At 71.1% G+C, this 227,265-nt stretch carries 211 protein-coding genes, 5 tRNA genes, 2 pseudogenes and 2 riboswitches; of the genes and pseudogenes, 144 read left to right on the forward strand and 74 right to left on the reverse strand.

The window, feature by feature from the left end; translation table 11 throughout:
* Positions 1-695, reverse strand: a 695-nt coding sequence (locus ACZ7LV_RS27990) for a maltotransferase domain-containing protein (RefSeq protein ID WP_471943230.1), incomplete at its 3' end; no start/stop codon positions are given.
* A gap of 704 nt (positions 696-1,399) precedes the next feature.
* Here ACZ7LV_RS27990 and ACZ7LV_RS27995 point away from each other — a divergent pair.
* Entirely contained in the window at positions 1,400-4,018 is a 2,619-nt protein-coding gene (locus ACZ7LV_RS27995; protein ID WP_471943589.1) for a glycosyltransferase family 1 protein, read from the forward strand.
* Positions 4,019-4,073: 55 nt separating this feature from the next.
* Here ACZ7LV_RS27995 and ACZ7LV_RS28000 read toward each other — a convergent pair whose 3' ends face one another.
* From ACZ7LV_RS28000 to glgX, 7 genes are all read right to left on the reverse strand, one after another.
* Positions 4,074-4,583: a DUF1990 family protein gene (locus tag ACZ7LV_RS28000; RefSeq protein ID WP_401673522.1), complete on the reverse strand. Its 510-nt coding sequence runs from the start codon at positions 4,581-4,583 to the stop codon at positions 4,074-4,076.
* 64 nt (positions 4,584-4,647) lie between these two features.
* Positions 4,648-6,699 carry a M4 family metallopeptidase gene (locus ACZ7LV_RS28005; protein WP_471943232.1) on the reverse strand — a complete coding sequence of 684 codons (2,052 nt, stop codon included), beginning with the start codon at positions 6,697-6,699 and terminating at the stop codon, positions 4,648-4,650.
* A gap of 250 nt (positions 6,700-6,949) precedes the next feature.
* Positions 6,950-8,734 (reverse strand): ABC transporter ATP-binding protein, encoded by a 1,785-nt coding sequence (locus ACZ7LV_RS28010; protein ID WP_471943234.1) that lies wholly within the window; start codon positions 8,732-8,734, stop codon positions 6,950-6,952.
* Positions 8,731-10,485, reverse strand: coding sequence for an ABC transporter transmembrane domain-containing protein (locus ACZ7LV_RS28015; RefSeq protein WP_471943236.1), 1,755 nt, complete (start codon positions 10,483-10,485; stop codon positions 8,731-8,733). Before ACZ7LV_RS28015 ends, ACZ7LV_RS28010 begins: the two co-directional genes overlap by 4 nt.
* Before the next feature lie 34 nt (positions 10,486-10,519).
* Entirely contained in the window at positions 10,520-12,376 is a 1,857-nt protein-coding gene (locus ACZ7LV_RS28020; protein WP_471943238.1) for an ABC transporter ATP-binding protein, read from the reverse strand.
* On the reverse strand, positions 12,373-14,157 hold the full coding sequence (locus tag ACZ7LV_RS28025; protein WP_471943240.1) for an ABC transporter ATP-binding protein: 1,785 nt from the start codon (positions 14,155-14,157) through the stop codon (positions 12,373-12,375). The genes ACZ7LV_RS28020 and ACZ7LV_RS28025 overlap by 4 nt, the downstream gene beginning before the upstream one ends.
* Positions 14,158-14,258: 101 nt before the next feature.
* On the reverse strand, positions 14,259-16,496 hold the full coding sequence (glgX, locus tag ACZ7LV_RS28030) for a glycogen debranching protein GlgX (protein WP_471943242.1): 2,238 nt from the start codon (positions 16,494-16,496) through the stop codon (positions 14,259-14,261).
* Positions 16,497-16,649: 153 nt separating this feature from the next.
* Here glgX and ACZ7LV_RS28035 point away from each other — a divergent pair, with 153 nt between their 5' ends.
* From ACZ7LV_RS28035 to ACZ7LV_RS28055, 5 genes are all read left to right on the forward strand, one after another.
* Positions 16,650-17,876, forward strand: a complete 1,227-nt coding sequence (locus ACZ7LV_RS28035; RefSeq protein WP_471943243.1) for a L,D-transpeptidase — start codon at positions 16,650-16,652, stop codon at positions 17,874-17,876.
* 184 nt (positions 17,877-18,060) lie between these two features.
* Complete coding sequence (locus tag ACZ7LV_RS28040; protein WP_471943245.1) at positions 18,061-19,311, forward strand: L,D-transpeptidase; 1,251 nt, start codon at positions 18,061-18,063, stop codon at positions 19,309-19,311.
* Between the two features lie 158 nt (positions 19,312-19,469).
* Positions 19,470-20,237: an enoyl-CoA hydratase/isomerase family protein gene (locus tag ACZ7LV_RS28045; protein WP_401673544.1), complete on the forward strand. Its 768-nt coding sequence runs from the start codon at positions 19,470-19,472 to the stop codon at positions 20,235-20,237.
* 274 nt (positions 20,238-20,511) lie between these two features.
* Positions 20,512-21,015, forward strand: coding sequence for an ATP-binding protein (locus ACZ7LV_RS28050; RefSeq protein WP_401673546.1), 504 nt, complete (start codon positions 20,512-20,514; stop codon positions 21,013-21,015).
* An 82-nt stretch (positions 21,016-21,097) separates the two neighbouring features.
* Entirely contained in the window at positions 21,098-21,751 is a 654-nt protein-coding gene (locus tag ACZ7LV_RS28055) for an ADP-ribosyltransferase (RefSeq protein ID WP_471943247.1), read from the forward strand.
* Here the strand turns inward: ACZ7LV_RS28055 and ACZ7LV_RS28060 are convergent.
* Positions 21,705-22,373: a GNAT family N-acetyltransferase gene (locus ACZ7LV_RS28060; RefSeq protein ID WP_471943248.1), complete on the reverse strand. Its 669-nt coding sequence runs from the start codon at positions 22,371-22,373 to the stop codon at positions 21,705-21,707. The two genes, ACZ7LV_RS28055 and ACZ7LV_RS28060, sit on opposite strands and share 47 nt — an antisense overlap.
* 49 nt (positions 22,374-22,422) lie before the next feature.
* On the opposite strand from ACZ7LV_RS28060, the gene ACZ7LV_RS28065 reads away from it, so the two are divergent.
* Positions 22,423-23,337, forward strand: a complete 915-nt coding sequence (locus ACZ7LV_RS28065; protein WP_471943250.1) for a MerR family transcriptional regulator — start codon at positions 22,423-22,425, stop codon at positions 23,335-23,337.
* Between the two features lie 50 nt (positions 23,338-23,387).
* Positions 23,388-23,600 carry an EF-hand domain-containing protein gene (locus ACZ7LV_RS28070; RefSeq protein ID WP_401673555.1) on the forward strand — a complete coding sequence of 71 codons (213 nt, stop codon included), beginning with the start codon at positions 23,388-23,390 and terminating at the stop codon, positions 23,598-23,600.
* Positions 23,601-23,654: 54 nt separating this feature from the next.
* Here ACZ7LV_RS28070 and ACZ7LV_RS28075 read toward each other — a convergent pair whose 3' ends face one another.
* From ACZ7LV_RS28075 to gcvT, 5 genes are all read right to left on the reverse strand, one after another.
* Positions 23,655-24,212 (reverse strand): glycoside hydrolase family 25 protein, encoded by a 558-nt coding sequence (locus ACZ7LV_RS28075; protein WP_471943252.1) that lies wholly within the window; start codon positions 24,210-24,212, stop codon positions 23,655-23,657.
* A 67-nt stretch (positions 24,213-24,279) separates the two neighbouring features.
* Complete coding sequence (locus tag ACZ7LV_RS28080; RefSeq protein WP_401673560.1) at positions 24,280-25,647, reverse strand: L-serine ammonia-lyase; 1,368 nt, start codon at positions 25,645-25,647, stop codon at positions 24,280-24,282.
* 75 nt (positions 25,648-25,722) lie between these two features.
* On the reverse strand, positions 25,723-26,988 hold the full coding sequence (glyA, locus tag ACZ7LV_RS28085; RefSeq protein WP_471943254.1) for a serine hydroxymethyltransferase: 1,266 nt from the start codon (positions 26,986-26,988) through the stop codon (positions 25,723-25,725).
* A gap of 14 nt (positions 26,989-27,002) precedes the next feature.
* Positions 27,003-27,380: a glycine cleavage system protein GcvH gene (gene gcvH / locus ACZ7LV_RS28090; RefSeq protein WP_471943255.1), complete on the reverse strand. Its 378-nt coding sequence runs from the start codon at positions 27,378-27,380 to the stop codon at positions 27,003-27,005.
* A 109-nt stretch (positions 27,381-27,489) separates the two neighbouring features.
* Positions 27,490-28,608, reverse strand: coding sequence for a glycine cleavage system aminomethyltransferase GcvT (gene gcvT, locus ACZ7LV_RS28095; RefSeq protein ID WP_471943257.1), 1,119 nt, complete (start codon positions 28,606-28,608; stop codon positions 27,490-27,492).
* Positions 28,609-28,642: 34 nt separating this feature from the next.
* Positions 28,643-28,758, reverse strand: a riboswitch (glycine riboswitch).
* Positions 28,759-28,858, reverse strand: a riboswitch (glycine riboswitch).
* A 221-nt stretch (positions 28,859-29,079) separates the two neighbouring features.
* Here gcvT and ACZ7LV_RS28100 point away from each other — a divergent pair.
* The 10 genes from ACZ7LV_RS28100 (at position 29,080) to ACZ7LV_RS28145 (ending at position 39,898) form a co-directional block, all read left to right on the forward strand.
* Entirely contained in the window at positions 29,080-29,748 is a 669-nt protein-coding gene (locus ACZ7LV_RS28100) for an AAA family ATPase (protein WP_471943259.1), read from the forward strand.
* Positions 29,749-29,820: 72 nt separating this feature from the next.
* Positions 29,821-30,603 carry an enhanced serine sensitivity protein SseB gene (locus ACZ7LV_RS28105; protein ID WP_471943261.1) on the forward strand — a complete coding sequence of 261 codons (783 nt, stop codon included), beginning with the start codon at positions 29,821-29,823 and terminating at the stop codon, positions 30,601-30,603.
* Between the two features lie 87 nt (positions 30,604-30,690).
* Positions 30,691-31,485: an enhanced serine sensitivity protein SseB C-terminal domain-containing protein gene (locus ACZ7LV_RS28110; RefSeq protein ID WP_471943263.1), complete on the forward strand. Its 795-nt coding sequence runs from the start codon at positions 30,691-30,693 to the stop codon at positions 31,483-31,485.
* Positions 31,486-31,776: 291 nt separating this feature from the next.
* Entirely contained in the window at positions 31,777-32,775 is a 999-nt protein-coding gene (locus ACZ7LV_RS28115; RefSeq protein ID WP_471943590.1) for an ABC transporter permease, read from the forward strand.
* A gap of 67 nt (positions 32,776-32,842) precedes the next feature.
* Positions 32,843-34,600: an ABC transporter substrate-binding protein gene (locus ACZ7LV_RS28120; RefSeq protein ID WP_471943265.1), complete on the forward strand. Its 1,758-nt coding sequence runs from the start codon at positions 32,843-32,845 to the stop codon at positions 34,598-34,600.
* 83 nt (positions 34,601-34,683) lie between these two features.
* Positions 34,684-35,691, forward strand: coding sequence for an ABC transporter permease (locus ACZ7LV_RS28125; protein ID WP_401673578.1), 1,008 nt, complete (start codon positions 34,684-34,686; stop codon positions 35,689-35,691).
* Complete coding sequence (locus tag ACZ7LV_RS28130) at positions 35,688-36,785, forward strand: ABC transporter ATP-binding protein (RefSeq protein ID WP_471943267.1); 1,098 nt, start codon at positions 35,688-35,690, stop codon at positions 36,783-36,785. Before ACZ7LV_RS28125 ends, ACZ7LV_RS28130 begins: the two co-directional genes overlap by 4 nt.
* Before the next feature lie 26 nt (positions 36,786-36,811).
* Complete coding sequence (locus tag ACZ7LV_RS28135) at positions 36,812-38,248, forward strand: ABC transporter ATP-binding protein (protein WP_471943592.1); 1,437 nt, start codon at positions 36,812-36,814, stop codon at positions 38,246-38,248.
* Between the two features lie 83 nt (positions 38,249-38,331).
* Positions 38,332-39,024 (forward strand): trimeric intracellular cation channel family protein, encoded by a 693-nt coding sequence (locus ACZ7LV_RS28140; protein ID WP_471943269.1) that lies wholly within the window; start codon positions 38,332-38,334, stop codon positions 39,022-39,024.
* Positions 39,025-39,049: 25 nt separating this feature from the next.
* Complete coding sequence (locus tag ACZ7LV_RS28145) at positions 39,050-39,898, forward strand: thioesterase family protein (RefSeq protein WP_471943271.1); 849 nt, start codon at positions 39,050-39,052, stop codon at positions 39,896-39,898.
* A gap of 10 nt (positions 39,899-39,908) precedes the next feature.
* On the opposite strand, the gene ACZ7LV_RS28150 is transcribed toward ACZ7LV_RS28145, so the two are convergent.
* Entirely contained in the window at positions 39,909-40,532 is a 624-nt protein-coding gene (locus tag ACZ7LV_RS28150; protein ID WP_471943273.1) for a TetR family transcriptional regulator, read from the reverse strand.
* 116 nt (positions 40,533-40,648) lie between these two features.
* Here ACZ7LV_RS28150 and ACZ7LV_RS28155 point away from each other — a divergent pair, with 116 nt between their 5' ends.
* From ACZ7LV_RS28155 to ACZ7LV_RS28165, 3 genes are all read left to right on the forward strand, one after another.
* Complete coding sequence (locus ACZ7LV_RS28155) at positions 40,649-40,813, forward strand: hypothetical protein (RefSeq protein WP_471943274.1); 165 nt, start codon at positions 40,649-40,651, stop codon at positions 40,811-40,813.
* A 16-nt stretch (positions 40,814-40,829) separates the two neighbouring features.
* Positions 40,830-41,096: a DUF4190 domain-containing protein gene (locus tag ACZ7LV_RS28160; RefSeq protein ID WP_471943276.1), complete on the forward strand. Its 267-nt coding sequence runs from the start codon at positions 40,830-40,832 to the stop codon at positions 41,094-41,096.
* A 144-nt stretch (positions 41,097-41,240) separates the two neighbouring features.
* Positions 41,241-42,404, forward strand: coding sequence for a cysteine desulfurase family protein (locus ACZ7LV_RS28165; RefSeq protein WP_471943277.1), 1,164 nt, complete (start codon positions 41,241-41,243; stop codon positions 42,402-42,404).
* Positions 42,405-42,411: 7 nt separating this feature from the next.
* Here ACZ7LV_RS28165 and ACZ7LV_RS28170 read toward each other — a convergent pair whose 3' ends face one another.
* Positions 42,412-43,086, reverse strand: a complete 675-nt coding sequence (locus ACZ7LV_RS28170; RefSeq protein ID WP_471943279.1) for an N-acetylmuramoyl-L-alanine amidase — start codon at positions 43,084-43,086, stop codon at positions 42,412-42,414.
* A gap of 60 nt (positions 43,087-43,146) precedes the next feature.
* On the opposite strand from ACZ7LV_RS28170, the gene mnmA reads away from it, so the two are divergent.
* Positions 43,147-44,277 (forward strand): tRNA 2-thiouridine(34) synthase MnmA, encoded by a 1,131-nt coding sequence (gene mnmA, locus ACZ7LV_RS28175; protein ID WP_471943281.1) that lies wholly within the window; start codon positions 43,147-43,149, stop codon positions 44,275-44,277.
* Between the two features lie 10 nt (positions 44,278-44,287).
* Here mnmA and ACZ7LV_RS28180 read toward each other — a convergent pair whose 3' ends face one another.
* Positions 44,288-44,623, reverse strand: coding sequence for a DUF427 domain-containing protein (locus ACZ7LV_RS28180; protein WP_471943283.1), 336 nt, complete (start codon positions 44,621-44,623; stop codon positions 44,288-44,290).
* 51 nt (positions 44,624-44,674) lie between these two features.
* Here ACZ7LV_RS28180 and ACZ7LV_RS28185 point away from each other — a divergent pair, with 51 nt between their 5' ends.
* From ACZ7LV_RS28185 to ACZ7LV_RS28260, 16 genes are all read left to right on the forward strand, one after another.
* Complete coding sequence (locus ACZ7LV_RS28185; RefSeq protein ID WP_471943285.1) at positions 44,675-45,214, forward strand: LOG family protein; 540 nt, start codon at positions 44,675-44,677, stop codon at positions 45,212-45,214.
* Between the two features lie 18 nt (positions 45,215-45,232).
* Positions 45,233-45,931: an SDR family oxidoreductase gene (locus tag ACZ7LV_RS28190; protein WP_471943287.1), complete on the forward strand. Its 699-nt coding sequence runs from the start codon at positions 45,233-45,235 to the stop codon at positions 45,929-45,931.
* Between the two features lie 32 nt (positions 45,932-45,963).
* Positions 45,964-46,971, forward strand: a complete 1,008-nt coding sequence (locus tag ACZ7LV_RS28195) for a methionine synthase (protein WP_471943288.1) — start codon at positions 45,964-45,966, stop codon at positions 46,969-46,971.
* 15 nt (positions 46,972-46,986) lie between these two features.
* Positions 46,987-49,182 carry an NAD-dependent DNA ligase LigA gene (gene ligA, locus ACZ7LV_RS28200; protein WP_471943290.1) on the forward strand — a complete coding sequence of 732 codons (2,196 nt, stop codon included), beginning with the start codon at positions 46,987-46,989 and terminating at the stop codon, positions 49,180-49,182.
* 259 nt (positions 49,183-49,441) lie between these two features.
* Positions 49,442-51,685: a putative bifunctional diguanylate cyclase/phosphodiesterase gene (locus tag ACZ7LV_RS28205; protein WP_471943292.1), complete on the forward strand. Its 2,244-nt coding sequence runs from the start codon at positions 49,442-49,444 to the stop codon at positions 51,683-51,685.
* Between the two features lie 117 nt (positions 51,686-51,802).
* Positions 51,803-52,099: an Asp-tRNA(Asn)/Glu-tRNA(Gln) amidotransferase subunit GatC gene (gene gatC, locus ACZ7LV_RS28210; RefSeq protein ID WP_004925108.1), complete on the forward strand. Its 297-nt coding sequence runs from the start codon at positions 51,803-51,805 to the stop codon at positions 52,097-52,099.
* Positions 52,100-52,104: 5 nt separating this feature from the next.
* Positions 52,105-53,598, forward strand: a complete 1,494-nt coding sequence (gene gatA / locus ACZ7LV_RS28215; protein ID WP_471943294.1) for an Asp-tRNA(Asn)/Glu-tRNA(Gln) amidotransferase subunit GatA — start codon at positions 52,105-52,107, stop codon at positions 53,596-53,598.
* On the forward strand, positions 53,595-53,834 hold the full coding sequence (locus ACZ7LV_RS28220; protein ID WP_365452781.1) for a hypothetical protein: 240 nt from the start codon (positions 53,595-53,597) through the stop codon (positions 53,832-53,834). Before gatA ends, ACZ7LV_RS28220 begins: the two co-directional genes overlap by 4 nt.
* A gap of 16 nt (positions 53,835-53,850) precedes the next feature.
* On the forward strand, positions 53,851-55,365 hold the full coding sequence (gene gatB, locus ACZ7LV_RS28225; RefSeq protein ID WP_471943296.1) for an Asp-tRNA(Asn)/Glu-tRNA(Gln) amidotransferase subunit GatB: 1,515 nt from the start codon (positions 53,851-53,853) through the stop codon (positions 55,363-55,365).
* Positions 55,366-55,449: 84 nt separating this feature from the next.
* On the forward strand, positions 55,450-55,875 hold the full coding sequence (locus ACZ7LV_RS28230; protein WP_471943298.1) for a hypothetical protein: 426 nt from the start codon (positions 55,450-55,452) through the stop codon (positions 55,873-55,875).
* Positions 55,876-56,068: 193 nt separating this feature from the next.
* Positions 56,069-58,327, forward strand: coding sequence for an MMPL family transporter (locus tag ACZ7LV_RS28235; protein ID WP_471943299.1), 2,259 nt, complete (start codon positions 56,069-56,071; stop codon positions 58,325-58,327).
* The gene (locus ACZ7LV_RS28240; RefSeq protein ID WP_471943301.1) at positions 58,305-58,880 is read left to right on the forward strand and encodes a GNAT family N-acetyltransferase; all 576 of its coding nucleotides are present in this window, start codon (positions 58,305-58,307) and stop codon (positions 58,878-58,880) included. The genes ACZ7LV_RS28235 and ACZ7LV_RS28240 overlap by 23 nt, the downstream gene beginning before the upstream one ends.
* Positions 58,881-58,915: 35 nt before the next feature.
* Complete coding sequence (locus tag ACZ7LV_RS28245; RefSeq protein WP_471943303.1) at positions 58,916-59,494, forward strand: hypothetical protein; 579 nt, start codon at positions 58,916-58,918, stop codon at positions 59,492-59,494.
* A 194-nt stretch (positions 59,495-59,688) separates the two neighbouring features.
* Positions 59,689-59,874, forward strand: coding sequence for a hypothetical protein (locus ACZ7LV_RS28250; protein WP_471943305.1), 186 nt, complete (start codon positions 59,689-59,691; stop codon positions 59,872-59,874).
* Positions 59,875-60,067: 193 nt separating this feature from the next.
* Positions 60,068-63,145 (forward strand): helix-turn-helix transcriptional regulator, encoded by a 3,078-nt coding sequence (locus tag ACZ7LV_RS28255; RefSeq protein WP_471943594.1) that lies wholly within the window; start codon positions 60,068-60,070, stop codon positions 63,143-63,145.
* A 37-nt stretch (positions 63,146-63,182) separates the two neighbouring features.
* The gene (locus ACZ7LV_RS28260; RefSeq protein ID WP_471943307.1) at positions 63,183-63,392 is read left to right on the forward strand and encodes a DUF6191 domain-containing protein; all 210 of its coding nucleotides are present in this window, start codon (positions 63,183-63,185) and stop codon (positions 63,390-63,392) included.
* Here the strand turns inward: ACZ7LV_RS28260 and ACZ7LV_RS28265 are convergent.
* Both ACZ7LV_RS28265 and ACZ7LV_RS28270 read right to left on the reverse strand, forming a co-directional pair.
* Positions 63,389-64,588, reverse strand: a complete 1,200-nt coding sequence (locus ACZ7LV_RS28265) for a PQQ-dependent sugar dehydrogenase (RefSeq protein WP_471943309.1) — start codon at positions 64,586-64,588, stop codon at positions 63,389-63,391. The genes ACZ7LV_RS28260 and ACZ7LV_RS28265 overlap by 4 nt on opposite strands.
* A 157-nt stretch (positions 64,589-64,745) precedes the next feature.
* Entirely contained in the window at positions 64,746-65,744 is a 999-nt protein-coding gene (locus ACZ7LV_RS28270) for an aldo/keto reductase (protein WP_471943311.1), read from the reverse strand.
* A 76-nt stretch (positions 65,745-65,820) separates the two neighbouring features.
* Between ACZ7LV_RS28270 and ACZ7LV_RS28275 the strand changes: the two genes are divergently transcribed.
* The 6 genes from ACZ7LV_RS28275 (at position 65,821) to serA (ending at position 75,800) form a co-directional block, all read left to right on the forward strand.
* Positions 65,821-66,771: a 2-hydroxyacid dehydrogenase gene (locus ACZ7LV_RS28275; protein WP_471943312.1), complete on the forward strand. Its 951-nt coding sequence runs from the start codon at positions 65,821-65,823 to the stop codon at positions 66,769-66,771.
* A 414-nt stretch (positions 66,772-67,185) separates the two neighbouring features.
* A complete protein-coding gene (locus ACZ7LV_RS28280; protein ID WP_471943314.1) occupies positions 67,186-70,227 on the forward strand; it encodes a putative bifunctional diguanylate cyclase/phosphodiesterase in 3,042 nt (1,013 codons plus the stop codon).
* A 237-nt stretch (positions 70,228-70,464) separates the two neighbouring features.
* Entirely contained in the window at positions 70,465-72,315 is a 1,851-nt protein-coding gene (locus tag ACZ7LV_RS28285; RefSeq protein ID WP_471943316.1) for an acetolactate synthase large subunit, read from the forward strand.
* A gap of 21 nt (positions 72,316-72,336) precedes the next feature.
* Positions 72,337-72,861, forward strand: a complete 525-nt coding sequence (gene ilvN / locus ACZ7LV_RS28290; protein ID WP_471943318.1) for an acetolactate synthase small subunit — start codon at positions 72,337-72,339, stop codon at positions 72,859-72,861.
* A 120-nt stretch (positions 72,862-72,981) separates the two neighbouring features.
* Entirely contained in the window at positions 72,982-73,980 is a 999-nt protein-coding gene (gene ilvC / locus ACZ7LV_RS28295) for a ketol-acid reductoisomerase (RefSeq protein WP_401673656.1), read from the forward strand.
* A 230-nt stretch (positions 73,981-74,210) separates the two neighbouring features.
* Positions 74,211-75,800, forward strand: coding sequence for a phosphoglycerate dehydrogenase (serA, locus tag ACZ7LV_RS28300; protein WP_471943319.1), 1,590 nt, complete (start codon positions 74,211-74,213; stop codon positions 75,798-75,800).
* Between the two features lie 63 nt (positions 75,801-75,863).
* Here the strand turns inward: serA and ACZ7LV_RS28305 are convergent, their stop codons facing one another.
* Positions 75,864-77,393 (reverse strand): MFS transporter, encoded by a 1,530-nt coding sequence (locus ACZ7LV_RS28305; RefSeq protein WP_471943321.1) that lies wholly within the window; start codon positions 77,391-77,393, stop codon positions 75,864-75,866.
* An 84-nt stretch (positions 77,394-77,477) separates the two neighbouring features.
* Here ACZ7LV_RS28305 and ACZ7LV_RS28310 point away from each other — a divergent pair, with 84 nt between their 5' ends.
* The gene (locus ACZ7LV_RS28310) at positions 77,478-78,062 is read left to right on the forward strand and encodes a TetR/AcrR family transcriptional regulator (protein ID WP_471943323.1); all 585 of its coding nucleotides are present in this window, start codon (positions 77,478-77,480) and stop codon (positions 78,060-78,062) included.
* 36 nt (positions 78,063-78,098) lie between these two features.
* Here the strand turns inward: ACZ7LV_RS28310 and ACZ7LV_RS28315 are convergent, their stop codons facing one another.
* On the reverse strand, positions 78,099-79,277 hold the full coding sequence (locus ACZ7LV_RS28315) for a PucR family transcriptional regulator (protein WP_471943325.1): 1,179 nt from the start codon (positions 79,275-79,277) through the stop codon (positions 78,099-78,101).
* Between the two features lie 164 nt (positions 79,278-79,441).
* Here ACZ7LV_RS28315 and ACZ7LV_RS28320 point away from each other — a divergent pair, with 164 nt between their 5' ends.
* Positions 79,442-80,368 (forward strand): proline dehydrogenase family protein, encoded by a 927-nt coding sequence (locus tag ACZ7LV_RS28320; protein ID WP_471943327.1) that lies wholly within the window; start codon positions 79,442-79,444, stop codon positions 80,366-80,368.
* A 39-nt stretch (positions 80,369-80,407) separates the two neighbouring features.
* The gene (gene pruA / locus ACZ7LV_RS28325; RefSeq protein WP_471943329.1) at positions 80,408-82,039 is read left to right on the forward strand and encodes an L-glutamate gamma-semialdehyde dehydrogenase; all 1,632 of its coding nucleotides are present in this window, start codon (positions 80,408-80,410) and stop codon (positions 82,037-82,039) included.
* Between the two features lie 71 nt (positions 82,040-82,110).
* Here the strand turns inward: pruA and ACZ7LV_RS28330 are convergent.
* Positions 82,111-82,706, reverse strand: a pseudogene (locus tag ACZ7LV_RS28330) (GNAT family N-acetyltransferase).
* A gap of 75 nt (positions 82,707-82,781) precedes the next feature.
* Between ACZ7LV_RS28330 and ACZ7LV_RS28335 the strand changes: the two are divergent.
* The 4 genes from ACZ7LV_RS28335 (at position 82,782) to ACZ7LV_RS28350 (ending at position 86,226) form a co-directional block, all read left to right on the forward strand.
* Complete coding sequence (locus tag ACZ7LV_RS28335; protein WP_471943331.1) at positions 82,782-83,318, forward strand: GNAT family N-acetyltransferase; 537 nt, start codon at positions 82,782-82,784, stop codon at positions 83,316-83,318.
* Between the two features lie 243 nt (positions 83,319-83,561).
* On the forward strand, positions 83,562-83,693 hold the full coding sequence (locus tag ACZ7LV_RS28340) for a hypothetical protein (protein WP_294004210.1): 132 nt from the start codon (positions 83,562-83,564) through the stop codon (positions 83,691-83,693).
* A gap of 109 nt (positions 83,694-83,802) precedes the next feature.
* Positions 83,803-84,846, forward strand: coding sequence for a 3-isopropylmalate dehydrogenase (locus tag ACZ7LV_RS28345; protein WP_471943333.1), 1,044 nt, complete (start codon positions 83,803-83,805; stop codon positions 84,844-84,846).
* A 291-nt stretch (positions 84,847-85,137) separates the two neighbouring features.
* Entirely contained in the window at positions 85,138-86,226 is a 1,089-nt protein-coding gene (locus ACZ7LV_RS28350) for a branched-chain amino acid aminotransferase (protein ID WP_471943335.1), read from the forward strand.
* A gap of 524 nt (positions 86,227-86,750) precedes the next feature.
* Here ACZ7LV_RS28350 and ACZ7LV_RS28355 read toward each other — a convergent pair.
* Complete coding sequence (locus ACZ7LV_RS28355) at positions 86,751-88,193, reverse strand: cytosine permease (protein WP_471943337.1); 1,443 nt, start codon at positions 88,191-88,193, stop codon at positions 86,751-86,753.
* 155 nt (positions 88,194-88,348) lie between these two features.
* Here ACZ7LV_RS28355 and ureA point away from each other — a divergent pair, with 155 nt between their 5' ends.
* Genes ureA through ACZ7LV_RS28375 form a run of 4 tightly spaced genes read left to right on the forward strand, consistent with a single transcriptional unit; the run spans position 88,349 to position 92,473 of the window.
* Positions 88,349-89,053 (forward strand): urease subunit gamma, encoded by a 705-nt coding sequence (gene ureA / locus ACZ7LV_RS28360; RefSeq protein ID WP_471943339.1) that lies wholly within the window; start codon positions 88,349-88,351, stop codon positions 89,051-89,053.
* Positions 89,050-90,762 carry an urease subunit alpha gene (locus ACZ7LV_RS28365; protein ID WP_471943341.1) on the forward strand — a complete coding sequence of 571 codons (1,713 nt, stop codon included), beginning with the start codon at positions 89,050-89,052 and terminating at the stop codon, positions 90,760-90,762. The genes ureA and ACZ7LV_RS28365 overlap by 4 nt, the downstream gene beginning before the upstream one ends.
* An 11-nt stretch (positions 90,763-90,773) precedes the next feature.
* Positions 90,774-91,814 carry an agmatine deiminase family protein gene (locus ACZ7LV_RS28370; protein WP_471943343.1) on the forward strand — a complete coding sequence of 347 codons (1,041 nt, stop codon included), beginning with the start codon at positions 90,774-90,776 and terminating at the stop codon, positions 91,812-91,814.
* A gap of 8 nt (positions 91,815-91,822) precedes the next feature.
* Positions 91,823-92,473 (forward strand): TetR/AcrR family transcriptional regulator, encoded by a 651-nt coding sequence (locus tag ACZ7LV_RS28375; RefSeq protein ID WP_471943345.1) that lies wholly within the window; start codon positions 91,823-91,825, stop codon positions 92,471-92,473.
* A 43-nt stretch (positions 92,474-92,516) separates the two neighbouring features.
* Here ACZ7LV_RS28375 and ACZ7LV_RS28380 read toward each other — a convergent pair whose 3' ends face one another.
* The gene (locus tag ACZ7LV_RS28380; protein WP_471943347.1) at positions 92,517-93,809 is read right to left on the reverse strand and encodes a CehA/McbA family metallohydrolase; all 1,293 of its coding nucleotides are present in this window, start codon (positions 93,807-93,809) and stop codon (positions 92,517-92,519) included.
* Positions 93,810-94,198: 389 nt separating this feature from the next.
* Between ACZ7LV_RS28380 and cimA the strand changes: the two genes are divergently transcribed.
* Complete coding sequence (cimA, locus tag ACZ7LV_RS28385) at positions 94,199-95,803, forward strand: citramalate synthase (protein WP_471943349.1); 1,605 nt, start codon at positions 94,199-94,201, stop codon at positions 95,801-95,803.
* A 70-nt stretch (positions 95,804-95,873) separates the two neighbouring features.
* Here the strand turns inward: cimA and ACZ7LV_RS28390 are convergent, their stop codons facing one another.
* The gene (locus ACZ7LV_RS28390) at positions 95,874-96,566 is read right to left on the reverse strand and encodes a GPP34 family phosphoprotein (protein ID WP_471943351.1); all 693 of its coding nucleotides are present in this window, start codon (positions 96,564-96,566) and stop codon (positions 95,874-95,876) included.
* A 197-nt stretch (positions 96,567-96,763) separates the two neighbouring features.
* On the opposite strand from ACZ7LV_RS28390, the gene ACZ7LV_RS28395 reads away from it, so the two are divergent.
* On the forward strand, positions 96,764-98,110 hold the full coding sequence (locus ACZ7LV_RS28395) for a hypothetical protein (protein ID WP_471943353.1): 1,347 nt from the start codon (positions 96,764-96,766) through the stop codon (positions 98,108-98,110).
* Positions 98,111-98,227: 117 nt separating this feature from the next.
* On the opposite strand, the gene ACZ7LV_RS28400 is transcribed toward ACZ7LV_RS28395, so the two are convergent.
* The 3 genes from ACZ7LV_RS28400 to ACZ7LV_RS28410 all read right to left on the reverse strand — a co-directional run bounded on the left by ACZ7LV_RS28400 (position 98,228) and on the right by ACZ7LV_RS28410 (position 100,434).
* Positions 98,228-99,010 (reverse strand): serine protease, encoded by a 783-nt coding sequence (locus ACZ7LV_RS28400; protein WP_471943355.1) that lies wholly within the window; start codon positions 99,008-99,010, stop codon positions 98,228-98,230.
* A 187-nt stretch (positions 99,011-99,197) separates the two neighbouring features.
* Entirely contained in the window at positions 99,198-99,695 is a 498-nt protein-coding gene (locus ACZ7LV_RS28405; protein ID WP_471943357.1) for an N-acetyltransferase, read from the reverse strand.
* Positions 99,696-99,831: 136 nt separating this feature from the next.
* Positions 99,832-100,434 carry a YceI family protein gene (locus ACZ7LV_RS28410; RefSeq protein ID WP_471943359.1) on the reverse strand — a complete coding sequence of 201 codons (603 nt, stop codon included), beginning with the start codon at positions 100,432-100,434 and terminating at the stop codon, positions 99,832-99,834.
* A gap of 399 nt (positions 100,435-100,833) precedes the next feature.
* On the opposite strand from ACZ7LV_RS28410, the gene ACZ7LV_RS28415 reads away from it, so the two are divergent.
* Positions 100,834-102,366: an acyl-CoA carboxylase subunit beta gene (locus tag ACZ7LV_RS28415; RefSeq protein WP_471943596.1), complete on the forward strand. Its 1,533-nt coding sequence runs from the start codon at positions 100,834-100,836 to the stop codon at positions 102,364-102,366.
* Positions 102,367-102,423: 57 nt separating this feature from the next.
* On the forward strand, positions 102,424-102,621 hold the full coding sequence (locus ACZ7LV_RS28420; protein WP_401673715.1) for an acyl-CoA carboxylase subunit epsilon: 198 nt from the start codon (positions 102,424-102,426) through the stop codon (positions 102,619-102,621).
* Positions 102,622-102,753: 132 nt separating this feature from the next.
* Here the strand turns inward: ACZ7LV_RS28420 and ACZ7LV_RS28425 are convergent, their stop codons facing one another.
* The 8 genes from ACZ7LV_RS28425 to ACZ7LV_RS28460 all read right to left on the reverse strand — a co-directional run bounded on the left by ACZ7LV_RS28425 (position 102,754) and on the right by ACZ7LV_RS28460 (position 113,331).
* Positions 102,754-103,335 carry a GTP-binding protein gene (locus ACZ7LV_RS28425; protein WP_030216560.1) on the reverse strand — a complete coding sequence of 194 codons (582 nt, stop codon included), beginning with the start codon at positions 103,333-103,335 and terminating at the stop codon, positions 102,754-102,756.
* Positions 103,316-103,888, reverse strand: a complete 573-nt coding sequence (locus tag ACZ7LV_RS28430) for a DUF742 domain-containing protein (RefSeq protein WP_471943361.1) — start codon at positions 103,886-103,888, stop codon at positions 103,316-103,318. The genes ACZ7LV_RS28425 and ACZ7LV_RS28430 overlap by 20 nt, the downstream gene beginning before the upstream one ends.
* A gap of 94 nt (positions 103,889-103,982) precedes the next feature.
* Complete coding sequence (locus tag ACZ7LV_RS28435; RefSeq protein WP_005479603.1) at positions 103,983-104,396, reverse strand: roadblock/LC7 domain-containing protein; 414 nt, start codon at positions 104,394-104,396, stop codon at positions 103,983-103,985.
* 10 nt (positions 104,397-104,406) lie between these two features.
* Positions 104,407-107,643: a sensor histidine kinase gene (locus ACZ7LV_RS28440; RefSeq protein ID WP_471943363.1), complete on the reverse strand. Its 3,237-nt coding sequence runs from the start codon at positions 107,641-107,643 to the stop codon at positions 104,407-104,409.
* A gap of 389 nt (positions 107,644-108,032) precedes the next feature.
* Complete coding sequence (locus ACZ7LV_RS28445; protein ID WP_218515851.1) at positions 108,033-108,608, reverse strand: GTP-binding protein; 576 nt, start codon at positions 108,606-108,608, stop codon at positions 108,033-108,035.
* Entirely contained in the window at positions 108,589-108,987 is a 399-nt protein-coding gene (locus ACZ7LV_RS28450) for a DUF742 domain-containing protein (protein ID WP_385378991.1), read from the reverse strand. The genes ACZ7LV_RS28445 and ACZ7LV_RS28450 overlap by 20 nt, the downstream gene beginning before the upstream one ends.
* A gap of 111 nt (positions 108,988-109,098) precedes the next feature.
* Positions 109,099-109,512 carry a roadblock/LC7 domain-containing protein gene (locus ACZ7LV_RS28455; RefSeq protein WP_003973453.1) on the reverse strand — a complete coding sequence of 138 codons (414 nt, stop codon included), beginning with the start codon at positions 109,510-109,512 and terminating at the stop codon, positions 109,099-109,101.
* 9 nt (positions 109,513-109,521) lie between these two features.
* Positions 109,522-113,331, reverse strand: a complete 3,810-nt coding sequence (locus ACZ7LV_RS28460; protein ID WP_471943365.1) for a sensor histidine kinase — start codon at positions 113,329-113,331, stop codon at positions 109,522-109,524.
* Positions 113,332-113,919: 588 nt separating this feature from the next.
* On the opposite strand from ACZ7LV_RS28460, the gene ACZ7LV_RS28465 reads away from it, so the two are divergent.
* The 9 genes from ACZ7LV_RS28465 (at position 113,920) to ACZ7LV_RS28505 (ending at position 117,879) form a co-directional block, all read left to right on the forward strand.
* Complete coding sequence (locus tag ACZ7LV_RS28465; RefSeq protein WP_471943367.1) at positions 113,920-114,108, forward strand: hypothetical protein; 189 nt, start codon at positions 113,920-113,922, stop codon at positions 114,106-114,108.
* A gap of 116 nt (positions 114,109-114,224) precedes the next feature.
* On the forward strand, positions 114,225-115,001 hold the full coding sequence (locus ACZ7LV_RS28470; protein ID WP_471943369.1) for a fumarylacetoacetate hydrolase family protein: 777 nt from the start codon (positions 114,225-114,227) through the stop codon (positions 114,999-115,001).
* On the forward strand, positions 114,994-116,511 hold the full coding sequence (gltX, locus tag ACZ7LV_RS28475; protein WP_471943371.1) for a glutamate--tRNA ligase: 1,518 nt from the start codon (positions 114,994-114,996) through the stop codon (positions 116,509-116,511). The genes ACZ7LV_RS28470 and gltX overlap by 8 nt, the downstream gene beginning before the upstream one ends.
* Before the next feature lie 93 nt (positions 116,512-116,604).
* Positions 116,605-117,336, forward strand: coding sequence for an HAD family hydrolase (locus ACZ7LV_RS28480; RefSeq protein WP_471943373.1), 732 nt, complete (start codon positions 116,605-116,607; stop codon positions 117,334-117,336).
* A 92-nt stretch (positions 117,337-117,428) separates the two neighbouring features.
* A tRNA-Gln gene (locus tag ACZ7LV_RS28485) sits at positions 117,429-117,500 on the forward strand.
* A gap of 21 nt (positions 117,501-117,521) precedes the next feature.
* Positions 117,522-117,594, forward strand: a tRNA-Glu gene (locus tag ACZ7LV_RS28490).
* 19 nt (positions 117,595-117,613) lie between these two features.
* Positions 117,614-117,686: transfer RNA gene (locus ACZ7LV_RS28495), tRNA-Glu, on the forward strand.
* 20 nt (positions 117,687-117,706) lie between these two features.
* Positions 117,707-117,778: transfer RNA gene (locus tag ACZ7LV_RS28500), tRNA-Gln, on the forward strand.
* A gap of 28 nt (positions 117,779-117,806) precedes the next feature.
* Positions 117,807-117,879 (forward strand) — tRNA-Glu (locus ACZ7LV_RS28505).
* Between the two features lie 46 nt (positions 117,880-117,925).
* On the opposite strand, the gene ACZ7LV_RS28510 is transcribed toward ACZ7LV_RS28505, so the two are convergent.
* The gene (locus ACZ7LV_RS28510) at positions 117,926-118,573 is read right to left on the reverse strand and encodes a MerR family transcriptional regulator (RefSeq protein ID WP_471943375.1); all 648 of its coding nucleotides are present in this window, start codon (positions 118,571-118,573) and stop codon (positions 117,926-117,928) included.
* 129 nt (positions 118,574-118,702) lie between these two features.
* Between ACZ7LV_RS28510 and ACZ7LV_RS28515 the strand changes: the two genes are divergently transcribed.
* Positions 118,703-119,185 (forward strand): DUF4188 domain-containing protein, encoded by a 483-nt coding sequence (locus ACZ7LV_RS28515; protein WP_471943377.1) that lies wholly within the window; start codon positions 118,703-118,705, stop codon positions 119,183-119,185.
* 665 nt (positions 119,186-119,850) lie between these two features.
* Here ACZ7LV_RS28515 and ndgR read toward each other — a convergent pair.
* On the reverse strand, positions 119,851-120,567 hold the full coding sequence (gene ndgR / locus ACZ7LV_RS28520) for an IclR family transcriptional regulator NdgR (RefSeq protein ID WP_471943379.1): 717 nt from the start codon (positions 120,565-120,567) through the stop codon (positions 119,851-119,853).
* A gap of 199 nt (positions 120,568-120,766) precedes the next feature.
* Between ndgR and leuC the strand changes: the two genes are divergently transcribed.
* The 4 genes from leuC (at position 120,767) to ACZ7LV_RS28540 (ending at position 124,076) form a co-directional block, all read left to right on the forward strand.
* A complete protein-coding gene (gene leuC / locus ACZ7LV_RS28525) occupies positions 120,767-122,197 on the forward strand; it encodes a 3-isopropylmalate dehydratase large subunit (protein WP_471943381.1) in 1,431 nt (476 codons plus the stop codon).
* Between the two features lie 5 nt (positions 122,198-122,202).
* On the forward strand, positions 122,203-122,796 hold the full coding sequence (gene leuD / locus ACZ7LV_RS28530) for a 3-isopropylmalate dehydratase small subunit (protein WP_471943383.1): 594 nt from the start codon (positions 122,203-122,205) through the stop codon (positions 122,794-122,796).
* Between the two features lie 263 nt (positions 122,797-123,059).
* A complete protein-coding gene (locus ACZ7LV_RS28535) occupies positions 123,060-123,290 on the forward strand; it encodes an SCO5555 family protein (RefSeq protein WP_471943385.1) in 231 nt (76 codons plus the stop codon).
* A 138-nt stretch (positions 123,291-123,428) separates the two neighbouring features.
* A complete protein-coding gene (locus ACZ7LV_RS28540; protein WP_471943387.1) occupies positions 123,429-124,076 on the forward strand; it encodes an HU family DNA-binding protein in 648 nt (215 codons plus the stop codon).
* Positions 124,077-124,151: 75 nt separating this feature from the next.
* Here the strand turns inward: ACZ7LV_RS28540 and ACZ7LV_RS28545 are convergent, their stop codons facing one another.
* Together ACZ7LV_RS28545 and cofC are read right to left on the reverse strand one after the other, a co-directional pair.
* Complete coding sequence (locus ACZ7LV_RS28545; protein WP_365450676.1) at positions 124,152-124,355, reverse strand: hypothetical protein; 204 nt, start codon at positions 124,353-124,355, stop codon at positions 124,152-124,154.
* A 9-nt stretch (positions 124,356-124,364) separates the two neighbouring features.
* Entirely contained in the window at positions 124,365-125,003 is a 639-nt protein-coding gene (gene cofC, locus ACZ7LV_RS28550; RefSeq protein WP_471943598.1) for a 2-phospho-L-lactate guanylyltransferase, read from the reverse strand.
* Between the two features lie 143 nt (positions 125,004-125,146).
* On the opposite strand from cofC, the gene ACZ7LV_RS28555 reads away from it, so the two are divergent.
* From ACZ7LV_RS28555 to ACZ7LV_RS28565, 3 genes are read left to right on the forward strand one after another with little or no spacing between them, the layout of a single operon-like run.
* Entirely contained in the window at positions 125,147-126,034 is an 888-nt protein-coding gene (locus tag ACZ7LV_RS28555; RefSeq protein ID WP_471943389.1) for a lysophospholipid acyltransferase family protein, read from the forward strand.
* The gene (locus ACZ7LV_RS28560) at positions 126,031-127,041 is read left to right on the forward strand and encodes an NAD(P)H-dependent glycerol-3-phosphate dehydrogenase (protein WP_471943391.1); all 1,011 of its coding nucleotides are present in this window, start codon (positions 126,031-126,033) and stop codon (positions 127,039-127,041) included. The genes ACZ7LV_RS28555 and ACZ7LV_RS28560 overlap by 4 nt, the downstream gene beginning before the upstream one ends.
* A 59-nt stretch (positions 127,042-127,100) precedes the next feature.
* The gene (locus ACZ7LV_RS28565) at positions 127,101-128,258 is read left to right on the forward strand and encodes a D-alanine--D-alanine ligase family protein (protein ID WP_471943393.1); all 1,158 of its coding nucleotides are present in this window, start codon (positions 127,101-127,103) and stop codon (positions 128,256-128,258) included.
* Between the two features lie 25 nt (positions 128,259-128,283).
* Here ACZ7LV_RS28565 and ACZ7LV_RS28570 read toward each other — a convergent pair whose 3' ends face one another.
* Both ACZ7LV_RS28570 and ACZ7LV_RS28575 read right to left on the reverse strand, forming a co-directional pair.
* On the reverse strand, positions 128,284-128,781 hold the full coding sequence (locus tag ACZ7LV_RS28570) for a DUF3515 domain-containing protein (RefSeq protein ID WP_471943395.1): 498 nt from the start codon (positions 128,779-128,781) through the stop codon (positions 128,284-128,286).
* A gap of 20 nt (positions 128,782-128,801) precedes the next feature.
* Positions 128,802-129,035, reverse strand: coding sequence for an Lrp/AsnC family transcriptional regulator (locus ACZ7LV_RS28575; RefSeq protein ID WP_401673758.1), 234 nt, complete (start codon positions 129,033-129,035; stop codon positions 128,802-128,804).
* A 248-nt stretch (positions 129,036-129,283) separates the two neighbouring features.
* Here ACZ7LV_RS28575 and ACZ7LV_RS28580 point away from each other — a divergent pair, with 248 nt between their 5' ends.
* Together ACZ7LV_RS28580 and thiD are read left to right on the forward strand one after the other, a co-directional pair.
* Positions 129,284-130,249 (forward strand): thiamine-phosphate kinase, encoded by a 966-nt coding sequence (locus ACZ7LV_RS28580; RefSeq protein ID WP_471943397.1) that lies wholly within the window; start codon positions 129,284-129,286, stop codon positions 130,247-130,249.
* Entirely contained in the window at positions 130,246-131,037 is a 792-nt protein-coding gene (gene thiD / locus ACZ7LV_RS28585; RefSeq protein ID WP_401673763.1) for a bifunctional hydroxymethylpyrimidine kinase/phosphomethylpyrimidine kinase, read from the forward strand. Before ACZ7LV_RS28580 ends, thiD begins: the two co-directional genes overlap by 4 nt.
* Before the next feature lie 127 nt (positions 131,038-131,164).
* Here thiD and rpmB read toward each other — a convergent pair whose 3' ends face one another.
* Entirely contained in the window at positions 131,165-131,350 is a 186-nt protein-coding gene (gene rpmB / locus ACZ7LV_RS28590; protein WP_004924906.1) for a 50S ribosomal protein L28, read from the reverse strand.
* Positions 131,351-131,654: 304 nt separating this feature from the next.
* Between rpmB and ACZ7LV_RS28595 the strand changes: the two genes are divergently transcribed.
* Positions 131,655-133,340, forward strand: coding sequence for a DAK2 domain-containing protein (locus tag ACZ7LV_RS28595; RefSeq protein WP_471943398.1), 1,686 nt, complete (start codon positions 131,655-131,657; stop codon positions 133,338-133,340).
* Between the two features lie 88 nt (positions 133,341-133,428).
* Here the strand turns inward: ACZ7LV_RS28595 and ACZ7LV_RS28600 are convergent, their stop codons facing one another.
* Positions 133,429-136,416: a tetratricopeptide repeat protein gene (locus tag ACZ7LV_RS28600; protein WP_471943400.1), complete on the reverse strand. Its 2,988-nt coding sequence runs from the start codon at positions 136,414-136,416 to the stop codon at positions 133,429-133,431.
* Positions 136,413-138,257, reverse strand: coding sequence for an HSP90 family protein (locus ACZ7LV_RS28605; protein ID WP_471943402.1), 1,845 nt, complete (start codon positions 138,255-138,257; stop codon positions 136,413-136,415). Before ACZ7LV_RS28605 ends, ACZ7LV_RS28600 begins: the two co-directional genes overlap by 4 nt.
* 188 nt (positions 138,258-138,445) lie before the next feature.
* Here ACZ7LV_RS28605 and recG point away from each other — a divergent pair, with 188 nt between their 5' ends.
* From recG to mutM, 8 genes are all read left to right on the forward strand, one after another.
* Positions 138,446-140,650, forward strand: coding sequence for an ATP-dependent DNA helicase RecG (gene recG, locus ACZ7LV_RS28610; RefSeq protein ID WP_471943403.1), 2,205 nt, complete (start codon positions 138,446-138,448; stop codon positions 140,648-140,650).
* Between the two features lie 345 nt (positions 140,651-140,995).
* Entirely contained in the window at positions 140,996-141,583 is a 588-nt protein-coding gene (rsmD, locus tag ACZ7LV_RS28615; RefSeq protein WP_471943405.1) for a 16S rRNA (guanine(966)-N(2))-methyltransferase RsmD, read from the forward strand.
* Positions 141,584-141,609: 26 nt separating this feature from the next.
* A complete protein-coding gene (gene coaD, locus ACZ7LV_RS28620) occupies positions 141,610-142,089 on the forward strand; it encodes a pantetheine-phosphate adenylyltransferase (RefSeq protein ID WP_401673778.1) in 480 nt (159 codons plus the stop codon).
* A gap of 110 nt (positions 142,090-142,199) precedes the next feature.
* Entirely contained in the window at positions 142,200-143,237 is a 1,038-nt protein-coding gene (locus tag ACZ7LV_RS28625; RefSeq protein ID WP_471943407.1) for an ATP synthase F0 subunit B, read from the forward strand.
* 131 nt (positions 143,238-143,368) lie between these two features.
* Complete coding sequence (locus tag ACZ7LV_RS28630; protein WP_471943409.1) at positions 143,369-144,022, forward strand: YceD family protein; 654 nt, start codon at positions 143,369-143,371, stop codon at positions 144,020-144,022.
* Between the two features lie 2 nt (positions 144,023-144,024).
* Positions 144,025-144,198, forward strand: coding sequence for a 50S ribosomal protein L32 (rpmF, locus tag ACZ7LV_RS28635; protein WP_003951102.1), 174 nt, complete (start codon positions 144,025-144,027; stop codon positions 144,196-144,198).
* Positions 144,199-144,217: 19 nt separating this feature from the next.
* Positions 144,218-145,150: a ribonuclease III gene (rnc, locus tag ACZ7LV_RS28640; RefSeq protein WP_471943411.1), complete on the forward strand. Its 933-nt coding sequence runs from the start codon at positions 144,218-144,220 to the stop codon at positions 145,148-145,150.
* A gap of 114 nt (positions 145,151-145,264) precedes the next feature.
* A complete protein-coding gene (mutM, locus tag ACZ7LV_RS28645; protein WP_471943413.1) occupies positions 145,265-146,125 on the forward strand; it encodes a bifunctional DNA-formamidopyrimidine glycosylase/DNA-(apurinic or apyrimidinic site) lyase in 861 nt (286 codons plus the stop codon).
* Here mutM and ACZ7LV_RS28650 read toward each other — a convergent pair.
* Entirely contained in the window at positions 146,098-146,493 is a 396-nt protein-coding gene (locus ACZ7LV_RS28650) for a winged helix-turn-helix transcriptional regulator (RefSeq protein ID WP_471943415.1), read from the reverse strand. The two genes, mutM and ACZ7LV_RS28650, sit on opposite strands and share 28 nt — an antisense overlap.
* 364 nt (positions 146,494-146,857) lie before the next feature.
* Between ACZ7LV_RS28650 and ACZ7LV_RS28655 the strand changes: the two genes are divergently transcribed.
* Positions 146,858-147,298 carry a hypothetical protein gene (locus ACZ7LV_RS28655; RefSeq protein WP_471943416.1) on the forward strand — a complete coding sequence of 147 codons (441 nt, stop codon included), beginning with the start codon at positions 146,858-146,860 and terminating at the stop codon, positions 147,296-147,298.
* A 395-nt stretch (positions 147,299-147,693) separates the two neighbouring features.
* Here ACZ7LV_RS28655 and ACZ7LV_RS28660 read toward each other — a convergent pair whose 3' ends face one another.
* The gene (locus ACZ7LV_RS28660) at positions 147,694-147,978 is read right to left on the reverse strand and encodes a hypothetical protein (RefSeq protein WP_471943418.1); all 285 of its coding nucleotides are present in this window, start codon (positions 147,976-147,978) and stop codon (positions 147,694-147,696) included.
* 250 nt (positions 147,979-148,228) lie between these two features.
* Between ACZ7LV_RS28660 and ACZ7LV_RS28665 the strand changes: the two genes are divergently transcribed.
* Positions 148,229-148,747 carry an SMI1/KNR4 family protein gene (locus ACZ7LV_RS28665; protein WP_471943420.1) on the forward strand — a complete coding sequence of 173 codons (519 nt, stop codon included), beginning with the start codon at positions 148,229-148,231 and terminating at the stop codon, positions 148,745-148,747.
* 496 nt (positions 148,748-149,243) lie between these two features.
* On the opposite strand, the gene ACZ7LV_RS28670 is transcribed toward ACZ7LV_RS28665, so the two are convergent.
* Together ACZ7LV_RS28670 and ACZ7LV_RS28675 are read right to left on the reverse strand one after the other, a co-directional pair.
* Positions 149,244-149,828, reverse strand: a complete 585-nt coding sequence (locus ACZ7LV_RS28670) for a P-loop nucleotide/nucleoside kinase family protein (protein WP_471943422.1) — start codon at positions 149,826-149,828, stop codon at positions 149,244-149,246.
* Positions 149,798-150,556, reverse strand: a complete 759-nt coding sequence (locus ACZ7LV_RS28675) for a GntR family transcriptional regulator (RefSeq protein ID WP_471943423.1) — start codon at positions 150,554-150,556, stop codon at positions 149,798-149,800. The genes ACZ7LV_RS28670 and ACZ7LV_RS28675 overlap by 31 nt, the downstream gene beginning before the upstream one ends.
* A gap of 194 nt (positions 150,557-150,750) precedes the next feature.
* Here ACZ7LV_RS28675 and ACZ7LV_RS28680 point away from each other — a divergent pair, with 194 nt between their 5' ends.
* The 4 genes from ACZ7LV_RS28680 to ACZ7LV_RS28695 are packed head-to-tail and all read left to right on the forward strand — an operon-like array spanning position 150,751 to position 154,134.
* Positions 150,751-151,278, forward strand: a complete 528-nt coding sequence (locus ACZ7LV_RS28680) for a hypothetical protein (protein WP_471943425.1) — start codon at positions 150,751-150,753, stop codon at positions 151,276-151,278.
* Positions 151,279-151,304: 26 nt separating this feature from the next.
* Positions 151,305-152,702, forward strand: a complete 1,398-nt coding sequence (repSA, locus tag ACZ7LV_RS28685; RefSeq protein WP_471943600.1) for a replication initiator protein RepSA — start codon at positions 151,305-151,307, stop codon at positions 152,700-152,702.
* The gene (locus ACZ7LV_RS28690) at positions 152,699-152,893 is read left to right on the forward strand and encodes a helix-turn-helix domain-containing protein (protein WP_381178468.1); all 195 of its coding nucleotides are present in this window, start codon (positions 152,699-152,701) and stop codon (positions 152,891-152,893) included. Before repSA ends, ACZ7LV_RS28690 begins: the two co-directional genes overlap by 4 nt.
* On the forward strand, positions 152,893-154,134 hold the full coding sequence (locus ACZ7LV_RS28695) for a tyrosine-type recombinase/integrase (RefSeq protein WP_471943427.1): 1,242 nt from the start codon (positions 152,893-152,895) through the stop codon (positions 154,132-154,134). The genes ACZ7LV_RS28690 and ACZ7LV_RS28695 overlap by 1 nt, the downstream gene beginning before the upstream one ends.
* 20 nt (positions 154,135-154,154) lie before the next feature.
* Here the strand turns inward: ACZ7LV_RS28695 and ACZ7LV_RS28700 are convergent, their stop codons facing one another.
* Positions 154,155-155,402 carry a CAP domain-containing protein gene (locus ACZ7LV_RS28700; protein WP_471943429.1) on the reverse strand — a complete coding sequence of 416 codons (1,248 nt, stop codon included), beginning with the start codon at positions 155,400-155,402 and terminating at the stop codon, positions 154,155-154,157.
* A gap of 159 nt (positions 155,403-155,561) precedes the next feature.
* Here ACZ7LV_RS28700 and ACZ7LV_RS28705 point away from each other — a divergent pair, with 159 nt between their 5' ends.
* From ACZ7LV_RS28705 to ACZ7LV_RS28720, 4 genes are all read left to right on the forward strand, one after another.
* On the forward strand, positions 155,562-155,843 hold the full coding sequence (locus ACZ7LV_RS28705) for an acylphosphatase (protein WP_471943431.1): 282 nt from the start codon (positions 155,562-155,564) through the stop codon (positions 155,841-155,843).
* A gap of 379 nt (positions 155,844-156,222) precedes the next feature.
* Positions 156,223-156,429, forward strand: coding sequence for a hypothetical protein (locus ACZ7LV_RS28710; protein WP_401673801.1), 207 nt, complete (start codon positions 156,223-156,225; stop codon positions 156,427-156,429).
* 248 nt (positions 156,430-156,677) lie between these two features.
* Positions 156,678-160,301, forward strand: coding sequence for a chromosome segregation protein SMC (gene smc, locus ACZ7LV_RS28715; protein ID WP_471943433.1), 3,624 nt, complete (start codon positions 156,678-156,680; stop codon positions 160,299-160,301).
* A 196-nt stretch (positions 160,302-160,497) separates the two neighbouring features.
* A complete protein-coding gene (locus ACZ7LV_RS28720) occupies positions 160,498-161,916 on the forward strand; it encodes a sugar porter family MFS transporter (protein ID WP_471943435.1) in 1,419 nt (472 codons plus the stop codon).
* A 120-nt stretch (positions 161,917-162,036) separates the two neighbouring features.
* Here ACZ7LV_RS28720 and ACZ7LV_RS28725 read toward each other — a convergent pair whose 3' ends face one another.
* Positions 162,037-163,008 carry an LLM class flavin-dependent oxidoreductase gene (locus tag ACZ7LV_RS28725; protein WP_471943437.1) on the reverse strand — a complete coding sequence of 324 codons (972 nt, stop codon included), beginning with the start codon at positions 163,006-163,008 and terminating at the stop codon, positions 162,037-162,039.
* A 159-nt stretch (positions 163,009-163,167) separates the two neighbouring features.
* Between ACZ7LV_RS28725 and ftsY the strand changes: the two genes are divergently transcribed.
* On the forward strand, positions 163,168-164,376 hold the full coding sequence (gene ftsY / locus ACZ7LV_RS28730; protein WP_471943439.1) for a signal recognition particle-docking protein FtsY: 1,209 nt from the start codon (positions 163,168-163,170) through the stop codon (positions 164,374-164,376).
* Between the two features lie 400 nt (positions 164,377-164,776).
* On the opposite strand, the gene ACZ7LV_RS28735 is transcribed toward ftsY, so the two are convergent.
* The gene (locus tag ACZ7LV_RS28735) at positions 164,777-165,439 is read right to left on the reverse strand and encodes a bifunctional DNA primase/polymerase (RefSeq protein WP_471943441.1); all 663 of its coding nucleotides are present in this window, start codon (positions 165,437-165,439) and stop codon (positions 164,777-164,779) included.
* Positions 165,440-165,883: 444 nt separating this feature from the next.
* On the opposite strand from ACZ7LV_RS28735, the gene nsdA reads away from it, so the two are divergent.
* The 6 genes from nsdA (at position 165,884) to ftsH (ending at position 175,577) form a co-directional block, all read left to right on the forward strand.
* Complete coding sequence (gene nsdA, locus ACZ7LV_RS28740; protein ID WP_471943443.1) at positions 165,884-167,359, forward strand: transcriptional repressor NsdA; 1,476 nt, start codon at positions 165,884-165,886, stop codon at positions 167,357-167,359.
* A gap of 338 nt (positions 167,360-167,697) precedes the next feature.
* On the forward strand, positions 167,698-169,041 hold the full coding sequence (locus tag ACZ7LV_RS28745) for an ammonium transporter (protein WP_471943445.1): 1,344 nt from the start codon (positions 167,698-167,700) through the stop codon (positions 169,039-169,041).
* Entirely contained in the window at positions 169,038-169,376 is a 339-nt protein-coding gene (locus ACZ7LV_RS28750; protein ID WP_471943447.1) for a P-II family nitrogen regulator, read from the forward strand. The genes ACZ7LV_RS28745 and ACZ7LV_RS28750 overlap by 4 nt, the downstream gene beginning before the upstream one ends.
* A 25-nt stretch (positions 169,377-169,401) precedes the next feature.
* Positions 169,402-171,846, forward strand: coding sequence for a [protein-PII] uridylyltransferase (locus ACZ7LV_RS28755; protein WP_471943449.1), 2,445 nt, complete (start codon positions 169,402-169,404; stop codon positions 171,844-171,846).
* A 115-nt stretch (positions 171,847-171,961) separates the two neighbouring features.
* Positions 171,962-173,512: a signal recognition particle protein gene (gene ffh / locus ACZ7LV_RS28760; protein ID WP_471943451.1), complete on the forward strand. Its 1,551-nt coding sequence runs from the start codon at positions 171,962-171,964 to the stop codon at positions 173,510-173,512.
* Between the two features lie 127 nt (positions 173,513-173,639).
* Entirely contained in the window at positions 173,640-175,577 is a 1,938-nt protein-coding gene (gene ftsH, locus ACZ7LV_RS28765) for an ATP-dependent zinc metalloprotease FtsH (RefSeq protein WP_471943452.1), read from the forward strand.
* Positions 175,578-175,658: 81 nt separating this feature from the next.
* Here ftsH and ACZ7LV_RS28770 read toward each other — a convergent pair whose 3' ends face one another.
* Positions 175,659-176,543 carry an SAM-dependent methyltransferase gene (locus tag ACZ7LV_RS28770; RefSeq protein WP_471943454.1) on the reverse strand — a complete coding sequence of 295 codons (885 nt, stop codon included), beginning with the start codon at positions 176,541-176,543 and terminating at the stop codon, positions 175,659-175,661.
* Positions 176,544-177,202: 659 nt separating this feature from the next.
* Between ACZ7LV_RS28770 and ACZ7LV_RS28775 the strand changes: the two genes are divergently transcribed.
* The 17 genes from ACZ7LV_RS28775 (at position 177,203) to ACZ7LV_RS28855 (ending at position 190,186) form a co-directional block, all read left to right on the forward strand.
* On the forward strand, positions 177,203-177,799 hold the full coding sequence (locus ACZ7LV_RS28775; protein WP_365458061.1) for a hypothetical protein: 597 nt from the start codon (positions 177,203-177,205) through the stop codon (positions 177,797-177,799).
* Positions 177,800-178,077: 278 nt separating this feature from the next.
* Positions 178,078-178,503, forward strand: a complete 426-nt coding sequence (gene rpsP, locus ACZ7LV_RS28780; protein WP_471943456.1) for a 30S ribosomal protein S16 — start codon at positions 178,078-178,080, stop codon at positions 178,501-178,503.
* Positions 178,504-178,505: 2 nt separating this feature from the next.
* Positions 178,506-178,745, forward strand: coding sequence for an RNA-binding protein (locus ACZ7LV_RS28785; RefSeq protein ID WP_003973401.1), 240 nt, complete (start codon positions 178,506-178,508; stop codon positions 178,743-178,745).
* Positions 178,746-178,831: 86 nt separating this feature from the next.
* Entirely contained in the window at positions 178,832-179,374 is a 543-nt protein-coding gene (gene rimM / locus ACZ7LV_RS28790; protein ID WP_471943458.1) for a ribosome maturation factor RimM, read from the forward strand.
* Positions 179,374-180,207: a tRNA (guanosine(37)-N1)-methyltransferase TrmD gene (trmD, locus tag ACZ7LV_RS28795; RefSeq protein ID WP_471943460.1), complete on the forward strand. Its 834-nt coding sequence runs from the start codon at positions 179,374-179,376 to the stop codon at positions 180,205-180,207. Before rimM ends, trmD begins: the two co-directional genes overlap by 1 nt.
* Positions 180,208-180,342: 135 nt before the next feature.
* Positions 180,343-180,693, forward strand: a complete 351-nt coding sequence (gene rplS / locus ACZ7LV_RS28800) for a 50S ribosomal protein L19 (RefSeq protein ID WP_365458049.1) — start codon at positions 180,343-180,345, stop codon at positions 180,691-180,693.
* Between the two features lie 45 nt (positions 180,694-180,738).
* Positions 180,739-181,455 (forward strand): signal peptidase I, encoded by a 717-nt coding sequence (gene lepB, locus ACZ7LV_RS28805; protein ID WP_471943462.1) that lies wholly within the window; start codon positions 180,739-180,741, stop codon positions 181,453-181,455.
* A complete protein-coding gene (gene lepB, locus ACZ7LV_RS28810) occupies positions 181,448-182,542 on the forward strand; it encodes a signal peptidase I (RefSeq protein ID WP_471943464.1) in 1,095 nt (364 codons plus the stop codon). Before lepB (ACZ7LV_RS28805) ends, lepB (ACZ7LV_RS28810) begins: the two co-directional genes overlap by 8 nt.
* Positions 182,430-183,401 carry a signal peptidase I gene (gene lepB, locus ACZ7LV_RS28815; RefSeq protein WP_471943466.1) on the forward strand — a complete coding sequence of 324 codons (972 nt, stop codon included), beginning with the start codon at positions 182,430-182,432 and terminating at the stop codon, positions 183,399-183,401. Before lepB (ACZ7LV_RS28810) ends, lepB (ACZ7LV_RS28815) begins: the two co-directional genes overlap by 113 nt.
* Before the next feature lie 104 nt (positions 183,402-183,505).
* Positions 183,506-184,270 carry a signal peptidase I gene (gene lepB, locus ACZ7LV_RS28820; protein ID WP_471943468.1) on the forward strand — a complete coding sequence of 255 codons (765 nt, stop codon included), beginning with the start codon at positions 183,506-183,508 and terminating at the stop codon, positions 184,268-184,270.
* Positions 184,260-184,781: an NUDIX hydrolase gene (locus tag ACZ7LV_RS28825; RefSeq protein WP_471943470.1), complete on the forward strand. Its 522-nt coding sequence runs from the start codon at positions 184,260-184,262 to the stop codon at positions 184,779-184,781. The genes lepB (ACZ7LV_RS28820) and ACZ7LV_RS28825 overlap by 11 nt, the downstream gene beginning before the upstream one ends.
* A gap of 56 nt (positions 184,782-184,837) precedes the next feature.
* Positions 184,838-185,146 (forward strand): DUF2469 domain-containing protein, encoded by a 309-nt coding sequence (locus ACZ7LV_RS28830; RefSeq protein ID WP_003965949.1) that lies wholly within the window; start codon positions 184,838-184,840, stop codon positions 185,144-185,146.
* Between the two features lie 130 nt (positions 185,147-185,276).
* Positions 185,277-185,639 carry a YraN family protein gene (locus ACZ7LV_RS28835; RefSeq protein ID WP_471943472.1) on the forward strand — a complete coding sequence of 121 codons (363 nt, stop codon included), beginning with the start codon at positions 185,277-185,279 and terminating at the stop codon, positions 185,637-185,639.
* Between the two features lies 1 nt (position 185,640).
* Entirely contained in the window at positions 185,641-187,266 is a 1,626-nt protein-coding gene (locus ACZ7LV_RS28840; protein ID WP_471943474.1) for a YifB family Mg chelatase-like AAA ATPase, read from the forward strand.
* The gene (dprA, locus tag ACZ7LV_RS28845; protein ID WP_471943476.1) at positions 187,263-188,423 is read left to right on the forward strand and encodes a DNA-processing protein DprA; all 1,161 of its coding nucleotides are present in this window, start codon (positions 187,263-187,265) and stop codon (positions 188,421-188,423) included. Before ACZ7LV_RS28840 ends, dprA begins: the two co-directional genes overlap by 4 nt.
* Before the next feature lie 271 nt (positions 188,424-188,694).
* Positions 188,695-189,537, forward strand: a complete 843-nt coding sequence (gene whiG, locus ACZ7LV_RS28850; RefSeq protein ID WP_385379145.1) for an RNA polymerase sigma factor WhiG — start codon at positions 188,695-188,697, stop codon at positions 189,535-189,537.
* 94 nt (positions 189,538-189,631) lie between these two features.
* Complete coding sequence (locus ACZ7LV_RS28855; protein WP_471943602.1) at positions 189,632-190,186, forward strand: TetR/AcrR family transcriptional regulator; 555 nt, start codon at positions 189,632-189,634, stop codon at positions 190,184-190,186.
* 332 nt (positions 190,187-190,518) lie between these two features.
* Here ACZ7LV_RS28855 and ACZ7LV_RS28860 read toward each other — a convergent pair whose 3' ends face one another.
* Complete coding sequence (locus tag ACZ7LV_RS28860) at positions 190,519-191,145, reverse strand: murein hydrolase activator EnvC family protein (RefSeq protein ID WP_471943478.1); 627 nt, start codon at positions 191,143-191,145, stop codon at positions 190,519-190,521.
* Between the two features lie 271 nt (positions 191,146-191,416).
* Between ACZ7LV_RS28860 and rpsB the strand changes: the two genes are divergently transcribed.
* The 11 genes from rpsB to ACZ7LV_RS28915 all read left to right on the forward strand — a co-directional run bounded on the left by rpsB (position 191,417) and on the right by ACZ7LV_RS28915 (position 200,319).
* Positions 191,417-192,340: a 30S ribosomal protein S2 gene (rpsB, locus tag ACZ7LV_RS28865; RefSeq protein WP_471943480.1), complete on the forward strand. Its 924-nt coding sequence runs from the start codon at positions 191,417-191,419 to the stop codon at positions 192,338-192,340.
* Between the two features lie 176 nt (positions 192,341-192,516).
* Positions 192,517-193,353, forward strand: a complete 837-nt coding sequence (gene tsf / locus ACZ7LV_RS28870; protein ID WP_471943482.1) for a translation elongation factor Ts — start codon at positions 192,517-192,519, stop codon at positions 193,351-193,353.
* 209 nt (positions 193,354-193,562) lie between these two features.
* On the forward strand, positions 193,563-194,321 hold the full coding sequence (gene pyrH / locus ACZ7LV_RS28875; RefSeq protein WP_401673869.1) for a UMP kinase: 759 nt from the start codon (positions 193,563-193,565) through the stop codon (positions 194,319-194,321).
* 184 nt (positions 194,322-194,505) lie between these two features.
* On the forward strand, positions 194,506-195,063 hold the full coding sequence (gene frr / locus ACZ7LV_RS28880) for a ribosome recycling factor (RefSeq protein WP_365446906.1): 558 nt from the start codon (positions 194,506-194,508) through the stop codon (positions 195,061-195,063).
* Complete coding sequence (locus ACZ7LV_RS28885; protein WP_401673871.1) at positions 195,063-196,184, forward strand: phosphatidate cytidylyltransferase; 1,122 nt, start codon at positions 195,063-195,065, stop codon at positions 196,182-196,184. Before frr ends, ACZ7LV_RS28885 begins: the two co-directional genes overlap by 1 nt.
* Before the next feature lie 125 nt (positions 196,185-196,309).
* Entirely contained in the window at positions 196,310-196,423 is a 114-nt protein-coding gene (locus tag ACZ7LV_RS28890) for an FAD-dependent monooxygenase (RefSeq protein WP_471943484.1), read from the forward strand.
* Positions 196,424-196,922: 499 nt separating this feature from the next.
* A complete protein-coding gene (locus ACZ7LV_RS28895; protein WP_471943486.1) occupies positions 196,923-198,338 on the forward strand; it encodes a condensation domain-containing protein in 1,416 nt (471 codons plus the stop codon).
* Between the two features lie 197 nt (positions 198,339-198,535).
* On the forward strand, positions 198,536-198,781 hold the full coding sequence (locus tag ACZ7LV_RS28900; RefSeq protein ID WP_471943488.1) for a hypothetical protein: 246 nt from the start codon (positions 198,536-198,538) through the stop codon (positions 198,779-198,781).
* Between the two features lie 76 nt (positions 198,782-198,857).
* Positions 198,858-199,199: a hypothetical protein gene (locus tag ACZ7LV_RS28905; protein ID WP_471943490.1), complete on the forward strand. Its 342-nt coding sequence runs from the start codon at positions 198,858-198,860 to the stop codon at positions 199,197-199,199.
* Between the two features lie 172 nt (positions 199,200-199,371).
* The gene (locus ACZ7LV_RS28910; RefSeq protein ID WP_471943492.1) at positions 199,372-199,650 is read left to right on the forward strand and encodes a hypothetical protein; all 279 of its coding nucleotides are present in this window, start codon (positions 199,372-199,374) and stop codon (positions 199,648-199,650) included.
* Positions 199,651-199,971: 321 nt separating this feature from the next.
* Entirely contained in the window at positions 199,972-200,319 is a 348-nt protein-coding gene (locus ACZ7LV_RS28915; protein ID WP_471943494.1) for a hypothetical protein, read from the forward strand.
* A gap of 132 nt (positions 200,320-200,451) precedes the next feature.
* Here the strand turns inward: ACZ7LV_RS28915 and ACZ7LV_RS28920 are convergent, their stop codons facing one another.
* The 3 genes from ACZ7LV_RS28920 to ACZ7LV_RS28930 all read right to left on the reverse strand — a co-directional run bounded on the left by ACZ7LV_RS28920 (position 200,452) and on the right by ACZ7LV_RS28930 (position 201,833).
* Positions 200,452-200,736: a hypothetical protein gene (locus ACZ7LV_RS28920; protein ID WP_471943496.1), complete on the reverse strand. Its 285-nt coding sequence runs from the start codon at positions 200,734-200,736 to the stop codon at positions 200,452-200,454.
* Between the two features lie 118 nt (positions 200,737-200,854).
* Positions 200,855-201,136, reverse strand: a complete 282-nt coding sequence (locus ACZ7LV_RS28925; protein WP_471943498.1) for a hypothetical protein — start codon at positions 201,134-201,136, stop codon at positions 200,855-200,857.
* Between the two features lie 208 nt (positions 201,137-201,344).
* Positions 201,345-201,833 (reverse strand): hypothetical protein, encoded by a 489-nt coding sequence (locus tag ACZ7LV_RS28930; protein ID WP_471943500.1) that lies wholly within the window; start codon positions 201,831-201,833, stop codon positions 201,345-201,347.
* 467 nt (positions 201,834-202,300) lie between these two features.
* Between ACZ7LV_RS28930 and ACZ7LV_RS28935 the strand changes: the two genes are divergently transcribed.
* Positions 202,301-203,074 carry a hypothetical protein gene (locus ACZ7LV_RS28935; protein ID WP_471943502.1) on the forward strand — a complete coding sequence of 258 codons (774 nt, stop codon included), beginning with the start codon at positions 202,301-202,303 and terminating at the stop codon, positions 203,072-203,074.
* A gap of 75 nt (positions 203,075-203,149) precedes the next feature.
* On the forward strand, positions 203,150-203,425 hold the full coding sequence (locus ACZ7LV_RS28940; RefSeq protein WP_471943504.1) for a hypothetical protein: 276 nt from the start codon (positions 203,150-203,152) through the stop codon (positions 203,423-203,425).
* Positions 203,426-203,766: 341 nt separating this feature from the next.
* Here ACZ7LV_RS28940 and ACZ7LV_RS28945 read toward each other — a convergent pair whose 3' ends face one another.
* The 3 genes from ACZ7LV_RS28945 to ACZ7LV_RS28955 form a co-directional block, all read right to left on the reverse strand.
* Positions 203,767-204,540: a chaplin gene (locus ACZ7LV_RS28945; RefSeq protein ID WP_471943506.1), complete on the reverse strand. Its 774-nt coding sequence runs from the start codon at positions 204,538-204,540 to the stop codon at positions 203,767-203,769.
* A 256-nt stretch (positions 204,541-204,796) separates the two neighbouring features.
* Entirely contained in the window at positions 204,797-205,210 is a 414-nt protein-coding gene (locus ACZ7LV_RS28950; RefSeq protein WP_471943508.1) for an arsenate reductase ArsC, read from the reverse strand.
* Positions 205,211-205,695: 485 nt separating this feature from the next.
* A complete protein-coding gene (locus ACZ7LV_RS28955) occupies positions 205,696-206,085 on the reverse strand; it encodes an ArsR/SmtB family transcription factor (RefSeq protein ID WP_471943510.1) in 390 nt (129 codons plus the stop codon).
* Between the two features lie 80 nt (positions 206,086-206,165).
* Between ACZ7LV_RS28955 and ACZ7LV_RS28960 the strand changes: the two genes are divergently transcribed.
* Entirely contained in the window at positions 206,166-206,603 is a 438-nt protein-coding gene (locus tag ACZ7LV_RS28960; protein WP_471943512.1) for an ArsI/CadI family heavy metal resistance metalloenzyme, read from the forward strand.
* Positions 206,604-206,649: 46 nt separating this feature from the next.
* On the opposite strand, the gene ACZ7LV_RS28965 is transcribed toward ACZ7LV_RS28960, so the two are convergent.
* From ACZ7LV_RS28965 to ACZ7LV_RS28980, 4 genes and pseudogenes are all read right to left on the reverse strand, one after another.
* Positions 206,650-206,874: a hypothetical protein gene (locus tag ACZ7LV_RS28965; RefSeq protein ID WP_471943514.1), complete on the reverse strand. Its 225-nt coding sequence runs from the start codon at positions 206,872-206,874 to the stop codon at positions 206,650-206,652.
* 44 nt (positions 206,875-206,918) lie between these two features.
* On the reverse strand, positions 206,919-207,152 hold the full coding sequence (locus ACZ7LV_RS28970; RefSeq protein ID WP_471943516.1) for a hypothetical protein: 234 nt from the start codon (positions 207,150-207,152) through the stop codon (positions 206,919-206,921).
* A 64-nt stretch (positions 207,153-207,216) separates the two neighbouring features.
* Positions 207,217-207,588, reverse strand: coding sequence for an amphi-Trp domain-containing protein (locus tag ACZ7LV_RS28975; RefSeq protein WP_471943518.1), 372 nt, complete (start codon positions 207,586-207,588; stop codon positions 207,217-207,219).
* Positions 207,589-207,843: 255 nt separating this feature from the next.
* Positions 207,844-207,990, reverse strand: a pseudogene (locus ACZ7LV_RS28980) (site-specific integrase); the annotation flags it as partial.
* Positions 207,991-208,151: 161 nt separating this feature from the next.
* Between ACZ7LV_RS28980 and ACZ7LV_RS28985 the strand changes: the two are divergent.
* On the forward strand, positions 208,152-208,868 hold the full coding sequence (locus ACZ7LV_RS28985; RefSeq protein ID WP_471943520.1) for a hypothetical protein: 717 nt from the start codon (positions 208,152-208,154) through the stop codon (positions 208,866-208,868).
* A gap of 268 nt (positions 208,869-209,136) precedes the next feature.
* Here the strand turns inward: ACZ7LV_RS28985 and ACZ7LV_RS28990 are convergent, their stop codons facing one another.
* From ACZ7LV_RS28990 to ACZ7LV_RS29000, 3 genes are all read right to left on the reverse strand, one after another.
* Entirely contained in the window at positions 209,137-209,445 is a 309-nt protein-coding gene (locus tag ACZ7LV_RS28990) for an immunity 53 family protein (protein WP_471943522.1), read from the reverse strand.
* Positions 209,446-209,488: 43 nt separating this feature from the next.
* Entirely contained in the window at positions 209,489-210,607 is a 1,119-nt protein-coding gene (locus ACZ7LV_RS28995) for an IS630 family transposase (RefSeq protein WP_471943524.1), read from the reverse strand.
* A 72-nt stretch (positions 210,608-210,679) separates the two neighbouring features.
* Positions 210,680-211,213, reverse strand: a complete 534-nt coding sequence (locus ACZ7LV_RS29000; protein ID WP_471943526.1) for a hypothetical protein — start codon at positions 211,211-211,213, stop codon at positions 210,680-210,682.
* Positions 211,214-211,468: 255 nt separating this feature from the next.
* Between ACZ7LV_RS29000 and ACZ7LV_RS29005 the strand changes: the two genes are divergently transcribed.
* The 7 genes from ACZ7LV_RS29005 (at position 211,469) to ACZ7LV_RS29035 (ending at position 218,419) form a co-directional block, all read left to right on the forward strand.
* Positions 211,469-211,762, forward strand: coding sequence for a hypothetical protein (locus ACZ7LV_RS29005; RefSeq protein ID WP_471943528.1), 294 nt, complete (start codon positions 211,469-211,471; stop codon positions 211,760-211,762).
* A gap of 477 nt (positions 211,763-212,239) precedes the next feature.
* Positions 212,240-212,857 (forward strand): DUF6461 domain-containing protein, encoded by a 618-nt coding sequence (locus ACZ7LV_RS29010; protein WP_471943530.1) that lies wholly within the window; start codon positions 212,240-212,242, stop codon positions 212,855-212,857.
* An 87-nt stretch (positions 212,858-212,944) separates the two neighbouring features.
* On the forward strand, positions 212,945-213,229 hold the full coding sequence (locus tag ACZ7LV_RS29015; protein WP_471943532.1) for a S1 domain-containing protein: 285 nt from the start codon (positions 212,945-212,947) through the stop codon (positions 213,227-213,229).
* 125 nt (positions 213,230-213,354) lie between these two features.
* Positions 213,355-214,461 carry a dual-specificity RNA methyltransferase RlmN gene (gene rlmN, locus ACZ7LV_RS29020; protein ID WP_471943534.1) on the forward strand — a complete coding sequence of 369 codons (1,107 nt, stop codon included), beginning with the start codon at positions 213,355-213,357 and terminating at the stop codon, positions 214,459-214,461.
* 207 nt (positions 214,462-214,668) lie between these two features.
* On the forward strand, positions 214,669-215,748 hold the full coding sequence (locus tag ACZ7LV_RS29025) for a thiamine ABC transporter substrate-binding protein (RefSeq protein ID WP_471943536.1): 1,080 nt from the start codon (positions 214,669-214,671) through the stop codon (positions 215,746-215,748).
* Positions 215,712-217,388: an ABC transporter permease gene (locus ACZ7LV_RS29030; protein WP_471943538.1), complete on the forward strand. Its 1,677-nt coding sequence runs from the start codon at positions 215,712-215,714 to the stop codon at positions 217,386-217,388. The genes ACZ7LV_RS29025 and ACZ7LV_RS29030 overlap by 37 nt, the downstream gene beginning before the upstream one ends.
* The gene (locus ACZ7LV_RS29035; RefSeq protein WP_471943540.1) at positions 217,388-218,419 is read left to right on the forward strand and encodes an ABC transporter ATP-binding protein; all 1,032 of its coding nucleotides are present in this window, start codon (positions 217,388-217,390) and stop codon (positions 218,417-218,419) included. The genes ACZ7LV_RS29030 and ACZ7LV_RS29035 overlap by 1 nt, the downstream gene beginning before the upstream one ends.
* Before the next feature lie 191 nt (positions 218,420-218,610).
* On the opposite strand, the gene ACZ7LV_RS29040 is transcribed toward ACZ7LV_RS29035, so the two are convergent.
* From ACZ7LV_RS29040 to ACZ7LV_RS29070, 7 genes are all read right to left on the reverse strand, one after another.
* Complete coding sequence (locus ACZ7LV_RS29040) at positions 218,611-219,306, reverse strand: LAETG motif-containing sortase-dependent surface protein (RefSeq protein WP_471943542.1); 696 nt, start codon at positions 219,304-219,306, stop codon at positions 218,611-218,613.
* 161 nt (positions 219,307-219,467) lie between these two features.
* Positions 219,468-220,598 (reverse strand): LOG family protein, encoded by a 1,131-nt coding sequence (locus tag ACZ7LV_RS29045; RefSeq protein ID WP_471943544.1) that lies wholly within the window; start codon positions 220,596-220,598, stop codon positions 219,468-219,470.
* Between the two features lie 26 nt (positions 220,599-220,624).
* Positions 220,625-221,032, reverse strand: coding sequence for a VOC family protein (locus tag ACZ7LV_RS29050; RefSeq protein WP_471943546.1), 408 nt, complete (start codon positions 221,030-221,032; stop codon positions 220,625-220,627).
* Between the two features lie 118 nt (positions 221,033-221,150).
* Positions 221,151-222,593 (reverse strand): hypothetical protein, encoded by a 1,443-nt coding sequence (locus tag ACZ7LV_RS29055; protein WP_471943548.1) that lies wholly within the window; start codon positions 222,591-222,593, stop codon positions 221,151-221,153.
* Positions 222,575-223,315 carry an ABC transporter ATP-binding protein gene (locus ACZ7LV_RS29060; RefSeq protein WP_401673942.1) on the reverse strand — a complete coding sequence of 247 codons (741 nt, stop codon included), beginning with the start codon at positions 223,313-223,315 and terminating at the stop codon, positions 222,575-222,577. The genes ACZ7LV_RS29055 and ACZ7LV_RS29060 overlap by 19 nt, the downstream gene beginning before the upstream one ends.
* Positions 223,316-223,532: 217 nt before the next feature.
* A complete protein-coding gene (locus ACZ7LV_RS29065; protein ID WP_471943550.1) occupies positions 223,533-224,897 on the reverse strand; it encodes an aspartate aminotransferase family protein in 1,365 nt (454 codons plus the stop codon).
* 2 nt (positions 224,898-224,899) lie between these two features.
* The gene (locus ACZ7LV_RS29070; protein ID WP_471943552.1) at positions 224,900-225,448 is read right to left on the reverse strand and encodes an Lrp/AsnC family transcriptional regulator; all 549 of its coding nucleotides are present in this window, start codon (positions 225,446-225,448) and stop codon (positions 224,900-224,902) included.
* A gap of 165 nt (positions 225,449-225,613) precedes the next feature.
* Between ACZ7LV_RS29070 and ACZ7LV_RS29075 the strand changes: the two genes are divergently transcribed.
* A complete protein-coding gene (locus ACZ7LV_RS29075; protein WP_471943554.1) occupies positions 225,614-227,053 on the forward strand; it encodes a gamma-aminobutyraldehyde dehydrogenase in 1,440 nt (479 codons plus the stop codon).
* The last annotated feature ends 212 nt before the right edge of the window (positions 227,054-227,265 follow it).

Here is a 227,265-nt window from a genome sequence, read left to right on the forward strand (position 1 = left end):
TCCCGCTCCACCAGCAGCGGCAACGGATCCGACGCCGTCACCAACTCCCGCAGCGGACACCGCCCGAGCACCCCGTCCACCTCCGGCGTCAGCGCGGCGGCCAGCCGTGAGGCGGCCGGGCGGGACTCGTCGCGCAGGGCGGCGACGGCGGCGAGCAGCACGGAGCGCTCGCTGTCGCGAGTCCCTTCGGCGGCGCGCTCGTGCAGGCGCGCGCCCTCCTCCAGGACCAGGTCCGTGTCGATCCCCGCGGGGATCTTGATCTCGGCGTGGTGGCGCCAGGTGCTGACCGGGTCGCTCCAGGCCTCCACGGTGTACGTCCACAGGCCGGCCCGGCCGGCGGTGACGGTGGCGCCCCAGCGGTCGGTGCCGGGGGCCAGTTCGCGCATCGGCGTCCAGGGGCCGGGCAGGCCGTCCGGGTCCCTCAGCACGAGGTTGGCCGCGACCGCGTCATGCCCCTCGCGGAAGACGGTGGCCGAGATCTGGAACGTCTCGCCGGTCACCGCCTTCGCCGGGCGGCGCCCGTGCTGGACGACGGGGCGGACGTCGAGGACAGGTAGGCGCCCGACGGCGGTGCTCTCGTCCGGGGAGGGTGGCTCCGGGGCGGGCGGGCCGGTGTCGGCCGGGTGCACCGGTGGTGCTCCCGTGTTCTCGGTACTGGTTGTCGGAGGTGCTGACGAGTGGTGCGTTGCGGGCATCACCGCTCCGTTCCGCGTCAACTGGGTGGGCGGATGGCTGGTGGGGAGGAGGGTCGTGCGCGGGTGTGCCTGTGGGGCGTACCGCAGGAGCCTTCCCACCCTATTCGGGTGGGCAATCCGGCACTTTGTTAACTACCCGCGCGTATGTCTACGCTCAAGACCGGCCCCGTTCCGGACGTACGGGGCCGATGCTCGCACCGGGTCCCGAATGCGCCGCTACGGCCGCGGGACTTGAAGAAGTGCGTTCGGTGAACCGGGCCCCGCGCCGGACGTGCCCGAGGCGGCGCCCGGGACGTGCGGTGACACGGACGCCCTCGGGAGGCGACGGACTTGCCCACGACGTCGTGCAGTTGGGGGCGTGTGACCCGTTCGGCGCAGTGCCGTGAAGATGGCCGAATCTCATCCCGTGCTCACCGGCGCTCGCCCCTCCGGTGCGGCACGCGCGGGTGGGACCCCGGCCGAGGGGGCCACGGCACACGCCACCGCGGCTCGCCCCGGCGCGGACGCCGAGCGCGCGTCCCGAACCACCCCAAGGACGTGTGTGCGGGCGGAATCGGCCATATCACCCATCGGGGGCGTACGGCGGTCGTTCTCGAGGCGCGCCCTGAGTCGGCCACGGCGACGCCGGGTAGCCACTACCGTCGACATCGATGACCGGACGCACACCGCCGTGCGTCCTTGTCCGCACGCTGACGAGGTGGAATGTGAAGGCGATCCGTCGATTCACCGTCCGACCCGTTCTCCCCGAACCCCTACGGCCGCTCAGTGATCTCGCGCGGAATCTGCGCTGGTCCTGGCACACGGAGACGCGCGAGCTGTTCCAGTCCGTCGATCCGGAGCGGTGGGCCGCGTCCGGCGGTGACCCGGTGCGGCTGCTGGGCAGTGTCCCGCCCGCGCGGCTCGCCGAGCTGGCCGAGGACCGCCGCTTCCTGCGCCGGCTGACCACCGTCTGCGCAGACCTGGCCGACTACGTCACCGGAGAGCGCTGGTACCAGGCGCAGTCCGGCGACCTGCCCGCCGCCGTCGCCTACTTCTCCCCGGAGTTCGGCATCACGGCGGCCCTGCCGCAGTACTCCGGTGGTCTCGGCATCCTCGCCGGAGACCATCTCAAGGCGGCCAGCGACCTCGGCGTACCGCTGATCGGGGTGGGGCTGCTCTACCGGCACGGCTACTTCCGGCAGACGCTCTCCCGGGACGGCTGGCAGCAGGAGCACTACCCCGTCCTCGACCCCAACGAGCTGCCCGTCGCCCTGCTCGAGGAGGAGGACGGCACGCCCGCCCAGGTCACCCTCGCCCTCCCCGGCGGGCGCCGGCTGCGCGCCCGGATCTGGCTGGCCCAGGTCGGCCGGGTGCCGCTGCTGATGCTCGACTCGGACGTCGAGGAGAACGACCTCGGCGAGCGGGGTGTGACCGACCGGCTGTACGGCGGCGGCAGCGAGCACCGGCTGCTGCAGGAGATGCTGCTGGGCATAGGAGGTGTGCGGGCCGTGCGGACGTACTGCCGGCTCACCGGGCATCCCGAGCCCGAGGTGTTCCACACCAACGAGGGGCACGCCGGGTTCCTCGGCCTGGAGCGGATCGCCGAACTCTGCGACGCCGGACTCGACTTCGACTCGGGCCTGGAGGCCGTGCGCGCCGGCACCGTCTTCACCACCCACACCCCCGTCCCCGCCGGCATCGACCGCTTCGACCGCGAGCTGGTCGCCCGGCACTTCGGGCCCGACGCCGAGCTCGCGCGCATCGATGTCGAGCGCGTCCTGCGACTCGGCATGGAGACCTATCCCGGCGGGGAGCCCAACCTGTTCAACATGGCCGTGATGGGGCTGCGCCTGGCCCAGCGCGCCAACGGCGTCTCCCTGCTGCACGGCAACGTCAGCCGCGGGATGTTCTCCGGGCTCTGGCCCGCGTTCGACCCCGACGAGGTGCCGATCACCTCCGTCACCAACGGTGTGCACGCACCGACCTGGATCGCCCCCGAGGTGTTCCGGCTCGGCGCCCGGCAGGTCGGCGCCCAGCGCGCCGAGGACGCCTTCACCGGCGGGGGCTCCGACCGCTGGGACGCGGTCGCCGACATTCCCGCCCAGGACATCTGGGACCTCCGCCGCGATCTGCGCGAACAGCTGGTCACCGAGGTGCGCGAGCGGCTGCGGGCCTCCTGGCGCCAGCGCGGGGCGGGCACGGCCGAGCTGGGCTGGATCGACGGAGTGCTCGACCCGGACGTGCTCACCATCGGGTTCGCGCGGCGCGTCCCCTCGTACAAGCGGCTGACGCTGATGCTGCGTGACCGCGACCGGCTGATGGATCTGATGCTGCATCCCGAGCGGCCGATCCAGATCGTCGTCGCGGGCAAGGCGCATCCGGCCGACGACGGCGGCAAGCGGCTCATCCAGGAGCTGGTCCGGTTCGCCGACGACCCGCGGGTACGGCACCGGATCGTCTTCCTGCCCGACTACGGCATGGCGATGGCGCAGAAGCTCTACCCCGGCTGCGACATCTGGCTGAACAACCCCCTGCGCCCGCTGGAGGCCTGCGGCACCAGCGGGATGAAGGCCGCGCTCAACGGCTGCCTCAACCTCTCCGTGCTGGACGGCTGGTGGGACGAGTGGTTCCAGCCCGACTTCGGCTGGGCGATCCCGACCGCGGACGGCGCGGGCACGGACGCCGACCGTCGGGACGCCATCGAGGCGGCGGCGCTGTACGACCTGCTCGAACAGCGGATCACCCCCCGCTTCTACGAACGCGGCGCCGGCGGACTGCCCGACCGCTGGATCGAGATGGTCCGCCGGACGCTGATGCTGCTGGGGCCGAAGGTGCTGGCGGGCCGCATGGTCGGCGAGTACGTCGAGCGGCTGTACGCGCCCGCGGCCCGCGCCCACCGCGCGATGGTGCCGGACGCGGCCCGCGAACTGGCCGACTGGAAGGCCCGGGTACGCCGCTCCTGGCCCGGTGTGCGGGTCGACCACGTGGAGACGTCCGCGACCACGGCCACGGCCGAGCTCGGCTCCACCCTCACCCTCCGCGTCCGGGTCGCCCTCGGTGACCTCGCCCCCGACGACGTGGAGGTCCAGGCGGTCTCCGGCCGAGTGGACCCCGAGGACCGCATCGCCGACGCCACCGCGGTCCCGCTGAAACCGGCGGGCGGGCCGGACCTCGAAGGGCGCTGGGTGTACGAGGGCCCGCTCGCCCTGGACCGGACGGGCCCCTACGGCTACACGGTCCGCATCCTGCCCGCCCACCGCCTGCTGGCGACCGGCGCGGAGCTGGGGCTGGTGGCCGTACCGGCGGAGGACGTCGCGGAGGGGGCCGGGGTGCTGCTGCGCTGACGCGCCGGGCGCGGTGTGGGAGGGACCGGCCCGGGGATCCCCGTGGTTGCGGTGCTCAGTACTCGTTCTCCGGCTCACACAGCCGGCGGAGCACCTTCCCGCACCGCCGCGCGTACGCCGACTGCAGCCCCCGGTTCGCCGGGCCGCCCGCCCGGACGTACCACTTGGCGGGGCGGCTGAACGCCGACACCGTCAGCCACACCGTGCCGTCCCCGGTGCGCTCGACCACGAAGGCCTCCTCGCCGCACTCCGGGTGGCCGGTCAGGGTGCCGTAGGCCCAGCCGGCGCGGCGGTACTCGGAGACCGTCCACACGACCCGGCAGGGCGCCTTGATCAGGCCGGCGAGCGTGACGGTGACGTCGACGCCGGGGGCGGCGCGGTCCGCGGCGGCCTCGACGCCCAGGCCCGCGGCGCGGTGCATCTCCCAGGTGCCCACGGCGTCGGCGGCCCGGCGGAACACCCGCTCGCCCTCGCCGATGCGGGTGCGCACATGCAGGGGATGGAAGCCGGGTGGGCAGAAACCCGTCTCGCGGGTCGCGCCGACATCCTCGTACGTGAACGACATGCGGCCAAGAGTAGGGCGGCACCCGGCGTCGACCGCCCGCCGGGTGCCGCCGTCACGAACCGCTCTACGGGAACGTCACCTTCCAGCTGTTGATGTAGCCGGTGTCCCGCGCCGCCTGGTCCTGCACCCGCAGCCGCCAGGTGCCGTTGGCGACCTCGGAGGAGGCGTTGACGGTGTAGGTGGCGTTGACGTTGTCCGCCGAGTCCGAGGAACTGAAGTTCTTCAGGCGGTACGCCGTCCCGTCCGGGGCCAGCAGGTCGATCACCAGGTCACCGCGCCAGGTGTGCACGATGTCCACGGCGACCTGGAGGTTGGCCGGGGCGTTGCCCGCTCGGCCGGACACGGTGACCGAGGAGGTCACGGCCGCGCCGTTGTCCGGGATCGCCACGTCGGAGGTGTTCTCGAAGGAGGTGCCGCCGCCCGGGCCGCCGGGCCGCGTACCGACCGCGACGCCCGCCCACGCGTCCTGCACCGCCTTGTACTCGGTGCTCGTCGTGCCGTACAGCTCACCGGCGACCGCGAGCGTGCCGGTGCGCGCGGCCGCGTAGTTGGTGGTGGACGTGAACTTCGTGGTGAGCGCCTTGAACCAGATCTGCTCGGCCTTGGCCCGGCCGATGCCGGTCACCGGGAGGCCGTCCGCGGTCGGCGAGTCGTAGCTGACACCGTTGACGACCTTGGCGCCGCTGCCCTCGCTCAGCAGGTAGAAGAAGTGGTTCGCGGGACCGGACGAGTAGTGCACGTCGATCGAGCCGATGCCCGAGTACCAGTTGTCCTTCGACGCGCCGTCCTTGCTCGGCTTGTCCATGTAACGCAGCGGCGTGCCGTCGCCGTTGATGTTGATCTCCTCGCCGATGAGGTAGTCACCGACGTCGGAGGAGTTGTCGGCGTAGAACTCGACGGCCGCGCCGAGGATGTCGGACGTCGCCTCGTTCAGGCCGCCGGACTCGCCGCTGTAGATGAGGCCCGCGGTGGCCGAGGTGAGGCCGTGGGTCATCTCGTGGGCGGCCACGTCGATCGAGGTGAGCGGGTTGGCGTTGCCCGATCCGTCGCCGTAGGTCATGCAGAAGCAGCTGTCCGACCAGAAGGCGTTGACGTAGTTGTTGCCGTAGTGGACCCGCGAGTAGGCGCCGACGCCGTCGCCGCGGATGCCGTTGCGGCCGTGCACGTTCTTGTAGTAGTCCCAGGTCAGCGCGGCCCCGTAGTGGGCGTCGGCACCGGCCGACTCCGCGTTGGAGGGCGTGCCGTTGCCCCAGACGTCGTCCGGGCCGGAGAAGAGCGTGCCGGTGCCGGAGGTGCCGCGGTTCAGGTTGTAGGTGCGGTGGTTGCCGCGGGCGCCGTCGGTGAGGTTGTACGTCGAGCCGGACTGGGTCGTGGTGAGCGGGACCGTGCCGCTGTAGACCGTGTGCCCGGTGCCGTTCCTGACCGCCTGCCATGCGAAGAGCTTCTCGCCGGTGCCGGCGTCGGTGACGACGTGCAGCTCCTGCGGGGTGCCGTCGTGCTGGAGGCCGCCGACGACCGTCTCGTAGGCGAGGACCGGCTCGCCGTGCGCGGCCCAGACGACCTTGCGGGGCTCGCCGCTGACCTCGGGGCTCCGGGCGTCCTCGGCGCGGGCGGCGCCGAGCGCCTGCCGCTCCGCCTGCGCCCCGGCTATCGCGGGCTTGAGCGAGGGCACCTCGATGGTGGCGCGGGTGGCCTTGGTGACGCTCTCGGTGGCACCGGCCTTCGACGTCTCGACGACCAGATCACCACCCAGGACCGGCAGGCCGGCGTAGGTCCGCTCGTAGCGGGTGTGGACCGTGCCGTCGGCGTCCTTGGCGACGTCGCGGACCAGGAGCTTCTCCTGGGAACCCAGGCTCAGCTCCCGTGCGGTGTCCACCTTGCCGGCGTCGGCCTCGCGGATCAGCGCCGCGCGCTGGGCCGGAGTGAGCTTGACGGGCAGGGAGCCCGGGTCGGCCTTCGCCGACGCCGAGGGCGCCGTGTCCGCGGGGGCTGCCGCGGCGCCGGACTGCACGGCGGCGGCGAGGAACGCGGCGACGCCGACGAGGGCGACGGCCGCGACGCGGGGGGTGCGTCTGTGGGAGGAACGGTTGCTCGATGAGGAACTGCTCTTCAACACTGACTCCTTCTGCGTGGCCGTGGGACACACGGCCAGGGGAGCCGGGCGGCGTCAGGCCGTCCGGGCAGAACGCGAAACCAGGTGCGGACGGCCACGGGAACAACACAGCGGCATGGAGGTGGGGTTGCTGTGGAGTGGCCGTGAGAAGCGTGACACCACGGGCGCGACCTGTCAGGAGCGCGTCAAGAGTTTGGCCGGAAATGGTTCGTTGTCCGGGAGTTCGCGTTCGGTATGCGAACGGGACGCCTTTCTACCCGGCCGGCTCGCCGTGCCAGGTGCGCCACAGCCGCGCGTACGCGCCGTCCGCCGCCACCAGTTCGTCGTGCGTGCCGAGTTCGGTGATCCGTCCCGACTCCATCACCGCCACCCGGTCCGCGTCGTGCGCGGTGTGCAGCCGGTGGGCGATGGCGATCACCGTACGGCCCCGCAGCACGGCGGCCAGGGCCCGCTCGGTGTGCCGGGCCGTCGCCGGGTCGAGCAGGGCGGTGGCCTCGTCGAGGATCAGTGTGTGCGGGTCGGCCAGCACGACGCGGGCCAGGGCGAGCTGCTGGGCCTGCGAGCCGTCGGTGCGGACCCCTCCCGCGCCCGGTTCGGCGTCGAGGCCGCCGGGCAGTCCGCGCACCCAGCCGTCGGCGCCCACCGCGTCGAGGGCGGTCCACAACTGGGCGTCCGTGGCCGCCGGTTCGGCGATCAGCAGGTTGTCGCGGACGGTGCCCAGGAAGACGTGGTGCTCCTGCGTGACCAGCGCGACCTGGCGGCGCAGCCGCTCCGGCCCCAGACCGGCGACCGGCACCCCGCCCACGGTCACACTGCCCGCGCCCGGCGTGTCGACACCGGCAAGCAGCCGGCTCAGCGTGGACTTGCCCGCACCCGACGGGCCGACGACCGCGAGCCGCTCACCGGGCCGGATCGTCAGGTCGACGCCGCTCAGCACCTCGCCGCCCCGGTCGTACGAGTAGCGCACGCCCCGCACGTCGATGCGGTCGCCGTCCGGATCGGGGGAGTCGGCCGGCGCCGACCGGGGCGCCAGCGCGAGGCCCTCCACCCGGGCGAAGGAGGCGTTGCTCATCTGCAACTGCTCGACCCTGATCAGGATCGTGTCCAACGGCTCGGTGACCTGCCGCAGATACAGCGCGGCCGCCACCACCGCGCCCAGGGTCACCGTCCCCCGCTCGTGCAGGAACCCCCCGACCAGCAGCACGGCCACCACCGGGAAGGCGTACGAGAAGTCCGCCGCCGGGAAGAACACGCTGCGCAGCCGCAGGGTGTGCAGCCGGGTGCGCCGCGCCTGTGCCAGCGCGTCCCGGCTCGCCGCGATCCGGTGCCGCTGCAGACCGAAGGCCTCGACGGTGCGGGCGCCGGCCGCCGTGGCGGCGAGGACCTCGGCGACGTCCGAGGTGGCCGCCCCCTCGTCGAGGTAGGCGGAGCGCGCCCGGCGCAGGTACCAGCGCAGCGGGAACCAGATGCCGAGCCAGCCCAGCAGCGCGCAGCAACCCAGCAGCGGGTCCAGCGCGACGACCGCGCCGAACAGGAACAGCACCTGCACCGAGGCGATGAGCAGCGCGGGACCGGCGTCCCGCAGCGTCGTGCCGACGGCGGTGACGTCGGCGGTGCCTCGGGCCGTCAGATCACCGGTTCCGGCCCGCTCCACGACCGACGCGGGCAGCGACAACGCCCGGTCGACGAAGCGTTCCCTGATCCGCGCCAGCGTCCGCTCACCGAACCGGTGCCCGGCGTAGCGCGCCCACCGCGACAACAGCAACTGCGCCAGCGCGCAGCCGACGAGTGCCAGTGCCAGCCGGTCGACGACGTCGACGCCGGCGCCCGCCCGGACCTCGTTGACGATCGTGCCCAGCAGCCACGGCCCGGCCAGCCCGGCCCCGGCGGCCAGCGCGTTCAGCGCCAGTACCGCGGCGAAGACCCGCCCGTCGGCCCGGACCAGCGAGGTCAGCGCCCGCCGCACCTCGGCGGGCCCGGCGACGGGCAGCCGGCCCGTCCGCTCCGCGGTGGCGCCCGGCGCCTTCCCGGACGTCATCGCACGGCCTCCTCGGTGCCGATGCCGGACGGATCGGCCCCCTCGTCCTCGTCGGTCTCCTCGTCCCTGGCCACCAGCGCCCGGTACCCGGGTGCGTGATCGAGCAGCCCCTGGTGGGTGCCGCTCGCCTCGACCTTGCCGTTCACCAGGAAGTACACGGTGTCCGCCCGGTCCAGCACCAGCGGCGAGGTGGTGGTGACGACGGTGGTACGGCCCTGGCGGGCCTCCCGCAGCCGTCGCGCCACGGCCGCCTCGGTGTGCGCGTCGAGCGCGGACGTCGGCTCCACCGCGAGCAGCACCTCGGGGTCGGCCAGCAACGCCCGCACCAGTCGCACCCGTTGGCGCTGTCCGCCGGAGAGATTGCGTCCCTGCGCGTCGATCCGGGAGTCGAGCCCGTCCGGCAGCCCGCGCACGACGTCCTCGGCCACGGCGGCCCGCACGGCCCGCGCGACGGCCGCGTCGCCGGCGTCGGTACGCCGCCCGAGGACCACCTCACGCAGGGTTCCCGCGAACAGGTCGGCCTCGTGGTCCGCGACCAGGATCCGCTCCCGGACCTGGGGGAGCGCGATCTCGTCCAGCCGTAGCCCGCCCCAGGTGACGTCCGAGGGCGCGTACCGCCCCAGCCGGTCGACGATCTCCGCCGCGTCGGCGGGCCGCTCGCAGGCGAGCGCGGTCAGCCGGCCCGGCAGCACCCGCACGCCCGACTCCGGGTCGTCGAGCGCGGACGGCTCGGCCGGGGCGTCGTGCGCCCCGGCGCCGGCCGGCGGGTCCAGCCGCAGGAACCCCACGATCCGGCGGGCGGCCACCAGTCCGCGGCTGACCTGCTGGCCGAACTCCAGGAAGTACGCCACCGGCACCACCAGCACCGCGACATAGCCGTAGACCGACACCAGCTCGCCCACGGTGATCGCGCCTTGGGCCACCAGCCGGGCCGCGAGCCAGGTCACCACGGCCAGGAACACCGTCGGCAGGCCCAGGCCGAGCGCCTGGATCCAGCTGGTCACGGCGCCGACCCGGTACCCGTCGTCACGCAGGCGCCGGGAGTCCCTGCGGAAGGCCCCGGCGACCAGCTCCTTGCCGCCGAGACCGCCCAGCACACGCAGCCCGCCCGCCATGTCGCCGATGCGCGCGGTGAGCGTGCCCTGGGCTTCCCGGTACGCCGTCTCGGTGCCCTGCAGGCGGCTCATCAACGGCCCGGCCAGGACGCCGGTCACCGGCACGCCCAGCAGCACGACAGCGGCCAGCAGCGGGGAGACCGAGAGCAGCAGCGCGGCGACGACGCCGTACGCGACGACCGCGCCGAGGCCCGGGCCGATGACCGTCAGGGCGGTGGCGACGGTCTGCACGTCGCCCACGCCGATCGTGACGACCTCCCCGGCCGTGACCTGCCGGCGCAGCGAGGCGCCGAGCCGGACCGCCTGACCGATCACGACCTTGACCGTGCGGAAGTTGGCGTCCATCCGGACCCTGGTCATCGTGCGGTGCCGGGCGATGTTCAGCCAGGCGTCGACCGCCCCCGCCGCCAGCACGGCCGCCGCCCAGCCGAACAGCGCCGCCCGGTCACCGGGCTCCAGCCCGTCGTCGATCGCGCGGGCCAGCAGGTACGGCACCAGCGCGGGCAGCGCCAGCGACACGACCCCGAACAGCGCCCCCGCGGCCGACCGGCCCGGCTGGCTGCGCACCAGCCACCACAGATAGCGGGCGGGACCCCGGACGTCGGGGGTGCCGGGGTCCTCGTACGCGTCGATCATCGCGCCGCTCGTTTCCCGTGACCCGTTCCCCTGTTCACGCCAGGCTGTCCTGCCACGCCCGGTGCAGCCCCGCGAACCGGCCCGTCCCCGCGATCAGTTCGGCCGGGCTGCCGTCCTCGACGATCCGGCCCTGCTCCATCACCAGCACCCGGTCCGCGATCTCCACCGTGGACAGCCGGTGTGCGATCACGACGGCCGTACGGCCCTTCAGCACGGTCGCCATGGCCCGCTGCACCGCACGCTCGCCGGGGATGTCCAGCGAACTGGTCGCCTCGTCGAGGATCAGCACCGCCGGGTCCGCGAGCAACGCCCGCGCGAACGCCACGAGCTGGCGCTGACCGGCCGAGATCCGGCCGCCGCGCTTACGGACGTCCGTGTCGTACCCGTCGGGCAGCGCGGCGACGAAATCGTGCGCGCCGATGGCCTTGGCGGCGGCCTCGATCTCCGTACGGCTCGCGTCGGGCCGCCCGACGGCGATGTTCTCGGCGACCGTGCCGGAGAACAGGAACGACTCCTGCGTCACCATCACGACGCCGCGCCGCAGTTCCGGCACGGCCAGCTCCCGCAGGTCGACCCCGTCGAGCAGCACCCGCCCGTCGGTCGGGTCGTAGAACCGGGCCAGCAGCTTGGCCAGGGTCGACTTGCCGGCGCCCGTGGAGCCGACGACCGCGACCGTCTGCCCGGCCGGGATCGTGAGGTCGAAGGAGGGCAGCACCTCTCCACCGGTGCGATAGGCGAAGCGCACACCGTCGAAGACGACCTCGCGGCCGGGGTGTTCGGAGGCGAGGGGCGGCAACTCCCGGGGCGCGGACGGCTCCGGCACCGAGGGCGTCTGGGCGAGCAGCCCGGCGATCTTCTCCAGCGAGGCCGCCGCCGACTGGTAGGAGTTGAGGAACATGCCGAACCGGTCGATCGGGTCGTACATCCGCCGCAGGTACAGCACCGCCGCCGCGAGCACCCCGAGCGCCAGCGTGCCGTCCGCGACGCGGTGGGCGCCCCACAGGACGATCAGCGCGACCGCCGTGTTGCCGACGACCCGGGAGCCGACGACGTAGCGGGCCATCTCCAGCAGCGCGTCGCCGTTCGTGCGCTCGTGCCGCCGGTTGAGGACCCGGAACTCGGCGTCGTTGGAGGCCTCCCGGCGGAACGCGCGCACCGGGCGGATGCCGTTCATCGTCTCCACGAACTTCACGATGACCGCGGCGATCGCCGTCGACCGTGTCGTGTACACCTTCCGCGCCCGCCGCTGGTACAGCCGTACCAGCCACCACAGCGGCAGGAACGACGCCACCGCCACCGCGCCCAGGCCCAGATCCAGCCAGAGCAGGATCGCCGCGACGTACACGCACGACAGGATGACCGTCACCAGCTCCTGCAGGCCCTCCTCCAGCAGCTCGCGCAGCGACTCGACGTCGGTGGTGGAACGGGAGATCAGCCGGCCCGAGGTGTAGCGCTCGTGGAAGTCGACGCTCAGCGCCTGCGCGTGCCGGAAGATCCTGCCGCGCAGATCGAGGAGCACGTCCTGACTGACCCGGGCGGAGGTGACGACGAAGGCGTACTGGAGCACGCCGGAGGCGGCCGCGCACAGCAGGTAGCCCACCGCCACCGCGATCAGCGGCCCCTGGTCGTGGGCGCGGAAGGCCGGCACGGCGTGGTCGATCGCGTACGCCACCAGCAGCGGGCCCGCCTGCACCGCCGCCTGTCCGAGGAACAGCAGGAGCGTGGTCAGCGCGACCCTGGCCTTCATCGGCGCGAGCAGCGACCTCAGCAGCGTCCCGGTGGCGCCCGGCGGGGTGGGCAGGACGTCCTTGTCGAACGGGTCGCCCGCCCCGGGCGGCTGAGCCGGCTCCTCGTCGGTGACGGGGGCGGGCGTCGAGGTGGACGCGGTCACCGGGCTGCCTCCAGTTCCGTACCGGACATCAGGTGGGCGTACTCGGCGTTGTCGCGGAGCAGTTCGTGATGGGTGCCGACGGCCGTGATCCGGCCGCCGGACAGCAGGGCGACCCGGTCGGCGAGCAGCACCGTGGACGGGCGGTGCGCGACGATCAGGGCGGTGGTGTCGGCGAGCACCTCGCGCAGCGCTTCCTCGACGGCGGCCTCGGTGTGCACGTCCAGCGCCGAGAGCGGGTCGTCCAGCACCAGGAACTCCGGGCGCCCCACGACGGCCCTGGCCAGCGCGAGCCGCTGCCGCTGACCGCCGGACAGGCTCAGGCCCTGCTCGCCGACCTGGGTGTCCGTGCCCTGCGGCAGCCCGTGCGTGAACCCGGCCTGGGCGACGGACAGGGCGCGGTCCAGATCGGTGGGCCCGGCCTCGTCGGAGGCGCCCATCAGCACGTTCTCCCCGACGCTGGCGGAGAACAGCGTCGGCTCCTCGAACGCGACGGCGACCCGGGCGCGCAGTTCCTCACGGGACATGCCGGCGATGTCGGCGCCGTTCAGCGTGATCCGGCCCCCGGTCACCTCGTGCAGCCGTGGGACGAGCGCGGTGAGGGTGGTCTTGCCGCTGCCGGTCGCCCCGACGAGGGCCATGGACTCGCCGGGGCGGATGTGCAGGTCGACATGGGCGAGGACGGGTGGGGAGCCCGTGGGGGCGTCGGGGTAGCGGAAGCTGACGGCGTGGAAGCGGAGTCCGCTGTCGTGGACGTCCGCCGCCGTGCCCACCGCCTCGGTGGCCGTCTCCGGGTGCGCGTCCATCACCTCGAAGTACCGCTCGGTGGCCGTCGCCGCCTCCTGGCTCATCGCCAGCAGGAAGCCGATCGAGTCGACCGGCCACCGCAGGGCGAGTGCCGTGGACAGGAAGGCCACCAGCGTGCCCGCCGACAGGTCTCCGTCCGCCACCCGCACGGCGCCGAGCACCAGTGCCGCTCCGATGGCCGCCTCCGGGAGCGTCACGATCACGCTCAGGATCGTGGCCAGCAGCCGGGCCTTGGTCAGCTCCGTCCCGCGCAGCGTGCGCGCCAGCTCCCGGAACGCCCGCGCCTGACTGCGGTGCCGCCCGAACCCCTTGATGATGCGGATGCCGAGCACGCCCTCCTCGACGACCGTCGTGAGATCGCCGACCTGGTCCTGCGCCCGCCGTGCCACCTCGGCGTACCGCTTCTCGAAGATCGCGCAGCTGACGATCACCGGCACCGCGGGCCCCAGGATCACCAGCCCGAGGGTGAGGTCCTGCACCAGCATGATGATCACGCCGACGAGGATCGTCACCCCGTTGACCAGCAGGAACGTCAGCGGGAAGGCCAGAAACATGCGCACCAGCATCAGATCGGTGGTGCCCCGGGACAGCAACTGGCCCGAGGCCCAGCGGTCGTGGAACGCCACCGGCAGCCGCTGGAGATGCCCGTACAGATCCGCCCGCATCGCCGCCTCCACTCCCGCCAGCGGGCGCGCCACGAGCCACCGGCGCAGTCCGAACAGCACGGCCTCGCCCAGCCCGAGCAGCAGCAGGAACAGCGCGCCGAGCCACACGCCCGCCGGGTCCCGGCCGGCGATGGGCCCGTCGACGAGCCACTTGAGCACGAGCGGGATGACCAGCCCGACGCAGGACGCCACGATCGCGACGAACGCGGCGGTGAACAGGCGGGCCCGCACCGGCCTGACATACGGCCACAGGCGCAGCAGCGAGCGGACGGCGGAGCGGTCGCGGGGCGAGGTGGCACGTGTCGTGGGCATCAGGAGCGAGCCTACGGATCGGCACTGACAACGCCTACCGAGTTTTGGCCGGACCGCCGTCCGCCGATGGACCTACGACCTGCGCGTTCGCCCGTGCCGCCTCAGCCGGCCCGGAGCAGCAGCACCGACCTTCCGGGCACCGTGATCGCCCGTCCCGCGGGGTGGGTCACGTCGGGCGGCGCCGCCTGCCCCTCCTGCGCCGTGTCGACGACGACCTCGTAGCGCTCCGCCCACGGAGGCCCCGGCAGGACGAAGCTCACCGGCCGCTCCCCGGCGTGCAGCACGGCGAGGAAGCTGTCGTCGACGATCGGCGCCCCCCGCTCGTCCCGGCCCGGGATGTCCCGTCCCGACAGATACATGCCGAGCGTGGCGGCGGGCGCGTACCAGTCCCCTTCCGTCATCTCCGTGCCCCGCGGGGTGAACCAGGCCAGGTCCCGCAGCCCGTCCGCCGAGTGCGCCCGGCCGGAGAAGAACGCCCGCCGCCGCAGTACCGGGTGCCGGTGCCGCAGGGCGATCAGCCGGGCCGTCAGGTCGAACAGCGCCTTCCAGCCCGGGTCGTCGAGCAGGCCCCAGTCCAGCCAGCTGATCTCGTTGTCCTGGCAGTAGGCGTTGTTGTTGCCCCGCTGGGTGCGCCCCAGCTCGTCGCCGGCGACCAGCATCGGCACGCCCGTCGAGAGCAGCAGGGTGGTCAGCAGGTTGCGCAGCTGCCGCCGCCGCAGCGCCTGTACCCGTTCCTCGCCGCTCTCGCCCTCCGCCCCGCAGTTCCAGGCCCGGTTGTCGTTCGTGCCGTCCCGGTTGCCCTCGCCGTTCGCCTCGTTGTGCTTGCGCTCGTAGGAGACCAGGTCCCGCAGCGTGAAGCCGTCGTGCGCGGTGACGAAGTTGACCGACGCGTAGGGCCGCCGGCCGCCCCAGGCGTAGAGGTCGCTGGAGCCCGACAGCCGGTACCCCATCTCCCGGACGTCCGGGAGCGCGTGCCTCCAGAAGTCCCGCACGGCGTTGCGGTAGCGGTCGTTCCACTCCGTCCACAGCGGGGGGAAGGCACCGACCTGGTAACCGCCGGAGCCGACGTCCCAGGGCTCGGCGATCAGCTTCACCCGACGCAGTACCGGGTCCTGCGCGATGACGGCCAGAAAGGGGGACAACATGTCCACGTCGTGCATGGACCGCGCGAGCGCCGCCGCCAGGTCGAACCGGAAGCCGTCCACGCCCATCTCGGTCACCCAGTAGCGCAGCGAGTCCGTGATGAGGCGCAGCACGTGCGGCTGGACGACGTGCAGCGTGTTCCCGCAGCCGGTGTAGTCGGCGTAGCGGCGGGCGTCGGACTGCAGGCGGTAGTACCCGCGGTTGTCGATGCCCTTCAGGGACAGCGTCGGCCCCAGTTCGCCGGCCTCCGCGGTGTGGTTGTAGACGACGTCGAGGATGACCTCGATCCCGGCCGCGTGCAGCGCGCGCACCATCCGCTTGAACTCCCCGACCTGCTGCCCGCGCGTGCCGGACGCGGCGTACGCGGCGTGCGGGGCGAAGTAGCCGATGGAGTTGTAGCCCCAGTAGTTCTTCAGACCCCGGCGCAGCAGGTGGTCCTCGTGCGCGAACTGGTGCACGGGCAGCAGCTCGACCGCCGTGACGCCGAGTCGCGTGAGGTGGTCGACCGCCGCCGGGTGGGCCAGGCCCGCGTAGGTGCCGCGGAGCTCCTCGGGGATGTCCGGGTGCAGCTTGGTGAAGCCCCGCACGTGCAGCTCGTAGATCACCGAGTCCGCCCAGGGCGTCTTCGGCCGCCGGTCGTCCGCCCAGTCGTCGTCGTCGTGCACGACGACGCCCTTCGGCACGTACGGCGCCGAGTCCCGTTCGTCGCGCACGGTGTCCGCGACCTGCTGCTGCGGCCAGTCCCGGACGTGCCCGTAGACCTCCGGCGGCAGGCCGAAGTCGCCGTCGACCGCGCGCGCGTAGGGGTCCAGCAGCAGCTTCGCCGGATTCCACCGGCCGCCGGTCCACGGGTCCCAGCGGCCGTGCACCCGGTAGCCGTAGCGCTGCCCCGGCATCACCCCCGGCACGAAGCCGTGCCAGATCTCATGGGTCAGCTCGCTCAGGCGATGCCGGCGCTCGGTGCCGTCCTCGTCGAACAGGCACAGCTCCACCGCCTCCGCCCCACCCGCCCACAAGGCGAAGTTGGTGCCCGCCACCCCGTCCGGGCCGACCCGGAACCGGGCCCCCAGCGGTGTCGACGCACCCGGCCACACCGCCACCGCGGCGGCCGGTGCCGCGCGTGGCGCGCCGTTCAACGCGGCGGCCGGGCGTCCGCCCTGCCCGGCCACCGTCTCCTGCTCGGCTGCGCTGGACACCTGTCAGCCTCCCGCGGCTCGTGTCGACGACGTGGGCCGGGGCCCGCGGCGTCCCTTCCGCGGAGCCCGGCCCGTCGTCCTCCCCACTGTTCTGCCCAGAGCTTGGGTCGCACTCACGTTTCCCCAGGGCGGGCCCGGTCGTTGCACACGGTTGTGAGGCACGTACATGGGCGCGCGCGGCGCGCGGGGGCCGCTCTGGCCGCCGTACTGACATGGGCAGGGCTGCTGGCCGGGGCCGTCGGCTGCACCGCGGACGGTGCGAGCGGGCCCGGCTCGCTGGGCAAACCCCGGGCCCCCGAGGAGGTCATCGAGGTCTCGCCGGACGACGGCGACAAGGGCGTCCGCCCCGGACGGGCGCTGTCCGTACAGGTGTCCAGCGGGCGCCTGGAGTCGGTCCGGGTCGTCCGGACCCAGGACGCGGAGGAGCAGACGGTCCCGGGCCGGATCTCCGCCGACGGCCGGCGCTGGCGCCCCGACGACGGCAGGCTCGCGCTGGCCGCCGGATACGCCGTCGACGCGGTGGCCGTGGACGACGAGGGCCACCGCTCCGCCCGGCACACCACCTTCAGCACCTACGTCCCCGACCAGCGCTTCATCGCGTACGTCACCCCGGAGCACCGCTCCGTGGTCGGCACCGGCATGATCGTCAGCCTGGGCTTCAACCGGGAGATCACCGACCGGGCCGCCGTCGAGCGGGCCGTGCGCGTCACCTCGGAGCCCCCCGTCGAGATCCGCCCGCACTGGTTCGGCCGGGACCGTCTCGACTTCCGCCCCGAGGAGTACTGGGAGCCCGGTACCGAGGTCACCGTCGACCTGCGGCTGAGGGACGTCGAGGGGGCACGCGGGGTCTACGGGCTCCAGTACCGGACCGTCACCTTCACCGTCGGCCGCAGTCAGGTCTCGCTGGTCGACGCGGAGCAGCACACCATGCAGGTGCGCCGGGACGGCGAACTCCTCGGCACCGTGCCGGTCACGGCGGGGGCGCCCAAGCACCCGACGTACAACGGGAAGATGGTCGTCACCGAGATGTACGAGATGACCCGGATGAACGGCAGCACGGTCGGCTTCGGCGGCGAGTACGACATCAAGGACGTCCCGCACGCCATGCGCCTGACCGAGACCGGCACCTTCCTGCACGGCAACTACTGGGCGTCGGCGGCCACCTTCGGCGAGGCGAACGTGAGTCATGGGTGCGTCGGCCTGCGGGACGTCAAGGGCGGCAGCTCGGACAGCCCGGCGGGCTGGTTCTTCGACCGGACTTTGGTCGGGGACGTCGTCGAGGTCGTCAACAGCGACGACAAGAAGGTCGCCGCGGACAACGGGCTCGGAGGCTGGAACATGGGGTGGAACGAGTGGAAAGCGGGCAGTGCTCTGAAGTGAGCCTGCCGGGGGGCGGGGTGGCCTGTGGCGGCCGGTCGAGGTTGGGACTGAACGGTGACATTCGCACGGCCTCGACCGCGCCGACCATGTGGTTAATATGCGCCGAACGCGCGGGACGCGCAGGGGAGCGGGCCCGACGGGGCCCGATGAGGGTCCGGTCCGGGGCCCGTTGAGGGGAGACAAGTTGAAAGTGCGACCGATATCGGGGGCGTCGGTTGACGCGCGTGGGGGGCGCGGACGCAAAGGCCTGGCTCTGGCCGCCGGGGTGCTGCTGTTGACCGTCACCGCGTGCGGTGGCGGCTCGGACTCCGGGGACTCCGGCGCGGGGGCCGGGGACGGCAAGGGCAAGGGCTCGGCCACCGCCGAGAGCAAGCAGTCCGAGGCGGCCGTGACCATAGCCCCCAAGGACGGCGCGAAGTCCGTCGACACCAGCGGTGCGCTGAAGGTCAGCGCGGCCAAGGGCAAGCTGACCGAGGTCGTGGTCAAGGACGCCAAGGGCACCGAGATAGCGGGTGAGATAGCCGCGGACGGCGCCAGCTGGACGCCGTCCATCCATCTGGCCGCCGCCACCAAGTACCAGGTGCACGCGGTCGCCAAGGACTCCGCGGGCCGCGAGGCCGCCGAGTCCTCCAGCTTCACCACCCTGACGCCGCAGAACACGTTCGTCGGCCACTTCACCCCCGAGGACGGTTCGACGGTCGGCGTCGGAATGCCCTTCTCCCTCAACTTCACCCGGGGCATCACCCACCCCGAGCAGGTCGAGAAGGCCGTCGAGATCAAGACCGAACCGGCCGTCGACGTCGAGGGCCACTGGTTCGGCAACGACCGGCTCGACTTCCGGCCCGAGAAGTACTGGAAGGCCGGCACCAAGGTCACCGTCAAGCTCAACCTCAACGGTGTCGAGGGCCGCCCCGGCGTGTACGGCGAGCAGGCCAAGACCGTCTCCTTCACCATCGGTCGCGACCAGGTCTCCGTCGTCGACGCCAAGAAGCTCACGATGAAGGTCATGCGGGACGGCAAGGTCGTCAAGACCCTTCCGGTCACCACCGGCAAGGCCGGCATGGAGACCTGGAACGGCCAGATGGTCATCAGCGAGAAGCACGTGGTGACCCGGATGAACGGCGAGACGGTCGGCTACGGCGGCGAGTACGACATCAAGGACGTCCCGCACGCCATGCGCCTGACCACCTCCGGCACCTTCCTGCACGGCAACTACTGGGCCGGCGGTGCCTTCGGCAACTACAACGCCAGCCACGGCTGCATCGGTCTGCGCGACGCGCGCGGCGGCTGGGACAAGGGCGCGCCGGCCGCGTGGTTCTTCGACAACTCGATGATCGGCGACGTGGTCGTCGTGAAGAACTCCAACGACCGGATCGTCGACCCGGACAACGGGCTCAACGGCTGGAACATGTCGTGGGAGAAGTGGAAGGCCTGACCCCCTGACACGAACGGGCCCGGTGCGACCACCGCACCGGGCCCGTTCCCGTCGACAACCACGGCGCGCCGGTCCGCGGGCCGCCCTGTCGGGCACTCCCGCCGGGTGTGATCGAGCGCACCGGGCGTGGTCGCGTTAGTGGCCGTTAACCTGCTGGCATGACCGTGAATCTCGAAGTCGCCGAGGGCGTCGGCACGCTGCGTCTCGACCGCCCGCCCATGAACGCGCTGGACATCGCCACGCAGGACCGGCTCAAGGAACTCGCCGAGGAGGCCACGCGCCGCGACGACGTGCGCGCGGTCGTCGTGTACGGCGGGGAGAAAGTGTTCGCGGCCGGCGCGGACATCAAGGAGATGCAGGACATGGACCACACGGCCATGGTCCTGCGCGCCCGCGGCCTGCAGGACGCCTTCACGGCCGTGGCCCGCATCCCCAAGCCGGTCGTCGCCGCCGTCACGGGGTACGCGCTCGGCGGCGGCTGCGAACTCGCCCTCTGCGCGGACTACCGCATCGCCGCCGACGACGCCAAGCTGGGCCAGCCGGAGATCCTGCTGGGCCTTATCCCGGGCGCGGGCGGCACCCAGCGGCTCGCCCGCCTGATCGGCCCCTCCAAGGCCAAGGACCTGATCTTCACGGGCCGCATGGTCAAGGCCGACGAGGCGCTGACCCTCGGCCTGGTCGACCGGATCGTCCCGGCCGCCGAGGTCTACGCCACGGCGCACGCGTGGGCGGCGAAGCTGGCGCAGGGCCCGGCCCTGGCGCTGCGCGCGGCGAAGGAGTCGGTGGACACCGGCCTGGAGACGGACATCGACACGGGCCTCGCCGTCGAACGGAACTGGTTCGCGGGCCTGTTCGCCACGCCGGACCGCGAGCGGGGCATGCGCAGCTTCGTCGAGGAGGGGCCGGGCAAGGCCAAGTTCCTCTGAAATCTCCGCGTCAGGGCTTGCAATTGACGCGGTGTCTGATCCGGGTCCCTCGATGGGGCGGTTTATGGAAGCCTTAAGGCAGCCTTAAGCCTGTCTTGTCGAGGGAGTCCGTCCATTGCCAGGAGCCGAGCCTTCTTCGCAGCTCAGGGGGGCTCTCGAAGCCTCCGAACTGCCTCCGGCATATGCCGGACGGACGGTGGAGAACGATGCCCCGAGGGGGGCGTATTCGGCGGGAACGGCCCCGCGGGGCACGCCGGACGGCCATGATGGGGGCATGGCGGGGCTGGAGGGCATCGAACAGCCGCAAGGACGCGGCCGTACGACCGCGGCGCGCTGGTCGCCGGCAGTCGAGGACGAACGGGCGCTCAAGGCACTGGAGTTGTTCGGCAACCCGACGGAGGCGGAGGTTCCGCTGCCGTCCCGCCCCGAGTCGGCGGCCACGGCACGCCGGCTCGCCCAGGTCGTCGTCCTCCGCCAGTGGGGCCTGTCGGCCAAGATGACCGAGGATGCCGTCCTGCTCGTCTCGGAACTCGTCGGCAACGCCGTGCGGCACACCGGCGCCCGCGTCTTCGGCCTGCGCATGCGCCGCCGTCGGGGCTGGATCCGCATCGAGGTCCGCGACCCCTCCCGGGGACTGCCCTGCCTGATGCCGGTCCAGGAACTCGACGTCAGCGGCAGGGGCCTGTACCTCGTCGACAAGCTCTCGGACCGCTGGGGCGTGGACCTCTTACCCCGCGGCAAGACGACCTGGTTCGAGATGCGGGTCGCGGACCGCTGACCGGCAGCGGCACCGCAGCCGACACGCCGCCGTACGGGTGACGATCCGCAACCTTCCGCCGTGCGGTGGGAATTGTGCCCTCATGATCACAACTCGCCTGCGTAGTCGGGCCGCTGCCGCCGCCCTCTCCCTCGCGGCCGTCCTCGCCACCTCGGCCGCCTCCGCCCCCGCGACCTCCGCCCCCGCGACCTCCGCCCCCGCGACCTCCGTCCCGGCGGCCTTCGCCCCCGCAGCCGCGCCCGCCCCCGCCGCCTGTCCCGTCCAGTACGACGACAAGATCAAGGCCGCCGCCGACCGCCGCGTCGACGTCGCCCGGATCACCCCCGAACCGGCCTGGCGCACCACCTGCGGCACCCTGTACCGCGCCGACAGCCGTGCCCCCCGGATCGTCTTCGAGGAGGGCTTCCAGCCCAGGGACGTGGTCGAGGGCCAGTACGACCTTCAGGCCTACGTCCTCGTCAACCAGCCCTCGCCGTTCGTGTCCACGACGTACGACCACGACCTCTACAAGAAGTGGTGGAAGTCCGGCTACAACTACTACATCGACGCCCCCGGCGGCATCGACGTCAACCGCACCATCGGCGACACCCACAAGTGGGCCGACCAGGTCGAGGTGGCCTTCCCCGGCGGCATCGACCGCAAGTACGTCATCGGCGTCTGCCCGGTCGACAGGACCACCAAGGTCGAGATCATGAGCGGCTGCGAGAGCAACCCGTACTACGAGGCCTGGCACTGAGCAGCGCCTCCGACCCCACCGGCCGGTAGCCGGCCGCCTGGAACGCCCGCAGGCTGCGGGCGTTCCCCGGGGAGATCTGCGCCCACACCGGCTCTCCCCCGCCCAGATGCCGCGCCGCCTCCGCGAGCGCCCGCCCCAGCCCCCGGTGCCGTACCGTCTCCGCCACCTCCACCGCGGCCTCCAGCCGCCCGGCGACGCCGCGCCCCAGCACCAGCACCCCGCCCTCGGCGGCCCACACCCGCACGTCGTCGCGGCGCCTGCGCGAACTGAGGACCCGCGAATGCCCGGGATCGCGGATCTCGCGCAACGCGAGGGGCGGTTCACCCGCGAGCGGCGCCCCCACCGTCATCACGTCGACCGTGTCCGTGGTGCGTCCCGTCCGCTCCATGAAGGCGGCGAGGAAGCGGGCGTTCATCGTCGCCGCGAGCGCGTCGCACTCCAGGGCGTCCAGGGTGGCGTGGACCCAGCCGGGGTCCTCGTCGGTGAAGACGACGGAGTGGCCGGTGAAGGCGAGCACGCCCGCGTCCCTGGGCGAGGGCTGCGGCACGACCGTCGTGCGACCGTCCGGTGGCGGGAAGACACCCCGCGCGGCGGCGTCCAGAATGTCCCGCAAGCTCTCCATCGCGGCGCTCCTTGAGTCTCCACCCACTGGAAGGCACAGACTCGCAGACATGATCGACGACAGCACCGGCCGGTTCACCATCGGCGAGCTGGCGCGGGCCACCGGGCTGACCGTCCGGACCATCCGCTACTGGTCCGAAGAGGACGTCCTGCGCCCGGTGGCCCGCTCCGCCGGCGGCTACCGGCTGTACGACGCCGGGTCCGTGGCCCGTCTGGAGCTGATCCGCACCCTGCGCGAACTGGGCCTCGGCCTGGACGACGTACGCCGGGTGCTGGCCGGCGAGGCGACGGTGGCCGAGGTGGCCGCCGCCCATGTGGTGGCCCTGGACGCCCGGATCAGGGCGCTGAAGGTGACCCGCGCGGTGCTGTCGACCGTGGCGCGACGCGGCTCGACCGCTCAGGAGATGACGCTCATGAACAAGCTGGCGCGGCTGTCGGCCGCCGAACGGAGCCGCATCATCGAGGAGTTCGTGGACGAGATGTTCCACGGGCTGGACACGGCGGACCCGGTGATCCGGGAGCGGATGCGCACCATGGCCGTGGACCTGCCGGACGAGCCGACGCCCGAGCAGGTGGACGCCTGGGTGGAGCTCGCCGAGATGCTCCAGGACCCCGCCTTCCGGGCCCGGATGCGGAAGGTGGCCGAGTTCAACGCGGCCGACCGTGGCCCCGAGGTGCCCGCGGGCGCGTCGCTGTGGTTCGCGCGGCGCCTGGTGCAGCTGGCCGCCGAGGCCCGGGACCGGGGCGTCGCCCCCGAGTCTCCCGAGGCGGCCGAGGTCCTGCGCGACCTGCTGGGCGACGCCGACCCCGCCGAGGTACTGGAACGGCTGCGCTCCAGCTCCGACGAGGGGGTCGCCAGGTACCGCGAGTTGCTCGCGGTGGTGAAGGGCGGCGAACCGGCCGCCGCGCACCGGGAGGAGTTCGCCTGGGTGGTCGCGGCACTCAAGGCGCGTACGGCCGGATAATCTGACCTGCGTCAGTACGACGGCACAGCACGAGACAGAGGGGCGGATCGGTGGCGGACATCGAGGAAGCGCGCAAGCAGTTCGAGCGGATCGACACGGACGGTGACGGCATGATCACCGCCAAGGAGTTCAAGACCGCTCTGGCGCAGGGGGGCGACTGGAACGTCACCGAGGCGGTCGCCGAGGCCATCATCGCCAGCCGCGACCTCGACGGCGACAAGCTCCTGTCGTTCGACGAGTTCTGGGCCCACCTGAACAAGTGACGCGCACCACGAAGGGGCGCCCCTCTCCCTCCCGGGGAGGCGGGCGCCCCTTCGTCAGGCGCTCGTGGCCCACTCCCGCAGGGCGGTCCTGCTCGCGAAGTCGCCCACGTTCGTGTCCACCGGGTCGTCCGTGTACTGGTGGAAGCGCCACTTCGCCTGGATGCGGGGCTTTCCCGCGGCGACGTAGTCCGCTATCCACAGGCCGTCCCCGGCGTAGGACGTGGTGTCGACGTTCAGCCAGTAGTGGCGGTTGCAGTAGAGGATCACCCGGTTGTCCGGGCGCAGTTGCTTCACGGTGCGGATGAAGCGGTCCTTCTCCGCGTTGCTCGCGTGCGTCCCCTCGCCCGTGGTCTCCCAGTCGACGGCGAGGATGTCGCCGGCCCGTTCGGGGGCCTTGCTCACGAAGTACTCGGCCTGGGCGGTGAGGTTGCCCGGCCACAGGAAGTGGTAGAAGCCGACGACCAGGCCGGCGTCGCGGCCGCGCTTGGTCTGGGCGGCCAGTTTGGGGTTGACGTAGGAACTGCCCTCCGTGGCCTTGATGAAGACGAAGGAGAGGCCGTCGGTGTCGTAGGTGCTGGACTGGTAGGAGCTGACGTCGATGCCACGGACCATGGGGACTCCCGAATGTGGCTGTGGGGGACGGGAGTTGATGGTTCCCCTTGGCGGCGCCGGTAAGCCCTCAGCACTCGATGATGTTCACCGCCAGCCCACCCCGGGCCGTCTCCTTGTACTTGACGCTCATGTCGGCGCCGGTGTCCTTCATGGTCTTGATGACCTTGTCCAGGGACACCTTGTGGCTGCCGTCGCCGCGCATCGCCATCCGGGCCGCCGTGACGGCCTTCACCGCGGCCATGCCGTTGCGCTCGATGCAGGGGATCTGGACCAGGCCGCCCACCGGGTCACAGGTGAGGCCGAGGTTGTGCTCCATGCCGATCTCGGCGGCGTTCTCGACCTGTTCGGGGCTGCCGCCCATCACCTCGGCGAGGGCGCCCGCGGCCATCGAGCAGGCGGAGCCCACCTCACCCTGGCAGCCGACCTCGGCGCCGGAGATGGAGGCGTTCTCCTTGAACAGCATGCCGATGGCGCCCGCGGCGAGCAGGAAGCGGACCACGCCCTCCTCGTCCGCGCCGGGAACGAAGTTGATGTAGTAGTGCAGAACCGCCGGGATGATGCCGGCCGCGCCGTTGGTGGGCGCGGTCACGACCCGCCCGCCGGCCGCGTTCTCCTCGTTCACCGCCATCGCGTAGAGCGTGATCCACTCCATCGCGAGGGCCTTCGGGTCGCCCTCGGAGCGCAGCTTGCGCGCGGTGTTGGCCGCGCGGCGGCGCACCTTCAGCCCGCCGGGCAGGATGCCCTCCCGGGTCATGCCGCGCCCTACGCACGCCTGCATGACCTGCCAGATGTCGAGCAGCCCGGCGCGGATCTCCTCCTCGGTGCGCCAGGCGCGCTCGTTCTCCAGCATCAGGGCCGAGATCGACAGACCGGTCTCCCTCGTCAGGCGCAGCAGCTCGTCGCCCGTGCGGAAGGGGTACTTCAGGACCGTGTCGTCCAGCTTGATGCGGTCCGCGCCGACGGCGTCCTCGTCGACGACGAATCCGCCGCCCACCGAGTAGTACGTCTTGGACAGCAGCTCCGCCCCGGAGGCGTCGTAGGCCCACAGGGTCATGCCGTTGGCGTGGTAGGGCAGGGCCTTTCGGCGGTGCAGCTTCAGGTCCGCGTCGAAGTCGAAGGCGACCTCGCGCTCGCCGAGCAGCGTGAGCCGGCCGGCGCTCTTGATCGCCTCCACGCGCTCGTCGGCGGTCTCGACGTCCACCGAGCGCGGCGAGTCGCCCTCGAGGCCCAGCAGCACCGCCTTGGGCGTGCCGTGCCCGTGGCCGGTCGCGCCCAGCGAGCCGTACAGCTCGACGCGCAGCGAGGCCACGGAGTCGAGCAGTTCCTCGCCGCGCAGCCGGCTGGCGAAGATGCGGGCCGCGCGCATGGGGCCGACCGTGTGGGAGCTGGACGGGCCGATGCCGATCGAGAACAGGTCGAAGACCGAGATGGCCACGGTGACTCCTTGGGGCAGGGGGTGGTGCGGTGGGCTCCACGCCGGTGTGGAGCCCACGGGGGTGGAACTACTTCGTCAGGCCGGGTTCAGACCGGGGTACAGCGGGTGCTTGTCGGCGAGGGCCTTGACCCGCGCCTTGAGCGAGGCGGCGTCGTACGAGGGCTTCAGCGCCTCGGCGATCACGTCCGCGACCTCCGTGAAGTCCTCGGCCGTGAAGCCGCGCGTGGCCAGCGCGGGCGTGCCGATGCGCAGCCCGGACGTCACCATCGGCGGGCGCGGGTCGTTCGGGACGGCGTTGCGGTTGACCGTGATGCCGACCTCGTGGAGCCGGTCCTCGGCCTGCTGGCCGTCCAGCTCGGAGTCACGCAGGTCGACCAGGACCAGGTGGACGTCCGTGCCGCCGGACAGCACGTCCACGCCGACCGCCTTGGCGTCGTCCCGCACGAGCCGCTCGGCGAGGATACGCGCGCCCTCCAGGGTACGCCGCTGGCGCTCCTTGAAGTCCTCGGAGGCGGCGACCTTGAAGGCGACCGCCTTCGCGGCGATCACATGCTCCAGCGGGCCACCCTGCTGACCGGGGAAGACCGCGGAGTTGATCTTCTTGGCCAGTTCGGCGGTGGAGAGGATCACACCGCCGCGCGGGCCGCCCAGCGTCTTGTGGGTGGTGGTGGTCACGACATGGGCGTGCGGCACCGGGTTCGGGTGCAGTCCGGCGGCGACGAGGCCGGCGAAGTGGGCCATGTCGACCATGAGGTACGCGCCGACCTCGTCGGCGATCCTGCGGAAGGCGGCGAAGTCGAGCTGCCGGGGGTACGCCGACCAGCCGGCCACGATCAGCTTCGGCTGCTTCTCCTTGGCGAGGCGCTCGACCTCGTCCATGTCGACCAGGCCGTCCTCGCCGACGTGGTAGGCGACCACGTCGTAGAGCTTGCCGGAGAAGTTGATCTTCATGCCGTGGGTCAGGTGCCCGCCGTGCGCGAGGTTCAGGCCCATGATCGTGTCGCCGGGCTTGAGCAGCGCGAACATCGCGGCCGCGTTGGCCTGCGCGCCCGAGTGGGGCTGCACGTTGGCGTGCTCGGCGCCGTAGAGCTCCTTGACGCGGTCGATCGCGATCTGCTCGATCACGTCGACGTGCTCGCAGCCGCCGTAGTAGCGCCGGCCGGGGTAGCCCTCGGCGTACTTGTTGGTCAGGACCGAGCCCTGGGCCTCCATGACCGCGACCGGGGCGAAGTTCTCCGAGGCGATCATTTCGAGGGTGGACTGCTGGCGGTGCAGCTCGGCGTCGACGGCGGCGGCGACGGCCGGGTCGTACTCGTGCAGGGGGGTGTTCAGGACGGACATGTCGCTACGACTCCTCAGCCGGCGGTGTGGGCGGCGTACTCGTCGGCGGAGAGCAGGTCGGCGGGCTCCTGCGCGATCCGCACCTTGAACAGCCAGCCGCCCTCGAAGGGCGCGGAGTTCACCAGCGACGGGTCGTTCACCACGTCCTCGTTGACCTCGGTGATCTCACCGCTCACCGGGGAGTACAGGTCGCTGACCGACTTGGTCGACTCCAGCTCGCCGCAGGTCTCGCCCGCGGTCACCTGGGAGCCCACCTCGGGGAGCTGGGCGTAGACGACGTCACCGAGCGCGTTCGCCGCGAACTCGGTGATGCCGACCGTCGAGACGCCGTCCTCGGCGACCGACAGCCACTCGTGCTCCTTGCTGTAGCGCAGCTGCTGGGGGTTGCTCATGGCGTGGATTCTCCTGTACGCGGGGGAGTGCTGTGGAAAAGGGGGCTGCCGGCACTGCGTGTGAGCAGGCGGAAAGGTGCGCCGGGTCCGGTGGACCCGGTTCCAGTGTCTACTTCTGGCGCTTGTAGAAGGGCAGAGCCACGACCTCGTACGGCTCGTGGGTGCCCCGGATGTCCACGCCGACTCCCGGCGTGCCGGCGGCCGCGTGGGCGGCGTCGACGTAGGCCATCGCGATCGGCTTGCCGAGCGTCGGGGAGGGGGCGCCGGAGGTGACCTCGCCGATCACCTCGCCGCCGGCGACGACCGCGTACCCGGCGCGTGGCACCCGGCGGCCCTCGGCGATCAGGCCGACGAGGACGCGCGGCGGAGCGGCCTCGGCGCGGGCGGCGGCCTCGGTGAGCGCCTCGCGCCCGACGAAGTCGCCCTCCTTCTCGAACTTCACCACCCGGCCGAGCCCGGCGTCGAAGGGGGTCAGCGAGGTGGACAGCTCGTTCCCGTAGAGCGGCATGCCCGCCTCCAGGCGCAGCGTGTCCCGGCAGGACAGGCCGCAGGGGATCAGGCCGACGCCGGCGCCCGCCTCCGTCAGCGCCTCCCACAGGGCGACGGCGTGCTCCGGCTTCACGAACAGCTCGAAGCCGTCCTCGCCGGTGTACCCGGTGCGCGCGATCAGCGCCGGGACGCCCGCGACGGTGCCGGGCAGCCCGGCGTAGTACTTGAGCCCGTCGAGGTCGGCGTCGGTCAGCTGCCGCAGGATGCCGGGGGACTCGGGGCCCTGGACGGCGAGCAGGGCGTAGGCGTCGCGGTCGTCGCGGACGGTGGCGTCGAAGCCCTCCGCGCGCTCGGTGAGGGCGTCCAGCACGATCTGCGCGTTGCCGGCGTTGGCCACGACCAGGTACTCGGTCTCGGCGAGCCGGTAGACGATCAGGTCGTCCAGGATGCCGCCGTCGGCCTGGCAGATCATGGTGTAGCGGGCGCGGCCGACGCCGACGGAGGCGATGTTGCCGACGAGCGCGTGGTTCAGGAGCTGGGCCGCCTGCGGTCCGCCGACCGTGATCTCGCCCATGTGCGAGAGGTCGAACAGCCCGGCCTTCGTGCGCACCGCGAGGTGCTCGTCGCGCTCGGAGCCGTAGCGCAGCGGCATGTCCCAGCCGGCGAAGTCGGTCATGGTCGCGCCCAGCGAGCGATGCACGGCATCGAGCGCGGTACGACGGAGTGCGGTACTGCTCATCGGTCGGTCTCCCAAGGCATGACGGCGAGGTCGTTCCTCCCCATCTGTCATCGGAACCTGAGAGGTTCGCCATGACCGCCCGGGAAGGGGGAACCATGGCTTGCACCTTGGGTGGAGCCACTGAGGCAGCGGCCCGCTTTTCAGATGTGCCTCGCCCGCGCGGTAACGGGGCCTGAGAGATTCAAGGGAGGGACTTGCTCCTTCGGCGTCCCAGTCACAGCGTGCCTGGGAACTCTCCCGCGCGGATTCAAGCGGCCGGTATGCAGTTGGCGGCCACATCATTGCACGCATCGCCGGCGCGCGGCAGGGGGACCTTTCAGAGGGGGCACACAGTGTCCGTGACCGGGCACAGCGTGTTGTAGCAGGCTTGTTGCCGGAAGCGGACGGAATCGCGAGGCGCCCCGCATTACCTTCTCTTTACACTCGACGGGGACGGTGACTCGTGAACCGCCCCAGGGGAGGACGATCACGGTGAACAGGACCACGGCCTACGCGACCACCGCGGGCCTCGCTGTGCCCAAGCAGTCGGCGGCCTCGGCCCGGGAGGCGTGCGGCCCGCTGCCCTTCCCCGTGGTCCGCGACCTGCGCGACCGGGCGGGCCGCAGCCCGCACGCCCTGCTGTTCGGCCCCCGCGACCTCGTCGTGATCACCGGCCTGCCCGGCAGCGGCAAGTCCACCCTCATGCGGCGCGCGGTCCGTGCCCGGCGCATCGACTCCCAGGACACCCGCGACCGCTGGGACGCCCGGACGCCGCACTGGCTGCCCTACGGGGTCTACCGCCCCCTCGTCCGGCTCGCCCACTACGCCGGGCTGCGCCGCGCCCTGCGCTCCGGCGAGGGCGTCGTCGTCCACGACTGCGGCACGCAGGCCTGGGTGCGCGCCTGGCTGGCCCGCGAGGCCCGCCGCCGGGGCGGCACCCTGCATGTGCTGCTGCTCGACGTCAGCGCCGAACAGGCCCTGGCCGGCCAGCGCGAGCGTGGCCGCGGAGTCTCGCGGTACGCGTTCCTGCGGCACCGCCGCGCGGCCGCCCGCCTGCTGCGCCGCTCCGAGCGCGGGGTCCTGCCCCGCGGCTGCGGCGCCGCGATCCTCCTCGACCGCGCGGCGGCGGACACCCTGCGCAGAATCGGCTTCACGGGCTGACACCACGGGCGGCGGGGCGGGCGGGTTAGCCTTTTCAGCCGGTAGCACTGGTACGGAGCAGGCGGTAGGCAGATGGACTTCCCGGGGGACTTTCCGGCGCAGACGCAGCACCCGCATCCGCACGGCGGATGGCCCGGCAACGAGCTGGAGGAGGTGCTCTCGACGTCACTCGGCGTGCCCTCCGCCGGTGGCCGCATCGTCGAGGTGCTCGCCCGCAGCTTCGTCTGGGTGCCGCTGCCGAACGGCGGCGGTCCGGGCAGCGGCTCCCTCGACCTGCCGGGCATGGAGATCGACGGCCAGGCCTATGTTCCGGTCTTCAGCTCCGAGGAACAGTTCCGCCGGGTCGTCGGCGCCCACATGTCCTTCACCGTCGCCCCCGCCGTCGAGTTCGCCCGCGGTCTGCCCCCGCAGGCGGGCATCGTGGTGAACCCCGGCGGCGTGGTCGGCCTCCCGCTGCCGCCCGCGGCCGTCGCCGAACTCGGGCGCGCCGGCCGCACTCTCCCGGACGGTCTCGCGAGCGGCGGCCGGGTCCGCCTCTTCGAGCCGGACTGGCAGGACGACCCGGTCGACTTCCTCTCCGCGGCGTCCGAGGAGTTCGAGGCCGCCGGCGTGATCACCACGGGCCGCCGCTGTCTCGCGGTGATCGAGACGGGGGAACCGGTGATGTTCGTGGGCGTCGAACTCTCCCAGTGGGAGGGGGACCTGCGCGCCGCCCCGCTGGACGCCCTCGGCCGCGCCCTCGGCCGGGTCCCGGTCCGGTGGCCGGTCAACCTGGTGCTGATGGACGTCGCCCAGGACCCGGTGGTCTCGTGGCTGCGGGACAAGGTGCGGCCGTTCTACCGACGAGCCCTGTAAGAGGTCCCCGAGGGGCAGCCGGCCAGGAGCGCGGGCGGGCTTAAGCTAGGGCGCACACGAGGGCGTTGCACGAAGGGGCGGTAACAAGTGAGCGCGAGCGGCACCGCCGCGGCCGGCCAGGTCGAGCACATGCTGCGCCAGGTGACGCCGGGGCGCTACGACGCCTACGAGGCGCTCCTGCGCGCCCTCGCGACCTCCGGCTCCGGCCAGATCTGGATGCTGCTGTGGCACGGCCAGGCCGGCAGCCCCGACGCCCAGTACGGAAACATGGAGGTCGGCGGCCAGAGCTACGCCCCCTGCGTCACCTCCGCCCAGGAGCTCTCGGCGAGCGGCTGGAACCGCTCGTACGAGGTGACCGACGGCCTGGACGTGGCGCGCACGCTCTTCCCGGACCATCACGGACTCTGGCTGAACCCGCACGCCCCGGGCGGCGGCCTCGGCATTCCCTGGCTGGACCTGCGCCGGATCGCCGCCGGCCTCGAACGCCAGCCCGCGGGCCCTCTGCGTCTGTCCGAACCCGGCGTCCAGACTCCGCAGTTCTACGCCCTGCTGTCGCAGAACGCCCACCGTACCCCGGCCGTCCGCTCCCTGCGCCGCGCCTGGGTCCAGCCCGCGCTCGGGGCGCCGTACCTCGCCATCGGTCTCGATGTGTACGACACCTCGCCGCCCGCCGTGGACTCGGTACGCGCGATGATGCAGCAGTCCATCGGCGCGGTTCCGGACGGGCTGCCGGTGTCGACGGTCGCGATGTCCGACGACTTCGACCCGGTGGCGATGTGGATGCGCGCCAACGCCCGGCCGTTCTACGACCGTGAGGCCCACGTCGCCCCCGCCCAGGCCCCGTCCGCCGGCTACGGCTATCCCGGTCCGCGGACCGTCTGAGAATCCGGCCTTTTCCGGTCATCGGCACACACGGGTTCCGGTCATCAACCCTCCGTGTCCGCAGGCCGAATCGGGATGTTCGGATAACGGAATGTGAAGGCCGGTATCACGGTTGCGCATACTTTCTCCGTCAGCTCTGGCGAGTGATCGTGAAGACGTTGAAGACTCCGCTGTCATACAGCACGCGTGCATGCCCACCATCTGGGAACGCCGCGTAGCCGAGAGCGACTCAGGCCGTGAACAACGGCAAGTGAAAGCCGGGTGACCACCGGCGAGAAGGGCATGGCACTTGTGACGGCACCGATCGAGACCACCGGATCGCAGGCCGAGGCCCAGCCGGAGGCTGTGCTGCAGGGTATCGACGCCAAACGGATCGAGGGCCGCTCTCTCGGACAGATCGCCTGGACCCGCTTCAAGCGCGACAAGGTGGCGGTCGCGGGTGGCATCGTTGTCGTACTGCTCATCCTCGTCGCCGCCCTCTCCCGCCCCCTCCAGTCGCTGCTGGGGCTCGACCCCAACGCCTTCAACCAGGACCTGATCGACCCCAACACCACCCTCCCCAAGGGCTCCTTCGGCGGCATGAGCTGGGACCACCCGCTCGGTGTGGAGCCGAAGTTCGGGCGCGACATCCTCGCCCGCATCCTGGAGGGTTCCTGGGTCTCCCTGGTCGTCGCGTTCGGCGCGACGCTGCTCTCCGTGGCCATCGGCACCGTCATGGGCCTGGTCGCCGGCTACTACGGCGGCCGGGTGGACTCGATCGTCAGCCGGCTGATGGACACCTTCCTCGCCTTCCCGCTGCTGCTCTTCGCGATCGCCATCTCGGCGACGCTGCAGGGCGGTGCGTTCGGCCTGGAGGGCCTGCCCCTGCACATCCTTGTGCTGATCTTTGTCATCGGTTTCTTCAACTGGCCGTACATGGGCCGTATCGTCCGAGGTCAGGCCCTTGCGCTGCGCGAGCGTGAGTTCGTCGACGCCTCCAGGGGACTGGGCGCCTCCGGGCCGTACATCCTCTTCAAGGAACTGCTGCCGAACCTCGTCGCGCCGATCATCGTCTACTCGACGCTGCTCATCCCGACCAACATCCTCTTCGAGGCGTCGCTCAGCTTCCTGGGCGTCGGCATCCAGCCGCCGCAGGCCTCCTGGGGCGGCATGCTCAACCAGGCCGTCGACTTCTTCGAGGTCGATCCGCAGTACATGATCGTCCCCGGCCTCGCCATCTTCATCACCGTTCTGGCCTTCAACCTCCTCGGTGACGGCCTCCGGGACGCGCTCGATCCCCGCAGCCGCTGACGTCTGCGGTGGCGGCCGAAGCCGCGTCCAGCTCAAGTGTTCAACTACGAAGGGGAATGCGACCATCATGCGAAGGTCAGCAATGGCCGTTGTCGCGGCCGTCAGCAGCGCCGGGATCCTCCTGGCCGGCTGCAGCAAGGCCGAAGACAACAACGGTGGCGACGGCGGGAACAGCGCCGGTGCCAACGCCGCCACCAAGGAGGTCGTGAACACCTCCACGGAGAAGGGCGGCACGGTCACCTACGCGATGTCCGACGTGCCGGACTCGTTCGACCCCGGCAACACGTACTACGCGTACATGTACAACTTCAGCCGCCTCTACGCGCGTCCTCTGCTGACCTTCAAGCCGGCCCCCGGCGAGAAGGGCAACGAGATCGTGCCCGACCTGGCCGAGTCCAAGGGCCAGTCCTCGGACGGCGGCAAGACCTGGACGTACAAGATCCGCCAGGGCGTGAAGTTCGAGGACGGCACCGAGGTCACCTCGGCCGACGTCAAGTACGCGGTGGAGCGCTCCAACTTCGCCCGTGACGTGCTCTCCCTGGGCCCGAACTACTTCGCCCAGTTCCTGGACGGTGCCGACAAGTACAAGGGCCCGTACAAGGACAAGAGCACGAAGGGCATCTCGTCCATCGAGACGCCGGACAAGTACACGGTCACCTTCAAGCTCAGCCAGCCGTTCGCCGACTTCGACTACCTGGTCACCGCGCCGCAGACCGCGCCGGTGCCGCGGGCGAAGGACACCGGCGTCGACTACACCAAGAAGATCGTCTCCTCCGGCTCTTACAAGTTCGAGAGCTACCAGGAGGGCAAGTCGGTCACCCTGGTGCGCAACCCCGAGTGGGACGCGAAGACCGACCCGCTGCGCAAGCAGTACCCGGACAAGATCGTGGTCAACCTGAAGGTCAACCAGGCCACGATCGACAAGGACCTGATGGCCGGCACCACGACCGTCGACCTCGCGGGCCGTGGCGTGGACACGCAGACCCAGGCCCAGCTGCTCAACAGCAAGGACCAGAAGGCCAACACGGACAACACCTACGGTGGCCGGCTGGTCTACGCGGCGATCAACACCAAGGTCAAGCCGTTCGACAACGTCGAGTGCCGCAAGGCCGTGCAGTACGCCATCGACAAGGTGGCCGTGCAGACCGCGCAGGGTGGCCCGGTCCGTGGTGACGTCGCCACCACGGTGCTGCCGCCGGACGTCATCGGCTACCAGAAGTTCGACGCCTACCCCACCAGCGGGAACAAGGGCGACGCGGCCAAGGCCAAGGAGCACCTGACGGCCTGCAAGCAGCCGAACGGCTTCAAGACCTACATCTCCGCGCGCAGCGACCGCCAGCAGGAGGTCGACGCGGCCACGGCGATCATCGACTCGCTGAAGAAGGTCGGCATCACCGCCGAGATGAAGCAGTACCCGTCCGGTAAGTACTTCACCGACTACGCGGGCGTGCCCGGCTTCACCGAGAAGCAGGGCATCGGCATCATCATGATGCAGTGGGGCGCCGACTGGCCGACCGGCTACGGCTTCCTGAACCAGATCCTGAACGGCAAGGCGATCAGCCAGTCCGGCAACACCAACCTCTCGCAGTTCGACAACGCGGAGGTCAACAAGCTGCTGGACGAGGCCATCCAGAACCAGGACGAGTCCGCGCGCAACACCGCCTACGCCGAGGTCGACAAGAAGACCATGGACGAGGCCGTCATCGTGCCGCTGACCTACTTCAAGGTCCTGCTCTACCGGTCGCCCAACGCCACCAACGTGGCCTCCTCGGCTGCCTGGAGCGGTCAGTACGACGCGCTCAACCTCGGTACGACCAAGAAGTAGCGGCAAAGCAGCAGCCCCGGAAGGCAGGTGAAGGCATTGGTGCCCGCGGGCCACGCGGCCCGCGGGCACCAGCGCCGATCCCCGTGATCTCGTACTTCATCCGCAGGACCCTTGCGGCAGTGATCCTGCTGCTGGTGGTCACCGCGGTCACCTTCGGCATCTTCTTCCTGTTGCCGAGAATGGCCGGACAGACGCCCGATCAGCTGGCCGCGCAGTACATCGGTAAGAACCCTTCGCCGGAGACCATCGCGGCGGTCAAGGCGAACCTCGGGCTGGACAAGCCGGTCTACGAGCAGTACTGGGACTTCATCAAGGGGCTCGTCTCCGGGGCCACGTACAACCTGGGCCCGACCACGGCCACGTGCGAGGTGCCCTGCTTCGGCTACTCCTTCAAGAACCACACCGAGGTCTGGCCGCAGCTGGTCGACCGTCTCCCGGTCACCATCTCGCTCGCCTCGGGCGCCGCGGTGCTGTGGCTGCTGTCCGGTGTCGCCACCGGTGTGATCTCCGCGCTCAAGCCGGGCTCGTTCTTCGACCGCACCGCCATGGGCGTCGCGCTCGCCGGCGTCTCGCTGCCGATGTTCTTCACCGGCCAGCTGGCGCTGCTCGTCTTCAGCTACCAGCTCGACATCTTCGGGCGGACCTATGTGCCACTGACGGAGAATCCGTCCCAGTGGGCCAACACCCTGTTCCTGCCGTGGTGTTCGCTGGCGCTGCTCTACTCCGCCATCTATGCCCGGCTCACCCGCTCCGGCATGCTCGAAACCATGAGCGAGGACTTCATCCGCACCGCCCGGGCCAAGGGCCTCAGGGAGCGGAAGGTCGTCCTCAAGCACGGTCTGCGGGCGGCGCTGACGCCGATCGTCACCGTGTTCGGCATGGACATCGGCCTGCTGCTGGGCGGTGCCGTGATCACCGAGTCGGTGTTCTCGCTGCCGGGCATCGGGCAGTACGCCGTCCAGGCGATCACCGACAACGACCTGCCGCCGATCCTGGGCGTCACCCTGCTGGCCGCCTTCTTCGTCGTGCTCTGCAACCTGGTGGTGGACGTGCTGTACGCCACCGTCGACCCGCGGGTGAGGCTCTCGTGACCGACCTGACCAAGACAGGGGCCGCCGCCGTCGGCGAGCCCGTCCGTAGCGCCGACCCCTCCCGGGCCTTTTTGGAGGTGCGCGACCTCAAGGTGCACTTCCCGACCGACGACGGTCTGGTCAAGTCCGTCGACGGGCTCTCCTTCCAGCTGGAGAAGGGCCGTACGCTCGGCATCGTGGGCGAGTCGGGCTCCGGCAAGTCCGTGACGTCGCTGGCCATCATGGGCCTGCACCGCCTCGGCAGCCGCGGCAAGAACGTCCAGATGTCCGGTGAGATCTGGCTGGACGGCCAGGAGCTCGTCTCGGCGAGCCCCGACGAGGTGCGCCGCCTGCGCGGTCGGCAGATGGCGATGATCTTCCAGGACCCGCTGTCCGCGATGCACCCGTACTACACGGTCGGCAGCCAGATCGTGGAGGCGTACCGGGTCCACCACGACGTCGACAAGAAGACCGCCCGCAGGCGGGCCGTCGAACTGCTCGACCGCGTCGGCATCCCGGAGCCCGGCAAGCGGGTGGACTCCTACCCGCACGAGTTCTCCGGCGGTATGCGCCAGCGCGCGATGATCGCGATGGCGCTGGTCAACAACCCCGAACTGCTCATCGCGGACGAGCCGACCACCGCGCTCGACGTGACCGTGCAGGCGCAGATCCTCGACCTCATCCGGGATCTCCAGAAGGAGTTCGGCTCCGCGGTCGTCATCATCACGCACGACCTCGGCGTGGTCGCCGAGATCGCCGACGACATCCTCGTGATGTACGGCGGTCGCTGTGTGGAGCGCGGCCCGGTCGACAAGATCTTCTACGAGCCGCAACACCCCTACACCTGGGGCCTGCTCGGCTCGATGCCGCGCATCGACCGTGAGCAGACCGACCGGCTCATCCCGGTCAAGGGACAGCCGCCCAGCCTCATCAACGTCCCGTCCGGCTGCGCCTTCAACCCGCGCTGCCCCTACGCGGACGTCCCCAAGGGCGGCATCACCCGCACCGAGCGGCCCGATCTGCGGGAGGTCGACGCCCGGCACTTCACCGCGTGCCACCTGTCGCAGGAGGACCGTACGCGGATCTGGACCGAAGAGATTGCGCCGAAGCTGTGAGCGAGACCGAAACCCGGACAGGGACGATGGCCGAGACCACCGACGTCGAGAAACCGCTGCTCAAGGTCGAGGGCCTGGTCAAGCACTTCCCGATCAAGAAGGGCCTGCTCCAGCGGCAGGCCGGTGCGGTCAAGGCCGTCGACGGCATCGACTTCGAGGTGCGCCGCGGTGAGACCCTCGGTGTCGTCGGCGAGTCCGGCTGCGGCAAGTCGACCATGGGCCGGCTGATCACCCGGCTGCTGGAGCCGTCCGGCGGCAAGGTCGAGTTCGACGGCACGGACATCACGCATCTGAGCACGGGCGGCATGCGACCGTTCCGCCGCGACGTGCAGATGATCTTCCAGGACCCGTACGGCTCGCTGAACCCCCGGCACACCATCGGCACGATCATCTCGGCGCCGTTCCGGCTGCAGAACGTGGAGCCCGAGGGCGGGGTGAAGAAGGAGGTCCAGCGGCTGATGGGGCTGGTGGGCCTGAGCCCCGAGCACTACAACCGCTACCCGCACGAGTTCTCCGGCGGTCAGCGCCAGCGCATCGGCATCGCCCGCGCGCTCGCGCTGAACCCCAGGCTGGTCGTGGCCGACGAGCCGGTCTCCGCGCTGGACGTCTCCATCCAGGCGCAGGTGGTGAACCTCCTGGACGACCTCCAGGAGGAGCTGGGCCTGACGTACGTGATCATCGCGCACGACCTCTCCGTCGTCCGGCACGTCTCGGACCGGATCGCGGTGATGTACCTCGGCAAGATCGTCGAGCTGGCCGACGGCGCCAAGCTGTACCAGTCGCCGATGCACCCGTACACCAAGGCCCTGCTGTCGGCCGTGCCGGTCCCGGACCCCCGGCGCCGCGACGCCAAGAGCGAGCGGATCCTGCTCCGGGGCGACGTGCCCTCGCCGATCTCCCCGCCGAGCGGCTGCCGCTTCCACACCCGGTGCTGGAAGGCGACGCAGATCTGCAAGACCACCGAGCCGCCACTGCTCCAGCTGCGCCCCGGTCAGCAGGTGGCCTGCCACCACCCGGAGGACTTCGAGGACCAGGCACCCCAGGACACGGTGCTGCTGACCGCCGCGAAGGAGGCGGCGGAACTGGTACCGGAGTCCGAGCGCCCGTCCCAGGCACAGAAGCCCCCGACGAAGACGCCCGAAGCACCCGAAGCGGAGACCCCGGCCGAGGCGCCGAAGGCGGAGGCGCCGGCGAAGACGGCCGAGGTCGAGGCGCCCGAGGCGGAGGCCCCTGTCAAGACGGCCGAGGTCGAGGCGCCCGAGGCGGAAGCGCCGGCCGAGGTGACCGAGGCTGAGGCCGCTGAGGCGGAGGTCCCTGTCAAGACGGCTGACGCCGAGGCGCCGGAGGCGGAGGCGCCGGCCGAGGTGACCGAGGCAGAGGCCCCGGCCGAGGTGACCGAGGCGGAGGCCCCGGTGAAGGCGGCCGAGGCGAAGTCGGGCGATGCGAAGGCGTCCGACGCCTGAGGTTCGGCGAGGACACAGAAGGTTCATGGAGCCCCTGCCTTGTTTTGTAAGGCAGGGGCCGCTGGTCGGGTAAGAATGTCAGGGTGCTCCAGCAACTGTTCACCCCGTCCGTCCAGCACACCCTCGACCTGGTCGGCATCTTCGTCTTCGCGATCTCCGGCGCCCTGCTGGCCGTCCGCAAGAACTTCGACGTCTTCGGCATCGCCGTCCTCGCCGAGGCCACCGCGCTGGGCGGCGGACTCTTCCGCGACCTGGTCATCGGCGCCGTACCGCCGGCCGCCTTCACGGACCTGGGGTACTTCCTGACGCCGCTGCTCGCCACGCTCCTGGTCTTCTTCCTCCATCCGCACGTGGAGCGCATCCAGGCCGGCGTCAACGTCTTCGACGCGGCCGGCCTCGGCCTCTTCTGCGTCGCGGGCACCACCAAGGCGTACGAGTACGGACTCGGCCTGCACGCCTCCGCGGCACTCGGCCTGGCCACCGCGGTCGGCGGCGGCGTCCTGCGGGACGTCCTCGCCAACGAGGTGCCCTCACTCCTGCGCTGGGACCGCGATCTCTACGCCGTCCCCGCGATCGTGGGCGCCCTGATGGTCGCCCTGTGCATCCGGTACGACGCCCTCAACCCGCTGACCAGCACGCTCGCCGCCGCCACCGCCTTCGTGCTGCGGCTGCTGGCGATGCGCTTCCACTGGCGGGCGCCACGGGCGTGGAACCGCCGCTCGACGGTCCGCGAGGAGGAGCCCCCGCGGCCGTCCCCCACCAAAGCTACCGCTTAGTAGTTTGTTGTTGTACCGTACCGCCATGGCTCAGGCATCCCAGGCGACCATCGGCAACAGCGAGTTCGACCGCGACACGGCCGTCGTGCGGCGCTCCGAGGGCGTCTACGGCATCGACCTCTCGGCGGGCTGGACCATCATCAGCGCCGTCAACGGTGGCTATCTGCTGGCCGTCCTGGGCCGGGCGCTCGCCGACGCCCTGCCGCACCCTGATCCGTTCACCATCTCCGCGCACTACCTGACCGCCTCCCAGCCGGGCCCCGCGGTCGTCCGTACCGACGTCGTCCGCTCCGGCCGCACCCTCTCCACCGGCCAGGCCTCGCTCTTCCAGTACGACGAGCAGGGCCGCGAGGTCGAGCGGATCCGCGTCCTCGCCTCCTACGGCGACCTCGGAGCCCTCCCCGACGACGTCCGTACCTCCGCGCGCCCCCCGGCGATCCCGCCGATCGAGCAGTGCTTCGGGCCCGAGGACGGGCCCGCCCCGGTCGACGGCAGCTCGGCCATCACCGACCGGCTGATGCTCAAGCTCGACCCCGCCACCCTCGGCTGGGCGCTGGGCGCGCCGTCCGGCAAGGGGGAGATGCGGGCGTGGTTCGGCCTCAAGGACGGCCGGGACGCCGACCCCTACTCGCTGCTGCTGGCCGTGGACGCCCTGCCGCCCACCGCCTTCGAACTCGGCATCTCCGGCTGGGTGCCCACGGTCGAGCTGACCGCGCACATCCGGTGCCGGCCCGCGCCGGGGCCGCTGCGCGTGTCCGTCACCACGCGCAATCTGGCGGGCGGGTTCCTGGAGGAGGACGCCGAGGTGTGGGACAGCGCGGACCGGCTGGTGGCGCAGTCCCGGCAGCTGGCGCGGGTGCGGCTCGCGTCCTGAGTGCCGGGACTCAGTCCAGCCAGTGCGCGCGGCCCCCGCTGATCAGTCGCAGCCGGCGGTTCGCCGTCCGGGCGACCCGCTGCTCCTGCGGCTCGGAGCCGAGGGACTCCAGGAAGAGTGAGGCCGTGACCAGCATCTGGTCGACGTAGAGCCCGGCGAGCATCAGCAGGTCGTCGTCGCTCCAGCCGCCGGACGCGCGGTCCTTGGCCAGTTCGGCCTTCACCTCCTCGGTGAACAGCGACAGTTGGCTGCGGATGGCCTCCCGTACCGGCTGCACCCCGCCGTGCTGCTCACGCGCGATGAAGCGCACGTGGGCGGGGTGCTCCCGCACATGTCCCCGGATCAACTCCACGGCGCCCGCGATGCGTTCGTCGCTGTCGCCGCTCGTGGCCACGATGGTGCGGATCGTCGGGTGCAGGCTGCCCAGCGCCTCCTCGACCAGGGCCACCCCGAGGTCGGCGGTGGAGCGGAAGTGCCGGTAGAAGGCGGTCGGGGCGACGCCGACCGCGCGGGTGACCTCGCGCAGGCCCAGACTGCTCAGGCTCTGCTCCTCCAGCAGCTCCAACGCGGCGTCCAGGAGCGCCTGCCGGGTCTTCTGCTTCTGTGCCTGCCGGATGCCGAGGGTGTGACTCATACCATGCAGTTAACAACTGTTCTCTGTAATGCGGAAGTCATGGGACGAGCTAGACTGGAAAGTCAGTGAACAAGTGTAACTACAAACGTTCACCGAAGCGGAGGGGGATTCGTCCCATGCTCTTCCTGGTCGCCGCACTGCTGCTGCTCGGCGTGGTCATGGGCACCGTGGCCCACGCGCCCATCGGCTTCACCCTCGTCACGGCCGCCGTGATCGCCGTCTGGCTCGGCGTCTTCACGCTCCGCGAGCGTCACGGCCGCCGCCGGACCCCGTCCCACTGACCGCCGGGAGCCCACCATGCACCTGACCGCACCGGCCGAGCGCCGCACCGGCATCCGTGACACCGACGGCATGGCCGTCGCGTCCTTCGTCCTCGGCCTCCTGGGCCTGCTCGTGCTCAACCTCTTCCTCGGCCCCGTCGCCATCGCCCTGGCCGCCGTCGCCCTGTGGCGCGGCACCGAGCGCCGCTTCCGCGCCTGCCTCGGCCTCTGCCTCGGTGTCGCGGACCTGGTGGTCCTGGCCGTGTTCATGCAGGCGGACAACTCCATCTCGTGGAGTTTCTGACGCCGGGTACGTGAAACGCCGTGCCGGGGCGGCGGTGTCGCGACCCGCGGCGGGGCGCCACGGGCGCCCCGCCGGAACCGGTCACAACCCGGACCCACCGCACCCGCGGCACACGGGCGGTCGCGCCGTAGAATCGGCGACACCATGGCATACCTCGACCACGCCGCGACCACCCCCATGCTCCCGGAGGCGGCAGAGGCCCTGACCGCCCACATGCGCAGCACGGGCAACGCCTCCTCCCTCCACGCATCCGGCCGCCGGGCCCGCCGCACCGTCGAGGAAGCCCGCGAGACCCTCGCGGAGGCCCTCGGCGCCCGTCCCAGCGAGGTCGTCTTCACCTCGGGCGGCACCGAGGCCGACAACCTCGCGGTCAAGGGCCTGTACTGGGCCCGCCGGGCCGCGGACCCGGCCCGCACCCGGGTCCTGTCCAGCCCCGTCGAGCACCACGCCGTCCTCGACGCCGTGCACTGGCTCGGCGAGCACGAGGGCGCCACCGTCGAGTACCTCCCGGTCGACTCCCAGGGCCGGGTCGCCCCCGAGGCGCTGCGCGAGGCCCTCGCGCGCGACCCCGAGGACGTCGCCCTCGTCACCGTGATGTGGGCCAACAACGAGATCGGCACCGTGCTGCCGGTCCGTGAGCTCGCCGACGTCGCGGCCGAGTTCGGCGTGCCCATGCACTCCGACGCCGTGCAGGCCTTCGGTCAGCTCCCCGTCGACTTCGCCGGCTCGGGCCTCGCCGCGATGACCGTCTCCGCCCACAAGATCGGCGGCCCGTACGGCGTCGGCGCGCTCCTGCTGAGCCGTGAGAGCAGCCCCGTACCGGTCCTGCACGGCGGCGGCCAGGAGCGCCACGTCCGCTCCGGCACCCTCGACGTCCCCGCCATCGCCTCGTTCGCCGTCGCGGGCCGTCATGCCGCCGCGCACCGCGAGGAGTTCGCCCGCGAGATCGGCGCCCTGCGCGACGACCTGATCGACGTGGTCCGCACGGCCGTGCCGGACGCGATCCTCGGCGGCGACCCGGCGCACCGCCTCCCGGCCAACGCCCACTTCACGTTCCCGGGCTGCGAGGGGGACTCCCTGCTGCTGCTCCTGGACGCGCAGGGCATCGAGTGCTCGACCGGCTCCGCCTGCACCGCCGGCGTCGCCCAGCCCAGCCATGTCCTGCTCGCCACCGGCACCGATCCCGACCTGGCCCGCGGCACCCTGCGCTTCTCCCTGGGCCACACCTCCACCTCCGCCGACGTGGAGGCGGTCGCCAAGGCCATCGGGCCGGCGGTGGAGCGGGCGCGGGCGGCCGGACTGACCTGAACCGGCGTCAGGCCGGCGTCGCGGAGGCGGAGATCCCTGCCCGCCGCACGAGGCGCAGGTACCGGTCCCAGTCCCAGTGCTCGCCGGGATCGGTGTGGTCCGTCCCCGGCACCTCGACATGGCCGATGATGTGCTCCCGGTCGACGGGTATGCCGTAGCGCCTGCATATCCCGGCCGTGAGCCGGGCCGACGCGGCGTACATCGCGTCCGTGAAGTCCTGGGGCCGGTCCACGAAGCCGGCGTGCTCGATGCCGATGCTGCGCTCGTTGTAACCGCGGTTGCCCGCGTGGTACGCCACGTCCAGCTCGCGGATCATCTGCGCGACATGGCCGTCCTCACGGACGATGTAGTGCGACGCGGCGCCGTGCTCCGGGTCCTGGAAGACCTTCACCGCGCTGTCGAAGCTGCCCTGCGTGACATGGACGATCACCATGTCGATCGTGAAGTCGGCCGGGCGGTCCGCCCGCCGCCAGTTCGCCGACGAGGCGGCCACCCAGCGCGCGCCCGCGTAGTCGACGGCCCCCTCCACCCGGGGCTTCTCCACCCCGGGGACCTGCCACCACAGCCGCGACAGCTCGTCACGCGCCAGCACGGCACCCGTGCCCACCACGGCGGCGGCCCCGCCGATGATCAGCGCGCGCCGCCCGATCCGCCGGCCCGGGTCGCCCTTCGTCTGCTCCATGTGATCGAGAACGGATACTCGCGGTCCCCGGTTCCCGCGCCCCCGTACCCTGGAGGGGTTATGACTGACACCCCGCAGCCCTCCCGCCCCCTCCGCGTCCTCGCCGCCATGTCCGGCGGTGTCGACTCAGCCGTCGCCGCGGCCCGCGCGGCCGAGGCGGGACACGACGTGACCGGAGTCCATCTCGCGCTCTCCGCGAACCCGCAATCGTTCCGCACGGGCGCGCGGGGCTGCTGCACGATCGAGGACTCGCGCGACGCCCGCCGCGCGGCGGACGTCATCGGCATCCCGTTCTACGTCTGGGACCTCGCCGACCGCTTCCGCGAGGACGTCGTCGAGGACTTCGTAGCCGAGTACGAGGCCGGCCGCACCCCCAACCCCTGCCTGCGCTGCAACGAGAAGATCAAGTTCGCCGCGCTGCTGGACAAGGCCCTCGCCCTCGGCTTCGACGCGGTCTGCACGGGCCACTACGCGCAGGTCGTCACGGGGCCCGACGGCACCCGTGAACTGCACCGCGCCTCCGACATGGCGAAGGACCAGTCGTACGTGCTCGGTGTGCTGGACGAGAAGCAGCTCGCGCACGCGATGTTCCCGCTCGGCGACACCCTCACCACCAAGGACGAGATCCGCGCCGAGGCGGAGCGCCGGGGCCTCGCGGTCGCCAAGAAGCCGGACTCCCACGACATCTGCTTCATCGCCGACGGCGACACCCAGGGGTTCTTGGCGGACCGGCTCGGCCGGGCCGAGGGCGACATCGTCGACGAGTCCGGCAGCAAGATCGGCACGCACGAGGGCGCCTACGGCTTCACGATCGGCCAGCGCAAGGGGCTCAGGATCGGCACCCCGGCGCCCGACGGCAAGCCGCGCTACGTCCTGGACATCTCCCCGGTCGACAACACGGTGACGGTGGGTCCCGCGTCCGCGCTCGACGTCGGCGCCCTGACCGCCGTCCGGCCCCGCTGGTGCGGCACCGCTCCCAGCGGCCCCGGCACCTACACCGCGCAGCTGCGTGCCCACGGCGGCGAGACCGAGGTGCTGGCCGAACTGCTCGACGGCGACCTGCACGTGCGCTTCACCGAGCCGGTCCGGGGCGTGGCCCCGGGCCAGGCCATCGTGCTCTACGACGGCACGCGCGTCGTCGGCTCGGCGACGATCGCCTCGACCACGCGCGTGACCGCCGGGGCGGTCTGAAACCCGCGGCTCAGACCAGTTCCACCTCGTAGAAGCACAGGTGGTCCTTGATCGCGGCCACGTCCGGCTTCGGGTCCGGGTAGGCCCAGACGAGATCCGGGGCGTCGGGGAGCGACCAGTAGGACGCGGTGCCCTTGAAGGGGCAGTAGGTGTGCGTCTCGGAGGGCGTCAGCAGATCGAGCCGGACGTCCTGCGGCGGGATGTAGTAGCGCACGGGAGAACCCGTCTCCCGCAGGAGCAGGGGACGGTCGCTCTCGGCCAGCACCTGCCCGTCACGGACGACGCGCACGCGGTGCGTGCCCGGCTCGATGGTGATCGTGTGGCCTCGGGTGGTGTTCTGCGTCATGTAGGGAAAGCACCCGCGGGGCCCTCGTTCTTCCCCCCGTACGGTGGACCCATGAACATCTGTGTCTTCCTCTCCGCCGCCGACCTCGACGACCGCTACACGCGTCCCGCCCGCGAGTTCGCGAAGCTGCTGGGCAAGGGCGGGCACACCCTGGTGTGGGGCGGCTCGGACGTCGGCCTGATGAAGGTCGTCGCCGACGGCGTGCAGGAGGCGGGCGGGCGCCTCGTGGGCGTCTCCGTGCGGTTCCTGGCGGCCACGGCGCGCGAGGGAGTCGACGAGATGGTGATCGCCGAGGATCTCGCCGAGCGCAAGAAGCTGCTCCTGGAGAAGTCCGACGCAGTGGTGATCATGGTGGGGGGTACCGGCACGCTCGACGAGGCCACCGAGATCCTGGAGCTGAAGAAGCACGGCCACACCGACAAGCCGGTGGTGCTGCTCAACACGGCCGGCTTCTACGACGGCCTCAAGGCGCAGTTCCGCCGCATGGAGGACGAGGGGTTCCTGCCCCGTCCGCTGACCGACCTGGTGTTCTTCGCGGAGGAGCCGGTGGGGGCGCTGGCGTACCTGGAGGAGAGCCAGGGCGTCGCCTGATCTCCCGATGATGCGAGCATGGCGGGCATGGCTACACATGTGATCACCGGGGCCGGTTCCGGCATCGGCGCGGCCCTCGCCCGCCGTCTCCACGCGCGCGGGGACGACCTCGTGCTGCACGCGCGCGACGCGGGCCGCGCGAAGGAGCTGGCCGCCGAGTTCCCCGGGGCGAGGACCCTCGTCGGCGACCTCTCCGACCCCGACAGGCTGAGCTGGGCCCTGTCCCACCAGACGCCGCCGGACCGGATCGACTCCCTGGTGCACAGCGCCGGCGTCGTCGACCTCGGCCCGGTCGGCGACCTCACCCCCAAGACCTGGCGTCACCAGCTCAACGTCAACCTCGTCGCCCCCGCCGAGCTCACCCGCCTCCTGCTGCCCCAGCTGCGTGCCGCGCAGGGCCATGTGCTGTTCGTGAACTCGGGCGCGGGACTGAGCGCCAACGCCGGCTGGTCCGCGTACGCCGCCTCCAAGCACGGCCTGAAGGCCCTCGCCGACTCCCTGCGCCACGAGGAGCACGGCAACGGCGTCCGTGTCACCTCGGTCTACCCCGGCCGCACGGCGAGCCCGATGCAGGCCAAGGTCCACCAGCAGGAGGGCAAGGAGTACGACCCCGCGCGGTGGATCGACCCGGAATCCGTCGCCACCGCCATCCTGACGGCCCTGGACCTGCCGCGGGACGCGGAGGTGAACGACCTGACGGTGCGGCCCGGGCGGTGAAACGCGCGGCGGTCGCTGCGTAGGCTGCCCGGGTGAGCGAAAACAGCCAGTTCGGCTTCGGTGCGGCCACGGGGATCGGTTCCCTCCCCGGTGGGGACGCCCGTGAGGCCGCCAAGACCGTCACCGGGTCCTTCGAGGACTTCCCGTTCCTGCCCGAGCTGCCCGCCCGGGGGCCCGGCGCGGACATGATCGGACGGACCGCGGGGATCCTCGTCGAGCTGTACGCGCGCGTGGAGCCCAGCGGCTGGCGGCTCGGGGACCGGCCGGGGCGGGACACCCGGCGGGCGTGGTCGTGGCTCGGCGAGGACCTGGACGCCCTGGAGGAGTTCACGCAGGGGTACGAGGGCCCGCTGAAGGTGCAGGCCGTCGGGCCCTGGACGCTCGCCGCGGCCCTGGAGCTGCGGGGCGGCGAGGCCGTCCTCTCGGACCCCGGCGCCTGCCGTGACCTCGCCGCGTCCCTCGCCGAGGGCCTGCGTCTGCATCTCGCCGAGATCCGTCGCCGCGTCCCCGGGGCCCGCCCGGTGCTCCAGCTCGACGAGCCGTCCCTGACCGCCGTGCTGCGCGGCCAGGTCCGCAGCGCCAGCGGCTACCGCACCCATCGCGCCGTCGACCGGCAGCTCGTCGAGGCCACGCTGCGCGACGTCTTCGCGGTGCAGGACGGCGGTCCGGTCGTGGTCCACTCCTGCGCCCCCGACGTGCCGTTCGCGCTGCTGCGCCGGTCCGGTGCCGCCGCCGTCTCCTTCGACTTCTCGCTGCTCACCGAGCGTGACGACGATGCGATCGGTGAGGCCGTCGAGGGCGGTACGCGGCTGTTCACCGGTGTCGTGCCGAGCACGGACGGCCCATTGTCCGACCCTGCCGGTAGCGTCATGGGTGTCAGGACGCTCTGGCGCAGGCTGGGGCTGTCTCCGGAGCTTCTCGCGGAGGCGGTCACGGTCACGCCCACGTGCGGACTCGCGGGCGCTTCCCCCGAGTACGCGCGCCAGGCACTCGCCCACTGCGTCCGGGCGGCGAGATCCCTCGCGGACAACCCTGAGTAACGGGAGGACGACACGGTGGCCGGCGACAAGCAAGCGGAGTCCACAGCGGTACCCGCCGAGGCACGGGAGCGGCATGCGCGGCTCGCCGAGCAGGTCGAGGAGCACCGCTTCCGGTACTACGTGAAGGACGCTCCCGTCGTCAGCGACGCGGAGTTCGACCAACTCCTGCGCACCCTGGAGGAGCTGGAGGAGCAGTACGCGGAACTGCGCACCCCGGACTCGCCGACCCAGAAGGTCGCCGGGTCCTACGCGACGGAGTTCACGGCCGTCGAGCACCGCGAGCGCATGCTCTCCCTCGACAACACCTTCAACGACGAGGAACTGGCGGCCTGGGCCGACCGCGTCGCCCGTGAACTGGGCGAGCAGGAGTACCACTTCCTGTGCGAGCTCAAGGTCGACGGCCTCGCCGTGAACCTCACCTACGAGCACGGCCGCCTCACGCGCGCGGCCACCCGCGGCGACGGCCGCACCGGTGAGGACATCACGCCCAACGTCCGGACCATCGCCGAGATCCCGGACCGCTTGAACGGCGACCGCGTACCGGACCTGGTGGAGATCCGCGGCGAGGTCTACTTCCCGATGGAGAAGTTCGAGGAGCTGAACCGCCGGCTGGTCGAGGCCGGCGACAAGCCCTTCGCCAACCCGCGCAACGCGGCGGCCGGTTCGCTGCGCCAGAAAGACCCCCGCGTCACGGCCACCCGCCCGCTGCACATGGTGGTGCACGGCATCGGCGCCCTGGAGGGCTTCGAGGGCCTCACCCGCCTCTCCCAGGCCTACGACCTGCTGGGGCAGTGGGGACTGCCCACCTCGCGGCACAACAGGGTGGTCGACGACCTCGCGGGCGTACGGGAGTTCATCGCGTACTACGGCGAGAACCGCCACTCGGTGGAGCACGAGATCGACGGCGTGGTCGTCAAGCTCGACGAGATCCGCCTCCAGGGCCGCCTCGGCTCGACGGCCCGCGCCCCCCGCTGGGCGATCGCGTACAAGTACGCACCGGAAGAGGTCAACACCAAGCTCGTCAACATCCGCGTCGGTGTCGGCCGCACCGGTCGCGTCACGCCGTACGCGCAGGTCGAGCCGGTGACGGTGGCCGGCTCGGAGGTCGAGTTCGCCACCCTGCACAACCAGGACGTCGTCAAGGCCAAGGGCGTCCTCATCGGCGACACGGTCGTGCTGCGCAAGGCCGGTGACGTCATCCCGGAGATCCTCGGCCCCGTCGTCGACCTGCGCGACGGCACCGAGCGCGAGTTCGTGATGCCCTCCGAGTGCCCCGAGTGCGGTACGGCGCTCCGGCCGATGAAGGAGGGCGACATCGACCTGCGCTGCCCGAACTCCCGTGCCTGCCCCGCGCAGTTGCGCGAACGGATCTTCTACCTGGCGGGCCGCAAGGCGCTGGACATCGAGCACTTCGGCTACGTCGCCGCGGCGGCCCTCACCAGGCCGCTGGAGCCCGCCGAGCCGCCGCTCCAGGACGAAGGCGACCTGTTCGACCTCACGTTCGAGCAGTTGCTGCCCATCAAGGCGTACGTCCTCGACCAGGACAGCGGTCTGCCCAAGCGGGACCCCAGGACCGGCGAGGAGAAGATCGCCACGGTCTTCGCCAACCAGCAGGGCGAGCCGAAGAAGAACGCGCTCGCGATGCTGGAGAACATCGCGGCCGCCAAGGAGCGCCCGCTCGCGCGCGTGCTGACCGGACTGTCGATCCGTCATGTCGGCCCGGTCGCGGCCGAGGCGCTGGCCCGCGAGTTCCGCTCCGTCGAGCGCATCGAGCAGGCCACCCAGGAGGAGCTGGCCACCACCGACGGGGTCGGCCCGATCATCGCCGCCTCGCTCAAGGAGTGGTTCGCCGAGGACTGGCACCGCGAGATCATCCGGAAGTGGAAGGCCGCCGGGGTCCGGCTGGAGGAGGAGAGCACCGGGGAGGACGAGGGTCCGCGCCCCCTCGAAGGCCTCACGGTCGTCGTCACCGGAACGCTCGAACACTTCACACGGGACGGCGCGAAGGAGGCGCTCCAGAGCCGGGGCGCCAAGGTGACGGGTTCGGTCTCGAAGAAGACGTCGTTCGTCGTGGTGGGTGACAGCCCCGGATCGAAATACGACAAGGCGATGCAGCTCAAGGTGCCCGTGCTGGACGAGGACGGCTTCAACGTCCTGCTGGAGCAGGGGCCTGAGGCGGCGTCGGAGGCGGCACTTCCGACCGGCGAGTAGCGGTTGAGGAACACCCGATCGACGCATACCAGATGCATACGGGCGGCCGGGGCGCATTCGGGCAACCGTCGACGACCGCTGCCCGTGGAAGCCTTCTGCGGCCTACTGTTGAGGTGTGCACCTGCCGTGCCCAGCTGCGGTTGGGGCATTCCCTTGCTCTCGGTGAGTACGGGGAAGGGTCTTCCAACGCGGTGCCGTTGAGGGCTGTCGGGCAGCGGGCCGCGTGGCGTGGGCACCGCCGGCTGTGAGAGGGACGGGAATGGAACCGACCGAGAGCGCCGCCCCGTACTCACGGCTGCGCCGGATGGCCGGCGCCTGGCGAGGGGGACTCCGTCCGGCCTGGCGTACGAGTGCCGCGGCGACGCGGGACCGGGGCGCCGGACAGCGGATCGTGCCGGTCGGGCACGGCGCCGCCGCCCTCTCCGTCGGGCACGCCACCGGACTCCCGGGGGCCGACACCGAACGGCACCTGTCCTGGCCCGCGCTGCCCGCGGCGGTCGTCGCGGCGGCCGGGTTCGCCCTCGGCGCCGGGTTCCTGCGGGCGTTCACCGGCAACCACGCGCTGTTCCCCTCCGGCACGGCCGGCTGGGCGCTGGCCGTGCTGACCGGCGTCATCGTCGGCCACCTGGTCGCGCTCGGCCGCGCCCGCTGGTGGGGCGGCACCGGCTCCGGCGCCGCCCTCACCCTCGCCGTCCTGCTGCTGTACGGGTGGGTGCCCGCCGGGATGGTGAGCCTCACCGTCGTGGTGCTCGTCGGCATCGCGCGGCGCCACCGCTGGCGGCAGGGCGCGCTGCACGGCGCCGTGGACATCCTCGGCATCGGGGCCGGGGCCCTCCTGCTGGCCGCCTTCGGCCGCGTACCGTCCGTCGAGAACCCCTGGCACCCGGCCACCTGGACCCTCTACACCGCCACCGAGGTGGTCCTGGTCGCCACCGCCTACCTCGCGGTCTCCCGCACCCTGCTGTGGTACCTGCACGCGCCCCGCGTCGGCGGACTGCCCACCATCGCCCGCACCGCGCTGGTCCGGCACGGCCTGGTCGCCGTGGCGCTGCTCGGCATCGCGCCCCTGATCTGCGTGGTCGCCGTGGCCAAGCCGATCCTGCTGCCGCTGTTCGCCATCCCCCTCATCGCCCTGGACTCCACCCTGTGGATAGCCCGGGCCCGCGCGGAGGAGCAACTGCGCGATCCGCTCACCGGGCTGCCCAACCGTCAGTGGCTGCTGGAGCGCATCTGGACCGCGCTCGACGACGCCGAGCGCATCGACGCCCGCGCCGCCCTGATGCTGATAGACCTCGACCGGTTCCGGTCGGTCAACGACACCCTCGGTCATCTCGCCGGTGACCGGTTGCTGCTGCAGACCGCCGACCGGCTGCGCCTGGCGCTGCCGCGCGGCGCGGAGGCCGCCCGGCTCGGCGGAGACGAGTTCGCCGTCCTGCTGCCGGTCGCCGACTCCACGACGTCCGCGACCCGGATCGCCCGCGGCCTGGTCGCGGAGCTCAGCTCCCCCCTCGACCTCGACGGTCTCACCCTCGTGCTGGAGGCCAGCGCGGGCGTCGCCGTCTTCCCCGACCACGCCCTGGACGCCGAGGGCCTGCTGCGTCGCGCGGACGTGGCGATGTACCAGGCGAAGCGGGACCGCACCGGAGTGGAGGTGTACGAGTCCAAGCGGGACTCGAACACCCCCGACCGCCTCGGCCTCCTCGCCGACCTGCGCCGGGCGCTCGACGCCCACGAGGTCGAACTGCACTACCAGCCCAAGGTGCGCTTCGACGGGCAGGTGGCCGGCCTGGAGGCGCTGGTGCGCTGGGTGCACCCGGAGCGCGGGAAGGTGCCGCCGGACGAGTTCATCGCGATCGCCGAGTCGTCCGGGCTGATGCCGCATCTGACGGAGTACGTGCTGGAGACGGCGCTCGCGCAGGTGGCCCGGTGGCGGTCGCAGGGTCTGTTCGTACCGGTCGCGGTGAACGTGTCGCCTCGCGACGTGCACACCCCCGGCTTCGCGGGGTCGGTCGCCGCCCGCCTCGCCCGGCACGGAGTCCCCGCGGGAGCGCTCCAACTGGAGATCACCGAGCATGTGCTCCTGGAGGATCCCCAGCGGGCCGCCGACACCCTCGCGGGGCTGACCGGGCACGGCGTGAAGATGTCGCTGGACGACTTCGGCACCGGCTACTCCTCGCTGGTGCACCTGCGCCGGCTGCCGGTGAGCGAACTGAAGATCGACCGGTCCTTCGTGGCCCGGCTGGCGATCGACACGGAGGACGCGGAGATCGTCCGCTGCACGGTCGATCTCGCGCACTCGCTCGGGCTGCTCGTCGTCGCCGAGGGCGTCGAGGACGACGAGACCTGGGAACGCCTGCGCGACCTGGGCTGTGACGCCGTACAGGGGTGGCTGGTCGCGGCCGCGATGCCGCCGGAGGAGACCACGGCGTGGCTGCGGGCGCGGGGCTCACGCGGGTGGCAGCGCCCGGCGGCGGCCCTGCCGGCGGCGGCTTCGGACGAGTAGCCGCGCCCGGTGCGGCGGCCGGCCGCCCGTGCCCACGGGAAACCGTTTAACAGGTACGCGCCGCCGCCCCATAGGATTGGGCGCACACCACTCACACTCACCCCAGAGGATCGCTGCATGCCTGGCATCACGCGCGAGGAGGTCGCCCACCTCGCCCGGCTGGCGCGTCTGGAGCTGAAGCCCGAAGAGCTCGACCACTTCGCCGGCCAGCTGGACGACATCATCGGCGCGGTCGCCCGCGTCAGCGAGGTCGCCGACCAAGACGTACCGCCGACCTCGCACCCGCTGCCGCTGACGAACGTCATGCGCCCGGACGAGGTCCGCCCCTCGCTCACCCCCGAGCAGGCGCTGTCCGGCGCCCCGGCCCAGGAGCAGCAGCGTTTCAAGGTGCCGCAGATCCTGGGGGAGGAGTAACCCGCATGACGGACATCATCAAGCTGACCGCGGCCGAGACCGCCGCGAAGATCGCCTCCGGCGAGCTGACCGCCGTCGAGGTCACCGAGGCGCACCTGGCGCGGATCGAGGCCGTCGACGAGAAGGTCCACGCCTTCCTGCACGTCGACCGCGAGGGCGCCCTGGCCCAGGCGCGTGCCGTGGACGCCAAGCGTGAGCGCGGCGAGCAGCTCGGCCCACTGGCGGGCGTGCCGCTCGCGCTGAAGGACATCTTCACCACCGAGGGCGTGCCCACCACGGTCGGCTCCAAGATCCTCGAGGGCTGGATCCCGCCGTACGACGCGACGCTCACCAAGCGGCTGAAGGCCGCCGACGTCGTCATCCTCGGCAAGACCAACATGGACGAGTTCGCCATGGGGTCCTCGACCGAGAACAGCGCGTACGGCCCCACCGGCAACCCCTGGGACCTGACCCGCATCCCGGGCGGTTCCGGCGGTGGCTCCTCGGCGGCGCTCGCCTCCTACCAGGCCCCGCTCGCCATCGGCACCGACACCGGCGGCTCCATCCGCCAGCCGGCCGCCGTCACCGGCACGGTCGGCGTCAAGCCCACCTACGGCGCCGTCTCGCGCTACGGCATGGTGGCGTTCTCGTCCTCCCTCGACCAGGGCGGCCCCTGCGCCCGTACGGTCCTGGACGCGGCGCTGCTGCACGAGGTGATCGCCGGGCACGACCCGATGGACTCCACCTCCATCGACGCCCCGGTCCCGCCGGTCGTCGAGGCCGCCCGCAACGGCTCCGTCGCCGGGATGCGCGTCGGTGTCGTCAAGCAGTTCCGCGGCGAGGGCTACCAGGCCGGCGTCATCCAGCGCTTCGACGAGTCGGTCGAGCTGCTCAGGGAGCTGGGTGCCGAGATCGTCGAGCTGGACTGCCCGTCGTTCGACCTGGCGCTGTCGGCGTACTACCTGATCGCCCCGTCCGAGTGCTCCTCCAACCTCGCCCGCTTCGACGGCCTGCGCTACGGGCTGCGGACCGGCGACGACGGCAGCCACTCCGCCGAGGAGGTCACCTCGCTCACCCGCGAGGCCGGCTTCGGTCCCGAGGTCAAGCGGCGCATCATGCTCGGCACCTACGCCCTGTCGAGCGGCTACTACGACGCGTACTACGGCTCGGCGCAGAAGGTCCGCACCCTCATCACGCGGGACTTCGAGAAGGCCTTCGAGCAGGTCGACGTGATCGTCTCCCCGACGACGCCGACCACCGCCTTCGCGATCGGCGAGCGCGCCGACGACCCGATGGCGATGTACCTCGCCGACCTGTGCACCATCCCGACCAACCTGGCGGGCAACGCGGCCATGTCGCTGCCCTGCGGTCTCGCCCCGGAGGACAACCTCCCGGTCGGCCTGCAGATCATCGCTCCCGCGATGCAGGACGACCGCCTGTACAAGGTGGGCGCCGCCGTCGAGGCCGCCTTCGTGGAAAAGTGGGGGCACCCGCTCCTCGAGGAGGCTCCGTCGCTGTGAGTGCACTGACCAAGGCCAAGGGCTTCAAGAAGTCCAAGTCCGGTACGTACCTGTCCATGGCCGCCACCGCGTTCGGCGCGATCGGCGTGGCCAAGCAGATCAAGAAGGCCCGCGCCGAGAGCGACACGCTGCGGCTCGTCGACGCCGTCGTGACCGCCGCAGGTGTCGTGACCGGCCTCGCCATGCTCTACCGCGAGCTGAAGCGGCTGGGCGACGACGACGTCCTGCTGGGCTGAGAGGGAAGTTTTCACCGTGACCACCACGACCGACCTGGTGTCGTACGAGGACGCGCTGGCGTCGTACGACCCCGTCATGGGCCTTGAGGTCCATGTCGAACTCGGCACCAGGACCAAGATGTTCTGCGGCTGTTCGACCGCGCTCGGCGCCGACCCGAACACCCAGACCTGCCCCGTCTGCCTCGGCATGCCCGGCGCGCTCCCGGTCGTCAACGCGACCGGCGTCGAGTCCGCCATCAAGATCGGCCTCGCGCTGCACTGCGAGATCGCCGAGTGGTGCCGCTTCGCCCGGAAGAACTACTTCTATCCGGACATGCCGAAGAACTTCCAGACCTCCCAGTACGACGAGCCGATCGCCTTCAACGGCTACCTCGACGTGCAGCTGGAGGACGGCGAGACCTTCCGCGTGGAGATCGAGCGCGCGCACATGGAGGAGGACACCGGCAAGTCGACGCACGTCGGCGGCGCCACCGGCCGTATCCACGGCGCGTCCCACTCCCTGCTCGACTACAACCGCGCCGGCATCCCGCTGATCGAGATCGTCACCAAGCCGATCGTCGGTGCGGGCGAGCGCGCTCCCGAGGTCGCCCGGGCGTACGTGCGTGAGCTGCGCGAACTGATCCGTGCGCTCGGCGTGTCCGAGGCCCGCATGGAGATGGGCCAGATGCGCTGCGACGTCAACCTGTCGCTGATGCCCAAGGGCGCCGACAAGTTCGGCACCCGCAGCGAGACGAAGAACGTCAACTCGCTGCGGTCCGTGGAGCGCGCGGCCCGTTTCGAGGTCCAGCGGCACGCGGCCGTGCTGTCCTCCGGCGGCACGATCGTGCAGGAGACCCGCCACTTCCACGAGGACACCGGGTCCACCACGTCCGGCCGGGTGAAGGAGGAGGCCGAGGACTACCGGTACTTCCCGGAGCCCGACCTCGTCCCGGTCGCCCCCTCCCGCGAGTGGGTCGAGGAGCTGCGCGCCGGTCTCCCCGAGCTGCCGTTGGTGCGCCGTAACCGGCTCCGCGACGACTGGGACGTCTCCGCCACCGAGATGCAGGCGATCCTCAACGCCGGCGCGCTGGAGCCGATCGTCGCCACGATCGAGGCCGGTGCCGACGCCGCGTCCGCCCGTAAGTGGTGGATGGGTGAACTGGCCCGCAGCGCCAACGAGTCGGGCAAGGCGCTCGACGAGCTGGCGATCACGCCCGCGCAGGTCGCCCGGGTCACCGAGCTGGTGACCACCGGCGACCTGAACGACAAGCTGGCCCGCCAGGTCATCGAGGGCGTCCTCGCGGGCGAGGGCACCCCCGACGAGGTCGTCGACAAGCGCGGCCTGAAGGTCGTCTCCGACGAAGGCGCGCTCGGTACGGCCGTCGACGAGGCCATCGCCGCGAACCCGGGCGTCGCGGACAAGATCCGCGGCGGCAAGGTGGCCGCGGCCGGTGCCCTGGTCGGCGCGGTCATGAAGGCCACCCGGGGGCAGGCCGACGCGGCCCGCGTCAAGGAGCTGATCCTTCAGAAGCTGGGCGTCGCCGAAGGCTGAGACAGCGTGTGAGCGGGGGGCGTGGCGATCTTGCCGCGCCCCCCGCTCATGTGTGCGGGTGCGCGACCGCTACGCTCGCCCGCCATGAGTGGACGTGCTGATTCCGAGACGCCCCCCGAGGCGGCACAGGCCCCTGTCGAGCCCGTACAGGACGCCGAGGACCCCGAGGACGCCCAGGACCCCGAAGGCGCCGAGGACGACGGCAGCACGGACGACGCCGAGGACGACGCCGAGGACGACGCCGAGGACGAGAGCGATCCGCTGGAGGAGGCGCGGCGGGCCCGCTGGACCGCCGCCGGAACGGGCGGGCTGCTGGCCGCCGTCGGGACCGCCGCGTCCGTGCTGCGGGCGGCGGGCACCGCCCCGGCGCTCGTACCGGCCGCCTACGCCCTCGGAGCGGCCGTCTGCGCGGGTGCCGCCGTGCTCGGGTCGCGCGGGCGCACCCGCCGTGCGCTGTGGCTGCTGGTGGGCGGAGTGACGGTGATGGCGCTCGGGGACCAGTTCGACTGACGGCTGACAGAGTGCAACCGATTGTCCTGTGAGCTGTCTCCCATTCCTGTGAATAAACGCACGAAACCACCCAACGATCACGTCGCCCTGTAACAGTGGCTTTGCATTGCTCATGCGTTCTTTGCGGGCCGTTCAGCACATGGACGACTGTTCCCGGTCAAAGATCTACAAGTCATATCTTGGGAGCACGTTCGTGGCAGCCCTAGCCCGGTGGTGTGTTCGGAACCGTTTGGCCACGGTTCTCCTGTGGCTCCTCGCCTTCGGCGGGGTGACCGCGGCCGCCGCCGTGGCCGGGACGGCGTACTCGAACGACTACCAGGTCCCCGGCACCGAGTCGGACAGGGCGGGGCAGCTGCTGGAGGAGGGCTTCCCCGACCTGGGCGGCGCCGCCGGCACGGTCGTCTGGCACACCCCGTCCGGCACGGTACGCGCCGCCGACGTCGAGCAGACGATGACCCGCGCGCTCCAGTCCATGGCCCAACTGCCCGGCGTGGCCACCGTGGTGAGCCCCTACGACGGTCAGGGCGCGGGCCAGATCAGCGAGGACGGGCGTACGGCGTACGCGGCCGTCGCCTTCGAGGACCAGCCGGAGAACATCGACGAGTCCGAGGCCGCGGCCGTCGTGGCCATCGCCGAGGACGCCGAGGCCGAGGGGCTCCAGGTGGAGCTGGGGGGCAGTGCCCTCGGGCTCACCGACTCCTCCGGCGGCCATCTCGCCGAGATCGTCGGCGTCGCCGTCGCCGCGGTCGTGCTGTTCGTCGCCTTCGGCTCGCTGGTCGCCTCCCTGTTGCCGATCGCCACCGCGCTGATCGGCGTCGGCACCGCGTACGCGGGGATCGGCCTGCTCGGGCACGCCATGACCGTGGCCGACTTCGCGCCCGTGCTGGGCGTGCTGATCGGGCTCGGCGTGGGCATCGACTACGCGCTCTTCATCGTCACCCGGCACCGGCGCGGACTGAAGCGCGGCCTGGGCGTCGCCGAGGCGGCGACCGCGGCCGTCACCACCACGGGACGGGCCGTGGTGTTCGCGGGCGCGACCGTTTGCATCGCGCTCCTTGGGATGCTGATCCTCCGGCTCGGCTTCCTCAACGGCGTCGCCGTGGCCGCCTCGCTGACGGTGATGCTCACCGTCGCGGCCTCCGTGACGCTGCTGCCCGCACTGCTGTCCTTCGTCGGGATCCGCGCGCTCAGCCGCCGTGAACGCCGCCGCCTGGAGGAGCACGGCCCCGAACCCGAGCTGCCCACCGGATTCGCCGCCCGCTGGTCCGCCATCGTCGAACGGCACCCCAAGAAGCTCGGCGCCGTCGCGCTCACGCTCGTCACCCTGCTCGCCCTGCCCACCCTCTCGCTCCGCCTCGGCACCTCCGACCAGGGCAACAATCCCGAGTCGTCGACGACCAGGCAGGCCTACGACCTTCTCGCCGAAGGCTTCGGACCCGGCGTCAACGGCCCCCTCACCCTCGTCACCAAGATCTCCGGCGCCGAGGACCGGCTTGCCGCCGACGGACTCGGCAGCGCCCTGCGCGGCACCGAGGGCGTCGCCGCCGTGACCCCGGTGATGTTCGACTCCGGCGGCCGGACGGCGTACCTCACCGTCGTACCCGAGTCGTCCCCGCAGTCCGAGAGCACCAGCGAGCTGGTCGACCGGCTGCGCACCGAGGTGCTGCCACGCGCCGAGGCCGGTACCTCGCTCGACGTGCACGTCGGAGGCGTCACCGCCGGCTACGACGACTTCGCCGAGGTCATCGTCGACAAGCTGCCGCTGTTCGTCGGTGTCGTCATCGGCCTCGGCTGTGTGCTGCTGCTGCTCGCCTTCCGGTCCGTCGGCATACCGCTGAAGGCCGCCGCGATGAACGTCGCCGCCGTGGCCGCCTCGTTCGGGGTGGTCGTCGCGATCTTCCAGTGGGGCTGGGGCAGCGATCTGCTCGGCCTCGGCCGGGCGGGTCCGATCGAACCCTTCCTCCCCGTGATCATGGTGTCGGTGCTCTTCGGGCTCTCCATGGACTACCAGGTGTTCCTGGTGAGCCGGATGTACGAGGAATGGCTGGAGACCGGCGACAACCGGCGGGCGGTGCGGATCGGCCTCGCCGAGACCGGCCGGGTGATCAACTCCGCCGCGGTCATCATGATCTCGGTCTTCCTCGCCTTCGTGCTCAGCGGCGACCGCGTGATCGCCATGTTCGGCATCGCGCTCGCCGCGGCCGTCGCCCTGGACGCCTTCGTGCTCCGCACCCTGCTGGTGCCCGCGATCATGCACCTGCTCGGCGGCGCCAACTGGTGGCTGCCCCGCCGGCTCGACAAGTACCTGCCCCGGATAAGCATCGAGCCGCCCGAGTGCCGGGCCGCGCAGGAAAATCTCCCGGACGTCGACGGCGAACGTGAGAGGCTCACGGACGTCGTGGAGGTACTGGAGAAGGAGCGGCGTTCGGATGTACGCGATACCCCTGGGTGACGACGGAGCCGCGCTGCGCCCCTTGGAGCCCTGGCACGCCGAGGAGTTCCTCGCCCACCTGGACCGTGGACGGGACTTCATCACCGAGCACATCCCGTTCGGCTCCAAGGTCACCGACCACGACTCGGCCCGCGGGCTCCTCCAGTCGTACGCCGACAAGCGCGCCGCCGACAGCGGCTCCCTGCACGGCCTGTGGCTGGACGGCAAGCTCGTCGGCGGCGTCCTCTTCCGCGTCTTCGACGCCGCCACCGGGGTCTGCGAGATCGGCTGCTGGCTGGAGCCGGCGGCCACCGGACGGGGCCTGGTCACGCGCGCCTCCCGAATCCTGATCGACTGGGCGTTCGACGAGCGCGGCATGCACCGCGTGGAATGGCACGCCGCCTCCGGCAACACCGCCAGCATCAACGTGGCGCGACGACTGGGCATGACCCGCGAGGGCGTGCTGCGCGAGACCTTTCCGTGGCGGGGCGTGCGGCAGGACTACGAGATCTGGGCGGTGCTGGCGCCGGAATGGCCCGCGGCACGCGCGCGGGACGCGCACAGCGATCATTAAGGAACCTCTCAGACAGCGTCCGTACGGTGCGGGGCATGGCTACCAAGACTGTGGACGAGACCCCCGCCGAGACCCCCGCCGAGAGCGCTGCCGAGACCGGGGCGAAGACCGACGAGGAGCGGGTCGAGACGGCGGACGCCACCACCACGCAGGACGACAGCACCCCCGCCGAGGACGGTGACGAGCGGTCCGAAGCGGTGACCGCCGGACCGAGCGGCCCCACGGGCGTCGGCCAGGGTGCCGGTGCCGTCGTCTCCGCCGCGCTCGGCCTCGTCTCCCTCACCGGCAGCTGGGTCGGCACCGTGGCCTCCGCGCGCGAGTCGCTGATCGGCCAGATGCAGACCTCGCAGTCCGCCAGCGTGGCGACGATGGTCAAGGAGGGCTACGGCGACGCCTGGGCCGCCAACGCCCTGTGGGCCGGTGTGTTCGCGCTGGCCGCGCTGATCGCCGGTGTCGTGGTCCTCGCCCGCCCCGCGTTCGGTGCCCCCGGCACGCCGCAGGCGCCGTGGATCAAGTCGGTCGCCTGGGGAGGCGTCTCCCTCGGCCTGATCGGTCTGCTCCTGGCCGTCCTGAAGTACACCGGCGTCCTGCTCGGGCTGCCCGCCGCGAGCTGAATCCCCGCAGTTCTGAGGGGTCTTAGGGCGTGCGTGAGGCACTTACGCGCGCCCTGAGACCCCTCACCCGCGTCTAAGGCCCCGCCCGCGCCGAAGGATGCGGAACTCTCCCGATGTGGCGGACCCCCCTGGGAGACCAAGGTGGAGGCATCGCGTCAGGCGATGACCACCACCGATTCCCAGGGGGAGACGAGATGTTCGAGTACGAGCTGTCCCAGGCGCGCTCCGCCGACCTGCTCCGCCGGGCGGAGCAGGAGCGTATGGCCCGCGAGGCCGTACGCCTCGCCCGCGCCGCCCGCCACGAAAGCGCGCCCCGCACCGGGCGCGGCGAGTCGCATACCGGCGGCACGCGACGGCACCGGTCGCCACGGGCCGCCTGAGCACGGGGGCGGGGCTTTTGTGGCCGCGGCCGGGAACAGGGGAGCGCCTGCGCTCGGGGCGACGGAGGACCGGGTGACCGGCCCCCGCCGTCCCGCGCTCGCGTCCCGTGCGGAGACCGGCGCCCGCGACCGGCCCGCGCGAACGCCGCGCCACCTGCCGAAAACCGGTGCCGGGTTGTCGGACCCCCGTGCGATGCTCGGGGACGTGGAGACCAGGTCCGTCAGTCCGGTGTTCGTCGGTCGCGCCGAGGAGTTGGCGACGCTGCGCGACGCACTCGCCCGTGCCGCCGCGGGCGAGCCGCAGGCAGTGCTGCTGGGCGGTGAGGCCGGCGTCGGAAAGACCCGCCTCGTCGAGGAGTTCGCCACCGCGGCGGCCGGCGCGGGTGCGGTGTTCGCCCTCGGCGGCTGTGTCGAGATAGGCGCCGACGGCCTGCCCTTCGCCCCGTTCTCCACCGCGCTGCGCGCACTGCGCCGCGAGCTGCCCGCGGAGCTCGCGGCCGCGGCGGCCGGCCAGGAGGAGGAACTGGCCCGGCTGCTGCCCGAGTTGGGAGACGCGGGCGCGCGCCGCCACGACGAGGAGGGCATGGCCCGCCTCTTCGAGCTCACCGCCCGCATGCTGGAGCGGGTCGCCGCCCGACGGACGGTCGTCGTCGCCCTTGAGGACCTGCACTGGGCCGACGCCTCCACCCGCCATCTGCTCGCCTACCTCTTCCGCACCCTGCGCACCGGCCGCCTCGTCGTCCTCGCCACCTACCGCTCCGACGACATCCACCGCCGCCACCCGCTGCGCCCCCTGCTCGCCGAACTCGACCGGCTGCGCACGGTCCGGCGCATCGAGCTGCCCCGCTTCAACCGCGAGGAGGTGGCCCGCCAGATCGCCGGCATAAACGCAGCCGAACCCGAGCCGACCAAGGTCGACGCGATCTTCCAACGCTCCGACGGCAACGCCTTCTTCGTCGAGGAACTGGCCGTCGCCGCACACGAGGGCTCCTGCAACGGCCTCACCGACTCGCTGCGCGATCTGCTCCTCGTCCGCGTCGAGGCGCTGCCCGAGAGCGCCCAGCGGGTCGCCCGGATCGTCGCCGAGGGCGGCTCCACCGTCGAGTACCGGCTGCTCGCCGCCGTCGCCGGGCGGCCCGAGGACGACCTGATCGAGGCGTTGCGCGCCGCGGTGAACGCCAACATCCTGCTCGCCGCCCCCTCCGGCGACGGCTACCGCTTCCGCCATTCCCTGGTCCGCGAGGCCGTCGGCGACGACCTGCTGCCCGGTGAGCGCTCCCGCCTCAACCGCCGCTACGCCGAGGCACTGGAGGCCGACCCGAGCCTCGTCCCCGCCGACCAGCGGGTGGCCCGCCTGGCCAGCTACTGGTACCAGGCGAACGACGCCGCCAAGGCCCTGCCCGCCGTCCTCGCCGCCTCCGTCGCCGCCCGCCGCCGCGACGCCTACTCGGAGCAACTACGGCTCCTGGAACGCGCGATGGAGCTCTGGGACGCCGCCCCCGCGGACGTACGGGCCGAGCTGCGCCCCGTCGACTACACCGCCTCCTACCCGCCCTGCGGCTGCGACCCCGCGACCACCCCGCTGCGCTATCTCGACCTGATGGCCGAGGCCGCCGTCGCCGGCCGCTTCTGCGGCGAACGTGAACGCGCCATGAAGATCACCCGGCGGGCGCTGAGCATCCTGGAGGACGACGACGACCCGCTGCGCGCCGCCTGGTTCTGGACCCAGCGCTCCCGGCTCGTCCAGGCCCTGGCCCGGGGCGACGGCTGGCAGGAGCTGGCCACCGCGCAGGACCTGCTGCGCGGCCTGCCGCCCTCCGAGGTGCACGCCGAGGTCCTCACCAACGTCGCCAACTGGTCGATGCTGCACCAGCCCGGCCCCGAGGCCCTCGCCGCCGCCGAGCGGGCCGTGCAGTACGCGCGCATGGTCGGCACCCGCGAGATAGAGCTCAACGCCCGCCTCACCCTCGGTGTCCTCACCGCCGACGCGGGCGACGTGGAGGCGGGCCTCGCCGAGATGTACGAGGTCAAGGAACGGTCCCTCGACGAGGGCTTCCCGTATGTCGCCGGACGCGCCTATGTGAACCTGCCTGCCGGGCTCGAAGCCATCGGCCGCTCCCGGGAGGCCGCACCACTGCTGGAGGAGGGCGCCGCCTTCGCCCGCCAGTTCGGCCTCCTCGACACCGAGGCCTGGGTGTGGTCCAACCTCTCCGAGTCGCTGAGCAACCTCGGCCGCTGGCAGGAGGCCGAGCAGGCCGCGCAGAAAGTCTTCCGGCACGGACGCAGCGCCAAACCCCAGGGATCCGGCGCCATATGCCTGGCGCAGCTCGCCCTGGGCCGGGGCGAGGTGGCCGAGGCCCAGCGCCAACTGGAGGCTGCCCGGGCCGCGTTCGGCTCGCACGACCCCATGCCCCAGCAGTGGCTGCCGATGGCCGCCGTGGCCGTCGGCATCGCCGCCTCGGAGGGCCGCCTCCTCGACGCCCGCGCCGAACTCGGCGCCGCCCTCGACGCGGGCACCCCGCCCGGCACCCAGCAGTACGGCTGGCCGCTGCTGGTGGCCGCCGCCACCGCCGAGGCCGACGCCCGTGCCCTGCCCGCCGCCGAGCAGGGCCGCGCCGAGACGCTCGACCGGATATTCACCGCCGTCAAGGCGCTCACCGCCAGGGCGCCCCTCTGGCTCGCCCACGAGCAGTGGGTCCGCGCCGAACTCCAGCGTGCCGAGGGCAACGACACCCCTGACACCTGGACGCCGGTCGTCACCGCCTTCGAGCAACTGGAGCGCCCCTACGACCTTGCCCGCGTCCGCCACCGCCTCGGCGGGGCGCTGCTGGCCACCGACGCCGCGGACCACCGCGACCGCGTCACCGAGCTGCTGCGCCTCGCCCACGCCGTCGCCGACCACCTCGGGGCCCGCCCCCTGTCGGACGCGGTCACCCTCCTCGCCCAGCGCGCCCGCCTGAGCCTGGCCCCGGGCCCCGGGCCGAAACCGGTCGCGGACCCCGCCGAGGCGCTGGGCCTCACCACCCGCGAACGCGATGTGCTCCGCCTGGTCTCCAACGGCCGCACCAACCGTCAGATCGCCGAGGAACTCTTCATCTCCCCGAAGACGGCCAGCGTGCACGTCTCCAACATCCTGGCCAAGCTCGGCGTCTCGGGCCGGGGCGAGGCGGCGGCGGTGGCGCACCGGCTGGGCCTGTTCACCTCCGGCACGCCCTCGACGCCCTCGACGCCCACGGAGCCCGCGCCGCCGACAGCGCGCACGGCGGGCTGAGGCTTACGCTGAAGCGGACCCGGCCGAGGGAGGCCCCGTGTTCAACCTCTTCGAGGAACTGTTCGCACCCGGCCGCAAACACACCCGCGACGAGCAGAACCGCCTGGAACTCACCCGGGAGGACGTCGGCGACAACGACCCCGGCCGCGGCCCGATAGACCTCGCCTCCGGGAAGGTGGTCGTCCGGTCTCCGGAGCCTTCGCAGCCCCCGCGGGACGAGGGGCCGGACCCAAAGGAGCGGCGCTAGCTCACCTCGAGCTCCAGAATCCGGTCGTCCCCGGCCTCCGGGGACCCCCGGCCGTCGGTCTCGCTCGTCGTCAGCCACAGCTTGTCGCCACCCGCCGCGAGGACCGTGCGCAGCCGGCCGTGCTCGCCCTCCAGGAAGGCCTGGGGGTCGGCCGAGGCCTTCGTGCCGTCGAGGGGGATGCGCCACAGGCGCTCCCCGCCCAGACCCGCCATCCAGACCGAGCCTTCGGCGTAGGCGATGCCGCTGGGGGAGGCCTCGTCGGTGCTCCACTGGGCTATCGGGTTGCGGTAGCGCGCGTCGTCGGACCTGCCTTCCACCTCCGGCCAGCCGTAGTTGCCGCCGGGCTCGATCGCGTTCAGCTCGTCCCAGGTGTCCTGGCCGAACTCCGCGGCGAGCAGTCGCTGCTTGCTGTCCCAGGCGAGGCCCTGCACATTGCGGTGGCCGTACGAGTAGACCGTCGAGTCGGGGAACGGGTTCCCCGGGGCCGGCTCGCCCTCCGGGGTCATGCGCAGGATCTTGCCGCCGAGCGACTTCCTGTCCTGCGACAGGCCCTCCTGGCCGCTCTCTCCCGTCCCCGCGTACAGCATCTTGTCCGGACCGAAGGCGATCCGGCCGCCGTTGTGGATGAAGCCCTTGGGGATGCCACGGAAGATCGTGTCCGGGGCGCCCAGCTGCTGACCGGAGGGCTTGTCACCGTCGTAGAGCATGCGCACGACGCGGTTGTCCGAGGCCGAGGTGTAGTACGCGTAGACCATGTGGTCCACGGCGTACTCCGGCGAGAGGGCGATGCCCAGCAGACCGCCCTCGCCCTCCGGTGACACGCCGGGCACCTCACCGAGCTCGGTCTTCTTCCCCGTCTCCGTGTCGACGCGCGTGATCGTGCCCTCGTCGCGGGAGGAGACCAGCAGGTCGCCGTCGGGCAGCGCGGCCAGGCCCCAGGGGCTCTTGAGGCCCTCGGCGACCGTGCGCACGACCTTCACCGTGCCCTTCGCCGGCGGGGTCTCCTCCGCGGGCTGCCCGGAGGGGTCCGACTGCGCCGTCGTACGACTCGGCGCGGTGCCGTCCGCGGGCCCGCCCGCCCCGTCGTCGGAGGAGCAGCCGGCCGTGAGCAGGAGGGTGGCCGTGGCCAGGACGGCCGTCACAGCTCGACGTTGCACGATCATGGTCCCTTCGACGCGGCGAGTTCTCCTTGTCATACACCGCTCGCGCCTCACAGGTTCCCGGTCCCGGGATCCCGAACCGAGGACGACATCGGCGCATCACGAAGCCGCAGGTCAGGAGTGCTTCACTCGGCAGAACAGGGCAGAACAGGGCAGAACCGGAAGCGCCCCCCGACCCGGTCCTTCCCCAAGCTCAGTCCCAGGACCCCTGCGCCCGCGGCAGCCCCGACACCTCCGCCAGGTCCTGCTCCGTCAAGGCCACCCGCTCCGCCCCGGCGTTCTCCGTCACCCACCGTTCGCGCTTCGCCCCCGGCACCGGCACCACGTGCCGTCCCTGGGCCAGCACCCAGGCAAGAGCCACCTGGGCCGGGGTGACGTCCGCGCCGTGCCGGGCGGCGACGCGGCGCAGGCCCGCCACTATCGGCTGGTTCTCGGCCATCATCTCCGCCGTGAAGCGCGGGTGGCGGGCGCGCATGTCGTCCGGTTCGAAGCCCTCGCCCGGGGTGAGCGTGCCGGTCAGAAAGCCGTTGCCGAGCGGCATCGCGGCCAGGAAGCCGATGCCGCGCGCCTCGCACCACGGCAGCAGCGACCGCAGCGCCTCCGGCGACCACACCGACAGCTCCGCCTCGACCGCGCTCACCGGAAAGATCTGCTGCACCCGCTGCAACTGCCGGATCGTGGCGTCGTGCGGCCGTGTCCCGGACCGGCGTCCGCCCCGGGCGGCCATGGCGCACAGCCCCAGCGCCCGCACCTTCCCGGCCCGCACGAGTTCCGCCATCGCGCCCCAGGTCTCCTCGACGGGGACCTCAGGATCGGCCCGGTGGAGCTGGTAGAGGTCGATCACGTCGGTCTGCAGCCGCCGCAGGGAGGCGTCGCAGGCGCGCCTCACGTACCCGGGACGGCCGTTGGCCACGATGTGCTGCTCGCCCACCAGCAGCCCCACCTTCGTCGACACGAAGGCGTCGGACCGCCGCTCCTTCAGCACCCGGCCCAGCAGGAGTTCGTTGGTGAAGGGGCCGTACATGTCGGCCGTGTCCAGCAGCGTCGAGCCCAGATCGAGCGCCCGGTGCACGGCTCTGAGCGACTCGTCGCCCCGTTGCCGTGACGTGCTGTACGCCCAGCTCATCGGCATGCACCCGAGTCCGACGGCCCCCACACCGAGCGCCGCCGCGCCGATCGTCCTGCGCTCCACCTGCCCGTGACCCTCCCTCTCCTGGCCCCCCAACCTAACCTCCGCCCGACCCCGCGCCTCACTTAGCCTCATGACCATGACTGCTGACGTGTGGCTGCCCATCCCGCCCCAGGAGATCGAGGGACTCCCGGACGGGCCGACCTACCGCTTCTGGAACGCGGGCGAGACGTTCCCCGCGGACCCCGCCGACTGCGCCTTCTACGTCGTCCCCTACATGACGCCCTCCGAGGTCGCCGTACGGCCGCTGCCCCGGATGACCTCCGTGGAGGTCGTGCAGACGCTCACCGCCGGAATGGATCATGTCGAACCGGGGCTGGGACACCTGCGCCCGGGGGTGCGCGTGTGCAACGCGCGCGGCGTGCACGAGGCGAGCACCGCGGAACTCGCGCTCACCCTGACCCTCGCCTCGCTGCGCGGGATCCCGGACTTCGTCCGCGCGCAGGACAGGGAGGAGTGGCGCAGCGGTTTCCGGCCGGCGCTCGCCGACAAGCACGTGCTCATCGTCGGCTACGGCTCGATCGGCGAGGCCATCGAGGACCGGCTCACGCCCTTCGAACTCGCGCGGGTGGCGCGCGTCGCGCGCTCAGGGCGCACCACGGCGCGCGGTCCCGTGCATCCGCTCACCGAACTGCCCGCCCTGCTTCCCAAGGCGGACGTCGTGATCCTCTCCACGCCGCTGACCGAAACCAGCCGGGGCCTCGTGAACGCCGAGTTCCTGGAGCGGATGAAGGACGGCGCGCTGCTCGTGAACGTCTCGCGCGGGCCGGTCGTGGACTCCAAGGCGCTGCTCAGCGAGCTGGAGAGCGGCCGGATCACCGCGGCCCTCGACGTCACCCACCCGGAGCCGCTCCCCGCCGGACACCCCCTGTGGAAGGCGCCCGGCCTGCTGATCAGCCCCCATGTCGGCGGCCCCACGTCCGCGTTCCTGCCGCGCGCCAAGAGGCTGCTCGTGGACCAGTTGCACCGTTTCGTGAACCGGGAGCCGTTGCGCAACGTGATCCTTACGACGGGCGCGAAGGATGCGTAGGACGGTCGGCGTGGGCGACGTGTGACCTGACTCGGGCACCCTCCGCAATCGTGCGGACGCGGTCCGTCCCACGTTCTCGCTGGTGGTCACGGAGCGTAGAGAAGCTATGTCCCTGAGTGACGAGACTGGTGTATCGTCCCGACAGGGGCTGCGCCGCGCACCGTTCGGCGCCGGGGATGGACGTTTCAGACTGCGAGGGGGGCGACGGGCGATGCACGGCCTATGGACGAACGATCCGACGAGGCGGGGCCGCCGACGGCGGCCCTGGCGCACGGCCACGCGACGGCGGGACCGGTACGCCGGCCACGGCGGTCACCACAGCCACCACCGCAGGCCCAACAGCCGCAGGCAGCAGGCTCAGTGCGCGCCCCGGGACCCACGGGACCCGGGCGTGGTACGGACCGGGAGGCCCCGGTGAACTCGCCCGCGCCGCCCACGACCACCCTCGACCAGGCGCTGCGACGGCATCCCGCGCCAGGCGCCCTGCTGCCCCGGCCGCCGGCCACCCGCGGCGGGTCGAGCATGTACCAGCAACTCGTCCTGGCCCTGCTCTGCGCGGGCTACGCCGTCGGCGCCGCGGTCGGCTGGGGTTCGCCGCATCTCGCCCTCGTGATGGGCGACTTCGGGCTGGCCGCCGCGGCCGCCGCGGCCGCCGTGTCGTGCTTCGTCTACGCCCACAGCCGCCGCGTCCGGTTCCGCTCCGCCTGGCTGCTGTTCGCCCTCTCCTCGGCGATGGCCGCCCTGGGCAACGGGGTCTGGGGCTGGTACGAGGTGGTCCTGGGACTGCAGGTGCCCAGCCCCAGCTACGCCGACGTGTTCTTCCTGTGCTTCGCGCCGCCCGCGATCGTGGGGCTGCTGGTCCTCGCCAAGCGGCCGGTGTCCAAGGCGGGCTGGGTCTGCCTCTCCCTGGACGCCTGGCTGATCGGCGGCTCCCTGGTCACCCTGTCGTGGAGCCTCGCGCTCGCCCAGGCGGCCAAGGGCGGCGGCCCCGGCGTGGCGCACACCGCGCTGTCGCTGGCGTACCCGCTGCTGGACATCGCGCTGGTCAGCATGGTGCTGGCGCTGCACTTCCGGCGCTCCGGCGCCAACCGCTCCGCGGTGAACACCGCGATCGGCGCGCTCGCGCTGACCGTGATGTGCGACGCCCTGTTCACCTCGCCGCTGCTGCACAACAACTACCACTCGGGCCAGCTGCTGGACGCGGGCTGGTTCGCGGGCTCGCTGCTCCTGGCGTACGCCCCCTGGGCCAGCACGCGCCCCGGGCAGCCCGGCGAGGAGCCACCCGCGCGCGTGGTGCACGAGCACGTGCCGGGACAGCGGGGGAGCGCCCCGGCGCCCCCGGCCGCGCAGCAGGGCGAGCACAGCCGCTACCCGGCCAACCGGCCGCTCACCGGCTCGCTGGCCGCCCTCACGCCGTACCTCGCCGCCGCCGTCTGCACGCTCGGGATCCTCTACAACGTGCTCAACGGCCGCAGCGTGGACCGCGTCGTGCTGCTCACCGGCGGCACGGTCGTGCTCGCGCTGGTGGTGCGCCAGGGGATCATGCTGCTCGACAACATCACCCTCACCCAGGAACTGGCCCAGAAGGAGAACCACTTCCGTTCCCTGGTGCAGGGCTCCAGCGACGTCATCATGATCGCCGCGCCCAACGGCATCCTCCGCTACGTCTCCCCGGCCGCCGCCGGCGTCTACGGACGCCCCGCGGAGGACCTGGTGGGGAGCGAACTGGCCGAGCTGATCCACCCGGAGGACCTGGGCTGCGTGGTGCACGAGGTGCGCCGCTTCCTCGCCGCCAGCCCCCAGGAGGAGCCCACCACGCGGATCGAGTGCCGCTTCCGGTCCGGCGAGGGAGGCTGGCTGAACGTCGAGTCGACCGTCAACAGGCACCACGGCGGCCTGATCTTCAACAGCCGGGACGTCACCGAGCGGGTCCGCCTGCAGGCGCAGTTACAGCACAACGCCGAGCACGACCCGCTCACCGACCTGCCCAACCGCGCGCTGTTCACCAAGCGGGTCCAGCAGGCCCTGTCCGGCCGCCGCAGCACCGACCGCGGCGCCGCCCTGCTGGGCACGGCCGTGCTCTTCATCGACCTGGACGGGTTCAAGGCCGTCAACGACACCATCGGGCACCAGGCCGGGGACGAGCTCCTCGTCCAGGCCGCGCGCAGGCTCCAGGAGGCGGTCCGCAAGGGCGACACCGCGTCCCGGCTGGGCGGCGACGAGTTCGCGGCCCTGATCGTCGGCGACGGGGCCCGGGACCGGGCCGCCCGTGAACGGCACATCCTGGAGCTCGCCGACCGCCTCAGGGTGACGCTGTCACAGCCCTACCTCATCGACGGCAACGATGTCCGTGTCGCCGCGTCCATCGGCGTGGCCTTCGCCGAACCGGGTCTCGGAGCGGGCGAGCTGCTGCGCAACGCCGACCTGGCGATGTACCGCGCGAAGTCGGCCGGAAAGGGTCGCGTCGAGCTGTACAAACCGCAGATGCAGCAGGACGTCGTACGCAAGGCCGAGCTGGCCACCCGGTTGCGGGCCGCGCTGCACGACGGCGAGTTCACGCTGCTGCACCAGCCGGTGGTGCGGCTGGAGGACGGCCGTATCACGGCGGTCGCCGCGCAGGCGCGCTGGCGGTCCTCGCAAGGGGTGCTGTTCACGCCCGCCGAGTTCCTGCGGGTGGCCGACGACGGCGACCGGACGGCCGAGCTGGGCCGCTGGGTGCTGGAAGAGGCGATCGAGCAGGCCGCCGAACGCGCCGCGACGGGCCACGCCGTCCCCGTGGCCGTCCGGATGGCCGCCCGCCGGCTGCTGGACCGGTCGACGCCCCTCGGCTCCGTCGAGGCGCTGCTGACCCGGCACGGACTGCCGTCCGGCGGCCTGGTCGTCGAACTGTCCGACATCGATGCCAAGATCTGCCTGGAGGATCTGGAGCGCCGCCTGGGCGCACTGCGCAGGCTCGGCATCCGGATCGCGCTGGACGCCTTCGGCGGCGGCTGTCCGGCCATCACGGCGCTCCGCCGGCTTCCGCTGGACGTGCTGAAGATCGATCGGGGACTGGTCGAGGGCGTCGTCGAGTCCGCCCGGCTGCACAAGATCACCAGCGGGCTGCTGCGTATCGCCGGCGATCTCGGACTGCAGTCCGTGGCGGACGGCGTGGATCTGCCCGAACAGGTCGTCGCCCTGCGCGCGATGGGCTGCACGCACGGGCAGGGCATGGCCTTCTCCGGGGCCCTCGACGAGTACCGGCTGCGCAGGGCGCTCGGTTCCGGCCGTTGTCCGGTGCCGCACGGGCCGGCCGAACCCGCGTTCGCGGGCGGCGGACCGGGCGGCTATCCCGGCGGCGTGACCACGGTCTTCGGAGGTGGCGCACCCGTGACCACCTCCGTCACCACATCTGTCGCCACACCCCTCACCACCCCGTTGCGCTCACATGATGAGACTCCCGTCCCACCTACTTGACAGTGGGTGCGCGCCGGGGGGAGGGTCAGTGCCATGCGCACCCGAATTCTCGTACTTGGACAGCGCGTCGGCTGAGCTGGGACCCACCGGAGGACGATCCGGGACACCCAGCGACGACACCGGCGCGCTCCCCTCGCTTGCCTTACGGCACGAGGGGTTTTTTGTTGCACAGGCACCTGCCGTACCGCAGTCGTACACCGTACAAACCTCGCAAAAACCCTCAGCATCGAGAAGAGAATGCCGATGACCGAGCAGGCCACCGGGGCCCATCACCCGCAGCCGCGGCCCCGATCCGGAGGACAGTCCGCCCCCGAGCACGTCACGGGCGCGCAGTCCCTCATCCGCTCTCTCGAGGAGGTCGGCGCCGACACGGTATTCGGCATTCCCGGCGGGGCGATCCTCCCGGCGTACGACCCGCTGATGGACTCCGGCAAGGTCCGCCACGTGCTGGTGCGGCACGAGCAGGGCGCCGGCCACGCCGCCACCGGCTACGCGCAGGCCACCGGCCGGGTCGGCGTCTGCATGGCGACCTCGGGACCCGGCGCCACCAACCTCGTCACGCCGATCGCCGACGCGCACATGGACTCCGTGCCGCTGGTCGCGATCACCGGCCAGGTCGCCTCCAAGGCGATCGGTACGGATGCCTTCCAGGAGGCGGACATCGTCGGCATCACCATGCCGATCACCAAGCACAACTTCCTGGTCACCAAGGCCGAGGACATCCCGCGGGTGATCGCGCAGGCGTTCCACATCGCGTCCACGGGCCGCCCCGGACCGGTCCTGGTCGACATCGCCAAGGACGCCCTCCAGGCCCGCACCACCTTCTCCTGGCCGCCCACCATGGACCTGCCCGGCTACCGCCCGGTGACCAAGCCGCACGCCAAGCAGATCCGTGAGGCCGCCAAGCTGATCACCTCCGCCAGGCGGCCGGTGCTGTACGTCGGCGGCGGCGTCATCAAGGCCAAGGCCACCGCCGAGCTGAAGGTCCTCGCCGAGCTCACCGGCGCGCCCGTCACCACCACCCTGATGGCGCTCGGCGCGTTCCCCGACAGCCACCCGCTGCACGTGGGCATGCCCGGTATGCACGGCGCGGTCTCCGCCGTCACCGCCCTGCAGAAGGCCGACCTGATCGTGGCCCTCGGCGCCCGCTTCGACGACCGCGTCACCGGCAAGCTGGACAGCTTCGCCCCGTACGCCAAGATCGTGCACGCCGACATCGACCCGGCCGAGATCGGCAAGAACCGCGAGGCCGACGTGCCGATCGTCGGTGACGCGCGTGAGGTCATCGCCGATCTGATCCAGGCCGTGCAGAAGGAGCACGCGGAGGGCCACCGGGGCGACTACGAGGCCTGGTGGAAGGACCTCAGCCGCTGGCGCGACACCTACCCCCTCGGCTACGACCAGCCCGAGGACGGCTCGCTCTCCCCGCAGCAGGTCATCGAACGCATCGGCCGACTCGCTCCCGAGGGCACCATCTTCGCGGCCGGCGTGGGCCAGCACCAGATGTGGGCGGCGCACTTCATCCAGTACGAGAAGCCCGCCACCTGGCTGAACTCCGGGGGCGCGGGGACGATGGGGTACGCCGTTCCGGCGGCGATGGGCGCCAAGGCGGGCGCCCCCGACCGCACCGTCTGGGCGGTCGACGGCGACGGCTGCTTCCAGATGACCAACCAGGAGCTCACCACCTGCGCCCTGAACAACATCCCGATCAAGGTCGCCGTCATCAACAACGGCGCCCTCGGGATGGTCCGCCAGTGGCAGACCCTCTTCTACAACCAGCGGTACTCCAACACCGTGCTGCACTCCGGCCCGGACGACGTCAATCCCGGGGCCCGGGGCACCCGCGTCCCGGACTTCGTGAAGCTGTCGGAGGCCATGGGCTGCTACGCCATCCGGTGCGAGGACCCCGCCGACCTCGACAAGGTGATCGAGGAGGCGAACTCGATCAACGACCGGCCCGTCGTCGTGGACTTCATCGTGCACGAGGACGCGATGGTGTGGCCGATGGTCGCCGCCGGCACCTCCAACGACGAGATCCTCGCCGCCCGGGACGTCCGCCCCGACTTCGGCGACGGCGAAGACGACTGAAGAGAGAGCTGAGTCAAGAACATGTCCAAGCACACGCTCTCGGTCCTGGTGGAGAACACGCCGGGCATCCTGGCCAGGATCGCCGCCCTGTTCTCCCGCCGCGGCTTCAACATCGACTCGCTCGCGGTCGGCGTCACCGAGCACCCCGACATCTCCCGCATCACGATCGTGGTGAGCGTCGACGACCTGCCGCTGGAGCAGGTGACCAAGCAGCTCAACAAGCTGGTCAACGTCCTGAAGATCGTCGAGCTGGAGCCGGCCCAGGCCGTGCAGCGCGAACTCGTCCTGGTGAAGGTGCGCGCCGACAACGAGACGCGCTCCCAGATCGTCGAGATCGTCCAGCTGTTCCGCGCCAAGACCGTCGACGTCTCCCCGGAGGCCGTCACCATCGAGGCCACCGGCAGCAACGACAAGCTGTCCGCCATGCTCAAGATGCTGGAGCCGTACGGCATCAAGGAGCTGGTCCAGTCCGGCACGATCGCGATCGGCCGCGGAGCGCGCTCGATCACCGACCGCTCGCTGCGCGCGCTCGACCGATCGGCGTGACGATGTGAGACGGGCGGCCCGCCCGACACGGGCCGCCCGTATGGCGAGACCCCGAACCTTCCCCTCCCTCCACCGTCATACGGTGGGACGCAACATCTGCACTCCAAGGAGAGACCCAAAGTGGCCGAGCTGTTCTACGACGCCGACGCCGACCTGTCCATCATCCAGGGCCGCAAGGTCGCGGTCATCGGTTACGGCAGCCAGGGCCACGCCCACGCCCTGTCGCTGCGTGACTCGGGTGTCGACGTGCGCGTCGGTCTGCACGAGGGCTCCAAGTCCAAGGCCAAGGCCGAGGAGCAGGGCCTGCGCGTGGTCACCCCGGCGGAGGCCGCCGCGGAGGCCGACGTCATCATGATCCTCGTCCCGGACCCGATCCAGTCCCAGGTCTACGAGGAGTCCATCGCCCCGAACCTGAAGGACGGCGACGCGCTGTTCTTCGGTCACGGCTTCAACATCCGCTTCGGGTTCATCAAGCCCCCGGCCGGCGTCGACGTCTGCATGGTCGCCCCCAAGGGCCCGGGCCACCTGGTGCGCCGTCAGTACGAGGAGGGCCGCGGCGTTCCCTGTATCGCCGCCGTCGAGCAGGACGCCACGGGCGACGCGTTCGCGCTGGCCCTGTCGTACGCCAAGGGCATCGGCGGCACCCGCGCCGGTGTCATCAAGACGACCTTCACCGAGGAGACCGAGACCGACCTGTTCGGTGAGCAGGCCGTCCTCTGCGGTGGCACCACCGCCCTGGTGAAGGCCGGTTTCGAGACGCTGACCGAGGCCGGCTACCAGCCGGAGATCGCGTACTTCGAGTGCCTGCACGAGCTGAAGCTGATCGTCGACCTCATGTACGAGGGCGGCCTGGAGAAGATGCGCTGGTCGATCTCCGAGACCGCCGAGTGGGGCGACTACGTCACCGGCCCGCGGATCATCACCGACGCCACCAAGGCCGAGATGAAGAAGGTCCTCGCCGAGATCCAGGACGGGTCCTTCGCGCAGGCCTGGATGGACGAGTACCACGGCGGTCTGAAGAAGTACAACGAGTACAAGCAGCAGGACTCCGAGCACCTGCTGGAGACCACGGGCAAGGAGCTGCGCAAGCTGATGTCCTGGGTCGACGAGGACGCGTGAGCCACGGGCGACAGGGCCGGAGCAGCGCGCTCCGGCCCCGTTGTCCAACCCGTCGAACCACGGACGGGTGATCCTTCCGCGGAGGCGCAGGACGACCCAGGCAGCGCCACTACACTGCCGTACACATACGCGTCAGGCCCACAGCGTCGTGCGTCTTCCACGCGGCTAGCACCCCTCCACCGCCTGCGGCCGTCGGGACGGCCGTCCGCATTGGACTTGTGAGGACTCACGTGAGCGCGAAACCCGTAGTACTCATCGCCGAAGAGCTGTCGCCCGCCACCGTGGACGCACTGGGGCCGGACTTCGAGATCCGGCACTGCAACGGAGCCGACCGGGCCGAACTGCTCCCCGCCATCGCCGAGGTCGACGCGATCCTGATCCGCTCCGCCACCAAGGTGGACGCCGAGGCCATCGCCGCCGCGCACCGGCTGAAGGTCGTCGCACGAGCCGGCGTCGGCCTGGACAATGTCGACGTCGCCGCCGCCACCAAGGCCGGCGTGATGGTCGTCAACGCCCCCACCTCGAACATCGTGACCGCCGCCGAGCTAGCCTGCGGTCTTCTGCTGGCCACCGCGCGCAACATCCCGCAGGCCAACGCCGCGCTGAAGAACGGCGAGTGGAAGCGGAGCAAGTACACGGGCGTCGAACTCGCCGAGAAGACCCTCGGCGTGGTGGGCCTCGGCCGTATCGGCGCGCTCGTCGCGCAGCGGATGTCCGCCTTCGGCATGAAGGTCGTCGCCTACGACCCCTACGTGCAGCCCGCGCGCGCCGCGCAGATGGGCGTCAAGGTGCTGTCGCTGGACGAGCTGCTGGAGGTCTCCGACTTCATCACCGTCCACCTGCCCAAGACCCCCGAGACGCTCGGCCTGATCGGTGCGGAGGCGCTGCGCAAGGTCAAGCCGAGCGTGCGGATCGTCAACGCCGCGCGCGGCGGGATCGTGGACGAGGAGGCGCTGTACTCGGCGCTGAAGGAGGGCCGCGTCGCCGGCGCCGGCCTCGACGTGTACGCCAAGGAGCCCTGCACGGACTCGCCGCTGTTCGAGTTCGACCAGGTCGTCTCCACCCCGCACCTCGGTGCCTCCACCGACGAGGCGCAGGAGAAGGCCGGTATCGCCGTCGCCCGGTCGGTGCGGCTCGCCCTCGCCGGTGAGCTGGTCCCCGACGCGGTGAACGTACAGGGCGGGGTGATCGCCGAGGACGTCAAGCCGGGGCTGCCGCTGGCCGAGCGACTCGGCCGGATCTTCACCGCGCTCGCGGGTGAGGTGGCCGTGCGGCTGGACGTCGAGGTCTACGGCGAGATCACTCAGCACGACGTGAAGGTGCTGGAACTCTCCGCGCTGAAGGGCGTCTTCGAGGACGTCGTCGACGAGACGGTCTCGTACGTCAACGCCCCGCTGTTCGCCCAGGAGCGCGGCGTCGAGGTGCGGCTGACGACCAGCTCGGAGTCGCCGGACCACCGCAACGTCGTCACCGTGCGCGGCACGCTCGGCGACGGCGAGGAGGTGTCGGTCTCCGGCACGCTCGCCGGTCCCAAGCACCTGCAGAAGATCGTCGCGGTCGGTGAGTACGACGTGGACCTCGCGCTCGCCGACCACATGGTCGTGCTGCGGTACGAGGACCGCCCGGGTGTCGTCGGCACCGTCGGACGGATCATCGGCGAGGCCGGCATCAACATCGCCGGGATGCAGGTCGCTCGCGCGGCGGTGGGCGGCGAGGCGTTGGCTGTGCTGACCGTCGACGACGCGGTGCCCACGGGAGTGCTCGCCGAGGTCGCCTCGGAGATCGGGGCGACGTCCGCTCGTGCGGTGAACCTCGTCTGAGGTTGCCCGGCCTGGGGGCTGCCGCCCCCAGGCCCCCGCTTCGGCCCTGAACGGGCCTCGTCCTCACACGCCGGACGGGCTGAGGTGACTCGGCTCGTCCGGCGTCTCGTTCGTGCGCACCTTCACCCGCCGCAGGCTCACCGCCGCCAGCACCGCCGCCCCCGTCAGCACCGTCGCCCCCGCGACCGCCGCCCCCTGCATGCCGCTGGTGAACGCCGCCCGCGCTGCCGCGGCCAGCCCCGGGACCTGATCGGCGACCGCCAGCGCCCCGCCCAGCGTCTCGCGGGCCACGTCCGGTGACGAGGCCGGCATCTCGTGGCGGTAGATCGCCGTACCGATCGAGCCGAGCAGCGCCATGCCGAGGGCGCCGCCGAACTCCGCGCCCGTCTCCATGAGCGAGGACGCCGAGCCGGCCCGCTCCACCGGGACCCCGCTCAGGGCGAGGTCCATGAGCTGCGACATGGCCGTCACCAGCCCGGACGCGAGCACGCCGCACGCCACGAGCACCAGCGCCATCGTGTCGGAGCCGGCGAAGGCCAGCAGTCCGTAGCCGCTCGCCGCGATCGCGAACCCGGCGGCGACGACGTACGCGCGGTTCGCCCCCCGCCCCACCAGCCGGGCCGCCAGCGGTGCCGCGAGGCCGATCGGCAACGACGGCAGCAGTGCCCACAGGGCCGCTTCCAGCGCGCTTTTGTCGAGCACCGACTGCAGGTACTGCGTGGTGAAGTAGGCGGAGCCCATCACCCCGAAGGCCGAGACCAGGTTCAGGCTCACGGCGGGGGCGAAGCCAGGGGCACGGAAGAGGGCGGGGGAGATCATCGGGGACCGGGCCGTGCGCTGCCGCTGGACGAAGAGGACCGCGAAGAGCAGGCCGACCGTGATCGAGACGACGTAGCGGACGTTCCAGCCCTCCGAGGGGATCTCCTTCAGGCCGTAGACGACGGGCAGCACCGCCGCCATCGACAGCGGCACGCTCAGCCAGTCGAAGCGCCCGGGGTGCGGATCGCGTGACTCGGGCAGCAGCAGGGGGCCGAGGAGCAGCAGCAGGGCCATCGCGGGGAGGTTGACCAGGAAGACCGAGCCCCACCAGAAGAACTCCACCAGGACCCCGCTGAGCACCGAGCCGAGGGCGACGCCGGCCGTCAGCACGCCGGACCACACCGCGATCGCCGTCGCCCGCTGGGCCGCGTCGGTGAACATCACCCGGACCAGCGACAGCGTCGACGGCATCAGGGTGGCCCCGCCGATGCCGAGCAACGCACGAGCCGCGATCAGCGTCTCGGCGCTGGTCGCGTACGCCGCGACCAAGGAGGCCGCCCCGAACGCGGCGGCGCCGATCAGGAGCAGTCTGCGGCGGCCGACGCGGTCGCCGACCGAGCCCATCGTCATCAGCAGGCCGGCCAGCGCGAAGGCGTAGATGTCGAAGATCCACAGTTGCTGGGTACCGGTGGGCTCCAGGTCCGCGCTGATCGCCGGGATCGCGAAGTACAGCACCGAGACGTCCATCGAGACCAGCAGCAGCGGCAGCATCAGCACGCCGAGCGCGGTCCATTCGCGGCGTCCGGCGCGCGTGTTCATCGGGTTGGTTGCCATGGCGGTGACTGTACGAACGTATTAAACACTTGTCTAGTACAGATGTATAGTACGGCTGTATAGGGGCGGCGCTACGATGGCGCCATGGGACATCGCGAGGATCTGCTCGAAGGCGCCAAGCGCTGCCTGCTGGAGAAGGGCTTCGCCCGCACCACCGCGCGCGACATCGTCAAGGAGTCGGGGACCAACCTCGCCTCCATCGGCTACCACTACGGCTCCAAGGACGCCCTGCTCGCACAGGCCTACGTCGCCCTGGTGGAGGGGTTGGGCGACGAGTTCGAGGAGGGCGAACAGCCGATCACCGCCGCTCCCGGCACCCTGGACCGGTTCGGTCAGGTCTGGGCGAACATCATCGGCACCATGCGCGAGCCCGGTTCGCTGTGGCGGCTCAGTATGGAGATCGTCGTCATGGGCGACCAACTGCCCGAGGTGCGCGAGCATCTGGCGCGCGCCCAGCGGGAGGCCGGACGCGGACTGATCCCGCTGCTCATGGGCGGGCGCGAGGAGGACGTACCGGACGAGGCCGTGGACACCCTCGGCGCGTTCTACGTCACCGTGATGACCGGTCTCATCGCCCTGTGGACCTTCGATCCCAAGAGGGCGCCGACGGCCGAGCAACTCACCGAGGGGCTGCGCCAGGTGATCGCCGGGGTCGCGCCGCGGCGCTGAGCGGCCGCGGCGCCCACGCCCGGGCGGCCGCCCGGCTCACAGGCGCGTCCCCTTCAGCACCATGTGCAGCAGGAGCCGGTCCTCCCCGTCGTCCAGGTCGAGGCCCGTCAGCTGTTCCACCCGCGACAGCCGGTAGTACAGCGTCTGCCGGTGGATGCCCAGCTCGGCGGCCGTGCGGGCGGCCTGGCCGGCGCAGTCCAGGTAGACCTCGGCCGTGCGGGCGAGTTCGTGGTGGGCGGGGGAGAGGAGCGGGGCGATCGCCGGGTCGCGGGCCGTCTCCGAAGGCAGGGCGGTCAGCAGACGGTACGGGCCGATGCGGGACCACTCGGCGACCGGTCCGAGGCGCGGCTCGGCCAGAGCCGCCCGGGCGGCCGCCACGGCCTCCTGCCATGCCGTTCCCAGGTCGGCGAGGCCGGTCAGCGGATCGCCCACGCCCGCCCGCGCGCCCTCCCGCAGCAGCCGGTTCGCCGCCGTCAGGGCCGGAGCGCGGACGTCCGTGGAGCGCAGCCGGACCAGCACCGCGAGGCTCTGGCCCGTCGTACCCCAGGGAATCGTGCACAGGGCCGTCGTGTGCGGCACCGCGCGGGCCGACGGGGCGTCCTCCGGGTCGGCCGACGGCCAGGGCGCGACGCACACCACCGCGTGCGGACCCTCGCCGCGCGTGCCCAGGGCCGTGCGCAGGGCGGCCACCGCCATGTCGCGCTGCCAGCCGCGCTCCGCCGTCAGCACGGCGCGCAACTCCCGGGTGAGGTCGGCGCCGGCCTGCGCCTCGTCGGCCAGCAGCGCGCCGATCCGGCCGGTGACCTCCATGGCCGCCGCCAGCTGGGCGTCGGTGGGGCCGGGCTCGCCGTCGAGCAGCCAGACGTAACCGAGGACGACCCCCCGGTGCCGTACCGGAAGGCAGATGCGGCCCCGGTGGACCCCGGCCTCAGGGGTGCGCGGGATCCGCACCGGGCCGCTCGCGCGGGTGATGCCGAAGCCCTCGAACCAGGCGCGGACCGCGGCCGTGGAGCGGCGGGTGAGGATCGAGCGGGTGCGGACCGGGTCCAGGGCGGACGGATCGAGATCGCCCTCGCTGTCGTACGCGCCGAAGGCGAGCAGCTCGAAGTCGCGGTTCTCCAGCGTCGCGGGGGCGCCCAGGAGCTCGGAGATCTCGTCGACCAGCTCCTGGTAGTCGTCCCGGTAATCGGCTGTCACCCGGGCATTCTCCCCCATTTTCCGAGGGCCTTCATACAACTGTCTGAGATCGGTGGCACGGATGCGTGACAGCTGTCGATGGCCCACGATCGAAGGGATCCATAGCTTTCACGGTGGTTCTCCGTGCCGTACCCGGACCGTCGGGTACCGGCCTTGTGTTGGTTGTGTTCTGGAGGTGCCCCGTGCTGGGTCCCGTGATTCTGGCCGCGTCGCGCAGCGACCGGATGCGACGCCTCGTTACGGCGGCCCCGGTGACGAAACAGGTCGTCGACCGCTTCATCCCGGGTGAGCGGGTGGACGACGTCGTCCCGATCATCGAGGGCCTCACCGGCCGGGGTCTGGAGCTGACGATGGACGTCGTCGGCGAGGACATCACCACCCGTGAGCAGTCCTACGCCGCCCGGGACGCCTACCTGGAGCTGATCGACCGGCTCAAGCCGCTGGAGCTGGGCGAGCGGGCCGAGATGTCCGTGAAGCTGTCGATGTTCGGGCAGGCCCTGGAGGGCGGTCACGAACTGGCGCTCGCCAACGTGCGGCCCGTCGTCGAGGCCGCCGCCGAGATCGGTACGACGGTGACGCTGGACGCCGAGGACCACACCACGCTCGACTCGATGTTCGCCATCCACGAAGAGCTGCGCAGAAACTTCCCGCAGACCGGCTGCGTCATCCAGGCCTACCTCTTCCGCACCGAGGCCGACGCCCGCCGCCTCGCCGCCGACGGAAGCCGCGTCCGGCTGGTGAAGGGGGCGTACAAGGAGCCCGCCGAGGTCGCCTACCAGCAGAAGCACGAGATCGACAAGGCGTACGTGCGGATCCTGCGCACCCTGATGGAGGGCGAGGGGTACCCGATGGTCGGGTCCCACGACCCGCGCCTGATCTCCATCGCCCAGGAGCTCGCGCACCGCGCCGGGCGCAAGCTGGACGAGTACGAGTTCCAGATGCTGTACGGCATCCGGAGCGAGGAGCACCTGCGGCTCGCCGCCGAAGGTCACCGCATGCGCGTCTACACCGCGTACGGCACCGACTGGTACGGCTACTTCATGCGGAGGCTCGCGGAGAAGCCCGCCAACCTGCGGTTCTTCGCGCGTTCCATGGTCACCAAGGGCTGAACCCGAACCACCCGCTCGACTCAAGGAGTTACGGAACACATGGACGCTGTGACCCAGGTCCCCACCCCCGTCAACGAGCCGGTGCACGGCTACGCCCCCGGCTCGCCCGAGCGCGCCCGCCTGGAGGTCAAGCTCAAGGAGCTGGCCGAGAACCCCATCGAGCTGACCTGCACCATCGGCGGTGAGCGGCGGATGGGTGGCGGCGAGGAGTTCCAGGTCGTGCAGCCGCACAACCACAAGGCCGTGCTCGGCACGTACCGCAACGCCACCCGGCAGGACGCGCAGGACGCCGTCGACGCGGCCCTCGCCGCCGCTCCGGCCTGGCGCGCGATGTCCTTCGACGACCGCGCGGCGATCATCCTGCGCGCCGCCGAGCTGCTGGCCGGACCGTGGCGCGAGACGCTGGCCGCCTCCACCATGCTCGGCCAGTCCAAGACCGCCCAGCAGGCCGAGATCGACACCCCCTGCGAGCTGGTCGACTTCTGGCGCTTCAACGTCGCCTACGCCCGCCGGCTGCTGGCCGAGCAGCCCCCGGCCAACTCCCCGGGCGTGTGGAACCGTCTCGACCACCGCCCGCTGGAGGGCTTCGTCTACGCGATCACGCCGTTCAACTTCACGGCCATCGCGGGCAACCTGCCCACCGCGCCCGCCCTCATGGGCAACGTCGTGGTCTGGAAGCCGAGCCCGACTCAGACCCACGCCGCCGTTCTGCTGATGCAGCTGCTGGAGGAGGCGGGCCTGCCCAAGGGCGTCATCAACCTCGTCACCGGTGACGGCATCGAGGTCTCCGCGGTGGCGCTGGAGCACCGCGACCTCGCGGGCATCCACTTCACCGGCTCGACCAAGACCTTCCAGTACCTGTGGAAGACGGTCGGCAACAACATCGAGAAGTACCGCACCTACCCGCGCCTGGTCGGCGAGACCGGCGGCAAGGACTTCGTGGTCGCCCACCCGAGCGCCGACCGTGCCGTCCTCAAGACCGCGCTGACCCGCGGTGCCTTCGAGTACCAGGGCCAGAAGTGCTCCGCGACCTCGCGCGCGTACGTCCCGGCGTCCATCTGGAACTCCGGCTTCAAGGAGGAGTTCGCGGCCGAGGTCGACTACCTCACCATGGGTGACGTCACCGACCTGTCCAACTTCATCGGCGCCGTGATCGACGAGCGTGCCTTCGCCAAGAACAAGGCCGCGATCGACCGCGCGAAGTCCGACCCGAGCTGCACGATCGTCGCGGGCGGCTCCTACGACGACTCGGTCGGCTACTTCGTCCGCCCCACGGTCATCGAGTGCACCGACCCGGAGAACGAGGTCTTCACGACCGAGTACTTCGGCCCGATCCTCGCCGTGCACGTCTACGAGGACGACGCGTACGAGGAGATGCTCACGCAGATGGAGTCGGCGTCGGACTACGCGCTGACCGGCTCGGTGATCTCCAGTGACCGCGCCGCCACCGCGTACACCATGGACAAGCTGCGCTACGCGGCCGGCAACTTCTACATCAACGACAAGTCGACCGGCGCCGTCGTCGGCCAGCAGCCCTTCGGCGGCGGCCGCGCGTCCGGCACCAACGACAAGGCGGGCGCCCCGCAGAACCTGATGCGCTGGACCCTGACCCGCGCCATCAAGGAGACCCTGGTCGCGCCGACCGACTACACCTACCCCCACATGGGCTGACACCCCGCCCCCCACCGCCGGGCCAGGGCGCCTCTCCCCCCGGGAGGCCCCTGGCCCGCGCGCGTCCGGCGCTACCCCGCGTCCCTCGCTCGGTCCTCGCGGGGGGAGGACACCGGGTCCGGGTCGAGGACCCAGCGGGTTCTCGCCAGGCGGTACACGACGTTCTCGTGCAGAGGGCCGTCCACGGGGCGGCGGGGTCGGTGAAGTCGGCGGACGGGTCGTGGGTCATGCCGAGGCGGCTCATCACCGCGCGCGATCGGGTGTTGGCCGGGACGGTGATCGCGAGGATCTCCGGCAGGTCCAGGTGTGTGAAACCGAAGTGCAGGACGGCCCGGGCGGCCTCGGTGGCGTAGCCGTGGCCCCAGGCGGTACGGGCCAGCCGCCAGCCGGCCTCGACGCCGGTGAAGGGCAGGCCCTCCTCCACGGGATCCAGTCCGGTGAAGCCGATGAACTCGCCGGTGCCGCGCACCTCGACGGCCCAGAAGCCCCAGCCCCGCCCGTCCAGGTCGCCCTGGAAACGGGACACGGCGGCGTCGCACTGCTCCCGGGTGGGCATGCCCGGCAGATGCCGGCGCACCTCCGGGTCGGCGTTGACGGCCGCCCAGGGCGCGAGGTCTGACTCCCGCCACTCGCGGAGCAGCAGGCGTTCGGTGTGGAGTCGCGACATCGCGCCAACGTAGCGAGGGCGAGGCGGGCGAGCCACCGTATTACCCCTCTGCCGCGCTCCCGCGATACTGGCCCGATGACCACCCGTACCGTCCACACCGCCGACCTCGCCCCCGCCGAACTACGCGCCGTGCGGGGCTTTCTGCACACCGCCTTCGACGCCGACTTCGGCGACTCCGACTGGGACCACGCGCTCGGCGGCATGCACGCGCTGGTCCACGACGAGCGCGGGCTCGCCGCACACGGCGCGGTCGTCATGCGACGGGTGCGGCACGGGCGGCGGTGGTTGCGGGTGGGGTACGTCGAGGCGGTCGCGGTACGGCACGACGTGCGGCGCACCGGACTCGGGGGGCGGGTCATGGCAGCCCTGGAAGGGATCATCACCCGCGCGTACGTCATGGGCGCCCTGTCCGCCAGCGACGAGGGGGCCCCGCTGTACGAGGCCCGGGGCTGGCAGGCATGGGGCGGGCGCGTCTGCGCGCTCGGCCCGGACGGCGTGGTCCACCTGCCCGAGGAGGAGGGCTCCACCTATGTGTGGCCCGTGGCGGCCGAACGGGTGAGCGGCGCGGACGGCGAGCTGGTCTTCGACTGGCGCGACGGCGACGTCCTCTAGCGAAGGCGCAGGTCGGCGGCGTGCGACCCGACCCGCCGTCTCAGATAGTAGGAAGTCCGAGTAATTGTGGAGACAGATGCGCCGTCACCGCCTAGCTTTGTAGGAGCCGAACGTCTCGCAGATCCAGCGAATGGCGGTAGTGAGCCGGGCCCCGTGCAGGCAACCCCTGCGGCACCGCTCCCCGCCCACCGGCGTGTCGAAAACCCCTGCCGCACTCCACGCTGTCGAAGGAGTCGATTTCCCATGGCCGAGACGACCGTCCGCCGCCGAGTCCGCCACGTCTCCCGTACGAGTGACTCCGACCGCAAGAACGCCGCGGCCGCCCTCCAGCGCGCCCTCGACCGCCGGGACAACGGCGGCGAGACCGGCCACTGAGGCGGGCCGCCCGCCCCGCCGGAGCCGTCCGGGGAGCATGCGCTGCCCGTGTCCGTCCGTATCGCGGACAGCGCATGTCATCTCGTGGGACGAGGGGTAGGGTGCCCGCATGTCTCGCAGCATCAATCTCGCAGTGATCCCCGGTGACGGCATCGGCCAGGAGGTCGTGACCGAAGGCCTGAAGGTCCTCTCCGCCGCGCTCCCGCAGGATGTGAAGCTGGAGACCAAGGAGTACGACTTCGGCGCCCGGCGCTACCACGCCACCGGTGAGACCCTCACCGACGCCGACCTCGACGCCCTGAAGCGGCACGACGCCATCCTGCTGGGCGCCATCGGCGACCCCGGTGTCCCCTCCGGCGTCCTGGAGCGCGGCTTCCTGCTCAAGCTCCGCTTCGCCTTCGACCACCACGTCAACCTGCGACCGTCCAAGCTGCTGCCCGGCGTCGCCACCCCGCTCGCCGGCGAGCCGCGGATCGACTTCGTGGTCGTCCGTGAGGGCACCGAGGGCCCTTACACCGGCAACGGCGGCAGCATCCGCAAGGGCACCGAGCACGAGGTCGCCACCGAGGTGTCCGTCAACACGGCCTACGGCGTCGAGCGCGTCGTCCGTGACGCCTTCGCCCGCGCCCAGGCCCGTCCGCGCAAGAAGCTCACGCTGGTCCACAAGAACAACGTGCTCACCTTCGCGGGCCACCTCTGGACGAACATCTTCAACAAGGTGGCCGAGGAGTTCCCCGAGGTCACCACCGAGTACATCCACGTCGACGCGGCGACCATCTACCTGGTCACCCAGCCCGAGCGGTTCGACGTCGTCGTCACGGACAACCTCTTCGGCGACATCATCACCGACCTCGCCGCGGCCGTCTCCGGCGGCATCGGCGTCGCCGCGAGCGGGAACATCAACCCGTCCGGCGAGTTCCCCTCGATGTTCGAGCCCGTGCACGGTTCCGCGCCGGACATCGCCGGCCAGGGCAAGGCCGACCCGACCGCCACGGTCCTGTCCGTCGCGCTGCTGCTGCGTCACCTCGGCCTGGAGGCCGAGGCCACCCGCATCGAGGAGGCGGTCGCCGCCGACCTCGCCGAGCGGGTCGCGGGGCCGGCGCGCAGCACCTCCGAGATCGGCGACGCGCTCGCCGTACGAGTAGCCGGCTGACCCGCGCCGCTCGAAATCTCGCCGATCGCTCAGAGCCAACGGGCCGATCACGCAGATCATTCGACAGCCGCCGGGTCGCAATCCGCACCCGGCGGCTTTTCACTGTCCCCGCCGAGTGCGACCATCAATCCCTGGGCCGCATTCATGCCGTTTTCCGACCATGGCCACCCGCGGGCGATAATCGAACGCGGAGCCGCGGAATGAGGGAATGCTCGGACGTCCTAGCACTGGCCACCGGCAGTACGGGCGTGAGCGCGGCCCGTCACTACCAACGGTGAAGGACACCCACTGATGACGACGCCCACGATCGAGCTCAAGCCCTCCGCCAATCCGCTCTCCGACACGGAGCGCGAGGCCATCCTCGCGAGCCCCGGCTTCGGCCGCCACTTCACCGACCACATGGTCACCATCAAGTGGACCGAGGGCCGCGGCTGGCACGACGGACAGCTCGTCCCGTACGCGCCGATCTCCCTCGACCCCGCCACCAACGTCCTGCACTACGCGCAGGAGATCTTCGAGGGGCTGAAGGCCTACCGCCGTCCCGACGGCTCGGTCGCCACCTTCCGGCCCGACCAGAACGCCCTGCGCTTCCAGCGTTCCGCCCGCCGCCTCGCGATGCCCGAGCTGCCGGTCGAGACGTTCATCGAGGCCTGTGACGCGCTGGTCCGCCAGGACGTCGCATGGGTGCCGGCCCACGGCGGCGAGGAATCCCTCTACCTGCGCCCCTTCATGATCGGCACCGAGGTCGGGCTGGGCGTGAAGCCGGCCAACGAGTACCTCTTCCTCGTCATCGCCTCCCCGGCCGGCGCCTACTTCCCGGGCGGCGTCAAGCCGGTCTCCATCTGGGTCTCCGAGGACCGCGTCCGCGCCGTCCCCGGCGGCATGGGCGACGCCAAGACCGGCGGCAACTACGCGGCCTCCCTGCTGGCCCAGGCCGAGGCCGCGGCCAAGGGCTGCGACCAGGTCTGCTACCTCGACGCCGTCGAGCACCGGTGGGTCGAGGAACTGGGCGGCATGAACCTCTACTTCGTGTACGGCGACAGGATCGTCACGCCGTCGCTCACCGGGTCGATCCTGGAGGGCGTCACCCGCGACAGCCTTCTTGCCGTCGCCCGCGACTTGGGCTACGAGGCCGAGGAGGGCCGCGTCTCCGTCGAGCAGTGGCAGCGTGACTCGGAGAACGGCAGCCTCACCGAGGTCTTCGCCTGCGGCACGGCCGCCGTGATCACGCCGGTCGGCACGGTCAAGCGCGCGTCCGGTCAGTGGCAGCAGTCGGCGGGTGGGACCGGCGAGGTCACCCTGCGTCTGCGCCAGGCCCTCCTCGACATCCAGCGCGGCACCGCCGAGGACACCCACGGCTGGATGCACCAGCTGGCCTGACCCCCCGCCCCCGGCGCCGCCTCCAGTCGGCGCCGGGGCGCTTTCGCCCTGCACCGCCGGCCGCGCACCACCGAGGCGGGCGAGCCGGAGCCGCCGACCGGGCCGGTGCGCCGGCCGTCCCTGTCTCTCCTCCCGGCGCCGCCCCCAGTCGGCGCCGGGGGCTTGCGTCCCGCACCGCCGGCCGCGCACCGACCGAGGCGGGCGAGCTGGAGCCGCCGGCCGGGCCGGTGCGCCGGGCGTCCTGTCCTTCCTCCTGGCGCCGACCCGTGTCTCCCTCACGGCGCCGATCCCTTACGCCCGACCGCCCTTGTACCCATGGCCGGACGGGCTGAACGGGTCGGCCGTGGCGGAGTCCGGCCTCCGGCGCCGGGACTTCGGTTTCCGCGGGCCCCGACGGGGTCCGGCCCGCAGCCCGGTCCCGTTTCCGTCCGACGCGTCACGGCTCCTGGGCTCCCGCCGTGGCGCCGGCTCGCCGTACCCGGCTCTCGGGCTCGGGCCAGGCCCCTTTCAGCCGCCGGTCGGCCTCAGTCGACGGATCGGCTCAACGCGTCGGGGGCGGGCTCCGTCGAGGTGGGGGCCGGGAGGGGTGGGTGGGGCTGGGGGAGCAGGACGTAGGTCAGGCCGCCCACCGCGCCCGACAGCAGGAAGCTGCAGTCCACCCCGCCGGTCAGGGACAGCAGCGGGCCCTCGTAGGAGGGCAGGGACACGGCGAGGACGCCGACCACCGCGCCGAGGGCCCAGGACACCGTGGCCGGTATGTTCCAGCCGGCGCGGAACCAGTAGGCCCCGCCCCGCGCCCGGCGGTTGTAGACCTGGAGCGCCTCCGCGTCGTACACGCCACCGCCGCGGACGAAGCCGATCAGGGTGATCACCGCCCAGGGCGTGCCGATCGCCGTCAGCAGCAGGACGAACGACGTCATCGCGGACTGCGCCTCCCAGGCGTAGTGGCCGGCGAAGACGCAGGCGGTGGCGACGACCGCGACCGCGCAGGTGGCCCGGGCGCGGGAGGCGCGCGGCAGGATGGCGTCCAGGTCGAGGCCCATGGAGTAGAGCATCAGCCCCGCGTTGCCGACCGACCCGGCGGAGGCGGCCAGCAGCAGCGGCACCAGGTACCAGGACGGCGAGGCCGTGACGAGCGGACCGGCGTAGTCGAGGGCCGCGCGGGCGGCGTAGGCGGTGAAGGTGCCGAAGAGCTGCGGCACCAGCAGCCCGAGCAGCAGGCCCAGCCAGGTGGCGCGCAGCACCCGGCGGGAGGAGTGGCGGGCCGGGGAGATGTAGCGGGTGTAGTCGCCGAGCAGCGTGATGAACGCGATGGGGCCGGACAGGCCGGCGGCCACCGTCGCCAGCGCCCACGTCGGCCAGAACCCGCCGAGCAGATACCCGCCCGCCTCCGCAAGCGCGCCGGTCGTGAAGTCGGGCGCGTACGCGACGAGTCCGAGGACCAGCAGAAGCGTCATGCCGATCGCGAGGACGCGGGAGAGGGCGAGCAGCAGGCGGTAGCCGTAGACCGCGGCGACGACGGTGGCGGCGGCGAGCAGCGCGTAGACCAGGCCGTACGATCCTCCGCCCGCCGACAGCCCGAAGAGCCTCTCCAGAACGCGCACCGTCACGTCGCCGCCGATCCACACGGTCAGCGCGGTGTAGCCGAGGGCGAGCAGCAGTCCGACGATCGAGCCGACCAGCCGCCCGCGCACGCCGAACTGGGCGCCGGAGGACGTCGACAGGTTGGTGGCGGTGCGCAGGGAGACGAGCGCGAGCGGCGCCGTGACCGCCGTACCGACGACCGTGCCGACCAGGATCGCGCTCACCGACCCCCACCAGTCCAGCCCGAAGGACGGCGGCAGCCAGCCGAAGACGATCACTCCGAGGCAGAGGTTGGAGCCGAGCAGGATCGAGACGAGGTCGCGCGGTGTGCTCGTGCGTTCCTCGTCCGGGATGGTGTCGACTCCGCGCTGTTCCATCGGCATGGCTGGGTCTCCTTCGACGGCCGCCAGGTTCTTCGATCTGTTTGAGCGGTGTTCAATGTGGCGTCCGCCGTGTCGATCCGTCAATGTTTCCGTTCTGGGAATCTCATGTTTAGAGTGATGCTCTAAAGCGGGGATGACAAGGAGGTGCCCGCGTCATGAGACTGACCCCCACGGAACGTGACCGGCTGTTGCTCTTCTCGGCGGCCGAGCTGGCCCGGTCCCGGAAGGCACGGGGCCTGAGGCTGAACGTGCCGGAGGCCACCGCCCTCATCGCCGACACGGTGTGCGAGGCGGCCCGCGACGGCGCCCGGCTCGCCGAGGCCGTCGAACGCGCCCGTTCGGTGCTCGGTCCGGACGACGTCCTGCCGGGCGTCGCCGACGTCGTCACCGAGGTGCACGTCGAGGCGGTCTTCGACGACGGTTCCCGGCTCGCCGTCGTCTCCGCCCCGATCGGCGGCAGGCTCGGCGAGCGGGCGCCGGGTGCGCTGCTGCCGGGACCCGAGCACGCCGAGCCCGAGGCGGCGGTGCGGCTGACCGTCACCAACACCGCGACCGTGCCCGTCTCCGTGACCTCCCACTTCCACTTCTTCGAGGCCAACCCGCGGCTGGACTTCGCCCGCAGCGACGCCTACGGGATGCGGCTCGCGGTGCCCGCCGGGTCGTCCGTGCGCTTCGGGCCGGGCGAGAGCCGCGAGGTCGGGCTCGTACCGATCGGCGGCGAGCGGATCGCGATCGGCTTCGCCGGGCTCGTCGACGGGCCGCTGGACGCGCCCGGGGCGAAGGCGGAGGCCCTGCGGCGGGCCGCCGCGTGCGGCTACCTCGGCACTACGGGATCCACACCGGAAGGAGGCGCGCGATGAGCCGCTCCAAGGGACGGGAGATCAGCGAGTCGATCCATGTCGACCCGCACGCCTACGCGGCCACGCACGGCCCGCGCGCCGGGGACCGGATCCGCCTCGGCGACTCCGGTCTGACGATCCGTGTGGAGTCCGACTCCCAGCGGTACGGGGACGAGTTCCTCGCCGGCTTCGGCAAGACCGCCCGTGACGGGCTGCACCTCAAGGCCGCCGCCGTCCGCGACACCTGTGACGTCGTGATCAGCAACGTCGTCGTGATCGACGCGGTGCAGGGGATCCGCAAGGTCTCCATCGGCATCCGCGAGGGTCGGATCTGCTCCATCGGGAGGGCCGGGAACCCCGACACCCTGGACGGGGTCGACGTCGTGGTCGGCACGGGCACGTCGATCGTCTCCGGAGAGGGGCTGATCGCCACCGCCGGGGCCGTGGACACCCATGTCCACCTGCTGTCGCCGCGCATCATGGAGGCCTCGCTGGCGTCCGGCGTGACCACCGTCATCGGCCAGGAGTTCGGACCGGTGTGGGGGGTCGGCGTCAATGCGCCGTGGGCGCTGCGGCACGCCTTCGGCGCCTTCGACGCCTGGCCGGTCAACATCGGCTTCCTCGGCCGGGGTTCGTCGTCCCACGAGGCCCCGCTGATCGAGGCGCTGGCCGAGGGCGGGGCGAGCGGCTTCAAGGTGCACGAGGACATGGGCGCCCACACCCGCGCCCTCGACACCGCACTGCGCGTCGCCGAGGAGCACGACGTCCAGGTCGCCCTGCACAGCGACGGCCTGAACGAGTGCCTCTCGGTGGAGGACACCCTGCGCGTTCTGGAGGGCCGCACGATCCACGCCTTCCACATCGAGGGCTGCGGCGGCGGACACGTCCCCAACGTGCTGAAGATGGCCGGGGTGCCCAACGTCATCGGCTCCTCCACCAACCCGACCCTGCCCTTCGGCCGGGACGCGGTCGCCGAGCACTACGGCATGATCGTCTCCGTCCACGACCTCAAGACCGACCTGCCGGGCGACGCCGCCATGGCCCGCGACCGCATCCGCGCCGGCACCATGGGCGCCGAGGACGTGCTGCACGACCTGGGCGCCATCGGCATCACCTCGTCGGACGCGCAGGGCATGGGACGCGCGGGCGAGACGGTGCGCCGTACGTTCGCCATGGCCGGCAAGATGAAGGCCGAGTTCGGCGCCCCGGACGAGCACGACAACGAGCGCGTCCTGCGGTACATGGCCAAGCTGACCATCAACCCGGCCCTCGCGCACGGGCTGGCCCACGAGGTCGGGTCGATCGAGGTCGGCAAGCTTGCTGACCTCGTGCTGTGGCGGCCGGAGTACTTCGGCGCCAAGCCGCAGCTCGTGCTGAAGGCCGGCTTCCCGGCGTACGGCGTGGTCGGCGACCCCAACGCCGCCACCGACACCTGCGAACCCCTCGTGCTGGGACCGCAGTTCGGCGCGCACGGCGCCACCCCCGCCGACATCTCCGTCGCGTTCGTCGCCCAGGCCGCCCTCGACCAGGGCCACGACACCATGCCGACCCGGCGACGCCGGGTCGCCGTGCGCGGCACGCGCGGGATCGGACCGGCCGACCTGCGCCTGAACTCCCGTACCGGACAGGTCGACGTCGACGCGCGCACCGGACTGGTCACCCTCGACGGCGACCCGCTGCGCTCCGCACCGGCCGAGTCCGTCTCCCTCAACCGTCTGTACTTCCTCTAAGGACCCACGACATGACCACCCCCGCAGCCGACGGCTTCCGCATGCCCGCCGAGTGGACCCCGCACGAGCGCACCTGGATGGCCTGGCCGGGCCCGAACCCCACCTTCGAGGACCCCGAGGACCTCGCCGCCGCCCGGAGCGCCTGGGCCTCGGTGGCCCGCGCGGTCCGCCGCTTCGAGCCGGTGACGGTGGTGTGCGGCCCCGGTCAGTCGGAGCAGGCCCGCAGCCTGCTGGGCGAGGGCGTCGAGACGGTCGAACGCGAGCTCGACGACGCGTGGATGCGGGACATCGGCCCCACCTTCCTGACCGACGGCTCCGGCGCGCTCGCCGCCGTGGACTGGACGTTCAACGGCTGGGGCGCCCAGGAGTGGGCCCGCTGGGAGAACGACGCGAAGATCGGCGCTTACGTCGCGGACCTCGCGGGCGCCACGTCGTACGCCTCGCGGCTCGTCAACGAGGGCGGGGCGATACATGTGGACGGCGAGGGCACGGTCCTGCTGACCGAGACCGTCCAGCTCGGGCCCGAGCGCAACCCCGGCTGGACGCGCGAGGAGGTCGAGGCCGAGATCCACGCCCAGCTCGGCACCCGCAAGGCCCTGTGGCTGCCCCGCGGCCTCACCGGGGACTACCCGCCGTACGGATTCGGCACCCTCGGCCACGTCGACATCGTCGCCGCCTTCGCCCGCCCCGGCGTGGTGGTCGCCCACCACCAGCCCGACCCCGCGCATCCCGACCACGAGGTCACCAAGGAGGTCATCGGGCGCCTGCGGTCGGCCACCGACGCACGCGGCCGCGCCCTGGAGGTCGTCGAGGTCCCCGCCCCGACCGTGCTGGAGGCCGACGGCCACTGGGCCGACTACTCCTACATCAACCACTACCTCTGCAACGGAGGCGTCGTCCTGTGCGCCTTCGACGACCCGCGCGACGAGCCGGCGGCGGGCATCTTCCGCCGGCTGTTTCCGGAGCGGACGGTCACCCTTGTGGACGCCCGTACGATCTTCGCGGGGGGTGGAGGCATCCACTGCATCACCCAGCAGCAGCCGAAGATCTAGGAGCAGCGATGGCAGGTGGGCGCAGACAGGCACCGCCGCGTGAGGAAGTCCTCGCCGCCGCCATGGAGATGATCGCCGAGCGCGGCCTGGAGAAGCTCACCATGGCGGCGCTCGGCCGCGAGGTCGGCATGAGCAGCGGGCACCTGCTGTACTACTTCGGCTCCAAGGACGAACTGCTGCTGCGCACCCTGGAGTGGAGCGAGGGCCGGCTCGGTGCCGAGCGGGGCCGGCTGCTGACGCGCGCCGCCTCCGCCCGCGCGCGCGTCGACGCCTACGTCGACCTGTACGTCCCCGACGGGCACCGCGACCCGCACTGGACGCTGTGGCTGGAGGTCTGGAACCGCTCGCAGAACGCCGACGAGGAGGCCCGCGCCCGGCAGGCCGCCATCGAGGGCGCCTGGCACCGCGACCTGGTGGCGCTGATCGCGGAAGGTGTGTCACGGGGCGAGTTCCGCGCCGTCGACCCCGACCGTTTCGCCGCCCGGCTGCGCGCGCTGCTCGACGGCTTCTCCCTCCACGTGGCGATCGGATTGCCGGGGACCGACCGCGCGCGGATCCTCGCCCATGTCCGGGAGTTCCTGGACGACGGGCTCGTGCGGGGCGCCGAGGGGACGGGCCGGGCAGACGACGGGACCGCACGGGGCGGCGACGGGGCGTAGGCCGTGTGCCGGCCCGACGCCCCGCGCCACCCCGGCCGCCGGGTCAGCCCTGGAGCCACCAGGGGCTGCTGTACGCCACGCCGAAGTCGTTGCAGGGGTGACCGGCCGGCCCGGGGGAGCCGTTGGCCTGCGTCGGGTCGGAGACCCGCAGGACCACCCAGGTGCCGTCGGCGGAGTTCAGCGGCACGGTGAAGGAGGTGATCCGGCCGGACGTCGTCTCGATGACGTCGACCACCTCGGGGGCCCGGCTGCCCGGCCGCAGCACCTGGATGTGCAGCGGCTTGCCCGCCCACTCCGCACCCCGGTCGAGGTCGACCTGGAAGGTCACGTCACCCGACGCGAAGGGCAGCTGACCGCCCATCCGCACCCCGGCCGCCGTGGCGTCGAGCCGCAGCCCGGAGACCCGGGTGGCGAAGAACCGCCGCGCCCGCATCGCCTCCAGCACGCCCGCGCGGGTGTTCTCGGTGACCCACAGCCCGCTGCGGCCCTTGCCCTCCGGGAATCCCCAGTCGGTGCCGTGCTCGTCGGTGACGCCGGTCAGACCGGTGCGCCAGCCCGCGTTCAGACAGGCCACCAGGGGCGAGGACCTGCCCGAGGACCAGCCCTCGAAGAGGTAGTCGTCGGTGCGGTTGAACATCTCCAGGCTGACCATGCGGTCGTGCACCGCGGCGTTGTACCCGAACTCGTTGAACCGCAGCTCCTCCCGGCCGGGATGGTTGAAGCCGGCCACCGCGTCCCGGTCGTCCAGCCAGTTGAAGAACGCGCTCATCCCCGGCGCCGCCGACATGTCGACGTAGCTGTCGGAGAACCAGACGTTCGCGTGGCCGAGCAGCGCGTGGGTCCACTCGAAGCCCCGGATGGCGGTGTAGACGCCGGGCACGTTGGCGGCGTCGGCCAGCTGGCCGGTGCGCCGCCACTCCGAGGAGCTGAGGCCGCCGATGGTGAAGACGCCGCTGTGGTCCGTGAGCGCGGCCACGTCCAGGCCCGCGTCGCGCATCGAGCCGAACGCCAGCGCCGGGTCGCCGTCGCCGTCCGACATGGCGGTGTGGTTGTGCAGGTCGGCGTGGACCAGCGTGGTGCCCTGCGTGATGAGCGAGGCGCGGGCGGCCCCGCCGCGGGTGGCCGCGACGGCGGCGCCGCCGTCCCGCGCGGTACGGGTCGTGGCGGCCTGCGCGCTCCCCGGCGCCGCGGCCAGGAACAACAGCCCTCCGGCGGCACCGAGCAGCGCCCGGCGGCTGGTGGTGGACGCCGGCCGCCCGTGGGCGTGGCCGTGAGCGGCGCCGTGCGGGTCGGTGTGTCCGTGGATGTGGTCGTGGTGGTGCCCCAGATCTCCCATGCCCCTACTTCACGGTGTTGGCAGGAACATGGCCAGACTGGACGTCGTGCGAGGGGTTAACGGTGGATGAGCGCGACGGCGGAACCCTGCGCCCGCATCCTGAGACGCCGGTGAGACGGGGGGCGGCTTGTGCCAGACTTCCCCCGTGCTCTCGTTCGCCACGACGATTATTGGCAGCAGGCGCGCCGGTCCGCAGTGACCGCCACGTACGACCAGGTACGGGCGGCCACCGTCGTCCTCGACCCGCGCGCAGACCTCTCGCACCCGCGAGGGGTTTTTCGCTTTTCTGGCCCACCAACAGCCGGAGCCGAGCGCGAGGGATCATAGGGGACGGTGGAGCCGGTCATTCCGGTACAGACCGAGATCCATACATCAGGAGCCTTCAGACCATGACGGAAACCAGCGAGCTCGACGACTCGTTCCACGTCTTCGACACCACCCTGCGCGACGGCGCCCAGCGGGAGGGCATCAACCTCACCGTCGCGGACAAGCTGGCCATCGCACGGCACCTGGACGACTTCGGCGTGGGCTTCATCGAGGGCGGCTGGCCGGGCGCCAACCCGCGGGACACGGAGTTCTTCGCCCGCGCCCAGCAGGAGATCACGTTCCGCCACGCCCAGCTGGTCGCCTTCGGCGCCACCCGCCGCCCCGGCATCAGGGCGAGTGAGGACCCGCAGGTCAAGGCACTCCTGGCGGCCGGCGCCCCGGTGATCACCCTGGTCGCCAAGTCGCACGACCGGCACGTGGAACTCGCCCTGCGCACCACCCTGGACGAGAACGTGGAGATGGTCCGCGACACCGTGTCGTTCCTGAAGGAACAGGGCCGCCGGGTCTTCGTCGACTGCGAGCACTTCTTCGACGGCTACCGCGCCAATCCCGAGTACGCCAAGGCCGTCGTGCGTGCCGCGTCCGAGGCGGGCGCCGACGTGGTGGTGCTCTGCGACACCAACGGCGGCATGCTCCCCGCCCAGGTCCAGGCGGTCGTCTCGACGGTCCTCGCCGACACCGGCGCCCGGCTCGGCATCCACGCCCAGGACGACACCGGCTGCGCCGTCGCCAACACCCTCGCGGCGGTCGACGCGGGCGCGACCCACGTCCAGTGCACGGCGAACGGCTACGGCGAGCGCGTCGGCAACGCCAACCTCTTCCCCGTGGTCGCCGCCCTGGAACTGAAGTACGGCAAGACGGTGCTGCCCGAGGGTCACCTCCGGGACATGACCCGCATCTCGCACGCCATCGCCGAGGTCGTCAACCTGACACCCTCCACCCACCAGCCGTACGTCGGGGTCTCCGCCTTCGCGCACAAGGCCGGGCTGCACGCGTCCGCCATCAAGGTCGACCCGGACCTGTACCAGCACATCGCCCCCGAGCAGGTCGGCAACACCATGCGGATGCTGGTCTCCGACATGGCGGGCCGGGCCTCGGTCGAGCTCAAGGGCAAGGAGCTCGGCATCGACCTCGGCGGCGACCGCGAGCTGGTCGGGCGGGTCGTGGAGCGCGTGAAGGAGCGCGAGCTCAAGGGCTACACCTACGAGGCCGCCGACGCCAGCTTCGAGCTGCTGCTGCGCGCCGAGGTCGAGGGCAGGCCGCTGAAGTACTTCGAGGTCGAGTCCTGGAGGGCGATCGTCGAGGACCGGCCCGACGGCAGCCACGCCAACGAGGCCACCGTGAAGCTGTGGGCCAAGAGCGAGCGCATCGTCGCGACCGCCGAGGGCAACGGTCCCGTCAACGCCCTGGACCGGGCGCTGCGGGTCGCGCTGGAGAAGATCTATCCGCAGCTGGCCAAGCTGGAGCTGGTGGACTACAAGGTCCGCATCCTGGAGGGCAAGCACGGCACCCAGTCCACGACCCGGGTGCTCATCGCCACCTCCGACGGCACCGGCGAATGGTCCACGGTGGGCGTCGCGGACAACGTCATCGCGGCCTCCTGGCAGGCCCTGGAGGACGCGTACACCTACGGCCTCCTGCGAGCGGGCGTGGAACCGGCGTCGTAACCGCGCCGCACGCACGGCCTCCCGGGCCCCGGTGCCGGATCGCGACGACCCGGGGCGCGCGGCGGGCAGATCAGGGAGCCCGCCAGACGTTGTCGAAGGCGTCCTCCTCGATGCGGCGGCGCTGGCGGACGGCCTCCAGTTCGGTCAGCGCGTCGCCGAGAGCGGCGAGGACCGTCACCACCGGCCCGTCGCCGAAGCCACCGGCCGCGCCGGCCGTCCCGGCGGGGTCGGTCGTGGCGTCGTGGACGGTGGCGTCGTCGAGGGTGTCGTCCAGGGCCTCGGTGTCGTCCGCGCTCCCCGAACGCTCCCCGATGCCCAGCTCCTTCGCGAGGCCCACCAGGACCGGCTCCTGGGCCGCCCAGCGCTCGTTCGCGTGGTGACGTGAGGGCGTGTCGAGGACCGCCGGCGCCGGCTCGCTGCGGCGCCGCAGCCAGTGACGGCGTCCCGTGCCCGTCGGCGTCTCCGCCTCCAGCGCGGCGACATAGACCTCGGCCAGCCCGCGCCCGCGGCGCCACAGCCACTCCTCGACCGTCTCGTACGGCGCCTGCCGGACCAGCGAGGCCCCGGCCTCGTCCAGCAGACGGTCCCCCGTGGCGCGTTCGGCGCCCGGCACCAGGCGATCGTCCTCCAGGGACGCCACCCCGGCGTCCACGAGGTCGAGGACCTCCGCGCCGGCCAGCGCGAGCGACAGGTCGCCCTGCCCCAGGTCGTGGCTGGAGGGGACGTTGAGGGCGACGATCAGCAGATCCTGCGGTGTGGTCATCTCGAGCTCCAGGTCACGGGCGTCGATACGGCCCCTCGCCGTATCTCCACGATGGGGCGCGGGAAGCCTATCCGCAGCACGGCGGACGGCTCCCGTGCGCCTCCACCACCGCCCCGTCCGCCCCGTCCGCCCCGGGGAGGGATTTCCGTCCCGGGACCGATGTCCGTTTCTGTGCCCGTTCAGGTAGCTTCGAACATATGAAGGCCGCGTTCGTACAAAGGCTCGTACGCCTGCTGATCGTGCCGGTCACCGCCGTGCTGGCGGTCCTGGTGGCCGGTGCGCCGGGCGCGCACGCGGCCACCGACCTGTCCCAGGTCGCCGCGGCCCTGCGCGAGAGCCCCGTCTACGTGGACCCGGCCGCGTCCGGCCTGCTGTCCTCGTCGGACGCCGAGGCGCTCGCCGACAAGATCAAGGACGCCGACAAACCCGTCTTCGTCGCGGTCCTGCCGGCCGGCTACCCCACGCAGAACCTCTTCCAGAACCTCCGCACCGAGACGGGCGTCACGGGCCTGTACGGCATCCGGCTCGGCGACGCCTTCGACGCCCGTGCCGACAGCCGGGTGCTGAGCCGCCCGGCGGTGTCCAACCTGGTGACATCCGTACAGAGCGCGGGCGACGTCAAGGCGCAGCTCAACGACTTCGTCGACAGCGCCCTGCGCAACGTCGGCGGCGCGGCCCCGAGCAGCTGGGGCGAGAACAGCGGCGACGGCGCCTCGACCACCGGCCTGATCACCCTCGGCGCGGTGCTGGCCGCGGGCGGCGCGGGCGCCTACGGTCTGGTCCGCCGCAACCGCCGCCGCCAGGAGGAGGAACGGCGGGCCGCGCTGGACAAGCTGCGGGTGGTGGTCGACGAGGACATCACGGCCTTCGGTGAGGAGCTGGACCGCCTGGACTTCCACCCCGGCGAACCCGGCGCCGACGACGCCATGCGCGCCGACTACGAACACGCGCTGGACGCCTACGAGAAGGCCAAGTCGCAGATGGCGGCGGCCGGCAGGCCCGAGGACGTACGGCCGGTCACGCAGTCCCTGGAGGACGGCCGCTTCGCCCTCGCGTCGCTCGCCGCCCGCCGCGAGGGACGCCCCCTGCCCGAACGCCGCCCGCCCTGCTTCTTCGACCCACGGCACGGCCCCTCGGTCGCCGACGTCACCTGGACACCGCTGGAGGGCGCGACCCGCGAGGTGCCGGTCTGCGCGGCCGACCAGGCCCGGCTGTCCGACGGTCAGGACCCGATGATCCGCGAGGTCGACACCGCCTCCGGCCGCCGCCCCTACTGGGACGCCGGACCGGCCTACGGCCCCTGGGCCGGCGGCTACTTCGGCGGCGGCATCCTGCCCGGCCTGCTCGTCGGCACCCTGCTCGGCAGCGCCATGGCCACCCCGGCCTACGCCTCCGACTACGGCTCCGGCTACGGCGACTTCGGCGGCCACCAGGGCGGCGACGTCTCCGGCGCGGACTTCAACACGGACGACTTCAGCGGCGGTTTCGGCGGTTTCGGCGGCGGCGACTTCGGCGGGGGAGGGGACTTCGGAGGCGGGTTCTGAGCTCCGCACGCGGCAACGGGAGCGGACTTTTCGAGGCCCGCACGCGGACACGGGACGGGCCCGGTGCCGATGCGGCACCGGGCCCGAACGTCGTGGGGAGCGCAGTGGTCGTACGGCTTAGAGGGTGGCCGCCGCCGAGGCGATCGCCGAGGCGAAGGTGGAGACCTCGGTGTAGACGCCGGGGGCGTTCGGGCGGGCGCAGCCTATGCCCCAGCTCGTGATGCCGACCTGGACCCAGGCGCCGGCCGCGTCACGGCGGAACATGGGGCCGCCGGAGTCGCCCTGGCAGGTGTCCACGCCGCCCGCGGTGTATCCGGCGCAGATCTCCTCGTTGGCGATGAGCCCGCTGTAGCCGCTGTAGGAGCGGCAGGTGGCGTCACTGACGAACGGCACGTCCGCCTTGAGCAGGTAGCGCTGCTGTGCGCCGCCCTCGCGGTTGGCCCCCCATCCGGCGATGGTGAAGGTGCCGGTGTTGTACTGCGTGGTGGTGGCCAGCTTCAGGGTCGGCAGGTTGATCGGCTGGGCGAGCTTGATGAGGGCCCAGTCCTTGCCGTTGCCGTTGTAGCCCGGGGCACGCAGGACCTTGGTGGAGCGGACCTGGACCCGGCCGCTGGTCGACTGGAGGTCCACCACCCCGGCGGTCGCGGTGATGCCGGTGTTGTTGCCGCTGGCTCCCACGCAGTGCGCGGCGGTCAGCACGATCTGCTGGGTGTACAGCGCACCGCCGCAGCCCATCGACAGCCGGACCATGAACGGGAACTCGCCCTGCGCGGCGCGGGTGCCGCCGACCACCGGGGCGGGGGCCGCCTGCGCGGCCGAGACGGGCTGGAGGCTGACGACCGCGAGCGTGGCGGCGGCGGCGACCGCGCATCTCTTGAGGGCCTTGAGGAAAGTCTTCACCTTGACGCCTTCCGTGGGGGGTCTGAGGAGGGCGGGAATGTCAGGCGCATGTCAATTCCCGGTGGAAGGATTATGAGAACGGTGTGACCCTCCACACAAGCACCGCAATCCGGCCAACCCGCGGTGGCCGACAGGCGCCCCCTTCGCCCGGTCCGCCCCGCCCCGCCCTAGCCGTCGGGCGGGCGGCTCACCGGTCGGGCAGCGCGAGCCACTCGTCCCACGTCAGGTCCCGCCCCACGAACCGCGGGCGCGTGAAGGGCCACTCCTCGGCGATCCAGCGCGGCACGAACAGGTCCAGCGCGCGCTCCAGCGGGCCGCCGACCTCGCCGTCCACCACCCACCAGGAGATCTCGGCGTCCGCCCCGGCCTTCTCCGGCGGGTCGATGTAGACGCAGCCGCGCAGAGCGGTCCCGTCCGCGTTCTCCACGGTGTAGTTGAACGACTCGTGCGCGTCGATCTCGGCGGCGTGCCGCTCCAGGTCGGCCTGGTTGGCCTCGTACGACATGGTGGCCGACGGCCAGCCCCACGCCTTGCCGAACATCGACCAGAGCCGCTCACGCGAGCCCATCACGGCCGGGTAGTCGAGCGGTGCGTCGGCCCCGCTGATCGGCCGCAGATGATGGCCGTCCCCCGCGGGGACGGTGACGCGCAGGGGGTGGACGAAGTCGGGCGGCAACCATGTCATCGGCGCAGCATGCCACAGTCCTGTCCGCGAGCATCCGCCGCGACCGGACGCCCCCCGGACAGCGAGCGCCCGCCCTCTCCTCGGGGGAGTGGAGGGCGGGCGCGCTCGAAGCCTCAGCGGGGCGGTCGTCCCGCCGTCACGCGTTCTTGATCGCCGAGATGTCGAAGTTCAGCTTGATCTTGTCGGAGACCAGCACGCCGCCCGTCTCCAGCGCGGCGTTCCAGGTCAGGCCCCACTCGGAGCGCAGGATCTCGGCCTTGCCCTCGAAGCCGACGCGGTCGTTGCCGAACGGGTCCTTCGCGGCACCGTTGAACTCCAGGTCGATCGTGATCGGCTTGGTGACGCCGAGGATCGAGAGGTCGCCGGTGATGCGGTAGTCGTCGCCGCCGAGCGCCTCGGCCTTGGTGGAGCGGAACGTCATCGCCGGGAACTCGTCCGTCTTGAAGAAGTCCGCGCTCTTCAGGTGCCCGTCACGGTCGTCGCTGCCCGTGCTGATGCTGTCCATCTTGACGTCGAGGGTGGCGGTGGAGCGCGACGGGTCGGAGCCGTCCAGGTGCAGCGCGCCGGTGAAGTCGAGGAACTTGCCCTTCACGTTCGTCACCATGGCGTGCCGGGCGACGAAGCCGATCGAGGTGTGCGAGGGGTCGATCGTGTAGTCGCCGGTCAGGGCCGCCAGGTCCGGGTTGACGTCCGTGGCCTTGGTCGTGGTGCCGCTGTTCCTGCTGCCGAAGATACCCATGATGTGCTCCTTGGGGACGGGGCTGTTGAATGTTCAACCATGCCAACGAGAGCGACCGTAGACCTATTCCGTTCAAGTTTCAACCTCACTGTCGGAGTGTCGCGATAAGCTCACGCGTCACTCCACGGATGGCATCGGCGGGACATGAATCTTGCGTGGCTCACAGCTGGCCGGTTTGTGTGACCCCTACAACGTCGAAGCCCTCTGAGCAGTCGGAACGCCTGCATGCCGCCCTGGTTCTGTTCAGGGGTACCAGGAAAACGACCCGGAGACTGTACGGAGTCGACGGCTCGCTTTCCTTGCTCCTCTTCGTAAGGTCGCTACATGACCGTTTTGGATGAGGCGACGGGTGAGTCGACGAGCGAGCCGACCGGCGAGCCGACGGACGCTCGCGGGCGAGTGGCCGAACTGCACGAGATCCGCGCGCAGGCGGTGGCCGGCCCCAGCGAGCGGGCGACCGAGGCGCAGCACGCCAAGGGCAAGCTGACCGCCCGCGAGCGCATCGAGCTGCTCCTCGACCCGGACTCCTTCCGAGAGGTCGAGCAGCTGCGCAGGCACCGGGCGACCGGCTTCGGCCTGGAGACCAAGAAGCCGTACACCGACGGTGTCATCACCGGCTGGGGCACGGTCGAAGGCCGCACCGTCTTCGTCTACGCGCACGACTTCCGCATCTTCGGCGGCGCCCTCGGCGAGGCCCACGCCACGAAGATCCACAAGATCATGGACATGGCCATCGCGGCCGGTGCCCCGCTGGTCTCGCTGAACGACGGCGCCGGCGCCCGCATCCAGGAGGGCGTCAGCGCCCTGGCCGGCTACGGCGGCATCTTCCAGCGCAACACCAAGGCCTCCGGCGTCATCCCGCAGATCAGCGTGATGCTCGGCCCGTGCGCCGGCGGCGCGGCGTACTCGCCCGCCCTCACCGACTTCGTCTTCATGGTCCGCGAGACCTCGCAGATGTTCATCACCGGCCCCGACGTGGTCAAGGCGGTGACCGGCGAGGAGATCACCCAGAACGGCCTCGGCGGCGCCGACGTGCACGCGGAGACCTCCGGCGTCTGCCACTTCGCGTACGACGACGAGGAGACCTGCATCGCCGAGGTGCGCTACCTCCTCTCCCTGCTCCCGCAGAACAACCGGGAGAACCCGCCCCGGGTCGACTCCTCCGACGCCCCCGACCGCCGCTCCGACGTCCTGCTGGACCTGGTCCCGGCGGACGGCAACCGGCCGTACGACATGGCGAAGGTCATCGAGGAGATCGTCGACGACGGGGAGTACCTGGAGGTCCACGAGCGCTGGGCGCGCAACATCATCTGCGCGCTGGCCCGGCTGGACGGCCAGGTCGTCGGCATCATCGCCAACCAGCCGCAGGCGCTGGCGGGCGTCCTGGACATCGAGGCGAGCGAGAAGGCCGCACGCTTCGTCCAGATGTGCGACGCCTTCAACATCCCGATCATCACGTTCCTGGACGTCCCCGGCTTCCTCCCCGGTGTCGACCAGGAGCACGGCGGCATCATCCGCCACGGCGCGAAGCTGCTGTACGCGTACTGCAACGCGACCGTGCCCCGGATCTCCCTGATCCTGCGCAAGGCGTACGGAGGCGCCTACATCGTCATGGACAGCCAGTCCATCGGCGCGGACCTCACCTACGCCTGGCCGACGAACGAGATCGCCGTGATGGGCGCGGAGGGCGCCGCCAACGTCATCTTCCGCCGCCAGATCGCCGACGCCGAGGACCCCGAGGCCATGCGGCAGAAGATGGTCAAGGAGTACAAGTCCGAGCTCATGCACCCGTACTACGCGGCCGAGCGCGGTCTCGTGGACGACGTCATCGACCCGGCCGAGACCCGCGAGGTACTCGTCCGGTCCCTGGCGATGCTGCACACCAAGCACGCGGACCTGCCCTCGCGCAAGCACGGCAACCCCCCGCAGTAACCCAGCGGACCCTCCGCGGCACCCCCGCGGAAACCTCATCCACGGAGACTGACTGCCATGAGCACCCCTGACATCCGCGTCGAGAAGGGCCACGCCGGACCCGAGGAAGTCGCCGCCATCACGGCCATCCTCCTGGCGCGCGCGGCGGCCCACACGTCCACTGCGGCCCCCGCCCACGGTGGCCGCGCGAAGGCGGGCTGGCGCCGCCTGGAGCGCGAGCCCGGCTTCCGCGCCCCGCACAGCTGGCACGGCTAGGACAGCCACGCGAGAGGGCCCCTCCGCATCGGAGGGGCCCTCTCGCGTCGTCCGTCGGCGGTCCTGAACGGGCGAAGGGCCCCCTCCGACGCGGAGGGGGCCCTTCGGGGTCCTACGGACTACGGACGCTGCCTACCGCAGGCGCGCCATGAGCGCGTGCTCGACCAGCGTGATCAGCGCCGACTTGGCGTCCGCGCGGTGGCGGGCGTCCGTCGTGATGATCGGGGTGTCCGGGCCGATCTGGAGCGCCTCACGCACCTCGTCGGGCTGGTACGGCTGCTGGCCGTCGAAGCCGTTGAGGGCGATGACGAACGGCAGGCCGCTGTTCTCGAAGTAGTCGACCGCCGGGAAGCAGTCGGCCAGGCGGCGGGTGTCCACGAGGACGATCGCGCCGATGGCGCCGCGCACCAGGTCGTCCCACATGAACCAGAAGCGGTCCTGGCCGGGGGTGCCGAACAGGTACAGGATCAGGTCCTGGTCCAGCGTGATGCGGCCGAAGTCCATGGCGACCGTCGTGGTCGTCTTGTCCCCGGTGTGGGTGAGGTCGTCGATGCCGGCCGAAGCTGACGTCATGACGGCCTCGGTACGCAGCGGGTTGATCTCCGAGACGGCCCCGACGAACGTGGTCTTGCCCACGCCGAAGCCACCCGCCACCACGATCTTCGCCGAGGTGGTGGAGCGGGAAGGACCGCCGCTAGAGCTTGCGAAGTCCACTGAGCACCCTTTCGAGCAGTGTCACGTCTGGCTGGCCGCCGGCGTTCTCGTCGCCGCCGGGCTGATGGATGGCGACCAGGCCCGCCTCCGCCAAGTCGGCGACGAGGATCCTGGCCACGCCGAGAGGGATGGTCAGCAGGGCCGAGATCTCGGCCACCGACTTGATCTCCCGGCAGAGGTTGCAGATCCGCTGATGCTCGGGCAACTGGCCCTGCATCTGGTGCGGCTGCGCGGTGGTGTGCACCAGTGCCTCGATGGCGAGCTGGTACCGCGGCCTGGTGCGGCCGCCCGTCATCGCGTACGGGCGCACCAGGGGGTTGTTCGACGCCCCGGCGGGGGCGGGCTCAGGGGTGCGGCGTTGCGGCTGCACCGGCTGGATGCGGGGTGCGTTCGGCTGGTCGTACGGCGAGGGGCCGGGGCCCTGTGGCGCGTACGGCTGCCGGTGGCTGGGTGCGGAGGGGAAGTTGTACCGGTTCTGGGAACCGTCGTTCTGCCCCTGGCCAGGGCCGTACGACCAGTTGCCCGATGATGAACCGCTTGGGGGTGTTGCCACTTTCTCCTCCTCCGACTGTGCCGAGCACCCATCGCTGTGGAGCCGCGTCCCGAAACCTTACGGCCACGGGACGCGAAATCGCACCGTCTGTCTGTTAGTTGAGAAGGCTTCCTTGGAGCTCCGCACGAAGATCCGGGGTCAGGACCGTGCCCGCGCGGTCGACCAGAAGTGCCATCTCGTACCCAATGAGGCCGATGTCCGCTTCCGGGTGCGCAAGAACCGCGAGGGACGACCCATCGGAAACGGACATGATGAAGAGGAATCCCCGCTCCATCTCCACAACCGTCTGATTCACGCTGCCGCCCTCGAAGATGCGCGAGGCGCCGGCGGTCAGCGAGGTCAGACCGGAGGCGACGGCCGCGAGCTGGTCGGCACGGTCGCGGGGGAAGCCTTCGGACATCGCCAGAAGGAGTCCGTCGGCGGAGACCACCACCGTGTGGGACACCCCGGGGGTGTTGTCCACGAAGTTGGTGATCAACCAGTTCAGGTTCTGTGCCGCCTGGCTCATCGGGCTCACACTAACGCTCCTGGTTGTAGGTGCTGTCAGGACCACTGTGCTGATTCCTAGTGGCCTGGCCGTTCGTTTCACTTCCCGCGCTGCGTCCCCGCTGGACTCCCCGGCGCAGGTTGCTCAACCTGCCCCGGACGTCCTCGGGAGCGCGGGAGACCTGGGGGCCGCCCTGCGGGGTCGACTCCGCGGTGCCCTCGACCAGATTGGCCTTGGGTACCCGCCGCGGCAGGCCGGAGGAGGTGACCCCGCCCGCCTTGGGCTTGCGCAACTGCGAGGCCTGCTGCCAGCGCTCGTCGTTGGCCGAGCGCCAGCTGTCGTCGCCGTCGCCGTTCGCCGCCGCGTCCTGCTGTGCGGACCTGCCGGCCGCCTGCCCGCCACCGGTGGATCCCCGGCGGGGAAGCCCGGCGTCGGTCATCGCGTGCGGAGCGGAGGGGCCCGGCCCCGGACGGTCGAAGCCTACGCGGTCCCGCTCCTTCGCGTCAGCGGCCTGCGCGGATTCCGCTTCGGGAGCGTACTGGTCGCCGTAGCCGTTCTGGTAGCCGTCGTGCTGGGGCCAGTCGCCCTGGTAGGACGCCTCTTCGAAGGCCGAGAAGGAGTCCGGGGAACCGGACGGGGCGGCCGCGGACTTCTCCTGGACCGGCTCCGCATAACCCGGCTCCGGATAGCCGCCGTTGGTCGGGAAACCATCGCTCTGCGGCATCCCGTTCGGCGCGTAGTACTGCTCGTCGTACGACTGCTGCTGCTGGTCCTCGTACGACGTCTGCTCCTGGTACCCCTGCTGCTGGCCGAAGGCCGCCGCCTGGTCGGGGTAACCGCTCTGGCCGTTGTCGTACGGCTGCCCGCCGTTGTCGTACGGCTGGCCGGACGCGGCGTCGTAGCCGCCGTCGCCGTAGCCCTGCCCCTCGTGCTCCGGACCGTGGGTCTGGGCCTCCAGGGCCGCGCGGCGCTCCTCGCGCATCAGGGAGCGGCCCACCGGGTCCAGGTCGCGGATGTCGTCCGGGACCTCGTAGCGGCTGTCGTCGAAGCCGAGCTCGGCGGCCGTGAGCATCGGAGGCGCGGCGTTGAAGCTCTCCCCCTGGAACTGCTGCTCCGGGATGATCTGCGAGACGGTGAACTCGTCGGCGACCGGTGCCTGCTCGCCGCCACCACCGTGGGTGATGGCGTCGGGCAGCATGACCAGCGAGGTGGTACCGGCCTGCTCGCCCGAGGGGCGCAGCTGGACGCGGATACCGTGCCGGTCGGACAGCCGGCCGACCACGAACAGACCCATGCGCTGGGAGATCGCGGCGTCCACGGTCGGCGGATTGGCCAGCTTGTGGTTGATGTCCGCGAAGTCCTCGGCGGTCAGGCCGATGCCCTTGTCGTGGATCTCGATCATCACGCGGCCGTCGGGCAGCCGGGTCGCGGTCACGCGGACCTTGGTCTGCGGGGAGGAGAACGTGGTCGCGTTCTCCAGCAGCTCGGCCAGCAGGTGCACGAGGTCGGTCACGGCGCGGCCGTGGATCTCGGCCTCGGGCACACCGGATATCTCGATGCGCTCGTACTGCTCCACCTCGGAGGAGGCGGCGCGCACCACGTCGACCAGCGGGACCGGCTGGTCCCAGCGGCGGCCGGGCTCCTCGCCCGCGAGGACCAGGAGGTTCTCGCCGTTGCGGCGCATACGGGTGGCCAGGTGGTCCAGTCGGAAGAGGTTCTCCAGCTGGTCCGGGTCGGCCTCGTTGTTCTCCAGGTCGGTGATGAGGGTCAGCTGGCCCTCGATCAGCGACTGGTTGCGGCGCGAGAGGTTGGTGAAGATCGCGTTGATGTTGCCCCGCAGCAGGGCCTGCTCGGCGGCGAGCCGGACCGCCTCGCGGTGGACCTGGTCGAAGGCCCGGGCGACCTCGCCGATCTCGTCCGTGGAGGAGATCGGGATGGGCGAGACACGGGTGTCGACCCGACCGGGGTCGGTGCGCGAGAGCTGGTCGACCAGCATCGGCAGGCGCTGCTCGGCGATGCCGAAGGCCGCGTTGCGCAGCTGGCGCATCGAGCGGCTCATCTGGCGGGCCACCATGCCGGCCAGGATGAATGCGGCGAGCAGGGCCACCACGACGATGGCGCCGGTGATGATCGCGTCCTGCTTGGCGCCGTCGGCGATGCTCGCGGCCTCGTTCACCGCGGTGTCGGCCATGTCCGACTCGATCTGCCGGTACGCGTTGTACTTGAGGGTGTTGACCGCCCACCAGTTCTCCGCGCTGATGCCCTGCTGGGCGAGGGCCTCACGGGCGGCGGGGTCGGTGGTGGTCAGGCCCGCCATGGCCCCGACCATCACGGCCGGGTCGGAGGGCGGCGCCTTGTAGTCCGGGTTCTGGGCCAGGGCTTCCTTGGCCTGCTGTCGGCCGTCCGCCTCGATCTGCCTCTTGGCGTCCTCCAGCTTCTGCGCGTCGGCCTCGGTGCCACCGCCGATGTACTCCTCGACGGCGATGCCCTCGAGGTAGGCGTAGGAGGAGAGCGCCACGCGCTGCTTGGCCAGGTCGGCGTCCTTCGGACCCGGCTTGACCAGGATGTGCGTGCCGATGGACCGCTCCAGCGACAGCGCCGCCTTGGTCAGCGAGATCGCGTAGACCGTGCGGCCGTAGCTGGTGATGTTTCCGGTGCCCAGGCCCAGCTCGTTGGCGAACTCCATCAGGGGGTGGGCGACCTCTACGTAGCCCTCCTCCGTCTTCACGCCGTCGAGCTTGGAGGTGTACGCGACCTGCCGCAGCTGCTGGAGCTTGGGCTCCGCCTCACGGAACAGGCTCAGCCGGCGCTCCAGGCCCGGCTTCTGGGGCATGCTCTGGGCGGCCTCGTCGAACGCGTCCGCGGCGGCGTCGGTCTTCTTGCGCGCCTGCGTGACCGTGGCCTGGTCGCGGCCCAGCAGCAGCGGGGCCGTCGTGAGGTCGCGCTCGGTGTAGAGGGCGTCCGCGTAGGTCAGGGAGGCCCGGACCAGACGCGCGGTGCTCTCCGCGTCCTCGGCCTCCTGCCAGGTGTCGATCGAACTCTTCACCTGGAAGCCGCCCATGACCAGGCCGACCATCACGGGGATGAGCAGGATCGCGTTCAGCCGGGTCGCCACGCGCCAGTTGCGCGGGGAGAAACGGCCGCCGCTCGGAGCGGGCGTGGCCACCTGCTCGGAACCCGGCACAGCAGGGGCGGGCGCCGCTCCGCGCGGCGGCGGGGTGAAGTTGCCCCGGGCGGGCGGCTCGGGACCTTTGTTGCTTCGCCTCACTCGACCAACAACCTCTCGGCGGCGGGCACCTACGTCGTGCCGCTGTGTCTCAGGGCCCAGTTCGCCATCGACCACTGAGTACGTCTTTGACCTTTGGGCAGTTCAGGCATTCCAGCACGTCGACCAGCGCTCTTCCAAACATAGGAAAGGGCGGATTCGCGCTGGCGTAAGCGCTAGATAAAACGGTCATAAAGAGCGAGCCCCGTCAAATGACGGGGCTTTCGTGCGCGCAGCGACACCACATGACCGCGACGCGTGGCGGGACTCCTCGATTCCTCTGCCGAAACGTTATGAACACCGAAGCCGACCGTGTCAAAGGCCACAGCCGGCTCCGCCGCCACGAGGATGTCACCTACGGCAACTGCCGTACGGGACAGATCATTTGAGTCCTACTTCAGCCGAGCCATCAGCGCGTGCTCGACCAGTGTGATCAGCGCGGACTTGGCGTCGGCCCGATGCCGGGCGTCGGTGGTGATGATCGGGGTGTCCGGGCCGATCTGCAGCGCCTCGCGGACCTCCTCCGGAGCGTACGGCTGCTGACCGTCGAAGCCGTTGAGGGCGACGACGAACGGCAGACCGCTGTTCTCGAAGTAGTCAACCGCGGGGAAGCAGTCCGCCAGCCGGCGGGTGTCCACGAGCACCACCGCGCCGATGGCGCCACGGACCAGGTCGTCCCACATGAACCAGAAGCGGTCCTGACCCGGCGTACCGAAGAGGTACAGGATCAGGTCCTGGTCCAGCGTGATGCGGCCGAAGTCCATCGCCACCGTGGTGGTGGTCTTGTCCCCGGTGTGCGTGAGGTCGTCGATGCCCGCACTGGCGGACGTCATGACGGCCTCGGTGCGCAGCGGGTTGATCTCCGAGACGGCGCCGACGAACGTGGTCTTGCCCACGCCGAAGCCGCCGGCCACCACGATCTTGGCAGAGGTGGTGGCACCTCTCGGTTCAGAGCTTGCGAAGGCCACTGAGCACCCTTTCGAGCAGTGTCACGTCGGGCGCACCGCCGTTGCTCTCGTCGCCACCCGGCTGGTGGACGGCGACGAGTCCGGCCTCGGCGAGGTCCGCGACGAGGATGCGGGCCACCCCGAGCGGCATGGCGAGCAGCGCCGAGACCTCGGCGACCGACTTCACCTCGCGGCACAGGTGGCAGATGCGCTGGTGCTCCGGGAGCAGCCCCATGAGCGCTGCCGGGTCGGCCGTGGTGCTGATCAGCGCCTCGAGCGCGAGCTGATAGCGCGGCCGGGTCCGGCCGCCGGTCATCGCGTACGGACGAACCAGCGGCTGGTCGCCCTCGTCCCCGTACGGATCTGTGTACGGATCATGAGAGGCGGTGGGCGGGGTCATGAATCCTCCGGGCGGGACAGCAAGTTGGTCAGTCGTGCCGTCTGACGGGGGCCGGTGGGGGGATTGTGTCGGCCGGACGGTGATTTGGTGAGACGGGTGGATCCGGGGGCGTTAGTGGAGCAGACTTCCTTGCAGTTCGGCGCGGAGGTCCGGCGTGAGCACTGCTCCCGCGCGGTCCACCAGCAGCGCCATCTCGTAGCCGACGAGGCCGATGTCGCACTCCGGGTGCGCGAGAACGGCGAGGGACGAGCCGTCGGAGACGGACATGAGGAAAAGGAATCCTCGCTCCATCTCCACGACGGTCTGCGCCACGTTGCCGCCCTCGAAGATCCGGGACGCCCCGGCCGTCAGCGAGGTGAGGCCTGACGCGACCGCCGCGAGCTGGTCGGCGCGGTCGCGCGGAAAACCCTCCGACATCGCCAGGAGGAGACCGTCGGCGGACACGACGACGGTGTGGGACACCCCGGGGGTGTTGTCCACGAAGTTGGTGATCAACCAGTTCAGGTTCTGTGCCGCCTGGCTCATCGGACTCAACTAACGCTCCTGCTGGTGAGTGGGGCTCGGGAAACTGCCCGTCTGGCCGGACCCGGCCTGACGGCCCTGTGCGATACCCCGACGGAGGTTGGTAAGCCGGCCGCGCACGTCCTGTGGGGCGCGCGAGACCTGCGGACCGCTCTGGTGCGGCTGCTGCTGTGCGGTGCCCGGGACGAGATTCGCCCGGGGTACGCGGCGCGGCAGACCGGAGGTGGTGACTCCGCCCGCGGCCGGCTGCCGCACGCGCTCTGCCTGCCGGACGAGGTCGTCGTTCGGCGAGCTGCGCCATGCGGGGGCGGCGGGACGCTGGGGAGCCGGGGGGCCCTGCGGTGCCTGCGGGGCCGGCGCGGAGCCGTTGCCCTGCGGACGCTGGGCTCGTCCCGGCTGGGACTGCGGGCCGTGCGGGCCCTGCGGACCCGGCTGGCCCTGGGCGGCCTGCTGGCCGTGGAACCAGTTCGTCTCCAGCGTGTCGTACAGCGGCGTACGACCGTCGCCGGGACCCGCGGCCGGCGGCAGCGCCTCCGGCTCCTGGCGGGCGTGACGCTGCTGGGGACGCTGCGGGGCCGGCGGCCGCTGGCCACCGAAGTCGCCCTGCGGACGCTCGAACTGGCCGGTGCCCGACGGGTTCTGGTGTCCGGGCAGCGAGTGCTGCCCCGTGGACGAAGTGTCGTACCCGGCGTACTGGCCGGTAGCCCCGTTGTCGTAGCCCGGGACGGCCGGGTACTGACCCGTGGACCCGTTGTCGTAGCCCTGCGGGGCGGCGTACTGACCGTTCACGCCGTTGTCCTGCCGCTGCTGCGGCGCCGGGTACTGACCGGTGGACCCGTTGTCGTAGCCCTGCTGCGGTACGGCGAACTGGCCCGTGTGGGACGGGTTGTTCTGGCCGCCCGGTGTGCCGAAGACGTCCGAGCGGACGAACTGGCCGTTGTCCTGCTGGTTGTTGGTGCCCTGGTGCGGGAAGTCGGCGGGGCCGCCCAGGTTCTGGCGGTCGTCCGCGCGGGGAACCACGGGCATCTCCGAGGTGGCGCCCGGGCCGTGCCGGTCGTCGATCCTCGGCATCGGGGCCGTGTGCGACGGGTCCCGATGCTCGTCGTGGCCGCGCGGGGTGTCCATCGCGGCACGCGGCACCGACGGCTGCGCGTTCTCGTCGCTCCAGCTCGGGCGCTGCTGCTCGTTGCCGCCGGGCAGCTCGGCGCGCGCTCCGCCACGGGGCGGGAGCTGTGCCTGACGGCCACGCCGGCCGCGCTCGCCGCCGGCCTTCCCGTTGCCGCGCTGCGGGCCCACCGGGCCGCGGGTCTCCTGGCCCTGCGGGGCCATCGGCGCCTGGGCGTTGCCCGCACCGGCGTTCGGCCGGCCCTGCTGGGCCGGGGGAGTCTGCTGTCCACGTGCCCCACCCGGAGCACCGCCCGAGTCGCGGCCGGGCAGTGCGGCCCGCGGGCCCTGACCGGCGCCGAGCCGGCCACCGCCGGACGCACCGGCACCGAGGGCACCACCGGAGGCGCCGGCACCGAGAGCCCCGCCGCCCGGCGCACCCGCGCCCAGCGAGGAGCCGTTGCCACGGCGTGCGGCGGCGACACCGGCGGCGGCCTGTGCCGCGGCCGGACCACCCGTGCCACCGGGGCCGCCCTGACCGGGCTTGCCCTGCGGCTTGCGGCCGCCCTGGGCGACGTCCACCGGGAGCATGACCAGCGCGGTCGTGCCACCGGAGTCGGACGGGCGCAGCTGGATGCGGATGCCGTGGCGCTGCGAGAGGCGGCCGACCACGAACAGACCCATGCGGCGGGAGACGGAGACGTCGACGGTGGGCGGCGAGGCGAGCCGCTCGTTGATCTGGGCGAGGTCCTCGGGGGAGAGGCCGATGCCGGTGTCGTGGATCTCGATCAGCACGCGGCCGTCGGGCAGCGCGTGACCGGTGACCTTGACCTTGGTCTGCGGCGAGGAGAACGAGGTGGCGTTCTCCAGCAGCTCGGCGAGCAGGTGCACGAGGTCGTTGACCACACGGCCGGCCACTTCGGTGGTCGGCACCGAGGCCAGCTCGATGCGCTCGTACTGCTCCACCTCGGACGCGGCGGCGCGGAGCACGTCGACCAGCGGGACCGGACGGGTCCAGCGGCGGCCGGGTTCCTCACCCGCGAGGACGAGGAGGTTCTCGCCGTTCCGGCGCATACGGGTGGCGAGGTGGTCGAGCTTGAACAGCGAGGCCAGCTGGTCCGGGTCCGCCTCGCGGGACTCCAGTTCGGAGATCAGCGACAGCTGGCGCTGGATGAGGCCCTGGGAGCGACGCGAGAGGTTGGTGAACATCGCGTTGACGTTGCCCCGCAGCAGGGCCTGCTCGGCGGCGAGGCGGACCGCCTCGCGGTGCACGTCGTCGAAGGCGGTGGCCACCCGGCCGATCTCGTCGCGCGAGTGCACGCCGACCGACTCGACGGACGTGTCGACGTCCTGCGGGTCGGACTCGGACAGCTGCTTGACCAGCTCGGGCAGTCGCTCCTGGGCGACCTTGGTCGCGGTGTCCTCCAGGCGCCGCAGCGAGCGGATCATGGAGCGGGCCACCACGAAGGCGCCGACGAGCGAGACGCCGAGCACGATCAGGACCAGCGCACCGGAGATGATCGCTTCGCGCTCCGACTCGCTGCGCAACTCGCGCGCCTTCTGCTCCATGTCCTCCAGCAGCGTGCGCTCGATGTTCTTCATCTGCTGGATCTTGGTGGAGCTGTCGTCCAGCCAGTCCCGGTAGGAGCGCTTCTCCAGGCCCGCCAGACCGTTCTCGCGGCTGAGCGCGCGGCTGGCGTACTTGTCGGTGGACTCGATGGTCGCGTTGCCCTGGTCGATGGGCTTGAGCAGCTCCTCGGCGCCGTCGCCGTAGATGCTGGAGAAGCTGCGCAGCTCGGAGACCTGGCTCTCCAGCGCCGACTCGGCGTACAGCCGGTCGTTCTCGGAGAGGTCGCCGAAGGTCTTGTTGCTCGCGGGCAGGGCCGCCGCGAGGACCGCGCGCTGGATCGACGCGTACTCCTTGGCGGAGGAGAACGCGGACAGCGCGCGGGTGCGCTGGATCATGTCCGGGTTGCTGGTCGCCTCGGCCATGTCCTGCGAGAGGTCCAGCAGGTGCGTGATGAGGCGGTGGTAGGCCTCCACGGTCTGCGTGGAGTTGTCCTCGGCCTCGTAGGCGTTGTTGCGGATCTCGTTGAGGCTGTTCAGGTCGCGGGCGAGGCCGACGAGGCTGTCGCGCACACCCTGGAGGTTGCCGTCCTTGCTGGCGGAGTCGACCTCCTCGGACGCGGCGAGGAAGTTGTCCAGCGCCCGGTCCGTCTTGTCCTGGAAGCCCTTGACCGTGATGGCGCTCGCGGTCGAGCCGTGCGCGAGCGGGCCGGCGGACTGGTCGCGCTCCTCCTGGAGCGCGGCGGCCAGTTCGGTGGCCTGCTTGGTCATCTCGGTGAGCAGCTTCATGTTGTCGAGCTGCTCGATGTCGTCCATGGACTGGCTGATACGCAACGCGCCGAGCGAGGTGGCCGCGACCACCGGCAGCGTGAGCAGAGCCACCAGGCGGGTCGAGATGCGCCAGTTGCGCAGCGCTATTCGTGGCCCCGGACCGGTCGCGCCCTGCGGCGGCTTCACCGCCGGAGCGGACGCCGACGCGCCCGGGGACGCCGAGGCGCCGGGGCGACCTGAGCGCGGACCACCGTCACCGGACGGGGTCGGGCCCTGGCCCTGGGCGTGCTGGGGCGAGGAGCTGCCGGCCATGGGGGCAGTCCCGCCGTGCGGCTCCGGCTCGGCCGAAGCACTGCCATCCCTCTTGAAACGTCCCTGCACTAGCGTCGCAACCTCTGGACCAGGCGCCCCTCCGCGTGAACGGAAGGACGGTGTCGGCGTCGTCGGGGGCGCCCTGAATGCGCACCCGGGTGGTCGTGAGTGACCGGCGCTGGACTCCCCCTCTCGCCGCTCACTCGTCAGGAGCGACGCGATTCGCGCCCCCTGCGCGCCGGCTCGATCCCGCGGCGGTCCGTGGAATTCCAGCACAGTGCAGGATCTCCAACAAGGCCAGTTGGTCAGGCTGTGACCTCCGTGACACCACGTGAGGGCGGCGTCACGACATGTAGAAGGGGCTCCACCTGATAGCGGACATACCCCAACGAGTCGTCGGGGCCTGTCGGGTGTCCCAGTCGCCATGATCAGGAGCGGAATGCGCGCTTCAGGTGCTCAATGTCCGTTTCGTTGGCATGAGTTGCGAGCCGGAATTGCCGGTTTTGAGCTCGGCATCGTGAGGAAACTCACACCGCACTCGGCGCCCCCTGTCGCCACCCCCGGGGAATCGGATGTTTAGCCTGACGCTTTACAAGAGGCAACGTTCTGTCCACCGGCGCTTCCGGCGCCCCGCACACGACAGGGTCACGTACAACCGTGAAGACGACGACGATGTTCCACACGACCGCCAACCCGCGGCGTACCACCCTGGCGCACCTCGACGGCGCCGACGAGCCGGCGCCCCTGGACCTCCCGGAGCACTCCGTCGACCTCCCGGCCCGCACCGCCAACCCCCGGCGCACGATCCTCATGGACCTCCCGGCCGGGGCCGCGGTGGCCGAGTAGCGCCGACCACGCCACCGGGCGCCCCGCTAAGCAATTGCGCGGGGCGCCCGCCCCTTGCCGCGTTAGCCTGGAGCGATCAGACTCCACCCAGCTCAGGTAAGGGGCGCAAGGATCCCGTGCGCATCGCCAGGTTCTCCATCGACGGGAACGTCGCCTTCGGCGCGGTCGAGGGTGACAAGCCGGACGAGCTCGTTCTCGACATCATCAAGGGCATCCCGTTCGCGGACTTCGAGCTCTCCGGCACCAAGGTGCCGCTGAGCAAGGTACGGCTGCTGCCGCCGGTCCTGCCCAACAAGGTCGTCGCCTTCGGCCGCAACTACGCCGAGCACGCGCGGGAACTGGGCAACGACGTGCCCGACGCGCCGTTCGCCTTCTTCAAGCCGTCCACCTCGGTGATCGGCCCCGGCGACGAGATCCAGTACCCCTCCTTCTCCGAGGAACTCCACCACGAGGCCGAGCTGGCCGTCGTCATCGGCCGGCTGTGCCGCGAGGTCCCGCGCGAGCGCGTCCGGGACGTGATCCTCGGCTACACCTGCGCCAACGACATCACCGCCCGCGACGTCCAGCGCCGCGAGAAGCAGTGGGCCCGGGCCAAGGGCTTCGACACCGCCTGCCCGCTGGGCCCCTGGGTGGAGACCGATCTGGAGCCGGGCGACCTGACCATCCAGCTGACCGTCAACGGACAGCAACGCCAGCTCGGCCGCACGAGCGAGATGATCCACCCGATCGAGGATCTGATCGTCAACATCTCCGAGGCCATGACGCTGCTCCCCGGCGACGTGATCCTCACGGGCACCCCCGCGGGGGTCGGCCCCCTCGCTGTCGGCGACGAGGTCTCCGTCAGCATCGAAGGCATCGGCACTCTCACCAACAAGGTTGTCAAGCGTGGCTAGCGCACCCGCCTCCCCCTCCCCCGACTCCTCGGCTCCGCTCGGACAGGGGGTACGCGTCCGTTTCTGCCCCTCGCCCACCGGTAACCCGCACGTGGGCCTGGTCCGCACCGCCCTGTTCAACTGGGCGTTCGCCCGGCACCACGGCGGCACCCTGGTCTTCCGCATCGAGGACACCGACGCGGCCCGCGACTCCGAGGAGTCCTACGAGCAGCTGCTCGACGCGATGCGCTGGCTCGGCTTCGACTGGGACGAGGGCCCGGAGATCGGCGGCCCGCACGCGCCGTACCGCCAGTCGCAGCGCATGGACATCTACCGGGACGTCGCGGCCAAGCTGCTGGACGCCGGTCACGCCTACCACTGCTACTGCTCCCAGGAGGAGCTGGACAGCCGCCGCGAGGCCGCCCGCGCCGCCGGCAGGCCGTCCGGCTACGACGGCCACTGCCGCGCGCTGACCGCCGCGCAGGTCGAGGAGTACACGGCCCAGGGCCGCGCGCCGATCGTCCGCTTCCGGATGCCCGACGAGACGATCACCTTCAACGACCTGGTCCGCGGCGAGCTGACCTTCACCCCGGAGAACGTCCCGGACTACGGCATCGTGCGCGCCAACGGCGCCCCGCTCTACACGCTGGTCAACCCGGTCGACGACGCCCTGATGGAGATCACCCACGTCCTGCGCGGCGAGGACCTGCTGTCCTCCACCCCCCGGCAGATCGCCCTGTACAAGGCGCTGACCGAGCTGGGCGTCGCCAAGCGCACCCCGGAGTTCGGCCATCTGCCGTACGTCATGGGTGAGGGCAACAAGAAGCTCTCCAAGCGGGACCCGCAGTCGTCGCTCAACCTCTACCGCGAGCGCGGCTTCCTCCCCGAGGGCCTTCTCAACTACCTCTCCCTCCTGGGCTGGTCGCTCTCCGCCGACCAGGACATCTTCACGACGGACGAGATGGTCGCGGCCTTCGACGTCACGGACGTGAACCCCAACCCGGCCCGCTTCGACCTCAAGAAGTGCGAGGCGATCAACGGCGACCACATCCGGCTGCTGGAGGTCAAGGACTTCACGGAGCGCTGCCGCCCCTGGTTGCAGGCCCCGTTCGCGCCGTGGGCCCCGGAGGCCTTCGACGAGCTGAAGTGGCAGGCCGTCGCGCCGCACGCGCAGACCCGTCTGAAGGTCCTGTCCGAGATCACGGACAACGTCGACTTCCTGTTCCTGCCGGAGCCGGTGTACGACGAGGCCAGCTGGACCAAGGCCATGAAGGAGGGCTCCGACGCCCTGCTGCGCACGGCCCGCGAGAAGCTGGACGCGGCCGACTGGAGCAGCCCGGAGTCGCTGAAGACGGCCGTCCTGGAGGCCGGTGAGGCCCACGGCCTCAAGCTCGGCAAGGCCCAGGCACCGGTCCGTGTGGCCGTCACCGGGCGCACGGTCGGACTGCCGCTCTTCGAGTCCCTGGAGATCCTGGGCAAGGACGCGACCCTGGCCCGCGTCGACGCGGCGCTGGCGAAGCTCGCCGCGTAGCTCCCGCACCGGTCGAGGGCGGCACCCGCCGGCGGGTGCCGCCCTTTCGCCGTAGCCGCCCGCGACCCGTGGTCGCCGGGTTACCGTCGGACCATGAGCATTCGGGCCGTGGTCTGGGACGTGGACGACACGCTGTTCGACTACACGACCGCGGACCGCGCCGGCATGCGCGCGCACCTGGCGGCCGAGGACCTGCTCGACGCGTACGAGAGCGCCGAGCACGCCCTCGCGCAGTGGCGGGCGGTCACCGACAGCCAGTGGGCACGGTTCGCGGCCGGTGAGGTGTCCTTCGAGGGCCAGCGACGCGACCGGGTGCGGGTGTTCCTGGACCGGGAACTCACCGACGTCGAGGCCGAGGCCTGGTTCGAGCGCTACATCGGGCACTACGAGGCCGCCTGGGCGCTCTTCCCCGACGTGCTGCCCGTCCTGGACGCCCTCGCGGCCAGCCACCGGCACGCGGTGCTCTCCAACTCCAGCCTCCACGTCCAGGACCGCAAACTGCGGGTGCTCGGCGTCCACGACCGCTTCGAGGCGATCCTGTGCGCCGCCGAGCTCGGCGTCTCCAAGCCGCAGGCCGGCGCGTTCCTCGCGGCCTGCGAGGCGCTGGACCTGCCGCCGCACCTGGTCGCGTACGTCGGTGACCACCCGGAGATCGACTGGCGCGGTGCCGCCGACGCCGGACTGGTGTCCGTGTGGATCGACCGCGACGGCGCGCACACCTGGGCCGACGCTCCGGCCGGCCCGCACCGGATCGCCTCCCTCGCCGAACTCCCCGCGATCCTCGGCTCGGATAGTCGTTTTGGAGCCCCGTCCACCTTCAGGTAATGTTCTTCCTGCGCCGCCGGGGAGCGGGCCGAGAGGCCGGAATCCGGGGGAGCGAACTAGAACAAGATCCCCCGTGGGGGCTTGCGTTCCAGTGGCCTATGGTGTAATTGGCAGCACGACTGATTCTGGTTCAGTTAGTCTTGGTTCGAGTCCAGGTAGGCCAGCTCGCAGAGCTCATCTGCAAAGCCCCCGTTGTGTAGCGGCCTAGCACGCTGCCCTCTCACGGCAGTAGCGCCGGTTCGAATCCGGTCGGGGGTACGGATCCGCGAGGATCAAGGCCCCCGTTGTGTAGCGGCCTAGCACGCCGCCCTCTCAAGGCGGTAGCGCCGGTTCGAATCCGGTCGGGGGTACTGACTGGTCTAAACCACATTGGTCTATGGTGTAATTGGCAGCACGACTGATTCTGGTTCAGTTAGTCTTGGTTCGAGTCCAGGTAGACCAGCTCGGGCCTGCGGCGACGCAGAGTCCACGCCCCCGTTGTGTAGCGGCCTAGCACGCCGCCCTCTCAAGGCGGTAGCGCCGGTTCGAATCCGGTCGGGGGTACGTGAGCGATGGGCCTCCACTTCGGTGGGGGCCCATCGTCGTGTGATCAGTGCGTGCCGAACCTGCGGCGTGACTCCTCCGCCTCCGCCAGCCTGCGCAACGCGAGCAGCACCGGCTCGTAGAGCACGGTCAGCGCGACCGCCGCCTCCACCTGTTCGTCCGCCCCGCCGCCGTACTGCTCCACGAGATCCAGATCGTTGACGGCGAGCTGTTCCATGCCGCGGGCGTACGGCGCCAAGTCCTCGACGGCGCACGGATATCCGAGTCGTTCCAGCGCGGCGATCGCGTTCACCAGCATTCCGTACGCCGGTGGCGCCATGCCGGTCGTGGGGCCGTAGCTCCAGCCGAGCAGTTCCAGCAGGCGGTCGGCGCGCTGTCGGGCCGTTCCGGTCGCCGGGTCGTCGGGGTCGGCGGGCTTGCCGTGGGGGAGGGCCCAGACGGCGGTGCCGAGACGCTCGTTGTGATCCAGGGAGTCGTTGTCCAGCGCGGCGAGCACCTCGCGCGCGGAGGCCACCGAGACGCCGCCGACCTGGATCAGTGCCCGCACCAGGCGCAGCCGGCGCAGGTGCTCCTCGCCGTACTCGGCCTGGGTGGCGGTGATCCGGCGGCCCGGCGGCAGCAGTCCCTCGCGCAGATAGAACTTCACGGTGGCAGTGGCGACGCCGCTTCGCCTGCTCAGCTCCGACAGCCTCATGGCCGGGCGCCTCCCTTGCTCATTCCCCTTGCGTCCCGCGTTGGAGAGTGTCACTATCCAATCATGGATAGCGGCACTATCCAATCGCTGTCCTCAAGGGCTGTCTCAGGGGGAAGGTGGGTTTTCGTCATGGCTGACAAGCCGATCGCGGGGCGTATGACCGCGGACGCGCAGGGGGACGTCGTGGTGTTCCTGATCGGGATGCGCTTCAACCGGCTCTGGGCGGTGCGCAGTTGGCTGCCGGTGATGCGGGCGATGCCACGCATGCTGCGGGAGCTGTCGCGCGAGCGGGAGCGGGGCATGCTCGGTGCGCAGACACTGCTGGGGCCGCGGGTCCTGTACGTGGTGCAGTACTGGGAGTCGACCGAGAAGCTCCTCGCGTACGCCTCCGCCGCGGACCAGGAGCACCGGCCGGCGTGGGCCGCGTTCAACCGGCGGATACGTGAGGGGAAGGACAAGGTCGGCTTCTGGCACGAGACGTACGTCGTGCCGGCCGGCGGCTACGAGGCGGTGTACGTCAACATGCCCGCCTTCGGCCTCGGCAAGGCGACCGGCGTGGTGCCGGTCGGGCGACGCGGCGAGCGCGCCGCCGAGCGACTGCGGGCGGCCTGAGCGGGGGAGTGCCGCACGCGGCGCTTCCGGAGCGGTAACCGCTGAAGCATCGTTCGCCCCGGGGGCCGGCCGCGGCGTCGAGGCCGGCCCCCGGGGCGTCTTCCTGTGTTCCGTCCTGCCGCCCGCCGGGGAGCCTGCGGCCCGTCACGCTGAGCCGGTGCGGGGGAGGGGCCTGGGGCTTGACGCCTGCGGGGCCTGGTGCCTGCCGGGGGGCCTTGCCGGTCATGGGGCTGCGATCGCTGTCGCCTCTTGGCCCGAGCCCGCCCCGGACGATCGGCCCACGATAGCCGCCGGCGCTGGGGCCTACGGCGCCTGCCTGTGAGGCTCACGTGGAGTGCGAGGCCTGTGCGACACCTGTGGCTCCGTGGCGTGCGAGGCCTGTGCGACACCTGTGGCTCCGTGGCGTGCGAGGCCTGTGCGCACCTGTGGCTCCGTGGCCTGCGAGGCCCGTGCGACCTGGGGCCTCCTCGGCGTGTGAGGCCCCAGGTGACCTCTACTGCCCCGTGGCGTGTGAGGCCCTACGAGCTCTCTGGCCCCTGAACCCGTGACCGGTGTGGCCTGTGACCGTCCCTGGCCCGTGACCTGGGTGGCTCGTGTGACGCATGGCGCCGGGTGGGGCTTGTGTTGGTGAGTCTGCGAGGGGGGAGGGGGCCTGGGGCGCTCCGTCAGCCGGTGCGGCGCAGTGCCTCGGAGAGGCGGGCCGCGGAGTCGATGACCGCCTGGGCGTGCATCCGGCCCGGGTGGCGGCTCAGCCGCTCGATGGGTCCGGAGACGGACACGGCGGCGACCACGCGGTTGGACGGACCCCGCACGGGCGCGGAGACGGAGGCGACCCCCGGCTCCCGCTCGCCGATGGACTGGGCCCAGCCCCGGCGCCGCACGCCGGACAGTGCCGTCGCCGTGAAGCGTGCACCCTGCAGCCCCCGGTGCAGCCGCTCCGGCTCCTCCCAGGCCATGAGGATCTGCGCGGACGACCCCGCCTTCATCGTGAGCGTCGAACCGACCGGGACGGTGTCCCGAAGTCCGGACAGGCGTTCCGCGGCGGCGACGCAGATACGCATGTCGCCCTGGCGGCGGTAGAGCTGCGCGCTCTCGCCGGTGATGTCACGGAGGTGCGTGAGCACCGGCCCCGCGGTGGCCAGGAGACGGTCCTCACCCGCGGCCGCGGCCAGCTCGGCCAGGCGCGGTCCGAGAATGAAACGGCCCTGCATGTCGCGCGCCACCATGCGGTGGTGTTCCAAAGCCACGGCCAGGCGGTGAGCCGTGGGTCGTGCCAGTCCGGTGGCCGCGACCAGACCCGCGAGGGTGGCCGGACCGGACTCCAGAGCGCTCAGGACGAGTGCCGCCTTGTCCAGAACGCCGACGCCGCTACTGTTGTCCATGAAACGATACTTGCGTCTCACTCTGTGAAACGCAAGTTCAATTTCCGGTGGAACGCGCCACCCTTGATGTCACGAAGTCACAGCGGCCCGGTGGATGAAAGGGCCTCGCGGCGGATGCGCGGAAACCGCGCCTCGACCGCCGCTCCTCAAGATCTCTAGTTGGGTCGGCACACCATATGTGCCGTCCGGAGGGAAAGCGATGGGTAGGACACTCGCGGAGAAGGTCTGGGACGACCACGTCGTCCGGCGCGCCGAGGGCGAGCCCGACCTCCTCTACATCGATCTGCACCTGCTGCACGAGGTGACCAGCCCGCAGGCCTTCGACGGCCTCCGCAAGGGCGGCCGGAAGGTGCGGCGGCTCGACCTGACCATCGCGACCGAGGACCACAACACCCCCACCCTCGACATCGACAAGCCCATCGCCGACCCGGTCTCCCGCGCCCAGCTGGAGACGCTGCGCAAGAACTGCGCCGACTTCGGGGTGCGCCTGCACCCGCTCGGCGACGTGGAGCAGGGCGTCGTCCACGTGGTGGGCCCGCAGCTGGGCCTGACCCAGCCCGGCACCACCGTGGTCTGCGGTGACTCGCACACCTCCACGCACGGCGCCTTCGGCGCGCTGGCGTTCGGCATCGGCACCTCGCAGGTCGAGCACGTGCTGGCCACCCAGACACTGCCCATGGCCCGCCCGAAGACCATGGCGATCACGGTGAACGGCGAGCTGCCCGAGGGCGTCACCGCCAAGGACCTGATCCTGGCGATCATCGCCAGGATCGGCACCGGCGGCGGCCAGGGCTACGTCCTGGAGTACCGGGGCGAGGCCATCGAGAAGCTCTCGATGGAGGCCCGGATGACCATCTGCAACATGTCGATCGAGGCCGGCGCCCGCGCGGGCATGATCGCCCCTGACGAGACCACGTTCGCCTACCTCGAAGGCCGCCCGCACGCCCCCGAGGGCGCCGACTGGGACGCCGCGGTCGCGTACTGGAAGACCCTGAGGACCGACGACGACGCCGAGTTCGACGCCGAGGTGGTCATCGACGCCACCGCGCTGTCGCCGTTCGTCACCTGGGGCACCAACCCGGGCCAGGGCGCGCCGCTTTCGGCGTCCGTCCCCGACCCGGCTTCGTACGAAGACGCTTCGGAGCGCTTCGCCGCCGAAAAGGCCCTGGAGTACATGGGGTTGGAGGCCGGGCAGCCGCTGCGGTCCATCAAGGTGGACACCGTCTTCGTAGGCTCCTGCACCAACGGCCGCATCGAGGACCTGCGCGCCGCGGCGGACCTGCTGCGGGGCCGCAAAGTCGCCGACGGCGTACGGATGCTGGTCGTGCCGGGCTCCGCACGGGTCGGTCTGCAGGCCGTCTCCGAGGGTCTGGACGTCCTCTTCAAGGAGGCCGGCGCCGAGTGGCGGCACGCCGGCTGCTCCATGTGTCTGGGCATGAACCCCGACCAGCTGGCCCCCGGCGAGCGCTCGGCGTCCACCTCCAACCGCAACTTCGAGGGCAGGCAGGGCAAGGGCGGCCGTACGCACCTGGTGTCGCCGCAGGTCGCAGCCGCCACGGCGGTCCTGGGGCACCTGGCCTCCCCCGCCGACCTCGCCCACGTCGAGACCCGTACGCCCGCTGGAGTCTGAGGATCATGGAAGCTTTCACCACGCACACCGGCCGGGCCGTCCCGCTGCGCCGCAGCAACGTCGACACCGACCAGATCATCCCCGCCCACTGGCTCAAGAAGGTCACCCGGGACGGGTTCGAGGACGGATTGTTCGAGGCCTGGCGCAAGGACCCGGAGTTCGTGCTCAACCGGCCCGAGCGCCAGGGCGCGACCGTGCTGGTCGCCGGCCCCGACTTCGGTACCGGCTCCTCCCGTGAGCACGCCGTCTGGGCGCTGCAGAACTACGGCTTCAAGGCCGTGATCTCCTCCCGCTTCGCCGACATCTTCCGCGGCAACTCGCTGAAGAACGGCCTGCTCACGGTCGTGCTGGAGCAGAAGGTCGTGGACGCGCTGTGGGAGCTCACCGAGCGCGACCCCGAGGCCGAGGTGACCGTCGACCTGGTCGGGCGCGAGGTGCGCGCCGAGGGCGTCACCGCCTCCTTCGAGCTGGACGAGAACTCCCGCTGGCGGCTGCTGAACGGGCTGGACGACATCTCGATCACGCTGCAGAACGAGGGCGACATCGCCACCTACGAGGCCGTGCGGCCCGCCTACAAGCCGCGCACGCTGAAGGTCTGAACCTTCGACCCCGGCGGTCGACTTTCGGCCACCCCCACACCCGGCTGTACCCCCGATCGGCCCGATCGGGGGTACAGCCTTTTTTCGCACCCGGATGGCCGCACCCCGCACTTCCTGTTCCTTCAACTGGCCACGTTATGACGGTTGTTGTTGGGGTACGCGGGACTTGACAACGCGGCGTCGGCGGCGTGCCGGAGGGCCGTTCGCGGCGCCAGTTGCCCCCCGGGCAGGCGACAACTCGCCCCAGATGGCACAATCTGTGCATGGAACGCGACGGCCAACTCGAGCTCTATGCGGCGGTCGCGGACCAACTCAAGGAAGCGCACGCAAGAGTGCGCGCACTGCAAGTCCCGGAGGGCGTACGGATGGCGCTGACCCGGAAGCTGCTGGTCATCACGGCCGCGGCCAAGCACGACCTCACCGACGCGACAAAGCGTCTGGAGCGGTTCATCGCCGACCTCGACGCCGGGCGATTGCCCGAAGAGGAAGGCTGAATCACGTCAGAGGCAGCCGAGTCGGTTGCGGCACAAGGGTGATTAGCCCGTTTCGTGTTTGATTTGCGGTATATATCTGCCTAACGTGCGAAAAAGCTTGAACACTTTCGTTCTGGCGATGTCTCCGAAGGGGAAGACGTGAACAAGGCGCAGCTCGTAGAAGCGATTGCCGACAAGATGGGCGGCCGTCAGCAGGCCGCCGAAGCTGTCGACCACGTACTGGACGCCATCGTCCGCGCCGTCGTCGCAGGTGAGCGGGTGTCGGTCACCGGTTTCGGCTCGTTCGAGAAGGTCGACCGTCCGGCTCGCTACGCCCGCAATCCCCAGACGGGCGAGCGGGTTCGGGTCAAGAAGACCTCGGTGCCGCGCTTCCGCGCCGGCCAGGGCTTCAAGGACCTGGTGAGCGGCTCGAAGAAGCTCCCGCGCGGCGGAGAGGTCTCCGTCAAGAAGGCGCCCAAGGGCAGCCTGACCGGCGGCGCCACGGCCACGGTCAAGAAGGCCGCGGCGAAGAAGACCACGAAGGCGGCCGCGAAGAAGGCCACCACGGCCAAGAAGGCGACGGCCAAGAAGACCACGGCCGCCGCGAAGAAGACCACGGCGGCCGCGAAGAAGACGACCGCCAAGAAGACCTCGGCGACCGCCAAGACCACCGCCGCGAAGAAGACGACCGCCAAGAAGGCGACCGCCAAGAAGGCCCCGGCGAAGAAGGCGACGGCCAAGAAGGCCCCGGCCAAGAAGACGTCGGCACGCAAGACCACCGCCAAGAAGGCCACCGCCCGCAAGTAGACGAGGGCGCAGGGTACTCACGCGCCGGGCCGGACTCCGTCGGGGAGCCCGGCCCGCGGCATGTTCAGGGGCAGGTCAGAGGGTCTGCAGCGTCACCAGCGTGATCCGCGGACTCTCCTTCGGACCCTCCACCTCGATCCGGACCCGCTGCCCGGGCCGCAGCAGCCGCAGCCCGCCCGCGTCGAACGCGGCGGCGTCGAAGGGCACCGGAGTCCCGTCGTCCAGCAGAACCTGCCCGCTGCGCGTCCCGGCGTCGTACGTGTAAGCGGTGGCGTGCATGACGGCAGCCTACTGCCCGGAGATCAGCAGTTGCGCGGTCGCGGCGGCCGTGCGCGGGCCCACCCCGAGCGCCAGTGCCGCGCGCAGGTCGTCGGCGGTGTCCACGTCCTGCCGCACCGAATCCACGCCCGCCAGACCGAGTTCCACCGCCCCGCCGCCGCGATGGCGGGCCCGTGAATCCGTACCGAATGCCGGAAGCAATTCCCGGCCCGGCGTCGCCGCCAGCAGGGTCGTACCGATTGCCGCCGCATCCGCGAGAAAAGCCCGGGGGAATTCCGCGGCCGCGTCCAGGACCTGGGCCAATTCCGTCGGGCGCAGCGCGGGAAGATCGGCGTTCAGGGCCGCGACCGGGCTTATGGGGCACCGGGCCCGCACGGCCGCCGCCCCGTGCGCCAGGGCCGCGTTCAGCCCGCCTCCCGGTTCGTCGGAGACGATGCGGGCACCCAGTGCGGCCAGCTCCCGCCCGGCCAGGGCGTCGTCCGTGACAACTGCCACATCGCGCACCGCCGGGCTGGCCAGCGCGGCGGCCACCGTGTCCTGGGCGAAGGCGAGGGCGAGGCCCGGGCGCAACGCGTCGGCGGCCGCGTCCGCGAGCCTGCTCTTGGCCCGCGCCAAAGACTTCACGGGTATCACCAAGGTCCACAGCACCGGCGTTCGTCCCTCTCTTGTCGCGGTCATTGTCACCCGGCCCTCCCGGTGGGCGCAGGGTCGGGGCGTACGGTGTTCTCGACAGACCGACGGCCTGGAGCGACACTTGTCCGGCCCCCAGGCCACAGAAGGAAGGTGTCCGTGTGCCCCGCCGCAGAATCGGCTTCTGGTACCGCCTCGCAGCGGTGATCTGTAAACCGCCGCTGGTGGTTCTGCTCAAGCGGGACTGGCGCGGAATGGAGCACATTCCGGCCGCGGGTGGCTTTATCACCGTGGTGAACCACAATTCGCACGTCGACCCCTTCGCGTACGCGCACTTTCAGTACAACACCGGACGGGTTCCGCGATTCCTGGCGAAGAGCGGCCTTTTCAAGAAGGGATTCGTCGGCACCATGATGCGTGGCACCGGCCAGATCCCCGTCTACCGGGAGAGCACGGATGCGCTCAGTGCCTTCCGGGCCGCCATCGACGCCGTGGAGCGCGGCGAATGCGTCGCCTTCTATCCCGAGGGCACCATCACCCGGGACCCGGACGGCTGGCCCATGACCGGCAAGACCGGTGCCGCGCGCGTCGCGCTGAAGACCAGGTGCCCGGTCATCCCGGTCGCCCAGTGGGGCGCCAACGAACTGCTCCCGCCGTACGCCAAGAAGCCCAACCTCCTCCCGCGCAAGACCCACCAGGTGCTGGCGGGCCCTCCGGTGGACCTCTCTCGTTTCTACGGCAAGGAGATGACCGCGGACGTCCTCAAGGAGGCCACCGAGGTCATCATGGCCGCGATCACCGGCCACCTGGAGGAGATCCGCGGCGAGCGGGCCCCCGAGTCGCCGTACGACCCGAGGAGCGAGCGCGTCGAGCAGCGGCGCCGGACCGAGGCGCAGAAGCTCGGCCGGGCGGCCGTCGTCGAGACGGGCGGAGTCGCGCTCGGGCGGCCGATCCGGGAGAACGCCGGCGAGGCCGGACGTGAAGCGGCTGGTCAGACGGGTCGGGAAGCGGCCGGGCAGGCCGGTGGCGAGGAGGGGCAGGGCACGTGAGCAAGCCGGTCAAGGCGGCGGTCTTCGCCGCCGGTTCGTGGGGTACGGCGTTCGGGATGGTGCTCGCCGACGCGGGGTGCGAGGTCACCCTGTGGGCACGCCGGGCGGAGGTCGCCGAGGCCATCAACTCCGGCCGGACCAACCCGGACTACCTCCCGGGCTTCGAACTCCCCGGGAACCTGCGCGCCACCACCGACCCCGCCGAGGCGGCCTCCGGAGCCGACTTCACGGTGCTGTCCATCCCTTCCCAGACGCTGCGCGGCAACCTCGCCGCCTGGGCGCCGCTGCTCGCCCCCGACACCGTCCTCGTCTCCCTGATGAAGGGCGTCGAACTCGGTTCCGCCATGCGGATGAGCGAGGTCGTCATGGACGTCGCGGACGTGCCCGCCGAGCGGGTCGCCGTGGTCACCGGGCCCAACCTCGCGCGCGAGATCGCCGCCCGGATGCCGGCCGCCTCCGTGGTCGCCTGCACCGACGAGGCCGTCGCCCAGCGGCTCCAGGCCGCCTGCCACACGCCGTACTTCCGCCCGTACACCAACACCGACGTCGTCGGCTGTGAACTCGGCGGCGCGGTCAAGAACGTCATCGGCCTCGCCGTCGGGATCGCGGACGGCATGGGGCTCGGCGACAACGCCAAGGGCTCGCTGATCACCCGCGGCCTCGCGGAGACGACCCGGCTGGGCCTGGCCATGGGCGCGGACCCGCTGACCTTCTCCGGCCTCGCGGGCCTCGGCGACCTGGTCGCCACCTGCTCCTCGCCGCTCTCGCGCAACCACACCTTCGGCACCAACCTCGGCCGGGGCATGACCCTGGAGGAGACCATCGCGGTCACCCGGCAGACCGCCGAGGGCGTCAAGTCCTGCGAGTCGGTGCTGGATCTGGCGCGACGGCACGGCGTCGACATGCCCATCACCGAGACGGTGGTCGGAATCGTGCACGAGGGCAAGCCTCCGGTGGTCGCCCTCAAGGAGCTGATGTCGCGCAGCGCGAAGGCCGAACGACGCTGAGCGACGCGGGCGTACGGACGCTGTGTCCGGCCCCTACCACCGGGTACTCTCAACGCGATATGAGCACCGAGAACCTCCCCCAGAGCCCCGAGCAGCCGTCTCGCAAGCCGCGTGTGGCCGTCGTGTTCGGCGGGCGCAGCTCCGAACACGGGATCTCCGTGGTCACCGCCGGCGCCGTACTGCGGGCCGTCGACCGGACCAAGTACGAGGTCCTGCCGATCGGCATCACCCAGGACGGCCGGTGGGCGCTCACCGCCGACGAGCCGGAGCGGATGGCGATCAGCGACCGCCGTACGCCGACCGTCGAGGACCTCGCCGACTCGGGCGAGGGCGCCGTCGTGCTCCCCGTCGACCCGGCCAACCGCGAAGTCGTCTACAGCGAGCCGGGGTCCGTGCCCAAGGCCCTGGGCGAGGTCGACGTGGTCTTCCCGGTGCTGCACGGCCCGTACGGCGAGGACGGCACCCTGCAGGGCCTCCTGGAGCTCTCCGGTGTCCCCTACGTCGGTTCCGGAGTGCTCTCCTCCGCCGTCGGTCAGGACAAGGAGTACATGAAGCGGGTGTTCACCTCGTTCGGGCTCCGGGTGGGCCCGTACCTGGTGGTCAGGCCCCGTGAGTGGCGCACCGACCAGGCCGGGGCGCGGCGCCGGATCGCCGAGTTCGCCGGCGAGCACGGCTGGCCGCTGTTCGTGAAGCCCGCGCGCGCGGGGTCCTCGATCGGCATCACCAAGGTCGAGTCCTTCGACGGCCTCGACGAGGCGATCGCCGAGGCCCAACGCCACGACCCGAAGATCATCGTCGAGGCGGCGCTGCGCGGCCGCGAGATCGAGTGCGGCGTCCTGGAGTTCGAGGACGGCCCCCGGGCCTCCGTCCCCGCGGAGATCCCGCCGCCGGACACGCACGCGTACTACGACTTCGAGGCGAAGTACATCGACTCCACCCCCGGCCTCGTCCCGGCCCCCCTCACCGACGAGGAGACGGCCGAGGTGCAGAGGCTTGCCGTGGACGCCTTCGAGGCCGCCTCGTGCGAGGGCCTGGTCCGCGCGGACTTCTTCCTCACCGAGGACGGCGAGTTCGTGATCAACGAGATCAACACGATGCCCGGCTTCACGCCGATCTCGATGTACCCGCAGATGTGGCAGGCGAGCGGGGTGACCTACGCGGAGCTGGTGGACCGCCTGATCCAGGCGGCCCTGGACCGCTCGACGGGCCTGCGCTGACCCGTCCCCGTGGGGCGTGGCGCCGTCAGTCGGCGATTCCCTCGGGGATCGCCGACTTCACCGCCGGGGCCAGGTCGACCAGGACCCCCGCGCTGTCCTGCCCCTCGGGCACGCTCACCTCGACGTACGCCGTGCGGTTCGCGCTGGTGAACCGGTAGCCCCCGGCGCTTTCCTCCTGCAGCCAGTCGACGCCGTTCACACCCCCCGCCACGGCGTCGGGATCCCCGCCCTCGGCCACCTTCGGGTCGATCATCTTCGGCGGCCGGACGACCCCGCAGCGCAGTATGATCACCGGGCTTCCCCAGCCCGCGGTGAGCACCGAACGGGGCTCGGGGTCGTTCCGGCTCAGACCGTCCACCGTGCGGGGCAGCGCCTTGTCCAGGTTCTGGCACAGCTTCGTGACCGCCGGAGAGGGGCTGGGAACCGCGACGCCCGCACTGTCGTCTGCTGAGGAGCAGCCCACGACAGTGATCAGCAACGCGGACGCGGGCAGACCGATGAGCCGGTGACGAAAGGACTTCACCGGCCAAGGGTAGACGGGGACTAGAGATGGACGACCGGGCAGGTCAGGGTGCGGGTGATGCCGTCCACTTGCTGGACCTTGGCGACCACCATGCGGCCCAGGTCGTCGACGGTGTCGGCCTGGGCGCGGACGATGACGTCATACGGTCCCGTCACGTCCTCGGCCTGGATCACCCCCGGGATCTTGCTGATCATGTCGGCGACGGTCGACGCCTTGCCGACCTCCGTCTGGATCAGGATGTACGCCTGTACCACGGAACCTCCAGGGCGGCCACGAGGATCATGTGGGGAAAAGGAACGCCACGGTATCGCGTCCCCGCTCGCCGCGGGGAGACCTACGGTGTCCGGGCCCTGCGTGCCGGGGTGCGGACACGACGGAAGTTGACGAACGGGTGGGCCGGACAAGCGGCCATGGGGGGCCGGTCGGCGGTCGGTACGACCGTATCGAGGACACTGATGGCCCGCGACCGGGCACGCACAGGGACAGAAGGGGCGTAAGGGAAATGAAGGGGACTGTTGGTGAGCTCGGGGAGTTCGGGCTCATCAGGGAGCTCACCTCCCGCCTCACCACCACCCCGGCGGTGCGCGTCGGGCCGGGGGACGACGCCGCGGTGGTCGCCGCGCCCGACCGCCGGGTCGTGGCCAGCACCGACATCCTGCTGGAGGGACGGCACTTCCGCCGGGACTGGTCCACGGCGTACGACGTCGGGCGCAAGGCGGCGGCGCAGAACCTCGCCGACATCGCCGCCATGGGTGCCGTGCCGACCGCGCTGCTGCTGGGCCTCGTCGTGCCGGCCGAACTCCCGGTCACCTGGCCGACCGAGCTGATGGACGGGCTGCGCGACGAGTGCCAGGTCGCGGGCGCTTCCGTGGTCGGCGGCGACGTGGTGCGCGGGGACACCATCACGGTGTCGATCACCGCGCTCGGCGATCTGCGCAACCAGGAACCCGTGACGCGGGCCGGCGCGCAGCCCGGCGACCTGGTCGCGGTGACCGGCTGGCTGGGCTGGTCGGCGGCCGGATACGCGGTGCTCTCGCGCGGTTTCCGCTCGCCGCGTGCCTTCGTCGAGGCGCATCGGCGCCCGGAGCCGCCGTACCACGCGGGTCCGGCGGCGGCAGGGCTCGGCGCGACGGCGATGTGCGACGTCAGCGACGGGCTGATCGCCGACCTCGGGCACATCGCGGAGGCGAGCAAGGTCCGGATCGACGTGCGCTCCGGCGCGATCGACATCCCCTCGCAGATGCACGACATCGGTCAGGCGGTGGGCGTGGACCCGCTCCAGTGGGTGCTGACCGGGGGAGAGGACCACGCGATCGTGGCGACCTTCCCGCCGGACGTGAAGCTGCCCGCCCGCTGGAAGGTGATCGGCGAGGTGCTCAACCCGTCCGCGCTGCCGCAGGTGACCGTCGACGGGGCACCCTGGACCTCCAAGGGCGGTTGGGACCACTTCGGAGGGATCGAGTCATGAGCGCACCACCCAGGGTGCTGACCGTCGCCGGATCCGACTCCGGTGGCGGCGCCGGCATCCAGGCCGACCTGAAGACCATGCTCGCGCTCGGTGTGCACGGCATGAGCGTGATCACGGCGGTGACGGCGCAGAACAGCCTCGGCGTGCAGGGCGCCTGGGAACTGCCCGTGGAGGCCGTGCGGGCCCAGTACCGCAGCGTCGTCGACGACATCGGCGTCCAGGCCGTGAAGACCGGGATGCTGGCCTCGGCGGAACTCGTCGAGGCGGTGGCCGAGTTGATCACCGGTACGGACGCGCCGGCCGTCGTCGACCCGGTGGGCGTCTCCAAGCACGGCGACCCGCTGCTGGCGGCCTCCGCGCTGGACTCGGTACGGACCAAGCTGCTGCCGGCCGCGACCGTGGTCACGCCGAACCTCGACGAGGTGACGCAACTGACCGGGCTGCGGGTGGAGTCCGAGGCCGGGATGCGTGAGGCGGCGGCGGCCGTCCTCGCGTACGGACCGCGGTGGGTCGTGATCAAGGGCGGTCATCTGCGGGGAGAGGCGGTGGACCTGCTCTCCGACGGCTCCGAGGAGCTCTGGCTGCGTGCCCCCCGTCACGACAACCGGCACACCCACGGCACGGGCTGCACGCTGGCGTCGGCCATCGCGTCCGGGCTGGCGCGCGGGCTGAGCGTGCCGGAAGCGGTACGCGCGGCGAAGGAGTACGTCACCGGGGCGATCGCGGCCGGCTTCGCGCTCGGCGGCGGGATCGGGCCGGTGGATCATGGCTGGCGGTTCCGGGACTGACGGAAGCGGGCACAGCAAGAAGCCGGTCCACCTGAGGTGGACCGGCTTGATGCAGCGAACCAGCAGTGGCCGCGCGCGTCAGGGGTCCCCCCTGCTCGAGCGAAGCCCAGAGCTCGGGGGAGGTGCGTCAGCGCGAGACCTTGCCGGCCTTGATGCACGAGGTGCAAGCGTTCACGCGCTTCGGCGTCCCACCCACCACGGTACGCACACGCTGGATGTTCGGGTTCCAGCGACGGGGCGTACGGCGGTGCGAGTGCGAGATGTTGTTGCCGAAGCCCGGCCCCTTGCCGCAGACGTCGCAGTTGGCAGCCACGGGTCACTCCAAAGACTTCAGATGCACTTACGGTTGATCCCGGCATGCCGGGACCGAAATCGTAGGCTCTTGCGAGCCGTCTGAGATCTGAGTGGCGCTGCCAGGGGAATGGCCCGATCAGGATCGGGCAACCGGAGCAGCATACAACGGCTGCGTCCGTACAACGAAATTACCATGGCTGCTCAGGGGCCCGCCCCGCCCTCTTCCGGCGGTCACGGGCCCCAGGGCTACGCTGCGTCCCACGTCCAGCAGTCAGACTCCGCGTCTGCGACATGATCGGCCGGGCAGGTCCAAGGAGGCGCAGGTGCCGCAGACGTTCCTCGATGCCCTCGCGGTGCGCACCTGGTGCGGACTCGCGCTGGAGGCGCTCGGACGCGCGCGGGAGGAGATCGACGCGATCAACGTGTACCCGGTCGCGGACGGGGACACCGGCACCAATCTGTACCTGACCGTCGAGTCCGCGGTGGCCGCCGTCGAGGCGGTGTTCGCCGCCCACGAGGTCGACGCGGCCGGCCCCGACCGGCCCTCGCTGGCGGAGGCCGCCCAGGCCATGGCCCACGGTGCGCTGATCGGCGCCCGGGGCAACTCCGGGACCATCGTCGCCCAACTGCTGCGCGGCATGGCGCAGGTGCTCGCCGCCGGCAGTGACGACGCCCACACCGACGGGGAGGGCCTGCGGCTCGCGCTGCGCCACGCGGCCGACGCTGCCCGCCAGGCCGTGGCCCACCCCGTGGAGGGCACGGTCCTGTCGGTCGCCTCCGCCGCCGCCGACGCGGCCGGGGGAGTGCAGGGCGACTGCGGTGCGGTCGCGCGGGCCGCCTACGAAGGGGCCAGGACGGCCCTGGCGGCCACCCCGGGGCAGCTGGCCGTGCTGGAGCGCGCCGGGGTGGTGGACGCCGGCGGGCGGGGGCTCGTCGCGATGCTGGCGGCGCTGGTGGAGACGCTCACCGGGGAGGTGCAGGGGGCGGTCGCGGTGGCGGCCGGGGCGTGGCGCACGCGCGTGCGCACGCCCGACGACGAGAGCACGGGCGCCGGGACGGAGTGCGCGGACGCCGCCGAGGAGGACGGCCCGGCGTACGAGGTGATCTATCTCCTGGAGGCCGGCGATCTCGCCGTGGCGCGTCTGAAGGAGCGGCTCGACGCCCTCGGCGACTCGCTCGTGGTGGTCGGCGGCGACGGGCTGTGGAACGTCCATGTGCATGTGGACGACGCCGGCGCGGCGGTGGAGGCGGGCGTCGAGGCGGGGCGGCCGTACCGGATCAGGATCACGCACTTCGGCGCGGACGACGTGCACACCGTACGAGGCGAGGGGCGCCCCAGGGAGCGCGTCCAGCGGGCCGTGGTGGCCGTCGTGCCGGGGGAGGGGCTGGCCGGGCTGTACGCCGAGGCCGGCGCCACGACCGTGCTGGCGCGCCCCGGAGAGCCCCCCGTGAGCGGCGAACTGGTCGAGGCCCTGCGGCGGGCCCACGCGCGCGAGGTCGTGCTGCTGCCCAACGATCCTGAGCTCCGCCACACCGCCGCGGCGGCGGCCGAGCAGGTCCGCGCCGAGGGCATCCGCGTCTCCATGATCCCCACCCGGTCCGCGGTCCAGGGCATCGCGGCGCTCGCGGTGCACGAACCGGAGCGCCGCTTCGACGAGGACGTGGTGTCCATGACCTCCGCGGCCGGCGCCACCCGGTACGGCGAGGTCGCCGTCGCGGAACGCCAGGCCTGGACCATGGCCGGCATCTGCCAGGCCGGTGACGTCCTCGGGCTCATCGACGGGGACGTCGCCATGATCGGGACGGACGTCACGGGCGTCGCCGCCACCGTGCTGGACCGGATGCTCGCCGCGGGCGGCGAACTGGTGACGCTGGTGCTCGGCGACGAGGCCCCGGAGTCCGTCGCCGAGCACCTGGAGGGCCGGGTGCGGGAGGCCTATCTGGCCGTCGACACGGTGGTGTACCGGGGCGGGCGGCAGGGCGCGCTGCTGCTGATCGGGGTGGAGTAGCGGGAGGGAGCAGGGGGGTGGAGCAGAGGGGCGGAGTAGAGGCGAAGTGCACGGGGGCGGCGGAGCAGAGCGGCCGACCCGGTTCCGGTCAGTCCTCCTTCAGCCCCTCCAGCCCCTCCGGTCCCTCCTGCCCCTCGCGCACGACGCGCAGCATCTGCTCCGCCTCGGCCCGCCGCTCCCGGGCGCTCTCGTCGTCCTCGTCGGCGTCGGCGTACTCCTCCAGCACCCCACGCGCGCGTGCGGCCGCCTCGGTGCCACGGCCCAGGTCGGCCGCCAGCCAGCCCGCGGCGAGTTCGGCGCCGGTGCGGGCGTGCCGGGCGTCGGCGCCGAGCGAGGCGAACACGGAGACGGCCTCCTCCACCTCCGTCAGGGCCTCCTCGAACATGGCCCGGATCGAGCCGTCCTCGGCGTCCTCGGCCGACGAGCGGGCGAGCAGGTCACCGAACTGACGGTGGGTGTGCCCGAGTTCGGCGGTGAGGCGCTGGCGGGACTCCTCGTCGGCGGCGGTGCTCAGGGCGCTGACACACTCGTGGACGCCGGCCGCCATCAACTCCCGCGCGGTCTCCGTGCCGTCGTCCGTGCGCAGCGCGAGCCACGCGCGGGCGCGCAGGGCGCGGACGAGGCCGTGGACGTTGCCCAGGGAGCGCCACAGCTCACCCGCGCGCGCGTAGGCCTGGTCCGCCTCGGCCGGCATCCCGGCGTGCCCCAGGGACTCTGCGGCGAGGTGCGCCAGGGTGGCGTGGTCGTGCTGCTCGGGCCAGTGCCGGGCGATCTCGGCGGCCTGCAGACGCCGCTCGGCCGCCGCCCGGTGCTCGCCGAGCTCGCTCAGACAGTCGCCGAGCCACCACTGCGTCTGCACGATCGCGCCGTCACCGTGCGTCTCGGCGCTCAGGTCGGGCAGCGCCGACTCCAGCACCTCCGCGGCCTCCGCCCACCGGCCCTGGCGCAGCAGGAAACCGCCGAGCAGGTGCCGGGCCCAGACGCCGAAGGTCGGGCCCTCGCCCGCCTCGTCGGCCCAGTGCGCCGCGTCCAGGGCGTGCTCCGCCGCCTCCTCCGACTCCCCACGGCCGCCGAGGACCTCGGCCAGCTGAAGGTGCAGCTGGGCCCGTCCGGTGGCCTCCAGATGCGGCCCGCCGTGCTCCAGGGCCGCCCGCAGCGCCCGCTCGGCCTCCGTGGTGTCCCCGAGGTGCTGGGCGAGACCGGCCAGCCGCGCCTCGTACTCCACCGCGAACCACGGCAGCCCCGCCTCCACGTACGCCGTCGCGGCCCGCCCGAACAGCACGGCGGCCTTCTCGACCTCCCCGTGGTGGACGGCCAGCTCGGCGAGCATCGCCCGCGCCTCGGCCGCCCGCGAGGCCAGCCTCACGTCGTCCCCGCTGTGGCCCTCGACGAGCGCGAGCACCTCCCGGACGGCCGCCTCGGCCTCCGCCAGGACGGTGTCCTGGGAGGTGCCGCCACCGGCCGCGTCGTCGCCCTCGTGCACCCGCCGCATCAGGATCCGCGCCCGGCCCATCAGGACGGACGCGGTCTGCCGTACGCCGGTGCCGTCCTCGGCGTACAGCGCGAGGACCTCGTCGTAGGGCTCGGCGACCGCCTCGACGGCCTCGTCGACGCGACCGGCGAGCGCGCGGACGTACGCCGCACGCGCGCGTGCGGCCAGGGCCTCGCCCGGATCGCCGGCCGCCGCGTACAGCTCGGCCGCCTGCTCGAAGAGCTCGGCCCCCGCCGGACCCAGGTCCATCGCCTCGTGGTCGGCGATCTCCGCCCGGTCTCGGGCGTCCAGTTCGGCGCCCTCGGCGGCCCGCGCGACGGCCGCCCAGGCCTCGACGGCGTTCGGCCGCAAGGTGTCCGACAGACGTCGCGCCTCGGCCAGCAGCGCGGCCAGATCGGGCTCCGGTCCGCTCGCGGCGGACGGGGACTGGGCGGGCGCCGTGGTGACCGGACGCGAGGTGTACCCGAGCCGGTCCGAGCGCACTCCCAGAGCGAGCCGCTCGACGATCGGACGCTGCTCCATGCGCTCGCGAACCCGCTCGCTCACGTGGGCCGTGCCGTTGCGGGCGTCGAAGCGCGCCGCCAGCGCGAGGGCCTCCCCGCGCGCGTGGACGGCCAGTTCCCGCGCGGTCCACGACCGGTCCGCGGGGCCCGGCACACCCTGGTCGCCGAGGCCCAGCGCGGTCAGCCGGTCCATGATCAGGGCGACCACGCTCATGAAGTCCATCCGGCTGCGCGGCTGCCCGGTGTCCGTGAAGTACGCCGGCCGCTCCGCCAGCAGCTCCAGGCCGCGCGCCTCGTTGCCGGTGAGCGCGCAGAACTCGACGTGGTCCGCGTACGCGCCGCGCATGCTCTCCATGGCCCGCACGAGCCGGAAGCCCCGCAGATGGTTCGCGCGCGCCTCGTCGAGGCGGCCCAGCCGCAGCAGCGGACCCAGGGATGACGCCAGGACGGTGTGCGGCTCGTGGGCGCACGCGAACTCGCCGTCCAGGACCGGCGCCCACAGCCGAAGGGCCTCGGCGTCCCGGCCGCGTTCCACCTGCCACCAGCCCTGCCCGTGCAGCTCGCACGCGTGGCAGTCGGCCATGCCGTCCCGGTCCGCCGCCAGCCACGCCGCGTACGCCCGCTCCGCGCGCTCCACGTCACCGACGTGCGCGGCCACGCTGAACTCGGCGCTGCGCACCGCCCGTTCGGAGTGCCCCGCGAGGCGGTAGCGGTGCTCCATCTCGCCGAGCCACTTCTCGACGGACGCCAGCGGCACGTGCGGCTGGTCGAGCATCCCGGCCGACATCCACTTGAAGACCCAGTGCAGCGAGAGGGTCTCGTACTCGTCGAAGTCCTCGGGGTGTTCGTCCCACATGCGCAGCAGGCGCGCGAAGGGGACGAACATCTTGTCCTTCTCGGAGCTGTAGTTGTAGACCTTCAGCTGATGTCCGAGCGCCTCGATCACGGCGAGCGGCACGTTCAGCCGCTCGGCCTGGGCGAGCAGCTGCTCGGCGCGCGCGTTGCGCGCGGGTCCCTCGGGCTGCTCGGAGTTCTCCGCCATCGCCCGGCGCAGCGCGTCGAAGTCCGTGATCTCACTCATCGGTGACCGTCCCCCGGGGAGTCGGAGTCGCTGTGGGTGGCCCATTCCAGCAGGCCGATGAACGCCCGGTTGAGCAGGGCGGAGTCGGCGGGCCGCAGCGGACGCTGCGCCATCAGCAGGGCCTGGCCGTACAGCGACTCCGTGGCGGTGCCGACGAGTTCCGGATCGTTCACCGAACTGATCCTGCGGATCAGCGGGTTGAGGTGGTTCAGCACCAGCCGCGCGCGGGGGGCGCTGCCGCGCAGCGAGCCCAGGATGCCGGCCCACAGGTCGTCGGCCTCCTCCTCGGCCGCCGCCCGGGCCTGCTCGTGCCGGGCCGCCCGGTCGTCCAGGTGCAGCGCGGGCACGGACAGCGGGTGGAAGGCGCGCAGGACGACATCGCAGCCCAGCGGGTCCAGCTTGGCCCGCGCGGCCGCCAGGAAGCCCGACAGGGCCAGCTCCTCGGTGGGGTCGACGGCGTCCAGGTGGGCGGTCACGGTGTCCGCGTCCAGCTCGGCGACGACCGTCCCGGGCCGCACCGACGGCAGCGCCTGGACCAGGTCGCTGTCGTAGGTGTAGCCGCCGTTGACGACCCCGACGCCCTGCGCGGAGGCGATCGGGGCGACCTGCCGGTACTCCTCGACCGTGCGCGTGAAGTGCACCACGGGGTGGCGCAGCGCGAACTCCTCCAGCGACAACTGCCCGTCGGTCGTCTCGAACGGCAGCCACGGCAGCATCGTGCGCAGCATCTCGGTGTCGTGCCGCGCCAGGGACTTCACGCCCAGGTGGTGCACCGACAGGAACGCCGCCAGCCGCTCCGGGTCACCGGCGGCGAGGCCGGTCAGCCAGGACCGAATCCTGTCGCCCAGGGCGTCCCGCACGGCGGCCAGCGTCTCGTCCTCGTACAGCGACTCACGCGAGGCGGTGGGCCGCAGGCTGTCGGTGTCGAGCACACAGCGCACGAAAAACGCCCAGTCGGGCAGCAGCTGCTCGGCCCGCTCGGTGAGCAGCATGCCCTTGAGGTGGACGCGGTGCCGCGCGCGCTGCGCCGGACTGACCGCGGAGGGCAGCACGTAGGCCACCCCGCGGATCCCCGCGAGCGGCACGTTCAGCTCGATCGCGTCCAGCGGCGTGAACCCGAACAGGTCGTGACAGTGCCGGGCCAGGGCCACCCGCCGGGTGGCGGGGGAGGGGTAGGGGCGGTCCCAGGGCGCGGGCAGGTCGGTGACCTCCTCGTCGCCCACCCGGACGTCGTACGGCAGCAGCGAGCCGAAGTCCCGCGCCAGCGCGAGCACCCGCTCCTCGGTGAGCCACTCGCCGGCTCCGGCCCGCGCCTCCAGGTGCACGGTCGTGCCCGGCTCGGGCCGGGCCGCGTCCGGCAGCGTCCGGACGGTGTACGAGCCGTCGTCCGTCGCCGTCCACTCCACGGGCCGGGCGTCCGGCGTACGGGCGCTGCGGCTGACGACCCGGATCCGCTCGGCCACCACGAAACAGGCCAGGAGCCCGATGCCGAACTGCCCGAGGAACTCGCCGCGCACCTCCTGGATGCCGTCGGCCCGCTTGGAACTGCGCCCGATGGTCGCCAGCAGGTGGTGCACGTCGGCCTCGGTGAGCCCGACGCCGGAGTCCTCCACCCGCAGGGCGCCCGCCTCTGCGTACAGCCGCACCCGCGCCGGGGCCTCGGGCTGCTCGGCCCGGCGGGCGGTGATCGCGTCGACCGCGTTCTGCAGCAGTTCGCGCAGGTAGACCTTGGGGCTGGAGTAGAGGTGATGGGAGAGCAGGTCCACCAAGCCGCGCAGGTCGACCTGGAAGGTATGGGGTGAGGGAGAGGCCTGTGAGGCCTGTGAGGTCTGGGAGTCCATCGTCACAGCGCCGGTGGGGGGAGCGCGTCGGCGCGGGGTCGGGCGGTCCCGGTGAGGCGGTGACCGCGAAGGGATGGCCGGAGCGCGTCATCCTAGAGCCGGAGCGAGCCGTCTGACCAGGGGTTTCCCAAGACGTATACGGATCCGACGCCGGGGCGTGAGCGCCGTTGTCGGTGCCGTGGTGTGCAATGGATCTCGTGCCCGCACTGGACGAACCACTGAAGAAGGTGCTCGGCCCCGCCACCGCGAAGGTGATGGCCGAGCATCTCGGCCTGCACACCGTCGGTGACCTCCTGCACCACTACCCGCGCAGATACGAGGAGCGGGGCCAGCTCACCCACCTCGCCGACCTCCCCATGGACGAGCACGTCACGGTGGTGGCCCAGGTCGCCGACGCCCGCCTGCACAGCTTCGCCTCCGCCAAGGCGCCGCGCGGCAAGGGCCAGCGCCTGGAGGTGACGATCACCGACGGCAGTGGCCGGCTCCAACTGGTCTTCTTCGGCGCCGGAGTGCACAAACCCCACAAGGAACTGCTGCCGGGCACCCGCGCGATGTTCGCGGGCAAGGTCTCCGTCTTCAACCGCCGACTGCAACTGGCGCATCCGGCGTACGAGTTGCTGAAGGGGGACGCCGAGGAGGCGGTCGACACCTGGGCGGGCGCCCTGATCCCGATGTACCCGGCGACCGCCAAGCTGGAGTCGTGGAAGATCGGCAAGGCCGTCCAGACCGTGCTGCCCAGCGCCCAGGAGGCCCTCGACCCGCTCCCGGACTCCCTGCGCGAGGGCCGCGGCCTCGTCTCCCTGCCCGAGGCCCTGCTGAGGATCCACCGCCCGCACACCAAGGCGGACATCGCCGCCGCCCGCGATCGCCTGAAGTGGGACGAGGCCTTCGTCCTCCAGGTCGCCCTGGCCCGCCGCCGCCACGCGGACGCCCAGCTCCCGGCGGTGCCCCGCAGCGCCGCCCCGGACGGCCTCCTCTCGGCCTTCGACGACCGCCTGCCCTTCACCCTCACCGAGGGCCAGCAGAAGGTCTCCCGGGAGATCTTCGACGACCTGGCCACCGACCACCCGATGCACCGACTGCTCCAGGGCGAGGTCGGCTCGGGCAAGACGCTGGTCGCCCTGCGCGCGATGCTCGCCGTCGTCGACGCGGGCGGGCAGGCCGCCCTGCTCGCGCCCACCGAGGTCCTCGCCCAGCAGCATCACCGGTCGGTCACCGAGATGATGGGGGACCTGGCGGAGGGCGGCATGCTCGGCGGCACCGAGCACGCCACCAAGGTCGTGCTGCTGACCGGCTCGATGGGGGCGGCCGCCCGGCGCCAGGCCCTGCTCGACCTGGTCACCGGGGAAGCGGGGATCGTGATCGGCACGCACGCCCTGATCGAGGACAAGGTGCAGTTCCACGACCTCGGCCTGGTCGTCGTGGACGAACAGCACCGCTTCGGTGTCGAACAGCGCGACGCCCTGCGCGGCAAGGGCAAGCAGCCCCCGCACCTGCTGGTCATGACCGCCACCCCGATCCCGCGCACGGTCGCCATGACGGTCTTCGGCGACCTGGACACCTCGGTCCTCGACCAGCTCCCGGCCGGCCGCTCCCCGATCGCCAGCCATGTCGTCCCGGCCGCCGACAAGCCGCACTTCCTCGCCCGGACCTGGGAGCGGGTGCGCGAGGAGGTCTCCCAGGGCCACCAGGCGTACGTGGTCTGCCCGCGCATTGGCGACGAGGAGGACGACCCCCGGGCCGCGAAGAAGAAGTCGGCCGAGGACGAGGCCGAGAAGCGCCCGCCGCTCGCCGTCCTGGACATGGCCGCCCAGCTCTCGGGCGGTCCGCTCCAGGGGCTCAAGGTCGAGGTCCTGCACGGCCGGATGCAGCCCGACGACAAGGACGCCGTCATGCGCCGGTTCGCCGCCGGTGAGACGGACGTGCTGGTGGCCACCACGGTCATCGAGGTCGGTGTGAACGTGCCCAACGCCACTGTGATGGTGATCATGGACGCCGACCGCTTCGGCGTCTCCCAGCTCCACCAGCTGCGCGGGCGCGTCGGCCGTGGCGCGGCCCCGGGGCTCTGCCTGCTGGTCAGCGAGATGCCCGAGGCGAGCGCGGCCCGGCAGCGGCTGAACGCGGTGGCGGCCACTCTCGACGGCTTCGAGCTCTCCCGGATCGACCTCGAACAGCGGCGCGAGGGAGACGTCCTCGGCCAGGCCCAGTCCGGCGCCCGCACCAGTCTTCGGGTGCTCGCCGTCATCGAGGACGAGGAGATCATCGCCGAGGCCCGCGAGGAGGCCGCCGCCCTGGTCGCCGCCGACCCCGACCTCACCGGCCTGCCGGGCCTGCGCACGGCACTGGACGCCCTGCTGGACGAGGAGAGGGAGCAGTACCTGGAGAAGGGGTGAGGCCGGCCCGCCGGCGGCGCGGGGACCGTGCGAGCGTCCGCGCCGGCCCATCGGCGGCGCGGGGACCGTGCGACCGTCCGCGCCGACCCGCCAGTGGTGCGGGGACCGTGCGACCGTTCGCGCCGACCTGCCGGCCCGCCAGTGGTGCGGGGACGGTGCGACCGTCCGCGCCGGCCCGCCAGTGGTGCGGGGACCGTGCGACCGGCCGCGCCGGCCCGCTGGCCACCCGTGGCGCGGGACCGTGCGATCGGCCGCGGCGGGGCCCCGGACGCCCGCGGGAGCACGCACCCCCTTCCGCCGCCTGCCAGACTGAACGCGTACAGGACCCCACCCCGAGGACCCAAGATGACCCGCGTGATCGCCGGCGCAGCCGGTGGACGCCGCCTGGCCGTCCCGCCAGGGACCGGCACGCGCCCCACCTCCGACCGTGCCCGCGAGGGACTCTTCTCCACCTGGCAGTCCCTGCTCGGCGGCCCCCTGGACGGCGAGCGCGTGCTCGATCTGTACGCCGGTTCCGGCGCCGTCGGCCTGGAGGCGCTCTCACGCGGCGCCGGCCACACCCTGCTGGTCGAGGCGGACGCCCGGGCCGCGCGCGTGATCCGGGAGAACGTCCGGAACCTCGGTCTGCCCGGCGCCGAGGTCAGGTCGGGCAAAGCGGAACAGATCATCCGTACCACCCCGCCGGAGGAGCCGTACGACCTCGTGTTCCTCGACCCGCCGTACGCGGTCACGGACCACGATCTTCGCGAGATCCTGCTCACACTCCGCACGGAGGGCTGGCTCGCCGGGGAAGCCCTCGTCACCGTGGAGCGCAGCACCAGGGGTGGCGAATTCGGGTGGCCGGGGGGCTTCGAAGCCCTGCGTACCCGCCGGTACGGTGAGGGAACGTTTTGGTACGGTCGCGCCGCCTCCACGTGCGAAGACGCACCATGACCGGACCTGAGAGCGAGGGATCTCACGTGCGCCGAGCCGTCTGTCCCGGGTCGTTCGACCCGATCACCAACGGTCACCTGGACATCATCGCCCGCGCCTCGCGTCTCTACGACGAGGTCTACGTCGCGGTGATGATCAACCAGTCGAAGAAGGGCCTCTTCGAGGTCGAGGAGCGGATCGAGCTGATCCGCGAGGTCACCGCCGACTACGGGAACGTGCGGGTCGAGGCCTTCCACGGCCTCCTCGTCGACTTCTGCAAGCAGCGCGACATCCCCGCCATCGTCAAGGGGCTGCGCGCGGTCAGCGACTTCGACTACGAGCTGCAGATGGCCCAGATGAACAACGGCCTCTCGGGCGTGGAGACCCTCTTCGTGCCCACCAACCCCACCTACAGCTTCCTGTCGTCCTCCCTGGTCAAGGAGGTCGCGGCCTGGGGCGGCGACGTGTCCCACCTGGTGCCGCCGCGGATCCTGGCCGCCCTCACCGAGCGCCTCGCCAAGGGCTGACCCCGCGGGCCCCGGCTGACACCCCGTCATCCGGTGTCCCGCGGGCATCCCATGGCCGTACAGTCGTCACGTCCGTCTCCAACACAGCTGTAGAGAGTGGCGAGCAACCGGTGGACGTACAGAAGAAGCTCGACGAGATCGTCGCGGCGGTCTCCACCGCCCGCGGCATGCCCATGTCGGCCTCGTGTGTGGTCAACCGCGCCGACCTGCTCGCCCTGCTGGAGGAGGTGCGCGCGGCGCTGCCCGGCTCCCTGGCCGAGGCCCAGGAGCTGATCGGCGGCCGCGAGCAGATGGTCGAGCAGGCCCGCCAGGAGGCGGACCGGATCATCCAGGGCGCGCACGCCGAGCGCGGCTCGCTGATCTCCGACACCGAGGTCGCCCGCCGCTCCCAGGCCGAGGCGGACCGCATCCTCACCGAGGCCCGCAAAGAGGCCGAGGAGATCCGCGCCGAGGCGGACAACTACGTCGACTCCAAGCTCGCCAACTTCGAGGTCGTCCTCACCAAGACCCTCGGCTCCGTCGGTCGCGGCCGCGAGAAGCTGCTCGGCACCGGCCCCGGCCTCGACGAGCAGGGTTACGAGGACGAGGACGCCCCCGAGCGCAGTCACGACCCGGAGACGCTGCGCCGCACCGCCGACGAGTACGTCGACGTCAAGCTCGGCGCCTTCGAGGCGGTCCTCGCCAAGACCCTGGAGGCGGTGGGCCGCGGCCGGCAGACCCTGCACGGCCGGATCGCCAGCGACGACCTGGGCTCCCTGGACACCGCCACCGTCCAGCACAGCAGCGACGCCGACTACCTCGCCGACCTCGCCGCCATGGCCGAGGCCCCGGCCGAGCCGGCCCAGCCCCCGGCGATGCCCGCCCAGCAGCCCTACGCGCCGCAGGACGCCTACGCCTACCAGCAGCCGCAGCAGCAGGATCCGTACGGCTACCAGCAGCAGTACGCCCAGCAGGACCCGTACGGCTACCAGCAGGCCGATCCGTACGCGGCGTACCCGCAGCAGCCCGCCTACGATCCGCACCAGGACCAGGGCCACCACGGCTACCAGCAGCAGCCGCAGGCGCTCGACGAGACCAGCCTCTTCGACACCAGCATGATCAGCGCGGAGCAGCTGCGGGCCTACGAGCAGGGTCGCGGCAACGGCTGAGACCTCCGATTGGGCCCTCAGCGAAAGGTCCAGTATCCTGACTGTTCGGTCGCGCATACGTCCGCGATCAGCGCTGCCCCGGGACACCGCAGGGCGGCGTCCCCAGCGAGTTCACAAGATCGAAAGCAGGAATGGCTCTGAACGCCCGCCTCGACCACCGCAACCCTCTCGTGTTCGACACGCACGAGCTGGGTCGGCGTCCTGGTGCGCTCCAGCGCCTGAACCGCACGGTCGACGCCCCGAAGGACCTCGGTCTGAAGGACGTCATCGGGGTGCCGCAAGGCGCGCCGGTGGAGCTCGACCTCCGTCTGGAGTCCGTCATGGAGGGTGTGCTCGTCACAGGCACCGCCCGTGCACGGGCCGAGGGGGAGTGCGTAAGGTGTCTGGAGCCGGTCGAGCAGCAGCTCGAAGCGGAATTCCAGGAGATGTTCTCGTACCCTGACGCCGACGACCGGGGCCGTGTGAGCGCGGAACCCGGCGACGACGCCGAGGACGACGAGGACAGGCTCTTCCTCGAGGACGGCATGTTCGACCTCGAGCCCGTGCTGCGCGACGCGGTGGTGCTCGCACTGCCGATGCAGCCGGTGTGCCGGGAGGACTGCCCGGGTCTGTGCTCCGTATGCGGAGCGCGGCTCGCGGACGACCCGGACCACCACCATGACGCCGTCGACATCCGTTGGGCGGCTTTGCAGGGACTCGCCGGTTCACTCGAAGACGGCGAGAAGGACGAGATGAGCGGCGGCGCGCTTCCTTCAGCGCACGCCGACGAGAAGCAGGAGAAGTAGCCGTGGCTGTTCCGAAGCGGAAGATGTCGCGCAGCAACACGCGCCACCGCCGGTCGCAGTGGAAGGCTGCGGTCCCCACCCTGGTTGCGTGCGAGCGCTGCCACGAGCCCAAGCAGCAGCACATCGCGTGCCCGTCTTGTGGCACCTACAACAAGCGCCAGGTCCTCGAGGTCTGAGCGGCTGGTGAGAGGCACTGTGTCCACACCGAAGAAGCAGTCTTCCCGCGCGAGCGGGGGTGGACCGGACAACCAGGCCTCGTCCCACACGCTTCTGGAAGGGCGGCTCGGCTACAAGCTCGAGTCCGCCCTTCTGGTGCGAGCGCTGACCCACCGTTCCTACGCGTACGAGAACGGCGGTCTGCCGACGAACGAGCGGCTGGAGTTCCTCGGGGACTCCGTGCTCGGCCTCGTCGTCACGGACACGCTGTACCGCACCCACCCCGACCTGCCCGAGGGCCAGCTGGCCAAGCTGCGGGCCGCGGTGGTGAACTCGCGTGCGCTGGCGGACGTGGGGCGGACGCTGGATCTCGGCGCCTTCATCCGGCTCGGCCGCGGTGAAGAGGGCACGGGCGGCCGGGACAAGGCTTCCATCCTCGCCGACACCCTCGAAGCGGTGATCGGCGCGGTCTATCTCGACCAGGGCCTGGACTCGGCGGCGGAGCTGGTGCACCGCCTGTTCGACCCGCTGATCGAGAAGTCCTCCAACCTCGGAGCCGGCCTGGACTGGAAGACGTCTCTCCAGGAGCTCACCGCGACCGAGGGACTCGGCGTGCCCGAGTACCTGGTCACGGAGACCGGCCCCGATCACGAGAAGACCTTCACTGCTGCCGCCCGCGTCGGAGGCGTCTCGTACGGCACCGGCACCGGCCGCAGCAAGAAGGAGGCCGAGCAGCAGGCCGCCGAGTCCGCCTGGCGGTCCATCCGCGCGGCCGCCGACGAGCGGGCCAAGGCCGCAGCAGCGGCGGGCGCCGGGCCGGCCGTCGACGCGGTCCCGGTCGACGGCGTGCCGTCCGGCGAGGCCACCGCGGTGGAGGCCAACGGCGCGGCTTCGGCCGGCCGGGTCCTCGACGCCCCGGCCTCCAGATCCGTCGACGGCGACAGCACGGACGCCTCCTCGACGTCGGGCTGAGCCGCCCGGCGGTACGACACTCGCGGCGACGCGGGAGACGAGCAGACCCGAGCGCCCGCCCCAGCCCCGGGGCGGGCGCTCGGTTCGTACGACGGAGTGGACGGGGGAGGCGCGATGCCCGAGTTGCCCGAGGTCGAGGTCGTCCGGCGCGGACTGGAACAGTGGGTCGCCCACCGGACCGTCGCCGACGTCGAGGTGCTGCACCCGCGTGCCGTGCGCCGTCACCTCGCCGGCCCCGACGACTTCGCGCACCGTCTGAAGGGCCACGGCGTCGGTGTCCCGAGCCGCCGCGGCAAGTACCTGTGGCTGCCGCTGGAGGACTCCGGCCAGGCGATCCTGGCCCACCTCGGCATGAGCGGTCAGCTCCTGGTCCAGCCGCACGCGGCACCCGAGGAGAAGCATCTGCGCATCCGCGTCCGGTTCGTCGACGCCCTCGGCACCGAGCTGCGCTTCGTCGACCAACGCACCTTCGGCGGACTGTCGTTGCACGACACCACCCCCGACGGCCTGCCCGACGTCATCGCGCACATCGCCCGCGACCCGCTGGACGAGCGGTTCGACGACGAGGCGTTCCACCAGGCGCTGCGCCGTAAGCGCAGCACCGTCAAACGCGCCCTGCTGGACCAGTCGTTGATCAGCGGCGTCGGCAACATCTACGCGGACGAGGCCCTTTGGCGCTCCCGCCTCCACTACGACCGTCCGACGTCCACCTTCACCCGCCCCCGCACGCTCGAACTCCTCGGCCACATCAGGGACGTGCTGAACGCGGCCCTGGCGGTGGGCGGCACGAGCTTCGACAGCCTCTACGTGAACGTCAACGGCGAGTCCGGCTACTTCGACCGCTCGCTGGACGCGTACGGACGCGAGGGGCTGCCGTGCCGCAGGTGCGGCACGGCGATGCGTCGGCGCCCGTGGATGAACCGGTCGAGCTACTACTGCCCGAAGTGTCAGCGCCCGCCGCGCATCGCGTCGTAACGCTCCCGGGCCGTCAGTACGTCGCCCATGCGCCCCTCCAGATGACGGATGAGCGCCAGCAGGCGCTCGGTGACCTCCCGCCCCAGGGGCGTCAGCTCGTAGTCGACGCGGGGCGGGTTGGTCGGCTGCGCCTCCCGGTGCACCAGGCCGTCGCGCTCCAGCGCGTGCAGCGTCTGCGAGAGCATCTTCTCGCTCACCCCGTCGACCCGGCGCCGCAGCTCGTTGAACCGCAGCGACCCGTCGTGCAGCGCACCGAGGGTGAGCGCCCCCCAGCGACCCGTCACATGCTCCAACGTCCCCCGCGAGGGACACGCCCTGGAGAACACGTCGTACGCCAGATCCCTCTCCGCTGCCGGCTCACCGCTCATACGCGCAGCGTACGCCCCCACAGCGCTCTCCAACAGACAGCGCCCACCCAAAGAAAGCGTCGCCGTGCGCCCGATCAGTGGAGGAAGAAAAGCGGGACCATGACGAAGCCAAGAAGCCCAGGAGCGGGTGGCGGCTGTGGTCGGTCGTGTCGAAGTGCCCGTGCGGGTCCGCCATCGTGTTCCGTCTATCAGCTGCCGCCGAATTCACACCTGCGGCCGGGCCCATTGGCTGTTCGTGCATGCTGTGCTGGCAACGTCGACTCACGCGCACTGTGCCATAGCGGTCCGGCATAGGCCATCGCTGTTTGCGCTTGGTGGCAGGCCCAACCCGGCGCACCACGTAGTTCTGCGAGAAGGGGACATAGTGCTGACGCCTTTGCTGGGCATGCTGCTGCTCATCAGTCTGGCCAGTGGGGCGGCGAGCATCGTGACCGTTGTTCTCATGCTGAACAACCCGCCCCTGTCCAAGCCCAGACTCTGTGCGATTCTCGCTCTGGTCTTCGGTTCTTCGGCAACGGCCGTGTACTGCTACGGCTGGTTCTCCGTCACCTTGGGAGGGCCGTTTCCCGCGTTGTGCGACGACCAGAACGCCTCCGGTGCACAGTTGGCGAGCACGGTGCAGGAGCACTGGCCCCTTCGCACTGCCTGCGTCTACTCCGACGGTGAAATGGTGGAGCACGTCTCCCTGTCGATCAACGTGCTCGTCTCCCTGCTGGCAGGTCTTGCCGTCGTCCTGGCCTGTGCCGGCGCAGCCCTGCACCGGCGGACTCCATCAGCTTCTGAAAGATCGCTCGGAAACCTTTGACCGCGCTCGTCCCCGACCAACCCTGCCGTGGAAGACCCACGGCGGTCCGCCGGTCACGGCCTCGCGTGGCGGCCGGCTCTCCGGACGGCCGGCGTCGATCCCGAGCGCAACAACGGCATGCATGCGCTGCGGCACTTCCATGCCTCAGCGCAGTACCGGGGCCACCACGACCCCGGTTACCCAGCGCTCGTACACGCACCTGATGGTTGGCTCAGTAGCCGAAGTAGTGAAGGGCCGAGTCTCTGACCTGCGGCCGTGCAATCGATCAACGCTGCGACCTGCGACTTAGCTGTCGCTGGTTGTCAGTGTTGGTCGTCGCTGAGCACCCTCCGACGGCCCCCAGACGGCCCGGGCCGTCATGAACCAAAGGCGTCCGGTGTCCAGCCCGTATGCCACTACAGACCGCGTAGTGCCTCGTACAGATCGTCGTAGGCTTCCCAACAGTCGATGCTGCCGTCGTCGTAGAGGCTGCCCATGTACCAGTCGTCGTCATCGCCAGGCTTCACGAGGCACAGGCCGTGGAAGCCGAGAATGATCTCTGGATACAGCACCTCGTGGGCTCCGGCGCCGGCCACCCACTTCACCGCCCGGTTCGGATCCAGCGCGACAGCCTCCCGGTCCCCGGATACGTCGCGGATCCGCTGGAGGGTCCAGCCTGGGGGTAGTTGCGCGTCTGCCATCCCCGGATGATCTCACCCGGCAGATGTGGACCACCGCTTTAGGAGCGAGGTTGGGCGACCGCGGCGTGACCTGCGGATTCCGTACCTCGGTCAGAGTTCGACCGAAGGCACCCTGCAAACCCTGGTTCCCCGTGAGTCCCCGCCCGTTCTGGCACGAGAGTGGCACGCCGGGACACGGCCCTTTCTGCTCGATAGCTAGGCTCCGCAACCGGGGCTTGCATCCGGAGATCGCTGCACAGGGGGACAGGACATGACTGAAGACGAGCTCATCGAGGCGGTCCGTGTAGCCGTCTCTGACCGAGACCTACCGCCACCCGCTTCACCCGCAGACGTTGCGAGGGCGGAGGCAGCTATCGGCCATACGCTCCCACACTTGTTGCGGCGCTTGTATCTTGAGGTCGCCGACGGCGGATTCGGCATTTGGCAGTGCGTGTCGCTGACTGACAACGGTGAGTGGTACAGCGATGAACAGGACATCATCGAGGTTCACCGCAGTTGGGCTTCGTCCATCGATCCTGTACTGCCATCGGGGGTTGTCCCGCTCATGAACCGTGGATGCGCCATGTGGACGTTGGTCGACTTCGGAACTCCACAGGGACACATCTGGGATTGGGATCCCAACGGCTGTTGTGTTCTGGTCCCGACCACACTGTCGCTCGCACAATGGCTTACCGGATGGCTGGAAGGCTGGATCCAGCCCGGACCCTACTCTCAGTTCCGCATACACGAGGAGAACTGCCCGAGTAGGCATGCCCGTGATGGTCATTGACTACGCTGTGCCGCTTGCCGCTGGCTTCAACCCACCACAGGCCCTAGCTTCCATCCCGTCCGCCGTCGACCCACACACCGTGGAGCGGGCGTGGTTCATGGCGTCCAGGTGGAGCGCCCCACTGTACGAACGACCTGGACGCCATGGGCCGCGTCTGCTCGGCTTTGTCTGGGTCGACGGCGGACGGGATGGAAGCCTCCCGCGCTCGCCACGATGTGCCCGCGGCCGGGAACGGCGCCCCCTCCATCCCGGTGCCGGCCGGTCCCCCGCCGGAGGCATGTCCTTGACCGTGGGCCGCCTTCGTCGGGTCTCGACTCATGACCTCCGGGCCTATCCACAGTGGGCGGGCGTCGGCGCAGCGGGGCGGAGCGGGCCGAAGGCAGGAGCGGCAGCCCCAGCGGAGCCGGGAAGCCCGCCCGGCGGAGCGGAGCGCAGCCGGGTGCTTGATGAGGTAGAGAAACCTGTAACCCGGCATGGATGGCCGCGTTGCTCCGGGCTATGGGCGGGCCTGCTCCGATTGGAGAGTCTTCAGAACCGACTCGGGATCGCCGCTATAGACGATGTGCGGTTCACCGGGCTCCGGGGCCACGAATCGAGACCGGTAGCGGATCAGATCGCTTTCGGCGAAGTAGATCGAGTTCGGGTCGTCCTCATGCCGGGCATTGCGCTTGCTTACGCGGGACCAGAGCTCTTCGTGGCTGGCCTCCAGGTAGACCACCACCGAGATTGCGCCACCTTCGGTAGCAACCGATCGCCAGTGAGCGCGGTCTTCCGGTGTCCAGAAGCCATGATCCACCACCACATCGTGCCCAGCTTGGAGCTGTTCTCGAAGCTGGGCCGAGGTCTCTTCGAGGATCGGCCGCTCAAGGGTGGGGAACGTTCCCCGTGGGAAATCGACCCCGTACACCCCGTGGCGGCGGAACATCTCCTCGTCAGGGCAGAGCCTGACGAATCCACGTGCTGTCAGAGCACGGGCCAAAGTCGTCTTCCCTGAGCCGGGAAGGCCTGCCATGAGGACGCAGAACGGTTGACGCGTGCTGTCGGTGGCTGTCACTGGGTGACTTCCGATGCGGTCTGCCACGTACGACCGGGGCCGCCAAGGTCGACGCCGAACTCCACAACGATGCCTTGGCTGTCGACGAACTTTGCGGTCATCACGACCACAGGGTCCTGCGGTGGCTTCGCGGGGTCCAGCTCCAAGAGCTTCGCATCCTCTGAGGTCAGCAGCCGCGCGGACGCGGTGTCGAACCGATGCGTGATCGGATTGCCGGTTTCCTGCGCGATGAGCTGGAGCGACGTTCCCCCGGTCAGCCGCTCACTACTCGTGAGCTGTGGGATCAGCTCTCCGTATCGCACGGGAATCCACGATGTTGAGTGCGCGACGATGCCGTGCCGGTCGCGGTAGACCCGGCTTCGACGGATCACGCTGGAGCCGGGCTTGAGGTCCAGTGCTTGGGCCACCTCCGCGGGCGCCGGCACCACCGAGGCCTGATGCGAGTCGGACCGTTCACCAGTTCCCCAACTTGAGCCGGTCCGGCGCCCGCGGTCCTGGCGCTGAGCCCCTGACGACATGGGTGCAGGCCGGTCCAGTACCTCGGTTCCGATTCCGTGAATCCCCCGAACGAGGCCCTCGGTACGCAGCTTCCGCAATGCCTTCTCGGCCGTCGCGGTGCTGACGCTCCACTCCTGGGAGAGGGCCTTGATGCTCGGCAGAAGCGAGCCCGGCTGTAGTTCGCCGGACGTGATCAGTTCCGCGTAGTGGGCGGCAATCTGCGCGTAGGGCGCTCGATTGTCGGCCTGGTCTGCCATCGCGTCTGCTCCCTCGTCTCAGTTGGCTGCATCCCTAGCGTACCCCTTGACACCCTAAGGTGCCCTAGGGAACCTTAGGGATGTACCCGCTGGGTAACTGAGCGAGGTCCGGCACCAACTACGCCTGCCCAGGGACGGCGCTCAACCGCCAAGAAGAACCGCCGCCCCTGGCTCCCTCGAAGGGAAGTCCCATCATGCCCGCAACTCTGGTTGCTGAGCACGTCACTGCGGACGCCTTATCTGTGCCGTCCGTGTCGGTCGCAGACCTGTCGAACGGTGAGCGAACCGTGGCGCTGTATGCCTCGGACCTGCCGGACGGCTACCGCTACAAGCGCGGGGACACCGCGCAGCTCGTTGCCTGGATCATTCAGGGTGCTGGTCGGGTGGGCCTGGATCGGCTCCGCCACCTTGCCGCGCTGGAGGCCGGATACCGGCGCTTCGACGCGCTGAAGCGGGTCACGGTCGAGCAGAAGCGGGCTCACGCCGAGCGGTTCCCCAACCGCAAGCGCGACCGGCGGGCTGGGGAGTTGGCGGCGCTAGTCACGCACTCCGTCTCCATGAGTGATGAAGCCCGGGAGCGGGGCTGCCGGTTCGTGTTGGACGGTCCGTGTCCTGACTGCGGCGACACCCGCCAGGTGTGGGCCTTCTGGGTCGTGGACGTGGACGCGGACTGGTACGAGGAGGGCTACGGCCCTTGCTCGCTGTGCAGGGGTGCCGCGTGACGCTCTTCCCCGTCCCTCCGGAGGCCGTGGCCGGTGCTGCGGCCTCCCTTGGCGTCGACCCCGTGACCCTGGCTGACCTGCTGCGGGTAGCGAACTCGCCGGGCTTCGACCGGTGGCAGGAACAGGTCAGCCGTACCGGCGGCTGCGCTCACCCGATCCGCCTCCAGGGCCAGACCGTCACCCGGGACGCGAAGACCGGTGACGTCCTGTACTCCTACAGCACCGAGCAGGAGCCTGGCGGCACGCTCCGCGTGGCCTGCGGCAACCGCCGGGCCTCGCGCTGCCCGGCCTGCGCCTGGACCTACGCGGGCGACACCTATCACCTGATCCGTGCCGGGATCACCGGCGACGAACGCAAGGACGTGCCCGCGACGGTGCGGGATCACCCTCGTGTGTTCGCCACCCTGACCGCACCCTCGTTCGGCCCGGTCCACAACCGCCCCGACTCCGGACGCTGCCGCTGCGGCACCCAGCACACCGACGACGACCCCGCCCTCGGCACAGCCCTTGACCCGGGCTCGTACGACTATGCCGGGTCGGTGCTGTTCAACAACTTCGCCGGGGATCTGTGGCGGCGCTTCACCATCTACCTGCGCCGGGAGATCGCCGCTCGCGCCGGCCTGACGCAGTCGGCGCTGCGGGAGGTGTGCCGGGTCTCCTTCGGCAAGGTCGCCGAATTCCAAAAGCGTGGCGCCGTGCACTTCCACGCCGTGGTGCGCCTCGACGGCCCGGCCGGTCCCGACTCGGCTCCGCCACCATGGGCCACGGCCGCTCTGCTGGACGGGGCGATCCGTGCCGCTGCCGGGCGCGTCTCGGTACCGGTGCCCGCGTCCGGCGACTTCCCCGCGCGGGTCCTGCGCTGGGGTTCCCAGGTCGACGTACAGGCCATCGGGGCACTGGGCCACGAGGAACTGACCGAGCAGGCCGTCGCTTCCTACGTCGCCAAGTACGCCACCAAGGCGGCCGAGACCACCGGCACGGTGGACCGCCGGATCGGAGAGCTCTCGGAACTCGACAAGCTGCCGTTGCCCGCGCACACCCGACGCCTCATCGAAGCGTGCTGGGTGCTTGACGACGCATACCCGGAACGGCTGTTGGCGCGGTGGGCTCACATGCTCGGCTTCCGCGGCCACTTCTCGACCAAGTCCCGCCGCTACTCCACCACCCTGGGCGCCCTGCGCCAGGTGCGCGCCGACTACCGCGCCCGCCAGGAACGCCGCGAACGCGGGCTCTCCGAGGACCTCGACGACTCGGAGGGCTCCACGCTGGTGCTCGCCCACTGGACCTACGCCGGACAAGGCCACACCCCCGGTGAGTCCTGGCTCGCCGCCTCGATCGCTCGGGACCTGCGTCTGAACCGCGAGACGGCACGTGACGCACTCGCAGATCTGCACGACAGCGACGACACGGAGGCGAGGACATGAGGCGCGCGCTGCCCGACCGCTACCTGACCCCGGTCGACCTGGCCGACCTCCTCGGCGTTCCGGTCGAGACCGTCTACCAGTGGCGCCGCAAGCAGACCGGACCGCGCGGCTTCCGCGTCGGCCGGCACCTTCGCTTCGACCCCGAAGACGTCCGCGTCTGGGTCGAGTCCCAGATGGAAAGGGCCGCCTGATGGCCGGACATGTCCAAGACCGTTGGTACAAGGTCGGGACCGACTCCGACGGCCAGACCGTCAAGGCCAAGACCGACCGCTTCGGCGTCGGCATGCGCTACCGCGCCCGGTATGTCGGCCCGGACGGTTCCGAGAAGTCGAAGAGCTTCCCGGACAAGCAGAAGCGCAAGGCGGAACAGTGGCTCGCCAACATCGAGGTGGACATGTCGCGCGGTGACTACGTGGACCCGAGCTCCGGGAAGGTCACGTTTGAGCAGTACGCCACCGGGTGGATGGCAACGCAGATCACCGACCCATTGACCCGTGAGTCTGTAGAGAGTCGGCTACGGCTCCACGCGATCCCGCACCTGGGCACCCGGCCGATGAGTTCGTTCACGCCCTCCCATCTGCGCCTCTGGCTGCGCACGCTGGAAGATCGAGGGCTCTCGGCTGGCTACCGGCGCGGCATCTTCGCCCACGTCTCGACGGTGTTCACCGCAGCCGTCGAGGACCGGATCATTCGCGTCAATCCGTGTAGCGCACGCTCGGTCAAAGCTCCTCGACTTGAGCCGCGCAAGGTCAAGCCCTGGTCAGTCGGCAGGGTCACGGCAGTTCGCGCTGCCTTGCCGGACCGCTATCAGGCCCTGGTGAACGTCGCGGCTGGCCTCGGCCTGCGCCAGGGAGAGGTCTTCGGCCTGGCGGTAGAAGACGTCGACTTCCTCGGCGGTGTCGTGCATGTCGTACGGCAGGTCAAGTTGCTGCAACGCCATCGGGCGGTCTTCGCCCCGCCGAAGAGCGGGCGAGAACGTGACGTTCCTCTGCCCCAGTCCGTCGCCTTCGCGTTGGCCGGTCACCTGAAGCGGCACCCGGCGACGACGATCACCCTGCCGTGGAAGACCCTCGACGGACCGCCGGTCACGGCCTCGCTGCTCTTCATCAGTGCCGAGGGCTTGGCCCTGAATCGCAACCGCTTCAATGACCGCGTGTGGCGGCCAGCTCTCCGAACGGCCGGCGTCGACCCTGAGCGCAGCAACGGCATGCACGCCCTGCGGCACTTCTATGCCTCGGTGCTCCTGGACGCGGGGGAGAGCATCAAGGCACTCAGTGAGTACCTGGGCCACCACGACCCCGGTTTCACCCTGCGCACGTACACGCACCTGATGCCGTCGAGTGAGACGCGGACCCGGGCCGCCGTGGATCGCGTCTTCGAGAATGAGGGGCTATCGGGGGACGGCCCGGAGGCGGCCCCAGGGGCTTCCTAGCCCCCTGACCTGCGATTATCTCAGTAGCCGAAGTTCTGGGTCCACCACGGGCCGCCCGGGCCGTGGTGGACGCCGACGCCGAGGGTCTTGAAGTCGCAGTTCAGTATGTTGGCGCGGTGGCCGGGGCTGTTCATCCAGGCCTCCATGACCGCCGCCGCGTCCGCCTGGCCGCGGGCTATGTTCTCGCCCCCGAGGTTGCCTATGCCGGCGGCCTCGGCACGGTCCCAGGGCGTCCTGCCGCTCGGGTCGGTGTGGTCGAAGAAGCCCTGCTCGGCCATGGCGTCGCTGTAGTCCCCGGCCAGATCCGCGAGCGCGCTGTTCGCGGCCAGCGGGCTGCACCCGGCCTGGGCGCGCTCGTCGTTGACGAGCCTGAGCACCTCGGTCTCGGCGGCGGTCTCCGGGGAGACCGTCACCGGCGGAGTCGCCTTCTGCGACGGCACATTCGAGGGCTTGCGCGACGGGGTGGTCCTCGGCGAGGGCTTCTTCGACGACGGCTCGGTCGACGGCTGCTTCCGGGAAGGGGCCGTGGGTGTCGGCGCCTCGGTGGTCGGCTGGGCCGACGGGGTCGAGCGGGACGGCGAGGTGCTGCGCCCGGCGTCGCGGCTGGTGGGCGTACCACCGTCGCGGTCGCCCGCCTCGGCGGTGCCGTAGCTGCCGCCCTGCAGGGACTCGGTGTTGCTCGGGGTGTCCTCGGCCTGCACCTTGTCGGCGCCGCCCCCGCCCAGCGTGTAGGTGTCGCCGCCGGGCAGGACGCCGGTGGCGACCGCGACCGTGCCGAGGGCGACCGCGGCGGAGACGCCGAGCAGTCCGTTGCGGACGGGCGCCATGTTCTTCTTCTTGCGGCGGTGCGAGCGGCCGTGCCGCGATCCGCCGTCGAAGCCGCGGTCGTCCGGGCCGTAGGAGTCCGGTCCGTACGCGTCCGTGCCGCGGGGGGCCACGTCGTAGGCGGCCAGGTCGTAGAGGTCCGGGCCGCGGTCGACGCGGCCGTAGCCGCCGTGGACGTCGGCCACCGGGAAGGCCGCCGTGTCGGCGACAGAGGCGACAGAGCCGACAGAGGCGGCGGAGCCGACCGAGTCGCCGGCGAAGAGGTAGGCCTCGCTCCGCGAGACCGTCTCGGCGTACGCCTCGGGGTTCAGGTACGGAGCGATACCCCGTGCGGGGCCGGCCTCGGTCGCGTACTGCGGGTCGAGGCCCCCCAGGGAGGAGCCGTGCGTCTCGTGGTCCCCCGTGGTGGCGCGGCCGGCGGCGGAGCGTCGGTGGCGTCCCATGTGATGGCCTTCCTCGGTCTCGCGGTCGACTCGTCCCCCCGGCCAACCAAACCCACTCGATCGAGTGAGTTTCATATGAGATTCATTGGGGCTGGACGGTACCGCATGGCGCTCGGGGAGGAAGTGTCCCCAGGGACATTGGCCGGTTAGGTTGCAGCCATGAGTGAGGATGTGCGGTTGGTCGCCTGGGTGCGGGGACGCGTCCAAGGTGTGGGTTTTCGCTGGTTCACGCGGGCCAAGGCCCTGGAGATCGGCGGCCTCAGTGGTTTTGCTCTCAATCTCGCCGACGGCCGCGTCCAGGTGGTCGCGGAGGGGCCGCGCCAGGGCTGTCAGGGACTCCTGGACTGGCTGGAGGGGGACGACACGCCCGGGCGGGTGGAAGGCGTCACCGAGATCTGGGACACACCGCGCGGCGGCTACGACGGCTTCGCCATCCGCTGACGCGACGCGGCGCGAGGCCCGCCGGACCGGTCCGCCGGGCGCCGGCGGCCCCCGCCCGGAGCGGAAACGAGCAGGTGATTGCCGAGAACCGCTTGCCTTGGCAGACTCCACACGCAAGGATGATCGCCACGCCCTGAGTGCCCCGCGGAAATCCCCGCGCCGCCGTTTCCGGCCGCGCGTCGGCGGGTTGACCCCCAATACAGGGCGTGATCGTGTTGACCGTCAAACTTTTTGGTGAGACGCTGAAAGCCCCGCGCACCTTAGCTGTTTGGCATGTATGAACGCCAGCACAACTCCACAGTGCCAAGCGGCCGCGGGTGCGAATCCCTCACGACCCACACCGCATCGGTCGGTCACTCAGTGTGGAGGACCATCCATCATGGCAAAGGCGCTTCTCGGTTACGTCGGCGGCTCCGACCCTCGACTCCTCGCCGAGATGCGACGGCTCCAGCAGCGCGTACAGGACCTGGAATCCGAGCTCGGACGGATCCAGGCCGAGAACGAGGCGCTGACGGCTGCCGCTTCTCACCACGACAGGATCATGGAGAGCGTCGACGCACACCAGGCGGAGCCTGCGCTCACCTGATCACTGCGTCGCACGACGACACACAGTGGTTGGGCTGCCCGTATCAACCGCTCAGTTGTCAGAAGTCGCAAGGGACGCTTCGGCGTCCCTTCTTTCTTGTCTCTCCTGCCCCCGTGCCGCCGGCCCCCCGTGCTTTCTTGCTCCGCGCATCCTTTCAGCGTCTTTAACGTTTGGTGTGCCCTGCGCGTTCAGCGGCGAAACCGTGGGTTCATGGAGTGGGACAACCCCGGAAGGTAGAGTCCAGCGGCGTGCACCTCAAGGCCCTGACCCTCCGCGGGTTCAAGTCGTTCGCCTCCGCGACCACGCTCCGGTTCGAGCCGGGCATCACGTGCGTCGTCGGACCGAACGGCTCGGGCAAGTCCAACGTCGTGGACGCGCTGAGCTGGGTCATGGGCGAGCAGGGCGCCAAGTCGTTGCGCGGCGGCAAGATGGAGGACGTCATCTTCGCCGGCACCACCGGCCGCCCGCCGCTCGGCCGGGCCGAGGTGTCGCTCACGATCGACAACTCCGACGGGGCGCTGCCCATCGAGTACGCCGAGGTCACCATCACGCGGATCATGTTCCGCAACGGTGGCAGCGAGTACCAGATCAACGGCGACACATGCCGTCTCCTCGACATCCAGGAGCTGCTCTCCGACTCCGGCATCGGCCGCGAGATGCACGTCATCGTCGGCCAGGGCCAGCTCGACTCCGTACTGCACGCCGATCCGATGGGCCGCCGCGCCTTCATCGAGGAGGCCGCCGGAGTCCTCAAGCACCGCAAGCGCAAGGAGAAGGCGCTGCGGAAGCTGGACGCGATGCAGGCCAACCTGGCGCGTGTGCAGGACCTGACCGACGAGCTGCGGCGCCAGCTGAAGCCCCTGGGCCGGCAGGCGGCGGTCGCCCGCCGGGCCGCCGTCATCCAGGCCGATCTGCGCGACGCCCGGCTGCGGCTGCTGGCCGACGATCTCGTCCGGCTCAAGGAGGCGCTCCAGGCGGAGGTCGCCGACGAGGCCGCGCTGAAGGAACGCAAGGAGGCCGCCGAGCAGGAGCTGCGCAAGGCGCTCCAGCGCGAGGCGCTCCTGGAGGACGAGGTCCGCCGCCTCACCCCGCGCCTGCAGCGTGCGCAGCAGACCTGGTACGAGCTGTCCCAGCTGGCCGAACGGGTGCGCGGCACCATCTCGCTGGCCGAGGCGCGGGTCAAGAGCGCCACCTCCGCCCCGCCCGAGGAGCGGCGCGGCCGTGACCCCGAGAACATGGAGCGCGAGGCCCACCGCGTCCGCGAGCAGGAGGCCGAGCTGGAGGCGGCCCTGGAGGCGGCCCAGCGCGCCCTCGACGACACGGTCGCCCACCGCGCCGAGCTGGAGCGCGAGCTGGCGTCCGAGGAGCGCCGTCTGAAGGACGCGGCCCGCGCCATCGCCGACCGCCGCGAGGGGCTGGCCCGGCTGAACGGCCAGGTCGGCGCGGCCCGTTCACGCGCGGCCTCCGCCCAGGCCGAGATCGACCGCCTCGCCGCTTCCCGCGACGAGGCGCAGGAGCGGGCGGTCGCCGCGCAGGAGGAGTACGAGGCGCTCAAGGCCGAGGTCGACGGTCTCGACGCGGGCGACGCCGAACTCGCCGAGCGGCACGAGGCGGCCAAGCGGCAGCTGACCGAGGCGGAGTCCGCGCTCGCCGCGGCCCGGGAGGCGGCCACGGCGGCCGAACGCAGCCGGGCCGCGACGCAGGCCCGCCACGACGCCCTCGCCATGGGCCTGCGGCGCAAGGACGGCACCGGAATACTGCTCGGAGCGCGCGACCGGCTCACCGGGGTCCTGGGCCCGGCGGCGGAGCTGCTCTCGGTGACACCGGGCTACGAGGTACCGCTCGCCGCGGCCTTCGGGGCGGCGGCCGACGCGATCGCCGCCACGACCCCGGCCTCGGCCGCCGAGGCGATCCGCCTGCTGCGCAAGCAGGACGGCGGCCGCGCGGCCCTGCTGCTGGCGGGCGCGCCGGAAGAGCCGGCGCCGGGACCCGGAACGCCGCGGGCGGACGCCGGGACGCACGGCCCTGACGGGCCCGCGCCCGACCGTCGGTCTCCCGCGGGGCCGTCCTCGCAGCCCTTCGCCGCCGAGCTGGTCCGGGGCCCTGCCGAGCTGATGCCCGCCGTACGGCGGCTGCTGCGGAACATCGTCGTCGTCGGCACCCTGGAGGACGCCGAGGACCTCGTCTACGCGCGGCCCGACCTCACGGCAGTCACCGCCGAAGGGGACCTGCTCGGGGCGCATTTCGCGCACGGCGGTTCCGCGGGCGCGCCCAGTCTGCTGGAGGTGCAGGCGTCCGTCGACGAGGCCGCCGCCGAGCTCGAGGAGCTGGCCGTGCGCTGCGAGGAGCTCGCCGAGGCGCAGCGGGCGGCCGGTGAGCGGCGCAAGGAGATCGCCGGGCTCGTCGAGGAGCTGGGGGAGCGGCGACGGTCCGCCGACCGGGAGAAGTCGTCCGTGGCGCAGCAGCTCGGGCGCCTCGCCGGGCAGGCCAGGGCCGCCGCCGGGGAGGCCGAGCGGAGCGTCGCGGCGGCCGCGCGGGCGCAGGAGGCGCTCGACAAGGCCCTCATGGACGTCGAGGAACTCGCCGAACGGCTCGCGGTCGCCGAGGAGATGCCGATCGAGGAGGAGCCGGACACCTCCGCGCGGGACCGGCTCGCCGCCGACGGCGCCAACGCCCGGCAGACCGAGATGGAGGCCCGCCTGCAGGTCCGTACCCATGAGGAGCGGGTCAAGGGGCTCGCCGGACGGGCCGACTCCCTCGACCGGGCCGCGCGCGCCGAACGTGAGGCACGCGCGCGTGCCGAGCAGCGCAAGGCGCGCCTGCGGCACGAGGCGGCCGTCGCCCAGGCCGTCGCCTCCGGTGCCCGCCAGCTGCTGGCGCACGTCGAGGTCTCCCTCGCCCGCGCCGAGGAGGAGCGCACCGCCGCCGAGACCGCCAAGGCGCGCCGCGAGCAGGAACTCACCGCGGCCCGTACCGAGGGCCGTGACCTCAAGGCCGAACTCGACAAGCTGACCGACTCCGTGCACCGGGGCGAGGTGCTCGGCGCCGAGAAGCGGATGCGGATCGAACAGCTGGAGAGCAAGGCGCTGGAGGAGCTGGGTGTCGAACCCGCCGGTCTGATCGCAGAGTACGGTCCGGCTCAGCTCGTACCGCCGTCTCCGCCCGCCGAGGGCGAGGAGCTGCCGGAGGATCCCGAGCACCCGCGCAACCGGCCGAAGCCCTTCGTGCGGGCCGAGCAGGAGAAGCGGCTGAAGTCGGCGGAGCGGGCCTACCAGCAGCTCGGCAAGGTGAATCCGCTGGCGCTGGAGGAGTTCGCGGCGCTGGAGGAGCGGCACAAGTTCCTCAGCGAGCAGCTGGAGGACCTGAAGAAGACCCGCGCCGACCTGCTCCAGGTCGTCAAGGAGGTCGACCTGCGGGTCGAGCAGGTCTTCACCGAGGCCTACTGGGACACCGCCCGCGAGTTCGAGGGCGTCTTCAGCCGGCTCTTCCCCGGGGGCGAGGGGCGGCTGGTGCTGACCGATCCCGACAACATGCTCACCACGGGTGTGGACGTCGAGGCGCGCCCCCCGGGCAAGAAGGTCAAGCGGCTGAGTCTGCTCTCCGGCGGTGAGCGGTCGCTGACCGCCGTCGCGCTGCTGGTGTCGATCTTCAAGGCGAGACCCAGTCCGTTCTATGTGATGGACGAGGTCGAGGCCGCGCTCGACGACACCAACCTGCAGCGGCTGATCCGGATCATGCAGGAGCTGCAGGAGGCCTCGCAGCTCATCGTCATCACGCACCAGAAGCGGACGATGGAGGTCGCCGACGCGCTGTACGGCGTCTCGATGCAGGGCGACGGTGTGTCGAAGGTCATCAGCCAGCGGCTGCGCTGAGGCCCCTCGATGGCATCGACGTTCAAGTTGTGAACACAAACCCCTCACTTATAGGGCTAAGATTCTTAACATCAACCTATTGACTACGAAACTTGAACGCATAGTCTCTCCCACGTTGTTTTTGCCTTCAGGTTTCGCCACCTGCGAGGGCTGACCCCCCACTCCGGCAGTGTCGCCGGTGGCCCGAGGAGTACACGTGACCAGCACACCGCAGGCACCCAAGCCAGGAGCCAGGCCGGCTCAGCCCGAACATCTCGGGCACGTCATCTTCATCGCGGCGGCGGCCGCGATGGGCGGTTTCCTCTTCGGCTACGACAGTTCCGTGATCAACGGTGCGGTCGAGGCCATCAGGGACCGCTACGACATCGGCTCCGCGGCGCTGGCGCAGGTCATCGCCGTCGCGCTGATCGGCTGCGCGATCGGCGCCGCGACGGCGGGCCGGATCGCCGACCGTATCGGCCGCATCCGCTGCATGCAGATCGCCGCGGTGCTGTTCACCGTGAGCGCCGTCGGTTCCGCCCTGCCCTTCTCGCTGTACGACCTCGCCTTCTGGCGTGTGATCGGCGGTTTCGCCATCGGCATGGCGTCCGTGATCGGCCCGGCCTACATCGCCGAGGTCGCCCCGCCCGCCTACCGCGGCCGTCTCGGCTCCTTCCAGCAGGCCGCGATCGTGGTCGGTATCGCCATCTCGCAGCTGGTCAACTGGGGCATCCTGAACGCCGCCGGCGGCGACCAGCGCGGTGAGCTGCTGGGCGTGGAGGCCTGGCAGCTGATGCTCGGCGTCATGGTCGTCCCGGCCGTCCTGTACGGCCTGCTCTCCTTCGCCATCCCCGAGTCCCCGCGCTACCTGATCTCCGTCGGCAAGCGCGAGCGCGCCCGCGAGATCCTCGCCGAGGTCGAGGGCCGTGACATCGATCTCGACTCGCGCGTCACCGAGATCGAGCACGCCATGAAGCGCGAGCACAAGTCGACCTTCAAGGACCTGCTCGGCGGCAGCTTCTACTTCAAGCCGATCGTCTGGGTCGGCATCGGCCTGTCGGTGTTCCAGCAGTTCGTCGGCATCAACGTCGCGTTCTACTACTCCGCGACGCTGTGGCAGTCGGTCGGCGTGGACCCGGCGGACTCGTTCTTCTACTCCTTCACCACGTCGATCATCAACATCGTCGGCACGGTCATCGCGATGATCTTCGTCGACCGCATCGGCCGCCGGCCCCTCGCGATCATCGGCTCGGTCGGCATGGTGATCGGCCTCGCGCTGGAGGCCTGGGCGTTCTCCTTCGACCTCGTGGACGGCAGGCTCCCGGCGACGCAGGGCTGGGTCGCCCTGATCGCCGCCCATGTGTTCGTCCTCTTCTTCGCCCTGTCGTGGGGTGTGGTCGTCTGGGTCATGCTCGGCGAGATGTTCCCGAACCGGATCCGCGCCGCCGCGCTGGGCGTGGCCGCGGCCGCGCAGTGGATCGCCAACTGGGCCATCACCGCGAGCTTCCCGTCGCTGGCCGACTGGAACCTCTCCGCGACCTACGTGATCTACACCGTCTTCGCGGCGCTCTCCATCCCGTTCGTCCTGAAGTTCGTGAAGGAGACGAAGGGCAAGTCGCTGGAGGAGATGGGCTGAGTCCCACCCCGAGGCCCTCGACGCGAGGAGGGCCCGAGGAGAGCTCGACGAGAGCCCGAGGAGAGGGGCCAAGTCCCCGCTGCCCTTCTCCTCGCCCTCGTGGAGAGGTGCTGCCCCGGCTCAGCCACTGAGCCGGGGCAGCACCTTCTCGCAGAACAACCGCAGACTGCGCCAGCCCTCCTCCAGCGGCATCCCGCCGGCCAGCGGATGCAGGACGAGGTTGTCCAGGCCCTGCGCCACGCACGCCTGCGGTGTCAGCACCCGGTAGACGCCCTCGGCACGCAGCTCCGCCACCGTCGTCGCCGCCGACCGCACGGCCGAGCGGATGTCCGCCGACTGCCAGGAGGCGTACGTGCGCGCCTCGTGCAGGAAGTGCCTCCCGTGCTCCGCCCATGTCCGGTCCGGGTCCTCGGCGAGGTGCAGCAGCGGCGTCTCGGCGGACGGCATCATGGTCCAGCCCTCGGTGCCGTACTCCACCAGGCGTTCCTTGTAGTACGCCTCCAGCTCGGGCAGGTGCGCGCTGGGGAAGAACGGCAGACCGAGGCGGGCGGCGCGGCGGGCGGCGGCCTGGGAGGAGCCGCCGACCAGGAGCAGCGGGTGCGGGTCGGAGTACGGACGCGGTGTGACGCGCACCGTTCGTCCCCGGTAGGTGAACTCCTCCCCGGTCCAGGCGCTCAGCACCGTCTCCAGCACCTCGTCCTGCAACCGCCCGCGCGCCGCCCAGTCCACGCCGAACAGCTCGTACTCCTGCGGCCGGTACCCGATCCCCGCGACGGTCACCAGCCGCCCGCCGCTCAGCAGGTCCAGTACGGCGATGTCCTCGGCCAGCCGCAGCGGGTCGTGCAGCGGGCCGATGACCGCCGAGACGGTGACCGCGAGGTGGCGGGTGGCGCCGAGCACCGCTCCCGCGAAGGTGAACGGCGAGGGCAGCCAGTTGTCGGGCACCCCGTGGTGCTCCTCCGTCTGCACGGTGGTGATCCCGTGGTCGTCGGCGTACCGGGCCATCTCCAGGGCCGTCCGGTAGCGGGCGTGCAGGGAGGCGGGGGTGGCACCGGGTTCGACGAGGTTGAAACGGACGACCGAGACGGGCATGGGATCCCCTTCGCCGGGCGGATGTGGAGGGGGACGGTAGCTGACGAGGCGTCAGGTTTCCAGAGACGGGGCGCCGGGCAGGGCCACCGGAGCCACGCGTCACTTGGACGAACGCACAAACTGGGCCGCCGGAGCCCCATGGCTGATACTGGACGGGTTATGGAAATCGTCATCCTTGCTGTAGTCATCGCCGTGGTCGTGATCGGCGCGATCGGCGGGCTCGTCATCGGCAGCCGGCGGAAGAAGTCGCTGCCCCCGCCGCCGCCCACGACGCCCGACATCACCGCACCTCCGGCCGAGCCGCATGTCGGCGACGAGGCCGAGACGCCGCGGGAGGAACCGCGCCGCACGATAGAGGAGGTGGACCTCCCCGACGGCTCGGCCCCGGTCGCCGTCGAGGAACCGCCCGTCGTCGAGCTCCCGCCGACCGAGATCGAGGTCCCGGAGCCCACCGCGGGGCGGCTCGTCCGCCTCCGCGCCCGTCTGTCCCGCTCCCAGAACGCCCTCGGCAAGGGACTGCTCACGCTGCTGTCGCGCGAGCACCTCGACGAGGAGACCTGGGAGGAGATCGAGGACACCCTGCTCACCGCCGACGTCGGTGTGCAGCCCACCCAGGAGCTGGTCGACCGGCTGCGCGAGCGGGTGAAGGTGCTCGGCACCCGCACCCCCGTGGAGCTGCGCGGCCTGCTGCGCGAGGAACTGCTCACCCTGGTCGGCACCGACCTCGACCGGGTCGTGAAGACCGAGCCCGAGGCCAGCAAGCCCGGCATCGTGATGGTCGTCGGCGTCAACGGCACCGGCAAGACCACCACCACCGGCAAGCTCGCCCGCGTCCTGGTGGCCGACGGCCGCAGTGTCGTCCTGGGTGCCGCCGACACGTTCCGGGCCGCCGCCGCGGACCAGCTCCAGACCTGGGGCGAGCGGGTCGGCGCCTACACCGTGCGGGGGCCGGAGGCCGGCGACCCCGCGTCCGTCGCGTTCGACGCCGTCAAGGAGGGCAAGGAGATGGGCGCCGACGTGGTGCTCATCGACACCGCCGGCCGGCTGCACACCAAGACCGGCCTCATGGACGAGCTCGGCAAGGTCAAGCGGGTCGTCGAGAAGCACGCTCCCCTGGACGAGATCCTCCTCGTCCTCGACGCCACCACCGGCCAGAACGGCCTCGTCCAGGCGCGCGTCTTCGCCGAGGTCGTCGACATCACGGGCATCGTCCTCACCAAGCTGGACGGCACCGCCAAGGGCGGCATCGTCGTCGCCGTGCAGCGGGAACTCGGCGTCCCGGTCAAGCTGATCGGGCTCGGCGAGGGCGCGGACGATCTGGCGCCGTTCGAGCCGGAAGCGTTCGTGGATGCGCTTATCGGGGAGTGAGTGCCCACCGACATCCGCACACAAGGAAGCGCCCGCCCCGAGTCACCGGTGGCGGGCGCTTCGTCGTGCGAGGGTCCGACCGGCGGGGCAGCGGCTTCGTCACCGTGGTGTGGCTGGTCGCCAGGCCGTCCGCCGTGGTGCGGTGCCCTCCCGTCGCGCTGCGGTGCCGGGCGGGCACGGCAGTCGCGTCGCGATGCCCCGTGCCGGCAGGCTCCTGCCGTCCCGCGGTGGCGTGCTTGGCTCGGAGGTGTGGCTGGGCGGCATGGTCGCCAGGCCGTTCGCCGTGGTGCGGTGCCCGTCCCGGGGTGATGTCAGGTGGCGACCGAGGTGCGCGACGGGCGGGGCCGTCCGACAAGCCGGTGCGGGGCGCGCGGGCACGGCCGCCCGGGGCCGGCGGTGGTCACGCCCGTGAGCGGTGGGCGAGGTAGGCCAGCGTGCCCAGCAGGAGCCGGGCCGCCGGGGGCTTGCGGGCCGAGTCCAGGTCCGGGGGGCGCAGCCAGCGCACCGGACCGAGGCCGCCACGGTCGGAGGGCGGGGCCGTGATGTACGTACCCCGGCCGAGGCCGCGCAGGTCGAGGCGGGGGTCGTCCCAGCCCATGCGGTACAGCAACGCGGGCAGCTCGGGCGCGGAGCCCGGCGCGACGAGGAAGTGGGCGCGGCCGTCGGGGGTGGCGGCCACGGGGCCGAGGGGCAGGCCCATGCGTTCCAGCCGGACCAGCGCGCGCCGCCCCGCGGGTTCGGCCACCTCGATCACGTCGAACGCCCGCCCGACCGGCAGCATCACCGCGGCGCCCGGGAACTGGTCCCACGCGGTGGTCACCTCGTCCAGCGTCGCCCCGGCCGGGACCTCCGGCGCGAAGTCCAGTGGATGCGCGCCCGGCGCGCGGCAGTCGGAGCGCCCGCAGGAGCAGGCGCTCGCGGCGGCCCGTGCGCCGGGGACGACGTCCCAGCCCCACAGGCCGGTGTACTCCGCCACGGCGGTGCACTCCGAGGCGCGGCCCCGGCGACGCGAGCCGGACCTGATGTCGCGGATCCCCCGACTGCTGCCGATCGTGAAGCCCATGCCCCCTCCAACGGGTCCGACACATCGGTGGTTACGAGCCGGAATCAGAACGTGACTCTCCGTTTCCGATTTCCCACTGCCGCGCGGTCCAGACGGCTTCCGGAAGCATCCCGGGTGGTGTACGCAGGACTGTGCGCCCCTGAGCGCACCCGTCCGCCCGCTTCCGTCCGGCCTATGTCAAGTGAATCGTGCGGAGGCGACGGCGAGTTCATTCGAAGGGGTGGCGAATGGTGGCGTTTCCAGGATCGCCGTGGCCGGGCGGGTGATCGTAGGATTACCGTGTGTGCACGGCAGCAGGGGCACATGCACCGGTGGGTATGCCGGAGGCAAGCAGGTTCCTCGTTCGAAGACTGAGAACTTCCGGACGGGCAACCGTACTGACGGGCATTCTGATAGGGCTTGGCGCAGTCGGTGGCAGGCGATCCGAGGGATGGGGGCGTTCCAGTGGGCGGCAGCGGCGGAAGCGGGACGAACGCTGAGAAGCGCCCGAATGAGCTGTTGGGCTCGTGGTTCGTGCGCAGCGGCTGGTCGAAGGGCGAGCTGGCACGGCAAGTGAACCGCAGGGCACGCCAGTTGGGCGCCAACCACATCTCCACCGACACCTCGCGCGTGCGCCGCTGGCTGGACGGTGAGAACCCCCGCGAGCCGATCCCGCGCATCCTGTCGGAGCTGTTCTCGGAGCGGTTCGGCTGCGTCGTCTCCATCGAGGACCTCGGCCTGCGCGCCGCCCGCCAGTCGCCCTCGTCCCACGGCGTGGACCTGCCCTGGACGGGCCCCCAAGCGGTCGCGCTGCTCAACGAGTTCTCGCGCAGCGACCTGATGCTCGCCCGTCGCGGCTTCCTCGGCACCTCACTCGCGCTGTCCGCAGGACCGGCCCTGATCGAGCCCATGCAGCGCTGGCTGGTCCCCTCGCCGCCCTCCCCGCGGCCGGAGCCCTCCTCGGTGCCGTCCACCCGCGCGCGGGGCCGGCTGTCCAAGCCGGAGCTGGACCTGCTGGAGTCCACCACGGTGATGTTCCGGCAGTGGGACGCCCAGTGCGGCGGCGGCCTGCGCCGCAAGGCGGTCGTCGGCCAGCTGCACGAGGTGACCGACCTGCTCCAGGAGCCCCAGCCCGAGCCCACCACCCGCAAGCTCTTCAAGTTCGCCGCCGAGCTGGCGGAGCTGGCCGGCTGGATGTCGTACGACGTGGGGCTCCAGCCGACCGCGCAGAAGTACTTCGTGCTGGCGCTGCACGCCGCCAAGGAGGCCGGCGACCGCCCCCTCGGCTCGTACGTGCTGTCCAGCATGAGCCGCCAGATGATCCACCTCGGGCGCCCCGAGGACGCGCTGGAGCTGATCCACCTCGCGCAGTACGGCAGCCGCGACTGCGCGAGCCCGCGCACCCAGGCGATGCTGTATGCGATGGAGGCCCGCGCGTACGCCAACATGGGTCAGCCCGGCAAGTGCAAGCGGGCCGTGCGGATGGCCGAGGACACCTTCGCCGAGGCCGACGACTGGGACGAGCCGGACCCCGACTGGATCCGCTTCTTCTCCGAGGCCGAGCTGTTCGCCGAGAACAGCCACTCCTTCCGCGACCTCGCCTACGTCGCGGGCCGCAGCCCCGCCTACGCCTCCCTGGCCGAACCCCTGATGCGCAAGGCCGTGGAGCTGTTCGCGCAGGACACCGAGCACCAGCGGTCGTACGCGCTGAACCTCATCGGCATGGCCAGTGTGCACCTGCTCCAGCGGGAGCCCGAGCAGAGCGCGGTCTTCGCCGATCAGGCCATGACCGTCGCCAAGAACGTCCGTTCCGAGCGCGTCAACACGCGTATCCGAAAGACCGTGGACACCGCGGCCCGTGACTTCGGTGACGTCGCCGAGGTCGTGGACCTCACCGAGAAGCTCGCGTTGGAGTTGCCGGAGACCGCCGAAGCGGTCTGAGCACAGCGGCGAAACCCCTGACCCCGGCCGCGGCCGGCCCTCCCGAACTGCCCGACTCGGCTCCCCCATGCCAGGTCATCGGAAGGCCGCCCGCGGCCGGTCCTTTTCCCCCGGAAAAGCGGCGGGGGAAGGTTGCGCCACGATAACGATCCCGCGGCCTCGTAGCAGGCAGTTCATGGACGCGTAACACGCACGGCGCCTTCGTCACCCCGGCGAAACAACGAGGGGCTTCCACCGAAACCGCGCTGCGTCAATGTCGTGGCGCATAACCGGCCCACCCCTCATCCCGCTCAAGGCTTCGCCCGCACGGGGCCGTATCCAACGACGAGGAGACGCCGATGGCTCCAGCCATCACGCTTGCGGCGGACGCACCCACGCTGTCGTCCGCGAACACAGGCTTCATGCTCATCTGTTCCGCCCTGGTGATGCTCATGACCCCGGGCCTGGCCTTCTTCTACGGAGGCATGGTCCGCGTCAAAAGCACCCTGAACATGCTGATGATGAGTTTCATCAGCCTGGGAATCGTCACCATTCTGTGGGTGCTGTACGGCTTCTCCATGGCGTTCGGTACGGATTCCGGCAGCCTCATCGGCTGGAACTCCGACTACGTCGGCTTCACGGGGATCGGCATCGGCGACCTGTGGGACGGCTACACCATCCCGGTCTTCGTCTTCGCCGTCTTCCAGCTGATGTTCGCGATCATCACACCCGCCCTGATCAGCGGTGCCCTCGCGGACCGCGTGAAGTTCACGGCATGGGCGCTGTTCATCACCCTGTGGGCCACGATCGTGTACTTCCCGGTCGCCCACTGGGTCTGGGGCACGGGCGGCTGGGCCTTCGAGCTGGGCGTGATCGACTTCGCCGGTGGTACGGCGGTGCACATCAACGCCGGTGCCGCGGCCCTCGGCGTGATCCTGGTGATCGGCAAGCGCATCGGCTTCAAGCGGGACCCGATGCGTCCGCACAGCCTGCCCCTGGTGATGCTCGGCGCCGGCCTGCTGTGGTTCGGCTGGTTCGGCTTCAACGCCGGCTCCTGGCTGGGCAACGACGACGGCGTGGGCGCGCTGATGTTCGTCAACACCCAGATCGCGACGGCCGCCGCCATGCTGGCCTGGCTGATCTACGAGAAGCTCCGCCACGGTGCGTTCACCACGCTGGGCGCCGCCTCCGGCGCGGTCGCCGGTCTGGTCGCCATCACCCCGGCCGGCGGCGCGGTCGACCCGCTCGGCGCGATCGCCGTGGGCGCCATCGCCGGTCTGCTGTGCGCGATGGCGGTCGGCCTGAAGTACAGGTTCGGCTACGACGACTCCCTGGACGTCGTCGGCGTCCACCTCGTCGGCGGTGTGCTCGGCTCCCTGCTGATCGGCTTCTTCGCCAGCGGCAAGGGCCAGTCCAAGGTCGAGGGCCTGTTCTACGGTGGCGGCCTGGACCAGTTCTGGAAGCAGTGCGCCGGTGTCTTCGCCGTCCTCGCCTACTCGCTGATCGTCTCCGCGATCCTCGCCTTCCTGATCGACAGGACGATCGGCATGCGGGTACCGGAGGACGACGAGGTGACCGGCATCGACCAGGCCGAGCACGCCGAGACCGCGTACGACTTCAGCGGCGCCGGCGGCGGTGCCTCCCGCACCAGCACAGTGGCCGTCACGCCCGGCGCAGCCGCGAACAAGAAGGTGGACGCATGAAGCTCATCACCGCCGTCGTCAAGCCCCACCGGCTGGACGAGATCAAGGAAGCCCTCCAGGCGTTCGGAGTACACGGACTCACGGTCACCGAGGCCAGCGGCTACGGTCGCCAGCGGGGGCACACCGAGGTCTACCGCGGCGCCGAGTACACCGTCGACCTGGTCCCCAAGATCCGTATCGAGGTGCTGGCCGAGGACGACGACGCCGAGCAGCTGATCGAGGTGATCGTGAAGGCGGCCCGCACCGGCAAGATCGGTGACGGCAAGGTCTGGTCCCTTTCGGTCGAGACCGCGGTCCGGGTCCGCACGGGCGAGCGCGGACCGGACGCGCTCTGACACGCCGAAGAACAGGAGTCGCCGGGTGACGAGCACGGGCGTACGGACGGAAGCAGAGGACTCGGGACCCAGCGGCTACGCGGCGGCCCGGCTGCGCCTCCTCACCGAGGGGGCGCGGTCCGGGCCGCCGCGCCGTGCCGCCCTGGCCGGGCTGACCGACGACTGGCTCGCGGGCCTGTTCGGGGCGGGCGCCGAGGGGCTTCGCGGGGTCTCGCTCGTGGCGGTCGGCGGTTACGGCCGCGGCGAGCTCTCCCCACGCAGTGACCTGGACCTCCTCCTGCTGCACGACAGCGGCGACCCCGCGGCGATCGCCGCCCTCGCCGACCGCATCTGGTACCCGGTCTGGGACCTGGGCCTGGCCCTCGACCACTCCGTGCGCACCCCGGCCGAGGCCCGCAGGACGGCCGGGGAGGACCTGAAGGTCCAGCTCGGCCTGCTGGACGCCCGCCACCTCGCCGGCGACCTCGGCCTGACCGCGGGCCTGCGCACCGCGGTCCTCGCCGACTGGCGCAACCAGGCACCCAAACGCCTCCCGGAACTCCAGGAACTCTGCGCGGAACGCGCCGAACGACAGGGCGAGCTGCAGTATCTGCTGGAGCCGGACCTCAAGGAGGCCCGTGGCGGCCTGCGGGACGCCACCGCCCTGCGCGCCGTCGCCGCCTCCTGGCTGGCCGACGCCCCGCGCGAAGGCCTCGACGAGGCCCGGCGCCGGCTGCTCGACGTCCGGGACGCCCTGCACCTCGCCACCGGACGGGCCACCGACCGGCTCGCCCTGCAGGAACAGGACGAGGTCGCCGCCGGGCTGGGCCTGCTCGACGCCGACACCTTGCTGCGGCAGGTGTACGAGGCGGCGCGGCTCATCTCGTACGCCGGCGACGTCACCTGGCGTGAGGTGGGGCGCGTACTGCGGTCGCGGGCCGTGCGGCCCCGGCTGAGGTCCATGCTGGGCGGGGGCAAGCAGGTCGCGGAGCGGTCCCCGCTGGCGGAGGGGGTCGTCGAGCAGGAGGGCGAGGTGGTGCTCGCCCGCGCCGCGCGCCCCGACCGCGATCCCGTGCTCCCGCTGCGCGCCGCGGCCGCCGCCGCGCAGGCCGGGCTGCCGCTCTCCCTGCACGCCGTGCGGCGCATGGCGGCCGGCGCGCGCCCGCTGCCGACGCCCTGGCCGGCCGAGGCCCGCGAACAACTGGTCACCCTGCTCGGCTCCGGCCGCCCGACCGTCGAGGTCTGGGAGGCCCTGGAGGCGGAGGGCCTGATCACCCGCCTCATCCCCGACTGGGAGCGGGTGCGCTGCCGGCCGCAGCGCAACGCCGTGCACATCTGGACCGTCGACCGGCATCTCATCGAGACCGCCGTCCGCGCCTCCGAGTTCACCCGTCGGGTCAGCCGGCCCGACCTGCTGCTGGTCGCCGCGCTGCTGCACGACATCGGCAAGGGCTGGCCGGGCGACCACTCGGTGGCGGGCGAGATCATCGCGCGGGACGTGGCGGCCCGGATCGGCTTCGACCGCGCGGACGTGTCCGTCCTCGCCACCCTCGTACGCCATCACCTGCTGCTCATCGAGACCGCCACCCGGCGTGACCTGGAGGACCCCGCCACCGTGCGCGCGGTCGCCGAGGCGGTCGGCTCGCACGGCACGCTGGAGCTGCTGCACGCGCTCACCGAGGCCGACGCCCTGGCCACCGGGCCGGCCGCCTGGTCGACCTGGCGGGGCTCCCTCGTCGCCGACCTGGTGAAACGGGTCTCGGCGGTGCTCGCGGGGGACGCCCCGGCCGACCCGGAGGCCGCCGCGCCCACCGCCGAGCAGGAACGGCTCGCCCTGGAGGCGATCGCGACGGGCAGCCCGGTGCTGTCGCTGCGGGCCCAGACCGAGGTGCCCACCGAGGAGCCGTCCGGCGAGCCCGAGCCGCTCGGCGTGGAGCTCCTGATCGCCGTGCCGGACCAGCCCGGTGTGCTGCCCGCCGTGTCCGGCGTGCTGGCCATGCACCGTCTGACCGTGCGCGCGGCCGAGCTGCGAGCCCTGGAGCTGCCCGCCGGCGTCGACGGGTCGGTGCTGCTGCTGGACTGGCGGGTCGCCGCCGAGTACGGCTCCCTGCCGCAGGCCGCACGGCTGCGCGCGGATCTGGTCCGTGCCCTGGACGGCTCGCTCGACATCGCCGGCCGACTGGCCGAACGCGACGCCGCCTACCCGCGCCGCCGCGGTGTGGTCGCGCCCCCGCCCCGTGTGACGGTCGCGTCGGCGGCCTCCCGTCTCGCCACGGTGATCGAGGTGCGCGCCCAGGACGCCCCGGGGCTGCTCTTCCGCATCGGGCGTGCCCTGGAGGACGCCGGGGTGCGGGTGCGCAGCGCCCATGTCTCGACGCTGGGCGCGAACGCGGTCGACGCGTTCTACGTCACAGACCCGCGGGGAGCGCCGCTGCCGGGCGAGGAGGCGGTGACGGTGGCACGGAAGCTGGAGGAGATGCTCAGGGGGTGACCGCCGGGCGGCCGGGGCGCTCCTTCATGTGCTGGACGAGGACGATTCCCTTGGCGGGGCAGATACCCTGGAGGGCGATCCCTACTGTCGCCTACTGCCGAGGACCGACGCCGCCGTGTTCGATACCCTTTCCGACCGCCTCTCAGCCACCTTCAAGTCCCTCCGGGGCAAGGGGCGACTCAGTGAAGCGGACATCGACGCCACGGCTCGCGAGATCCGGATCGCGCTCCTCGAGGCGGACGTGGCGCTGCCGGTCGTCCGGAGCTTCATCAAGAACGTCAAGGAGCGTGCGCTCGGCTCCGAGGTCTCCAAGGCGCTGAACCCCGCCCAGCAGGTCCTGAAGATCGTCAACGACGAGCTCGTCACGATCCTCGGCGGCGAGACCCGGCGGCTGCGCTTCGCCAAGCAGCCGCCCACCGTGATCATGCTGGCGGGTCTGCAGGGTGCCGGTAAGACCACCCTTGCGGGCAAGCTCGGCCGGTGGCTGAAGGAGCAGGGCCACTCGCCGCTGCTGGTCGCCGCCGACCTCCAGCGCCCGAACGCCGTGAACCAGCTGAGCGTGGTCGCCGACCGCGCGGGCGTGGCCGTCTACGCGCCGGAGCCGGGCAACGGCGTAGGTGACCCGGTCAAGGTCGCCAAGGACTCGATCGACTTCGCGAAGTCCAAGGTCCACGACATCGTGATCGTGGACACCGCCGGCCGCCTCGGCATCGACCAGGAGATGATGCAGCAGGCCGCGGACATCCGCGACGCCGTCTCCCCGGACGAGATCCTGTTCGTCGTCGACGCCATGATCGGTCAGGACGCGGTCAACACCGCCGAGGCCTTCCGCGACGGCGTCGGCTTCGACGGCGTGGTGCTCTCCAAGCTCGACGGTGACGCCCGCGGTGGTGCGGCCCTGTCGATCCGCCAGATCACCGGCAAGCCGATCATGTTCGCCTCGAACGGCGAGAAGCTCGACGACTTCGACGCCTTCCACCCTGACCGGATGGCCTCCCGCATCCTCGACATGGGTGACCTGCTCACCCTGATCGAGCAGGCGGAGAAGACGTTCAGCCAGGAAGAGGCCGAGAAGATGGCCTCCAAGCTGGCGTCCAAGAAGGGCCAGGACTTCACCCTGGACGACTTCCTGGCCCAGATGGAGCAGGTCAGGAAGATGGGCAGCATCTCCAAGCTGCTCGGCATGCTGCCCGGCATGGGTCAGATCAAGGACCAGATCCAGAACCTGGACGAGCGGGACGTCGACCGCACCGCCGCGATCATCAAGTCGATGACCCCGGGCGAGCGCCAGGACCCGATGATCATCAACGGCTCGCGCCGCGCGCGTATCGCCCGCGGTTCCGGCGTCGAGGTCAGCGCCGTGAAGAACCTGGTCGAGCGGTTCTTCGAGGCCCGCAAGATGATGTCCCGCATGGCGCAGGGCGGCGGCATGCCCGGTATGCCGGGCGTCCCGGGCATGGGCGGCGGTCCCGGCCGGGCGAAGAAGCAGCAGAAGAAGGCCAAGGGCAAGCAGCGCTCCGGCAACCCGATGAAGCGCAAGCAGCAGGAGCAGGACGCCGCGGCCCGCCGTGCGGCCGCCGCCCAGGGCGGCAACGCCTTCGGGGTCCCGCAGCAGGGCGCGCAGGACTTCGAGCTGCCGGACGAGTTCAAGAAGTTCATGGGCTGACGGCACCCCTTGCCGTGACGGCGCCGGGCCACCCCTTTCCCAGGGGTGGCCCGGCGCTGTTTCCAGGGATGCCCCCGGCGCCGTATCCGCACATGCTTGCGGGCCCGGTGTGTCGTAACGTCCCGATATGACCAACGCCGCGCCGTCGCGAAAGTCGCCGGACCAGCCCTGGCGCACGGAGGGCACCCCCGAGGACGCTCCGAGGTCGTCCGGCTGGCGGAAGATGCCCGGCCGCTGGTGGGGCCTCGCCGTCACCGCGCTGGTCGTGTTCATGATCGCCAACGTCGTGCTGTCGTTCCTCGACGAGGAGGAACCCACGATCTCGTACACGGCGTTCAGCAAGCAGGTCGACGCCGGCAACGTCAGCAAGATCTACGCCAAGGGCGACGCCATCCAGGGCGAGCTGAAGAAGGCCCAGGACAACCCCGGGGGCGACGGCACCTACACCCGGTTCAAGACCCAGCGGCCCGCCTTCGCGGACGACCCGCTCTGGGAGGACCTGACCCGGCATAACGTCACGGTGACCGCGGAACCGGTGGTCCAGCAGCGCGGCATCGTGGCCAATCTGCTGCTCTCGCTGGCGCCGATCCTGCTGCTCGTCCTGCTGTGGGTCTTCATCGCGCGGCGGGCGAGAGCGGGGCTCGGCGGGGCGGGCGGCATGTTCGGGCGCAAGCCGCCGCCCAAGCCGGTCGAGCTGGAGCCCGGGGGAAAGCGCACGACGTTCGCGGACGTGGCGGGCATCGACGAGGTGGCGGGCGAGCTCAACGACGTCGTCGACTTCCTGAGGAACCCGGACGCCTACCGGCGGATGGGCGCCAAGCTGCCCCGCGGTGTGCTGCTCGCCGGCCCGCCCGGCACCGGCAAGACGCTGCTCGCGCGGGCGGTCGCGGGAGAGGCGGGGGTGCCGTTCTTCTCGGCGTCCGCGTCCGAGTTCATCGAGATGATCGTCGGCGTGGGCGCGTCCCGGGTGCGGGAACTGTTCGCGGAGGCGCGCAAGGTGGCGCCGTCGATCATCTTCATCGACGAGATCGACACCATCGGCCGGGCCCGCGGCGGTGGCGCGTCCGTGGGCGGGCACGACGAGCGCGAGCAGACCCTCAACCAGATCCTGACCGAGATGGACGGCTTCTCCGGGTCGGAGGGCGTGATCGTGATCGCCGCGACCAACCGGGCCGACGTCCTGGACCCCGCCCTGACCCGCCCCGGCCGCTTCGACCGGATCGTGCAGGTCGCGCCGCCGGACCGGGGCGGCCGCGAGGCCATCCTGCGGATCCACACCCGGGAGATCCCGCTCGCCCCCGACGTCGACCTCGCCCGGGTCGCTCGCACGACCCCGGGGATGACCGGCGCCGAACTGTCCAACCTGGCCAACGAGGCCGCCCTGCTCGCCGTCAAGAGGGGCCAGGACCAGGTGACCCAGTCCGACCTCTCGGAAGCGCTGGAGAAGGTCCAGCTGGGCGCCGAACGCGCGCTGGTGATGCCCGAGGAGGAACGGCGGCGCACCGCCTACCACGAGAGCGGACACGCGCTGCTGGGCATGCTCCAGCCGGGCGCCGACCCCGTCCGCAAGATCACCATCGTCCCGCGCGGGAGGGCGCTCGGGGTGACGCTCTCGACGCCGGAATCGGACAAGTACGCGTACACCGAGGACTATCTGCGGGGTCGGATCATCGGCGCGCTCGGCGGGATGGCGGCGGAGCACGTCGTCTACGGGGTCATCACCACCGGCTCGGAGAACGACTTGGAGCAGGTCACCAGCATCGCGCGCGGAATGGTCGCCCGCTGGGGCATGAGCCGGCAGGTGGGCCGGCTGTCGGCGCTGCCGGGCGACGCCCAGCAGGCGTACGGGCTGGCGGCGGCGCCGCAGACGCTGGACGTGATCGACGGCGAGATGCGGCGGGTCGTCGACGAGTGCTACGAGGAGGCCTGCCGCAAGCTGCGCGACCACCGTGATCAGCTCGACGCGCTGGCGGCGGCGCTGCTGGAGCGGGAGACGCTGGAGGAGGCCGACGCGTACCGGATCGCCGGGATCACGCGGTCGGCCAGGACGAACGGGGAGGGGTAGCCGGAGCGCGGCCTCCCCGGGATGCCCGCCCCTGCTCGTCCCCGCCGGTCCCCTCGTGGGCTGGCCCTCGGCCCGCCGCCCTCAGGGCGTCCTGGCGATCAGGTAGCGGAACACGTTCGGCATCCACACCGTGCCGTCCGGGCGGCGGTGCTGGTGCAGCGCCTCGGCCAGCTCCTTGTCGACCTGCTCCTGGTCGGTCGCCGCGATCGCCGCGTCGAACAGCCCCGTGGACAGCAGTCCGCGCACGGCGCTGTCCACGCCGGCGTACCCGAACGGGCAGGCCACCCGGCCCGAGCCGTCAGGCCTGAGCCCGGCCCGCTGGGCCACCTCCTCCAGGTCGTCGCGGAGCGCCGGCCGCCAGCTGCCGCCGCCGCGCAGCGGATCCACCAGCTTGGTCGCCACCCGCAGCACCGACGACGTGGCGCAGCGCTCCGGCGGCCCCCACCCGGCCAGCACCACCGGCACGCCCCGGCCGGCGAGCGGGGTCGCCGCGGCGAGCAGCTCGGCGAGGCCCTCCGCGTCCCCCGCGAGACAGCCGATGGGCTCGAACGAGGTGACGACGGTGTACGGCGCGGCCTGCGCCCCGTCCGCCTCCTCGGGCCCGGCGTTCCCCGGCGGGCCCTGGACGAGCCGCGCCCGCGCGGCCCGCGCGGACGTGCGAGCCGGCTCCGCCGCCCCTGGCAGCAGGCGCTCGCCCGCGAGGGCCAGCCGCTCGGGCGAGGAGGACTCGACACCGGTGACGGCGGCGCCCCGGGCGGCCGCCATCAGCAGGGCGAGTCCCGAACCGCAGCCGAGCCCCAGCAGCCGAGTGCCGGGTCCCACGTCCAGTCGCTCGTAGACGGCCTCGTAGAGCGGTACGAGCATCCGTTCCTGGATCTCCGACCAGTCACGCGCGCGTGCACACAGGTCCACGCGGGGTGCGGGTCCCGCGTGTGGCAGGTGCTGCCGCACGAGCGTAGGTGTCATCGAAAGCGCCCCAATCCGCAGCGAGTTGCCGCTGTACCCGTTTTCGTCGCCCCCCGTCACGTACGCCCAGCCTTCCCCCGTATGCCAGGTAACTCCGAGCCCGCGACCGCGTCCAGGGGTCTCGGCGCCCCGCTTGTGAGGTGCCCCCCTGAGTGGCGAGAATTCACATTCCGGCAACGCCGCTGTCCCTCCTCACGACGGAATTGCTCCGTCCGGGGGACCCGAGGAGTGGCGCGATCGTGCCGTGGGCGATGACGGTGGGTCGCGGTGCGCGGCCATGGTCCGGTTTTGGCCAAGGTCGAGAGCGCGGGTCGGCTTCCCGGTGACCGGCCCGGCCGGGAAGGACGGGGCGATGGTGGTCCCCCGGGAAGGACCCGGTAGGGTCACGGTCGTACCGCGTGTCGGCCGGGCGAGTGAGCGAGGCGGCCGAAACGCCTCTTGCGCACCCGCGGATCCCTCCACTCCGCCGTGCGGACGCGCTCTACACGCCGGGTCGTACGTCAGGCTACGTACCACCTTGTAGGCAGCTGTGCGGCTTCTCCGCAGATCAGCGCACCCGCCCTCCTCAGGACGCATCAGCGGCAACTGACGGGTACGTGCAAATTATTTGGGATGCCCCGGAATAGGAACACAGCGGGACTCAGGCTCGTTGTCATTACGTGAGCACGACACCACCTGTTCTCGCCGCAGAGCTGGCACAGGCGTGGGCCGACATTCAGCGGTACCACCCCGAGCTGCCGGACCTTGCCGCGCCCGAGTCCCTGATCGGGGAGTCCTCGTCCGCCTGCGGACACGAACTCTCCTTCGAGCGGCTGCTTCACGAGGCAGTCCACGGCATCGCCGCCGCGCGCGGAATCCGCGACACCTCCCGCGCCGGCCGGTACCACAACCGCAGATTCCTCGCGATCGCCGAGGAGCTGGGCCTGGACCACCCGGAGGAGCCGCATCCCAGCAGCGGTTTCTCGCTGGTCACGCTCAACCCCGAGGCGAAGCGGCGGTACCGCCCGACGATCGAGCGCCTGCAGCGCGCGCTGAAGGCCCACACCGCCGCCACCACCACCGACACCAGCCGCAGCTTCCGCGGCCCGGCCGCCCGCCACGGTTCCTCCGGCGGCGGCGTCCGGGTCAAGGCGGTGTGCGACTGCGGCCGCAACGTACGGGTCGTCCCGTCCGTTCTGGCCCAGGCTCCGATCATGTGCGGCGGCTGCGGCAAGCCGTTCCGGATCCCCGAGGTGGTGGGCGCGGGCGCGAGGTGAGCGCACGGCTGTTCGTGGCAGCCGTGCGGCACCCGTAGTGCCGCGGGTCAGGCGCCCGGTGTCCGTCGCGGGGACGCCGGGTGCCCCTCAGGTGTGCCCGGACGCCCCCTCGGTCCGGAGGGGCTCGTGGGCTGTGGCACAATGGACAGCTGTACTCGACAGCCGCACAGGACCCCTCTCTCCTCCGGCTGACGCGTCCATCGGGCACTCGGGTACCGCAACCCCACGCGGCATTCTCGCCGTGCCCAACCACGTCAAATCCAGGAGAACCCACTCCCGTGGCAGTCAAGATCAAGCTGAAGCGTCTGGGCAAGATCCGTTCGCCTCACTACCGCATCGTCGTCGCCGACTCCCGCACCCGCCGTGACGGCCGTGCGATCGAGGAGATCGGCAAGTACCACCCGACGTACAACCCGTCGGTGATCGAGGTCGACGCCGAGCGCGCGGCGTACTGGCTCGGTGTCGGCGCCCAGCCGACCGAGCCCGTGCTCGCCATCCTGAAGAAGACCGGCGACTGGCAGAAGTTCAAGGGCGAGCCCGCCCCGGCGCCGCTGCTCGTCGCCGAGCCGAAGGCCGCGCGTCCGTCCTTCGAGGCTCTCGGCGGTGACGACGAGGGCAAGGGTGAGGCCATCACCCAGAAGAAGAAGGCCGACAAGAAGGACGAGGCCCCGGCCGAGTCCGCGGCTGAGTCCACCGAGGCCTGAGCATGCTCGAGGAGGCTCTCGAGCACCTCGTGAAGGGCATCGTCGACAACCCGGACGATGTGCAGGTCGCTTCGCGCAACCTGCGTCGCGGGCGTGTGCTGGAGGTCCGGGTGCACCCCGACGACCTCGGTAAGGTGATCGGCCGTAACGGCCGCACCGCGCGCGCCCTGCGCACCGTCGTGGGCGCCATCGGCGGCCGCGGTGTCCGTGTCGACCTCGTCGACGTGGACCACGTCCGCTGACACAAGGCAGCGCAGCACCGGCTCGGGCCGGGGAGGGCCAATGGGCCGTCCCCGGCCCGTAGTCGTACGACAGGAGAACAAGCACAGTGCAGCTGGTAGTCGCACGGATCGGCCGTGCCCACGGCATCAAGGGCGAGGTCACCGTCGAGGTACGTACGGACGAGCCGGAACTCCGGCTCGCGCCCGGCGCCGTACTCGCCACCGACCCCGCCTCCACCGGGCCGCTGACGATCGAGACGGGCCGTGTGCACAGTGGCCGCCTGCTGCTGCGCTTCGAGGGCGTGAGTGACCGCAGCGGCGCCGAGGCCCTGCGCAACACCCTCCTCATCGCCGAGATCGACCCGGAGGAACTGCCCGAGGGCGAGGACGAGTACTACGACCACCAGCTGATGGACCTCGACGTCGTCACCACGGACGGGGTCGAGGTCGGCCGGATCACCGAGGTCTCGCACCTGCCCTCGCAGGACCTGTTCATCGTGGAGCGCCCGGACGGCAGCGAGGTCATGATCCCGTTCGTCGCGGAGATCGTCACCGAGATCGACCTGGAGGAGCAGCGGGCCGTCATCGACCCGCCGCCCGGCCTGATCGACGACCGCGCGGACATCGCCTCGTCCAGGGACGAGTCCTGATGCGGCTCGACGTCGTCACGATCTTCCCCGAGTACCTCGACCCGCTGAACGTCTCCCTGGTCGGCAAGGCACGCGCGCGGGGACAGCTCAAGGTGCACGTGCACGACCTGCGCTCCTGGGCCTACGACCGGCACAACACGGTCGACGACACCCCCTACGGCGGCGGCCCCGGCATGGTCATGAAGACCGGGCCCTGGGGAGACGCCCTCGACTCCGTCCTCGCCGACGGCTACGAGACGGGCGCCCACCGACCGGCCCTGATCGTCCCCACGCCCAGCGGACGACCCTTCACCCAGGAACTCGCCGTCGAGCTCTCCGAGCGACCCTGGCTGATCTTCACCCCGGCCCGCTACGAGGGCATCGACCGCCGGGTCGTCGACGAGTACGCCGCCCGGATGCCGGTCTACGAGGTGTCCATCGGCGACTACGTCCTCGCCGGCGGCGAGGCGGCCGTGCTGGTCGTCACCGAGGCCGTGGCGCGGCTGCTGCCCGGCGTCCTCGGCAACGCCGAGTCGCACCGGGACGACTCCTTCGCGCCCGGCGCCATGGCGAGCCTCCTGGAAGGGCCCGTGTACACGAAGCCGCCCGAGTGGCGCGGGCAGGGGATCCCGGAGGTGCTGCTCAGCGGGCACCACGGCAGGATCGCCCGCTGGCGGCGCGACGAGGCGCTGCGGCGTACGACGGCCAACCGGCCGGACCTGATCGAGCGGTGCGACCCCAAGGCCTTCGACAAGAAGGACCGCGAGATGCTCTCCATCCTGGGCTGGGCGCCGGACCCCGAAGGTGAGCCGTTCGGCCGATTTTGGCGCAGGACCGAGGGCGTGGAAGAATAGGCCGCTGTTGTGCGCCTGTCCGGCGTGCGCCCCTGCCACAGGGGGACACGACGCCCGTCCCGACCCGCACGGCACTCTCACCAGAAACCTAGTTTCCGTTGATGACCTGTGGCATCAGCGAGGAAAGCAGAAGAAATGGCTCACCTGCTCGACACCGTCGACGCCTCGTCGCTGCGCAGCGACGTCCCGGCCTTCCGCCCGGGCGACACCGTCAACGTGCACGTCCGCGTCATCGAGGGCAACCGCTCCCGTGTGCAGCAGTTCAAGGGCGTGGTGATCCGCCGCCAGGGTTCCGGCGTGCGCGAGACCTTCACGGTCCGCAAGGTCTCCTTCTCCGTCGGCGTCGAGCGCACCTTCCCGGTGCACACCCCGATCGTGGAGAAGATCGAGCTCGTCACCAGGGGTGACGTCCGCCGCGCCAAGCTGTACTACCTGCGCGACCTGCGCGGCAAGGCGGCGAAGATCAAGGAGAAGCGCGAGAACTGAGCGCCTCCCGGGGTTCCGCGCGGGGCCGGATAGCATCTGGCCCCGATGGACACCGAAGCACAGCAGACGGAGCGCGACCGCTCCTCCCGCCCTTCCCGAACCGAGGAGACCTCGGACACAGGGGGGCCGGAGGACCGGTCGCGTTCCGCGTTGGTGGCGCGGGTCGCCGCGTGCGTCCCGGGCGGGCGGATCACCCTGTCCGTGCTGGTCTGCCTGGTGTTCGCGCTGCTGCTCAACACCTTCGTGGTGCAGCCGTTCCGCATTCCCAGTGGATCGATGGAGCGGGAATTGAGGATCGGCGACCGCGTTCTCGTAAACAAGTTGGCGTACCGTTTCGGTGCTCAGCCGCGACGCGGTGACGTGGTCGTGTTCGACGGCACCGGCTACTTCGGGAACGCCGACTACGTCAAACGCGTCGTCGGTGTGGGTGGAGATCACGTGGTCTGCTGCGACAAGGAGGGACGGCTCCAGGTGAACGGCCGGTCGGTCGACGAGTCGACGTTCCTGTACCCCGGCGACGGCGCCTCCACGGTGGCGTTCGACGTCGTGGTGCCGGACGGCACCCTGTTCGTCCTCGGCGACCACCGCAGCGCCTCCAGCGACTCCCGCGACCACCTCGGCTCACCCGGCGGCGGCATGATCCCCGTGGACGGGGTGATCGGCCGGGCGGACTGGATCGTCTGGCCCGCCGGCCACGCCACCCGGCTGGACCGTACCGGCGTCTACGCGCGCGTGCCCGCGGCGGACGGTGCCCATGGGTAGCCGCGGCAAGCCGCGCGGCGCGCCCGTCAGTGCCGCCGAGAACCTGCTGCCCACCGGCTCCCGGCGGACCGCCGCCGCGGCCGGGAGCGGGCGCACCCGCGCCGAGCGGCGCAAGCTCCAGCGGAAGGTCAAGCGACGCCGGCGCCGGTCCGCCATCAAGGAGATACCGCTCCTGGTCGGCGTGGCCGTGCTGATAGCGCTCGTGCTGAAGACGTTCCTCGTCCAGGCGTTCGTGATCCCGTCCGGCTCCATGGAGCAGACGATCCAGATCGGCGACCGGGTCCTGGTCGACAAGCTCACGCCGTGGTTCGGCACCAAGCCGGAGCGCGGCGACGTCGTGGTCTTCAAGGACCCCGGCGGCTGGCTCCAGGACGAGCAGCCGACGCAGAAGAAGGACGACCCCGTCGTCGTCAAGCAGGTCAAGGAGGGGCTCACCTTCATCGGCCTGCTGCCGTCCGAGAACGAGAAGGACCTCATCAAGCGGGTCGTCGGCGTCGGCGGCGACCGGGTGCAGTGCTGCGACGCGCAGGGACGGGTCACGGTCAACGGCGTCCCCCTGGACGAGGACTACCTCTACCCCGGCAACGAGCCGTCCGCGACGCCGTTCGACATCACGGTGCCACAGGGCCGCTTGTGGGTGATGGGCGACCACCGGTCGAACTCCGCGGACTCCCGCTCGCACCAGGACACCGACTACGGCGGCACCGTCTCGCAGGACGAGGTGGTGGGCCGGGCCGTCGTGATCGCCTGGCCGCTGGGCCACTGGACCACGCTGAACGAACCGAATACCTACGCTTCCGTGTCCGACTCGGCAGCCGGGTCGACCGCGGCCCCCCAGCCGTCGCATAGGGTTGCCCCCGACGATCCGAACGGAACGATCCACCTCCCGACCCCTGCGGAACTCCCGCTCGTTATGGGAGTGGTGGGCCTGCGTCTTGGGTGGCGCGGGCGGCGGCACAGACTGAGGAGATGGCGTGGGGGATGTGGCGGTTGGCGCACGGTCCGGACACGACGGCGAGGAGCACCGCGGACGCCCCGTGCAAGCGGGCCACCAGGCCGCGGCCCGCGCTGTGAACTCCGGGAATGATGGCCGAAGGGCCGAGGACGGCACGGTGACGGAAGAACAGAGCCAGACCGGGGAGCACGGGCCGGAAGGCCCCGACCCTGAGCAGCCGAAGAAGCAGCGCTCCTTCTGGAAGGAGTTGCCGATCCTGATCGGTATCGCGCTGGTGCTGGCGCTGCTGATCAAGACATTCCTGGTGCAGGCCTTCTCCATCCCCTCCGACTCGATGCAGAACACCCTGCAGGAGGGCGACCGCGTCCTGGTCGACAAGCTCACCCCGTGGTTCGGCTCCGAGCCCGAGCGCGGCGAGGTCGTCGTCTTCCACGACCCCGACAACTGGCTGGCGGGTGAGCCCACCGCGGACCCGAACGCCCTGCAGACGTTCCTCAGCTGGATCGGCCTGATGCCGTCCGCCGAGGAGAAGGACCTCATCAAGCGCGTGATCGGCGTCGGCGGCGACACCGTCGAGTGCAACGGCACGGGCCCGCTGAAGGTCAACGGCAAGGCGCTGGACGAGCCGTACGTCTACCCCGGCAACACGCCGTGCAGCCAGGACGACCAGGGCGGGCAGTTCAAGGTGAAGGTCCCCGAGGGCTTCCTGTGGGTCATGGGCGACCACCGGCAGAACTCCCGGGACTCGCGCTACAACCAGGGCGACGCCAACAAGGGCATGGTCCCTGTCGACAAGGTCGTCGGACGCGCCATCGTGAAGGCCTGGCCGATCAACCGCTGGGGCACCCTCCCCGTGCCGGACACCTTCGACCAGCCCGGCCTGAACGAGCAGTCGTCGGCCGCCGCGGTGCTCACCGGCGCCCCGAACGCGCTGGCGCTCGCCGGCGTCGTGCCGGTGGCCCTGTGGCGCCGCCGTCGTACGGCCGCCTGATCCCGCGTCCGGCCTCCCGGGTGCGTGAAGTCCTCGTGGAGCTGCCGGACCGGGCTCGATGAGGGGCTGACCGGGTCTGGTACCGCCGGGTAGGGTGCGGATCCATGGGCGGCGAGAGCGCGACACGTACGGCACCGCACAGCGGTGGAACGAGCAAGGGCCCGGCGGGCGGCCGGACCGGACAGCGACTGTCCGGGCTGGCGGTCGCGCTGGGCCTTGTGCTGTTCCTGGGCGGCTTCGGCTGGGCGGCGCTGACCTATCTGCCGTACACCGTGCCCACGCCCTCCATGACGCCGACCATCGACGCCGGTGACCGGGTGCTGGCGCAGCGCGTCGACGGCTCCGAGGTGCGCCGCGGTGACGTCGTCGTGTTCAAGGACGCGACCTGGGGCGACGCCCCGCTGATCAAGCGCGTGGTGGCCGTCGGCGGTGACCGGGTGTCCTGCTGCCAGAGCGGCAGGCTGACCGTCAACGGCAAGGCGATCGAGGAGCCGTACCTGGCCGAGGGGCAGCCGGCCGAGGACATGAACTTCACGGTGAACGTGCCCGAAGGACGCCTGTTCCTTCTCGGCGACGAGCGGCAGGGCTCGCTGGACTCCACCGCCCACCTCACGGACGCCGCGAGCGGCACCGTGGCGCGCGACGACGTCTCCGCCCGGGTGGACGCCGTCGTCTTCCCTCTGGACGGCATGCTGGCCCGCCCCACCGGTTTCGAGGTCCTCGGCGGCCTCTCCTCGCCGGGCCCGCTGCGGACCATCGGCTTCATGATCGTCGCGGGCGCCGTACTGGTGCTGGGCGGCGGTGCGTACGGGCCGGTCGCGAAGCTTCTGGGATCCCGGAAGCGGACGGGGTCCGCCGGTGCCCGCTGAGGCGACGGAGGGGTACGAGATCGACGGCGCCCGGGCCCGCAAGGTGGCCCGGGTCGTGCTGCTCGATCCCGACGACCGGATCCTGCTGCTGCACGGTCACGAGCCGGACGATCCCGCGGATGACTGGTGGTTCACGCCGGGCGGGGGACTGGAGGGCACCGAGACCCGTGAGGAGGCCGCGCTGCGGGAACTCGCGGAGGAGACCGGAATCACGGAGGTCCAGCTCGGGCCGGTGCTGTGGCGGCGGCTGTGCTCCTTCCCGTTCGCCGGGCGGCGCTGGGACCAGGACGAGTGGTACTACCTGGCCCGCACCACCCAGACGGCGACGGAGGCGGTGGCACTCACCGAGCTGGAGCGACGCAGTGTGGTGGGGGCCCGGTGGTGGACCTGTGAGGATCTGACCCGGGCTCATGAGACGGTGTATCCGACCAGACTCGCCGAGCTGCTGCGCAGGCTGCTCGACGAAGGTCCCCCCGCCAAGCCGGAGATCCTTGACACGGAAATCGTCTAGGGGCTCACGGGACTGGCGCACAATGGTGGGATCGCACGGCTGAAGGGGAACATGCCATGAGCGCCGAGGACCTCGAGAAGTACGAGACCGAGATGGAGCTGAAGCTCTACCGGGAGTACCGCGATGTCGTCGGTCTGTTCAAATACGTGATCGAGACCGAGCGGCGTTTCTACCTGACCAACGACTACGAGATGCAGGTGCACTCGGTCCAGGGTGAGGTGTTCTTCGAGGTGTCCATGGCGGATGCCTGGGTCTGGGACATGTACCGGCCGGCTCGGTTCGTGAAGCAGGTGCGTGTCCTCACGTTCAAGGACGTGAACATCGAGGAGCTGAACAAGAGCGACCTCGAACTGCCGGGCGGCTGATGACTCCCGGAGCCGTCCCGTCCGTGTCGCTCTTGTGGGTGACGAAGTTGTCCACAACCGCCGAGTAGCCCACCAAGATCCACTTCGTGGTGGTGGATGCGTGACCGTTGGCGCCCAAGGAGGTGCCGACATGAACGCACGAGACGCACTCGGCAGGTACGGCGAGGGAGTGGCCGCCCGACGGCTGGTGGCGGCCGGTATGACGGTCCTGGAGCGCAACTGGCGCTGCGGCCGCACCGGCGAGATCGACATCGTGGCGAGGGACGGGGACGTCCTGGTCGTCTGCGAGGTGAAGACACGCAGGGCCGGCCGCTTCCAGCATCCGATGGCCGCCGTCCGGCCGGACAAGGCGGAGCGGCTGCGGGCCCTGGCCGAGCAGTGGATCCACGCCCATGGCGGCGCCCCGCCCGGAGGCGTCCGCATCGATCTGATCGGTGTCGTCCTGCCCGATCGCGGCGCGCCCGCCGTCGAGCACGCGCGGGGGGTGGCCTGAGATGGGCTTCGCGCGTACGTGCTCCGTCGCCCTGGTCGGCGTCGAGGGCGTGGTGGTGGAGGTCCAGGCCGACCTGGAACCGGGCGTGGCCGCGTTCACGCTGGTGGGGCTGCCCGACAAGAGCCTGACCGAGAGCCGCGACCGGGTGCGGGCGGCCGTCGTGAACTCCGGAGCCCAGTGGCCGCAGAAGAAGCTCACCGTCGGGCTCAGTCCGGCGTCCGTGCCGAAAGCCGGTAGCGGGTTCGACCTTGCCGTCGCCTGTGCGGTGCTCGGAGCCGGCGAGCGGATCGATCCACGGGTGCTCGGCGACATCGTGATGATCGGGGAGCTCGGCCTGGACGGACGGGTGCGGCCGGTGCGCGGCATCCTGCCGGCCGTGCTGGCCGCGGCCGACGCGGGCTACGAGCAGGTGGTGGTGCCCGAGTGCGCGGCCGCCGAGGCGGCGCTCGTCCCCGGAATGTCCGTACTGGGCGTGCGCACCCTGCGCCAGCTGATCGCCGTGCTGGCGGACGAGCCCGTGCCGGAGGAGGAACCCGACGCGCACGGCCGCCCCGATCCGCTGCTGGCCGGGCTGCGGGTGCCCGGCGCGGGCTCGGCCACCGGCATGCACAGCGTCGGAGCCGCCCAGCACGACCACGGGCACGACCTGGCGGACGTCGTGGGCCAGATCTCCGCACGCACGGCGGTGGAGGTCGCCGCGGCCGGCGGACACCACCTGTTCCTGGAGGGCCCGCCCGGCGCCGGCAAGACCATGCTCGCCGAGCGGCTGCCGGGAATCCTGCCCCGGCTCACCCGGCAGGAGTCCCTGGAGGTGACGGCGGTGCACTCGGTCGCCGGGCTGCTGCCGCCCGGCAAGCCGCTGATCGACGTCGCCCCCTACTGCGCCCCGCACCACTCGGCGACCATGCAGGCCCTCGTGGGCGGCGGCGCCGGCGTCGCCCGGCCCGGCGCCGTGTCGCTGTCCCACCGGGGGGTGCTCTTCCTCGACGAGACGCCCGAGTTCAGCAGCCAGGCCCTCGACGCCCTGCGCCAGCCTCTGGAGGCGGGGCACGTCGTGATCGCCCGCAGCGCGGGGGTGGTGCGATTCCCCGCGAGGTTCCTGATGGTGCTCGCCGCCAACCCGTGCCCGTGCGGGCGCTTCTCGCAGCGGGACGACCTGTGCGAGTGCCCGCCCTCCGCGATCCGCCGCTACCAGGCCCGGCTCTCGGGGCCCCTGCTGGACCGGGTCGACCTCCGCGTCGAGGTCGACCGCGTCACCCGGGCCGAGCTCACCGATCGCGGAGCCCGCGGCGAACCCACGGCTGCTGTCGCGGACCGGGTGCGCACGGCCCGGGAGCGGGCGGCCGCACGCCTGGCGGGCACACCGTGGCGGACCAACAGCGAGGTGCCCGGCAGGGAGCTGCGCAGCCGCTGGTACGCCGAGATCGGCGCGATGGACCAGGTGGAGCGCCAACTGGAGCGAGGCGCGCTCACGGCCCGTGGACTCGACCGGGTCCTGCGCGTCGCCTGGACCGTGGCGGACCTGGTCGGTCACGACCGGCCCGGCGCGACGGACGTGGCGCTGGCGCTGCAACTGCGCACCGGAGTGCCGCGCGGTGTGCCGATGGCCATCGGGGCGCTGACGTGACCGGCGCCGGCGATCCCGACGGCGAGCTGCTCGGGCGGATCTTCCTGACCCGGGTGCTGGAGCCGGGCGACGAGGTGGCCGGGCGATGGGTGCGCGAGCTGGGGGTCGGCGAGGTGGTGCGGCGACTGCGCGGCGAGGGGGCGCCCCCGCCCGGGGTGAGCGAGAAGCGGTGGACCGGGCTGCGGGCGCGGGCCGGGCGTGCCGAGCCGGAGCGGGACCTGGAGGTGGCCGGGGCCGCGGGGGTGCGGTTCGTGCGCCCGGGGACGGCGGAGTGGCCCGGTCAGCTCGACGACCTCGGCGACGGCCGGCCGCTGGGGCTCTGGGTGCGAGGTCCGGCCGGCCTGCGGATGTGGGCGCTCCGGTCCGTCGCCGTCGTGGGCGCCCGGGCCTGCACGGAGTACGGCGCCCACATGGCCCTCAGCCTCGCCGCCGGCCTCGCCGAGCGAGGCTGGGTGGTTGTCTCCGGCGGCGCCTACGGTGTCGACGGCGCAGCCCACCGGGGCGCCCTCGGCGCCGGCGGTGCCACGGTCGCCGTGCTGGCCTGCGGAGTCGACCGGCCCTATCCGCGCGGGCACACGCGTCTGATCGACCGGATCGCCGAGCAGGGACTGGTGGTGGGCGAGCTGCCGCCGGGGGACCATCCGACGCCCAGCCGTTTCATCGTGCGGAACCGTCTGATCGCCGCGCTGACCCGGGGGACCGTGGTCGTCGAGGCCGCGCTGCGCAGCGGTTCGCTGGTCACCGCCCGGGCCGCGCAGCGACTGGGGCGGCACACCATGGGCGTGCCGGGGCCGGCCACCAGCGCGCAGTCGGCGGGGGTGCACGAACTGCTGCGCGGGGAGGCGACGCTGGTCACCGACGCGGCGGAGATCGTGGAGCTGGTGGGCGACATGGGCGAGCTGGCGCCGGCCCGGCGCGGGCCGGTACTGCCGCGTGATCTGCTCCCGGCCGGAGCGCGGCAGGTCCTGGCCGCGCTGCCCGGGCACGGGGCGTCGACCGCGACGGAGATCGCCAGGGGGGTACCCACGACGGAGGACGACGCGATCGCCCGGCTGTACGAACTCAGAGGACTTGGTTACGTCGAACGACACGGCGATGGCTGGAAGTTGACACGCCAGGCGTTGATCTCCCTTCGCGGCGGCCGGGAGGTATGTTGACCGAGCGTGTTCGGCCGTCCGGGGGAATCCCGATGCCCTTGGGAAATCCGGCAGTTGGGCTGGTCGCGGTGGTCACGGAGAGCGACCGGCATGCCCCGGTGGAGCGCCCCGTGGAACGTTTCTGCGTACGGCGCCCGCCCCGTCCTTCGCACACCGCGACTCTTCAGTCACGCTACGCTCACGAGGATCCAGACACAGTCCGGCAACTCGACACCAGAGCGACAGCTCACCCACGTACCACCCTTCACGGCAGAACGGCACAAGGCGACGAATGCCCCAGCACACCTCCGGGTCCGACCGGGCGGCGATCCCCCCAGCCGCCCGCGACGGTGGCAGCGATCGGCCGCCCGCTCCCTCGACGCTCGACGAGCTCTGGCGGTCGTACAAGGAGACAGGGGACGAGCGGTTGCGGGAGCAGCTGATTCTGCACTACTCGCCGCTGGTGAAATACGTGGCGGGACGGGTGAGCGTGGGGCTGCCGCCCAATGTCGAGCAGGCGGACTTCGTCTCGTCCGGGGTGTTCGGGCTGATCGACGCGATCGAGAAGTTCGACATCGACCGCGAGATCAAGTTCGAGACGTACGCGATCACGCGGATCCGGGGCGCGATGATCGACGAACTGCGGGCCCTGGACTGGATCCCGCGGTCCGTGCGGCAGAAGGCGCGGAACGTGGAGCGGGCGTACGCGACGCTGGAGGCGCGGCTGAGACGGACGCCGAACGAGGGGGAGGTGGCTGCCGAGCTGGGCATCCCGGTGGATGAACTGCACGCGGTTTTCAGCCAGTTGTCGCTCGCCAACGTCGTGGCGCTGGAGGAGCTGCTGCATGTCGGGGGCGAGGGCGGCGACCGGCTCAGCCTGATGGACACGCTGGAGGACACCGCCGCGGACAATCCGGTGGAGGTCGCCGAGGACCGCGAGCTGCGGCGGTTTCTGGCACGGGCGATCAACACGCTGCCCGACCGGGAGAAGACCGTGGTCACGCTGTACTACTACGAGGGGCTCACGCTCGCCGAGATCGGCAATGTGCTCGGGGTGACGGAGAGCCGGGTGAGCCAGATCCACACCAAGTCGGTCCTGCAGTTGCGCGCGAAACTGGCGGGCTTCGGTCGCTGACCTGGCTCGATGCCGACGGCGTGGTGTGCTGCACTCCCGTCAGGGGTGGCGCGTCCGTACAGTGGACGACGTGCCAAGGATTCGAGCGGCCTCCGTGGCCGAGCACCGGTCGATGCAGCGAGCCGCCTTGCTGGACGCGGCCCGTTCCCTGCTGTCCGAGGGCGGGACGGAGGCGCTGACCTTTCCGGCCCTCGCCGAGCGGACGGGGCTCGCGCGCTCGTCCGTGTACGAGTACTTCCGGTCCCGGGCAGCCGTGGTCGAGGAGTTGTGCGAGGTCGACTTCCCGGTCTGGGCGGCGGAGGTCGAGGCGGCGATGGCCGCGGTGGACGGTGCCGAGGCCAAGGCCGAGGCGTATGTGCGGGCGCAGCTCGCACTGGTGGGGGACCGGCGGCACCGGGCCGTCGTGGCGATCTCCGCCAGCGAGCTGGACGCCGGGGCCCGGGAGAGGATCCGGGCGGCGCACGGAGGGCTCGTTTCGATGATCGTGGACGCGCTGCGGGACCTCGGGCACGAGGAGCCCCGCCTGGCGGCGATGCTGGTGCAGGGGGTCGTGGACTCGGCCGTGCGACGGATCGAGCTGGGCCTTGAGGAGCCGTCGGTCGTGGCCGAGGCCGCGGTGTCGATGGTGCTGCGGGGCGTGCGCGGCTGAAGTTTCCCGAGCCCGGGTTCGTCGGCAGTGCAGGGCGGGGTAAGCGCACCGCCTCGGACGTTCCGCCCCAGACCTTCCGCTGGGGCGGACGTCGGCTGTGTGTGGCGGGCTGTCGGCGGGCGGGATGTACCGCGGTGGACCGTTCGCCGGGCGGGGTGCGCAGCTGGCGGCTGGCTGAGTGTGGTGCGGCGCGCCGTCCGCTGGGCGAGCTCCGTGCCGGCCGAGCGAGACGACCGGCGTGCTGCTGACCGGGCGGGCTGTGCGGTGGGCCTCGGAAGGGCCGACCCCGAGGGCTCGCCGGACCGTGCGCTGCAGCTCTCGGTCGGCTCGGGCTATGTCGGGAGCGGCACCCCCAGTACCGGGAGCAGGCGGGACGGCCCGTTCCGCAGCAGCCACGGCGGCAGCAGCGACAGGGGATCCAGGTACGCCTCCCCTCTGCGCAGGCCCCAGTGCAGGCAGGGGGCCGCGCAGTGGGAGCCGGAGGTCTCCGTCGTGCCGATCACCTCGCCGGCGGCGACCTCGTCGCCCTTGCGCACCGCGGCGTGCACCGGCTGGTAGGTCACTCGCAGGGGTGGGTCGCCGGTTCCTGTGAGCTCCACCGAGACCACCCCCTTTCCGGCCACCCTGCCCGCGTACGAGACCCGGCCCGGCGCGACGGCCCGCACCGGTGTTCCGGGTGGGGCAGCGAGGTCCACACCGCGGTGGCCGCGGCTGTAGCGGGTCGCCGGGGGCTCCCAGCCGCGCAGGATCGGCGGCCGGTCACCTACGGGCCAGCTGCGGCCGATCGCCGGAACCGAGCCGTCCTGATCAGCCGGAACCCGCGCCTGGGGACCGGCCACGGTCACCACCTCCGGACCGGCCGCGGACACCGGCGGCGCATCGGCCGCCTCGGCCGGCGCGGCCACCGTCAGGGCCAGCAACAGCACCCCCGTCGCATGTGCGCTTCGCTTCGCTCGCATGGAACGAACCGTGCCGTACCGGCCACGGCACGGGCCCCGGCCTGTGGAGTACCGCCCGGTTGTGGACAGCGGCGTCACCCGGGGGGTCGGCGGTCCCGTACACTTCTGGTGGCGATCCGGGTCACCGGGTCGACTTCGCACGCCCCGATACCAGGCCGGAGACGGTCCGTATCAGCGCCCCTCGGTCCCTTGTGGCACGGCGCACGCGGGCGTCAGGCGCGGGAGCCGTCCGGTTCCCGCGGCACAACCGAGAAACACGAGGAGAACGGCCATGGCCGTCGTCACGATGCGGGAGCTGCTGGAAAGCGGCGTCCACTTCGGTCACCAGACCCGTCGTTGGAACCCGAAGATGAAGCGCTTCATCTTCACGGAGCGCAACGGCATCTACATCATCGACCTGCTCCAGTCGCTGTCGTACATCGACCGCGCCTACGAGTTCGTCAAGGAGACCGTCGCCCACGGCGGCACGGTCATGTTCGTCGGCACGAAGAAGCAGGCGCAGGAGGCCATCGCCGAGCAGGCCACCCGCGTCGGCATGCCCTTCGTCAACCAGCGCTGGCTGGGCGGCATGCTCACCAACTTCTCGACCGTCTACAAGCGTCTGCAGCGCCTCAAGGAGCTCGAGCAGATCGACTTCGAGGACGTCGCCGCTTCCGGTCTGACCAAGAAGGAGCTTCTCGTGCTCTCGCGCGAGAAGGCCAAGCTGGAGAAGACCCTCGGTGGTATCCGCGAGATGCAGAAGGTGCCCAGCGCCGTCTGGATCGTGGACACCAAGAAGGAGCACATCGCGGTCGGCGAGGCCCGGAAGCTGAACATCCCGGTCGTCGCCATCCTCGACACCAACTGCGACCCGGACGAGGTCGACTACAAGATCCCGGGCAACGACGACGCGATCCGCTCCGTCACCCTGCTCACCCGCGTGATCGCCGACGCCGTCGCCGAGGGCCTCATCGCCCGCTCCGGTGGTGCCGGTGAGGGCAAGGGCGAGAAGGCCGCCGGTGAGCCGCTCGCCGAGTGGGAGCGCGACCTGCTCGAGGGCGAGAAGAAGGCCGACTCCGAGGAAGAGGCTCCGGCTGCCGAGGCCGCCTCCGAGGCGCCGGCCGCCGAGGCCGCCCCCGAGGCCCCCGCTGCCGAGGCTCCCGCTGCCGAGGCTCCGGCCGCCGAGGCACCGGCCGCGGACGCCGAGCAGGCCTGACCCGTCGGTGTGACGGCGGGAGCGGTGACACGCAGTCCGCTCCCGCCGTTCACCCGTAGGTCACGGGTACGTCCAGGGTCTGGATCTACAAGTGGACCGTAGAACCCGCAGCACCCGCAGGCGTATGAACCCGTAGATCTTCGATCTTCCAGACTTCGAGAAAGATTCACAGACTCATGGCGAACTACACCGCCGCCGACGTCAAGAAGCTCCGTGAGCTCACCGGCGCCGGCATGATGGACTGCAAGAAGGCGCTGGACGAGGCCGACGGCAGCGTCGACAAGGCTGTCGAGGCGCTGCGCATCAAGGGCCAGAAGGGCGTCGCCAAGCGTGAGGGCCGCTCCGCCGAGAACGGCGCCGTGGTCTCCATCATCGCCGACGACAACTCCACCGGCGTCCTCGTCGAGCTGAAGTGCGAGACGGACTTCGTCGCCAAGGGCGAGAAGTTCCAGGCCGCCGCCCGCGCCCTCGCCGAGCACGTCGCCAAGACCTCCCCGGCCGACCTGGAGGCCCTGCTCGCCTCCGAGATCGAGGCCGGCAAGACCGTCCAGGCTTACGTGGACGAGGCCAACGCCAACCTCGGCGAGAAGATCGTCCTCGACCGCTTCGCGCAGTTCTCCGACGGCTTCGTGGTCGCGTACATGCACCGCACGATGCCCGACCTGCCGCCGCAGATCGGTGTCCTCGTCGAGCTGGACAAGCCGAACGCCGAGGTCGCCAAGGGCGTCGCCCAGCACATCGCCGCCTTCGCGCCGAAGTTCCTCTCCAAGGAGGACGTCCCGGCCGAGGTCGTCGAGACCGAGCGTCGCATCGCCGAGGAGACCACCCGCGCCGAGGGCAAGCCCGAGGCCGCGATCGCCAAGATCGTCGAGGGTCGTGTGAACGGCTTCTTCAAGGACGCCACGCTGCTCGGCCAGCCGTACGCGCTCGACAACAAGAAGTCGGTCCAGAAGGTCCTGGACGAGGCCGGTGTCACCCTGAAGCGCTTCACGCGCATCAAGGTCGGCATCTGAATCCGTACCGCGATCGACGCGCGGCCCGGGGCGGAATGCCGCTAGGGTCGACCGCAGTCGTCCATGTCGTCGGTATCGGCCGGCGCGCCGGCGCCCGCGACGGACGACAGCAGATCTGACGAGGAGGCCATTGCCGCGTAGGGGAGGGAAACCCACCACCGGCAATGGCCTTCTTCGTATGTGCAACCCGTAAAAGAGGCGAGAACCCCATGAGCACCAAGGCCCAGAAGAGCGACGACGGCAAAGTACGCGGCCGGTTTCTGCTGAAGCTGTCCGGAGAGGCCTTCTCCGGTGGCGGGGGCCTGGGCGTCGACCCGGACGTGGTGCACGCCATGGCGCGCGAGATCGCGGCCGTCGTCCGTGACGGCGCGCAGATCGCGATCGTGATCGGCGGCGGCAACTTCTTCCGCGGTGCCGAACTCCAGCAGCGCGGCATGGACCGCGCCCGCTCGGATTACATGGGCATGCTCGGCACCGTGATGAACTGCCTCGCCCTCCAGGACTTCCTGGAGAAGGAGGGCATCCAGTGCCGGGTGCAGACCGCCATCACCATGGGGCAGGTCGCTGAGCCGTACATCCCGCTGCGCGCCGTGCGGCACCTGGAGAAGGGCCGCGTGGTCATCTTCGGCGCCGGTATGGGCATGCCGTACTTCTCCACCGATACCACCGCCGCCCAGCGCGCCCTGGAGATCGATGCCGAGGCCCTGCTGATGGGCAAGAACGGTGTGGACGGGGTCTACGACTCCGACCCGAAGACCAACCCGGACGCGGTCAAGTTCGACTCGCTCGGCTACGGCGAGGTCATCACCCGCGACCTCAAGGTGGCCGACGCCACCGCCATCACCCTGTGCCGCGACAACAAGCTGCCGATCGTGGTATTCGAGCTGCTGACCGAGGGCAATATCGCCCGCGCGGTCAAGGGTGAGAAGATCGGCACGCTGGTGGGTGACCAGGACAGCCGGGGCTGACCCGGTTTCCGCCACGCCGTTCGCCGGAACGCCACCTGTCCGGGGGACGGACGGGACGGAGCCAGGCCGGGGGATGGACAATGTTCTACCGGTCGGGAACCGTGCAGGAAGAAGACGCGACGCAGCCGGCCGCCGCCGCCAAGGAACCGCAGCCGGGCCTACTCAAGACACGCAGGAGCAAGTGGTGATCGAAGAGAGCCTCCTCGAAGCCGAGGAGAAGATGGAGAAGGCCGTCGTGGTCGCCAAGGAGGACTTCGCCGCGATCCGCACGGGCCGTGCGCACCCGGCGATGTTCAACAAGATCGTGGCCGACTACTACGGCGCGCCGACGCCGATCAACCAGCTGGCTTCGTTCTCCGTGCCGGAGCCGCGGATGGCGGTCGTCACCCCGTTCGACAAGAGCGCGCTGCGCAACATCGAGCAGGCGATCCGGGACTCCGACCTGGGCGTCAACCCCAGCAACGACGGCAACATCATCCGGGTGGTGTTCCCCGAGCTGACCGAGGAGCGCCGGCGCGAGTACATCAAGGTCGCCAAGGGCAAGGGCGAGGACGCCAAGGTGTCCATCCGCTCCGTCCGCCGCAAGACCAAGGACGCCATCGACAAGCTCGTCAAGGACGGCGAGGTCGGCGAGGACGAGGGCCGTCGTGCCGAGAAGGAGCTCGACGACACCACGGCGAAGTACGTCGCCCAGGTGGACGAGCTGCTCAAGCACAAGGAAGCCGAGCTGCTCGAGGTCTGATGAACGACTCTTCCTGGGGGGCGCCGCCCCACGCCGGGTACTGGGGGCCGTCCGACCGGGGGCCTGTCCAGGGGGCTGCCCCGGCGGGTCCCACGTACGATGCGCTTGACGCGCAGCAGACTCGCCCCATGCCCATCGTGCCCGACGTATCCGCCCATGGCGGAGGCCAGGATGACGACCGGGGGGCCGCTCGGCCGGGCGGCCCCTTGTTCCGCGACCAGAGCCCGTCGGCGCCGCCCTACGGCGCGGTGCCGCAGAATCCGGAGCCCATGCACGACGCCCCTCAGCCGGCCCCCGCACCGAAGAAGAGTGCGGGCCGTGACCTGGGCGCGGCGATAGGGGTCGGGGCCGGACTGGGTGCGGTGATCGTCGCGTCCCTGTTCATCGTCAAGGCGGTGTTCGTCGGGGTCGTGGCGGTGGCCGTCGTGGTCGGCCTGTGGGAGCTGACCAAACGGCTGGACGAGCGCAAGGGCATCCACGCGCCGCTCGTGCCGCTCGCGGTCGGCGGTGCCGGCATGGTCGTCGCCGGGTATGTGCGGGGCGCCGAGGGCGCATGGGTGGCGATGGCGCTCACCGCGCTCGCGGTACTGGTCTGGCGGATGACGGAACCGCCGGAGGGCTATCTCAAGGACGTCACGGCAGGGGTCTTCGCGGCCTTCTACGTGCCGTTCCTCGCGACCTTCGTCGCGATGATGCTGACCGCGCAGGACGGTCCGCAGCGGGTCTTCATGTTCCTGCTGCTCACCGTGGTCAGCGACACCGGCGCCTACGCGGTGGGCTGGCGCTTCGGGCGGCACAAGCTCGCCCCGCGCATCAGCCCCGGCAAGACCCGCGAGGGACTGGTCGGCGCGGTCAGCTTCGCGATGGCCGCCGGTGCGCTGTGCATGCAGTACCTGATCGACGACGGCACATGGTGGCAGGGCCTGCTCCTGGGCCTCGCGGTCGCCGCCAGCGCCACGCTGGGCGACCTGGGTGAGTCGATGATCAAGCGCGACCTCGGCATCAAGGACATGGGCACGCTTCTGCCGGGGCACGGCGGGATCATGGACCGACTGGACTCGTTGCTGCCGACGGCCCCGGTGGTCTGGCTGCTGCTGGTGCTGTTCGTGGGTTCCGGCTGAGCCGTCTTCCGCGCCGAGGAGCCCCTGCCCGACGACGGGCGGGGGCTCCGGTCGTTCCGGGGCCCGTCTCTCCCGCGCCGGGGCTGGTCCTCCGACCTGCGCTGAAGTGACGGGAGGTGTGCGGGATGGACACCGACGTGCTGATCGTGGGTGTCGGCCCGGTGGGTCGGACGGCGGCCGCGGAACTGCGCCAGCACGGTGTCGGCTGCCGTACGCCAAGAGACCGAGCGCCTCCTTGAGAAGCACCTCGCCCGCTACGGCACACGGATCGAGCGCGGCACCGAACCGCGGTCGCTCACGCAGGAGGCCGACGGGGTCACCGACAGCATCGCCGCCTACCCGATGCGCCTGTACGACGTGCTGCGCGACCGGGAGCACGTCCTGCTGCTCTCCGCGGATGCGGACGGACAGGCGGATTCCTTCGGGGACCTTCGGGCTGCCCGTTCTGTGGGGCAGCGGGGGCGAGTTCCGCCGCGGCTACCGGGTCGATGCGGGCCCCACCGCCCTGTTCGTCCGGTCCGACGGGCACATCGGAGCACCCTCCACGCCTGCGTCCGCGACGGTCCTCACGCGCTGACCGAGGACGGGAGAGCGGGCCGGGCAGCGGCCAACGCCGCGCACCCGCTTCACCGTTCGAGTCGTCACACGTCCTGCTGAAAAGCCGACGACACAGCGATCACCGCGTACGCACAGGCCCCCCTTGATCAAGCTGGTGTCTTCTGCGAAGGAGACGCCGCCGTGCGAATTTCTGACATTCAGCGCTGTGAGGTCCGGCCCGGACAGCTCGTCGAGTGGACGTTGAGCAAGGCGACCGTCGCGGCCGCGGCGACGCTGCCGGCGGACCCGCGACCGCCGGCATACATCCAGGAGTCGCACATCCGCACCGCGCGATCGGTGCGCGAGGACGGGCTGTTCGTCCCGACCTGGCTCGGCGCGGCCTTCGACCTGCCGGGCAGCACCGACCTCGACGCGCTGGAACGGGCGTTGCACGGCTGGACGCTGCGCCACGAGACGTTGCGCAGCGGCTTCCGATGGGCCGGCGACGACATGCAGCGGTTCACGCTTCCCGAGACCGACGTGTCGCTGCAACGCGAGGTCGTCGGGGACTTCGGCGACTCCGAGGCACTGATCCGGTACCTGCAGAACCGATTCGATGTCGCGGCCGACGCCCTCGGCTGGCCGAACTTCCTCTACGCGGCGGTGGTCCGCGACGACTCCACCAGCGTGTACACGGCCTTCGACCACACCAACGTCGACGCCTACTCCCTCCAGCGCATCCCCGACGAGATCCACGAGTTGTACGTCGCGGACGTCACCGGACGCCGCCCCGGCGTCGGCGGCACCGCGGGCAGTTACGTCGACTTCTGCCGACAGGAGCGGGCGAACGCCGACGGGATCGACGACACCCACACGATCGTCGCGCGCTGGCGGGAGTTCATCGGCCGGTGCGACGGAAGGCTGCCGGAGTTTCCGGTCGACCTCGGCCTGCAACCCGGTGACGTCCTGCCCGCGCAGCAACTCATGTGTGAGCCGCTGGTCGACGCGGACGCCGCCGCCGCGTTCGAGTCGTACTGCCGGCCCTACGGCGGCAGCCTGGTGGGCATCCTGGCCGCCACCAGCCTGATCGTGCACGAACTCGGTGGCCGACCGGTCTACCGCACCGTCGTGCCGTTCCACACCCGGCTGAAGTCCGCGTGGTCGGACTCCGTCGGCTGGTACGTCGGTGGCGCCCCCATCGAGGTGCCCGCGGCACGGGACTTCGACGAGGCGCTCGAGACGGTCCGCGTCGAGCTGCGGGCCAACCGGTCGCTGGCGCGTATTCCGCTGGCCCGCGTACTGCGCCTGCTCGGCGCGGACTTCAGGCCGACGTCGCCGGACATGTACTCCATCGTCTCCTACGTGGACGCCCGCCTCATTCCCGGCTCGGCCCGCTGGACCGAGGGAAAGGCGTACGGACTGATCCGGGTCTCCTACGGAGACCAGGTGTGCGCCTGGGTCAACCGCCTGCACGAGGGCCTGTGGTTCGCGTGCCGCTACCCGGACACCGACCTCGCGTACAAGAACGTGCGGCGCTACATGGAGAGACTGCGGGACCTCATCGTGTCCGTGCCCAGGCACCCGCACACGGGAGTTGAGGACCCGGCACTCCGGTGACGCAACTTCCCCGCCTTTCCCGAGCGTTGAGGCAATTCAACTTCTTATCAGGCCAATTCGCCCATGTGGTGTTGTTGTGCGTCAATGGCCCGCGTAAGGGATGTCCGGTGTGGAAAGCCGCGCTTGGTAACTGATAGCGTCTGTTCCGTCACGTTAGGCAATCAGCCTCGATGTACGAGCGAAAAGCCGAGGGTTCCATGCGCAAGCTTCAGCAGGTCGTGATCGCAGCAGTGGCGGCGGCGGGTGGCCTGTCCGCCGTCGGCGCCGGCACCGCTGTCGCCGACACCGCCGACAACGGGCAGAAGGTGTACGACCTCTACCGTCCCTACCAGGAGTGCAGCCCGCAGACGGTGGCCGAGAACGACGTCCCGATCGGCGTGCTCGGTATCGCCGGGACCATGGACACGACCTGCGGCCAGTTCAACAACGACTTCACCAGCTGACATTCGCGGCGTCATCGTGCCCGGCGCGCCCGTCGTCCGAGCGGACCGGGCATCCGAACGAAGGAAAGCGCATCACATGTCCAGCAGCAAGAAGATCGCCGCTGTCCTGGTGCTCGCCGGCGGCCTCATGGTGACCACCACCGGTGTCACCCACGCGTCCGAGGTCAGGGGTCCGGGTTCCTGCAACCGTGACCTCCTGGGCAACATCAGCTGCAGTCAGCACATCGTGGGCGAGGTCCCCGAGGACGGGGTCATCCCGCACTACGAGACCTGTACCCCGGTGCAGCCCTTGACGTTGCCCGCGGCCATGGGCAACGGGACGACGCAGCTCGGGCCGAAGGTGACCTGCAATCCCGCGACGACGGGAGCGGCCGACGAGGCCGACGGTGTGCTCGGGACCTTCGGTATGCCGCGTTGAGTCCGAACGACCCCGGCCCTTCCCCCCGGTTTGCGCCGCCTTCCCGCGCGACGCGGTGAAACGGCCGACACGACACCAGAGGTGTAGATCCTGAGATGTGACGAAACGTGTGTATATCCTCACACTGAGTAGTCAAGCCAGGCGTCGTGCCTGGACAAGAAAGGGTCATACCATGCGTAAGTTTCAGCGTGCCGCTGTCGTAGCCGTGGCGGTCGCGGGCCTGTCCGCCTTCGGTGCCGGGGTCAGCTTTGCGGGCGAGAACCCCCCGGTCCCCGTCTCCGCCGTTGCCAACTCGTCGGCCACCGCGCTGGCTGTCGGGGGCGGTTACTACGCGCAGCCGCAGCAGCAGCCGCAGGCGCAGCCGGAGCAGAAGACCGGGCCGGAGGAGCACCAGGCCGCGCCCGAGCAGGACTACGGCCAGCACGGCGAGGGCCAGCACGAAGGCGAGTAAGAGGAGTACCGGGGCTCACCCTTCTCTGTACTGCCCCTCACGCGTCGACCTCTCGTGGAGGCCGATGCACATCGCACCATCGCAACGACCTCGCCCGGTGACGACTCGGCACGCTCCACCTTGTGCCGAGTGACTGCAGTGGCGAAGGCAGCCCGGACGCACGGCTGTTCCACACGGTGTGCGTCCGGGCTGCGGCAATTCCGCCGTCTGGTACATCTGACAGCGCGGCCAGACGCAGAATGATCATTTCCCTTCTCGGCCCGGGCGCAACCGGTCATCCGGTCCATGCGCCCGGGCCTGCGTCGTAAAGGAATGCAGCACATGTTCACTCCGCGGAAGTTCGCCACCCTCTCGGCGATCGTCGGAAGTCTCGCCGCGATCTCCGTCGGCGCCGGACACGCACACGCAGACGGACACGCAGGCGACTGCCACAGCACCACCAAGGGTGAGTCCGTCTGCATCCGCAAGACCGAGACGCACGTCGAGAAGGACGGCGAGCACATCATCAAGCAGGATCAGCAGTGCACGACCGCCGACCGGCCGAACGTGGTATTCCGGGAGTACCAACTGCTCGGTGACAAGCCGGAGACGGCAGGAACCGGCGCGGTGGTGGACTGCTCCAACACGGCGAAGATCCCGGAAGGCGCAAGGCCGCGTTTCGACTTCTGAGGGATTTTCGGCCGATGCCGGACTGGGATTCGTCCCGGCCCGGCATTGTTTTTTGTCCGCCGGCCCGGCGGTGCACACGGAAAAGCCCGTTGCCCCGGCCGAGGGCCGGGGCAACGGGCTTTGGATCGCGCCCTACTGCCCGATCTCGTTGTTGCAGCCCATCGTCGAGCCCAGGGAAGTCTGTTGCCCACCCGGGTTGCCCTCGCCGTTGAGGAGGTTGCCGCCCAGGCCGTTGCCGACGCCGACCTGACCGAGGATGTCGACGTTGGAGTCGTGGGACCCGCAGCTGGTGTTCTGAACGATCTCGTAGCTGCCCTTGCCGTGGCCGCCCTGGTCGGCGTGGGCGGTCCCGGCGGCCAGGAGTCCCGCGCTGCCGAGCGCGGCGACGAGGAGGGCGGCGGTGCGGAGCTTGTGCATGGCATCTCCAAGGAGTGTGAGAGTGAACGATCGGTGCACGCAAGAGGTCCCGGCGCCCTGCCCTGTGGCCGGGTGCCGGGACCATCAACTGACTGACGACGTGGCGTCGGCCGCGACCTCAGAAGGCGCTGTTGTTGCAGCCCATCGTGGAACCGATGTGGGTGGACTGGGCGCCCGGGTTGCCCTCGCCGTTGAGGCCGTTGCCCAGCAGGCCGTTGAGCAGGCCGACCTGGCCGAGGACGTCAAGGTTCAGGTCGTGCGACTTGCACTGCGAGCTCTGCGTGATGTTGAACTTGTCGCCGTCGTGGCCCTTGCCCTGGTCGGCGTGGGCCGTGCCGCCCACGAGCCCGATGCTGCCGAGTGCAGCGACCAGGACGGCAACGTTGCGAAGCTTGCGCATGTCATCTCCGGTGAAGTGAGTGGGTGCGATCTGTGGAAGATCGACTTTCTACAGTTACGGGAGATTAATGCGAAATATGTCAAAACCGGGCGGCGACGCGCCGATCTCGTGACCCTGCGGTAATAGCACCCGAAAGCCGTATCGCGCGGGAAAGGGTGCGGGCGTCGATGTCGCAGTGCCGACGGCGACGCCGCGCCGTTCAATTGCGTTAGTTCGCCCGCGCATTGGCGAACGAGTTCGCCTGGCTGTTGGCCTGGGTGCAGTCGACGCCGCGGGTCTGGGAGGCGGCGAGCAGGGCGACCGGGACATTCGCGGAGAGCAGGTTCTGCGGGCTGCACTCCTGGGACGGGCGGAACAGATTGGCCTGGCTCACCGGAGCGGCCTGTCCGGTCGGCCGGGCCTGCGGGGCCTGCGGCGAGAGTTGGGGGCTGATCTGCGGGTTCAGCTGCGGGTTGACCTGCGGGTTGACCTGGGTGCCCCGCGGGGGAGCCGCCTGCTGCGGAGCCGGGGAGCCGTAGGTTTGCGCGGACGCCTGCGCGGAAGTGGCCGAGGCGGCCTGGGCGTCCGGCTGCGAAACGGGAGGCGGCGCGGATCCGTCGTAGTTGGCGGGAGTGGCGGCGGAGCTGGGGCCGGCGCCGACGGCGGACAGACCGCCGGCTGCTGCGACGATGAGCGCGACGTGCTGAAGCTTGCGCATGGAATCCTCGGCCCTTCATTGACCTGTGCACGGAACCTGGTGAAATGCTGATGAGGCGGCGCGGTTGCCGCAGTTCTGCCGCCCTCTGCGGCTGCGACGACCGTCGTTCTCGCCTCGTGGGGAACGAAGTTGGCGCGGACGCAGATACGGGCGCCGGATCGTGGTCACCCATTTGACGCAAGGGTGCCGACGCCCACACCCAACTCCCTGCCCGGTAGCGGCAAATGGGTGACGGGCCGCCATGTGCCGTGACCGTGGCGAAGAAGACCTCGTTCCACGGGGGAGGGCAGCAACCGTGAACCTGAAGAGGCGTGTGGGAATTCGCTGCTGGCTGAGATGCGAAGTCCGCGTGCTCCTCAAGATTGACCGCTGCTGAAGAGCAGTGCGGTGTCGTGCCTTCCGCGCGCGTGATCACGCACTGAAAAGCAATGGATTACCGTTACAGGTATCGAAGGGCCGAGGGTTTAATGCGCAAGCTTCACAAGGCCGCGCTCGTGGTAGCAGCGGCCGGCGGTCTGACCGGCATCGGCGCCGGCGTCAGCCATGCCGACAGTCCCGCCGGATACGGCAACGGCGCTCCGATGGCGGCTCCCGATCACCCAGCGGCCGCCCCGCAGCAGGCAGGTCCTGCTGCTGCCGCCGCCTCGCAAGGAACGGCACAGGCCGCCGCGTCGCCCTACCCGCAGCAGCAGGCCGCGCCGCCGCAGCAGTACCAGGCCGCCCCGCCCGCGCCGCAGCAGACCGGTTACGCCTACTCCGCCGCCTCGTCGCAGGGCACGGCGCAGGCCGCCGCGTCGCCGCAGCCCCAGCAGGCCGCTCCGGCCCCGTATCCGCAGCAGGCCGCTCCGGCGCCCTACCAGCAGCAGGCCCCCTACCCGCAGCAGGCCGCCCCCGCCCCGTACCAGCAGGCCGCCCCCGCCCCGTATCAGCAGGCCGCTCCGGCGCCGTACCCCCAGCAGCCGGTCCAGGCCGCTCCGCCGCCGCAGCAGCCGCAGGTCATGCCGCAGGTCGTACCTCAGGTCATGCCCCAGGTCGCTCCGCAGGTGGCCGTGCCCCAGACCTTCGCCCCGGAGCCTCCGATGCAGGTCGCGCCGCAGCTGAACCCGCAGATCAACCCGCAGGTGAACCCGATCGTCAACCCGCTCGTCGCGCCGCCGACCGCGCCGGAGTTGTCGCCGGTCGGCCTCGGCCAGATCGCGGCCCCGCCCGTCGGGCAGCTGGGGCTCCCGCGACTCGGCTGAGGGTCGCCGCGTCACCACCCCGCCATACCAGATCCCTCTGTTGCACCCCCCAACCGCTCGATCAACGGAGTAGTAATGCGCACGTTCCACAAGGCCGTTCTCGTCGGCGCCCTCCTCGGCAGCGTCGGTTCCCTCGGCGGCGCCACCACCGCTGTCGCCGACGACTGGGGCAGCGACCTCGAGGTCACGCAGGGCATCGAGTGCCGCTCGCACGACATGAACATCGAGCTGATCGGCAGCGTCGGCGCCCTCACCGGCCTGGCCGGCAACATTCTCAACGGTGAAGGAAACCCGGGGGCGCAGCAGAGCCACCTCGGTTCGGACATGGGCTGCAACAGCCAGGCCCTCTGACCGGTCACCGATCCGTACAGAGCAAGTCGACGCCAGCGGCCGCCGAAAGGCGGCCGCTGGCGTGTGTCCGCCGCGTGGCGAAACGCGAGTGGGCCCCGGGAGAACGTACGACTGACTTCTCCCGGGGCCCTGTCTCTCCAAGGAACGCATCCTTCTAACGAGGAGGCGGTCCCGGGGTCACGCGTGCCGGTCCGTGGCGGTTGATGCCGACACACAGCGGAAGCCGCCGTCCTGACGCCCGAGACGGCGACAGTGACGGCGGCTTCACCCGCAGGACCTGATCAAGGATCAGGATTCAGGCTGCGGTTCTGCTGCGGCGACCGGGATCGACGGTGCTCAGGTCAGCGGGACTGACCCGCACGGGCACGGCGGAACAGGATCGTGCCGGTGATGAGCAGCGCGGCGGTGCCGGCGGCGGCCGGGGCCGCCAGGTCCGCACCGGTGTGAGCCAGCTGGGGCACCTCGACGTGCGGGCCCGGCTGGGCCGGCACGAGAGCCGGGGACTTCGGGGTCACGGGCTTCGCCGGGGTGCTGGGCGCCGGCGTCGGGGCCGGGATGTTCGGGGTCGAGGTCTTCGGCGGCTGGGTGGGCTGCTCGCCGGGGCCGTTGACCGACTCGTTGCCGAAGACCGGGTTGCCCAGGCCGACCACGTTGACACTGTTGCCGGAGACGTTCACCGGCAGGTCGATCGGGAGCTGGATGCCGTTGCCCGAGAGCAGGCCGGGCGAATCCGTGGCGAGGCCCTGAGCCGACGCCCCGCCGGACGTCCCGGACGCGGCGGTCTCCTCCGAAGTGGTGCTGTCCTCGGAGGTGCTGCCGGCATCCGTGGCGGTGCTGTCCTTCGAACCGGCGGACTTCGAGCCGCCCTTGTTCGCGCAGGAGTTACCCGCGGCCGGGTTGAGCAGACCCACGACGTTGACCGTGTTGCCGCAGATGCTCACCGGCACATGCACCGGGATCTGGATGGCGTTGCCGGAGGCCACCCCGGGGGAGCCGGCCGCCACTCCCTCGGCGCTGCTTCCGTCGGCCGCGAGGGCGGCGGACATGGGGAGCGCCATGGCCATCGCGCCCGACGCGGCGACGGCGAACACACTGTTTCGGGTAACCCGTTTCATAGGTTAATTACCTTCCTGACACCATCGCGGGTACTCACCCGCACTCATAAAACGCCGGTTCACGATCAGAGTTATGGGTGCGGACTCCTAGGCCACCCGGGGGCACTAGCCCTCGGACTTCGTGAATGGTTCGACAGAGTGCCTGGCTTCGCGATGCCTTACACGGAAGGGGTATTGGCGGTGCTTTGACATCGGTAGGGGCGGAGTACGGCCGTCGGGACTTCAAATCCGATAAGCGCACCGCACCGAAATGGGTTCACTTGCCCGTGATCTCGCCTATCAGCTCACGGACGCGCTTTTCTATCTCGTCGCGGATCGGGCGAACGGCGTCCACCCCCTGACCGGCCGGGTCCGGGAGCTCCCAGTCGAGGTAACGCTTTCCCGGGAAGAACGGGCAGGTGTCACCGCAGCCCATCGTGATGACGACGTCGGAGGCCTGGACCGCGTCCACGGTCAGCACCTTGGGGACCTCGGCCGAGATGTCGATGCCCACCTCGGCCAGGGCTTCGACGACGGCGGGATTCACGGAGTCGGCGGGCGCGGAACCGGCGGAGCGCACCTGGACGCGGTCTCCGGCCAGGTGAGTCAGGAAGGCGGCGGCCATCTGCGAGCGCCCGGCGTTGTGGACGCAGACGAAGAGGACGGAGAGTGGCGGGGGTGGGGTGGGCATGGGGGGTGTCCTTGTGGGTGTGGGTGCCGGGGAGGTGGACTGGGGGGAATACGGCGGACGCCAGGGCCAGGCCGAATGCCGCGCCGACGAATTGCGCCGCGACGAACGGCATGACGGAGGCGGGGGTGATGCCCGCGAACGTGTCGGTGAAGGCGCGGCCGACGGTGACGGCCGGGTTGGCGAAGGACGTGGACGACGTGCACCAGTACGCCGCTCCGATGTAGGACGCCACGGCCACCGGCGCGTGACGGGCCCGCCCGGTCCGGGCGAGCGGCCATGGGTGGACCAGGCCATCAGCGGCTCGGCGAACATGACGTCGGCCAGGACGGCACCGCCGATCGCCCCGACCGCCTGCGCGGGGACGTACGCGGCCACGGGATTGAAGTGCGCGCCGGAGACCGGACCGAGCAGCGTGATGAGTACGCCCAGGCCGAACACCGTCGCCCCGACGGCCTCGGCGAAGGTCCGGCGCCCGAGCGATGCGCTCACGCGGTCACAGCGGACCGGTGGGTGGTGGTCGTGGTGGCGAGGAACGCCGAGAGCTGATCCAGGGTGTCCGGCAGCACCCAGTAGTAGACCCACGTGCCCCGGCGCTCGCAGTCGATCAGCCCCGCCTGCCGCAGCAACTTGAGGTGGTGCGAGATCGTCGGCTGGGAGAGGTCGAAGGCGGGAGTCAGATCGCACACGCAGACTTCGCCGCCGGCTCGTGAGGCGATCAGCGAGAGCAGGCGCAGGCGGACGGGGTCGCCCAGCGCCTTGAAGACCCTCGCCATATCGGTCGCCCGGTCCTCGTCCAGTGGCGTGGTCAGCAGCGAGGGGCAGCAGCCGGTGGACCCGTCGTCCTGCCCGAGCACCGTGAGTTCTTGCTTCGACATTCTTCTATGTTGACAAGTATCTATCCAGGGAGCAAGGTCTGTATCGACAGACATCAATGCAAGGAGATGGGGGCAGCGTCATGTCTCGTGCTCAGCTCGCTCTGCGCGTCGGCGACCTCGAAGCGTCGATCGCCTTCTACTCGAAGCTCTTCGGCGCCGAACCGGCCAAGCGCCGCGAGGGCTACGCCAACTTCGCCCTCACGGAGCCCCCGCTCAAGCTCGTGCTGATGGAGGGCGAGGCGGGCGAGGAGACGCGCTTGGACCACCTCGGCGTCGAGGTCGGGTCCACCGAACAGGTCGGCGCCGCCACCGCCCGGCTCGCGGCCGCCGGTCTGGCCACCTTCGAGGAGAACGACACCTCCTGCTGCTACGCCCTCCAGGACAAGGTGTGGGTCCACGGCCCCGGCGGCGAGCCCTGGGAGGTGTACGTGGTGAAGGCGGACGCCGACTCCCTCGGCAAGGAGGAGCGGCCCGACGGCGTGGGCGACGGCTGCTGTGCCGGCCGGAAGGCCGGGTGAGGCGCTCGGGAGGCCGGTTGCCGTGAGGCGGGGGGCCTTTGCCGGCTCAGCTCGTCGGCTCCGGACCCCAGCTCTCCGGCCCCACGCCTCGCCAGTCGATCCACGGCGCTCCCGGGAGTTCTGCCGGGTCGACCTCCAGCCCGGCGCGGCGGAGGAATTCCGCTACGTCGGTCAGGTTGTGGGCCAGTCCGAGGATCTCGCCGTCCACGCGTACGCGCCGACCGCCCGTGGGTGACGGGGGATGCACGATCACGCGAAGCGGTCCGGACATGCCTTCAGGATCATCCGGGCCGTGCGGCCCCGCATGCCGGCGGGTCACCGTCGCGGCCGCTCGCCGAGGTCCCTGCCCGGCCGTCCCAGGTCCCGCAGGGCCCACCACGCCGCGGGGTCCGGGCGGCGCTGCTCCCAGTAGGGATGGAAGAAGACCTGGGTCGACAGCCGGTACAGGCGCCGACGCAGTTCGGTACGGCCGGGCCGGTCGGCGAGCTGCCGGTATGTGGCGCTCCATTCCTGCTGCGCCCGGGCGAGGTCGGCGGGGAACGTTCGCATGACCGAATTCAAGCATGTGTTCGATTTTTGAGTCCACCGAGGAGGCTGTGCCGGCGGGTGGCGCTCAGGGTGTCTTCGTGGCGGGCTGTCTCGCGGACTTGCTCCTGCCGGTCTCCGAGCTGCTCCGCGCCGCGCCGCCGGCGGGCGCGGCCTTCCGTTTCGGCGCCTTCCCCGCGTCTGATCCCGCACGCGAGGGCGCTGCTCGTGTCGTCGCGGCCGGCCACTTGAACTCGATCTCCAGCTCGATCTCCCCGCTGCCGATCTCCACCTCGATCTCGCTGCGCAGGTCGTCGGGGATCCGCAGGCTCAGCGTGCCGGGGCTGAGTTCCAGTTCGGCGTCCCCGCCTTCCCGCAGTGCCTCCGCGAGCGCCGTGAGCTGGTCGGCGGCCTCCTCGCGGGACAGTGAGCGCTTCTGCTCAAACTTGAGATCCTTCATGGGTGACCTCCCATGTGAAGCGATAAGTCACGTAAGTCCCATTCTGACCTGCTGTGCAGGGCGGGCCCACCCGAGCCCGGGAGCCCCTCCGGGCGGCCGGCGGCAGCCACGGGTCACTCCAGTGGATCTGCGACACAGGTGGAGCCATGCCTAAGCCAGGAGAACTGATGTGCTCGGGGCACGAAGAAGCCCCCTACCAGCGGTGTTCTCGCCAGTAGGGGGCTGCGTTGTACCCGCTGGGCCGTCTTGGGGCCGTCAGGGCTCCTGGGCCGTGCTGAAGACGCCGTCCAGGGCCCTTCGAGCGCGCTCGCCGCTACTGGGCATCAGGTGCGCGTACACCCGCAGCGTCATCGCCGGGTCGAAGTGCCCGAGGTACTCACTTACGGCCTTGATGCTCTCGCCCGGGCGTGGCCCATGGCGTCCAGGTCGTTCGTACAGTGGCGCGCTCCACCTGGACGCCATGGACCACGCCCGCTCCACGGTGTGTGGGTCGACGGCGGACGGGATGGGAGCTGGGGTGAGTGGTGGGTGAAGGACGGAGGCCCGCAGGCCACACTTGGGCCGTGACGATCAACGATGGCAGCGGGGCAATCGACCCTTGGGCACTCCTCCTGGAGACGGACTGGAGCAGCGTTGACCACTGTTGCCCTAACACAGCCCCGGCGACCCCCGTGATTCTGGCAGGGCTACTGGATGACGACGAGGATGTTCAGCGAACCGCCGTACACGACCTCGGTCAGGTCGTGACCCACCAGAACAGCATCTATGGCGCCACCGCCCCAGCCGCTTGTTTCGTTATCGCCATCCTTGGCCACCCCCGCACGATGACCTTGGGGGACTACTTCCATGAGGAGCGTCGCCGGCCTATGCGCGCGGCACTTCTGGAATGGCTAGGTGACCTTGCTGACGACGCGACCTATGACGAAGACGGCCCTGGCGAACCTGACGACGTCGCCGCGGTGCGTGCCATCCTCCCGCTGATCTATGACGCAGCGCGGCCGTACCTTCTCGATGCGAACCTTCTGATCCGGGAAGCTGCGGTGCACGCAGCTGCGATGACGCTCGCCGCGCCTGAGCTGGCAGTGCACATCCCGGAGCTCGTGCCGCTGGTACGCAGCACGCTGAGCACCAGCGATTACCGGGGTTACCGATACCTTGCTGAGCGGTGCCTCGTGACCTGGGGTGTAGAGCCCGGCCCCCTACCCGACCCGCGGATCTCAGGTCCCGATTCGATGGATCGCCCGTGGGCGGGCGGCTACTCCGACGACCCGCCATTCTGAAAGCGGTGATCGGCGGAGCCGCATCTTGTCAAGACCGCGCACGACGGTTGACACCAGCGACTGACACCAACAAGCCCGAACAGCGGCGGTCTTCGCCGGACCTGAATGGACGATCTACCGAGGAGCAAGACCGGTTGGCCGATGTCGCCGACCTCCGGTGATCGACCTGATAAGGATGAGGCCACAGGTTCAAATCTTCTTACACCGCCAGCTAGTGCTCTGACCGCATAGGTTCACCGGGTTCTGTGGCCCGCCGCTGTGTGATTGCTCAGGGAGTTTTCCCGGTCGCCCAGGAGCGGAACAAGGCGAGAGCTTCGGTGAGGTTGCTGGGGCCGCATCTGGCGTGAAAGGTCTTCTCGGAAGTCCACGCCCAGACCCAGTCGTGAGGGCTGCGGTTGACGTCGTGGCGGGGGTACTCATGTTGCTCCAGGTCCGTCTCCTCCAGGTCGATGGTGACGGTCCAGCCGGGGTTATCGAGCGTGGCGATCTTCACGCCCCACTCGTGCTCCCAGTCCTCGTTGCACTGCGTGGCGTACCAGTTCTGCAGCCAGTCAAGAACGTTCTCCGAATTGCTCACGACAGGGGATGCTAGTGCTCTGACCATGGGTTCGCCGGGTCGTTCAGGCCGCAGTAGCGAGGGGTCGTCCGCCCCAGCGGATGCCCTTCTCTCTGCGGATGCGGGCGCGTTCCTTGCGTTCGGCGGCCAGGACGTCACGGTGCCGGGCGTTCGCGTTTCGCCAGCGCAGGTAGGCGTGCAGGACCCGGGTCTGCACGGTGTGGTTGGGATAGTTGGAGTTGGCGATGGTGAACTGCCTCAGCGGTCCGAAGTGCGCCTCGATCGGGTTCGCCCACGAGGCGTAGGTCGGGGTGAAGCACAACTCGACCCTTTGCTTCCTCGCCCAGCGGCGGATGGCGGCGCCTTTGTGGGCGGACAGGTTGTCCAGGATCACGTAGATCGGTGCGCCGTCGGGTCGGGCGGCGCGGATCGACTTCAGCGCGGCCAGCGTGTGCGCGGCCCCTTTGCGGCGGCGGTTGATGCCCCACAGGCGGTCGTCGCCGACCGAGTAGCAGCCGTGGAAGTAGCGCACCCCGTGCGTGCGGTGGTAGGTGGCCGGCACCCGGTCGGGACGTTTGCGTGCGGCCCAGCCCGAGCCCGCGGTGGGCCGGATTCCGAGCGGTCCGAACTCATCGAAGGCGAACACCCGATCGGGGAAGCGGTCCAAGACCTCCTCGATCCGGTCCAGCTTCGCCTCGCGGTCCGGGTCGGGGGATTCCTTCCAGGTCTTGGTGCGCTGGAAGGTGACACCGCGGCGGGCGAGCAGGCTGCGTAACGCCTCGCGGCCGATGCGGATCGCCCGGCCGTGGACTTTCCGCAGGTAGGCGACGAGCTTGCGCAGTGACCAGCGGGTGAAAGGCTGGCCGAGCTTGGTGGGGCGGGTGGTGGCCGTCTGGATGACGAAGTCCTCGTCGTCAGGCTTGAGCAGGCGGGGACGGCCTCCCGCCCATTGAGGGTCCAGGCAGGCCAGGCCGATCTCGTTGAACCGGTGGATCACATCGCGGACGGTGTCCTCGTCGGCCTGCACCAGTCGGGCGATCATCGGCACCCGGTTCCCGGCCGAGGCCAGCAGCATCATCGCCCGCCGGTAGCGCACCGAGTTGGTACTGCCCCGGCGCACGATCTGCTGCAGCTTCTGCCCCTCCTGGTCGGTCAGTCTGCGCACACGGACAGGCTCGGCCACCGCGCCTCCAGCGGTCGGTTCGGACGTCACCGCACATCCAACCGCCACGACCACCCCGGTGAACCTATGCGGTCAGAGCACCAGCCGCTTGAGCTTGTCGGGCAGCTCTGACGTGTCATAGGCCATGGTCGATCTGCCCTCTTCATCGGTGAAGCGGTTCAAGCTCTGCATGATCCTGAAGAGAGAGCCCAGAGTGCCAGACAGGTCCACGACCTTGGTCACAAAGGGTTGGAGTTCGACAGGTCCATCCAAGATCACATGACGGCCGTAGCGGCTAACCTCGTCCGCCAGCTCAACCGCACGAGGGACGTATCCGTCTTTGAAGCTGTCACGGCTCACATAGACGACGCCGTCCCATGTGCCACCGCCAGATTGCTTCGGTCGCTCAAGATGTCGACCAAAGGTGATCCACGGTTCAAGGTGATCGTGCAGGGCGATGGCGGCCGAGGAGAATGCCTCATAGGACGATCTTCGTGGTTCACGCCGGGCGCGTAGAGATTCAACTCGCATTTGGACTTTGGTCAGTGACCTTGAGGTCCAGCCTGTTGCGATCGTTCCGACGGTTCCTACTGCTGCACCCAGCACGGCAGCCAACCCAGCATCCATGTCGGTGATGGTGCCGTCCTGACATGCTCCTGCACGATCGGTCGTTCGTCTTCGGGCCGTCTCTGGGCCGTACGAGGGTGCCCGAGGTCGACCGATGGCGACCGACAGTGACAGGTGAGCCGCCGCCCTCAGCGGCGAACCCCCAGGTTAGGCGGCCGGGCCCATACGGGTTTCCTCCCAGGGGTGGCGGTCAGGCAAGATGGGGTGTTTCTTGCCGCCGGGCAGTGACTTTGCCCGGCGCCTTGGGGGGTTTCATTGATCATCGCGGTTTCGCACGCCTACGACCCGGTCTACCAGCTCCAGACGAGCGCGCTCACCCTGATCTTTGGCGTAGCGCTCGTCAGCGTCGGACGGATGCTCCGACGGAACGGGCGGCTACCAGGCCCTTTGGATCTCGGACAAAAGATCTCAGGCTCACTGATGGCGCAAGAGCACAAGAGTGCCGGCGTCGTCAGGCTCGGGTCCGTCATGATTGCGGTGGGCTGCTTCTTTCTGTTCGGCACGGTGTGTCTCGTGCTCGGCGCGATGGGTGTCATGGGTCCCGCATGACCAGCCGTGCCGCGGCCTGTCCCGAGTGCAGCCAGCCCATGAAGTCTGGTGGCCTTGTGCTCTCACGGCGGGAGGACGACGGCCAACGGGCGTGCCGGTCGCTGTGGAGGTGCACTAGTGGGCACGTCTGGTGGAAGTGGGCCGACGGGTCAGACGAGGGCTTCGAAGCCTGTCCGGTGCCGGAGCTGTTCCGCTGACATCCACCCCTGACATCAACGGCACCGGACGGCGGCGACAAACAGCAGCCACGTGCGGTACCAGCACACGAGGCGGGCCCCGTCCAAACGGAGGGCAGATCGAACTTGTAAAGCGGCGGTCATCGCTGGAGAAGGTGCACTTGGTGTGCTTCTCAGAGTGCTTGGGGAACCGGGGGCCGGGACGTGGTAAGAGCAGCCGGGTCAGCAGCGGCAGTCCATCGGCCACACACGACGGCCAGGAGGCGCATGCCGGCGGATCGAAGGGTGGGACACTTCCGCCATGACGAATGCCACCGCCGACGATTACCGCTGGTTCGAAGCGGACTTCGCCCAGCTTGCCGAGGCGTACTGCATCACAATGGTGCGCGGGATCACGCCGGTAGAGGTACTCGGGCTGCTCCAGGCTGAGGTGCGGGGGCACGGCATTGGGGTGCGGACACTGGATGAGCACGCCTACAAGACGGCCCAGGTACACGAGGGCAGTCACGGGTACCTCGGAGTGGCACTGCTCGAGGACTGGTCAGTATTGGTGGAGCCCAACGGCTACATCGGGACGCTCGACGGAGCTTTGTCGCGTCTGTCGGCAGGGCGGACGGCCGTGTCGCACTTCCGGAACATCAACGCGGTCGATCATTTCAACTGGTTCGAGAACGCGGAGCTGCGGCTCCACTTCGAGCCGTTGTTCGCTTACTACCGGGACGGCAGCGACCCCGACAGCCTGGTGACACCCATGCGTGAGGTTGGCTTCGCTGTCGAGGAAGAGAGGGCAGATGATCTAGACGTGGTCACCGCTGCCACCTTCGCTCTCGCCGAGCGCGTCACCGGAATCCGGCTGACGCCAGAATTCCTGGAGAAGAGTCAGTTCATCGAGGGACTGGCGCCGATACCCAGCGGCTGACCGGCTCTCGCTGACCCAAGCGGTGGCTTACCTCGTCTTCTACGGAGTCGGCGGGCGGGTCGCTGCGTCGAAGCCGCGAGCCCTGAAATGCCGGCCGCCGAGGCGGTGCGGACGAGCTGGGTGGCGACCGTCGCGGCCCTGCCTGTAGGGAGCCGGATCACCGGAGCGGTCACCGGGCGCCAGCCCTTCGGGGCCTTCGTACGTATAGATGGTGTGCCGGACGCCATGGCGCTGGCGGAGATCACGCGCATGCCGCTGGGGAGGGAGCTCCCGGCCCTCGGGGCCTTCGTCAGTGGTGAGGTCTACTGGCACAACGACCGCAACCACCAGGTCGGGGTCCGGCTCGACGAGTGGCAGTCGGGCGACGCGTGATCGATCCTGGGCCGTCCCTGGGCCGTCCGACCTCGCTCAGTGGCGACCGGTGACGACCACTACCGACAGTCGTAGTCAGCGGCAGCCGCAGGTCACCCAAGTGGATCTGCGACACTGGTGGAGCCATGCCTAAGCCCGGAGAACTTACATTCGTCGCCCCGCGCGGAGCCAAGAAGCCGCCGCGGCATCTTGCCGATCTCACGCCTGCCGAGCGCAAGGAAGCCGTTGCCGAGATCGGTGAGAAGCCGTTTCGTGCCAAGCAGCTCTCGCAGCACTACTTCGCGCGGTACGCGCACGAGCCCGAGCAGTGGACCGACATCCCCGCCGGGTCGCGCGGCAAGCTGCGCGAGGCGTTGCTGCCGGAGCTGATGACCGTCGTGCGGCATCTGTCGACCGACGAGGGCACCACCCGTAAGACGCTGTGGCGGCTGTTCGACGGGACGCTCGTGGAGTCCGTGCTGATGCGGTACCCGGACCGGGTGACCATGTGCATCAGCTCACAGGCCGGCTGCGGGATGAACTGTCCGTTCTGCGCCACCGGGCAGGCGGGACTGGACCGCAATCTGTCCACCGCGGAGATCGTTCACCAGATCGTGGACGGCATGCGGGCGCTGCGCGACGGTGAGGTGCCCGGTGGGCCCTCGCGGCTGTCGAACATCGTCTTCATGGGCATGGGCGAGCCCCTGGCCAACTACAAGCGGGTCGTCGGAGCCATCCGGGCGCTGACCGACCCCGAGCCGGACGGGCTGGGTCTGTCTCAGCGGGGGATCACCGTCTCGACGGTCGGACTGGTGCCGGCGATCCACCGCTTCGCCGACGAGGGCTTCAAGTGCCGGCTCGCCATCTCGCTGCACGCCCCCGACGACGAGCTGCGTGACACGCTCGTGCCGGTGAACACGCGCTGGAAGGTGCGCGAGGTGCTGGACGCCGGGTTCGACTACGTGCAGAAATCCGGACGGCGGCTGTCCATCGAGTACGCGCTGATCCGGGACATCAACGACCAGGCCTGGCGCGGTGACCGGCTCGGCCGGCTGCTCAAGGGCAAGCCCGTCCACGTCAACCTCATCCCGCTGAACCCGACTCCGGGCTCCAAGTGGACCGCGTCCCGGCCCGAGGACGAGAAGGCGTTCGTCGAGGCCATCGCCGCTCATGGGGTGCCGGTGACGATCCGGGACACCCGTGGCCAGGAGATCGACGGGGCGTGTGGTCAGCTCGCCGCCACCGAGCGGTAGTCTGACGCCGTACACATCTTCATATTCCGGCAGGGGAGCGCCACAGCGCTGAGAGTGCGGGACAGTCCGCAGACCCTCTGAACCTCGCCCAGGTCATTCTGGGTAGGGAGATCGGTCGTCACTCAAGCTGTTGCGCCCTGCCCGGGAACCCGTTCCAGGTCCCCGGGCAGGGCCGCGTCTCTTCCTGGTCAGCCAGGAGGAAAATCAGTGAGCCACACCACGAAGTTCACCGCCGCCGTCATCGGGCTGGGCCTGGTCACGCTGTCCGCGTGCGGGTCCTCGGAGTCCGGCGGCGAGGGCGCCGATTCCAAGTCGGTCACCCTCGTCAGCCACGACTCGTGGGTCGTGTCGAAGAGCGTGATCGCCTCGTTCGAGAAGCAGTCCGGCTACGAGGTCAAGGTCCTCAAGGACGGCGACGCCGGTCAGGCCGTCAACAAGGCCGTCCTGACCAAGGACAACCCGCAGGGTGACGTCTTCTTCGGTGTCGACAACACCCTGCTGTCGCGCGCGCTCGACAACGGGCTCTTCCAGCCGTACCGGGCGAAGGGCGCCGACCTGGTCCTGCCCGAGTACTGGGCGGACAAGGACAAGCACCGGGTCACGCCCGTCGACACCGGCGACATCTGCGTCAACTACGACAAGGCTTGGTTCAACGAGCGCAAGCTGGACCCGCCGAAGACCCTCGACGACCTGGCCGACCCGGCGTACAAGAACCTCCTCGTCACCGAGAACGCGTCCACCTCCTCGCCCGGGCTCGGCTTCCTGCTCGGCACCGCCGCGGAGTACGGCGACGACGGCTGGGTGGACTACTGGAAGAAGCTCAAGGCCAACGGCGTGAAGGTCGTCGACGGCTGGGAGCAGGCCTACAACGAGGAGTTCTCGGGCTCCGCGGGCGGCAGGAAGGCGGGCGGCGACAGGCCGCTGGTCGTGTCCTACGCCTCCTCCCCGCCCGCCGAGGTCCTGTTCGCCGACCCGAAGCCGAAGACCGCCCCGACCGGCGTGGCCATGGGCACCTGCTTCCGGCAGGTCGAGTACGCGGGGCTGCTGAGCAACGCGAAGAACCCCGAGGGCGGCAAGGCGCTCCTGGACTTCCTGCTCACCAAGGAGTTTCAGGACGACATGCCGCTGAACATGTTCGTCTACCCGGTGCGGGAGGCCGCCCAGGTGCCGCAGGAGTTCGTGAAGTTCGGCCCGCAGGCCGAGGATCCCCAGACCATGGACCCGGCGAAGATCGCCGAAAACCGTGACGAATGGGTCAAGGCGTGGACGTCGCTCGTACTCAAGTAGCCGCCAGGACGCGCGGGAACGCGGCGCGGCTCGGGCTCCTCGCCCTGCCGGTCGCGTTCTTCGCGGTCTTCTTCGCCTATCCCGTCGCCGCGATCGTCGGCCGCGGGCTGAAGACCGACGGGACGTGGCAGTTCGGACGGCTCGCCGATGTGCTCGCCCAGTCCGACATCCGGCACGTCCTGTGGTTCACCACCTGGCAGGCGCTCGTCTCGACCGCGCTGACGCTGCTGATCGCGCTGCCGGGCGCCTATGTGTTCGCCCGGCTCGACTTCCCCGGCAAGCAGGTGCTGCGGGCGGTCGTGACCGTGCCGTTCGTGCTGCCGACGGTCGTCGTCGGCACGGCGTTCCTGGCGCTGGTGGGGCGCGGCGGGCTGCTGGACGACCTGTGGGGCGTCCGGCTGGACTCCACCGTGTGGGCGATCCTGCTCGCGCACGTCTTCTTCAACTACGCGGTCGTCGTACGGACGGTCGGCGGGCTCTGGGCGCAGCTGGACCCGCGCCAGGAGGAGGCCGCGCGCGTGCTCGGCGCCTCACGCCTCGGCGCCTGGCGGAGGGTGACCCTGCCGGCGCTCGGACCCGCCGTGGCCGCCGCCGCGCTGATGGTCTTCCTGTTCACCTTCACCTCCTTCGGCGTGGTGCAGATCCTCGGGGGCCCCACCTTCTCCACCCTCGAAGTGGAGATCTACCGGCAGACCACCGAGGTCTTCGACCTCGCCACCGCCGCCGTGCTGACGATGGTCCAGTTCGCGGCGGTGGGCGCGGTGCTCGCCGTGCACGCCTGGACCGTACGGCGGCGGGAGAGCACCCTGCGGCTGGTGGACGCGTCCGTGACCGCGCGCCGGCCGCGCGGGGCCGGGCAGTGGGCACTGGCGGGCGGTGTCCTCACCGTCGTCGCCCTGCTGATCCTGCTACCGCTCGCCGTGCTCGTGCAGCGTTCGCTGGACGCGCCGGGATTCGGCTACTACCGGGCGCTGACCAGTGAGGACGGCGGTACCTTCCTCGTCCCGCCGATCGACGCGATCGGCAACTCGCTGTCGTACGCGGTCGTCGCCACCGCGATCGCCGTACTGGTCGGAGGGCTTGCCGCGGTGGCGCTGACCCGGCGCGACGCGGGGCGGTTCGTGCGCGGCTTCGACGCGCTGCTGATGCTGCCGCTGGGCGTGTCCGCGGTGACGGTCGGGTTCGGCTTCCTGATCGCGCTCGACGAGCCGCCGCTGAACCTGCGTGCCTCGTGGATCCTTGTGCCGCTGGCGCAGGCGCTGGTCGGGGTGCCGTTCGTCGTGCGGACCATGCTGCCGGTGCTACGGGCGGTGGACGTGCGGTTGCGGGAGGCGGCGGCGGTGCTCGGGGCGTCGCCGTGGCGGGCCTGGCGTGCGGTGGACCTGCCGATGGTGCGGCGGGCGCTGCTGGTGGCGGCCGGGTTCGCCTTCGCCGTCTCGCTAGGGGAGTTCGGGGCGACGGTCTTCATCGCGCGGCCGGACAACCCGACGCTGCCGGTCGCCGTGGCGCGCCTGCTGGGGCGCCCCGGCGATCTCAACTACGGCCAGGCGATGGCCCTTTCGACGATTCTGATGGTGGTGTGCGCGGTGGCCCTGCTGGTGCTGGAGCGGCTGCGGACCGACCGGACGGGGGAGTTCTGATGCTGCTCGGCCTGGAGAACGCGACCGTGCGGTTCGGCGGCCGGCCCGTGCTGGACGGCGTCGCACTGGAGGTGGCCGAGCACGAGGTGGTGTGCGTGCTCGGGCCGAGCGGCAGCGGAAAGTCGACGCTGCTGCGGGCCGTCGCGGGGCTGCAACCGCTGGACGCCGGGCGGGTGGTGCTCGACGGCCGCGACCAGTCCCGGGTGCCCGCGCATCAGCGGGGCGTCGGGCTGATGTTCCAGGACCATCAGCTCTTCCCGCAGCGGGACGTGGGCGGCAACGTGGCCTTCGGGCTGCGCATGCGCGGGACGCCCAGGGCCCAGCAGCAGGTGCGGGTGGCGGAGTTGCTGGACCTGGTGGGGCTGCCGGGCGCCGAACGCCGGGCGGTCGCCGCGCTGTCCGGTGGTGAGCAGCAGCGGGTGGCGCTGGCCCGCGCGCTGGCGCCCCGGCCCCGGCTGCTGATGCTGGACGAGCCGCTCGGCCAGCTGGACCGGTCGCTGCGGGAACGCCTCGTGGTGGAACTGCGGGAGCTGTTCGGCCGGTTGGGGACGACCGTGCTCGCGGTGACCCACGACCAGGGGGAGGCCTTCGCGCTGGCCGACCGGGTGGTGGTCATGCGGGACGGGCGCATCGCCCAGTCCGGTACGCCGCTCGAGGTCTGGCAACGGCCCGCGGACGAGTTCGTGGCGCGCTTCCTGGGCTTCGAGAACGTCACCGCGGCGACGGTGAGCGCGCAGGCGGCCGACACGGTGTGGGGGAAGCTGCCGGTGCCGGAGGGCGCCGAGCAGGGGGCGCGGACCGTGCTCGTACGGCCCGCCGGAGTGCGCCTCGTCGCCCCCGACGCCGGGCTGCGGTGCACGGTGGCGGCGCGGACGTTCAAGGGCACGCATGTCGCCGTACATCTGCAACCGGTGGACGGTGCGCCGCGGTTGGAGGCGGCGTGCGCGCTGCGGGACGCGCCCGAGGTGGGCGGGAGCGTGGGCGTCGAGTTCGACGCGGCGGACATCGTGGTGCTCGGCCGCTCCGGCTGACCGGAGGGTGCGGGCGCCCGAGGTGGCGGCGGACGCGATCGACGAGTGGGTGGAGGTCGTGCGGTTCGTGCAGCGGACGATGCCGCACGACGCGGGCCGGTACGGCACAAGGAGCGGTCGGTACTGACACGGCGGATGGCCCGCCCCCGAGAAGGGGACGGGCCATCGTGGTGCACACCGTGCGCGAGGGATCAGCGGTTGCTGTTCGCCCCACGGCGGCGCATGCCGAGGAAGACCGCGCCGCCACCGACGACGACCAGGGCCGCCGCGATGCCGGCGATCATGCCGGTGCTGGAGTTGGCACCGGTCTCGGCGAGGTTGGAGTCACCGACCGCGGGGGACGGAGCGTTGCTCGGGGCGTCCGCGGGCGGGGTGCTGCCGTCCTCGGAGGGCGTCGGGGCCGGGCTGTCGGACTCGGCCGGGGTCGAGGGGGTGTCCGAGGGCTCCGGAGCCGTCTCCGACGGGGTCGGCTTCGGGGTGTCCTCGGTGGTGCAGGCCGTGGCCGGGGTGGTCAGGTTGGGCTTGATGTCCTCGTCGACCTGGTTGCCGGCCTTGACGTGGACGCGGTACGTCGCGTTCGGCTTCCAGTCCTCGGCGAAGGTGATCGTGACGCCCTCGCGCGAGCCCTTGACCTCCTGGGAGCCGACGAGCCGCTCGTCGGCTCCCTTGTTCTCCAGGTAGACCGACACGGTCGCCAGGACACCGGACGGGTCCTTGTCGGTGACCGTGATGACGCCCTTGGTGCCTTCGCACGCGGCCGCGGCGGAGAACTCGCTGATGTTGCAGGCGAGCGCGTTGCCCGCGACGCCGAGCGCGAGCGCGGCGGAGGCGGCGGTGACACCGAGGATGCGCACGGAACGGCGTGCGTTACGGTGATGTATGGACACGTTTGTCCTTCATGGGATGCGCAAATTGCGGGGGGCTGAGGGGGAGATGAGGCGCCGGCACCGGCCGGTCCCATAACCCCCACGAGGCTCACAGGTTTATAAGCGCGCCATAAGCAGTGTCAATCCGTAAGCCGGTCCCGGCCGTTGGCTTTGCCCTCTTATTAACCGCCCAGACGTTTCAAGGCGTCCGGAGCCTCTTCGATCCGGTCGACCAGGGCGATGCGTGCCTCCATCGCCCGCTCCCGGGCCAGCGACCGCAACAGCGGCCAGGTGGGCAACCGCTCCGTCCAGTGCTCACGGTCGACCAGCACCATAGGGGTGGGTTCGCCACGGGATTCGTAGTAGTTCGGCGTCGCGTTGTCGAATATCTCCTGAACGGTTCCGGCGGCGCCCGGCAGGAAGACCACGCCCGCGGTGCAGCGGGCCAGCAGGCCGTCCTCGCGGGTGGCGTTGGCGAAGTACTTGGCGATGTGCGCGGCGAAGGCGTTGGGCGGCTCGTGGCCGTAGAACCAGGTGGGGACGCCGACCGACGGCCCGCCGTCCGGCCAGCGCTCGCGCACCTCGAAGGCGGCGCGGGCCCAGTCCGTGATCGACGGGACGAACTTCGGTGTCTTCGCCAGGAGCCGCAGTGCCTGGTCCAGCATCCCGTCGGGGTGCGGGGCGGCGTAGGCGCCCAGGTTCGCCGCCTCCATCGCGCCGGGGCCGCCGCCGGTCGCGACGGTGAACCCGGCGCGCGCGAGTACCCGGCCCAGGCGCGCGGCTCCGGCGTACGCCTCCGAGCCGCGCGCCATCGCGTGCCCTCCCATCACGCCCACCACGCGGTGGCCTGCGAGGAGTTCGTCCAGCGCGTCGGAGACGGCGTCGTCGTGCACCGCGCGGAGCATCGACGCGAAGACGTCGCCGTCCGCCTTGGTCCGCTGGAACCAGGCGTAGGACAGCGCGTCCGGGGTGCCCTCGTACCCCTGCGCCAGACCCTCGAACAGTTCGCCGGGCGTGTAGACGAAGCCGCGGTACGGGTCGAAGGGCAGGTCGGGTATGGGCGGGAAGACCAGGGCGCCGGCGGCGGCGACGCGGGTGGCCGCGGCGTCGGCCATGGGGCAGCCGAGGAAGACGGCGCCGGTGACGTCGACGGACAGCAGCTCCTGTGTACGGTCCGTCAGATCGACGGCCTGGACACGGAATCGGGCCAGCGTGCCGTGCGCGGAGAGGACCTCGTCGAACTCGGGGAGGGACTCGATCTCGCGGTCGTGGGCGGCGGTGTGGGTGGCGTGGGCGGGTGGCGTCGGATGCACCCGCCCATGCTAGGGGCGCGGGTCGCTCAGCCCTCGACGGCCGCCGGGTCCATCCACATGACCTCCCAGGTGTGCCCGTCGAGGTCGTCGAAGGCACGGCCGTACATGAAGCCGTGGTCCTGGGTCTCGCCGGAGGCGGAGCCACCGGCCGCGATCGCGTCGTCCACCAGCTCGTCGACCTTCTCGCGGCTCTCCGCGCTCAGGCACAGCAGCACCTCGCTGGACTTCGTCGCGTCCACGATCTCCTTCTTCGTGAACCCGGCGTACTTCGGCTTGGTGAGCAGCATCGCCACGATCGTCTCGCTGATCACGACCGAGGCCGCGGTCTCGTCGCTGAACTGCTCGTTGATCGTGTAGCCGAGCTGCGTGAAGAACTTCTTCGAGGCGTCGAGGTCGTTCACGGGCAGGTTCACGAAGATCATCTGCTGGTACATCTGGGGCCTCTCCCATCGGTGTCGTGCCGTTCGGTGGGATAGACCTGGGACCCGTGCGGAACTCATCGCCGGCCGGAGATTTTTTTCGCACGCGTTTTCCGTCGCCTCGCGGCGGGCCTCAGCGGGTCAGCGGCTGCGCCGCGAGGGCGGCGACGACCAGGGTCAGCGGGGCGAACAGGGCGACCAGGGCCGCGGCGCGCAGGGTGGCGGCGGCCCGCAGCATGGTCGCGGGGGCGCCGAGGCGGAGCAGGGCGGCCGTGGTGTCGGCGCGGGCGTGCTTGGCCTCCACGGCCGCGGTGAGCAGCGTGGCCAGGGTGCACCCGGCGACGAGGAGCGCGCCGAGGGTGGTCAGTGGGCCGAAGGTGGGTCCGTCCGGGTTCTGCAGGGCGGCCATGGCGTAGGCGGCGGACGCGACCGCGCAGACGATGCCCAGCGGGCGGCCGATGCGGGAGGACTCCTCCATCAGGACGCGGCCCGCGAGCAGGCGCAGGGCGCCGGGGCGGACCGCCTGGAGGAGGTGGCCGCAGACATGGGTCAGGCCGGGGCCGGCCAGGGCGAGGCCGACGGCGGTCAGGAGCCAGCCGAGCAGGACGCCCACGGGCCCGCTGGTGAGTCCGCCGGGCATGTCGGTCGTGGCGGTGGTGTGGCCGGCGTAGGCCTCCACAGCGAGGCCGGCGGCGAGGGTGGAGATGCCCCAGGGGAGGGCCGCGGTGGGGTGGGGCTCCCTGTCCGGGGACGCGGGGGCGCCGGGCGTCAGGGGCAGGAAGGCGGCCTGGGCGTCCGGCCCCTGGGGGGCGTCGCCGTTGCGCGGCAGGGGTGCCGGGCCGGTCGTGCGCGGGGGCGACTGCTCGGCGGCCGACACGGTGGTGGCGCCGGTGACGTCCGCCGCGACAGCGCCGCCGTCCGCCCGATGCTCGTCGTCGTCCGGGCCGCGCCGCAGACGCGCGCCGAAACGGCCGTACGCCCCGAACGTCTCGCGCATCGCCCCGGTTCCGTACGCCCCGAAGCGGCCGAAGGCCTTCCGCGCGCCGCCCGGCTGAGCCGGCCGGACCTCGCGCGGGCGCAGGACCAGGGCCACCGACAGGGACGCGGCCGCCGGGACCAGGGCGAGCAGGGTCAGGGCGCCCGCCACCGGCAGGGGCCGGTCGGAGGCCAGGAACTGGGCGCCCGCCCCGTCGAAGGGCATGCCCGTGATGGTGCCGCGCAGGTGCAGGAAGAAGAACAGCGCCAGCATCGAGCCGAGGGCGGTGGACAGGGCCGTCGTCGTGGCCGAGATCGTCATCAGGCGGGCCGGGCCGAGACCGATCGCCGACAGGCCCGGGCGGGGGCGGGTGCCGGGGTCGGTGCGGGCGACGGCGACCGCGAACTGGACCGTGGCGGCCAGCGGGACCGTGCACCAGGCCAGGCGGAGCACGGCGGCGGGGGGATCGTCGGGGTGGCCCAGCGCGTAGCCGAGGGTGCACAGCAGGAGGAGGCCCGTGCCGGCCGACGCCGCCGCGACGAGGAGCCGCCGCAGCTGGACGGCCGGACGGGCGCTGCGGGTCAGACGGAGAGCGAGCACGCGGCCCGGCCTTCCGACTCGGTGACCGGCGGCAGCTGGAGGGTGGTGACGCACCGCCCGTCCAGCAGGGAGACCGTACGGTCGGCGAGGGCCGCGGTGGTCGGGTCGTGGGTGGCCAGGACCACCGTGATGCCGTGCGAGCGTGCCGCCGTGGTCAGGGTGCGCAGCACGTGGCCGCGGTCGGCGTGGTGCAGCGGCGCGGTGGGCTCGTCGGCGAACAGGACCGTCGGCGCCGGGGCCAGCGCGCGGGCGATGCACACCCGCTGCCGCTCCGCCTGGCGCAGCGCGTGCGGGCGCTTGCGGGCGCAGTCACCCACGTCGAGACGGTCCAGCCACTCGCGCGCGACCGTCTTGGCGCGCCGCCGGCTGGTGCCGCGCAGCATCAGCGGGAGCGCGGCGTTCTCCCAGACGTTCAGCTCCGGTACGAGGACGGGGGCGGGGTCGATCCAGCCGAACCGGTCGCGGCGCAGCCGTTCGCGGGCGACAGGGCCCATGGTGTGCACGGGCACACTGTTGAACCAGACCTCGCCGTCCTTGGGGCGCAGCAGTCCGGACAGGCAGGCAAGGAGCGTGCTCTTGCCGCTTCCGCGCGGGCCGGTGACGGCGAGGATCTCGGCCTCCCGGACGCCCAGTGAGACCCCGCCGAGCGCGGGGGTGCCGTCGGGGTGCTGGAAGTGCAGGGCGCGTGCCCAGAGGACGTCGTTGTCCGGCGGAGCCACCATGGGCGTACACCTCAGTTCTGATCCGTATGTGCCGTGCCTGGTCCCTCGTGCGGGGGAACGAAGGCTGGGCCGATCGGTCACTGGGCACGCTAGGCAGCGGCCACCGGGCTCCCGGACAGCACACGGCCCCGGGCCGCCGTTCTCACTCGAACGGCGGCGCCGGGGCCGTTGCCGGTCATCCCGAGGGAAGTTCGCGGCAGATCACCGCGTCGGCCGGTCAGAGCTTCGTCCACGCCTCCGTCAGCGTGGCCCGCAGGATCTGCTCGATCTCGTCGAAGGTCCCCTGGTCGGAGATCAGCGGCGGGGCGAGCTGGATGACCGGGTCGCCGCGGTCGTCGGCACGGCAGTACAGGCCGTTGTCGAACAGGGCCTTGGACAGGAAGCCGTACAGGACGCGCTCGGTCTCCTCGTCGTTGAAGGACTCCTTGGTGGCCTTGTCCTTGACGAGCTCGATGCCGTAGAAGAAGCCGTTGCCGCGGACGTCGCCGACGATCGGCAGGTCGTGCAGCTTCTGCAGGGTCCGCAGGAAGGCGCCCTCGTTGTCGAGCACGTGCTGGGGCAGGTTCTCGCGCTCGAAGAGTTCGAGGTTGGCGAGACCCACGGCCGCGGAGACCGGGTGGCCGCCGAAGGTGTAGCCGTGCAGGAAGGTGTTGTCGCCCTTGTAGAAGGGCTCGGCGACGCGGTCGGAGACGATGCACGCGCCGATCGGGGAGTAGCCCGAGGTCATGCCCTTGGCGCAGGTGATCATGTCCGGTACGTAGCCGAACTTGTCACAGGCGAACATCGTGCCCAGGCGGCCGAAGGCGCAGATGACCTCGTCCGACACGAGCAGCACGTCGTACTGGTCGCAGATCTCGCGCACCCGCTGGAAGTAGCCGGGGGGCGGCGGGAAGCAGCCACCGGCGTTCTGCACCGGCTCCAGGAAGACGGCGGCGACCGTCTCCGGGCCCTCGAAGAGGATCTGCTGCTCGATCTGGTCGGCGGCCCAGCGGCCGAAGGCCTCGGGGTCGTCGCCGTGGATCGGGGCACGGTAGATGTTGGTGTTCGGCACCTTGTGCGCGCCCGGGACGAGCGGCTCGAAGGGGGCCTTGAGGGCCGGCAGGCCGGTGATGGACAGGGCGCCCTGCGGGGTGCCGTGGTAGGCGACCGCGCGGGAGATGACCTTGTACTTGGTCGGCTTGCCCTGCAGCTTGAAGTACTGCTTGGCGAGCTTCCAGGCGGTCTCGACGGCCTCGCCGCCACCGGTGGTGAAGAAGACCTTGTTCAGATCGCCCGGGGCGTAGTCGGCGAGGCGCTCGGCCAGCTCCACGGCCTTGGGGTGGGCGTAGGACCAGACCGGGAAGAACGCCAGCTCCTGGGCCTGCTTGAACGCGGTCTCGGCGAGCTCGACACGGCCGTGACCGGCCTGGACCACGAACAGACCCGCCAGGCCGTCGAGGTAGCGCTTGCCCTTGTCGTCGTAGATGTAGGTGCCCTCACCCCGCACGATCGTCGGCACGGGCGAGTTCTCGTACGAGGACATCCGGGTGAAGTGCATCCACAGGTGGTCGTACGCGGATTTGCTGAGGTCCTTGGTACTCACGGTTATCGGGTTCCCCACATGTAGGTCTGCTTCTTGAGCTTGAGGTAGACGAAGCTCTCGGTGGAGCGCACGCCGGGCAGTGCCCGGATGCGTTTGTTGATGACGTCCAGCAGGTGGTCGTCGTCCTCGCAGACGATCTCGGCGAGGATGTCGAACGAGCCCGCGGTCATCACCACGTACTCGACTTCCGACATGCCGGTCAGCGCGTCGGCCACGTTCTCCGGGTCGCCCTCGACGTTGACGCCGACCATCGCCTGCCGGCGGAAGCCCACGGTGAGCGGGTCCGTGACGGCGACGATCTGCATCACGCCCTGGTCGAGCAGCTTCTGGACGCGCTGGCGCACCGCCGCCTCGGACAGGCCGACGGCCTTGCCGATGGCGGCGTACGGCCGGCGGCCGTCCTCCTGGAGCTGCTCGATGATCGCGAGGGAGACGGCGTCCAGCTGGGGGGTGCCGTTCCGGGACTCGCGGGAGGACTCACGGAAGGACTCGCGGAGGTCCCGCGAGTTCCTCTGGTCTGCGCTTCGACTGGCCACGGCCACACTGTGCACGACGTCTCGACAGTTTCGCAAGGTCGCATCGATGAAATTCGTTGTGTAGGCGTTCGAATCTTGCGGATATCGCAGATCTGGCGGCCCGGGGGGTGTTGAAACCGTGGGACTAGCGATTAGGGTGGGTGCCTCAGTGATGGGACACCCGAACTTGGAGGGCCGGCAGTGAGCACCGAGCTGCGTCGTCTGCGCAACTACATCGACGGAGAGTTCCGGGACGCCGCCGACGGACGGACCACCGAGGTGGTGAACCCGGCGACCGGCGAGGCGTACGCCACCGCGCCGCTGTCCGGGCAGGCCGACGTCGACGCCGCCATGGCGGCCGCCGAGGCCGCGTTCCCGGCGTGGCGTGACACGACCCCGGCCGAGCGGCAGAAGGCCCTCCTGAAGATCGCGGACGCGTTCGAGACGCGCGCCGAGGAGCTGATCGCGGCCGAGGTGGAGAACACGGGCAAGCCGACCGGGCTGACCCGCTCCGAGGAGATCCCGCCGATGGTCGACCAGATCCGCTTCTTCGCGGGTGCGGCCCGGATGCTGGAGGGCCGCTCCGCCGGTGAGTACATGGAGGGCCTGACCTCGATCGTCCGGCGTGAGCCGGTCGGCGTCTGCGCGCAGGTCGCGCCGTGGAACTACCCGATGATGATGGCCGTGTGGAAGTTCGCCCCGGCGATCGCCGCGGGCAACACGGTCGTGCTGAAGCCGTCCGACACCACCCCCGCCTCCACCGTCCTCATCGCCGAGATCCTCGGGGAGGTCCTCCCCAAGGGCGTCTTCAACGTGATCTGCGGTGACCGTGACACCGGTCGCATGATGGTCGAGCACCCCACCCCGGCGATGGCCTCCATCACCGGCTCGGTGCGCGCCGGCATGTCGGTGGCCGAGTCCGCCGCCAAGGACGTCAAGCGGGTTCACCTGGAGCTGGGCGGCAAGGCGCCGGTCGTCGTCTTCGAGGACACCGACATCGCCAAGGCCGTCGAGGACATCTCGGTGGCGGGCTTCTTCAACGCCGGGCAGGACTGCACCGCGGCCACCCGCGTGCTGGTGCACGAGGCGATCCACGACGAGTTCGTGCAGGCCCTCGCCAAGGCCGCGGCCGAGACCAAGACCGGTGAGCCGGACGACGAGGACGTGCTCTACGGCCCGTTGAACAACCCCAACCAGCTCAAGCAGGTCACCGGGTTCATCGAGCGGCTGCCCGCGCACGCCAAGGTCGAGGCCGGCGGTCACCAGGTCGGCGACAAGGGCTACTTCTACGCCCCCACCGTCGTCTCCGGCCTGAAGCAGGACGACGAGATCGTGCAGAACGAGGTCTTCGGCCCCGTCATCACCGTCCAGTCCTTCCGCGACGAGGAGCAGGCCGTCGAGTACGCCAACGGCGTCGAGTACGCCCTCGCCTCCTCGGTCTGGACCAAGGACCACGGTCGCGCGATGCGGATGTCGAAGAAGCTCGACTTCGGCTGCGTGTGGATCAACACCCACATCCCGCTGGTCGCCGAGATGCCGCACGGCGGCTTCAAGAAGTCCGGCTACGGCAAGGACCTGTCGGGCTACGGCTTCGACGACTACACGCGGATCAAGCACGTCATGACCTCGCTGGACGCGTAGCGCTCCACCCGGGGGCGTTCGGGGAGAGCCCCTCCCCGCGCCCCCGCAAGGCGTCGCGCACGCGCCGGTGTTCAGAGCTCGGCCCCGGACGGAGGACGGACCGTCCGGGGCCGTGGTGTGTCCCCGGGGTGTGCCGGGACGGCGTCCCCGGGCCGGTCTCCCGGGTGTGCCCCGGGGTGATCGACAAGGTGTCCGCGCCGCGCCACGGGGCT

This window comes from Streptomyces sp. NPDC107562, assembly GCF_055657325.1.

Coding starts and splice junctions, on each gene's coding strand:
- ACZ7LV_RS28065 (WP_471943250.1), top strand. CDS start 22,423: ATGATCGACGACAGCACCGGCCGGTTCACCATCGGCGAGCTGGCGCGG.
- ACZ7LV_RS28455 (WP_003973453.1), bottom strand. CDS start 109,512: ATGAGCCAGGCGGCACAGAACCTGAACTGGTTGATCACCAACTTCGTG.
- ACZ7LV_RS28630 (WP_471943409.1), top strand. CDS start 143,369: ATGGCTCTGAACGCCCGCCTCGACCACCGCAACCCTCTCGTGTTCGAC.
- cimA (WP_471943349.1), top strand. CDS start 94,199: ATGACGGAAACCAGCGAGCTCGACGACTCGTTCCACGTCTTCGACACC.
- ACZ7LV_RS28950 (WP_471943508.1), bottom strand. CDS start 205,210: ATGCCCACCCCACCCCCGCCACTCTCCGTCCTCTTCGTCTGCGTCCAC.
- ACZ7LV_RS28395 (WP_471943353.1), top strand. CDS start 96,764: ATGAAGGCCGCGTTCGTACAAAGGCTCGTACGCCTGCTGATCGTGCCG.
- ACZ7LV_RS29030 (WP_471943538.1), top strand. CDS start 215,712: ATGGGTCAAGGCGTGGACGTCGCTCGTACTCAAGTAGCCGCCAGGACG.
- ACZ7LV_RS28205 (WP_471943292.1), top strand. CDS start 49,442: ATGGAACCGACCGAGAGCGCCGCCCCGTACTCACGGCTGCGCCGGATG.
- ACZ7LV_RS28345 (WP_471943333.1), top strand. CDS start 83,803: ATGTCTCGCAGCATCAATCTCGCAGTGATCCCCGGTGACGGCATCGGC.
- mutM (WP_471943413.1), top strand. CDS start 145,265: ATGCCCGAGTTGCCCGAGGTCGAGGTCGTCCGGCGCGGACTGGAACAG.
- ACZ7LV_RS28155 (WP_471943274.1), top strand. CDS start 40,649: ATGCTCTTCCTGGTCGCCGCACTGCTGCTGCTCGGCGTGGTCATGGGC.
- ACZ7LV_RS28750 (WP_471943447.1), top strand. CDS start 169,038: ATGAAGCTCATCACCGCCGTCGTCAAGCCCCACCGGCTGGACGAGATC.
- ACZ7LV_RS28120 (WP_471943265.1), top strand. CDS start 32,843: ATGCGAAGGTCAGCAATGGCCGTTGTCGCGGCCGTCAGCAGCGCCGGG.
- ACZ7LV_RS28250 (WP_471943305.1), top strand. CDS start 59,689: ATGTTCGAGTACGAGCTGTCCCAGGCGCGCTCCGCCGACCTGCTCCGC.
- ACZ7LV_RS28045 (WP_401673544.1), top strand. CDS start 19,470: ATGACCGTGAATCTCGAAGTCGCCGAGGGCGTCGGCACGCTGCGTCTC.
- thiD (WP_401673763.1), top strand. CDS start 130,246: ATGAGCGCACCACCCAGGGTGCTGACCGTCGCCGGATCCGACTCCGGT.
- ACZ7LV_RS28905 (WP_471943490.1), top strand. CDS start 198,858: ATGTCCAGCAGCAAGAAGATCGCCGCTGTCCTGGTGCTCGCCGGCGGC.
- ACZ7LV_RS28105 (WP_471943261.1), top strand. CDS start 29,821: ATGGACTTCCCGGGGGACTTTCCGGCGCAGACGCAGCACCCGCATCCG.
- ACZ7LV_RS28055 (WP_471943247.1), top strand. CDS start 21,098: ATGATCACAACTCGCCTGCGTAGTCGGGCCGCTGCCGCCGCCCTCTCC.
- ACZ7LV_RS28510 (WP_471943375.1), bottom strand. CDS start 118,573: ATGAGGCTGTCGGAGCTGAGCAGGCGAAGCGGCGTCGCCACTGCCACC.
- ACZ7LV_RS28245 (WP_471943303.1), top strand. CDS start 58,916: ATGGCTACCAAGACTGTGGACGAGACCCCCGCCGAGACCCCCGCCGAG.
- ACZ7LV_RS28410 (WP_471943359.1), bottom strand. CDS start 100,434: ATGGGTATCTTCGGCAGCAGGAACAGCGGCACCACGACCAAGGCCACG.
- ACZ7LV_RS28695 (WP_471943427.1), top strand. CDS start 152,893: ATGGCCGGACATGTCCAAGACCGTTGGTACAAGGTCGGGACCGACTCC.
- ACZ7LV_RS28745 (WP_471943445.1), top strand. CDS start 167,698: ATGGCTCCAGCCATCACGCTTGCGGCGGACGCACCCACGCTGTCGTCC.
- ACZ7LV_RS28665 (WP_471943420.1), top strand. CDS start 148,229: ATGACTGAAGACGAGCTCATCGAGGCGGTCCGTGTAGCCGTCTCTGAC.
- whiG (WP_385379145.1), top strand. CDS start 188,695: ATGCCCCAGCACACCTCCGGGTCCGACCGGGCGGCGATCCCCCCAGCC.
- lepB (WP_471943468.1), top strand. CDS start 183,506: ATGGGCGGCGAGAGCGCGACACGTACGGCACCGCACAGCGGTGGAACG.
- ACZ7LV_RS28920 (WP_471943496.1), bottom strand. CDS start 200,736: ATGCACAAGCTCCGCACCGCCGCCCTCCTCGTCGCCGCGCTCGGCAGC.
- ACZ7LV_RS28565 (WP_471943393.1), top strand. CDS start 127,101: ATGAGCACCGAGAACCTCCCCCAGAGCCCCGAGCAGCCGTCTCGCAAG.
- recG (WP_471943403.1), top strand. CDS start 138,446: ATGGATCTCGTGCCCGCACTGGACGAACCACTGAAGAAGGTGCTCGGC.
- rsmD (WP_471943405.1), top strand. CDS start 140,996: ATGACCCGCGTGATCGCCGGCGCAGCCGGTGGACGCCGCCTGGCCGTC.
- ACZ7LV_RS28025 (WP_471943240.1), bottom strand. CDS start 14,157: ATGCCCACGACACGTGCCACCTCGCCCCGCGACCGCTCCGCCGTCCGC.
- ACZ7LV_RS28255 (WP_471943594.1), top strand. CDS start 60,068: ATGCTCGGGGACGTGGAGACCAGGTCCGTCAGTCCGGTGTTCGTCGGT.
- ACZ7LV_RS28150 (WP_471943273.1), bottom strand. CDS start 40,532: ATGAGTCACACCCTCGGCATCCGGCAGGCACAGAAGCAGAAGACCCGG.
- ACZ7LV_RS28335 (WP_471943331.1), top strand. CDS start 82,782: ATGACCACCCGTACCGTCCACACCGCCGACCTCGCCCCCGCCGAACTA.
- ACZ7LV_RS28420 (WP_401673715.1), top strand. CDS start 102,424: ATGAGCACCCCTGACATCCGCGTCGAGAAGGGCCACGCCGGACCCGAG.
- ACZ7LV_RS28515 (WP_471943377.1), top strand. CDS start 118,703: ATGGCTGACAAGCCGATCGCGGGGCGTATGACCGCGGACGCGCAGGGG.
- ACZ7LV_RS28710 (WP_401673801.1), top strand. CDS start 156,223: ATGGCAAAGGCGCTTCTCGGTTACGTCGGCGGCTCCGACCCTCGACTC.
- ACZ7LV_RS28375 (WP_471943345.1), top strand. CDS start 91,823: ATGGCAGGTGGGCGCAGACAGGCACCGCCGCGTGAGGAAGTCCTCGCC.
- ACZ7LV_RS28910 (WP_471943492.1), top strand. CDS start 199,372: ATGCGTAAGTTTCAGCGTGCCGCTGTCGTAGCCGTGGCGGTCGCGGGC.
- ACZ7LV_RS28535 (WP_471943385.1), top strand. CDS start 123,060: ATGGAACGCGACGGCCAACTCGAGCTCTATGCGGCGGTCGCGGACCAA.
- ACZ7LV_RS28355 (WP_471943337.1), bottom strand. CDS start 88,193: ATGCCGATGGAACAGCGCGGAGTCGACACCATCCCGGACGAGGAACGC.
- ACZ7LV_RS28190 (WP_471943287.1), top strand. CDS start 45,233: ATGGCGGGCATGGCTACACATGTGATCACCGGGGCCGGTTCCGGCATC.
- ndgR (WP_471943379.1), bottom strand. CDS start 120,567: ATGGACAACAGTAGCGGCGTCGGCGTTCTGGACAAGGCGGCACTCGTC.
- ACZ7LV_RS29050 (WP_471943546.1), bottom strand. CDS start 221,032: ATGTACCAGCAGATGATCTTCGTGAACCTGCCCGTGAACGACCTCGAC.
- ACZ7LV_RS28650 (WP_471943415.1), bottom strand. CDS start 146,493: ATGAGCGGTGAGCCGGCAGCGGAGAGGGATCTGGCGTACGACGTGTTC.
- ureA (WP_471943339.1), top strand. CDS start 88,349: ATGAGACTGACCCCCACGGAACGTGACCGGCTGTTGCTCTTCTCGGCG.
- ACZ7LV_RS28015 (WP_471943236.1), bottom strand. CDS start 10,485: ATGATCGACGCGTACGAGGACCCCGGCACCCCCGACGTCCGGGGTCCC.
- ACZ7LV_RS28180 (WP_471943283.1), bottom strand. CDS start 44,623: ATGACGCAGAACACCACCCGAGGCCACACGATCACCATCGAGCCGGGC.
- ACZ7LV_RS28945 (WP_471943506.1), bottom strand. CDS start 204,540: ATGAAACGGGTTACCCGAAACAGTGTGTTCGCCGTCGCCGCGTCGGGC.
- ACZ7LV_RS28185 (WP_471943285.1), top strand. CDS start 44,675: ATGAACATCTGTGTCTTCCTCTCCGCCGCCGACCTCGACGACCGCTAC.
- leuC (WP_471943381.1), top strand. CDS start 120,767: ATGGGTAGGACACTCGCGGAGAAGGTCTGGGACGACCACGTCGTCCGG.
- ACZ7LV_RS28145 (WP_471943271.1), top strand. CDS start 39,050: ATGGCTCAGGCATCCCAGGCGACCATCGGCAACAGCGAGTTCGACCGC.
- ACZ7LV_RS28700 (WP_471943429.1), bottom strand. CDS start 155,402: ATGGGACGCCACCGACGCTCCGCCGCCGGCCGCGCCACCACGGGGGAC.
- ACZ7LV_RS28390 (WP_471943351.1), bottom strand. CDS start 96,566: ATGACCACACCGCAGGATCTGCTGATCGTCGCCCTCAACGTCCCCTCC.
- ACZ7LV_RS28835 (WP_471943472.1), top strand. CDS start 185,277: ATGAACGCACGAGACGCACTCGGCAGGTACGGCGAGGGAGTGGCCGCC.
- ACZ7LV_RS28925 (WP_471943498.1), bottom strand. CDS start 201,136: ATGCGCAAGCTTCGCAACGTTGCCGTCCTGGTCGCTGCACTCGGCAGC.
- ACZ7LV_RS28735 (WP_471943441.1), bottom strand. CDS start 165,439: ATGGGCTTCACGATCGGCAGCAGTCGGGGGATCCGCGACATCAGGTCC.
- ACZ7LV_RS28955 (WP_471943510.1), bottom strand. CDS start 206,085: ATGTCGAAGCAAGAACTCACGGTGCTCGGGCAGGACGACGGGTCCACC.
- ACZ7LV_RS28915 (WP_471943494.1), top strand. CDS start 199,972: ATGTTCACTCCGCGGAAGTTCGCCACCCTCTCGGCGATCGTCGGAAGT.
- ACZ7LV_RS29060 (WP_401673942.1), bottom strand. CDS start 223,315: ATGGTGGCTCCGCCGGACAACGACGTCCTCTGGGCACGCGCCCTGCAC.
- pyrH (WP_401673869.1), top strand. CDS start 193,563: ATGAGCACCAAGGCCCAGAAGAGCGACGACGGCAAAGTACGCGGCCGG.
- ilvN (WP_471943318.1), top strand. CDS start 72,337: ATGTCCAAGCACACGCTCTCGGTCCTGGTGGAGAACACGCCGGGCATC.
- trmD (WP_471943460.1), top strand. CDS start 179,374: ATGCGGCTCGACGTCGTCACGATCTTCCCCGAGTACCTCGACCCGCTG.
- rlmN (WP_471943534.1), top strand. CDS start 213,355: ATGCCTAAGCCCGGAGAACTTACATTCGTCGCCCCGCGCGGAGCCAAG.
- ACZ7LV_RS28075 (WP_471943252.1), bottom strand. CDS start 24,212: ATGGTCCGTGGCATCGACGTCAGCTCCTACCAGTCCAGCACCTACGAC.
- mnmA (WP_471943281.1), top strand. CDS start 43,147: ATGACTGACACCCCGCAGCCCTCCCGCCCCCTCCGCGTCCTCGCCGCC.
- ACZ7LV_RS28930 (WP_471943500.1), bottom strand. CDS start 201,833: ATGCGCAAGCTTCAGCACGTCGCGCTCATCGTCGCAGCAGCCGGCGGT.
- ACZ7LV_RS28000 (WP_401673522.1), bottom strand. CDS start 4,583: ATGTCGTTCACGTACGAGGATGTCGGCGCGACCCGCGAGACGGGTTTC.
- ACZ7LV_RS28705 (WP_471943431.1), top strand. CDS start 155,562: ATGAGTGAGGATGTGCGGTTGGTCGCCTGGGTGCGGGGACGCGTCCAA.
- ACZ7LV_RS28965 (WP_471943514.1), bottom strand. CDS start 206,874: ATGTCCGGACCGCTTCGCGTGATCGTGCATCCCCCGTCACCCACGGGC.
- ACZ7LV_RS28680 (WP_471943425.1), top strand. CDS start 150,751: ATGCCCGCAACTCTGGTTGCTGAGCACGTCACTGCGGACGCCTTATCT.
- lepB (WP_471943462.1), top strand. CDS start 180,739: ATGGACACCGAAGCACAGCAGACGGAGCGCGACCGCTCCTCCCGCCCT.
- gatC (WP_004925108.1), top strand. CDS start 51,803: ATGCCTGGCATCACGCGCGAGGAGGTCGCCCACCTCGCCCGGCTGGCG.
- pruA (WP_471943329.1), top strand. CDS start 80,408: ATGGACGCTGTGACCCAGGTCCCCACCCCCGTCAACGAGCCGGTGCAC.
- ACZ7LV_RS28830 (WP_003965949.1), top strand. CDS start 184,838: ATGAGCGCCGAGGACCTCGAGAAGTACGAGACCGAGATGGAGCTGAAG.
- ACZ7LV_RS28605 (WP_471943402.1), bottom strand. CDS start 138,257: ATGGACTCCCAGACCTCACAGGCCTCACAGGCCTCTCCCTCACCCCAT.
- ACZ7LV_RS28690 (WP_381178468.1), top strand. CDS start 152,699: ATGAGGCGCGCGCTGCCCGACCGCTACCTGACCCCGGTCGACCTGGCC.
- ACZ7LV_RS28675 (WP_471943423.1), bottom strand. CDS start 150,556: ATGGCAGACCAGGCCGACAATCGAGCGCCCTACGCGCAGATTGCCGCC.
- ACZ7LV_RS28305 (WP_471943321.1), bottom strand. CDS start 77,393: ATGGCAACCAACCCGATGAACACGCGCGCCGGACGCCGCGAATGGACC.
- ACZ7LV_RS28770 (WP_471943454.1), bottom strand. CDS start 176,543: ATGACACCTACGCTCGTGCGGCAGCACCTGCCACACGCGGGACCCGCA.
- ACZ7LV_RS28160 (WP_471943276.1), top strand. CDS start 40,830: ATGCACCTGACCGCACCGGCCGAGCGCCGCACCGGCATCCGTGACACC.
- ACZ7LV_RS28275 (WP_471943312.1), top strand. CDS start 65,821: ATGACTGCTGACGTGTGGCTGCCCATCCCGCCCCAGGAGATCGAGGGA.
- gcvH (WP_471943255.1), bottom strand. CDS start 27,380: ATGAGCAACCCCCAGCAGCTGCGCTACAGCAAGGAGCACGAGTGGCTG.
- ACZ7LV_RS29010 (WP_471943530.1), top strand. CDS start 212,240: ATGACGAATGCCACCGCCGACGATTACCGCTGGTTCGAAGCGGACTTC.
- tsf (WP_471943482.1), top strand. CDS start 192,517: ATGGCGAACTACACCGCCGCCGACGTCAAGAAGCTCCGTGAGCTCACC.
- ACZ7LV_RS28370 (WP_471943343.1), top strand. CDS start 90,774: ATGACCACCCCCGCAGCCGACGGCTTCCGCATGCCCGCCGAGTGGACC.
- ACZ7LV_RS28580 (WP_471943397.1), top strand. CDS start 129,284: ATGAAGGGGACTGTTGGTGAGCTCGGGGAGTTCGGGCTCATCAGGGAG.
- ACZ7LV_RS28380 (WP_471943347.1), bottom strand. CDS start 93,809: ATGGGAGATCTGGGGCACCACCACGACCACATCCACGGACACACCGAC.
- rpsB (WP_471943480.1), top strand. CDS start 191,417: ATGGCCGTCGTCACGATGCGGGAGCTGCTGGAAAGCGGCGTCCACTTC.
- gatA (WP_471943294.1), top strand. CDS start 52,105: ATGACGGACATCATCAAGCTGACCGCGGCCGAGACCGCCGCGAAGATC.
- ACZ7LV_RS29000 (WP_471943526.1), bottom strand. CDS start 211,213: ATGGATGCTGGGTTGGCTGCCGTGCTGGGTGCAGCAGTAGGAACCGTC.
- ACZ7LV_RS29035 (WP_471943540.1), top strand. CDS start 217,388: ATGCTGCTCGGCCTGGAGAACGCGACCGTGCGGTTCGGCGGCCGGCCC.
- ACZ7LV_RS28170 (WP_471943279.1), bottom strand. CDS start 43,086: ATGGAGCAGACGAAGGGCGACCCGGGCCGGCGGATCGGGCGGCGCGCG.
- ACZ7LV_RS28310 (WP_471943323.1), top strand. CDS start 77,478: ATGGGACATCGCGAGGATCTGCTCGAAGGCGCCAAGCGCTGCCTGCTG.
- ACZ7LV_RS28060 (WP_471943248.1), bottom strand. CDS start 22,373: ATGGAGAGCTTGCGGGACATTCTGGACGCCGCCGCGCGGGGTGTCTTC.
- ACZ7LV_RS28165 (WP_471943277.1), top strand. CDS start 41,241: ATGGCATACCTCGACCACGCCGCGACCACCCCCATGCTCCCGGAGGCG.
- ftsH (WP_471943452.1), top strand. CDS start 173,640: ATGACCAACGCCGCGCCGTCGCGAAAGTCGCCGGACCAGCCCTGGCGC.
- ACZ7LV_RS28135 (WP_471943592.1), top strand. CDS start 36,812: ATGGCCGAGACCACCGACGTCGAGAAACCGCTGCTCAAGGTCGAGGGC.
- ACZ7LV_RS28450 (WP_385378991.1), bottom strand. CDS start 108,987: ATGACCCCGCCCACCGCCTCTCATGATCCGTACACAGATCCGTACGGG.
- gcvT (WP_471943257.1), bottom strand. CDS start 28,608: ATGAGCAGTACCGCACTCCGTCGTACCGCGCTCGATGCCGTGCATCGC.
- ACZ7LV_RS28975 (WP_471943518.1), bottom strand. CDS start 207,588: ATGAAGGATCTCAAGTTTGAGCAGAAGCGCTCACTGTCCCGCGAGGAG.
- ACZ7LV_RS28940 (WP_471943504.1), top strand. CDS start 203,150: ATGCGCACGTTCCACAAGGCCGTTCTCGTCGGCGCCCTCCTCGGCAGC.
- ACZ7LV_RS28970 (WP_471943516.1), bottom strand. CDS start 207,152: ATGCGAACGTTCCCCGCCGACCTCGCCCGGGCGCAGCAGGAATGGAGC.
- ACZ7LV_RS28725 (WP_471943437.1), bottom strand. CDS start 163,008: ATGCCCGTCTCGGTCGTCCGTTTCAACCTCGTCGAACCCGGTGCCACC.
- ACZ7LV_RS28350 (WP_471943335.1), top strand. CDS start 85,138: ATGACGACGCCCACGATCGAGCTCAAGCCCTCCGCCAATCCGCTCTCC.
- ACZ7LV_RS28480 (WP_471943373.1), top strand. CDS start 116,605: ATGAGCATTCGGGCCGTGGTCTGGGACGTGGACGACACGCTGTTCGAC.
- ACZ7LV_RS28240 (WP_471943301.1), top strand. CDS start 58,305: ATGTACGCGATACCCCTGGGTGACGACGGAGCCGCGCTGCGCCCCTTG.
- ACZ7LV_RS28285 (WP_471943316.1), top strand. CDS start 70,465: ATGCCGATGACCGAGCAGGCCACCGGGGCCCATCACCCGCAGCCGCGG.
- ACZ7LV_RS28315 (WP_471943325.1), bottom strand. CDS start 79,277: ATGGGGGAGAATGCCCGGGTGACAGCCGATTACCGGGACGACTACCAG.
- ACZ7LV_RS28340 (WP_294004210.1), top strand. CDS start 83,562: ATGGCCGAGACGACCGTCCGCCGCCGAGTCCGCCACGTCTCCCGTACG.
- ACZ7LV_RS28890 (WP_471943484.1), top strand. CDS start 196,310: ATGGACACCGACGTGCTGATCGTGGGTGTCGGCCCGGTGGGTCGGACG.
- ACZ7LV_RS28885 (WP_401673871.1), top strand. CDS start 195,063: ATGAACGACTCTTCCTGGGGGGCGCCGCCCCACGCCGGGTACTGGGGG.
- ACZ7LV_RS28860 (WP_471943478.1), bottom strand. CDS start 191,145: ATGCGAGCGAAGCGAAGCGCACATGCGACGGGGGTGCTGTTGCTGGCC.
- lepB (WP_471943464.1), top strand. CDS start 181,448: ATGGGTAGCCGCGGCAAGCCGCGCGGCGCGCCCGTCAGTGCCGCCGAG.
- ACZ7LV_RS28265 (WP_471943309.1), bottom strand. CDS start 64,588: ATGACAAGGAGAACTCGCCGCGTCGAAGGGACCATGATCGTGCAACGT.
- ACZ7LV_RS28785 (WP_003973401.1), top strand. CDS start 178,506: ATGCTCGAGGAGGCTCTCGAGCACCTCGTGAAGGGCATCGTCGACAAC.
- ACZ7LV_RS28365 (WP_471943341.1), top strand. CDS start 89,050: ATGAGCCGCTCCAAGGGACGGGAGATCAGCGAGTCGATCCATGTCGAC.
- ACZ7LV_RS28545 (WP_365450676.1), bottom strand. CDS start 124,355: ATGCACGCCACCGCTTACACGTACGACGCCGGGACGCGCAGCGGGCAG.
- ACZ7LV_RS28935 (WP_471943502.1), top strand. CDS start 202,301: ATGCGCAAGCTTCACAAGGCCGCGCTCGTGGTAGCAGCGGCCGGCGGT.
- ACZ7LV_RS28405 (WP_471943357.1), bottom strand. CDS start 99,695: ATGACATGGTTGCCGCCCGACTTCGTCCACCCCCTGCGCGTCACCGTC.
- ACZ7LV_RS28840 (WP_471943474.1), top strand. CDS start 185,641: ATGGGCTTCGCGCGTACGTGCTCCGTCGCCCTGGTCGGCGTCGAGGGC.
- leuD (WP_471943383.1), top strand. CDS start 122,203: ATGGAAGCTTTCACCACGCACACCGGCCGGGCCGTCCCGCTGCGCCGC.
- ACZ7LV_RS28960 (WP_471943512.1), top strand. CDS start 206,166: ATGTCTCGTGCTCAGCTCGCTCTGCGCGTCGGCGACCTCGAAGCGTCG.
- glyA (WP_471943254.1), bottom strand. CDS start 26,988: ATGTCCGTCCTGAACACCCCCCTGCACGAGTACGACCCGGCCGTCGCC.
- ftsY (WP_471943439.1), top strand. CDS start 163,168: ATGGAAATCGTCATCCTTGCTGTAGTCATCGCCGTGGTCGTGATCGGC.
- ACZ7LV_RS28600 (WP_471943400.1), bottom strand. CDS start 136,416: ATGAGTGAGATCACGGACTTCGACGCGCTGCGCCGGGCGATGGCGGAG.
- ACZ7LV_RS28230 (WP_471943298.1), top strand. CDS start 55,450: ATGAGTGGACGTGCTGATTCCGAGACGCCCCCCGAGGCGGCACAGGCC.
- ACZ7LV_RS28660 (WP_471943418.1), bottom strand. CDS start 147,978: ATGGCAGACGCGCAACTACCCCCAGGCTGGACCCTCCAGCGGATCCGC.
- ACZ7LV_RS28435 (WP_005479603.1), bottom strand. CDS start 104,396: ATGAGCCAGGCGGCACAGAACCTGAACTGGTTGATCACCAACTTCGTG.
- ACZ7LV_RS28010 (WP_471943234.1), bottom strand. CDS start 8,734: ATGACGTCCGGGAAGGCGCCGGGCGCCACCGCGGAGCGGACGGGCCGG.
- ACZ7LV_RS28900 (WP_471943488.1), top strand. CDS start 198,536: ATGCGCAAGCTTCAGCAGGTCGTGATCGCAGCAGTGGCGGCGGCGGGT.
- rplS (WP_365458049.1), top strand. CDS start 180,343: ATGGCTCACCTGCTCGACACCGTCGACGCCTCGTCGCTGCGCAGCGAC.
- ACZ7LV_RS28050 (WP_401673546.1), top strand. CDS start 20,512: ATGGCGGGGCTGGAGGGCATCGAACAGCCGCAAGGACGCGGCCGTACG.
- ACZ7LV_RS29015 (WP_471943532.1), top strand. CDS start 212,945: ATGCCGGCCGCCGAGGCGGTGCGGACGAGCTGGGTGGCGACCGTCGCG.